At 73.4% G+C, this 216,903-nt stretch carries 183 protein-coding genes, 8 tRNA genes and 2 rRNA genes (1 of these 193 only partly in view); 62 read left to right on the plus strand and 131 right to left on the minus strand.

Going from position 1 to position 216,903, the window contains the following annotated elements; all coding sequences use genetic code 11:
- Together ACZ34W_RS02025 and ACZ34W_RS02030 are read left to right on the plus strand one after the other, a co-directional pair.
- Window positions 1-153, plus strand: partial view of an MmcQ/YjbR family DNA-binding protein gene (locus ACZ34W_RS02025; RefSeq protein WP_329487489.1) — the 3' portion only. Its footprint begins 195 nt before the window's first position; the window shows 153 of its 348 coding nt (coding positions 196-348); the start codon falls outside the window, past its left edge; the stop codon is at window positions 151-153.
- A 157-nt stretch (window positions 154-310) separates the two neighbouring features.
- A complete protein-coding gene (locus tag ACZ34W_RS02030; RefSeq protein WP_329487490.1) occupies window positions 311-1,522 on the plus strand; it encodes an alpha/beta hydrolase in 1,212 nt (403 codons plus the stop codon).
- Between the two features lie 22 nt (window positions 1,523-1,544).
- On the opposite strand, the gene ACZ34W_RS02035 is transcribed toward ACZ34W_RS02030, so the two are convergent.
- Window positions 1,545-2,516: a helix-turn-helix transcriptional regulator gene (locus ACZ34W_RS02035; RefSeq protein WP_329487491.1), complete on the minus strand. Its 972-nt coding sequence runs from the start codon at window positions 2,514-2,516 to the stop codon at window positions 1,545-1,547.
- A 101-nt stretch (window positions 2,517-2,617) separates the two neighbouring features.
- Here ACZ34W_RS02035 and ACZ34W_RS02040 point away from each other — a divergent pair, with 101 nt between their 5' ends.
- A complete protein-coding gene (locus ACZ34W_RS02040) occupies window positions 2,618-3,196 on the plus strand; it encodes a TIGR03086 family metal-binding protein (protein WP_329487492.1) in 579 nt (192 codons plus the stop codon).
- Between the two features lie 50 nt (window positions 3,197-3,246).
- Here the strand turns inward: ACZ34W_RS02040 and ACZ34W_RS02045 are convergent, their stop codons facing one another.
- The gene (locus ACZ34W_RS02045; protein ID WP_465600853.1) at window positions 3,247-3,756 is read right to left on the minus strand and encodes a MerR family transcriptional regulator; all 510 of its coding nucleotides are present in this window, start codon (window positions 3,754-3,756) and stop codon (window positions 3,247-3,249) included.
- 120 nt (window positions 3,757-3,876) lie between these two features.
- Between ACZ34W_RS02045 and ACZ34W_RS02050 the strand changes: the two genes are divergently transcribed.
- Window positions 3,877-4,710 (plus strand): serine hydrolase domain-containing protein, encoded by an 834-nt coding sequence (locus ACZ34W_RS02050; protein WP_465600856.1) that lies wholly within the window; start codon window positions 3,877-3,879, stop codon window positions 4,708-4,710.
- A gap of 41 nt (window positions 4,711-4,751) precedes the next feature.
- Here the strand turns inward: ACZ34W_RS02050 and ACZ34W_RS02055 are convergent, their stop codons facing one another.
- The gene (locus tag ACZ34W_RS02055) at window positions 4,752-5,528 is read right to left on the minus strand and encodes a pirin family protein (protein WP_329487497.1); all 777 of its coding nucleotides are present in this window, start codon (window positions 5,526-5,528) and stop codon (window positions 4,752-4,754) included.
- A gap of 286 nt (window positions 5,529-5,814) precedes the next feature.
- Here ACZ34W_RS02055 and ACZ34W_RS02060 point away from each other — a divergent pair, with 286 nt between their 5' ends.
- From ACZ34W_RS02060 to fabF, 5 genes are all read left to right on the plus strand, one after another.
- Window positions 5,815-7,011 carry a PucR family transcriptional regulator gene (locus tag ACZ34W_RS02060; protein WP_329492090.1) on the plus strand — a complete coding sequence of 399 codons (1,197 nt, stop codon included), beginning with the start codon at window positions 5,815-5,817 and terminating at the stop codon, window positions 7,009-7,011.
- Window positions 7,012-7,101: 90 nt separating this feature from the next.
- The gene (locus ACZ34W_RS02065) at window positions 7,102-8,052 is read left to right on the plus strand and encodes an ACP S-malonyltransferase (RefSeq protein WP_329487498.1); all 951 of its coding nucleotides are present in this window, start codon (window positions 7,102-7,104) and stop codon (window positions 8,050-8,052) included.
- Window positions 8,049-9,080 (plus strand): beta-ketoacyl-ACP synthase III, encoded by a 1,032-nt coding sequence (locus tag ACZ34W_RS02070; RefSeq protein ID WP_359802924.1) that lies wholly within the window; start codon window positions 8,049-8,051, stop codon window positions 9,078-9,080. The genes ACZ34W_RS02065 and ACZ34W_RS02070 overlap by 4 nt, the downstream gene beginning before the upstream one ends.
- A gap of 80 nt (window positions 9,081-9,160) precedes the next feature.
- On the plus strand, window positions 9,161-9,403 hold the full coding sequence (locus ACZ34W_RS02075; RefSeq protein ID WP_329487501.1) for an acyl carrier protein: 243 nt from the start codon (window positions 9,161-9,163) through the stop codon (window positions 9,401-9,403).
- 141 nt (window positions 9,404-9,544) lie between these two features.
- Complete coding sequence (gene fabF, locus ACZ34W_RS02080) at window positions 9,545-10,810, plus strand: beta-ketoacyl-ACP synthase II (protein ID WP_329487502.1); 1,266 nt, start codon at window positions 9,545-9,547, stop codon at window positions 10,808-10,810.
- A gap of 114 nt (window positions 10,811-10,924) precedes the next feature.
- On the opposite strand, the gene ACZ34W_RS02085 is transcribed toward fabF, so the two are convergent.
- Both ACZ34W_RS02085 and ACZ34W_RS02090 read right to left on the minus strand, forming a co-directional pair.
- Window positions 10,925-11,419, minus strand: coding sequence for a DUF3145 domain-containing protein (locus ACZ34W_RS02085; RefSeq protein WP_329487504.1), 495 nt, complete (start codon window positions 11,417-11,419; stop codon window positions 10,925-10,927).
- A gap of 355 nt (window positions 11,420-11,774) precedes the next feature.
- On the minus strand, window positions 11,775-12,800 hold the full coding sequence (locus ACZ34W_RS02090; RefSeq protein ID WP_465600863.1) for an NADP-dependent oxidoreductase: 1,026 nt from the start codon (window positions 12,798-12,800) through the stop codon (window positions 11,775-11,777).
- A 127-nt stretch (window positions 12,801-12,927) separates the two neighbouring features.
- Here ACZ34W_RS02090 and ACZ34W_RS02095 point away from each other — a divergent pair, with 127 nt between their 5' ends.
- Both ACZ34W_RS02095 and ACZ34W_RS02100 read left to right on the plus strand, forming a co-directional pair.
- Window positions 12,928-13,392, plus strand: coding sequence for a MarR family winged helix-turn-helix transcriptional regulator (locus ACZ34W_RS02095; protein WP_329487507.1), 465 nt, complete (start codon window positions 12,928-12,930; stop codon window positions 13,390-13,392).
- A gap of 171 nt (window positions 13,393-13,563) precedes the next feature.
- Entirely contained in the window at window positions 13,564-15,117 is a 1,554-nt protein-coding gene (locus ACZ34W_RS02100; protein WP_465600866.1) for an LCP family protein, read from the plus strand.
- A gap of 114 nt (window positions 15,118-15,231) precedes the next feature.
- On the opposite strand, the gene ACZ34W_RS02105 is transcribed toward ACZ34W_RS02100, so the two are convergent.
- On the minus strand, window positions 15,232-16,167 hold the full coding sequence (locus ACZ34W_RS02105) for a 1-aminocyclopropane-1-carboxylate deaminase/D-cysteine desulfhydrase (protein WP_329487510.1): 936 nt from the start codon (window positions 16,165-16,167) through the stop codon (window positions 15,232-15,234).
- Between the two features lie 241 nt (window positions 16,168-16,408).
- On the opposite strand from ACZ34W_RS02105, the gene ACZ34W_RS02110 reads away from it, so the two are divergent.
- On the plus strand, window positions 16,409-18,460 hold the full coding sequence (locus ACZ34W_RS02110; protein WP_465600871.1) for a hypothetical protein: 2,052 nt from the start codon (window positions 16,409-16,411) through the stop codon (window positions 18,458-18,460).
- Window positions 18,461-18,655: 195 nt separating this feature from the next.
- On the opposite strand, the gene ACZ34W_RS02115 is transcribed toward ACZ34W_RS02110, so the two are convergent.
- Window positions 18,656-18,729, minus strand: a tRNA-Ile gene (locus tag ACZ34W_RS02115).
- Between the two features lie 192 nt (window positions 18,730-18,921).
- On the opposite strand from ACZ34W_RS02115, the gene ACZ34W_RS02120 reads away from it, so the two are divergent.
- Together ACZ34W_RS02120 and ACZ34W_RS02125 are read left to right on the plus strand one after the other, a co-directional pair.
- Window positions 18,922-19,767, plus strand: a complete 846-nt coding sequence (locus ACZ34W_RS02120) for a trypsin-like serine peptidase (RefSeq protein ID WP_352289763.1) — start codon at window positions 18,922-18,924, stop codon at window positions 19,765-19,767.
- A gap of 103 nt (window positions 19,768-19,870) precedes the next feature.
- Window positions 19,871-20,614 carry a trypsin-like serine peptidase gene (locus ACZ34W_RS02125; RefSeq protein ID WP_380389234.1) on the plus strand — a complete coding sequence of 248 codons (744 nt, stop codon included), beginning with the start codon at window positions 19,871-19,873 and terminating at the stop codon, window positions 20,612-20,614.
- Window positions 20,615-20,753: 139 nt separating this feature from the next.
- Here ACZ34W_RS02125 and ACZ34W_RS02130 read toward each other — a convergent pair.
- Window positions 20,754-20,826 (minus strand) — tRNA-Asn (locus ACZ34W_RS02130).
- Window positions 20,827-20,887: 61 nt separating this feature from the next.
- Window positions 20,888-20,960 (minus strand) — tRNA-Asn (locus ACZ34W_RS02135).
- A 245-nt stretch (window positions 20,961-21,205) separates the two neighbouring features.
- Between ACZ34W_RS02135 and ACZ34W_RS02140 the strand changes: the two genes are divergently transcribed.
- From ACZ34W_RS02140 to ACZ34W_RS02155, 4 genes are all read left to right on the plus strand, one after another.
- Window positions 21,206-21,502 carry a hypothetical protein gene (locus ACZ34W_RS02140; RefSeq protein WP_396487126.1) on the plus strand — a complete coding sequence of 99 codons (297 nt, stop codon included), beginning with the start codon at window positions 21,206-21,208 and terminating at the stop codon, window positions 21,500-21,502.
- 107 nt (window positions 21,503-21,609) lie between these two features.
- Window positions 21,610-23,043 (plus strand): FGGY family carbohydrate kinase, encoded by a 1,434-nt coding sequence (locus ACZ34W_RS02145; protein WP_359802936.1) that lies wholly within the window; start codon window positions 21,610-21,612, stop codon window positions 23,041-23,043.
- Between the two features lie 117 nt (window positions 23,044-23,160).
- Complete coding sequence (locus ACZ34W_RS02150; protein WP_465600876.1) at window positions 23,161-24,564, plus strand: glutamate decarboxylase; 1,404 nt, start codon at window positions 23,161-23,163, stop codon at window positions 24,562-24,564.
- Between the two features lie 414 nt (window positions 24,565-24,978).
- Complete coding sequence (locus tag ACZ34W_RS02155; protein ID WP_465600879.1) at window positions 24,979-26,037, plus strand: helix-turn-helix domain-containing protein; 1,059 nt, start codon at window positions 24,979-24,981, stop codon at window positions 26,035-26,037.
- Here the strand turns inward: ACZ34W_RS02155 and ACZ34W_RS02160 are convergent.
- The 5 genes from ACZ34W_RS02160 to ACZ34W_RS02180 form a co-directional block, all read right to left on the minus strand.
- Window positions 26,034-27,206 (minus strand): RNA polymerase sigma factor, encoded by a 1,173-nt coding sequence (locus tag ACZ34W_RS02160; protein WP_465600882.1) that lies wholly within the window; start codon window positions 27,204-27,206, stop codon window positions 26,034-26,036. The genes ACZ34W_RS02155 and ACZ34W_RS02160 overlap by 4 nt on opposite strands.
- A 174-nt stretch (window positions 27,207-27,380) precedes the next feature.
- Window positions 27,381-29,288 carry a DNA primase gene (gene dnaG, locus ACZ34W_RS02165; protein WP_352289783.1) on the minus strand — a complete coding sequence of 636 codons (1,908 nt, stop codon included), beginning with the start codon at window positions 29,286-29,288 and terminating at the stop codon, window positions 27,381-27,383.
- A 53-nt stretch (window positions 29,289-29,341) separates the two neighbouring features.
- On the minus strand, window positions 29,342-30,652 hold the full coding sequence (locus tag ACZ34W_RS02170; protein WP_329487526.1) for a deoxyguanosinetriphosphate triphosphohydrolase: 1,311 nt from the start codon (window positions 30,650-30,652) through the stop codon (window positions 29,342-29,344).
- A 122-nt stretch (window positions 30,653-30,774) separates the two neighbouring features.
- The gene (locus ACZ34W_RS02175; RefSeq protein WP_465600886.1) at window positions 30,775-31,761 is read right to left on the minus strand and encodes an SGNH/GDSL hydrolase family protein; all 987 of its coding nucleotides are present in this window, start codon (window positions 31,759-31,761) and stop codon (window positions 30,775-30,777) included.
- Window positions 31,762-31,904: 143 nt separating this feature from the next.
- A complete protein-coding gene (locus tag ACZ34W_RS02180) occupies window positions 31,905-32,849 on the minus strand; it encodes a PAC2 family protein (RefSeq protein ID WP_329487530.1) in 945 nt (314 codons plus the stop codon).
- A 690-nt stretch (window positions 32,850-33,539) separates the two neighbouring features.
- On the opposite strand from ACZ34W_RS02180, the gene ACZ34W_RS02185 reads away from it, so the two are divergent.
- Window positions 33,540-34,268: a GNAT family N-acetyltransferase gene (locus ACZ34W_RS02185; RefSeq protein ID WP_329487531.1), complete on the plus strand. Its 729-nt coding sequence runs from the start codon at window positions 33,540-33,542 to the stop codon at window positions 34,266-34,268.
- A 183-nt stretch (window positions 34,269-34,451) separates the two neighbouring features.
- Window positions 34,452-35,447 carry a hypothetical protein gene (locus tag ACZ34W_RS02190; protein WP_465600891.1) on the plus strand — a complete coding sequence of 332 codons (996 nt, stop codon included), beginning with the start codon at window positions 34,452-34,454 and terminating at the stop codon, window positions 35,445-35,447.
- 88 nt (window positions 35,448-35,535) lie between these two features.
- Here ACZ34W_RS02190 and ACZ34W_RS02195 read toward each other — a convergent pair whose 3' ends face one another.
- The 8 genes from ACZ34W_RS02195 to ACZ34W_RS02230 all read right to left on the minus strand — a co-directional run bounded on the left by ACZ34W_RS02195 (window position 35,536) and on the right by ACZ34W_RS02230 (window position 44,677).
- Entirely contained in the window at window positions 35,536-35,853 is a 318-nt protein-coding gene (locus tag ACZ34W_RS02195) for a winged helix-turn-helix domain-containing protein (protein ID WP_465600894.1), read from the minus strand.
- Window positions 35,853-36,323 carry a hypothetical protein gene (locus tag ACZ34W_RS02200; protein ID WP_465600897.1) on the minus strand — a complete coding sequence of 157 codons (471 nt, stop codon included), beginning with the start codon at window positions 36,321-36,323 and terminating at the stop codon, window positions 35,853-35,855. The genes ACZ34W_RS02195 and ACZ34W_RS02200 overlap by 1 nt, the downstream gene beginning before the upstream one ends.
- A 107-nt stretch (window positions 36,324-36,430) precedes the next feature.
- Window positions 36,431-36,940 carry a ribonuclease gene (locus tag ACZ34W_RS02205; protein WP_329487538.1) on the minus strand — a complete coding sequence of 170 codons (510 nt, stop codon included), beginning with the start codon at window positions 36,938-36,940 and terminating at the stop codon, window positions 36,431-36,433.
- Window positions 36,941-37,327: 387 nt separating this feature from the next.
- Window positions 37,328-40,036: a pyruvate, phosphate dikinase gene (gene ppdK, locus ACZ34W_RS02210; protein ID WP_359802950.1), complete on the minus strand. Its 2,709-nt coding sequence runs from the start codon at window positions 40,034-40,036 to the stop codon at window positions 37,328-37,330.
- Window positions 40,037-40,599: 563 nt separating this feature from the next.
- Window positions 40,600-41,706 (minus strand): tRNA dihydrouridine synthase DusB, encoded by a 1,107-nt coding sequence (dusB, locus tag ACZ34W_RS02215; RefSeq protein ID WP_329492091.1) that lies wholly within the window; start codon window positions 41,704-41,706, stop codon window positions 40,600-40,602.
- A 327-nt stretch (window positions 41,707-42,033) separates the two neighbouring features.
- Complete coding sequence (locus tag ACZ34W_RS02220) at window positions 42,034-42,816, minus strand: DUF4097 family beta strand repeat-containing protein (protein WP_465600901.1); 783 nt, start codon at window positions 42,814-42,816, stop codon at window positions 42,034-42,036.
- A 2-nt stretch (window positions 42,817-42,818) separates the two neighbouring features.
- The gene (locus ACZ34W_RS02225) at window positions 42,819-43,463 is read right to left on the minus strand and encodes a response regulator transcription factor (RefSeq protein ID WP_329487545.1); all 645 of its coding nucleotides are present in this window, start codon (window positions 43,461-43,463) and stop codon (window positions 42,819-42,821) included.
- Window positions 43,451-44,677 carry a sensor histidine kinase gene (locus ACZ34W_RS02230; RefSeq protein ID WP_329487547.1) on the minus strand — a complete coding sequence of 409 codons (1,227 nt, stop codon included), beginning with the start codon at window positions 44,675-44,677 and terminating at the stop codon, window positions 43,451-43,453. The genes ACZ34W_RS02225 and ACZ34W_RS02230 overlap by 13 nt, the downstream gene beginning before the upstream one ends.
- Before the next feature lie 134 nt (window positions 44,678-44,811).
- On the opposite strand from ACZ34W_RS02230, the gene ACZ34W_RS02235 reads away from it, so the two are divergent.
- Window positions 44,812-45,348: a hypothetical protein gene (locus ACZ34W_RS02235; protein WP_465600906.1), complete on the plus strand. Its 537-nt coding sequence runs from the start codon at window positions 44,812-44,814 to the stop codon at window positions 45,346-45,348.
- A gap of 515 nt (window positions 45,349-45,863) precedes the next feature.
- On the opposite strand, the gene ACZ34W_RS02240 is transcribed toward ACZ34W_RS02235, so the two are convergent.
- The gene (locus tag ACZ34W_RS02240) at window positions 45,864-46,781 is read right to left on the minus strand and encodes a helix-turn-helix transcriptional regulator (RefSeq protein WP_465600909.1); all 918 of its coding nucleotides are present in this window, start codon (window positions 46,779-46,781) and stop codon (window positions 45,864-45,866) included.
- A 308-nt stretch (window positions 46,782-47,089) separates the two neighbouring features.
- Here ACZ34W_RS02240 and ACZ34W_RS02245 point away from each other — a divergent pair, with 308 nt between their 5' ends.
- Window positions 47,090-48,415, plus strand: a complete 1,326-nt coding sequence (locus ACZ34W_RS02245; protein WP_465601172.1) for an MFS transporter — start codon at window positions 47,090-47,092, stop codon at window positions 48,413-48,415.
- A 92-nt stretch (window positions 48,416-48,507) separates the two neighbouring features.
- Here the strand turns inward: ACZ34W_RS02245 and ACZ34W_RS02250 are convergent, their stop codons facing one another.
- On the minus strand, window positions 48,508-48,777 hold the full coding sequence (locus ACZ34W_RS02250) for a hypothetical protein (RefSeq protein WP_329487553.1): 270 nt from the start codon (window positions 48,775-48,777) through the stop codon (window positions 48,508-48,510).
- On the minus strand, window positions 48,770-49,333 hold the full coding sequence (locus tag ACZ34W_RS02255) for an RNA polymerase sigma factor (RefSeq protein WP_465600912.1): 564 nt from the start codon (window positions 49,331-49,333) through the stop codon (window positions 48,770-48,772). The genes ACZ34W_RS02250 and ACZ34W_RS02255 overlap by 8 nt, the downstream gene beginning before the upstream one ends.
- 242 nt (window positions 49,334-49,575) lie before the next feature.
- Between ACZ34W_RS02255 and ACZ34W_RS02260 the strand changes: the two genes are divergently transcribed.
- The 3 genes from ACZ34W_RS02260 to ACZ34W_RS02270 all read left to right on the plus strand — a co-directional run bounded on the left by ACZ34W_RS02260 (window position 49,576) and on the right by ACZ34W_RS02270 (window position 52,740).
- A complete protein-coding gene (locus ACZ34W_RS02260) occupies window positions 49,576-50,154 on the plus strand; it encodes an NADAR family protein (RefSeq protein WP_442906790.1) in 579 nt (192 codons plus the stop codon).
- Between the two features lie 112 nt (window positions 50,155-50,266).
- Window positions 50,267-51,391 (plus strand): hypothetical protein, encoded by a 1,125-nt coding sequence (locus ACZ34W_RS02265; protein ID WP_465600915.1) that lies wholly within the window; start codon window positions 50,267-50,269, stop codon window positions 51,389-51,391.
- Between the two features lie 68 nt (window positions 51,392-51,459).
- On the plus strand, window positions 51,460-52,740 hold the full coding sequence (locus ACZ34W_RS02270) for a hypothetical protein (protein WP_465600918.1): 1,281 nt from the start codon (window positions 51,460-51,462) through the stop codon (window positions 52,738-52,740).
- Between the two features lie 98 nt (window positions 52,741-52,838).
- On the opposite strand, the gene ACZ34W_RS02275 is transcribed toward ACZ34W_RS02270, so the two are convergent.
- Window positions 52,839-54,221: a glycine--tRNA ligase gene (locus ACZ34W_RS02275; protein ID WP_329487560.1), complete on the minus strand. Its 1,383-nt coding sequence runs from the start codon at window positions 54,219-54,221 to the stop codon at window positions 52,839-52,841.
- 190 nt (window positions 54,222-54,411) lie between these two features.
- Between ACZ34W_RS02275 and ACZ34W_RS02280 the strand changes: the two genes are divergently transcribed.
- The 4 genes from ACZ34W_RS02280 to ACZ34W_RS02295 are packed head-to-tail and all read left to right on the plus strand — an operon-like array spanning window position 54,412 to window position 57,531.
- Entirely contained in the window at window positions 54,412-55,383 is a 972-nt protein-coding gene (locus tag ACZ34W_RS02280; protein WP_329487561.1) for a metal ABC transporter substrate-binding protein, read from the plus strand.
- 17 nt (window positions 55,384-55,400) lie between these two features.
- A complete protein-coding gene (locus ACZ34W_RS02285; protein ID WP_329487562.1) occupies window positions 55,401-56,165 on the plus strand; it encodes a metal ABC transporter ATP-binding protein in 765 nt (254 codons plus the stop codon).
- A complete protein-coding gene (locus ACZ34W_RS02290) occupies window positions 56,162-57,085 on the plus strand; it encodes a metal ABC transporter permease (protein WP_329487564.1) in 924 nt (307 codons plus the stop codon). Before ACZ34W_RS02285 ends, ACZ34W_RS02290 begins: the two co-directional genes overlap by 4 nt.
- Window positions 57,086-57,120: 35 nt before the next feature.
- Complete coding sequence (locus tag ACZ34W_RS02295) at window positions 57,121-57,531, plus strand: Fur family transcriptional regulator (RefSeq protein ID WP_329487566.1); 411 nt, start codon at window positions 57,121-57,123, stop codon at window positions 57,529-57,531.
- Window positions 57,532-57,643: 112 nt separating this feature from the next.
- On the opposite strand, the gene ACZ34W_RS02300 is transcribed toward ACZ34W_RS02295, so the two are convergent.
- The 4 genes from ACZ34W_RS02300 to leuA form a co-directional block, all read right to left on the minus strand.
- A complete protein-coding gene (locus tag ACZ34W_RS02300; protein ID WP_329487567.1) occupies window positions 57,644-58,489 on the minus strand; it encodes an isoprenyl transferase in 846 nt (281 codons plus the stop codon).
- Between the two features lie 4 nt (window positions 58,490-58,493).
- Window positions 58,494-59,240 (minus strand): DNA repair protein RecO, encoded by a 747-nt coding sequence (gene recO / locus ACZ34W_RS02305; RefSeq protein ID WP_329487568.1) that lies wholly within the window; start codon window positions 59,238-59,240, stop codon window positions 58,494-58,496.
- A gap of 276 nt (window positions 59,241-59,516) precedes the next feature.
- Window positions 59,517-60,203, minus strand: a complete 687-nt coding sequence (locus tag ACZ34W_RS02310; protein ID WP_329487569.1) for a TerB family tellurite resistance protein — start codon at window positions 60,201-60,203, stop codon at window positions 59,517-59,519.
- A 249-nt stretch (window positions 60,204-60,452) separates the two neighbouring features.
- Entirely contained in the window at window positions 60,453-62,249 is a 1,797-nt protein-coding gene (gene leuA / locus ACZ34W_RS02315; protein ID WP_329487570.1) for a 2-isopropylmalate synthase, read from the minus strand.
- Between the two features lie 332 nt (window positions 62,250-62,581).
- On the opposite strand from leuA, the gene ACZ34W_RS02320 reads away from it, so the two are divergent.
- Entirely contained in the window at window positions 62,582-63,601 is a 1,020-nt protein-coding gene (locus ACZ34W_RS02320) for a M4 family metallopeptidase (protein WP_465600927.1), read from the plus strand.
- Between the two features lie 114 nt (window positions 63,602-63,715).
- Window positions 63,716-63,982: a protealysin inhibitor emfourin gene (locus tag ACZ34W_RS02325; RefSeq protein ID WP_329487572.1), complete on the plus strand. Its 267-nt coding sequence runs from the start codon at window positions 63,716-63,718 to the stop codon at window positions 63,980-63,982.
- 63 nt (window positions 63,983-64,045) lie between these two features.
- Here ACZ34W_RS02325 and era read toward each other — a convergent pair whose 3' ends face one another.
- The 14 genes from era to hrcA form a co-directional block, all read right to left on the minus strand.
- Entirely contained in the window at window positions 64,046-64,975 is a 930-nt protein-coding gene (gene era / locus ACZ34W_RS02330; protein ID WP_329487573.1) for a GTPase Era, read from the minus strand.
- 50 nt (window positions 64,976-65,025) lie between these two features.
- On the minus strand, window positions 65,026-65,187 hold the full coding sequence (locus ACZ34W_RS02335) for a hypothetical protein (protein WP_329487576.1): 162 nt from the start codon (window positions 65,185-65,187) through the stop codon (window positions 65,026-65,028).
- A 149-nt stretch (window positions 65,188-65,336) separates the two neighbouring features.
- Window positions 65,337-65,690, minus strand: a complete 354-nt coding sequence (locus ACZ34W_RS02340; protein ID WP_329487578.1) for a cytidine deaminase — start codon at window positions 65,688-65,690, stop codon at window positions 65,337-65,339.
- 88 nt (window positions 65,691-65,778) lie between these two features.
- The gene (locus ACZ34W_RS02345) at window positions 65,779-66,360 is read right to left on the minus strand and encodes a DUF4383 domain-containing protein (RefSeq protein WP_329487579.1); all 582 of its coding nucleotides are present in this window, start codon (window positions 66,358-66,360) and stop codon (window positions 65,779-65,781) included.
- Window positions 66,361-66,423: 63 nt separating this feature from the next.
- Window positions 66,424-66,660, minus strand: coding sequence for a hypothetical protein (locus ACZ34W_RS02350; RefSeq protein WP_329487580.1), 237 nt, complete (start codon window positions 66,658-66,660; stop codon window positions 66,424-66,426).
- 32 nt (window positions 66,661-66,692) lie between these two features.
- Entirely contained in the window at window positions 66,693-68,018 is a 1,326-nt protein-coding gene (locus tag ACZ34W_RS02355; protein WP_329487581.1) for a hemolysin family protein, read from the minus strand.
- A gap of 19 nt (window positions 68,019-68,037) precedes the next feature.
- A complete protein-coding gene (gene ybeY / locus ACZ34W_RS02360; protein WP_329487582.1) occupies window positions 68,038-68,532 on the minus strand; it encodes an rRNA maturation RNase YbeY in 495 nt (164 codons plus the stop codon).
- A 14-nt stretch (window positions 68,533-68,546) separates the two neighbouring features.
- The gene (locus tag ACZ34W_RS02365; RefSeq protein ID WP_396487028.1) at window positions 68,547-69,680 is read right to left on the minus strand and encodes a PhoH family protein; all 1,134 of its coding nucleotides are present in this window, start codon (window positions 69,678-69,680) and stop codon (window positions 68,547-68,549) included.
- A gap of 226 nt (window positions 69,681-69,906) precedes the next feature.
- The gene (locus ACZ34W_RS02370; RefSeq protein ID WP_465600936.1) at window positions 69,907-70,830 is read right to left on the minus strand and encodes a ribonuclease Z; all 924 of its coding nucleotides are present in this window, start codon (window positions 70,828-70,830) and stop codon (window positions 69,907-69,909) included.
- 5 nt (window positions 70,831-70,835) lie between these two features.
- Window positions 70,836-71,189 carry a histidine triad nucleotide-binding protein gene (locus ACZ34W_RS02375; protein ID WP_329487584.1) on the minus strand — a complete coding sequence of 118 codons (354 nt, stop codon included), beginning with the start codon at window positions 71,187-71,189 and terminating at the stop codon, window positions 70,836-70,838.
- A gap of 182 nt (window positions 71,190-71,371) precedes the next feature.
- Window positions 71,372-74,692: a S41 family peptidase gene (locus ACZ34W_RS02380; protein ID WP_465600940.1), complete on the minus strand. Its 3,321-nt coding sequence runs from the start codon at window positions 74,690-74,692 to the stop codon at window positions 71,372-71,374.
- A gap of 126 nt (window positions 74,693-74,818) precedes the next feature.
- A complete protein-coding gene (locus ACZ34W_RS02385; protein WP_329487586.1) occupies window positions 74,819-75,568 on the minus strand; it encodes a 16S rRNA (uracil(1498)-N(3))-methyltransferase in 750 nt (249 codons plus the stop codon).
- An 84-nt stretch (window positions 75,569-75,652) separates the two neighbouring features.
- The gene (dnaJ, locus tag ACZ34W_RS02390) at window positions 75,653-76,792 is read right to left on the minus strand and encodes a molecular chaperone DnaJ (RefSeq protein ID WP_329487587.1); all 1,140 of its coding nucleotides are present in this window, start codon (window positions 76,790-76,792) and stop codon (window positions 75,653-75,655) included.
- 76 nt (window positions 76,793-76,868) lie between these two features.
- Complete coding sequence (gene hrcA / locus ACZ34W_RS02395) at window positions 76,869-77,903, minus strand: heat-inducible transcriptional repressor HrcA (protein ID WP_329487588.1); 1,035 nt, start codon at window positions 77,901-77,903, stop codon at window positions 76,869-76,871.
- 260 nt (window positions 77,904-78,163) lie between these two features.
- On the opposite strand from hrcA, the gene htpX reads away from it, so the two are divergent.
- The 3 genes from htpX to ACZ34W_RS02410 are packed head-to-tail and all read left to right on the plus strand — an operon-like array spanning window position 78,164 to window position 80,563.
- Window positions 78,164-79,084: a zinc metalloprotease HtpX gene (gene htpX / locus ACZ34W_RS02400; protein ID WP_465600945.1), complete on the plus strand. Its 921-nt coding sequence runs from the start codon at window positions 78,164-78,166 to the stop codon at window positions 79,082-79,084.
- A 29-nt stretch (window positions 79,085-79,113) separates the two neighbouring features.
- On the plus strand, window positions 79,114-79,698 hold the full coding sequence (pspAB, locus tag ACZ34W_RS02405) for a PspA-associated protein PspAB (RefSeq protein WP_329487590.1): 585 nt from the start codon (window positions 79,114-79,116) through the stop codon (window positions 79,696-79,698).
- Between the two features lie 31 nt (window positions 79,699-79,729).
- Window positions 79,730-80,563: a DUF3097 domain-containing protein gene (locus tag ACZ34W_RS02410; protein ID WP_329487591.1), complete on the plus strand. Its 834-nt coding sequence runs from the start codon at window positions 79,730-79,732 to the stop codon at window positions 80,561-80,563.
- Window positions 80,564-80,620: 57 nt separating this feature from the next.
- Here ACZ34W_RS02410 and hemW read toward each other — a convergent pair whose 3' ends face one another.
- Together hemW and ACZ34W_RS02420 are read right to left on the minus strand one after the other, a co-directional pair.
- The gene (gene hemW, locus ACZ34W_RS02415; RefSeq protein WP_329487592.1) at window positions 80,621-81,850 is read right to left on the minus strand and encodes a radical SAM family heme chaperone HemW; all 1,230 of its coding nucleotides are present in this window, start codon (window positions 81,848-81,850) and stop codon (window positions 80,621-80,623) included.
- Between the two features lie 59 nt (window positions 81,851-81,909).
- Complete coding sequence (locus tag ACZ34W_RS02420) at window positions 81,910-83,832, minus strand: AMP-dependent synthetase/ligase (RefSeq protein ID WP_465600951.1); 1,923 nt, start codon at window positions 83,830-83,832, stop codon at window positions 81,910-81,912.
- Window positions 83,833-84,155: 323 nt separating this feature from the next.
- Between ACZ34W_RS02420 and ACZ34W_RS02425 the strand changes: the two genes are divergently transcribed.
- The 4 genes from ACZ34W_RS02425 (at window position 84,156) to ACZ34W_RS02440 (ending at window position 90,147) form a co-directional block, all read left to right on the plus strand.
- Window positions 84,156-85,889: an ABC transporter ATP-binding protein gene (locus tag ACZ34W_RS02425; RefSeq protein ID WP_465600955.1), complete on the plus strand. Its 1,734-nt coding sequence runs from the start codon at window positions 84,156-84,158 to the stop codon at window positions 85,887-85,889.
- A 23-nt stretch (window positions 85,890-85,912) separates the two neighbouring features.
- The gene (locus tag ACZ34W_RS02430) at window positions 85,913-87,895 is read left to right on the plus strand and encodes an ABC transporter ATP-binding protein (RefSeq protein WP_329492095.1); all 1,983 of its coding nucleotides are present in this window, start codon (window positions 85,913-85,915) and stop codon (window positions 87,893-87,895) included.
- A 148-nt stretch (window positions 87,896-88,043) separates the two neighbouring features.
- Entirely contained in the window at window positions 88,044-88,970 is a 927-nt protein-coding gene (gene sigJ, locus ACZ34W_RS02435) for an RNA polymerase sigma factor SigJ (RefSeq protein ID WP_329487595.1), read from the plus strand.
- 109 nt (window positions 88,971-89,079) lie between these two features.
- Window positions 89,080-90,147, plus strand: a complete 1,068-nt coding sequence (locus ACZ34W_RS02440; protein ID WP_465600959.1) for an NAD(P)/FAD-dependent oxidoreductase — start codon at window positions 89,080-89,082, stop codon at window positions 90,145-90,147.
- A 171-nt stretch (window positions 90,148-90,318) separates the two neighbouring features.
- Here the strand turns inward: ACZ34W_RS02440 and lepA are convergent, their stop codons facing one another.
- Window positions 90,319-92,187, minus strand: a complete 1,869-nt coding sequence (gene lepA, locus ACZ34W_RS02445; protein ID WP_329487597.1) for a translation elongation factor 4 — start codon at window positions 92,185-92,187, stop codon at window positions 90,319-90,321.
- Between the two features lie 297 nt (window positions 92,188-92,484).
- On the opposite strand from lepA, the gene ACZ34W_RS02450 reads away from it, so the two are divergent.
- The 3 genes from ACZ34W_RS02450 to ACZ34W_RS02460 all read left to right on the plus strand — a co-directional run bounded on the left by ACZ34W_RS02450 (window position 92,485) and on the right by ACZ34W_RS02460 (window position 94,633).
- Entirely contained in the window at window positions 92,485-92,790 is a 306-nt protein-coding gene (locus ACZ34W_RS02450; protein ID WP_359837880.1) for an antibiotic biosynthesis monooxygenase family protein, read from the plus strand.
- A 168-nt stretch (window positions 92,791-92,958) separates the two neighbouring features.
- Window positions 92,959-93,225, plus strand: coding sequence for a 30S ribosomal protein S20 (gene rpsT / locus ACZ34W_RS02455; protein WP_329487599.1), 267 nt, complete (start codon window positions 92,959-92,961; stop codon window positions 93,223-93,225).
- 505 nt (window positions 93,226-93,730) lie between these two features.
- Window positions 93,731-94,633 carry a hypothetical protein gene (locus tag ACZ34W_RS02460; protein ID WP_465600965.1) on the plus strand — a complete coding sequence of 301 codons (903 nt, stop codon included), beginning with the start codon at window positions 93,731-93,733 and terminating at the stop codon, window positions 94,631-94,633.
- 136 nt (window positions 94,634-94,769) lie between these two features.
- Here ACZ34W_RS02460 and holA read toward each other — a convergent pair whose 3' ends face one another.
- On the minus strand, window positions 94,770-95,771 hold the full coding sequence (holA, locus tag ACZ34W_RS02465; RefSeq protein WP_329487601.1) for a DNA polymerase III subunit delta: 1,002 nt from the start codon (window positions 95,769-95,771) through the stop codon (window positions 94,770-94,772).
- A gap of 186 nt (window positions 95,772-95,957) precedes the next feature.
- On the opposite strand from holA, the gene ACZ34W_RS02470 reads away from it, so the two are divergent.
- Window positions 95,958-96,251 carry a hypothetical protein gene (locus tag ACZ34W_RS02470; RefSeq protein ID WP_465600968.1) on the plus strand — a complete coding sequence of 98 codons (294 nt, stop codon included), beginning with the start codon at window positions 95,958-95,960 and terminating at the stop codon, window positions 96,249-96,251.
- A 111-nt stretch (window positions 96,252-96,362) separates the two neighbouring features.
- Here ACZ34W_RS02470 and ACZ34W_RS02475 read toward each other — a convergent pair whose 3' ends face one another.
- From ACZ34W_RS02475 to ACZ34W_RS02510, 8 genes are all read right to left on the minus strand, one after another.
- On the minus strand, window positions 96,363-98,801 hold the full coding sequence (locus tag ACZ34W_RS02475) for a ComEC/Rec2 family competence protein (protein ID WP_465601175.1): 2,439 nt from the start codon (window positions 98,799-98,801) through the stop codon (window positions 96,363-96,365).
- A 344-nt stretch (window positions 98,802-99,145) separates the two neighbouring features.
- Window positions 99,146-100,153 (minus strand): helix-hairpin-helix domain-containing protein, encoded by a 1,008-nt coding sequence (locus ACZ34W_RS02480; RefSeq protein WP_465600971.1) that lies wholly within the window; start codon window positions 100,151-100,153, stop codon window positions 99,146-99,148.
- Between the two features lie 294 nt (window positions 100,154-100,447).
- A complete protein-coding gene (locus tag ACZ34W_RS02485; RefSeq protein WP_465600974.1) occupies window positions 100,448-101,293 on the minus strand; it encodes a DegV family protein in 846 nt (281 codons plus the stop codon).
- A 238-nt stretch (window positions 101,294-101,531) separates the two neighbouring features.
- A complete protein-coding gene (locus ACZ34W_RS02490) occupies window positions 101,532-102,317 on the minus strand; it encodes a hypothetical protein (protein WP_465600976.1) in 786 nt (261 codons plus the stop codon).
- Window positions 102,318-102,612: 295 nt separating this feature from the next.
- Window positions 102,613-105,510 (minus strand): leucine--tRNA ligase, encoded by a 2,898-nt coding sequence (gene leuS, locus ACZ34W_RS02495; protein WP_359837892.1) that lies wholly within the window; start codon window positions 105,508-105,510, stop codon window positions 102,613-102,615.
- A 208-nt stretch (window positions 105,511-105,718) separates the two neighbouring features.
- Window positions 105,719-107,125 carry a hypothetical protein gene (locus tag ACZ34W_RS02500; RefSeq protein WP_465600981.1) on the minus strand — a complete coding sequence of 469 codons (1,407 nt, stop codon included), beginning with the start codon at window positions 107,123-107,125 and terminating at the stop codon, window positions 105,719-105,721.
- A 225-nt stretch (window positions 107,126-107,350) separates the two neighbouring features.
- A tRNA-Ala gene (locus tag ACZ34W_RS02505) sits at window positions 107,351-107,423 on the minus strand.
- A gap of 101 nt (window positions 107,424-107,524) precedes the next feature.
- Complete coding sequence (locus ACZ34W_RS02510; RefSeq protein WP_465600984.1) at window positions 107,525-108,976, minus strand: MFS transporter; 1,452 nt, start codon at window positions 108,974-108,976, stop codon at window positions 107,525-107,527.
- Between the two features lie 102 nt (window positions 108,977-109,078).
- Here ACZ34W_RS02510 and ACZ34W_RS02515 point away from each other — a divergent pair, with 102 nt between their 5' ends.
- Window positions 109,079-109,984, plus strand: a complete 906-nt coding sequence (locus ACZ34W_RS02515; protein ID WP_465600987.1) for a helix-turn-helix transcriptional regulator — start codon at window positions 109,079-109,081, stop codon at window positions 109,982-109,984.
- An 87-nt stretch (window positions 109,985-110,071) separates the two neighbouring features.
- On the opposite strand, the gene ACZ34W_RS02520 is transcribed toward ACZ34W_RS02515, so the two are convergent.
- From ACZ34W_RS02520 to ACZ34W_RS02555, 8 genes are all read right to left on the minus strand, one after another.
- Window positions 110,072-110,144: transfer RNA gene (locus tag ACZ34W_RS02520), tRNA-Ala, on the minus strand.
- Between the two features lie 37 nt (window positions 110,145-110,181).
- Window positions 110,182-110,254 (minus strand) — tRNA-Ala (locus ACZ34W_RS02525).
- Window positions 110,255-110,433: 179 nt separating this feature from the next.
- Window positions 110,434-111,081, minus strand: a complete 648-nt coding sequence (locus ACZ34W_RS02530) for a histidine phosphatase family protein (RefSeq protein WP_329492096.1) — start codon at window positions 111,079-111,081, stop codon at window positions 110,434-110,436.
- Window positions 111,078-111,548 carry a ribosome silencing factor gene (gene rsfS / locus ACZ34W_RS02535; RefSeq protein WP_329492097.1) on the minus strand — a complete coding sequence of 157 codons (471 nt, stop codon included), beginning with the start codon at window positions 111,546-111,548 and terminating at the stop codon, window positions 111,078-111,080. The genes ACZ34W_RS02530 and rsfS overlap by 4 nt, the downstream gene beginning before the upstream one ends.
- Before the next feature lie 173 nt (window positions 111,549-111,721).
- The gene (locus ACZ34W_RS02540; protein ID WP_465600990.1) at window positions 111,722-113,584 is read right to left on the minus strand and encodes an LCP family protein; all 1,863 of its coding nucleotides are present in this window, start codon (window positions 113,582-113,584) and stop codon (window positions 111,722-111,724) included.
- Window positions 113,585-113,603: 19 nt separating this feature from the next.
- On the minus strand, window positions 113,604-114,236 hold the full coding sequence (nadD, locus tag ACZ34W_RS02545; protein WP_329487612.1) for a nicotinate-nucleotide adenylyltransferase: 633 nt from the start codon (window positions 114,234-114,236) through the stop codon (window positions 113,604-113,606).
- Window positions 114,237-114,372: 136 nt separating this feature from the next.
- Window positions 114,373-114,531: a hypothetical protein gene (locus ACZ34W_RS02550; RefSeq protein WP_329487613.1), complete on the minus strand. Its 159-nt coding sequence runs from the start codon at window positions 114,529-114,531 to the stop codon at window positions 114,373-114,375.
- 160 nt (window positions 114,532-114,691) lie between these two features.
- Window positions 114,692-114,838, minus strand: coding sequence for a hypothetical protein (locus ACZ34W_RS02555; RefSeq protein WP_329487614.1), 147 nt, complete (start codon window positions 114,836-114,838; stop codon window positions 114,692-114,694).
- Between the two features lie 245 nt (window positions 114,839-115,083).
- On the opposite strand from ACZ34W_RS02555, the gene ACZ34W_RS02560 reads away from it, so the two are divergent.
- Window positions 115,084-116,142 carry a M48 family metallopeptidase gene (locus tag ACZ34W_RS02560; protein ID WP_465600995.1) on the plus strand — a complete coding sequence of 353 codons (1,059 nt, stop codon included), beginning with the start codon at window positions 115,084-115,086 and terminating at the stop codon, window positions 116,140-116,142.
- Window positions 116,143-116,277: 135 nt separating this feature from the next.
- Here the strand turns inward: ACZ34W_RS02560 and ACZ34W_RS02565 are convergent, their stop codons facing one another.
- The 11 genes from ACZ34W_RS02565 to ACZ34W_RS02615 form a co-directional block, all read right to left on the minus strand.
- Window positions 116,278-117,372, minus strand: coding sequence for an SCO2583 family membrane protein (locus ACZ34W_RS02565; RefSeq protein ID WP_329487616.1), 1,095 nt, complete (start codon window positions 117,370-117,372; stop codon window positions 116,278-116,280).
- Between the two features lie 134 nt (window positions 117,373-117,506).
- Window positions 117,507-118,100, minus strand: a complete 594-nt coding sequence (locus ACZ34W_RS02570) for an SCO2584 family spore wall biosynthesis protein (RefSeq protein ID WP_329487617.1) — start codon at window positions 118,098-118,100, stop codon at window positions 117,507-117,509.
- Window positions 118,101-118,200: 100 nt separating this feature from the next.
- Window positions 118,201-119,523 carry a glutamate-5-semialdehyde dehydrogenase gene (locus ACZ34W_RS02575; RefSeq protein WP_329487618.1) on the minus strand — a complete coding sequence of 441 codons (1,323 nt, stop codon included), beginning with the start codon at window positions 119,521-119,523 and terminating at the stop codon, window positions 118,201-118,203.
- Between the two features lie 111 nt (window positions 119,524-119,634).
- On the minus strand, window positions 119,635-120,162 hold the full coding sequence (locus tag ACZ34W_RS02580) for a hypothetical protein (protein WP_329487619.1): 528 nt from the start codon (window positions 120,160-120,162) through the stop codon (window positions 119,635-119,637).
- A gap of 118 nt (window positions 120,163-120,280) precedes the next feature.
- Complete coding sequence (proB, locus tag ACZ34W_RS02585) at window positions 120,281-121,417, minus strand: glutamate 5-kinase (protein ID WP_465601001.1); 1,137 nt, start codon at window positions 121,415-121,417, stop codon at window positions 120,281-120,283.
- Between the two features lie 343 nt (window positions 121,418-121,760).
- Complete coding sequence (gene obgE, locus ACZ34W_RS02590; protein ID WP_329487621.1) at window positions 121,761-123,239, minus strand: GTPase ObgE; 1,479 nt, start codon at window positions 123,237-123,239, stop codon at window positions 121,761-121,763.
- Window positions 123,240-123,338: 99 nt separating this feature from the next.
- Window positions 123,339-123,596, minus strand: a complete 258-nt coding sequence (rpmA, locus tag ACZ34W_RS02595; protein ID WP_329487622.1) for a 50S ribosomal protein L27 — start codon at window positions 123,594-123,596, stop codon at window positions 123,339-123,341.
- Window positions 123,597-123,608: 12 nt separating this feature from the next.
- Window positions 123,609-123,926, minus strand: coding sequence for a 50S ribosomal protein L21 (gene rplU, locus ACZ34W_RS02600; RefSeq protein WP_030397424.1), 318 nt, complete (start codon window positions 123,924-123,926; stop codon window positions 123,609-123,611).
- A gap of 223 nt (window positions 123,927-124,149) precedes the next feature.
- On the minus strand, window positions 124,150-127,749 hold the full coding sequence (locus ACZ34W_RS02605) for an Rne/Rng family ribonuclease (protein WP_465601008.1): 3,600 nt from the start codon (window positions 127,747-127,749) through the stop codon (window positions 124,150-124,152).
- Window positions 127,750-128,145: 396 nt separating this feature from the next.
- Complete coding sequence (locus ACZ34W_RS02610) at window positions 128,146-128,946, minus strand: TIGR03936 family radical SAM-associated protein (protein ID WP_329487624.1); 801 nt, start codon at window positions 128,944-128,946, stop codon at window positions 128,146-128,148.
- 222 nt (window positions 128,947-129,168) lie between these two features.
- The gene (locus ACZ34W_RS02615; RefSeq protein ID WP_329487625.1) at window positions 129,169-131,094 is read right to left on the minus strand and encodes a TIGR03960 family B12-binding radical SAM protein; all 1,926 of its coding nucleotides are present in this window, start codon (window positions 131,092-131,094) and stop codon (window positions 129,169-129,171) included.
- A gap of 276 nt (window positions 131,095-131,370) precedes the next feature.
- Between ACZ34W_RS02615 and ACZ34W_RS02620 the strand changes: the two genes are divergently transcribed.
- Window positions 131,371-132,675 (plus strand): M14 family zinc carboxypeptidase, encoded by a 1,305-nt coding sequence (locus ACZ34W_RS02620; RefSeq protein WP_465601012.1) that lies wholly within the window; start codon window positions 131,371-131,373, stop codon window positions 132,673-132,675.
- Between the two features lie 76 nt (window positions 132,676-132,751).
- Here ACZ34W_RS02620 and rodA read toward each other — a convergent pair whose 3' ends face one another.
- From rodA to folC, 8 genes are all read right to left on the minus strand, one after another.
- Window positions 132,752-133,951 (minus strand): rod shape-determining protein RodA, encoded by a 1,200-nt coding sequence (gene rodA, locus ACZ34W_RS02625; protein ID WP_352289164.1) that lies wholly within the window; start codon window positions 133,949-133,951, stop codon window positions 132,752-132,754.
- Entirely contained in the window at window positions 133,948-136,209 is a 2,262-nt protein-coding gene (mrdA, locus tag ACZ34W_RS02630; protein ID WP_465601016.1) for a penicillin-binding protein 2, read from the minus strand. Before mrdA ends, rodA begins: the two co-directional genes overlap by 4 nt.
- Before the next feature lie 53 nt (window positions 136,210-136,262).
- Window positions 136,263-136,904, minus strand: a complete 642-nt coding sequence (gene mreD / locus ACZ34W_RS02635; protein WP_329487629.1) for a rod shape-determining protein MreD — start codon at window positions 136,902-136,904, stop codon at window positions 136,263-136,265.
- A gap of 3 nt (window positions 136,905-136,907) precedes the next feature.
- On the minus strand, window positions 136,908-137,861 hold the full coding sequence (gene mreC, locus ACZ34W_RS02640; protein WP_329487630.1) for a rod shape-determining protein MreC: 954 nt from the start codon (window positions 137,859-137,861) through the stop codon (window positions 136,908-136,910).
- Between the two features lie 93 nt (window positions 137,862-137,954).
- On the minus strand, window positions 137,955-138,980 hold the full coding sequence (locus ACZ34W_RS02645; protein WP_305067939.1) for a rod shape-determining protein: 1,026 nt from the start codon (window positions 138,978-138,980) through the stop codon (window positions 137,955-137,957).
- 309 nt (window positions 138,981-139,289) lie between these two features.
- A complete protein-coding gene (gene ndk / locus ACZ34W_RS02650; RefSeq protein ID WP_465601020.1) occupies window positions 139,290-139,703 on the minus strand; it encodes a nucleoside-diphosphate kinase in 414 nt (137 codons plus the stop codon).
- Window positions 139,704-139,812: 109 nt separating this feature from the next.
- On the minus strand, window positions 139,813-140,157 hold the full coding sequence (locus tag ACZ34W_RS02655) for a DUF4233 domain-containing protein (RefSeq protein ID WP_329487632.1): 345 nt from the start codon (window positions 140,155-140,157) through the stop codon (window positions 139,813-139,815).
- A gap of 2 nt (window positions 140,158-140,159) precedes the next feature.
- The gene (gene folC / locus ACZ34W_RS02660) at window positions 140,160-141,551 is read right to left on the minus strand and encodes a bifunctional tetrahydrofolate synthase/dihydrofolate synthase (protein ID WP_329487633.1); all 1,392 of its coding nucleotides are present in this window, start codon (window positions 141,549-141,551) and stop codon (window positions 140,160-140,162) included.
- Between the two features lie 174 nt (window positions 141,552-141,725).
- Between folC and ACZ34W_RS02665 the strand changes: the two genes are divergently transcribed.
- The 3 genes from ACZ34W_RS02665 (at window position 141,726) to ACZ34W_RS02675 (ending at window position 146,118) form a co-directional block, all read left to right on the plus strand.
- Complete coding sequence (locus ACZ34W_RS02665) at window positions 141,726-143,159, plus strand: glycosyltransferase family 2 protein (RefSeq protein ID WP_329487634.1); 1,434 nt, start codon at window positions 141,726-141,728, stop codon at window positions 143,157-143,159.
- Window positions 143,160-143,274: 115 nt separating this feature from the next.
- Window positions 143,275-144,417 carry a non-hydrolyzing UDP-N-acetylglucosamine 2-epimerase gene (gene wecB, locus ACZ34W_RS02670; protein ID WP_465601025.1) on the plus strand — a complete coding sequence of 381 codons (1,143 nt, stop codon included), beginning with the start codon at window positions 143,275-143,277 and terminating at the stop codon, window positions 144,415-144,417.
- 165 nt (window positions 144,418-144,582) lie between these two features.
- Window positions 144,583-146,118, plus strand: a complete 1,536-nt coding sequence (locus tag ACZ34W_RS02675; protein ID WP_465601028.1) for a chitinase — start codon at window positions 144,583-144,585, stop codon at window positions 146,116-146,118.
- A 28-nt stretch (window positions 146,119-146,146) separates the two neighbouring features.
- Here the strand turns inward: ACZ34W_RS02675 and ACZ34W_RS02680 are convergent, their stop codons facing one another.
- Complete coding sequence (locus tag ACZ34W_RS02680) at window positions 146,147-146,674, minus strand: hypothetical protein (RefSeq protein WP_329487637.1); 528 nt, start codon at window positions 146,672-146,674, stop codon at window positions 146,147-146,149.
- A 315-nt stretch (window positions 146,675-146,989) separates the two neighbouring features.
- A complete protein-coding gene (locus tag ACZ34W_RS02685; protein WP_329492098.1) occupies window positions 146,990-149,602 on the minus strand; it encodes a valine--tRNA ligase in 2,613 nt (870 codons plus the stop codon).
- Window positions 149,603-149,814: 212 nt separating this feature from the next.
- Here ACZ34W_RS02685 and ACZ34W_RS02690 point away from each other — a divergent pair, with 212 nt between their 5' ends.
- Window positions 149,815-150,669 (plus strand): hypothetical protein, encoded by an 855-nt coding sequence (locus tag ACZ34W_RS02690; protein ID WP_359811631.1) that lies wholly within the window; start codon window positions 149,815-149,817, stop codon window positions 150,667-150,669.
- A 97-nt stretch (window positions 150,670-150,766) separates the two neighbouring features.
- Window positions 150,767-151,579 (plus strand): hypothetical protein, encoded by an 813-nt coding sequence (locus ACZ34W_RS02695; protein ID WP_329487639.1) that lies wholly within the window; start codon window positions 150,767-150,769, stop codon window positions 151,577-151,579.
- A 79-nt stretch (window positions 151,580-151,658) separates the two neighbouring features.
- Here the strand turns inward: ACZ34W_RS02695 and clpX are convergent, their stop codons facing one another.
- From clpX to ACZ34W_RS02725, 6 genes are all read right to left on the minus strand, one after another.
- Entirely contained in the window at window positions 151,659-152,948 is a 1,290-nt protein-coding gene (gene clpX / locus ACZ34W_RS02700; RefSeq protein WP_030397392.1) for an ATP-dependent Clp protease ATP-binding subunit ClpX, read from the minus strand.
- A gap of 281 nt (window positions 152,949-153,229) precedes the next feature.
- The gene (locus ACZ34W_RS02705; protein WP_327676905.1) at window positions 153,230-153,892 is read right to left on the minus strand and encodes an ATP-dependent Clp protease proteolytic subunit; all 663 of its coding nucleotides are present in this window, start codon (window positions 153,890-153,892) and stop codon (window positions 153,230-153,232) included.
- Window positions 153,893-153,950: 58 nt separating this feature from the next.
- A complete protein-coding gene (locus tag ACZ34W_RS02710; protein ID WP_305067940.1) occupies window positions 153,951-154,568 on the minus strand; it encodes an ATP-dependent Clp protease proteolytic subunit in 618 nt (205 codons plus the stop codon).
- A gap of 307 nt (window positions 154,569-154,875) precedes the next feature.
- On the minus strand, window positions 154,876-156,279 hold the full coding sequence (gene tig / locus ACZ34W_RS02715) for a trigger factor (RefSeq protein ID WP_329487641.1): 1,404 nt from the start codon (window positions 156,277-156,279) through the stop codon (window positions 154,876-154,878).
- A 255-nt stretch (window positions 156,280-156,534) separates the two neighbouring features.
- The gene (locus tag ACZ34W_RS02720) at window positions 156,535-158,004 is read right to left on the minus strand and encodes a DHA2 family efflux MFS transporter permease subunit (RefSeq protein ID WP_465601035.1); all 1,470 of its coding nucleotides are present in this window, start codon (window positions 158,002-158,004) and stop codon (window positions 156,535-156,537) included.
- Between the two features lie 163 nt (window positions 158,005-158,167).
- Window positions 158,168-158,241: transfer RNA gene (locus ACZ34W_RS02725), tRNA-Pro, on the minus strand.
- Window positions 158,242-158,384: 143 nt separating this feature from the next.
- Between ACZ34W_RS02725 and ACZ34W_RS02730 the strand changes: the two genes are divergently transcribed.
- Window positions 158,385-158,455, plus strand: a tRNA-Gly gene (locus tag ACZ34W_RS02730).
- 93 nt (window positions 158,456-158,548) lie between these two features.
- Here the strand turns inward: ACZ34W_RS02730 and ACZ34W_RS02735 are convergent.
- Complete coding sequence (locus ACZ34W_RS02735; protein ID WP_465601038.1) at window positions 158,549-159,100, minus strand: DUF6197 family protein; 552 nt, start codon at window positions 159,098-159,100, stop codon at window positions 158,549-158,551.
- A 260-nt stretch (window positions 159,101-159,360) separates the two neighbouring features.
- On the opposite strand from ACZ34W_RS02735, the gene ACZ34W_RS02740 reads away from it, so the two are divergent.
- Window positions 159,361-160,101: a DUF6348 family protein gene (locus ACZ34W_RS02740; RefSeq protein WP_359811622.1), complete on the plus strand. Its 741-nt coding sequence runs from the start codon at window positions 159,361-159,363 to the stop codon at window positions 160,099-160,101.
- Window positions 160,102-160,162: 61 nt separating this feature from the next.
- Here the strand turns inward: ACZ34W_RS02740 and ACZ34W_RS02745 are convergent, their stop codons facing one another.
- From ACZ34W_RS02745 to ACZ34W_RS02760, 4 genes are all read right to left on the minus strand, one after another.
- On the minus strand, window positions 160,163-160,357 hold the full coding sequence (locus ACZ34W_RS02745) for a hypothetical protein (RefSeq protein ID WP_329487645.1): 195 nt from the start codon (window positions 160,355-160,357) through the stop codon (window positions 160,163-160,165).
- 543 nt (window positions 160,358-160,900) lie between these two features.
- Entirely contained in the window at window positions 160,901-162,130 is a 1,230-nt protein-coding gene (locus ACZ34W_RS02750; RefSeq protein WP_352289197.1) for a PP2C family protein-serine/threonine phosphatase, read from the minus strand.
- Between the two features lie 314 nt (window positions 162,131-162,444).
- Complete coding sequence (locus ACZ34W_RS02755) at window positions 162,445-162,930, minus strand: ribose-5-phosphate isomerase (protein ID WP_329487647.1); 486 nt, start codon at window positions 162,928-162,930, stop codon at window positions 162,445-162,447.
- 98 nt (window positions 162,931-163,028) lie between these two features.
- Window positions 163,029-163,643 carry a biotin transporter BioY gene (locus ACZ34W_RS02760; RefSeq protein ID WP_329487648.1) on the minus strand — a complete coding sequence of 205 codons (615 nt, stop codon included), beginning with the start codon at window positions 163,641-163,643 and terminating at the stop codon, window positions 163,029-163,031.
- 292 nt (window positions 163,644-163,935) lie between these two features.
- On the opposite strand from ACZ34W_RS02760, the gene ACZ34W_RS02765 reads away from it, so the two are divergent.
- Window positions 163,936-165,351: an amino acid permease gene (locus ACZ34W_RS02765; RefSeq protein ID WP_352289200.1), complete on the plus strand. Its 1,416-nt coding sequence runs from the start codon at window positions 163,936-163,938 to the stop codon at window positions 165,349-165,351.
- Between the two features lie 103 nt (window positions 165,352-165,454).
- On the opposite strand, the gene ACZ34W_RS02770 is transcribed toward ACZ34W_RS02765, so the two are convergent.
- Window positions 165,455-166,087: a mycothiol-dependent nitroreductase Rv2466c family protein gene (locus tag ACZ34W_RS02770; RefSeq protein ID WP_380393711.1), complete on the minus strand. Its 633-nt coding sequence runs from the start codon at window positions 166,085-166,087 to the stop codon at window positions 165,455-165,457.
- Between the two features lie 220 nt (window positions 166,088-166,307).
- On the opposite strand from ACZ34W_RS02770, the gene pepN reads away from it, so the two are divergent.
- Window positions 166,308-168,881 carry an aminopeptidase N gene (gene pepN / locus ACZ34W_RS02775; protein ID WP_465601046.1) on the plus strand — a complete coding sequence of 858 codons (2,574 nt, stop codon included), beginning with the start codon at window positions 166,308-166,310 and terminating at the stop codon, window positions 168,879-168,881.
- Window positions 168,882-169,024: 143 nt separating this feature from the next.
- Here pepN and ACZ34W_RS02780 read toward each other — a convergent pair whose 3' ends face one another.
- Both ACZ34W_RS02780 and acnA read right to left on the minus strand, forming a co-directional pair.
- Window positions 169,025-170,332 carry a glycoside hydrolase family 18 protein gene (locus ACZ34W_RS02780; RefSeq protein WP_465601049.1) on the minus strand — a complete coding sequence of 436 codons (1,308 nt, stop codon included), beginning with the start codon at window positions 170,330-170,332 and terminating at the stop codon, window positions 169,025-169,027.
- Between the two features lie 185 nt (window positions 170,333-170,517).
- Complete coding sequence (acnA, locus tag ACZ34W_RS02785) at window positions 170,518-173,178, minus strand: aconitate hydratase AcnA (RefSeq protein WP_465601052.1); 2,661 nt, start codon at window positions 173,176-173,178, stop codon at window positions 170,518-170,520.
- Between the two features lie 488 nt (window positions 173,179-173,666).
- Between acnA and ACZ34W_RS02790 the strand changes: the two genes are divergently transcribed.
- Window positions 173,667-174,320 carry a superoxide dismutase family protein gene (locus tag ACZ34W_RS02790; protein ID WP_465601055.1) on the plus strand — a complete coding sequence of 218 codons (654 nt, stop codon included), beginning with the start codon at window positions 173,667-173,669 and terminating at the stop codon, window positions 174,318-174,320.
- Window positions 174,321-174,347: 27 nt separating this feature from the next.
- Here the strand turns inward: ACZ34W_RS02790 and argF are convergent, their stop codons facing one another.
- The 3 genes from argF to ACZ34W_RS02805 all read right to left on the minus strand — a co-directional run bounded on the left by argF (window position 174,348) and on the right by ACZ34W_RS02805 (window position 179,997).
- A complete protein-coding gene (gene argF, locus ACZ34W_RS02795; RefSeq protein ID WP_359839244.1) occupies window positions 174,348-175,349 on the minus strand; it encodes an ornithine carbamoyltransferase in 1,002 nt (333 codons plus the stop codon).
- A 320-nt stretch (window positions 175,350-175,669) separates the two neighbouring features.
- Window positions 175,670-178,336 (minus strand): polynucleotide kinase-phosphatase, encoded by a 2,667-nt coding sequence (locus ACZ34W_RS02800; protein WP_465601059.1) that lies wholly within the window; start codon window positions 178,334-178,336, stop codon window positions 175,670-175,672.
- Window positions 178,333-179,997, minus strand: coding sequence for a 3' terminal RNA ribose 2'-O-methyltransferase Hen1 (locus tag ACZ34W_RS02805; protein WP_465601062.1), 1,665 nt, complete (start codon window positions 179,995-179,997; stop codon window positions 178,333-178,335). The genes ACZ34W_RS02800 and ACZ34W_RS02805 overlap by 4 nt, the downstream gene beginning before the upstream one ends.
- 258 nt (window positions 179,998-180,255) lie before the next feature.
- On the opposite strand from ACZ34W_RS02805, the gene dapD reads away from it, so the two are divergent.
- Window positions 180,256-181,245 carry a 2,3,4,5-tetrahydropyridine-2,6-dicarboxylate N-succinyltransferase gene (gene dapD, locus ACZ34W_RS02810; RefSeq protein WP_396487071.1) on the plus strand — a complete coding sequence of 330 codons (990 nt, stop codon included), beginning with the start codon at window positions 180,256-180,258 and terminating at the stop codon, window positions 181,243-181,245.
- A 545-nt stretch (window positions 181,246-181,790) separates the two neighbouring features.
- Entirely contained in the window at window positions 181,791-182,039 is a 249-nt protein-coding gene (locus ACZ34W_RS02815) for a hypothetical protein (protein WP_329487658.1), read from the plus strand.
- Here the strand turns inward: ACZ34W_RS02815 and ACZ34W_RS02820 are convergent.
- From ACZ34W_RS02820 to ACZ34W_RS02845, 6 genes are all read right to left on the minus strand, one after another.
- Window positions 181,985-182,656, minus strand: coding sequence for a DUF6099 family protein (locus ACZ34W_RS02820; protein ID WP_359809378.1), 672 nt, complete (start codon window positions 182,654-182,656; stop codon window positions 181,985-181,987). The two genes, ACZ34W_RS02815 and ACZ34W_RS02820, sit on opposite strands and share 55 nt — an antisense overlap.
- Window positions 182,657-183,014: 358 nt before the next feature.
- Window positions 183,015-183,395 carry a nucleotide pyrophosphohydrolase gene (locus ACZ34W_RS02825; RefSeq protein WP_465601067.1) on the minus strand — a complete coding sequence of 127 codons (381 nt, stop codon included), beginning with the start codon at window positions 183,393-183,395 and terminating at the stop codon, window positions 183,015-183,017.
- Window positions 183,392-184,723 carry an AAA family ATPase gene (locus tag ACZ34W_RS02830; RefSeq protein WP_465601070.1) on the minus strand — a complete coding sequence of 444 codons (1,332 nt, stop codon included), beginning with the start codon at window positions 184,721-184,723 and terminating at the stop codon, window positions 183,392-183,394. The genes ACZ34W_RS02825 and ACZ34W_RS02830 overlap by 4 nt, the downstream gene beginning before the upstream one ends.
- 259 nt (window positions 184,724-184,982) lie before the next feature.
- On the minus strand, window positions 184,983-185,816 hold the full coding sequence (locus ACZ34W_RS02835; protein WP_465601073.1) for a putative RNA methyltransferase: 834 nt from the start codon (window positions 185,814-185,816) through the stop codon (window positions 184,983-184,985).
- 52 nt (window positions 185,817-185,868) lie between these two features.
- Complete coding sequence (locus ACZ34W_RS02840; protein WP_465601076.1) at window positions 185,869-186,729, minus strand: ATP-grasp domain-containing protein; 861 nt, start codon at window positions 186,727-186,729, stop codon at window positions 185,869-185,871.
- Window positions 186,726-187,706 (minus strand): ATP-grasp domain-containing protein, encoded by a 981-nt coding sequence (locus ACZ34W_RS02845; RefSeq protein WP_329487664.1) that lies wholly within the window; start codon window positions 187,704-187,706, stop codon window positions 186,726-186,728. The genes ACZ34W_RS02840 and ACZ34W_RS02845 overlap by 4 nt, the downstream gene beginning before the upstream one ends.
- 283 nt (window positions 187,707-187,989) lie before the next feature.
- On the opposite strand from ACZ34W_RS02845, the gene ACZ34W_RS02850 reads away from it, so the two are divergent.
- Window positions 187,990-188,892, plus strand: a complete 903-nt coding sequence (locus ACZ34W_RS02850; protein WP_465601079.1) for a GNAT family N-acetyltransferase — start codon at window positions 187,990-187,992, stop codon at window positions 188,890-188,892.
- Window positions 188,893-188,995: 103 nt separating this feature from the next.
- Here ACZ34W_RS02850 and ACZ34W_RS02855 read toward each other — a convergent pair whose 3' ends face one another.
- Together ACZ34W_RS02855 and ACZ34W_RS02860 are read right to left on the minus strand one after the other, a co-directional pair.
- The gene (locus tag ACZ34W_RS02855) at window positions 188,996-189,385 is read right to left on the minus strand and encodes a fic family toxin-antitoxin system, toxin component (protein WP_329487666.1); all 390 of its coding nucleotides are present in this window, start codon (window positions 189,383-189,385) and stop codon (window positions 188,996-188,998) included.
- 29 nt (window positions 189,386-189,414) lie between these two features.
- Window positions 189,415-189,651, minus strand: a complete 237-nt coding sequence (locus ACZ34W_RS02860; protein WP_329487667.1) for a toxin-antitoxin system HicB family antitoxin — start codon at window positions 189,649-189,651, stop codon at window positions 189,415-189,417.
- A 233-nt stretch (window positions 189,652-189,884) separates the two neighbouring features.
- Between ACZ34W_RS02860 and ACZ34W_RS02865 the strand changes: the two genes are divergently transcribed.
- The gene (locus tag ACZ34W_RS02865; protein ID WP_329487668.1) at window positions 189,885-190,073 is read left to right on the plus strand and encodes a hypothetical protein; all 189 of its coding nucleotides are present in this window, start codon (window positions 189,885-189,887) and stop codon (window positions 190,071-190,073) included.
- Window positions 190,074-190,165: 92 nt separating this feature from the next.
- Here ACZ34W_RS02865 and ssuE read toward each other — a convergent pair whose 3' ends face one another.
- The 13 genes from ssuE to ACZ34W_RS02930 form a co-directional block, all read right to left on the minus strand.
- Window positions 190,166-190,756, minus strand: a complete 591-nt coding sequence (gene ssuE, locus ACZ34W_RS02870; RefSeq protein WP_465601083.1) for an NADPH-dependent FMN reductase — start codon at window positions 190,754-190,756, stop codon at window positions 190,166-190,168.
- 168 nt (window positions 190,757-190,924) lie between these two features.
- The gene (locus ACZ34W_RS02875; protein WP_465601086.1) at window positions 190,925-192,655 is read right to left on the minus strand and encodes an FAD-binding oxidoreductase; all 1,731 of its coding nucleotides are present in this window, start codon (window positions 192,653-192,655) and stop codon (window positions 190,925-190,927) included.
- 169 nt (window positions 192,656-192,824) lie between these two features.
- Window positions 192,825-193,673, minus strand: a complete 849-nt coding sequence (locus ACZ34W_RS02880) for an LLM class flavin-dependent oxidoreductase (protein ID WP_465601089.1) — start codon at window positions 193,671-193,673, stop codon at window positions 192,825-192,827.
- Between the two features lie 142 nt (window positions 193,674-193,815).
- Window positions 193,816-195,177 (minus strand): aminotransferase class V-fold PLP-dependent enzyme, encoded by a 1,362-nt coding sequence (locus ACZ34W_RS02885; protein ID WP_442906941.1) that lies wholly within the window; start codon window positions 195,175-195,177, stop codon window positions 193,816-193,818.
- The gene (locus ACZ34W_RS02890; protein ID WP_359809392.1) at window positions 195,177-195,983 is read right to left on the minus strand and encodes an SDR family NAD(P)-dependent oxidoreductase; all 807 of its coding nucleotides are present in this window, start codon (window positions 195,981-195,983) and stop codon (window positions 195,177-195,179) included. The genes ACZ34W_RS02885 and ACZ34W_RS02890 overlap by 1 nt, the downstream gene beginning before the upstream one ends.
- A gap of 132 nt (window positions 195,984-196,115) precedes the next feature.
- Window positions 196,116-196,976 carry a sulfurtransferase gene (locus ACZ34W_RS02895; RefSeq protein ID WP_329487674.1) on the minus strand — a complete coding sequence of 287 codons (861 nt, stop codon included), beginning with the start codon at window positions 196,974-196,976 and terminating at the stop codon, window positions 196,116-196,118.
- 125 nt (window positions 196,977-197,101) lie between these two features.
- The gene (locus ACZ34W_RS02900) at window positions 197,102-198,298 is read right to left on the minus strand and encodes an MFS transporter (protein WP_329487675.1); all 1,197 of its coding nucleotides are present in this window, start codon (window positions 198,296-198,298) and stop codon (window positions 197,102-197,104) included.
- 59 nt (window positions 198,299-198,357) lie between these two features.
- Entirely contained in the window at window positions 198,358-198,879 is a 522-nt protein-coding gene (locus ACZ34W_RS02905; RefSeq protein WP_329487676.1) for a cupin domain-containing protein, read from the minus strand.
- Window positions 198,876-200,147: a styrene monooxygenase/indole monooxygenase family protein gene (locus tag ACZ34W_RS02910; RefSeq protein ID WP_465601096.1), complete on the minus strand. Its 1,272-nt coding sequence runs from the start codon at window positions 200,145-200,147 to the stop codon at window positions 198,876-198,878. Before ACZ34W_RS02910 ends, ACZ34W_RS02905 begins: the two co-directional genes overlap by 4 nt.
- Window positions 200,144-201,319, minus strand: coding sequence for an LLM class flavin-dependent oxidoreductase (locus tag ACZ34W_RS02915; protein ID WP_329487678.1), 1,176 nt, complete (start codon window positions 201,317-201,319; stop codon window positions 200,144-200,146). The genes ACZ34W_RS02910 and ACZ34W_RS02915 overlap by 4 nt, the downstream gene beginning before the upstream one ends.
- Window positions 201,316-202,554, minus strand: coding sequence for a styrene monooxygenase/indole monooxygenase family protein (locus tag ACZ34W_RS02920; protein WP_465601101.1), 1,239 nt, complete (start codon window positions 202,552-202,554; stop codon window positions 201,316-201,318). The genes ACZ34W_RS02915 and ACZ34W_RS02920 overlap by 4 nt, the downstream gene beginning before the upstream one ends.
- A gap of 150 nt (window positions 202,555-202,704) precedes the next feature.
- Window positions 202,705-203,514: a TauD/TfdA family dioxygenase gene (locus ACZ34W_RS02925; protein WP_359809404.1), complete on the minus strand. Its 810-nt coding sequence runs from the start codon at window positions 203,512-203,514 to the stop codon at window positions 202,705-202,707.
- 34 nt (window positions 203,515-203,548) lie between these two features.
- The gene (locus ACZ34W_RS02930; protein ID WP_329487681.1) at window positions 203,549-204,565 is read right to left on the minus strand and encodes an isocyanide synthase family protein; all 1,017 of its coding nucleotides are present in this window, start codon (window positions 204,563-204,565) and stop codon (window positions 203,549-203,551) included.
- A gap of 412 nt (window positions 204,566-204,977) precedes the next feature.
- On the opposite strand from ACZ34W_RS02930, the gene ACZ34W_RS02935 reads away from it, so the two are divergent.
- On the plus strand, window positions 204,978-206,045 hold the full coding sequence (locus ACZ34W_RS02935) for a LysR family transcriptional regulator (RefSeq protein WP_465601105.1): 1,068 nt from the start codon (window positions 204,978-204,980) through the stop codon (window positions 206,043-206,045).
- Window positions 206,046-206,201: 156 nt separating this feature from the next.
- Here ACZ34W_RS02935 and ACZ34W_RS02940 read toward each other — a convergent pair whose 3' ends face one another.
- Both ACZ34W_RS02940 and ACZ34W_RS02945 read right to left on the minus strand, forming a co-directional pair.
- Window positions 206,202-207,557, minus strand: a complete 1,356-nt coding sequence (locus ACZ34W_RS02940) for a class I SAM-dependent RNA methyltransferase (RefSeq protein ID WP_329492100.1) — start codon at window positions 207,555-207,557, stop codon at window positions 206,202-206,204.
- Between the two features lie 314 nt (window positions 207,558-207,871).
- On the minus strand, window positions 207,872-209,941 hold the full coding sequence (locus tag ACZ34W_RS02945) for an APC family permease (protein ID WP_329487683.1): 2,070 nt from the start codon (window positions 209,939-209,941) through the stop codon (window positions 207,872-207,874).
- Window positions 209,942-210,170: 229 nt separating this feature from the next.
- On the opposite strand from ACZ34W_RS02945, the gene ACZ34W_RS02950 reads away from it, so the two are divergent.
- Entirely contained in the window at window positions 210,171-210,839 is a 669-nt protein-coding gene (locus ACZ34W_RS02950; protein WP_329487684.1) for a potassium channel family protein, read from the plus strand.
- Window positions 210,839-211,510, plus strand: coding sequence for a potassium channel family protein (locus ACZ34W_RS02955; RefSeq protein ID WP_329487685.1), 672 nt, complete (start codon window positions 210,839-210,841; stop codon window positions 211,508-211,510). Before ACZ34W_RS02950 ends, ACZ34W_RS02955 begins: the two co-directional genes overlap by 1 nt.
- Window positions 211,511-211,618: 108 nt before the next feature.
- Here ACZ34W_RS02955 and ACZ34W_RS02960 read toward each other — a convergent pair whose 3' ends face one another.
- The 6 genes from ACZ34W_RS02960 to ACZ34W_RS02985 all read right to left on the minus strand — a co-directional run.
- On the minus strand, window positions 211,619-212,383 hold the full coding sequence (locus tag ACZ34W_RS02960; protein ID WP_329487686.1) for a DUF3159 domain-containing protein: 765 nt from the start codon (window positions 212,381-212,383) through the stop codon (window positions 211,619-211,621).
- Window positions 212,384-212,385: 2 nt separating this feature from the next.
- The gene (locus tag ACZ34W_RS02965) at window positions 212,386-212,793 is read right to left on the minus strand and encodes an OB-fold nucleic acid binding domain-containing protein (RefSeq protein WP_465601111.1); all 408 of its coding nucleotides are present in this window, start codon (window positions 212,791-212,793) and stop codon (window positions 212,386-212,388) included.
- Window positions 212,794-212,867: 74 nt separating this feature from the next.
- Window positions 212,868-213,548, minus strand: coding sequence for a response regulator (locus tag ACZ34W_RS02970; RefSeq protein WP_329487688.1), 681 nt, complete (start codon window positions 213,546-213,548; stop codon window positions 212,868-212,870).
- Window positions 213,549-213,586: 38 nt separating this feature from the next.
- The gene (locus tag ACZ34W_RS02975; RefSeq protein ID WP_465601115.1) at window positions 213,587-216,271 is read right to left on the minus strand and encodes a DUF4118 domain-containing protein; all 2,685 of its coding nucleotides are present in this window, start codon (window positions 216,269-216,271) and stop codon (window positions 213,587-213,589) included.
- A gap of 337 nt (window positions 216,272-216,608) precedes the next feature.
- Window positions 216,609-216,725, minus strand: a 5S ribosomal RNA gene (rrf, locus tag ACZ34W_RS02980).
- An 85-nt stretch (window positions 216,726-216,810) separates the two neighbouring features.
- A 23S ribosomal RNA gene (locus tag ACZ34W_RS02985) occupies window positions 216,811-216,903 on the minus strand; the annotation flags it as partial.

The following is a 216,903-nucleotide window of genomic DNA, read 5'->3' on the forward strand; positions in this document are numbered from 1 at the left end:
TCCTACCCCCCGTACGTCGGGCGGCACGGCTGGGTCGGTGTCCGGCTCGACCTGGTCGACCCGGAGGAGCTGCGCGAGCTGCTCACCGAGGCCTGGCGCCGCACCGCTCCCAAGCGCATGGTCAGGGAGTTCGACGCGGCGCAGGACCGGTGACGCCGAAAGGACACCGCCGGTTCATGTGATCCATCCCACAGTTTGAGCGGGCCCGACACCGCGCCACGCCCCCTACGCTTACCCAGGGAAGTTGGCAGTCGTACCACCTCCGGGCCCCGCCCGCAGAACGGTCACGGGCCCTTAGGGAGTTGACGCGATGCGCCGTCGGCGGTGGAAGCGTGTACTGATCGGTGCCTTCGCCGGATGCGCCGTGCTGGCCGACGCCGGCGCCGCCGCGGCCCAGGCCGCCGCGTCCACCGAGCAGTTGGCGATCTCCACTCCCCCGGCCGGCAGCGCCGCCTGGGTCGAGGACCACTCCTTCGACCGCACCCTGCCCGATCCGGCCCTCACCACGCCGGCCGCCGCCGCCGACTTCTTCGCCTCGCTGGCGCCCACCGAGCTGGACCGGCTGATCCAGGACTACCCGCTGGTCGTCGGCAACTTCGACGGCGCCCCGGTCGAGCTGCGCTACCGCGCCAACCGGATCGCCCTCACCGCCGAGCGGGACCGCGCCCGGGCCCGCGCCGCCGACCGGACCCTCGACTCCGACCTGCGCGCGCTCGCCGTCTCCCGCGCCAACGACGTCGAGCACCTGCTCGCCCCCGAGCGCCAGGTGCTCGCCTTCGACCCGCGCGGCCGCGGCCTGGTCAGCGAGGTCTGGGGCGACCTCACCGACGCCGACCGGATCTCCGTCCTCGTGCCCGGCTCCGACGCCGACCTCGGCCACTTCGACCAGGCCGCCGACCCGCTGCGCTCCCCCGCCGGGATGGCCCGCGCGCTGTACGCCGAGGAGCGGCGGCAGTCGCCCGGCACCCGGACCGCGGTGATCGCCTGGACCGGCTACGTCACGCCCTCCGGCCTCGGCCCGGACGCCGTCACCTCCCGGCTCGCCGACGTCGGCGCGCCCCGGCTGGAGCGGCTGCTCGCCGGCCTCAAGGAGACCACCCGACCCGACGCGCCGCCGTCGCTGCTCTGCCACTCCTACGGCTCGGTGGTCTGCGGCACCGCCGCCCCCGAGATCCCCCGGGCGGCCGCCTCGCCGTCCGACACCTCCGGGATCACCGACCTGATGGTGTTCGGCAGCCCGGGCATGGGCGTGCAGAGCACCTCCGAACTGGGCGCCGGCGTACACGTCTGGGCCACCCGCAACGGCAGCGACTGGATCGGCAACGTGCCGTACCTGGAGGTCGGCGGGCTCGGCCACGGCGCCGACCCGACCTCGGCCGAGTTCGGCGCCGAGCAGATCTCCTCGGCCCGCTCCTCCGGCCACAACGGCTACTTCACCGAGGGCACCGACAGCCTGCACAACTTCGCGGCCATCTCGCTCGGCCACTACGAGGACGTGGTCCGGCCCGCTCCCGAGGCCTGACGGCCGCTCGGCCCCACCCCGGTCACTCCTGGTAGAGCCGGACCGCCTCGACGGCGGCCCGGGCCAGCTCCCGCCGGGCGGCCGGCGGCGCGAGCACCTCGGCGTCCGGCCCGAAGGAGAGCAGCGCGCGGACGGCCGGCAGCGCCGGGAAGCCCATCGCCAGCTCGACCCACTCGTCCGGGGCGCCCGCGCCCGACTCCGGCGGCGGCGCGGTGAGCCGGCTGCCGTGGATCCGGACGAACAGGTCCAGCCGCCCGCGCCGCACCCGGACCTTCACCAGCACCTCCTTCGGCAGCCGCTCCACCTGCTCGCGCAGCACCGCCCACACCTCGCCGAGCCCCAGCCCCGGGCGCCGGCGCACCGGCTCCTCGGTGGCCTCGGCCGCCAGCACCCGGTCGGCCCGGAACAGCCGGGGCTCACCGCGCAGATCGGCCACCAGGTACCAGACGGCGGCCTTGCTCACCAGGCCGTAGGGGTCGACGGTGTACTCGGCCGGGGCCGGCGCGCCGCTGTGCCGGTAGCGCAGCCGCAGCCGGCGGTCGGCGAAGACGGCGTACTGCAGCTCGCCGAGGTCGGGCCCGGCGGGTGCGCCGGCCTGGAGCCAGCGGGCCGGGTCCACCAGGATCCGCTCGCTGATCCGCTCGGCGGCCGGGCGGTGCGGGGCGGGCAGCGCGGCCATCACCTTGCGCAGCGCGGAGCCGAGCGCGCCGTCCAGCCCGAGATCGCTGTGCGCGCCCTGGGCGGAGAGCACGAACAGCGCCCGGGCCTCGTCGGCGGTCAGGCCGCTGACGTCGGTGCGGTACCCGGGCAGCAGGGCGATCCCGCCGTGCCGGCCCCGCTCGGTGTACACCGGGACGCCGGCCGACGAGAGCGCCTCGACGTCGCGGTAGATGGTGCGGACCGACACCTCCAGGCGCTCGGCCAGTTCGGTGGCGGACACCAGGCCGCGGGTCTGGAGCAACAGCAGGATCGAGAGCAGGCGGTCGGCCTTCATGGCACGAGGGTTCCAGAAACCCTGACGGCGGTTGTCAGGTTTTACCGGGAGATTGCCTCCCGAGAGCCGAAACCCCTTCCACTCGACGGAGCCGATCACCGATGGACACCACCCAGGACCCCCGCCCGCAGTACCTGCTCGCGCTCGGCCAGCTGGAGAAGCTGATCGCCGAGGTGACCCCGGAGGCGCTGGACCGCCCCACCCCGTGCCCCGAGTACGACCTGCGACAGCTGCTCAGCCACGTGGTCGGCGGCGTGCACCGGCTCGCCTACATCGGCGAGGGCGGCCGGGCGGAGGACGTCGTGGCGGCCACCGGCGAGCTGGCCGACGACGCCTGGCCGGCCGCCCTCGACCGGGCCCGCGCCCGGGCCGTCGCCGCCTGGGCGGACGACGCGAAGCTGGACCGCCCCGCCGTCGCCCCCTGGGGCGAGGTGCCCGGCCGGGCCGCACTGGGCGGCTACGTGATGGAGACGGTCACGCACTCCTGGGACATCGCCCGAGCGCTCGGCAGCCGGCTCGCCCTGGACGAGCGGTTGGCGCTGACCGCGCTGGCGGTCGCCGAGGCCGTGCTGTCGCCCGAGTACCGCGGCGGCCCGGTGCCGTTCGCCGCCGTGCAGCCCGTGCCGGACGGCGCCGACACCTACACCCGGCTGGCCGCCTGGACGGGCCGCGCGGTCTGAACCCCCGCACCGGGCGGGCGGTTCGCGGCCGGCCGGCGGGCAGGGGCGGATCAGGCGCTCCGCTTCCTCCCCCGCGGGCCGGCCGCCGGGTCCGGGGCGTCCTCGGGGGCGCCGCGGTCGGCGATCATTCCGGCGTACAGGTCGATCTTGTAGTCGATGACGGCGAGGGTGGCGTGCAGGTCGGCGATCCGCTGCCGGACCTCCTCGCGGTGGGCGAGCAGCAGCCCGCGCCGGTCCTCCAGGGTCCGCTCGCCGCGGCGGGCCAGCTCCACGTACCGGAGCATGTCGGCGACCGTCATGCCGGTCAGCCGGAGCCGGCCGAGGAAGGCCAGCCGGTGCAGGTCGGCGTCGCAGTAGCGGCGCTGGCCGGAGGCGGAGCGGTCGACCGGGTCGAGCAGGCCGATCCGCTCGTACCAGCGCAGGGTGTGGGCGGTCAGTCCGCTGGCCGCCGCCACCTCGCTGATCGTGTGCCGAGGAGTCCGGTTCGGCTCGCCGACCGGTGTGCTGAACACCTCGGAGCAGGTCCGCAGGTCGACGGCGACCGGTGCGAGTGTGGCCATGATCGGTACCCCCAGTGGTGAACGATGACGACGACGCTAGTGAGTTGGAGTGCACTCCAGGCAAGCCTGCCACCCGGGTGACCCGGCACCCGCCGTCGGCCGCCCGTTAGAGTCGGCGCCATGGAGAGCTTGCGGATGATCGAGACCTGGCCGGTGCCCAACGCCGCGGCGGCGGTGGTGCGGGGCGCGGACGGCGCGGTCCTGGGCGGGCACGGCCCGCGGCAGCACCTGTTCCCGCTCGCGTCGGTGACCAAGCTGCTCACCTCGTACGCGGTGCTGGTCGCGGTCGAGGAGGGCGTCTTCGAGCTGGACGACCCGGCCGGGCCGGCCGGCTCGACCGTCCGCCACCTGCTGGCGCACACCTCCGGGCTGGCCTTCGACGAGCACCGGGTGATGGCCGCGCCGGGCAACCGCCGGCTCTACTCCAACGCCGGGTTCGACGTCCTGGCGCGGACCCTCCAGGAGGCCTCGGGCATCGAGTTCGGCCGCTACGCCGCCGAGGCCGTGTTCGAACCGCTCGGGATGCACTCCACGCTGATCAACACCGCGCACAAGTCCCCGGCCGGCGCCGGCGGCCTCTCCACGGTGGCGGACCTCTCGCTGTTCGCGGCCGAGCTGCAGTCGCCCAAGCTGCTGGACCCGTCCACCCTGCGCGCGGCCACCCGTGAGGTCGCCTTCCCCGGGACGAGCGGCGTGCTGCCCGGCTTCGGCCACCGCCGGCCGAACGACTGGGGCCTCGGCTTCGAGATCCGGGACGGCAAGGCGCCGCACTGGACGGGCACCGCCAACTCCTCCGCCACCTTCGGCCACTTCGGCCAGTCCGGCACCTTCCTCTGGGTGGACCCGGAAGCCGGCGTGGCCTGCGTCGCGCTCACCGACCGGGACTTCGGGCCGTGGGCCGCCGAGGTCTGGCCGGCGCTCGGCGACGCGGTGCTGGCCGAGCTGCGCGGCTGAGCCCGGCGGGCCCGGTCGGCGGCGCGCCGACCGGGCCGCCCTCAGCCGTACGAGACCGGCGAGTGCATCTCCCAGAGCAGCAGGACGGCGCCGTCCTGGCCCGCCGTCGGGTCGGCGAAGGCCTCGCCGGTGATCCGCACGCTGTCGCCGGGCACCATCGAGCGGCCGCCGCCCTGCGGTCCCGGTACCGTCCTGAAGCCCAGCGAGCCGGCCGTCAGATGGGCGTACCGCCAGGCGGCGGGCGGGAGCGCGGGCAGCGGCTGCCAGGGGTCGGCGGTCACCAGCCAGAGCGCGGCGTCGCGGCGGCGCAGCCGCAGGGCGTCCGTCCCGGCGTCCCGCGCCAGCCCGGAGGCGAGCAGCGTCAACCCGCCGTCCGCCGGTTCCACCCGGCGCAGCCCGTACGCCGGCGGCGCGTCGAAGACGTCCGGCTGGAGCCACATCTGGACGAAGCGGACCGGCCCGTCGGCGCCGCCGACGTTGCGCTCGGTGTGGCTGACGCCGGAGCCCGCGCCGAGGTACTGGAGCATCCCGGGGCGGACCACCCCGCTGTGGCCCCGGGAGTCGCGGTGGGCCAGCGCGCCCTCCAGGACCCAGGTGAGGATCTCGGTGTCCCGGTGCTTGTGCTCCTCGAACCCCGCCCCGGGGGCGAGCAGTTCCTCGTTGCAGGCGAGCAGCGCGCCGAAGTGCGTGTTCTTCGGGTCGTAGTGGCCCGAGAAGGAGAACGCGTGTCTGGTCTCGATGCCCTCGGCCGGGGTGGAGCGGTAGCGCTCGGCGGTGCGGCGCAGGTCGGCGCGGGGGCGGGCGGGGGCGTCGGTCACGGGCTTCACCGTAGCGTGGTCCGCGGCCGGTTCGCGGGCACCGCGGCCCCGGCGGCGGCGCTCCCCGGCGGGCCCGGTGGCCGGGGCGGGGCCGGCGCGCGACGCCCGCCGTCGTGCCGCTCCGCCGGGGGCTGTGCACGAGCAGTCACTCCGGTGAGGCAGTCTTGTCCTTGTGCCAGCCGCCTCCGCGAACTCCAAGAACGATCCGACCGCCAAGCCCGACAAGAACGGGAAGAGCCCGACGCCCGGCTCCGGGCGGGACCGGCCCGGGCGGGCGGCGCCACGCCTGACCGCGCAGGAGCGCAGACTCGCGGCCGACCGGGCCGAACGGCGGGTCGCGACGCTGAAGCGGCTGGAGAAGTCCTCGGGCAAGCTGGCCACCGCCGCGATCGCGCGGATGGACGACCAGCTCGGCTGGTACCGGCGGATGCCCCCGGAGCACCGCTCCTGGATCGGCCTGGTCGCCCAGGCCGGCATCGCCGCCTTCACCGAGTGGTACCGCCACCCCGACGCCCCGCAGGCGATCTCCACCGACGTCTTCGGCACCGCGCCGCGCGAGCTGACCCGGGCGATCACGCTGCGCCAGACCGTCGAGCTGATCCGCACCACCATCGAGGTGATGGAGGAGGCCATCGAGGAGGTGGCCTCGCCCGGCGACGAGGCGGACATGCGCGAGTCCGTCCTGGTCTACGCCCGGGAGATCGCCTTCGCGACCGCCCAGGTGTACGCCCAGGCCGCCGAGGCTCGCGGGGCCTGGGACGCCCGGCTGGAGGCGCTGGTCGTCAACTCGCTGCTGTCCGGCGACGCGGACGAGGGCGTGCTGTCGCGGGCCGCCGCGCTCGGCTGGGGCCAGCCGAGCCAGGTCCGGGTGGTCATGGGCAGCGCGCCGGACGGCGACAGCGAGCTGGTGGTCGAGGCGATCCGCCGGGCCGCCCGCTACGCCAAGCTGCACGTCCTGACCGGGGTGCTGGGCAAGCGCCTGGTGGTGGTGGTCGGTGGAGAGAAGGAGCCGGTGCACGCGGCCCGGGCGCTGATCGGCCAGTTCGCGCCGGGGCCGGTGGTGGTCGGTCCGACCGTGCCCGACCTGCTGTCGGCGACCCGCTCGGCGCACGCCGCCGCGGCCGGCCTGCGGGCCTGCGCCGCCTGGCCCGACGCCCCGCGCCCGGCCCTGGCCGACGACCTGCTGCCCGAACGGGCGCTCGCCGGCGACCAGGCGGCGCGCCGTCAGCTGGTGGAGGAGATCTACACACCGCTCGACGAGGCCGGTTCGGCACTGTTGGAGACCTTGAGTGTCTACCTGGAGCAGGCCTCCTCCCTGGAGGGAGCCGCCCGGATGCTCTTCGTTCACCCCAACACGGTGCGCTACCGGCTCCGACGTGTGACAGACGTCACGGGCTACGCTCCCTCCGACGTACGTTCGGCCTTCACGCTGCGTATCGCACTGGCGCTGGGCCGACTCGCCGCGGCCGGGGAGCAGAGTTGACCCCGATGTAGGGAACTGACAATCCCGGATGCTTTTCTTCGTTACCGTCGCCTACCCGCCCCCGGGCGCCTGGCGAGAGAGGGTTGAACCGTGCTCGTAATCGTCGCCCCTGGACAGGGTGCCCAGTCCCCCGGTTTCCTCAGCCCCTGGCTGGAGCTCGACGGCGTCGCCGACCGCCTGCGCGGCTGGTCGGAGGTCGCCGGGCTCGACCTGGTGCACGCCGGCACAGAGGCGTCCGCCGAGGAGATCAAGGACACCGCCGTCGCCCAGCCGCTGCTGGTCGCGGCCGGTCTGGTGACCGCCCGCGCGCTGTTCCCGGACGAGGACCGCGCCCGTGCGCTGGTCGGTGCCGTGGCCGGTCACAGCGTCGGTGAGATCACCGCCGCCGCCGGCGCCGGGGTGCTGTCCGCCCACGACGCGCTGACCTTCGTCCGCGAACGCAGCCTGGCGATGGCCGAGGCCGCCGCCGCCACCGAGACCGGCATGCTCGCCGTGCTCGGCGGCGACCCCGAGGTCGTCGCCGCCAAGCTGGCGGAGCACGGCCTGACCCCGGCCAACAACAACGGCGGGGGCCAGATCGTCGCGGCCGGCACGCTGGCCCAGCTGGAGGCCCTGAAGGCCGACCCGCCGCCGGTCTCCCGGCTGATCGGGCTCAAGGTCGCCGGCGCGTTCCACACCGAGCACATGGCGCCCGGTGTCGAGCGGCTGGCGAAGCTCGCCCCGACCCTGACGGTCGCGAACCCGGAGGTCACCTACGTGTCCAACCGGGACGGCGAGGTCGTGACGGACGGCACCGAGGTGCTGGACCGGCTGGTCTCGCAGGTCTCCAACCCGGTCCGCTGGGACCTCTGCATGGAGACCCTGCAGCGGCTGGGCGCGACCGCGGTCATCGAGCTCGCGCCTGCGGGTACCCTCACCGGACTGGTCAAGCGCAACCTCAAGGGTGTGGCGACGCTTGCCCTCAAGACCCCCGCCGATCTGGACAAGGCCCGTGACCTCGTCGCGGAGCACGGCGGTCAGGATCAGGAGAACAAGGCATGAGCCAGCCCCAGATCAAGCCCGTCACCGGTGCCCGCTACTCGCGCATCCACGGCGTCGGCGGCTACCGCCCGGTCCGGGTGATCCCCAACTCCGAGGTCCTGAACTGGATCGACTCCTCGGACGAGTGGATCCGCACCCGCAGCGGGATCGCCGAGCGGCGCTGGGCCGGCCCGGAGGAGACCGTCGCCGAGATGTCGGTGCAGGCCGCCGGCAAGGCCATCGCGCAGGCCGGGATCAGCCCGGAGCAGATCGGCGGCGTGATCGTCGCCACCGTCTCGCACCTCAAGCAGACCCCCGCGATCGCCACCGAGATCGCCGAGCGGCTGGGCTGCGGCACCGCCCCGGCCTTCGACATCTCGGCCGCCTGCGCCGGCTTCGGCTACGGCCTGGGCCTGGCCGACGGCATGATCCGCGGCGGCAGCGCCGGGTACGTACTGGTGATCGGCGTGGAGCGGCTCAGCGACCTGACCGACCAGTCGGACCGCTCGACCGCCTTCATCTTCGGTGACGGCGCCGGTGCCGCGATCGTCGGCCCGTCCGACACGCCCGGTATCGGCAAGGTCATCTGGGGCTCGGACGGCTCCCAGAAGGACGTCATCTCGCAGACCCAGGCCTGGGACACCGCCTTCGCCAAGGAGGACGCCGTCAACGGCGCCGGCGAGGAGATCAAGTGGCCGGCCCTGCGCATGGAGGGCCAGTCGGTCTTCCGCTGGGCGGTCTGGGAGATGGCCAAGGTGGCCCAGCAGGCGCTCGACGCCGCCGGGATCACCGCCGACCAGCTGGGCGCGTTCATCCCCCACCAGGCCAACATGCGCATCACCGATGCCATGATCAAGGCGCTGAAGCTGCCCGAATCGGTGCCCGTCGCTCGCGACATCACCGAGACCGGCAACACCTCCGCGGCCTCCATCCCGCTGGCGATGGAACGCATGCTGGAAAGCGGTGAGGCCCGCAGCGGGGACCTCGCGCTGATCATCGGGTTCGGGGCGGGTCTGGTCTACGCGGCAGCAGTCGTTACGCTCCCCTAGGCAACTTTCGCCCCAACCCATCCACAAGCCTGCGTCCGTCCGCCGGGCGGCGCATTCAACACCGAAGAGGAGCAGCCAGTATGGCTACCAAGGACGAGGTCCTGGAAGGTCTCGCTGAGATCGTCAACGAGATCGCCGGCATCCCGACCGAGGACGTCGAGGTCGACAAGTCCTTCACCGATGACCTGGACGTCGACTCGCTCTCCATGGTCGAGGTCGTCGTGGCCGCCGAGGAGCGCTTCGACGTGAAGATCCCGGACGACGAGGTCAAGAACCTGAAGACCGTCGGCGACGCGGTGGACTACATCCTCGCCAACGCCTGAGCGTTCGACTCGTTCGACGCCTGACGTCGGCCGCCTCCAGCAGGCGGCCGACACGCCGGCCGGGACGCCCCACCGGGCGCCCGGCCGGGCCATCCACGGCTCGCCGCCGCCCCCCGCACAAACGTGAGAGAAGAAGATCCAGTGACCGCTGAAAACCGTACCGTGGTCGTCACGGGTATCGGCGCCTTCACGCCGCTGGGCGGCGACGCCGCCACCACCTGGGAGAACCTGGTCGCCGGGCGCTCCGGAGTGGCTGCCCTGACCGAGGAGTGGGCCACCGAGCTGCCCGTCCGGATCGCCGCGCGCACCGCGGTCGAGCCGGGCGAGGTCCTCCCCCGTCCGCTGGCCCGCCGGCTGGACCGCTCGGCGCAGTTCGCGCTGATCGCGGCCCGCGAGGCGTGGGCCGACGCCGGCTACGAGACGCCGGCCACCGACGAGTCCTCCAAGCTCGCGCCGGAGCGCCTGGGCGCCGTGATCGCCTCGGGCATCGGCGGTGTCACCACCCTGCTCGACCAGTACGACGTGCTGAAGGACAAGGGCGCCCGCAAGGTCTCCCCGCACACCGTGCCGATGCTGATGCCGAACTCCCCGGCGGCCAACGTCGGCCTGGAGGTCGGCGCCCGGGCCGGTGTGCACACCCCCGTCTCCGCCTGCGCCTCCGGCGCCGAGGCGATCGGCTACGCGATCGAGATGATCCGCAGCGGCCGCGCCGACGTCGTGGTGGCCGGTGGTACCGAGGCCGCGATCCACCCGCTGCCGATCGCCGCGTTCGCCAACATGATGGCGATGTCCAAGAACAACGACGACCCCGAGGGCGCCTCCCGCCCGTACGACAAGGGCCGCGACGGCTTCGTGCTCGGCGAGGGCGCGGGCGTGGTCGTGCTGGAGTCGGTCGAGCACGCCGAGGCCCGCGGCGCCCGGATCTACTGCGAGGCGGTGGGTCAGGGCCTCTCCTCGGACGCCCACCACATCGCCCAGCCCGAGCCCACCGGTGCCGGCGTGGCCCGTGCGCTGGCCGACCTGTTCGAGCGCAACCCGCTCGACAAGGCCGAGATCGTGCACGTCAACGCGCACGCCACCTCGACCCCGCAGGGCGACACGGCCGAGCTGAAGGCGCTGCGCAAGGAGCTCGGCGAGCACCTCGACCACATCGCCGTCTCGGCGACCAAGTCGATGACCGGCCACCTGCTGGGCGGCGCCGGCGGCATCGAGACCGTCGCCACCGTACTGGCCCTGTACAACCGGATCGCCCCGCCGACCATCAACGTCGGCGAGCTGGACGACGACGTGGACGCGGACATCGTCCGGGACGAGCCGCGCAAGCTGCCCGAGGGCCGGATCGCCGCGCTGAACAACTCGTTCGGCTTCGGCGGCCACAACGTGGTGCTGGCCTTCCGCACCGTCTGAGGCCCGCTCCGACGCCCATGACGAAGGGCCGGCGCTCGTGACGAGCGCCGGCCCCTTCGTCATGGGCCGGGCCGGACGGCTCCGGCCCGGACCACCTGGCTCAGAGCACCTGCCTCAGACCACCTGGTGCAGCCAGCGCACCGGGGCGCCCTCGCCGGCGTAGCGGAAGGGCTCCAGTTCGTCGTCCCAGGGCTTGCCGAGCAGCCGGGCGATCTCCGCCTCCAGGTCGGCCCCCTCGCTGCGGGCCCGCAGCAGGACGGCGCGGAGCCGGTCCTCGGGGATCAGGATGTCGCCGTGGATGCCCGTGACGGCGTGGAAGATGCCGAGCGCGGGTGTGCTGCTGTACCGCTCGCCCTCCGCCGTGGCGCAGGGCTCGCTGGTGACTTCGTACCGCATCAACTGCCAGCCGCGCAGCGCGGAGGCGAGCTTCGAGGCCGTACCGGTCTCTCCCTGCCAGGAGAGCTCGGCCCGCCAGTGCCCGGGCGCGGCCGGCTGGCGGATCCAGTCCAGACTCACCCGCACACCGAGCACCCCCGCGACGGCCCACTCGACGTGCGGGCACAGCGCGCGGGGCGCGGAGTGGACGTACAGGACTCCACGTGTCGTCACCGGGACCTCCAGGCTGTGGACGAGGGTCGCCTTCCCCAGCTGCCTCGCGTTCGCGCCTGTAGTTGATCCACAGTTACCCACGTTAGCCGACATTAAGCCACTAAATTGAGCAAAACGGACAGGCTTTCGCTCAATGCTAATCGAATCCCCAAGGAGGTCCACCCCTCGGTGGGATCTCTCCCCCGAACGGCCCCATCGTCAGGCGGGACCACCGTACCGCGCCGTCCCGCACCATGACTGACGCACTTTCGGATCGGGCCGGAATGCGGTAGTGCGGCCCGCTTCCCTGCGCCCGGTACGCAAACCGCCCCGCGCCCGGGGAGGGCGGCGGGGCGGTCGACGGGCCGATCCGGCGTCAGCCGTTCAGGCGGACCACCATCTTGCCGGTGTTGGCGCCGCGCAGCAGGTCCAGGAAGGCCTCCGCGGTGTTCTCGAAGCCGTCCACCACGGTCTGCTCCTCGCGCAGCTTCCCCTCCCGAAGCCAGCCGCCGACCTCGGCGACGAACTGCGGCTGGAGGGCCGCGTGGTCGCGCACCAGCATGCCCTCCAGGCGCAGCCGCTTGCCGATCGCCTGCGCCAGGTTGCGCGGGCCCGCCGGGGCGGTGGTGTCGTTGTACTGGGCGATCGCGCCGCAGAGCACCGCGCGGCCGTGCACGCCGAGCGCGCCGATCGCGGCCTCCAGGTGGTCGCCGCCGACGTTGTCGAAGTAGAGGTCGATGCCCTCCGGGGCGGCCTTGGCGAGCTGCTCGTGGACCGGGCCGTCCTTGTAGTTGAACGCGGCGTCGAAGCCGAAGTCCTCGACCAGCCGGGCGACCTTCTCCGCCGAGCCGGCCGAGCCGACCACCAGCGAGGCGCCCTTGAGCCGGGCGATCTGGCCGACGATCGAGCCCACCGCGCCGGCCGCGCCGGAGACGAAGACCCGGTCGCCCTCCTTGAGGCCGCCGACCGCGAGCAGGCCCGCGTAGGCGGTCAGACCGGTCATGCCGAGGACGCCGAGGTAGGCGGAGAGCGGTGCGGCGGCCGGGTCGACCTTCACCGCCTGCTCGGCGGGCAGGGTGGCGTACTCGCGCCAGCCCAGGCCGTGCAGCACGGCGTCGCCCGGCGTGAAGCCCTCGGCCGCGGAGGCGACCACGTAGCCGACCGCGCCGCCGTCCATCGGCGCGCCGAGCCGGAACGGCGGGGCGTAGGACTTCACGTCGTTCATCCGGCCGCGCATGTAGGGGTCGACCGAGAGGTAGGCGTTGCGCACCAGGATCTCGCCGGGGCCCGGGGTCCGGACCGGTGCCTCGACCAGGGCGAAGTCCGTCGGGACCGGCCAGCCCTGCGGGCGGGCGGCGAGGTGCCATTCGCGGGCGGTGGCGGGCGCTTCCTGCGTTGCCATCGGTGGTGCTCCTTGAGGTGTCTGGGTGGTCCCCCGGTGATGCCGCGCGACCTGAAAGGTTGAGCGACTGAAGTAACGATGGACATGAAAGGTTCAGGTTGTCAACTGTTCAGGTAGACTGTCACCCATGGACACCCAGCCGACCGGGGCCGCCACGCCGCAGCCCGACGAGATCACCCGTGAGGTCGTCGACCTGATGGCCAATCTGGTCGCGCTCTTCCACCGCGAGTACGAGGAGGCCGCCGCCGCCCGCTCGCTCACCGGCGCCCAGGCCAAGGTCCTCGCCCTGCTGCGGCGCGGACCGATGCCGATGCGCCACATCGCCCAGACGCTCAGCTGCGAGCCCTCCAACATCACCGGCATCGTCGACCGCCTGGAGTCGCGCGGCTTCGTGACCAGGGAGGCCGACCGGCAGGACCGCCGGGTCAAGCTCGTCGCCGCCACCGAGACCGGCTCCGCCGCGTCCGAAGAGCTGCGCGAGTCGCTGAACTTCGCCCGCGAACCGCTGGCCGCGCTCGGCCCGGACGAGCGGACGGCGCTGCGCGACCTGCTCCGCCGGATGCTGGCGGGAGCCTCCGGCCCCGGCGCGTGAGAAGCGGCCGGGTGAGAAGCATCACAGGCCCCGGGGCCGATCCGGCCGAATTGGCCGCCCGTCGGCTGTAACCGAACCCTCCCCCGAAACGTCTAACGTTCGAGATTCGCACGGGCCTGCCCATGGGCCGGTGCGTGCAGGGACGACATCAGGAGACGGGGGGCCCGGGGGATGAGCAGCAGCTCGCGCCGGCGGCGCATCGTGAAGACCGCCGTGGGCCTCGCCGCCGTTCTCGTGCTGTCGGTGGCGGGGGCCGGGGCGTGGTTCTACCACCGGCTGGACAGCAACATCACCACCTTCGACGCGGGCGGCGTCGCGACCGAGCGGCCGCCGGCCCCCGTCCCGGTCACCCCGGGCGCGTCCGTCCCGGTCAACGTCCTGGTGCTCGGCTCGGACACCCGCACCGACGGCAACGCCGACCTCGGCGGCGGCGAGGAGGGCGTCGGCCACTCGGACACCGCGATCCTGCTGCACGTCTACGCGGACCACAAGCACGCCGTCGGCGTCTCGATCCCCCGCGACGCGCTGGTGACCATCCCGGCCTGCAAGCTGCCCAGCGGCCGGTGGACCGAGCCCCGGACCAACCAGATGTTCAACTCGGCGTTCACCATAGGCGAGTTCCCCCAGGGGAACCCCGCCTGCACGCAGAACACCGTCGAGGCGCTCACCGGCCTGCGGGTGGACCACACCATCGTGGTCGACTTCAAGGGCGTCGCCGCGATGACCGAGGCGATCAACGGCGTGGACGTCTGCGTCCCGAACGACGTGAACTCGCACAACATCAAGCTCAGGAAGGGGCTGCAGAAGCTCTCCGGGCAGCCCGCGGTCGACTACCTGCGGGCGCGGTACGGCTTCGGCGACAACTCCGACATCGGGCGGATGAAGCGCCAGCAGGCCTTCCTCTCCGCGATGATCAGCAAGATCCAGGGACTCGGCTTCTCGCTGCCGACCCTGCTCCCGCTGGCCGACGCCGCCACCCGCTCGCTCACCGTGGACGAGGGCCTGGGCACCGCGATGAAGCTGGTGGACTTCGCCCAGTCGCTGCAGGGCATCAAGCTCCCCGACATCACCTTCGTCACCACCCCCTGGCGCTTCTCCGGCGAACGGGTCGCGCTGGTCCACCCCGACGTGGACACCCTCTGGAAGCTGCTGCGCGAGGACCGCACCCTGGACGGGCAGAGCACCGGCCAGGCGGCCGACCCGGCCGCCGCCCCGCCCTCCCCCTCCGCCGCCCCGGATGCCTCGCCCACCGCGCTCTCGCCCGAGCAGTCGGCCGTACCGATCACCGTGGTCAACGGGGTCGGCACCCCGGGGCTGGCCGGGAAGGGCGCCGAGGCGGTCCGCGCCAAGGGCTTCCAGAACATCACCCTGGACGCCACCGGCGGCAGCCGGCTGCGCACCGAGATCGCGTACGACCCGGCCTTCAGGACCGCCGCCGACCAGCTGGCGCTGGTCTTCCCGCAGGCCCGGTCCGTCGAGGAGCCGGGCGCCGGGGGCATCGTCATCACGCTCGGCCGCGACTACCACCCCACCGCGGCCACCGGGCCCGTCCCGGGCACCCCCGGTGTCGCGGGTGCCCCCGGTGCCCCGGCCGGGCCGGCGGCCGACCGGACGGCCGCACCGGGCGCCGCCGCCACCGGCACCCCGACCGGCGTCCCCACCGGCATCGCCGAGAACGCCCGCGGGGCCGACACCGACCCCTGCGCCAACCTGACCTTCGGCTAGGGAGCGGCGGCGTCGGGGTCCGCGCGGCGCGGGCGGAGGAGATCCGTGCGATGGCGTCACCTCCCGCCGGAAGGCCGGGGACGCGTGGTCGCACCAGCGGGCGTCCCGGGCCCGTCAGGTCGGCGAGGGCCGGCCCTGCTGCGGGTCGGGCAGGCCGGTGACCACCGCGGTCAGCCGGGTACCGGCCGGGAAGGCACCGGCGGCGGCCAGCTCCGTCAGGGCGGCGAGCAGCTTGGCGACGTAGCGGTGCTCCAGCGCGATCCCGTGGCGCCGCTCGAAGTCCTCGGCGAAGGCGGCGAGCGCGGCCGGCACCTTGCCGTAGCCGCCGCCGTGGTGGTCGTGGTCGATCCGCCAGTTGTCGAACTCGCGGCCGTACGCGGCCCGGTGCAGCCGGGCGACCTCGCCCTCCAGGTAGCCGGCGCCGCCGCGCAGCACCGCCACGCCGAGCGCCCGCGCGCCGGGCGGCAGTCCGGCCGCGATCCCGGCGAGGGTGCCGCCGGTGCCGACCGGGCAGCAGACCACGTCCCGTGCGCCGAGGTCGGGCAGCTCCGCCGGGACGGCCGCCGCGCCGATCGCCGCCAAGGCGTTGGAGCCGCCCTCCGGCAGGACCAGGCACGGGCCCCAGCGCCGCCGCAGAGCGGCCTCGACCCCGGTGTCGGCCGCCCATCGGCCGGCCGTCTCCCGGTAAGCCGACCGCGGCAGGAACTCCAGCCGCATGCCCGCCGCCTCGGCCGCCCGCAGCGACCAGTTGCGCGGGGCGCCGGCCAGTTCCTCGCCCCGCACCAGCCCGACGCTCTCCAGCCCGAGTGCGCCGGCCGCCACCGCCACCGCCCGCAGATGGGTCGAGTAGGCGCCGCCGAAGGTCAGCAGCCGGGTGTGCCCCTGCTCCACGGCGGCCGCCAGGTTGGGTGCGAGCTTGCGCCACTTGTTGCCCGGCACCGTGGGGTGCAGCAGGTCGTCGCGCTTGAGCCGGAGCTCCACCCCGGCCCGCGCCAACGCCTCGTCGGTGCAGTCCGTCAGCGGGGTCGGCAGCAGTGCGGGTTCGAGCATCGGGCCAGGATACGGAGCCGACGGCGACGCCCCTGCGGCCGCGGGCCGGACGGGACAGCGGTCCGGCCGGGGCGCGGGGGTCGCTCGCCCGGGCCTCCCCGGTGCGCTGAGCACACGCACCATGGCTCACACTAGTGCTGGCACGGATATTCATACTTACTGCTCAATATTCTCAACTTTTCATCATGTCCATGGGGGATAGATGTCGATCGGGACGCCCGTCAGATCTGTGGAGGATCCGGTGACGACGGGACAGGGTTCCGCCGGGGGTGGACGGTTCCGCGTTCCGCGGGACCGCCGCCGCCCGGACTCCCGGCAGCTCTGGTTCGCCGCCGCCCTCCTCGGGCTCCCGCCGGTCCTCCACCTGGCCTCGGCCGACCTCGTGACCTTCGCACTCGTCTGGTTCGCCGCCGCGTCGCTGATCCGCTCCCGGGCCTCCGCCTTCGACCGGCTGATGATCTCCGGCGCCGTGCTGATCGGCTGGACCTGCGCACTCGGCCTGCTGGCCGGCTACTGGCCCTGGGGCCTGCACCCGGTGGCACTGGCGGAGGCCACCGCCCTCCCGCTGGCCGCGCTCCGGCTGGTCCGCCCTCCGGAAGCGCCCACCGGCCCGCAGCCGCTGCGCGCCCGGCTGCGCCGCGTCGTCCCGGTCCGCGACCGCCCGGTGCTCCTCGGCGCCGCGGCGGCCGCCGTGTTCCTCTTCTACCCACTGCTGCGGCGGGACGCCGTCGGCCGCCTCGGTACCGTCCTGGAGGCCGAGGACCTCGGCCGCCACGCGGCCCTCTACGACACCATCCTGCGCCTGGGCGGTCTCGCCTCCCTGCAGCGGGACGCGGCGTTCGACACCGTGACGCTGGGCCTCGGCACCTACCCGCAGGGCAGCCACCTGACGCTGGCGGTGGTGACCAGCTTCCTGCACGGGGGCACCGACCGGGGGGCGCCGCTCGCCCAGGCGTCGCTGTTCGTCATACTCTTCACCCTGGTCACGGCCGTGCTGGCGGCAGCCGTCCTGTGGGCGGTGCGCCGCGCCGCCGGGCCCGCGCTGCGCGGCTGGCGGGGGCTGGCGCTCGCCGTCCCGGCCACCGCCTACCTGATCGTCGCCGAAGTGCCCCGTCTGCACAGCCGCGGCTTCCTGAGCGAGCTCTTCGCCCTCGGTCTGCTCGCGCTCCTGGTCGGCCTGGCGATCCGCCCGCTCGACCGCACCCGCGAGCAGGTCGCCGTGCTGGCCGCGCTGACGGTCGGCGTCTCCTTCGGCCACTACCTGCTGCTCCCGGCGGCCGCCGCCACGGTGCTCGCCTGGGCCGTGGTGAACCGGCGCGGCTGGCTCCGGCACTGGGCGACCGTGCTGCCGGTCGTCCTGCTCGGCGGCGCGCTCGCGCTGTTCCCGCCGTACGTCAACCACCAGTCGGCCGGCTCCGCGGACGTCCTGACGCTGCCCGGCGGCATCGGCCCGGTCAGCCGGCACCTCCTGCTGCCGCTCGTGGTGGCCGCGTTCGCCGCCCTGCTGACGCGCGGCGCGCGCGCCAACCGGCCGCGCCGGGTGGCCCTGCTCTCGCTCACCGCGGTCTCGCTGCTCTGCTTCGGCGTGATGGAGTACCAGCTGGCCACCGTCGGCGTGACGTCCTACTTCTACGAGAAGATGCTCCACCAGCTGCTGGTCGTCGGGCTGATCTGCTTCGCCGCCGCGCTGCTGCCGATGCTCGGCCGCCGGGCGCTGGCCGGGCAGCACCCCGGTACGACGGGCGGAACGGGCGCCGCCCGGCTCCGCTCGGGCGCGGCCGTGGCGGCCGTGGCGGGCTGCCTGACCTTCACCGTCGTCAGCAACGCCCAGCCGGACGGCGGGCGGACCGGCTGGGCGGGCAGCGCCGGCCGGGACCTGCTGCGCGGCGAGGCGGCCCGCCCCGGCGTGGCCGAGCGGGTCGCCGTGATCGAGGCGAGCGGCGCCGGGGACGGCCGGGTGGCGGTCTCCCTCGCCGGGAGCCGCGCCTGGGGCGAGACGGTGGAGGACTGGGGATCGGCCGAGGACAACCTCTGGCTCGGCGTGCTCAACCGTGACCAGGGCCGCTCCTGGCGGGCCTGGGAGTGGGCGCTGCACCGCCGCAGCGCCCAGGACGTGCTGGACTTCGCGGCCACCTCCCCGGAGCCGCTGAGGTTCTTCGTCGACGACTCCTCCCAGCTGCTCGCCGACCTCCGGGTCCTGACCGCCGGGGGCAAGCACCCGGAGCTGGCCGTCTCCGTGCTCCGCAAGGACGGCGACGGCGACCTGGTCGTGGAGCCGGCCCGGCTCGGCTGACGGCGGAGGGGCCGCCACGGCCGACAGCGGAACGCCCCGGGGCGGCCCATGGGCCGCCCCGGGGGCGTCAACGTGGCTTCGAAGCGGCCCTATTCGGGTGATTCCCGGCCTGTCGGTACAGTCGCCGCCGTCGCCGGTCACTAGAGTTCGTGCAGATGACCACACCTGGTCAAGCCCGGTCGTCCGGGCGAAAGGTGGGGCGGGTGGGACTCGAACCCACGACCAAGGGATTATGAGTCCCCTGCTCTAACCGGCTGAGCTACCGCCCCGGTTCGCCGCGCGCGCCGGTGACCCGGTCACGGCAGCAGCAGACGGCCCCGGAAGGCCGTCCCGGGCAGCATAGCCGGTCGATCACCCGTGGTGCGCGCCGGGGGCGCACATGGGTGCGCCCGGCCACTCACGCCTCCCCGGCCGGAGCAGCCCCGCTGGCGGGCCCGTGGCGGCCCCGGGAGCCTGGGCGGATGACGGTACGTGAGCTGGCGGCGGCCGGCGCCGCGCTGGCGGTCCTGGCGGCGGCGGGCTGCACCACGGCGGCGGGCCCCGGCGGCGCCACCCCGACGGTGAGTTCCCACCCGGCCACGGCCCCCGCGGACAGCCACGGCTGGAGCAGCGAGCGGCTGCGCGGCGCGCTCGCCCGGCACACCGGCGTCACCCGCACCGCCAAGCCCACCGTGCTCAACGGCCTGGTCGGCGCCGTCTTCACGCGCAACGCGGACGGCGACCACTTCTGCACCGCCAGCGTGGTCGACAGCGCCGGGCTGAACCTGATCGTCACCGCCGCGCACTGCGTCTGGGACCCGAAGCTCGGTCAGCGCGGCGACCTGGTCTTCGTCCCCGGCTACCGGGACGGCGAGACCCCGAGCGGCGTCTGGCCCCTGCTGGCCGTCACCGTCGACCAGGCCTGGAAGGACGGCGCCGACCCGGACGTGGACGTCGCCTTCGCCGTGGTCCAGCCGCAGGGCGGCCGGCAGGTGCAGCAGGTGCTCGGCGCCAACCGGCTGGGCGTCGACCGCGGCCACCGGCTGCCGGTGAAGGTGACCGGCTACCCCGGCACCAGCGACGTCCCGATCACCTGTAGCAACACCACCTCCGAACAGAGCCCCTCCCAGCTGCGGATCGACTGCCCGGACTGGACCGGCGGCACCAGCGGCAGCCCCTGGGTGACGGATTTCGACCCGGACACCCGGACCGGGACCGTGGTCGGCGTGATCGGCGGCTACCAGGAGGGCGGCAACAGCCCCGACACCTCGTACAGCTGCTACTTCGGCGACCGCGTGCGGGCCCTCTACGACCGGGCCACGGGCTGACCGGGCCGGGCTGGCGTCGCCGCGCCCGGCCTGGTAGATCTTCCTCACGAACGGCGGACCGCAGGACCGGCAGGGCCCGCCCCGAGCACGAGACGGAGCCCCGATGGACTCCCGCCCGGTACGGCCCGCGCGCGCGGCCCAGGCGGCCGCCCTGGCGGCCCTGCTGCTGGCCGGCGCCGCCTGCGGCGGGAGCGACCGGGCGCCGACCGCCGAGGTGGCGCCGCGGAGCCCGGTGGGCGACCGGATCGGCACCCTCTCGGTGCGGACCCCGCAGGGCCCGCGGGCCTGTACGGCGAGCGTGGTGCAGAGCCCCGGGCGCAATCTGCTGGTGACCGCCGCGCACTGCGTGCAGAGCCGCCGGATCGGCCTGCTGGACGGCCTGGTGTTCACCCCTGGCTATCGCAACGGGTACTCGCCGTACGGGAGTTGGCCGGTCGAGTCGATCACCGTGGATCCGCGTTGGGCCTCCGACGACGACCCCGAGTACGACGTGGCCTTCGTCACCCTGCGGGCGGCGGGCGGGCGGGACATCGAGGACGCGGTCGGCGGCAACCCGCTCGGCACCGGCCAGGGCTTCGGCCTCGCCGTCTCGGTGACCGGTTATCCCAATGGAAGCGATGAACCGATCACCTGTTCGGCACATACCCGCTCGCAGAGTCCGACCCAGGAGCGCTTCGACTGCGGCGGCTACACCGACGGCACCAGCGGGAGCCCCTGGGTCACCACGACCGGTGCGGTGGTCGGCGTGATCGGCGGCTACCAGGAGGGCGGCGAGACGCCCGGCACCTCGTACAGCGTCACCTTCGACGAGCGGGTCGCCGAGCTGTACCGGCAAGCCACCGCCTGACCCCGACTGCCCCGATCCGGCCCGGTCGGGTCGGATCGGGTCGGGGCGGGTCGGGTCGGGTCGGGTCGAGGAAACACGAAGGCCCCCCGGTGACCGGGGGGCCTTCGCTCTGAGCACTCACCGGGCGGGCCCGGTGAAGCTCCCGCATTTGGACTCGAACCAAAAACCTGCCGGTTAACAGCCGGCTGCTCTGCCAATTGAGCTATGCGGGATCGCGGTGGACCACAGTCGCACCACGGCCAGGACGGCCGACCCGAAGGCCCGCCACCTGAGCTCCCCCAATTGGACTCGAACCAATAACCTGCCGATTAACAGTCGGCTGCTCTGCCAATTGAGCTATGGGGGATCGAGCTTCCGCTTCGGCCCCCGGTTCCCCGGGCTCCTCGGCGCTCGCTGCGGGACATACATTAGCGCACTCGGGGGGGTGGTCCGCCAATCGCTTTCCCCGGCCGCCCCGGCGGACCCCCTGCCCGGCGTGCCCCGCGCGCGCCCGGCGCGGCACCCGGGGATGCTGGGGAGCGCGGACGGTTCGCCGCCCCGCTGAACGGGTAGAGCATTGCGGCAATGGCCGCCAGGAGAGGGTGGAATCCGATCATGTGGAAGCTGTCGTTGACCGTGGGACTCGCGGCGGGCTACATCCTGGGCTCGCGGGCCGGGCGCCAGCGGTACGAACAGATCGCCAAGGCCACCCGGCAGGTGGCCCGGAACCCCAAGGTGCAGGGCGCGGCCGACAAGGCCAAGCAGCAGGCCGGCGCGGTGGCCGGGAAGGCGGCGGGTGCCGTCGCCGACAAGGTCGGCGACAAGCTGCCGAACGCCGTCACCGACCGGGTGTCGTACTTCAACCGCACCCGGGTCGAGGACGACAGCTGGGGTACCTTCCGCCCGTGACCGGGCGGTGACGGCGGGGCGGCCGGGACGGCTCCGGAGCGGTACCGAACGAGCAACACTTACCGGGCCTGGCAGCGTCCGGACGTGCGCTGAGGCATGATCTCGACATGGCCATCGTCGCGGGGATAGACAGCTCGACCGGTCGCACCCGGATCGTCGCGTGCGACAGCGAGACCGGCGCGGTGCTGCGGTCCGGCAAGGCGCCGCACCCCGTGCCGCAGGCGGCCGACCTGCGGGCCGGTGAGGCCGACCCGCAGGTCTGGCTGCACTCGCTGGGGGACGCCGCCGCCGGTGGTCTGCTGGAGGGCGTCCGGGCGATCGGCGTCAGCGCGCAGCAGCACGGCATGATCGGCCTGGACGCGGGCGGCGTCCTGGTCCGCCCCGCGATCCTCTGGAACGACCCGCGCTCCAGCGGCGCCGCCGCCGCGCTGCTGGACGCGCTCGGCGGCCCGGCGGCCTGGACGGCGGCGATCGGGGCCGTCCCCGGTCCGATGTACACCATCGCCAAGCTGCGCTGGCTGGCCGAGTTCGAACCGGCCAACGCCCGCCGGGTGGCCGAGGTGCTGCTGCCGCACGACTGGCTGGTCTGGCAACTGCTCGGCCACCCCAAGCGGCGCACCACCGACCGGGGCGACGCCTCCGGCACCGGCTACTGGTCGCCGATCACCGGTGAGTACCGGCAGGACCTGGTGGAGCTCGCGCTCGGCCACGAGCTGAGGCTGCCCGACGTGCTCGGCCCCGCCGAACCCGCCGGGCACACCCCCGAGGGCCTGCTGATCTCGGCCGGCACCGGCGACAACATGGCCGCCGCGCTCGGGCTGGGCCTGCGGCCCGGCGACGCGGTGGTCTCGCTGGGCAGCTCCGGGACGATCTTCGCGGTGAACGAGCAGGCCGTGGTGGACGCCACCGGGCTGGTCTCCTCCTTCGCCGACGCCACCGGCCGCCACCTGCCGATGGTCGCCACCCTGAACGCCGCCCAGGTGCTCCGCTCCACGGCGGCGATGCTCGGCTGCGACCTGGACGGCCTCAGCGACCTGGCCCTGCGCTCCTCCCCCGGCGCGTACGGCCTGGTGCTGCTGCCCTACCTGGACGGCGAGCGGACGCCCGCGCTGCCCCACGCGGCCGGCACCCTGACCGGGCTCCGGGCCGAGTCGATGACCCCCGAGCACCTGGCCCGGGCCGCCGTCGAGGGCATGCTCTGCAACATCGCGGACGCGCTGGACGTGCTGCGCGCCCAGGGCGTCGGGGTGAAGCGGGTCTTCCTGCTGGGCGCCACCGGGCGGCTGCCGGCCGTGCGGCAGATCGCCCCGCAGCTGTTCGGCATCCCGGTCGTGGTGCCGCCGCCGGGTGCCCACGCGGCGCGCGGCGCGGCCCGGCAGGCCGCCTGGGCGCTGGCCGGCACCCCCGAACCGCCGCGCTGGGAGCTTCCGGAGGCCGTCACCGTCACACCGGACGCCGAGCAGGACCTGCCGGTCGGCTCGGCGGTCCGTCAGCAGTACCGCGCCGCCCGCGAGCAGATCCACCCGGAGACGGCCGCCTGATCCGCCCGGCGGCCCCCGGGAGCGGGCGTGCCGCGCCGCCGTGGAGATGCGCCTTCCGGTGGCCGGTGGCAGCGTGAGGAGCGACGCGGTCACCAGAGCGAAGGGCGACAGGACCACATGGCGCTGCACAAGGGGACCGGCGACGACCGCCGGCTGTCCGTCAATCCGTTCGTCGGCTCCGCCGACCCGCTGAGCGCGATGGAGCTGGCCCCACCGCTGCACCGCCTCTCCGACGGCCCGGTGGCGGCCGACACGGCGTACCAGCTGATCCACGACGAGCTGATGCTGGACGGGAACGCCAAGCTCAACCTGGCGACCTTCGTCACCACGTCGATGGAGGTCCAGGCCACCCGGCTGATGACCGAGTGCCTCGACAAGAACATGATCGACAAGGACGAGTACCCGCAGACCGCCGAGCTGGAGCGGCGCTGCGTGGCGATCCTCGCCGACCTCTGGCACGCGCCCGACCCGAGCGCCGCGGTCGGCTGCTCCACCACCGGCTCCAGCGAGGCCTGCATGCTGGCCGGCCTCGCCCTCAAGCGGCGCTGGATGAAGCGCAACGCCGACCGGTACGCGGCCGGCGCCCGCCCGAACCTGGTGATGGGCGTCAACGTCCAGGTCTGCTGGGAGAAGTTCTGCACCTTCTGGGAGGTCGAGGCCCGCCTCGTGCCGATGGCCGGCGAGCGCTTCCACCTCGGCACGGAGGAGGCGCTGGCGCTCTGCGACGAGGACACCATCGGGGTGGTGGCCGTGCTCGGATCGACCTTCGACGGCTCCTACGAGCCGGTGGCGGAGCTCAGCGCCGCCCTCGACGCGCTGCAGCAGCGCACCGGGCTGGACATCCCGGTCCACGTGGACGGCGCCTCCGGCGCCATGGTCGCGCCCTTCCTGGACCCCGAGCTGGTCTGGGACTTCCGGCTGCCGCGGGTCGCCTCGATCAACACCTCCGGCCACAAGTACGGCCTGGTCTACCCCGGGGTCGGCTGGGCGCTCTGGCGGGACCACGACTCGCTGCCCGAGGAGCTGGTGTTCCGGGTCAACTACCTCGGTGGGGAGATGCCGACCTTCGCGCTGAACTTCTCCCGCCCCGGCGCGGAAGTGATCGCGCAGTACTACACCTTCCTGCGGCTGGGCCGCAGCGGCTTCACGGCCGTCCAGGGAGCCTGCCGGGAGGTCGCGGTCTACCTGGCCGGGCAGATCGAGGCGCTCGGCGACTTCCGGCTGCTGACCCGGGGCGACGAACTGCCGGTCTTCGCCTTCACCACCTCCGAGGAGGTGAGCTTCGACGTGTTCGACGTCTCGCGGAGACTGCGCGAGCGCGGCTGGCAGGTACCGGCCTACACCTTCCCCGCCGACCGGGAGGACCTCTCGGTGCTCCGGGTGGTCTGCCGCAACGGCTTCTCCCGGGACCTGGCCGACCTGCTGCTCGCCGACCTCGACCGGCTGCTGCCGGAGCTGCGGAGCCAGCCCCGCCCGCTCAAGGAGTACGGGGTGCCGCCCAGGACGGCCTTCCACCACTGACACCGGCTCGGCCGAGGCGGGCGCCGGCGGGCCCGTGATCACGGCGGGGGAGGACGCACAGAAGCGTCCTCCCCCGCCGTACGTCCCTCGGACGGGGCAGCCTCCCCCCGCGAGGCTGCCATGTCCGGTGGGGGATCGGGACGTCGGGGACCGGCCTGGAAAGCAGGGTCCGGACGAAACATCCGGACCGCGAAACGCACCGGTGAGAGAACTCTGCATGACGACCAGGCACCTGTTCGAGCGTCAGCCGGGGTTGTGAGACACTTCCGTCCGTCTCAGGGCCAGGACCTGGTGTTTGGGACAACATGCCGATGAGGTTGGAGACACGGGAGCGGCCCCCACGGCCCGGGCCGGAGCCCCTTCAGGCCCTTCCGGCGCCTCCGCCGCCCGCCTCCGATGTTGGGACTGACCGAAATGGGCTCCGCCTGGAAGCAACTGCCGGACGACCTCTCCGTGCCCGCGAGGCGCCTGACGGAGGAGCTCCGTGCGGTCAAGGACGCCACCGGGTTCTCGCTCTCCGAGCTCGCCTCCCGGACCCACTACAGCCGGGCCTCCTGGGAACGCTGGCTGAACGGCAAGCGGGTCATCACCGAGCAGGCGCTCGACGCCCTGATCAGGGCGGTCGAGTGCGACGGCGCCGCGCTGCGGGCGCTCTGGGAGCAGACCGCGGCGGGTGCGCGGGACGCGGCCGGCACCGACGGCGTGCCGGCGGACACGGAGGCGCAGGCGTACCCGGACCCGGACGGCCCGGCGGTCCAGGACCCGGCGGTGGAAGGGGCCGGGGCGGACCCGGACCCGGAGCCGGAGGCGGAACCCGCGGAGCCCGACGGCGCCGAACCGGTGGTCGAGGACCGGCCGGACCTGGCGCCGTCCGTCCGCTGGTGGCGGCGGCCGGTCGCCCTGGTCGGCTGCGCGGCCGCGGTGGCCGCCCTGATGGTGCTGGCCGGGGTCCACTACACCCGCGGCGACGGCGCCGAACCGGCCGCCGTCGCACAGGTCACCGGGGCCGGGACGGCCACGGCCACCCCGACCGCGCGGACCGCCCCGACCGAGTCGTCCTGCCAGGCGATGGGCTGCTCGCACAAGGATCCCAAGGCGACCGGCTGCGGCGCCGACGCCCGCACCCTGCTGACCGGCAACATCGGCAAGGTGGTGATCTACCTCCGCTACAGCCAGCGCTGCCAGGCCGCCTGGGCCGCCATCACCGAGGGCGCGCCGGACGACTGGGCGACCATCACCAGCAGCGGCGGCGAGACCGAGACGGCGCTGATCCACTGGGGGTACGACAACTACTCGGCGATGGTGAACGCGGCGGACCCGAACGCCACCTTCCGGGTCTGCGGCCACCAGCCGGCCGGGGACGCCTGCACGGCGGGCGTCTCGGGGCTGGCCGAGATGATCGCCTCGACCCCGATCCCGATCGGCCCGGCCTCGCCGCCGGCCACCCCCGCCGCCCCGGTGCCCAGCTCCTAGTCGAGGTAGCCGCGGAGCTGCTCGGCGAAGGCGTGCTCCCGGAGCTTGACGAGGGTCTTGGACTCGATCTGGCGGATCCGCTCCCTGGTCACGCCGAACAGCACGCCGATCTCCTCCAGGGTCCGCGGGCGGCCGTCGTCCAGGCCGTAGCGGAGCTGGACGACCTGGCGCTCGCGGTCCCCCAGCGTGGCCAGCACCGCCTCCAGGTGCTGGCGCAGCAGCAGGAAGGTGGCGGACTCGGCCGGGGAGGCCGCGTCCGCGTCCTCGATCAGGTCGCCGAGCGCGACGTCGTCCTCCTCGCCGACCGGGGTGTGCAGCGAGATCGGCTCCTGGGCCAGCCGGAGCAGCTCGCGCACCCGGGCCTCGGTCAGCTCCAGGGCGACGGCGATCTCGGCCGGGCCCGGCTCGGTCCCGCTCTCCTGGAGCAGCGCGCGCTGCACCCGGATGACCCGGTTGATCAGCTCGACCACGTGCACCGGCACCCGGATCGTCCGCGCCTGGTCGGCCAGCGCCCGGCTCATCGCCTGGCGGATCCACCAGGTCGCGTAGGTCGAGAACTTGTACCCGCGGGCGTAGTCGAACTTCTCCACCGCCCGGATCAGGCCGAGGTTGCCCTCCTGGACCAGGTCCAGCATGGTGAGGCCGCGGCCGACGTAGCGCTTGGCGACCGAGACCACCAGACGCAGGTTGGCCTCGATCAGCCGCCGTTTGGCGATCCGCCCGGTCACCACCAGGGTGTCCAGCTCCCCGGCCAGCGGGTCGGGCGGCGGCGGCTCGCGGTTGAGCCGCTCCTCCGCGAACAGGCCGGCCTCGATCCGGCGGGCCAGCTCCACCTCCTCGGCGGCGTTCAGCAGCCGGATCCGGCCGATCTCGCGCAGGTACTGGCGGAAGAGGTCCGCCGCCGGGCCGGTGGCGCCCGCCGGGCCGGGGTCGGGCTCGGCGTCGAGGTCCGGCTCGGCCGCGGACCCCGGCTCCGCCGCCCGACCGGCGGCGGGCACGGGATCGGGATCGGGGTCGGCGGCCCCGGGGTGGCCCTCCGGGAGGCCCTGCGCGGGCACCCGGGCACCGTCGGCGGGCGGCGGGCCGGCCCGGCCGTGGTCGTCGTCGTGGGGGGCGAGCGGATCGGTGGTCGGGCGGGCGGTCGCGGCTAGGCCTTGGTCCACGGGCATCCCTCGGGGCGGGCGCGACTCTGGCGGACCCGCGCGCTGGACGGAGGTGGGACGCCCTCCAGTGTGCGGTACGCCACGCTTCGTGGCCGAGACTCGTGCGCGGACTTTCTCCGGCGGGCCGCGAGGGCCGCTCCTCCGGGAGGCACCCGCGCCGGCGCCGGACCGGACCCGGCGTCAGAGCGCGGCGGCGCCCCGGCTGCGCAGGCTCTGCCCGTACTGCTGGAGCTGCCACAGCTCGGTCTGCACCGCGTGCAGTTCCTCGGCGGAGGCCCGGGTGCCGAGCCGCTGGAGGTGCCCGCGGACCTCCTCGACGCGGCGGTCGACCGCCAGTAGCCGCAGCTTGACCAGGAACTCCCCGGCGTAGATCGCGTCCACCTTGCGGCGCGAGCGCACCGGTTCGACGATCAGCTCGGTGACCAGCGAACGGACCCGGTCGTCCGGGGCCGCCTCGCGGACCGTGCTGGTGAAGTCGGCCAGGGTGGCCCCGTACGCGGCGCCGCCGGCCTGGCCGATGGCGCGGCGCACGGCGGTGTACGGCGGCGTGGGGAACTCGTCCTCGCCGTAGTGGTCGAAGGCCGGGCTGACCAGGTCCGGGTGCTGCAGGGCCAGCTTGAGCAGCTCGCGCTCGACGAACTGGGCCGGGTCCCGCGGGTTGAGCCGGAAGGCCGGCGGGGCGGAGCGGACCGGCTGGGCCTGCTCGGGGCGGCGCTGCTGGCCGTTGGCGCGCGGGTTCTGCTGGCGCTCGCGCTCCCAGCGGGCCAGCTGGGAGATCCGGCGGACCACGAACTGCTCGTCCAGGATGCCGAGCATGCCGGCCAGCCGGACGGCGTACTCGTGCTGGATCGAGCGGTCCTTGATCTTGGCGACGATCGGCGCGGCCTCCTCCAGGGCCGCCGAGCGGCCCTCCGGGTTCTCCACCCGGTGCCGGGCGACGGCCGAGCGCAGCGCGAACTCGAACAGCGGGACGGGGTTGTCGATCAGCTCCCGGACCGCCTCGTCGCCCTTGGCCAGGCGCAGGTCGCACGGGTCCATGCCGCCGGGGCTGACCGCGATGGAGGTCTTGGCGGCGAACTTCTGGTCGTCCTCGAAGGCCCGCAGGGCGGCCTTCTGGCCGGCCGCGTCGCCGTCGAAGGTGAAGACCGTCTCGCCGCGGTACTGGGAGGTGTCCATCAGCAGCCGGCGGATGATCTTGATGTGGTCCTCGGCGAAGGCGGTGCCGCAGGTGGCCACCGCCGTGGTGACCCCGGCCAGGTGGCAGGCCATCACGTCGGTGTAGCCCTCGACCACCACCGCCCGGCCCGACTTGGCGATCTCCTTCTTCGCCAGGTCGATGCCGTACAGCACGTGGGACTTCTTGTAGATCGGCGTCTCGGGCGTGTTGAGGTACTTCGGGCCGTTGTCGTCCTCGCGCAGCCGGCGGGCGCCGAAGCCGACCGTCTCACCGGCGATGTCGCGGATCGGCCAGACCAGCCGGCCCCGGAAGCGGTCGATCAGGCCGCCGCGCTGGCCCTGCGAGGCCAGGCCGCCGAGCAGGATCTCCTTGTCGCTGAAGCCCTTGCCGCGCAGGTAGCGGACCAGGTTCTCCCAGCCGGCCGGGGCGTAGCCGACGCCGAAGGTCGCCGCCGCCGCCTCGTCGAAACCGCGCTCGGCGAGGAAGCGCCGCCCGATCTCGGCCTCCGGCGAGCCGAGCTGCTCCCGGAACCAGGCGGCGGCCACCTTGTGCGCCTCGACCAGCCGAGTGCGCTCGCCCTGCTGGTGGCGGGGGCTGTAGCCACCCTCCTCGTAGCGGAGCGTGATGTTGGCCTGGGCGGCCATCCGCTCGACGGCCTCGGCGAAGGTGAAGTGCTCGATCTTCATCAGGAAGGCGATGGTGTCGCCGTTCTCCTGGCAGCCGAAGCAGTGGAAGACGCCCTTGGCGGGGTTCACGTAGAAGGAGGCGGACTTCTCGTCGTGGAACGGGCAGACGCCCTTGTACTCGCCACCGCCACCGTTGGTGAGCTGTACGTAGTCGCCGACCACCACGTCGATCGGCAGTGCGCTCCGCACCGCCTGTACGTCTTCGTCCCTGATCCGCCCGGCCACCCCGGAAGTCTACTGGGGCGGCGCGGGTTACCGACCGCGCCGGGGCGACCTCCTCACGACCGGGGCGGCCCCACCAGTCGGGCGTGCAGCGCCAGGGCGGAGGCGTCGGTGAGGGTGGCGATCTGGTCGATCACCGCACGGAGGGCGCCGCGGTCGTCCTCCGCCTCGCGGTAGAGGGTGGCGAAGACCGGGTCCAGGCCCTCGGGCGCCCGCTCGGCGAGGACGTGGGCCAGCTCGGCGATCACGATCCGCTGGCGGGCCCGGAGCTGGGCCTGCTCGTCGCGCTGCATCACGAAGCGCACCGCGACGGCCTTGAGCACCGCGCACTCCAGCCGGACGTCCCGCGGCACCACCAGCTCGGCCGCGTACCGGCTGAGCCGGCCGGGGCCGTAGCGGGCCCGGGTGGCCTGCTCGGCGGCCAGGCAGAAGCGGCCGATCAGCTGGCTGGTGAGGTCCTTCAGCCCGGCCCGGGCGCGGGCCGAGCCGTCGTAGGCGCTGGGCCACCACTCCTGGCCGAGCAGCCGGTCCAGCGCGGCGGCCAGCTCCTCGGGCTCGGCGTCCGGCGCGTAGCGCTCGGCCACCTTGAACAGCTCGGCGCGCTCGCTCGGGGCGCGCAGCACGGCCGGCTCGATGTGGCCGGCCTGGAGGCCGTCCTCGACGTCATGGGTGGAGTAGGCGACGTCGTCGGACCAGTCCATCACGGTGGCCTCGAAGCACTTGCGCCCCGGCGGGGTGCCGGCCCGCAGCCAGCGGAACACCGGCAGGTCGTCGGCGTAGACGCCGTACTTGGACGAGGCCGGGTCGACCGGGTGCGCGCCGTACGTCCAGGGGTACTTGGTGGCGGCGTCCAGCGCGGCCCGGGTCAGGTTGAGGCCGACGCTGCGGCCGGGCCAGGGGGCGAGCCGGGCGGGCTGCTCGTCCTGCGGGGCGAAGCGCTTGGGCTCCAGGCGGGTCAGGATGCGCAGCGACTGCGCGTTGCCCTCGAAGCCGCCGCAGGCCTCGGCGGCCTGGTCGAGGGCCTCCTCGCCGGTGTGGCCGAACGGCGGGTGGCCGATGTCGTGGGCCAGGCAGGCGGTCTCGACGAGGTCCGGGTCGCAGCCGAGGGCGGCGCCCAACTCCCGCCCGACCTGGGCGCATTCGAGCGAGTGGGTGAGCCTGGTCCGGGGGAAGTCACTGCGCATCGGGGCAACGACCTGGGTGGTGCCGGCGAGTCGGCGCAGGGCGGCGGAGTGCAGCACGCGGGCGCGGTCGCGCTGGAAGGCCGTCCGGCCCGGGCGCTTGTCCGGCTCGGGCACCCAGCGGGCCTCGGCGGCGTGGTCGTACGGGAACGGGGCGTCGGGGAGGCGGTGTGCAGTGTCGTCCATATGCCAATCACCGTACGCCGCCGCTCCGACAGCCGGGATGTGCGGCGCGCGAAGGGGTGCGGGCCGGGACGTGAACCCTGGCCGTCCGGCCGGGGCCGGTCCGGCACCCGGCCGGCGGGGGCTCAGCCCCGGACGGCCTTCAACACGGCTGCCGCCACGCCCTCCTGGCCCCTCGCGTTGGGGTGGATCGCCGCCAGCCCGGGGGCCGGGAACGGCGGCTCCACCCAGCGGGCCGCCTCGCCGGCGCACATGTCGTGACCGGCCGAGGGCGCGGCCGCGTCGACGAAGACGGCGCCCGCCGTCTCCGCGCGCCGCTTGAGCATCGCGTTCAACTGCTGCTCCTTCTCGGCGATGAAGCCGAGGTCGGCCGCGGCCAGGGCCCGGCCGAGCACCGGTGCGCAGCTCGCCGGGTCGGCCGGCAGCAGCACCGGGTAGCCGACCACGTAGACGCGGGCCTGCGGGGAGCGGCGCTTGACCTCCTGCAGCACCTGGCCCAGCCGTTCGCCGGCGGTGTCCACCTTGCGCTGCACCTGGTCGGCGGCGCCGCCGGCGGAGGCGTAGTGGTCCTTGCACGGCGCCGGCGCCCGCCCCGAGCCGATCAGGCTCTTCACCACGTCCGCCAGGTTCTCCTTGGCGCACTCGCCGACGACCTCCATGAACCCGGCGTCGTTGCCGCCGATCCCGACCGTGACCAGGCGGGTGGCCGGGGAGAGCGCGTCCAGCTGCGGCGGGTTGACCCCGCCGCCGTCGGTCTCCTGGGAGCCGGTGAGGTCCCCGGTGCGGGCACCGCTGCAGCTCACGTCCTTGAACCGGTCGTCCGCCAGGCCGAGGGCCTTCGCCACCAGGGACGGGTAGTTGACGGCCGAGCGGGCGCAGCCCCTCGGTTCGCCCACCTGCGGGGCGATCTTCAGCCCGGAGGTGTAGGAGTCCCCGAGGGCGACGTAGGGGCCGGTGGGGAGCGGGGTCGGGGTGGGGGTGGCCCGCACCGGCTCGGGGCCGCCCGGTGCCCGGGCGGCGGTACCCGCGGCACCGCCGCCGCCGCTGCTGCAGGCGGCCAGCAGCAGCGCGGCCAGCCCGGTGGCCAGAACCGCGGTCGGGCGTGTGGACACGGACATGGAATCCCCCCGGGGGCCGGAGCCGGCGACGCATCTCTTCACGGCGGCCCGTCCCCCGGGCACCTCACCGCCAACGAACGACGGCGCCCGAACTCTCCCGCCCGGGGCGGAGAGTCCGGCGGACGCCGGCGCGCGGACTACTCGGGGCCGCGCTCGTGCTCGGCCAGGAACTGCTCGAAGCGCCGGCCCAGCTCGTCCGCCGACGGCAGGTCGACCGGCTCGGCCAGCAGGCTCTCCCGGCCCTCCGCCCCCGCGACGGCGTCGTACTGGCCCTCCATGCCGCGGATCGCGGAGCGCAACTCGCCGTCCCCGTGGGCCAGCTGCTCCTCGATGTCGGCGTACACCTCGCCCACCCGCTCGCGCAGCCGGGTGCCCGGCAGCACCAGGCCGGTGGCGGACTGCACGGCCTCCAGGATCAGCACCGCGGCCGCCGGGTAGGCCGAGCGCGCCACGTAGTGCGGCACGTGCACGGCGAAGCCCAGCACGTCGTGCCCGGCCTCGGCCAGCCGGTACTCCAGCAGTGCCTGCGCGCTGCCCGGCACCTGGGCCTGCTCGAACCACTGCGGGTAGCCGGCGGCGAGGTCCAGCCGGGTGCCGTGCGGGGTGAGGCCGACCGGGCGGGTGTGCGGCACGCCCATCGGGATGCCGTGGAAGTCCAGCGTCAGCCGGACCTCGAAGCGCTCGACGAGCCGGCGCACGGCGGCGCCGAAGCGCTCCCACTCGACGTCCGGCTCGGGCCCGGTGAGCAGCAGGAACGGCGAGCCGGCCGCGTCGCGGACCAGCTGGAGGAGGATCTCCGGCGGCTCGTAGGAGGCCCAGTGCTCGCGGTCGAACAGCATGGCGGGGCGGCGGGCCCGGTAGTCCACCAGGCGGTCGTGGTCGAAGCGGGCCACCACCTGCGGCTCGCCCTCCTCCAGCAGGTGGGCGACCACCTGGCCGCCGGCCTCGCCGGCGTCCATGAAGCCCTCGAAGTGGTGGAGCAGCACCAGGCCCGCGCCGGTGTCGGCCAGCGCGGCCTTCGCCGCGGCCACGGCGGCCACGCCCTGCTGATCCAGCTCGTACAGCTCCTGGGGATCACGCACCGCGCACCCACACCCCGTTCTCTACTCGTCGACCGGTACCGGCTTGTCGTCGTCTCCAGCGTGCCGGACGCCGCCGGAATTCCCGCCGGCCGCGGCCGTCGCGCGGCCGCTTCCCCGGGGAACGCCCGGCGACCCGCCGGGGTGCCCCGGCGGCGCGCCGCGATGCCCTCCGGACCATGATCGCACCCGGCGGCAAACCCGCTGGTCACGGGCGCCCGAAGCCCCTCCCGGGCGTGCGTCCGGAAGGCCCGCGCGCCCATTCGTGTGCCGCGAGGTGACGCACCGCCTTCTGGCGGGTATCGTCCTCTCGCTGCCTCGCATCGCCGCGTCGTCGTCACGTCGTCCGTAACGCCGTCGATCACGTCCCGGCCCGGTGCTCGGCCAGTCACCCACGACGCATCTTGCCTTCATCTGGCCGCCTGCTCCCCTTCGCGCTCACGTTTCCTCTTCGGCCATCTCGCGGACGCACACTGTCCCCTCGCTCATCCCGCCGGACCGGTCCGTCGACCCGTGTCCGTTCCGGCACCGCGCTGCCCGCCTCCGGGCCGCCGCCCCCACCCCGTCCGACCGGTCCTCCGGCGTGCGCGGTCCCGGGCGGGCGGATTCCGGGGCCGGGGCGAACGTCCACGCAGCCCGAGCCGCACCCCGGCACGGGACGCGCCCTCCGACCGATGAAGGACCGATGGTTCCGTGCCCGTACCTGTCATCCTCACCGGCCGCACCGTGCGGCTGGAGCCCCTTGCCGCGCACCATGCCGAGGCCATCGCCGAGGCCGGCGCCGAGGACCGTACGACCTACGCCTTCACCCCCGTCCCGCACGGCCTGGAAGCGGCCCGCGACTACATCGCGCGCGCCCTCGCCGACCGGGCCGCGGGCCGGGCGCTGCCGTTCGCGACGGTGAACCTCGCGGACGGCCGGGTGGTCGGCTCCACCCGTTTCCTCGAACTCGACTACTGGCAGGGCCCGGTCGTCTGGCCGCCGGTGCCCGGCGTGCCGTTCGGCGATCCGGCCACGGCCGTCCCGGACGCCGCCGAGATCGGCAACACCTGGCTCTCCCCGCGTGCCCAGGGCACCGGCGTCAACGCCGAGGCCAAGCTGCTGATGCTGCGGTACGCCTTCGAGGAGTGGCGGGTGCAGCGGATCTCGATGCGCGCGGACGCCCGCAACCTGCGCTCCCGGGCCGCGATCGAGCGCCTGGGCGCGACGTCCGAGGGCGTCCGCCGGGCACACTCGCGCGGGCTGGACGGGGTGGTGCGCTCCACCGCGTTCTACTCGATCCTCGACTCCGAGTGGCCCGCCGTGCGGGACATCATCGAGCTGCGGATCGCCGCCGCCACCTCGCCGAGCGCCCCGGAACGCGCGATCAACCAGGAGTGCCTTAGACACGGCGGCGGTGCTGGGCAGCTGATCACGGCCTGACCGGCGGCCCACCGGTCGCGACGCGCTCCAGCGGCCGGGCGAGCAGCCCGGGGCCGGCGCGGAGGGAAGTCATCGCGGCCAAGCCCACCCGGCCGACCGGCGCCGCGTCAACCCGATTGGCGGCCCGCTCCCCCGACGGGCGATGTTTCGCATACCCCCGACCCGGGCGGGAAGCACCCCGGCATGACCCGCACGGACCTCCACGACCCCCTGCTGCTGCTCGGCGCCGACCAGCAGCACATCGTCACCCGGGCACAGCTGCGCCGGCTCGGGGTGCCGTCCGGCACCATCGCGCACCGGCTGCGGCCCGGCGGCCCCTGGCAGCAGGTGCTGCCCCGGGTGATCTGCCTGCAGAGCGGGCGGCTGACCCCGCATCAGCGGCTGCGCGCGGCGCTCGCGTACGCGGCTCCGAAGGGGCGGTCGGCGCGGCCCGGCGAGGTGCTGCTGACCGGGGAGGCGGTCCTGGCCTCGGCCGGGCTGCCGTCCGCCGGGCACCCGGCGGACCTCGGGGACGTCGACGTGCTGATCGCGGGCCCGCGCCGGGTCTCGGACCGGGGCTTCGTCCGGATCCACCGGGCCGCCGGGCCGCTGCCGGGCGGGTTCGAGCGGGACGACGGGCTCTGGAGCACGACGGTCGCCCGGGCCCTGGCCGACCTCGTACCGCGGGAGGGCGGCCGGCGCCGGTTCCGGGCGCTCTGCGCGGAGGCGGTCCAGCGGCGGCACTGCGACCTCGGCGAGTTGCTGGACCAGTTGCTCACCCGGCCCGGGGCGCTCGTACTGCCGCAGGTCGCCCAGGTGGTGGAGGACCTCACCGCCGGAGTGCGCTCGGTCGTCGAGGGCGAGGCCCGTGAGCTGGTCCGCGGGGCCGGCCTGCCGGAGCCGCTCTGGAACCCGGTGCTGTTCCTGGGCGGGCGCTTCCTCGCCGTCCCCGACGCCTACTGGCCGCAGGCCTGCGTGGCACTGGAGATCGACTCCCGAGCCTGGCACCTGCGCCCGGCCGACCACGAGCGCGGGCTGGCGCGGGCCAACCGCCTCACCGCCGCCGGACTCCCGGTCGTCCGCGCCACGCCGGTGCAGCTGCGGCGGGAGCCGGAGCCCGTGCTGCGGGAGCTGCGGACCCTGCTCGCCACCGGCCCGCACGGGCCACACGCGCGGATCGGCTGGCGGCGGGCCCGGTAGGGCGGCGGACCTGCGGGGGCGGCGGCGTGCGGGCGTAGCGACTTGCGGGCGTACCGGTGGGCGGGCGCGGTCCGGTCGGCGCGTGGGCTCAGGTCGGGTCCTGGGCGGCGCCGGCGGACTCGGCCGCGGCCACCAGCCGCTGGAGTTCGGCGAGGTGGGCGGCCAGCGCCTTGCGGCCGGCCTTGGTGGCGCCGAGCCAGGTCCGCGGACGCTTGCCGACGTACCCCTTCTTCACCACCACGTATCCGGCCTCCTCCAGGGCGGCCGCCGCCTTGCTGAGCGTCGAGTCGGAGACCTCGCAGTGGTCCCGGACGGTGGCGAACTCGGCCTCGGTGCAGGCGCTCAGGAAGGCCAGCACGATCAGCCGGGTCGGGTGCTGGAGCAGCGGGTCGAGCGCGGCCGGCATCAGCGGGCCGCCGGCATCCGGCGGATCGACGCGGTGAGCCGGTCCGTGGCCACCCAGAACGCCGCGCCCGCCGCCAAGCCCGCCGCCGCGCCCATCCAGCGCGCACCGCCGCCCGCCAGCCAGGCGAGCAGCAGGGCGGCCAGGCCCACCAGGATCACCGCGAGGACGGCCAGGACCACCGGCCGACCGATGCCGGGCGCCATGCGGTGCACGATGCCGCCCTGGTTCACGGCGACCCGGGCCAGCGCACCCGTCAGGGCGGCGAAGAGCGCCCCGAACAGCCCGCCCAGCCAGCCCATCCCGGCTCCGATCGCCTGTCCGACGCCGGTGCCGTAGACGGTGAACGCCACCGCGAAGGCCGGTCCGTACCAGCCGGGAAGGCGGCCCGGCGCCTGGGCGGCGGCCCTGGCCCGGTCGGCCAGGCGCAGCGCCTCGGCGGCGGGCAGGTCGGCGGGTTCGGCGGCGTTCATGGATCCCCCTGGAGTGCCCGGGGCCCCCATGGGCGCCCCGGCGTTGCTGGTACTTCCACTATGGCATCTACTTTCCAATGTGGAAAGTACTTTCCACGGCCGATGACTCAGCAGCGGGCGTCGATCTCCTGGAAGGAGCCGTAGTGGTCGGCCGTCCAGTACTGCTCCCCGGTACCGCCGGTGACGACGCGTCGGGCGCCGCGGTCGCCGGAGCCCGGGGTCACGACGGTGTACTCGTGGTAGTAGCCGGAGGCCTTGCGCGGGAGGCGGTTCTCCCGGTTCTCGAAGACGATGCCGTCCGAGCGGTACGGGTAGGGGCCGCCCTTGGCGATCAGGCCGAGGGTGTCGACGGCCTGGGCGGGCAGCTTGGTGCGGCAGACGTCGGCCAGCGCGGGGTCGGTGGGCACCCAGCCGCCGGCCGGGGCCGGGGTGGTGCCGACTGGCGGGGAGGACTTCGGAGCGGAGGGCTTCGGGCCGGTGGCGCTCGCTCCGGTGGAGGCGGCGACGGTGGCTTTCGGGCTGTCCGCCCCGTCGTTCGAGAGCTGGCACCCGGCGAGCGCGGCGAGCGCGCAGAGGAGGACGGCCACCAGGGCGAACAGGCGGTTCTTGCTGGTCATGCGCTCCAGCTTGGCAGCCGGCCGGGCCGTGTCCGGCCAGCCACACGCGTGGCCGCGGCCACACCCGCGGCCGCTCGTCGGGTGCGACGGGCGGGCGGCGCGGGTGGGCAGAGGGACGGTATGGCGGACCGGACGGGCAGACCCGGGGGGCCGGGCGGGCAGACCTTCGGGCAGAGTCCCCGCCGTTGCCCGCCGTTCCCCGCGGGTCTTCCGCACAGACAGACGAGCGGGGCGGGAACGGACGCCATTGTCCGTTCCCGCCCCGCTCGCGTTACGTACGCCGGTTCTCCTGCGCCGAGCTCCGGTGTACGCCCTCCCCGGTGGGAGGGGGTGCGGTCAGTGACCGCGTCGGCGGTGCCCCGGCCGATGCCTGGCCGGGGCTCCGCGTCAGCGCGAGTCGCTGCCCGCCGTCTCGATGGCGGCGCGGCCTGCCTCCAGGCGCGCCACCGGGATCCGGAAGGGGGAGCAGGAGACGTAGTCCAGCCCCACCTCGTGGAAGAAGTGCACCGACTCCGGGTCGCCGCCGTGCTCGCCGCAGACGCCCAGCTTGAGGTCGGGGCGGGTGGCCCGGCCGGCCTCGACGGCGTGCTTGACCAGCGCGCCGACACCGTCGCGGTCGATGGTCTCGAACGGGGAGACCCCGAAGATGCCCTTCTCCAGGTAGGCCGTGAAGAACGAGGCCTCCACGTCGTCCCGGGAGAAGCCCCAGACCGTCTGGGTGAGGTCGTTGGTGCCGAAGGAGAAGAACTCGGCGGCCTCGGCGATCTGGCCGGCCGTCAGGGCGGCCCGGGGCAGCTCGATCATGGTGCCGAGCTTGATGTCCAGCTGGACGCCGGTGGACTGGGCGACCTCGGCCAGCACGCGATCGCACTCGTCGCGAACCAGCTCCAGCTCCTGGACGGTGCCGACCAGCGGGATCATCACCTCGGGGCGGGGGTCCCCGCCGGCCAGCTTGCGCTCGGCGGCGGCCTCGGCGATGGCGCGCACCTGCATGCCGAACAGGCCGGGGATGACCAGGCCGAGGCGGACGCCGCGCAGGCCGAGCATCGGGTTCTGCTCGTGCAGCTTGTGCACCGCCTGGAGCAGTCGCAGGTCGTTCTCGTTCGGGTCCTTGCGGGCCTCGGCGAGGGCGACGCGCACCGAGAGCTCGGTGATGTCCGGCAGGAACTCGTGCAGCGGCGGGTCGAGCAGGCGGACGGTGACGGGCAGCCCGTCCATCGCCTGGAAGAGCTCCAGGAAGTCGCCCTTCTGCAGCGGCAGCAGGGTGGAGAGCGCGGTCTCGCGGTCCTTGTCGTTGTCCGCCAGGATCAGGTGCTCGACCTCCTTGCGGCGCTCCTCGCCGAGGAACATGTGCTCGGTGCGGCAGAGGCCGATGCCCTGGGCGCCGTAGCGACGGGCGCGGCCACCGTCCTCGGAGTTGTCGGCGTTGGCCCGCACGGCCAGCCGGCGGCGGCCGTCGGCGTGCGACATCAGCCGGTGCACGGCCTGGACGAGACCGCCCTGGACGTCGGCGCCGGCGTGCAGGGTGCCCTCGAAGTACTCGACCACCGGGGACGGCAGGACGGGTACCTCGCCCAGGTAGACCTTGCCGCTCGCACCGTCGATGGAGACGATGTCGCCCTCTTCCAGCACCAGGCCGTCGGAGGTGGTCATCCGGCGGCGCTTGGTGTCGACCTCCAGCTCCTCGGCACCGCAGACACAGGTCTTGCCCATGCCGCGGGCGACGACGGCGGCGTGCGAGGTCTTGCCGCCGCGCGAGGTGAGGATGCCCTCGGCGGCGATCATGCCGTCCAGGTCGTCCGGGTTGGTCTCGCGGCGGACCAGGATGACCTTCTCGCCGGACCGGGACCACTTGACGGCGGTGTAGGAGTCGAAGACCACCTTGCCGATCGCGGCGCCGGGCGAGGCGGCCAGGCCCCAGGCGATCTGCTTGGACTCGGCGTTCGGCGCGAAGCGCGGGAACATCAGCTGGGAGAGCTGACCGCCGGTGACCCGCATCAGGGCCTCGTCCAGGTCGATCAGGCCCTGGTCGACCAGCTGGACGGCGATCCGGAAGGCGGCGGCGGCGGTGCGCTTGCCGACGCGGGTCTGGAGCATCCAGAGCTTGCCGCGCTCGATGGTGAACTCGATGTCGCAGAGGTCGCGGTAGTGGTTCTCGAGCTTCTGCATGATCGTCATCAGCTCGTCGTACGACTTCTTGTCGAGCTGTTCGAGATCGGCGAGCGGCAGGGTGTTGCGGATGCCGGCGACGACGTCCTCGCCCTGGGCGTTGGAGAGGTAGTCGCCGTAGACGCCCACGGCGCCCGTGGAGGGGTCGCGGGTGAAGGCGACACCGGTGCCGGAGTCCTCGCCGAGGTTGCCGAACACCATGGAACAGACGTTGACGGCGGTGCCCAGGTCGTTCGGGATGCGCTCCTGGCGGCGGTAGAGCCGCGCGCGGTCGCCGTTCCAGGAGTGGAAGACGGCGTGGATGGCGAGGTCCATCTGCTCGCGCGGGTCCTGCGGGAAGGCCCGGCCGGTCTCGCGCTGGACGATGCCCTTGAACACCTCGACCAGTTCCTGGAGGTCGGAAGCGTCCAGGTCCAGGTCGTTGACGGTGCCCTTGGCGTGCTTGGCCTCGTCCAGGGCCTCCTCGAACAGCTCGCCGTCGACGCCCAGCACGGTCTTGCCGAACATCTGGACCAGGCGGCGGTAGGAGTCCCAGGCGAAACGCTCGTTGCCGGACTGCGCGACCAGACCGACCACCGAGGTGTCGGAGAGGCCGATGTTCAGGACGGTGTCCATCATGCCGGGCATGGAGAACTTGGCCCCGGACCGGACCGAGACCAGCAGCGGGTCGTCGGCCTGGCCGAGCTGCTTGCCCATCTCCTGCTCAAGGGCGTCCAGGTGGGCGCTGATCTCCTTGTGGAGGGAGGCGGGCTCGCTGCCGGTCTCCAGGAAGACCTTGCAGGCCTCGGTGGTGATGGTGAACCCCGGAGGGACGGGGAGGCCCAGGTTGGTCATCTCGGCCAGGTTCGCGCCCTTGCCGCCGAGAAGATCCTTGAGGTCCTTGTTTCCTTCGGTGAAGGAGTAAACAAACTTCTGCTGGGACGGCACGGGTCGGTCTCCTCGCACACGGTTGCCCTGACGCCGGAGAACATACCCATTTCGAAGGCGCTTCTGCGCCGCCAATAGGCCGTATGAGGCCGGTACCCAGTGGTAACCCAGCAGATCGAATGCACGTAAAGGCGTTCACCTCTGTTGGTGAAATCGTCCGGATGACGCGAGCATTCCTTCAAGTCTTGAACTCATGGAAACAGGAAGATCACACGAGGGGGACGCAGGGTAGCGGTCGACGGTCCAGCGTGTTGCCCCGGCTTGATTTCCTGCACCCCGAGCACCCGATCCCGCGCCACCCCCTTCGGGAAGCGATTCCCTGCCGACCTGTCCAGTTCGTCACCTGAAGGGCCGTCAGTCGCCACCGTATGTGGCAAGCGTCACGGACGCATCTCGCCCGTCGGGCGTAGGTCTCCTCCGCCGGTCGTCGCACTGCGTCCGGATTCGTGCTCTTTCCGTGATACTCGCACACCAAAAAGGAGCCCTCTTGTCCAGATAGGACAAGAGGGCTGGGACGGGGCGGCGAGTGGTCGCCGAGCGCCATTTTTGCCGAAGCGGCCAGATCAACCGCCAGAGGTGTCCGATTCGGCGTCTGCACTGGGAAGAGCGCAGTCATACGGATCGTCCAACCAGCCTTCCGGCAGAACCACCCGGTTGTTGCCGCTCGTACGCCCGCGCGGCCCGTCCGCGCCGGCCGGCCAGAGCTGCGACTGCTCCACCATGGACAGGGTTTCGGCCAATTCGGCCAAGGAGGAGGAGTTCGCCAGCTTCACCCGAAGCTCGGAGCCGACCGAGAAGCCCTTGGTGTACCAGGCGACGTGCTTGCGGAAGTCGATCACGCCGCGGGTCTCGTCCCCCAGCCACTCCCCGAGCAGCTGCGCGTGGCGCACCATCGCCCGCGCCACGTCGGCGAAGCTCGGGCGGGCGTAGTCGACCTCGCCCTCGAAGATCGAGACCAGGTCCTTGAACAGCCACGGCCGGCCGAGGCAGCCGCGTCCGACCACCACCCCGTCGCAACCGGTCTCGCGCATCATCCGCACCGCGTCGTCCGCCGACCAGATGTCGCCGTTGCCGAGCACCGGGATGTGCGCCGGGACGGACTCGCGCAGCCGGGCGATCGCCGACCAGTCCGCCGTGCCCCCGTAGTGTTGGGCGGCGGTGCGCCCGTGCAGGGCGATGGCGGCCACGCCCTCCTCGGCGCCGATCCGGCCCGCGTCCAGGTAGGTGAGGTGGTCGTCGTCGATGCCCTTGCGCATCTTCATGGTGACCGGGAGGTCCCCCGCGTTCGCCACGGCCTCGCGCAACAGCTCGCGCAGCAGGTTGCGCTTGTACGGCAGCGCCGATCCGCCGCCCTTGCGGGTCACCTTGGGGACGGGGCAGCCGAAGTTGAGGTCGATGTGGTCGGCCAGGCCCTCGTCGGCGATCATCCGGGCGGCCTTGCCGACGGTCACCGGGTCCACTCCGTACAGCTGGATCGAGCGCGGCTTCTCGCTCGCGTCGAACTTGATCAGCTGCATGGTCTTGGCGTTGCGCTCGACCAGGGCCCGGGTGGTGATCATCTCGCTCACGTACAGGCCCTTGCCGCCGCTCTGCTCGCGGCAGAGGGTGCGGAAGGGCGCGTTGGTGATGCCGGCCATGGGTGCCAGGACGACCGGCGGCCACACCCGCATCGGGCCGATCGTCAGCGGCGCGAACTCGGAGCTGGTCGCGGGCGCGGCGGCGGCCGCGGGCTCGCCGGCGGCCGCGTTCGCGGCGGCGGGGGCCGTGGCGGGCGCGGGCGCGGCTGCCGTGGCGGACGCGGTGGTGTCGAGCGTGGCTGTCATGCGCGGCTGACCTCGTGGACGGGGGCTCGGGACTCTTCATTGTCCCCCACCGCGCGCCGGGGCCGGTCGGCGCTGGTCACCGGGCCCTTCCGGGGGCCGGGCGGTGGGCCTTTGGCCGTTGGCCTTCGTCCGTGGGCCCGCGTCCGTGGGCCCGCGTCCGTCGGCCCTTGTCCGTCAGCCCGCCGCGGTGACGATGCGCACCGAACCCGACGTAGTCACCACCCGGACGGTGTCGGAGCTGGTGGAGTCGGCCAGCTCGGGGTCGATGTGGCGGTCGCCCGGACCGGCGGCGCCGCTGAAGTCGAAGGCGTACCGGGAGCCCTTCGGTAGTCCGATCGCCACCGACCCGGAGGTGGCACCGGCGTCCACCAGCTGCGGCGGCCGCACGAAGCCCAGGTCGATCTCCCCGGAGAAGGCTCTCACCTCCACCCGCGGCGACCCGAGGCCGGCGGCCTTCAGCTCCCCGGAGGTGGTGCGTGCGTACACCTCTCCGGAGAGCCCGGTCAGCCGGATCGTGCCCGAGGTCGCGGTGAGCCGGACGTCCCCGGTGAGGTCCCGGACCTCCAGGGCACCGGACGTCCCGCCGCCGGACACCGACGCCGCGGCCGGCACCTCCAGATCGATCGAGGCGCCGCAGCCGACGTCCACCGCAGGCAGCAGCTGGTTGCAGCGCATCCGGACGGTGAGGACGTCCCCCTGGAAGATCGCCGAGACCGTGGGCTTGCGGACCGTCCAGTCCAGGTACTGCCTCATCGTCACCCGTCCGGGGACGCCCGGCTTGATCCGGACCGCCGCCGTCCCGGTGTCCAGCTCCACCCTGGTCACCGCGACCTGGTAGGAGTGCTCGGACACCGCCTTCTGCTGCACCACCACCGCCCAGGTCTGCACGGCGCCGAACAGCATGGCGAAGGCCAGCGTGAGCGTCCCGGTGATCTGCCAGGCCCGACGTGCGCCCACGGCTACCCGACCTCCAGGAACCGCAGCACCGCGAGCACCCGGCGGTGGCTGTTGTCGGCCGGCGGCAGGTCGAGCTTGGTGAAGATCGAGTTGATGTGCTTCGCCACGGCACTGTCGCTGACCACCAGGGCGGCGGCGATCGCCGCGTTGGAGCGGCCCTCCGCCATCAGGCCGAGCACGTCCCGCTCGCGCGGGGTCAGCTTCTCCAGCGGATCGCGGTGGCGGCGGACCAGCAGCTGGGCGACCACCTCCGGGTCCAGCGCGGTGCCGCCCTCGGCCACCCGCTGGAGGGCGTCCACGAAGTCGTCCACATTGGCCACCCGCTGCTTGAGCAGGTAGCCCACCCCACTGGTGTTCGTGGCCAGCAGATCGGCCGCGTACCGCTCCTCGACGTACTGCGAGAGCAGCAGCACCGCGACCTCCGGCCACTGCCGGCGGATCATCAGTGCGGCCCGGACGCCCTCGTCGGTGTAGTCGGGCGGCATCCGGACGTCCGCCACCACCACCGCCGGACGGTGCTCCTCGACGGCGGCGAGCAGCGCCTCGGCGTCCCCGACCGCGGCCGCCACCTCGAAGCCCACGGCCTCCAGGACCTTGACCAGACCGACCCTCAGCAGGACCGAGTCCTCGGCGATCACAGCACGCACGGCAACTCCACGGTGATGGTGGTGGGGCCCCCGAGGGGGCTCAGAACGGACAGCGTGCCGTCGACCGAGGCGGCGCGCTTGCGCAGCCCGGTCAGGCCGGTGCCGCGCGCGGCGTCCGCGCCGCCGACACCGTCGTCGCTGACGACCAGGCGCAGCCGGCCGCCCGCCGTCCGCACCGAGAGGTCGACCCGGGAGGCACGGGCGTGCTTGGCGACGTTGGTCAGCGCCTCGGAGACGGTGAAGTAGGCGACCGCCTCGACGGTCGGGGCGACCGGCTCGGTCAGGGCGACGTCGACGCGCACCGGCAGCGGCGAGCGGGCGGCGATGCCGGACAGCGCCGCGTCCAGGCCGCGGTCCTCCAGAACGGCGGGGTGCAGGCCGCGCACGAGGTCCCGCAGTTCGTCGATGGCGGCCTGGGCCTCCTCGTGCGCGTCCACTATCACCTGCATGACCTCGGGCGGGGCGTGTTTGAGGGTGCGCCGGGCCAGGCCCAGGTTCATCGCCAGCGAGGTGAGCCGCTGCTGGGCGCCGTCGTGCAGGTCGCGCTCGATCCGGCGGCGCTCGGCGTCGACGGCGTCGACCAGGCCGGCCCGGCTCTCGGCGATCTCCTCGACCCGGCGCTCCAGGGCCTCCGCCCGGCCGGGGCCGAGCAGCCGCAGGGCCGTCCACTCCTCCAGCCGGGCCAGCAGGACCGTCGCCCACGGCAGCACGAGGAGCAGCAGCACGCCGCCCACGGTGACCGCGACGTCCAGCGTGACCAGCTGCCCGCGGACCGGGCTCGACGACGGCATCAGCCACGTCCAGCCGTAGACGGTGGCCATCACCAGGCCCGCGCCCCAGGCGTAGAGCAGCCCGACGGCGCCGAGCGCGAGCAGCGGGCCCGCGAGCAGGTGGTAGCCGACCTGGCGCCAGCTCACCCCCGTGCGCAGCCCGGTCAGCAGACCGGCCGAGGTCCGGACCGGACGGAGCAGCGGCGGCACCTCGACCCCGCGCAGGGCTCGCAACCGGCCGCGCTGGGCCGTCGTCAGCAGGCGCATGCCGGCCAGGCTCAGGCCGAGGACCAGCAGGAACACCTTGAGGTAGAGGACGGCCAGCCAGATCGGCGCGGCCAGTGGGACGCCGGCGGCTATGAACCGGGTGTCGCGCCAGACGGCCGCCCACAGCGGCCGCCCGACGCTCCTGGCGAGCGCACGGCGCAGCGGGGTGGAGGGCATGACGGACAGCGTAGGGCGCGAAGATCGACGGCCGCCATGAAGGGGAGTGGAGACCTGGGGTGTAGCTGGGTACACCCCTGATTCGGTGTGGTGCACTACCGACAGCGAGCGTCGTCCACGGAAGTCTTGACGGCATGACGAGCACTCCTTCGCACCCCACCACCGCGCCGCACCCGCGGCCCGCCGCCGGTCTCGGCGACGCCGGCGCCGCGTGGGCGCGGCCGGTCGGCCTTCTCGGGTCGGCGGCCCCGCTCGGGCTGCTCGGGCCCTGGTCGGTGCGGGGCGTCCCGGCGTCCCGGGGGCGGGCCGCGCTGGAGGTGTACGAGCACGGCGAGTTGGTCGACGTCGTGGTCGCGGCCCGGCTCGCCCCGGAGCTGCTGCGCGGCGCCCGGCGGTGCCCGGCCCTCGGCGCGCGGGAGTCGTACGGGCTGGTCTGGGGCCGGCTGCCGCAGGGCGGCCCGGCGCCCGCCGTGGGCTTCACCGCCGGGCGGCTGCGCCGGGCGGGGCGGCGGGCCGGGGTGGTCGAGGCACCCGAGGTGGTCACGGTGGCCGGGGAGTTCTGGCTCGCCTGGGCGCGGGGCCCGTTCGACGGCGTCCTGGTGGAGCACCCGGCCGGCCGGGTGCGGCGGTCGCTGGAGCGGGTCCGCCCGCGTGGCCGGAGCGCACGATGAGCGCCGTCCTGCCGGGAGCCCGGCCGACGTCGTTCACCTGGCCGGCTCCGCGCGTCCGGCCGACCCGGCCGACCGCCCCGGCGCTGCCCGGCTGGGCTCCGCAGGTGCCCGCCCTGGCGGCGCTGGCCCTGCTGCCCTGGCTGGCCGTGCTGGTGCTCTGCCACGAGACCGTCTGGGTCGTCCTCGACCTGGGCGAGCTGAGCGCCCTGCTCTGGCTGGACGCGCTGCTGCGCCGCCGCAGTCCGGGCGCGCTCGGGCCCGCCTGCGTGGTGGCGCTGCTGCTCGCGGGCGACGCCCTGGCCGACGTCGGCACCGCCGGACGCGGGCTGCCGCTGCTCGCCGCCCTGGTGATGGCCTGCGGTGTCGAGCTGCCGCTGGCCGTCCTCTGCCTGGCGCTCGGTCGGGGCGCGGCGGCTGCCGAGCCGGTGTCGGGGCCGGTACCGGGCGCGACGGGCCGGCTCGGCGGCGGCCGGGCCCGACGGGCGGCCCGACGGGCGGCCCGACGGCCGTCCGGGTCAGAGGCCGCCCGCCATGAGGGCCATCCGTGCCCGGGTCTCCTCGTCCCTGGGGGTGTAGGCGATCAGGCGGGTGCTGGGGCGGGGCCCGAGCCAGAAGCTCGTGTAGTCGCAGTGCAGCAGCCCGACCCCCGGGATGAGGAACTGCTTGAGTCCGTTGCCGGGCCGCTGGACGTCGTGCCGCTGCCAGGCCGCCTCGAAGTCCGGCGAGGCCTTGCGCAGCCGGGCGAGCAGTGCCTTCCAGGCCGGTTCGGCGGTGTGGTCCGCCATGCCCGACCGGAACCGGGCCACCATTCCCTCGCGCTCCTGCTCGTGGTTCACCAGCACGTCCCGGAAGCGCGACGGTGTGAACGCCATCCAGACCAGGTTCCGCTCCTCGAACGGCAACTCGTCGACGTTCCCGACCAGGTGGGTGTAGGAGGGGTTGTGCGCCAGGATGTCGTACCGGGCGTTGATCACCGCCGCCGGCATCGGCGCCATCTGCTCCAGCACCAGCCGCACCGCCGGGGTCACCGTCGGGCACTCCAGCACCGGAGCGGGGTCCTCGGCGGCCGCCAGGGCGAACAGGTGCGACCGCTCGGCCGGATCGAGCCGCAGGGCACGGGCGACGGCGTCCAGTACCTGGGTGGAGACCTGGATGTCCCGGCCCTGCTCCAGCCACGTGTACCAGGTGACCCCCACGGCGGCGAGCTGCGCGAGCTCCTCGCGGCGCAGCCCCGGCGTCCGGCGGCGGCCGGTCGTCGGCAGGCCCACCTGCTCCGGTGCGATCCGCTCGCGGCGGCTGCGCAGGAACGCCGCCAGCTCGTGCCGTCGGGCCTCGGCGGCGAGCGGGGTCGACGGAGCGGCTGCTGGGCTCGCGGTCGCGGTCGACCCGGCGGCCGCGGTGGTGCTTCGGACGGACGCGGTGGTCAGGTTCATGAACTCAGCATGCGCCATGCGGGAGCCGGGTGCCAGGTACTTCTGATACCTGGATAAGCACACTCTGGTACCAGGTTGTCGGACGGAAGATCGTATGACCCGTGACCCAACAACTCGCCGTCGCCACGACCACCACCGCTACCGCGTCAGCCCGCCCCACCGGCTCCACCACGGCCGGTACCACCACCACCGGTAGCACCACCGCCTCTGCCGCCTCCGGCACCACCTCGCCGAGCAGCGCTTCGATCGGCAGCGCTTCGATCGGCACCGCCGGACTGGTCACCGTACTGCTCGGGGCGTTCCTGCCGATGCTCGACTTCTTCATCGTCAACGTCGCCCTGCCCACCATCGACCGCGACCTCGCCGCCGGCCCCGCCGTGCTGGAGCTGGTCGCCGCCGGGTACGGCATCGCGTTCGCCGTCCTGCTCGTCCTCGGCGGACGGCTCGGCGACATCTTCGGCCGCCGACGGCTCTTCGTGGTCGGCGCCGCCGCGTTCGCCCTCACCTCGCTCGCCTGCGGGCTCGCCCCCGGGGCCTGGTCGCTGGTCGCCGCCCGCGCCGCCCAGGGCGCCTCGGCCGCCCTGATCGTCCCCCAGGTCCTCGGCACCATCACCGCCGCCACCCACGGCGCCCGCCGCGCCCACGCGCTCAGCGTCTACGGCGCGGTCGCCGGGATCTCGGTGGTGGTCGGCCAGGTGCTCGGCGGGATGCTGGTCGCCGCCGACGTCCTCGGCACCGGCTGGCGCTCGGTCTTCCTGCTGAACGTCCCGTTCGCCCTGCTCGCCCTCGTCCTCGCCCTCCGGTACGTGCCGGAGAGCCGCTCCCCGCAGGCCGCCCGGGTGGACGTCCTGGGCACCATGCTGCTCACCGCGACCATGCTCGCCCTGCTCGTCCCGCTGATGGAGGGCCGCGCCGCCGGCTGGCCGCTCTGGTCCTGGGTGCTGCTCGCGCTCTCCCCGGTGTTCGCGGTCGCCTTCGCCCTGGTCGAGACCCGCGCCGAACGCCGGGGCGCCACCCCGCTGGTGCCGCCCAGCCTGCTGCGGATCCCCGAGATGCGGCGCGGGCTCGGCATCGCCCTCCCCTACTTCGGCGGCTTCGGCGGCTTCATGTTCGTGATCGCGATCGCCCTCCAGCAGGGCCTGCGGCTCGGCCCGGTGGCGGCCGGCTGGGCGCTCGTCCCGATGGCCGTCGGCTACTTCGGGGCCTCGCTCGCCGGCCCCCGGCTGATCGGCCGCTTCGGCAGCCGGGTACTGACCGCCGGCGCCGTCGTCCAGGCGCTCGGCCTGGCCGCCCTGATCCTGACGGTGCTCGCCGACTGGTCGCACTTCTCCCCGCTGCGGATGGCCCCCGGGGTCGCGCTCGCGGGCATCGGGCAGGGCCTGATCGGCACCCCGCTGTTCCGGGTGGTCCTCTCCAAGGTGCCCGCCGACCGCGCGGGCGTCGGCAGCGGCGTCCTCGCCACCAGCCAGCAGTCCAGCCTGGCCCTCGGCGTGGCCACCCTCGGCAGCCTCTACCTGGCCCTCGCCCCGACCGTGGGCATGGACCGCGCGCTGGCCCTCTGCCTCGCCGTCCAACTGCTGGGCTCCTTCAGCATCCTGTACCTGACCACCCGGCTCCCCCGCTCCATCGGGTGACCCCGGGCGGCCGGGTCACGACCGGCTCCCGCACAGCCCGCGCGCCCGCCCGCGAAACCGCGGTCGGGCGCGCTCGGGTGCGCGGGGCGTCGTCAGCCGGACCCGGCGACGGTCAGCCGGCACTGGCCGTCCGCCGTGCAGGAGCGCTCCAGGCGGCCCCGCGAGACGGTCTGGATCAGCCCGATCGTCCAGCACATCGGGCATCCGCGCAGGGCGAGCACGCCGATCGGAAGGAGCAGCAGCGCGGCCGGCCCCACCACCGGGAGCAGCGCGAAGGCGCCGATCAGGCCGCCGAACCCCACCGCGCCGCGCACCAAGTGGCGGGGCAGGGACGCACTCGCGAAGTCGGGTCGATCACTCACCGACGCCTCCAAGGACGGTCTCGGGCGCGGCCCGCAGCTCGCAGCGGACGGCCGATCGCGCCCGGTGCAGTCGTGACTTCATCGCCGCGCCGCTCAGCCCCAGCGCGTCGGCGACCGTCCGCCCGTCGAGGCCCTGGATGTCCCGCATGACCAGCACCCGCCGCTGGTCGGCCGGGAGCGCGGCGATCGCCGCCGCGACCCGCCCGGCCTCCAGGCGTCGCAGCACCTCCTCCTCGGCCGACAGCACGGTGTCGTCCCCCGACGGCACGGGGTCGCGCCGCAGTACCCGCGCCCGGCGCAGGCACTCGTTGCGCACGATGCGGAACAACCACGACGCCAGCGCACCGGAGGCCCGCAGCATCCCGATCTTGCGGTACAGGATGATCAGCGCCTCCTGCGCCGCGTCCTCGGCATCCTCCGGCGAGGCGCACAACGTCCGGGCGAACCGCCGCACATGCGGGTGCGCCCCCGACACCAGCGCGGCGATCGAGTCGACGTCCCCCCGCTGCGCCGCGTGGACCAGGCGCTCCCCCGGCCAGCCCCCCGCGTCAGCCACGGCCCCGCCCCCGCTTCCTCATCACGACCACGGTGCAGGTGCACAGCAGCAACAGGGCGACAGCCACGGCGATGCCAACGATCACGAGAACCTCCCAGTCCGGTCCGACCCTTTCGTCGGAGACATTCATAAGAGGCACACCCCTGCGCAAAGGATTCAGCCCCGTTCCCGGAGTCGGTCACGGGCGGCCCGCCCCGATCAAATCACTGGCACCACGGGCCCCTTTACGTCAGGATGACGATATGAGCAGCATGGAGAAGGGGAACCCCCTCGACACCCGCAACCGGGCCGAGCTGGTGGCGGCCGTCGCCTCCGGCGCCGAGCCGAAGTGGCTGATGTTCTGGGGGCATCAGCCGCAGCAGGACGGTTCGGTCGGGCAGGGGGCGCTGAGCCAGTGGTGGCCGTCCCCCTTCACCGTGGACGGCGTGACGTACGCGAGCGCCGAGCACTGGATGATGGCCGGGAAGGCCCGGCTGTTCGGCGACGAGGCGATCGTGCCGCGGATCCTCGCCGCCCGGTCCCCGGCCGAGGCGAAGAAGCTGGGGCGCCAGGTACGGGGGTTCGACGAACCCACCTGGGCCGCCGGGCGGTTCGAGCTGGTGGTGACGGGCAATGTCGCCAAGTTCGGGCAGGACGACGCCCTCCGCGACTACCTCCTCGGCACCCGGCAGCGCGTCCTGGTCGAGGCCAGCCCGGTGGACCGGCTCTGGGGCATCGGTCTCGCCGCCGACGACGAACGGGCCGCACGACCGGCCGACTGGCGCGGGGAGAACCTGCTCGGCTTCGCCCTGATGGAGGCCCGCACCCGGCTGGCCCGGTGAGCATCGCGAGCGCCACGAGCAGGACGGGCACGACGAGCGCCACGAGCACGACGAGCGCCACGAGCACGACGAGCACGACGAGCTGGAGAAGCGCGACCCGCCGGAGGAGCCGATGAGCACGATCGCCCCGGCCCTGGACGCCACGGCGGTGCTGTCGGTGGGCGCCGCGCTCGCCCTCACCCCGAGGGTGCTGCGGCGGGAGGTCCGGCCCGGGCGCGGGGGAGCGCCCGGGCCGGAGGCGTTGCTCGCCGCCGTCGTGGCGCTGCTCCTCCTCAACCAACTGGCCTTCGCCGTCCACGTCCAGCGCGTGCACGACGGCAGCACCGCGTTCGTCGCGCGCTACCTGCCCCCCGGGTGGTTCGCCGTGCCCCGCGGCAACACGTTCGTCGACTGGGTCGCCGCCCACACCCCCGCACCCGAGCTGCTCGCGCCGTCCGTGCTGCGCGTCCAGGCCTTCCTCGAACTCCCGCTCGTCCTGCTGGCCTTCCTCGCCGTGCTGCGCCGGCTCGACCGGCAGCTGTACGTCCGGGTGGCCCGCTCACCGCTGTTCCCGCTCGCCGCCGGCTCGTACACCGTCGCGTTCTGCGCGGTGGAGTGGGAGCTGCGCAACCCGTACACGGTGGACGACCTGGTCATCCGGGTCGTGTCGGCGCTGGTCACCGCGCCGCTGCTCGCCCGGATCGCGGGGCGGGAGGCGGACACCGCGCCCCGCTCCCCCGGGCCGCTCGTCCTCGCGGTCGAGCTGTGGGCCTTCGGCTCCCTGATGCTGGCCCTCTACGACACCGTGCTGCTCTACAACCTCTCCCGGCTCGGCGAACGGCTCACGGGCATGATCACCGCGGTCGCCGTGCTCGGCGCGACCCGCGTCCTGGCGGCGAAACGGCCCGGCGCCCCGGCCGGCCCCCGCATGGCCGCGCTCACGGACTCCCTCGGCCGGGGCCTCGCGCTGTTCCTCGTCCCCGCCCTCGCCCTCCGGTACGCCGGGAGCTTCGGCACGCCCCGGCTGGCCGCCGCGGCGGGCGCCGCGGTGCTGATCGCCGCCGTCGGCCGGCGCGCGGGCCGGCTCGCCCTGCCCGCCACCGTCGGCGCGGGGGCGGGATACCTGGCCGTCCGGTGGTCCACCGACCCGTACTTCGAGGCGGCTCTGCTCCGGGCGGCCGTCGTCGGCTTGCTCACCACCGGTGCCGTCTGCGCGGTCCTGGACGGCAGTCGCAAACATTTCGACGCACTCCCGTAACTCTGTCGCCGTATATCGACGCCAGGATGACCCGCAGTCAGGGTCGAGATGGACAGGGTGCGGCGATCATGCGGATACGGCACACGGAACAACCCCCGGCTCAGCACAGCGGCGAGAGCGAACAGGACGCGCTCGACCTCCGTGCCGAGCTGGACGAATTACTGCGAGCCCGGCAGTACGCCAACCAGCGCGAACGGCGGCTCGCCGAGGCCGTACGGGCCGTCCCGGAGCGGCAGCGGCCGGACGCGGAACTGCTGCGGCAGCTGGCCCAGGCGCGGACGCTGCGCGAGGGGCTCGGCACCCGCTGCCTGGAGCTCAGCGAGCAGTTGACCGCGCTGGAGGACCGGCTGCGCCAGCCGCCGGTCCGCAATCCGGTGCCCCGGCAGCCCACCGGCGCCCGCTTCGGGGGCGTGCGGGGGGAGGAGGAAGGAGCGCACGCCCCGTCGGCGCGCCGAGCCGCTCCGCCGCCACCCGCCACCGGGGCCCGGTTCGGCGCCCCGCGGTCCCGCCCCGAGGAGGCCGGCGAACCGACCCCGCCCCGGACGGTCCCGGCGCCCCAGCCACCGCCCGCGCCCGAAGAGCCACCGGAGCCGCCCCGGCGCCGCTCCCCCGCCGAACTCACCGCCCTCGCCGAGCGGATCACCGCTCTGCACCGCCAGGGCGCCACCCAGGAGATCACCTCCCTGCTGGGCCAGGCCGCCGCCCTGCTCCTCCCGCTCGACACCGCCCGGCTGGCCGGTCTGCTCGCCCGCGGCGGCCCGCCCGAAGCCTCCGTCCAGCTGGCCCGCGGCGCCGCGGCCGGCACTCCGACGCAGGCCGCCAGCACCCTCGCCGAACTGCGTTCCGCCGGCCTGGCCCAGGAGGCGACCGAACTGTTCCACGCCCTCTGGGCCTACCCGGCCGACGCGCTGCCGGCCCTGCTGGTGGCCCTGGAACGGGCCGGCCAGCACGCGGACAGCGCCACCCTGCTCTGGGAGTGGGGCTCCGCGCCCACCGCCGAGCTGGCCGCCCTCGCGGCCGGGCTGGAGCGGGCCGGCCGCTCCGAGGACGCCCGGACGCTGCTGCGCCAGGCCGCCGGCCGGCCCGCCGCCGAGCTCACCGACCTGGCCGGCACCCTGCCGGAGCCACTGTCCGGCGTCCTGCTGCGCGACCTCGCGGCGCTGCGCCCGCCGGCCGAACTCGTCCGGCTCGCCACCGCGCTCGCCCCGCACCGGCGGCTCTACGACGGCCTGCTGGCCGCCCTCCTGGAGGACGAGGGCCGCCACCGCAGCACCCTCGCCTCGCTGCGCGGCGCCGGCCTGCCGACCGCCCCGGCCGGCCCGCCGCGCTCCCGCTGGGGCCGCCGGTAGGCCGGGGTCGGCGGATTCAACGAGCCGGACGCGGGGAGCCCCCGCCCGCCGGAAGGCGGACGGGGGCTCCTTCGGCGCGACGGCCGGGTGTGCTGCGGTCAGCAGCCGATCAGCCGCGCGGCCAGGTAAGACTTGACCTGGTCGAGCGAGACGCGCTCCTGCGACATGGTGTCGCGCTCGCGCACGGTCACCGCGTTGTCCTCAAGGGTGTCGAAGTCGACGGTGACGCAGAACGGCGTGCCGATCTCGTCCTGGCGGCGGTAGCGCTTGCCGATCGCGCCCGCGTCGTCGAACTCGACGTTCCACGCGGTGCGCAGGTCGGCGGCCAGGCCGCGGGCCTTCGGCGAGAGGTCGGCGTTGCGCGACAGCGGCAGCACCGCGACCTTGACCGGGGCCAGCCGCGGGTCCAGCCGCATGCCGACGCGCTTCTCCAGGACGCCCTTGGCGTTGGGCGCCTCGTCCTCGAAGTAGGCGTCGATCAGGAAGGCCAGCATGGCGCGGTTGAGGCCCGCCGCCGGCTCGATGACGTACGGGAAGTACCGCTCGCCGGACTCCTGGTCGAAGTACTTGAGGTCCTGGCCGGAGGCCTCGCTGTGCACCGTGAGGTCGTAGTCGGTGCGGTTGGCGACGCCCTCCAGCTCGGAGAACTCCTGGCCGCCGAAGTTGAAGCGGTACTCGATGTCCACCGTGCGCTTGGCGTAGTGGGACAGCTTCTCCTTCGGGTGCTCGAAGAAGCGCATGTTCTCGGTCCGCAGGCCGAGGTCGACGTACCAGTCCCAGCGCTGCTGGAGCCAGTAGTCGTGCCACTGCTCGTCCTCGCCCGGCTTGACGAAGAACTCCATCTCCATCTGCTCGAACTCGCGGGTGCGGAAGATGAAGTTGCCGGGGGTGATCTCGTTGCGGAAGCTCTTGCCGGTCTGGGCGATGCCGAACGGCGGCTTCTTGCGCGAGGTCGTCTGGACGGCCTTGAAGTTGGTGAAGATGCCCTGCGCCGTCTCCGGGCGCAGGTAGGCCAGGCCGCCCGCCTCCTCGGTGACGCCGAGGTGCGTCTTCAGCATGCCCGAGAACTCCCGGGGCTCGGTGAAGGAGCCCTTGGTGCCGCAGTCGGGGCAGTTGATGTCCTTGAGGCCGTTCGCCGGCGGGTAGCCGTGCTTGGCCTCGTACTTCTCCTCCAGGTGGTCGGCCCGGTGGCGCTTGTGGCAGGAGAGGCACTCGGTCAACGGGTCGTTGAAGGTGGCGACGTGACCGGAGGCCTCCCAGACCTCACGGGCCAGGATCACCGACGAATCGAGCCCGACGACGTCCTCACGGGCCTGGACCATCGCGCGCCACCACTGGCGCTTGATGTTCTCCTTCAGCTCGACGCCCAGCGGCCCGTAGTCCCAGGCGGCACGCGTGCCGCCGTAGATCTCGCTGCAGGGGTAGACGAAGCCACGGCGCTTGCTCAGGCTGACGATCGTGTCGATCTTGTCGGCGGCCACAGTGCTCTCTTCAGTACGACGGCACGGTCAGGGCACGGCTGGTTGCGCGTACCCGAATACCTCAGGTTACCGGCCATACGGGTACGGGGTTCAAATCGGTATCGCCCGGCCCCGCCCGACCATCACCATCCACCGTTCACCCGTCCGAGTGATTTGACAATCATTTCCATCTAACCTGAGAATGGTTGTCATGATGATCCGACGACCTACCCGCACCGTCCTCGCCCTGACCGCGACCACCCTCGCCGGCACCCTCCTGCTCACCGCCTGCGGCGGGGACGGCGGCGCCAAGGGCACGGACGGCAAGCTGGGCGTCGTCGCCTCGTTCTATCCGATGGAGTTCCTCGCCTCGCAGATCGGCGGCGAGCACGTCAAGGTCACCACCCTGACCCCGGCCGGCACCGAGCCGCACGACCTCGACCTCACCGCCAAGCAGGTCGCGAGCGTCAAGAAGGCCGACGCCCTGCTCTACCTCAAGGGCCTCCAGCCGACCGTGGACAAGGCGGTCGCCGACTCCGGCGCCAAGCACGTCGTCGACGCCACCGCCGCCAGCCCGCTGGTCGACCACCACCTCGGCGAGGGCGAGGAGGGCCACGCCGAGGGCGACGGCCACCAGCACGACGGCGCCCCCGGCGACCCGCACATCTGGCTCGACCCGACCCGCTACGCGGCGGTCGCCCAGAGCGTCGGCGCCGAGTTCGCCAAGGCCGACCCGGCGCACGCGGCCGACTACCGGAAGAACACCGACGAACTGGTCGGCAAGCTCACCACCCTGGACCAGCGGTTCCGGGACGGCCTCAAGGACGCGAACACCAGGACCTTCGTCACCAGCCACGCCGCCTTCGGCTACCTCGCCGAGCACTACGGCCTCACCCAGGTCGCCATCAACGGCGTCGACCCGGAGTCCGAGCCCACCCCCGCCCGGCTGGCCGACGTCCAGAAGGCCGCCAAGGACAACGGCGTCACCACGATCTTCTTCGAGACCCTGGTCAGCCCCAAGCTCGCGGAGACCGTCGCCAAGGACCTCGGCCTCCGGACCGCGGTGCTGGACCCGCTGGAGGGCGTCAAGGACCCGGCCAAGGACACCTACCTGACGGTGATGGAGCAGAACCTCGCCAACCTGCGGGCCGCGCTCGGCACGGCCGGCGCCACCACCAGCTGAGGGGACGACAACACGCCATGACCCACCCGATACCCCCGGCCGTCCGCCTGCACGACGCCGTCGCCTCGCGCGGCGGCCGGCCGGTGCTGCGCGGCGTCGACCTCACGGTGCAACCCGGCGAGGTGGTCGCCCTGCTCGGCGCCAACGGCTCCGGCAAGTCCACCACCGTCAAGGCCGTCACCGGCGCCGTCCCGCTGGAGCACGGCAGCCTGGACCTGTTCGGCATCCCGTTCGCCAAGTTCCGTGCCTGGCACCGGGTCGGCTACGTGCCGCAGCGCACCACCGCCGCCTCCGGCGTGCCGGCCACCGTGCGCGAGGTGGTCTCCACCGGGCGGCTCCCGCAGCACCGGCTGCTGCCCTTCCGCCGCCGGGACCGGGACGCGGTGGACCGCGCGCTGACCGCCGTCGGCATGCTGGACCGGGCCGGGGACGGCGTCGCCGACCTCTCCGGCGGCCAGCAGCAGCGGGTGCTGATCGCCCGCGCCCTGGTCGGCACCCCCGACCTGCTGATCATGGACGAGCCGATGGCCGGAGTGGACGCCACCAGCCAGCAGGTGCTCGCCGACACCCTGCGCGCCGAGGTCGGACGCGGCGCGGCCGTGCTGCTGGTGCTGCACGAACTCGGGCCGCTGGAGCCGCTGATCGACCGCGCCGTGGTGCTGCGCGACGGCTGCGTCGCGCACGACGGCCCGCCCGTCCCCAACACCGGCCTGCACGCCCTGCCCGGCCACGACCACGTCCATCCGCACGCCGACCACACCCCGCCGAGGCTGCTCGCATGACCGAGATGCTCTCCTACGACTTCATGCAGCGCGCCCTGCTCGCCGCCGTCCTGGTCGGCATCACCGCGCCGGCCGTCGGCATCTACCTGGTGCAGCGGCGCCAGGCACTGCTGGGCGACGGCATGGGCCACGTCGCGATGACCGGGGTCGGCCTCGGCTTCATCTTCGACACCAGCCCGGTCTGGATGGCCGTCCTGGTCTGCGTCCTCGGCGCCGTCACCATGGAGCTGGTCCGCTCGCGCGGCAACCAGCGTGGCGACATCGCCCTCGCCATGCTGTTCTACGGCGGCATGGCCTGCGGCAAGCTGCTCGTCTCGAAGTCCGCCCAGGCCGGCGCCGGCAGCCTGGAGAGCTACCTCTGGGGCTCCATCCTGACCGTCGCCCCCGCCGACCTCGTCACCATCGGCGTCCTCGGCGCCGTGGTCATCGGCGTCACCGTGGGCCTGCGCCGCCAGCTCTTCGCGATCTGCCAGGACGAGGACTTCGCCCGGGTCACCGGCCTGCCGGTGCGCCTCCTCAACCTGCTGCTCGCGGTGATGGCCGCGATCACCGTCACGGTCGCCATGCGGGTCGTGGGGCTGCTGCTGGTCAGCGCGCTGATGGTGGTCCCGGTGGTGGCCGCCCAGCAGCTCACCCGCTCCTTCGCCGCCACCCAGGCCGCCTCGATCGGCCTCGGCGTCCTGGTCTCGCTGGCCGGCGTCACCGGCTCCTACCAGCTCGACGTCCCCTCCGGACCGGCCATCGTGCTGCTCGCCATCGCGGTGTTCGCGGTGTTCAGCGCGATCGCCGCACCGCTGGCCCGCCACCGGCACCGGACGGCGAAGGCCGACCCCGGCCCCGCGGTCTGCGACGTCCAACTGCCCGGGCAGAGCGCGTCCGACGCGACCACTCCGGACCGGAGGGCGGGGCTGGCACAATGAGGTGCGAGATGCCCACACCCCCAGGAGGACCCACGGTGACCACCGCAGGCCCGTCGCCGCGCGCCCGCTCGACCCGGCAGCGAGCCGCCGTCTCGGCGGCCCTGGACGAGATCGAGGACTTCCGCAGCGCGCAGGAGCTCCACGACATGCTCAAGCACCGAGGCGACTCGGTGGGTCTGACCACGGTCTACCGCACCCTGCAGTCGCTCGCCGACGCCGGCGAGGTCGACGTGCTGCGCACCGCCGACGGCGAGGCCGTCTACCGCCGCTGCAGCAGCGGGCACCACCACCACCTGGTCTGCCGGCACTGCGGCGCGACCGTCGAGGTGGAGGGGCCGGCCGTCGAACGCTGGGCCAACTCGGTAGCCGCCGAGCACGGGTTCAGCGACATCGCCCACACCCTGGAGATCTTCGGGACCTGTGCGGAGTGCGCCAAGAAGGCCTGATCCGGCCGCGCCGAAGGGCCCGTGGGAGCTGGCTCCCACGGGCCCTTCGGCGTACCCCGTCGGGCGCGCTCCGCGTCCCGGCGCCGGGACGCGGACCGCGCCCGACGGCGGCTCAGCGCTGCGCGGGGACCTCCGCGGCCTCGCCGGGGGCGACCTCGTTGGGGATCGCCCCGCCGAAGCGGCGGTCGCGCCGCGCGTACTGCTCGCAGGCCCGCCAGAGGTCCCGGCGGTCGAAGTCCGGCCAGAGCACGTCCTGGAACACGAACTCCGCGTACGCCGACTGCCAGAGCAGGAAGTTGGACGTCCGCTGCTCGCCGCTCGGGCGCAGGAAGAGGTCCACGTCCGGCATGTCCGGGTGGTACAGGTACTTGGCGATGGTCTTCTCGTTGACCTTCTTCGGGTCCAGCCGGCCCGCCGCGACATCGGCCGCGATGGCCGCCATGGCGTCCGCGATCTCCGCCCGGCCGCCGTAGTTGACGCACATGTAGAGCGTGACGGCGTCGTTCTCCCTGGTCTGCTCCTCGGCGACCTTGAGCTCCTGGACGACGCTCTTCCACAGCTTGGGCATCCGGCCGGCCCAGCGGACCCGCACGCCCATCGCGTCCATCTCGTCACGGCGGCGGTGGATGACGTCCCGGTTGAAGTTCATCAGGAACTTCACCTCGTCGGGCGAGCGCTTCCAGTTCTCGGTGGAGAACGCGTACAGCGAGATGTTCTTCACACCGAGCTCGATCGCGCCCTTGAGCACGTCCAGCACCACGGACTCGCCGACCTTGTGGCCCTCCGTGCGCGGCAGCCCGCGCTCCTTGGCCCAGCGCCCGTTCCCGTCCATCACGATCGCGACGTGGTTGGGGACCAGCTCGCCGGGGATCTTCGGGGGCTGTGCGCCGCTGGGGTGCGGGGTCGGGGGGAGGTACTCCCTTTGCTTGCCACCGCCGAAGAGCCGTCGCGCTGCCATGTGCTCACTTCTCCACGTATCTCATCGAGCGGATGCCCCGCTCCAGGTGCCACTGCAGATAGGCCGCGACCAGGCCGCTGCCCTCCCGCCAGTACCTCGGCTCGCAGGTGTCGGCCGTCCGCCAGTCCCCTGACAGCAGCGCCCCGAGCAGTACCAGTGTCTCAGGGGAGGGTACGGCACAACCGGGGACTCGGCAGTCTCCGCACAGCACGCCGCCCGCCTGGAGCGAGAAGAACCGGTTCGGGCCCTCCAGGCCGCACTTGGCGCAGTCGGTGAAGCTCGCGCCGTACCCGTTGACGGCCAGCGAGCGGAGCAGGAAGGCGTCCATCACCAGGTGCGACTCGTGCACCCCGGCCGCCAGCGTCCGCAGGCCGCCGACCAGCAGCAGGTACTGCTGGACGGCCGGCTCGCCCTCGTTCTCGGCGAACCGCTCCGCCGTCTCCAGCATCGCCGTCCCCGCGGTGTAGCGGCCGTAGTCGGTGACGATCGAGCCGCCGTACGGGGCGATCGTCTCCACCTGGGTGCAGAGCGGCAGCCCGCGCCCCACCAGCTCGCTCCCCCGGCTGAAGAACTGCACGTCCACGTGCGAGAACGGCTCCAGCCGGGCGCCGAACTTGGACTTGGTCTTGCGCACCCCGCGGGCCACCGCGCGCACCTTGCCGTGCTGGCGGGTGAGCATGGTGATGATCCGGTCGGCCTCGCCGAGCTTCTGCGCCCGGAGCACCACGCCGTCGTCCCGGAACAGGCTCATGCGGCGGCCTCGCGGCCGGCGTCGAACAGTGTGGACATCCCACCATTGTCCCCCACCGGCCGACCTCCGGGCGGCAGCCGTGTGGCCCGCACCGGGGCCGTGGGGGAGACCCGACCGGTGCGGGGCACGGCGGGCCCGGGGTGGGGCGCCGCCCGGCCGGGGGGCCGGGGGGCGGTTCGGGCCCGGTTCGTGGGGGTCCCGGGGGCGGCCGTCCGGGGTCCGCGTGGTGCGACGGCCGAGGTCCTTCCCGCGCGGCCGGGACGTGGCCCGCGCGGCCTAGTACGAAGCGCGGGTGGCCGCCTCCAGCAGCGCCCCGACCCTCGCCTGCGGCAGGTCCAGGCAGCGCCCCACGGCGGCCAGCGCCTCCCGCTCCTGGGGCAGGTAGCGCCCGTCGGCCAGCGCGATCGCCGCCCCCTGCAGCAGCAGCCGCTCCCGGCCGTGGTGGGCCAGGTGCGGGGCGAGCGGTTCGAGCACCGCGTGCAGTTCCACCGCCAGCGCGCCGGCGTCCCCGAGCCCGGAGGACGCCTCCAGGTCGTGGGCGTCCCGGAGTTCGCCGCCGAGCCCGGAGAGCGCGGCCAGCGCGGCGAGCACCTGGGCCTCGCCGCAGTCGTCGAAACCGGCCTCCCGGACGGCCGCGCAGGCCGCCTCGCGGGCCGCCCGGTGCGCCGTCCCGCCGGCCGCCAGCAGCGCGAGGGCGACGGTGTACTGCGCGTCGCGCAGCATCCCGCCGAGGCGCACGCAGGTGGGCTGGTCCAGGCTCTCCACGCCGTAGCGGCCGTGGCAGGTGGTGCACTGCACGCTGCGGACGACCGGGCCGAGCGGCAGCACCGCCGCGCCCAGCAACCGCAGCCACCGCCGGCCGTGCTGCCGGCGGTAGTTGCGGTCCCCGCCGCAGCCTGGACAGAAGAAGTCACCGAGAACGTCAGTCCGCCAGCGCGGGCGAACACCCCACAACCCTGTCACGGCGCCACTCCCCAGACATGGCAGGCGGCCTGCACAACAATGGGCAGGTCACGCGACCGGACCCCGAGGCCGTCCCACCGACCCGGATTTCCGGTGGGTCGATGTTGCCATGGTTACCGGCACGTGTCAGTACCTCGAACGGCTTCCGGGCCGAAAAAATGTGGCGCAGGCCACAGCCGCCCACCCGGGACCGCCCACGACGACGGCGGGCCGCCCCGGAGGACGGCCCGCCACTACCACTCGTACGAACTACCCGCGCTGCGCCCGGTTGACGGCGCTGATCATCGCCTTCAGCGAGGCCAGCACCGTGTTGCCGTCGATGCCCACGCCCCACAGCACCTTGCCGTCCACGGCGCACTCGACGTACGCGGCGGCCTGGGCGTCGCCGCCCTCGCTCAGCGCGTGCTCCGCGTAGTCCAGCACCCGGACGTCCACCCCGATCCGGCCCAGCGCGTCGGCGAAGGCGGAGACCGGGCCGTTGCCGGTACCGGCCAGGGTGACCGGCGCGCCCTCGACCACGGCCTGGGCGGTCAGCGCGTCCCGGCCGTCCTCGGTGGTCAGGCTGCGCGAGCCGCTCAGCGAGATCCGGCCCCACGGGTTGTCGGTGGTCGGCAGGTACTCGTCCTGGAAGACCGCCCAGATCGCCGCCGGGGTGACCTCGCCGCCCTCGGCGTCGGTCTTGGCCTGGATGATCCGGGAGAACTCGATCTGCATCCGGCGCGGCAGGTCCAGCTTGTGGTCGTTCTTCAGGACGTAGGCGACGCCGCCCTTGCCGGACTGGCTGTTGACCCGGATGACCGCCTCGTAGGTGCGGCCGACGTCCTTCGGGTCGATCGGCAGGTACGGCACACCCCAGGTGTGCTCGCCCACCGGCACGCCGGCCGCCTTCGCGTCGGCCTCCAGGGCGTCGAACCCCTTCTTGATCGCGTCCTGGTGCGAGCCGGAGAAGGAGGTGTACACCAGGTCGCCGGCGTACGGGTGGCGCGGGTGCACCTCCATCTGGTTGCAGTACTCGGCGGTGCGGCGCACCTCGTCGATGTCGGAGAAGTCGATCTGCGGGTCGATGCCCTGCGAGAACAGGTTCATGCCCAGGGTCACCAGGTCGACGTTGCCGGTCCGCTCGCCCTGGCCGAACAGGCAGCCCTCGATGCGGTCGGCGCCGGCCATGTAGGCCAGCTCGGCGGAGGCGACGGCGGTGCCGCGGTCGTTGTGCGGGTGCACCGACAGGCAGACGTGCTCGCGGCGGGACAGGTTGCGCGACATCCACTCGAACTGGTCGGCCTGGACGTTCGGGGTGGCCCGCTCGATGGTGGCCGGCAGGTTCAGGATGATCTCGCGGCCCTCGCCCGGCTGCCAGACGTCCATCACCGCCTCGCAGACCTCCAGGGCGAAGTCCAGCTCGGTGTCGACGAAGATCTCCGGCGAGTACTGGTAGCCGAAGACGGTGTCGTCGCCCAGCAGCTTCTCGGCGTACTCCATCACCAGCCGGGTGCCGTCGGTGGCGATCGCCTTGGTGGCCGCCCGGTCGTTGCGGAACACCACCCGGCGGAACAGCGGCGCGGTCGCGTTGTACAGGTGCACGGTCGCCCGCGGCGCGCCGACCAGCGACTCGACGGTCTTCTCGATCAGCTCCTCGCGGGCCTGGGTCAGCACCGAGATGGTGACGTCCTCCGGGATCGCCCCCTCCTCGATCAGCGACCGTACGAAGGCGTGGTCGGTGGCGCCGGAGGAGGGGAAGCCGACCTCGATCTCCTTGTAGCCCATGCCGACCAGCAGGTCGAACATCTTGCGCTTGCGGGCCGGGGACATCGGGTCGATCAGCGCCTGGTTGCCGTCCCGCAGGTCGGTGGAGAGCCAGCGCGGCGCCTTGGTGATCACCTTCGACGGCCAGCTGCGGTCCGGCAGGTCGACCGTGCCGAACGGCAGGTAGCGGCCGTGGCGCATGCCGGCGCCCCGCTGGCGCACGGTCGCGGCGGTGATCGGCGTCGGACGGTCGACGAACGCGCGACCGGCGGGGATGGACGCGGCGGAGCTCTGCTCGGTCATGGAGGTGACTCTCGGCTTCCTGTGATGCGGGGCTTGTCGGGGTGAGATGGACACCCGACCGGCCGGCCTGCTGCCGCGCACGACCCCTCGGTGGGCCGCAGTATTGCAACGCGCACAGCACAGTCCCCGCGGCGAGGGAGCCGGCCCTGGTGGACTACAGGCCCTCGACGCGGCAGCTAAGAAGAAGCAGCCCGTTGCGCATGATGTCGTCCAGCGTAACCGAGGAGCACGCGCCCCCGAAGTGAGCCGGGCGGACATTCCACCCCTTGAGACGGCGCCCGATTCCGTCCACGCCGGTGACAACGGGTCACGAATGCCTCACCCTTGGCCACATGACCGCCGAACCGCCGCTCTGCGCGATCGTTCCGCCGTACGTCCTGGACCGCCTCGCCGAGGCCGGTCACGAGCCCGCCGCCCGCTCCCTCGCCCTGGATGCCGCGCACCGCACGGCCCGCCTCACCGCCACTGCGCCGCAGCCCGGCGGCACCCGCCTGGAGCGGGTGGTCTGCGACGCCGGACACAGCGAACGGCTGCCCGGCCGCACCGTCCGCCGGGAGGACCAGGAGCCCGTCCCCGACCAGTCCGTCAACCACGCCTACGACGGCCTCGGCAACACCTTCGCCCTCTTCGCCGACGCCTTCGGCCGCCGATCGATCGACGACCAGGGTCTGCGGCTGGACGCCACCGTGCACTACGGCCGCGACTACGACAACGCCTTCTGGGACGGCCGGCGGATGGTCTTCGGCGACGGCGACGGCGAGGTGTTCGGCGACTTCACCGCCTGCGTCGACGTGATCGGCCACGAACTCACCCACGGCGTCACCCAGTTCACCGCCGCACTGGAGTACCGGGGCCAGCCCGGCGCGCTCAACGAGTCCGTCTCCGACGTGTTCGGCTCGCTCGTGAAGCAGTACGCGCTGCGCCAGGACGCCGGCGAAGCGGACTGGCTGATCGGCGCCGGCCTGCTCGCCCCGGGCGTGCAGGGGGTGGCACTGCGCTCGATGAAGGCGCCCGGGACCGCGTACGACGACCCCCGGCTCGGCAAGGACCCGCAGCCGGCCCATCTGCGCGACTACGTCCGCACCGCCCGGGACAACGGCGGCGTGCACATCAACTCCGGCATCCCGAACCACGCCTTCTACCTGCTGGCCACCGCGCTCGGCGGACCGGCCTGGGAGCGGGCCGGGCGGATCTGGTACGACGCGCTGACCGGTCGGCAGCTGCCCGGGGACGCCGACTTCGCGGCCTTCGCCCGGGCCACCGTGGCGGCCGCCCGGGCCCGCTACCCCGAGCCCGCGGTGGGCGACACCGTGACGGCGGCCTGGGCGAAGGTCGGGGTCAGTACAGCCTGAGCCGCCCGACCGCGGTCGAGCCCGACTTGAGCGGTCATAAGGTTTAAGAGCGCATAAGGTCAAGGTCCTGGAAAAGCCCGGCGAACGCCATCCCTGCGTAGCACCATGGACACCATGCGTATCCAGGTGACCCGGACCGGCGGCCTCGCGGGGAACGTCCGCCGCGCGGAGCTCGACACCACCGCGCGGACGGACGCCCCGCACGTGCACGCGCTCGCCCGCGAGGCCGTCGCGGGCGGGCTGCGGGCGCCCTCCTACGGGGTGCCGGACGGCTTCCACTACGAGATCACCGTCGACGGCCGGACGGTGCACTGCGCCGACCCGAAGCTCACCGAGTCGCAACGGGAGCTGGTCTCGCTGGTGCTGCGCGAGGGCGCCTAGGGGACGGCGCGGGGCCCGTCCGGACGCGGTCGTCCGGACGGGCCCCGCTCGGTGCGGGCGCGCTCAGAAGCCCAGCTTGCGCAGCTGCTTCGGGTCGCGCTGCCAGTCCTTGGCGACCTTGACGTGCAGGTCCAGGTAGACCGGCGTGCCGAGCAGCGCCTCGATGTGCTTGCGGGCGGTGGTGCCGACGTGCTTCAACCGGGCGCCCTTGGCCCCGATCACGATGGCCTTCTGGCTCTGCCGCTCGATGTAGACGTTCGCGTGGATGTCCAGCAGCGGCCGGTCCGCCGGGCGGTCCTCGCGCGGGATCATCTCCTCGACGACCACGGCCAGCGAGTGCGGGAGCTCGTCCCGGACGCCCTCCAGGGCGGCCTCCCGGATCAGCTCGGCGACCATGATCACCTCGGGCTCGTCGGTGAGGTCGCCGTCCGGGTAGAGCGGCATGCCCTCCGGGAGCAACTTGGTGATCAGCTCGGCGACCAGCTCGACCTGCTTGTCACCGACCGCCGAGACCGGGATGATCTCGGCCCACTCGATGCCCAGCTCGGCACCGAGCTGGTGGACGGCGATCAGCTGCTCGGCCAGCCGCTTGGAGTCCACCAGGTCGGTCTTGGTGACGATGGCCACCTTGGGGGTCTTCTTGATGTCGGCGAGTTCCTTGGCGATGAACTTGTCGCCGGGGCCGAGCTTCTGGTCGGCGGGCAGGCAGAAGCCGATCACGTCGACCTCGGCCCAGGTGGAGCGGACGAGGTCGTTCAGCCGCTCGCCGAGCAGGGTGCGCGGCTTGTGCAGACCGGGGGTGTCGACCAGCACGAGCTGGGCGTCCGGGCGGTGCACGATGCCGCGCACGGTGTGCCGGGTGGTCTGCGGACGGTCGGAGGTGATCGCGACCTTCGTCCCCACCAGGGCGTTGGTCAGGGTCGACTTGCCCGCGTTGGGCCGGCCGACGAAGCACGCGAAGCCGGAGCGGTACGAGGAGGAAGGGGCACTCATGGGCCCCATTCTCCCTGATCACCGGGCGCCCGGCGGACAGCCCGCCCCCGTCAGCCCTTTTTGCCGCCCAGAACGGCGGAGATCCCGCTGATCAGGACGATGAGGAGGAAGGCGACGGAGCCCCAGAGCCAGAACGGCGACCCGGTCTCCTGCCACTTGCCCATCCCCATGACGCCCAGCAGCAGGCCCGCGAAGAACGCGAACGGTCCCATGCCCCCAGCCCCCTCACCGCGACCTGCTCACCATCTGTACCGGTGAGATTATCTGCGGATCCTGGAGGGCCGGGCGCCCGGGCTGCCCCGGGCGCCCCGAGCCGTCCCCCGGCGGCCCCCGGCGGGCCCCGGTACGCCGTCGACGCGCCTCAGCGCGCCTCGGCCGCCACCTTCAGCGCCCCGTCCGGTCCGGCGAGCAGCACCGGCGTCCCGGCCCCGCCGAGGTCCCGCACCGCGGCCAGATCGGCCTCGGCCGGCTCCCCGGCCTCGCTCACCACGGCGGCCGCCTCCAGCGACCTGGCGCCGCTGGCCACCGCCATCGCCACCGCCGTCTGCAGCGCGCTGAGCCGCAGCGACTCCAGCGCGACCGTGCCCGCCACGTAGGTGCGCCCGGTCTCGTCACGCACCGCGGCCCCCTCCGCGACGCCGTTGCGGGCGCGCGCGGAGCGGGCCAGGGTGATGATCTTCTTGTCTTCGGGATCCAGCTCGACGATGTCACTCATGGCGCCGAGCATAGGACGCCCCGCCGACCGGCCGACCGCGCCCTGCGACGCGGACGGCCGGTCGGTCGCCTCAGTGGCCTCAGTGGCCTCAGTGGCCGATCGGATTGGGCGGCCCGGGCCGCATGACCTTGACGAAGGTCTTCGGACCGTTCGGCAGCGGCTCCTCCTCGGCGGACCGCTTGCGCCAGTACGGGTTGTCGTGCGGCAGATGGCTGCTGACCCTGCCGTACATCCCGAAGGTCACCACGACCAGTCCGAAGATGAACGCGAACAGCACGTTGGACATCCGGAAGTTGAGGATGTTGGCATCCGGCCGGCCGAGCACCGTCAGCCCGTAGAAACCGGAGAGCACGAAGAGGATGCCGACCACCATGTTGAGGTTGGCGGCGAAGTTCCCGCCGATCACCGCGCCGGCCACCAGGACCGCGCCCATCACGATGGAGAGGATGCTCAGCGCTCCGTTGGTCGACATCCCGGCGATGTCGTCGCCCTCGGTGGACAGGAAGCCGGGATGGTCCGCCAGCCCGAGGATGCCGAACACGATCAGGAAGATCCCGCCGAGTCCCGCCCCGGTCCGCCAGACCAGGAGCAGCCGGTGGTCGACCGGCAGTTCGTCTTGCAGCTTCATGGTGACCTCCACCATGGCGACGTCGAAACGGCCTTCGTTCACGCTACTCCGACCGCGGAGCGGGCGCACGGCCTGGCTTCCGGGGGGCGGTACCCCCGCATGTGCCTAGCTGTAGGGGTGGCTCCCCTGCATGTGCGGCACCTCGTGCATGTACAGCGAGCCGCACTGCTGACAGCAGCGCAGCCCGGTGCCCCACTCCTGGTCCGGCCGGGTCTCGGCGTCGGTGTCCATCGTGCGGCCGCAGAGGGCCGCCGCGGGTTCGGCGGCCCGGACGACGTGCCAGGTCTTCGCCCCGGCCGACCGACCCTGCGGGCCGTACTCCGCACGCAGTAGATGAGTCATGACGCCATCGTCGCCCCGCGGCCGCCCGAACGCTACTCGCCGGACTCCTGGAGGGCCTCGGCCGAGACCCGGACCGGGATCGCGACCATCGAACCGATCCGGTTGCGGCGGCCGGCCGAGCTCTCCGCGGTCAGCCGGATCGCGGTCAGGTCGGTGGCCGCGTCCTCGGGCAGCGGGATCTCGCAGGACGAGCCCGGGATCGGCACCCGGCCGAGGTGCTTGGCGAGCAGGCCGCCGACGGTCTCGACGTCCTCGTCCTCCAGCTCGATCCCGAACAGCTCGCCGAGGTCCTCGACCAGCAGCCGGGCGGTGATCCGGTACGAGCCGTCACCGAGGTCCTCGACCGGCGCGATCTCCCGGTCGTACTCGTCGGTGATCTCGCCGACGATCTCCTCCAGGATGTCCTCGATGGTGACCAGTCCGGCCGTGCCGCCGTACTCGTCGATCACGATCGCCACGTGCGAGCGGCGCTGCTGCATCTCGCGCAGCAGGTCGCCGGCCGGCTTGGAGTCCGGGACGAAGACGGCCGGCCGCATCACCGCGCCGACCTCCTCGGACTCGGCCTCCCGGTTGATGTGGGTGCGCCGCACGAGGTCCTTGAGGTAGACGATGCCGACCACGTCGTCCTCGTTGTCGCCGACCACCGGGATCCGCGAGAAGCCCGAGCGCAGCGCCAGGGTCAGCGCCTGACGGACGGTCTTGTGACGCTCGATCATCACCAGGTCGGTGCGCGGCACCATCACCTCGCGGACGATGGTGTCGCCCAGCTCGAAGACCGAGTGCACCATCCGGCGCTCCTCGTCCTCGATCAGGTCGTCCTTCTCGGCGAGGTCCACCAGGGCGCGCAGCTCCGCCTCGGAGGCGAACGGCCCCTCGCGGTAGCCCTTTCCCGGGGTCAGCGCGTTGCCGAGCAGGATCAGCAGCCGCGGGATCGGGCCGAGCACGCCCGCCAGCGGCAGCAGCACGAAGGAGGCCGCCGTGGAGGTGGTCAGCGGGTGCTGGCGCCCGATCGTGCGGGGCGAGACGCCGACCGCCACGAAGGAGACCAGCACCATCACGCCGAACGCCAGCAGCACGGCCTGCCAGGTGGAGTCCAGGCTCCGCACGCAGACCACGGTGACCAGGACCGCCGCCGCCATCTCGCTGGCCACCCGGATCAGGGTGGCCAGGTTGAGGTAGCGGATCGGGTCGGAGGCCAGCGCCAGCAGCCGGGCCGAGCCCCGCCGGCCGGCCCGGACCGCCTCCTCCGCGCGGAACCGGGAGACCCGGGAGATACCCGCCTCGGCGCAGGCCGCCAGCCAGCCGAGGACGACCAGCAGCACGGCGCCGAGGATGAAACTCGTACTCTCACCACTCACAGGGGTTCGGGCTCCGCGCTCAGTGGGTGGTGGGGGCCGGGGAGATCCCGCCCAGGCCGCGGCCGGCCCGCCAGCCGTCGAGGATGGCCTTCTGGAGGCCGAACATCTCCTCCTCCTCGTCCGGCTCCTCGTGGTCGTACCCGAGCACGTGGAGCACCCCGTGGACGGTGAGCAGCTGCAGCTCCTCGTCCATCGAGTGCTTGGACGGAGCCGCCTTGCCCTGCTGCTCGGCCACCTCGGGGCAGAGCACGATGTCGCCGAGCAGGCCCTGCGGCAGCTCCTCGCCCTCCTTGCCGGGACGCAGCTCGTCCATCGGGAAGGACATCACGTCGGTCGGGCCGGGGAGGTCCATCCACTGGATGTGCAGCTCCTCCATCGCCGCACCGTCCACCAGGATCACGGACAGTTCTGACTGCGGGTGGATCCGCATCTTGTCCAGCGCGTAGCGGGCGACGTCGAGGATGGACTCCTCGTCGGCGTCCCAACCGGACTCATTGGCGATGTCGATCGACATGACGGGCTGGTTACTCAGCTTTCGGTGCGATGGGACTGTCGGGGTGCGCGCGGTGCGGTCGTCTTGCCGGGGCGCCGCTGGCCGGGCTTGCGGGCCGACGGAGCGTTCTCCTCGGCCTCCTGCCGGGCGTCCCAGCGCTCGTAGGCGTCCACGATCCGGCCGACCAGCTTGTGGCGGACCACGTCGGTGCTGGTGAGCACGGAGAAGTGGATGTCGGGCACGTCGACCAGGATCTCCTGGACGACCTTGAGGCCGCTGCGGGTGCCGCCCGGGAGGTCGATCTGGCTGGTGTCGCCGGTGACGACCACCCGGGAGTTGAACCCGAGGCGGGTGAGGAACATCTTCATCTGCTCGGGCGAGGTGTTCTGGGCCTCGTCGAGGATGATGAAGGCGTCGTTGAGGGTCCGGCCGCGCATGTAGGCGAGCGGGGCGACCTCGATGGTGCCGGCCGCCATCAGGCGCGGGATGGAGTCCGGGTCCATCATGTCGTGCAGCGCGTCGTAGAGCGGGCGCAGGTACGGGTCGATCTTGTCGAAGAGGGTGCCGGGCAGGAAGCCCAGCCGCTCCCCCGCCTCGACCGCCGGACGGGTCAGGATGATCCGGTTGACCTCCTTGGCCTGGAGGGCCTGGACGGCCTTGGCCATCGCGAGGTAGGTCTTGCCGGTACCGGCCGGGCCGAGCCCGAAGACGATGGTGTGCTTGTCGATCGCGTCGACGTAGCGCTGCTGGTTGAGCGTCTTGGGGCGGATGGTGCGGCCCCGGTTGGACAGGATGTTCGCGGTGAACACCTGCGACGGCGCCGGGCTGTCCGGGTCGTCGACGGCGCTCCGGAGCATGGCGATGGAGCGCTCCACGGCGTCCTCCGTGAGGGGTTGGCCGGTGCGCAGCACCAGCATCATCTCGTCGAAGAGCTGCTTGACGAGGGCGACCTCGGCGCGCTCTCCGGTGGCGGTCACCTCGTTGCCGCGGACGTGGATGTCCGCGGCGGGGAAGCCTCGCTCGATCACCCTCAGCAGCGAGTCCGCGGTGCCGAGCAGGGTGACCATCGGGTGCTTCTCGGGGATGACGATCCGGGCGCTGGTACGGCCCTCGTCGGCCGGTTCGGGGCGCGGCTGTCCGTTCGTACGGGTCTGCGATGTGTCACTCATAGGTCGGCGCTGGGGCCTGCCTCATCCCAATCCGTGGTCTCGTGGTGCCGCGCGGTCCTTCCGGGGCACCAGGGTACGCCGCGAGCGTGATCGCTGCGGCGGGCGGCGGGGCCGCTCCCGACGATGCTGGGGCAGATCGCGGAGCGGCGCGAACGGTTTTCCGCCCGGGACCGGTGCCCCGCCCGGGCGCACGGCCACCGGCCCGCGGCTCCGCGCGCCCGGCCGCTCACGGCCGCCGGCGGGGCGGCACGGGCACCCGGGCGAGGTCCTCGGCGAGCACGACGGTGCCGTCGAAGTGCTTGCGGGCGTCGGCGAGGTGCTGGCCGAGGTCCGGGTAGCGCTGCGAGAAGTGGGTCAGCACCAGGGTGCCCGCGCCGGCCTCGGCGGCGACCTTGCCGGCCTGGCCGGCGGTGAGGTGGCCGTGCTCCTCGGCGAGCCGGGTGTCGGCGTCGGTGAAGGTGGACTCGATGACCAGCAGGTCGGCGCCCTCGGCGAGTTCGTGGACGCCCTCGCAGAGCCGGGTGTCCATCACGAAGGCGAACCGCTGGCCCCCGCGGAACTCGCTGACCTCGTCGAGGGTGATCCGCCGGCCGCCCGACTCGATCGCTCCCCGGTGCTGGAGCCGGCCGACGTCCGGGCCGGCGATGCCGAGCGCGGCCAGCCGCTCGGGCACCAGCCGGCGGCCGTCCGGCTCGGTGAGCCGGTAGCCGAAGGACTCGACGGGGTGCGAGAGCCGGACGGCGTCCAGCGCGAAGCGGGCGCCGGGCGCCGGCAGCGGCCCCGGCCCGTCGATCGGGCGGGGGCGCAGCACGGCGGTCTCGTGGAACGCGGTGGCGTGCCGCAGCCGCTCGAAGTAGACCTCCCCGGAGGCCGGGAAGTAGACGTCCACCGGGTGCGGGACGCGGTCCAGGTTGATCCGCTGGATCACCCCGGCGAGGCCCAGGCTGTGGTCGCCGTGGAAGTGGGTGACCGCGATCCGGGTGATCTGGGTGGCGGAGACCCCGGCGTGCAGCATCTGGCGCTGGGTGCCCTCGCCGGGGTCGAACAGCAGGCCCTCGCCGTCCCAGCGCAGCAGGTAGCCGTTGTGGTTGCGGTGCCGGGTCGGGACCTGGCTGGCCGTGCCGAGGACGACGAGTTCGCGCTGTGACACGTCGTTCAGACCATGCGCTCGTTCATCGGCATGCCGCCGAGCACGTGGACGTGGGCGTGGAAGACGGTCTGGCCCGCGCCCGCGCCGGTGTTGAAGATCAGCCGGTAGTCGTCGAGGCCCTCGTCCCGGGCGACCTCGCCGGCCTCGGCGAGCAGCTCGCCGGCGATCCGCGGCTCGGCGGCGGCCAGCGCGGCGGCGTTCGGGTAGTGGGCGTGCGGGATGACCAGGACGTGGGTCGGAGCCTTCGGGGCGATGTCCCGGAAGGCGAGGACGCGCTCGGTCTTGCGCACCACGGTGGCCGGGATCTCGCCCGCCACGATCTTGCAGAACAGGCAGTCGGACTGCGGCTCGCCGGCCATCGGGGTCTCCTCGCGGTGTCGCACGGTGTCGGTCGGGGCGTACGGCCGCATGCTAGCCGAGCGGCCCGGTCGCCTGCTGGCAGTCGCGCCCGCCCCCGCGGACCCGCCGCCCGCGGGGGGCGTACGGCCCGCGGGGGTGCCCGGTCAGCTGCCCGGGCACCCCCGCCGGACCTGCGCCCGTCCTACCCGGCGTCCTGCCCGGCGCCGTGCCCGCTCTCCTGCCCCGCGCCCCGCGGGCCGTCCGGCGCCGGGCCCTGCTCCCAGGGCAGCGGCGGCGGCGTGCTGCCCGGGGTCTCGGTCAGCGCCGCCAGGGCGATCCGGACGCCCTCGGCGAGCTGCGGGTCCTCCCCCGCGGCCCACTGGTGCGGCGCGACCGGCACCTCGACGTCCGGGTCGACGCCGTGGTTCTCCACCCCCCAGCCGTAGCCCTCCAGCCAGAACGCGTACTTCGGCTGGGTGACCAGGGTGCCGTCCACCAGGCTGTACTTGCTGTCGATGCCGATCACGCCGCCCCAGGTCCTCGTCCCGACCACCGGGCCGAGCTTCAGCGCCTGGATGGCGGCGTTGACGATGTCGCCGTCCGAGCCGGAGAACTCGTCGGCCAGCGCGACGATCGGCCCGCGCGGCGCGTCACCGGGGTAGGGCACCGGGTTGGCGAGGTCGCGGGCGACCGTCCAGCCGACGATCCGCCGGGCCAGCTTCTCGATCACCAGCTGCGAGGTGTGGCCGCCGCGGTTCTCCCGGATGTCGACGATCACGCCCTCCCGGGCCATCTCCGACCGCAGGTCGCGGTGGATCTGGGCCCAGCCGGTGCTCTGCATGTCGGGGATGTGCAGGTAGCCGAGCCGCCCGCCGGACAGCTCCCGGACGGCGGCCCGCCGCCCGGCCACCCAGTCGTGGTAGCGCAGCGGCTCGTCGTCGGCGAGCGGGACGACCACCGGGTACCGGCGGTCGGTGCCGTCCTTGCCGGCCACGGTCAGCTCGACCGGTTGTCCGGCGGTGCCGGCCAGCAGCGGGGCCGGGCCGGCGGTCGCGTCCACCGGGCGGCCGTTGACGGCCAGCACCGCGTCGCCCGGGCGGACGGCGGCGCCCGGCGCGGCCAGCGGCGAGCGGGCCCGCGGGTCCGAGGACTCGCCCGGCAGGATCCGGGCGATCCGCCAGACCTCGCCGTCCTTGACCAGGTCGGCGCCGAGCTTGCCCTGCCGGCGGGCGGCCTCGGTGTGGATGCCGTAGGGCTGCACGTAGGCGTGCGAGGTGCCCAGCTCGCCGTGCACCTCCCAGAGCAGGTCGACCAGGTCGTCGTGCGAACCGAGCCGCTCCACCAGCGGCCGGTAGCGGTCGAGGATCTCGGCCCAGGGCAGGCCGCCGAGGTCCGGGCGCCAGAAGTTGTCGCGCATCAGGCGGCCGTTCTCGTCGTACATCTGCCGCCACTCGGCGGCCGGGTCGACGGTCACCCGCAGCCGGTGCAGGTCGACGTCGATCTCGTCGTCGTCGCCCGCCGCCTTGTGGTCCGCGGGGACGATCCGCAGCTCGCCCTCGTCCAGCACGGCGACCCGGGTGCCGTCGCCGCTGACCGCGAACTCGTCGAGCCCGTCGACCAGTTGCTCGACCCGGCGCTTGCGCAGGTCGAACCGCTCCAGGGTGGGGCGCGGCTGCTCGTCCTCCGGCGTGGCCGCGTCGTCGCCGAGCTCGCCGGTGAGCGGGATCCGCGTCCAGAGCACGCCGTCCTTGGCGGCCGCCAGCTCGCCGAACCGGCCGCCCTCGACCGGGAAGGGGATGATCCGGTCGGCGATCCCGTCCAGGTCTACCCGGGTGGCGGGCGGGGCGTCGGCCGCCCCCTCCTCGCCGTCCGCCTTCTTGCCCTTGGGCTCGTCGTCCTCCCCGCCGGCCGGCCGCCCGGCCCGGCGCGGGCCGAACGGGGAAGGGGTGTCGGCGGCCAGGGTGACCAGGTACGGGCGGCAGCCGTTGGGGAACGACAGGTCGAAGACGTGCGAGTCGTAGACCGGGTCGAAGTTGCGCACCGAGAGGAAGGCCAGGTGGCGGCCGTCGGCGGTGAAGGCCGGCGAGGTGTCGATGAAGCGCGCCGGGGTGACCTCGCCGACCGTGCGGGTGGCCAGGTTGGCCAGCACGATCTGGCGCAGCGACCAGGCCCCGAAGCCCGGGCTCGGCCGCGACCAGGCGAGCCAGGCGGAGTCCGGACTGAACGCCAGCCCGCTGACCTCGCCGTCCGTGCTGCGGTCCAGCTCGTGCACCGTCCCGTCGGCGAGCGACACCAGGAGGACCCGGCCGTCGTGCGCGCCGACCGCCGCCTGCTTGCCGTCCGGCGAGACCGCCAGCGCGCGGACCCGGCCCAGCTGTCCGCCGGCCAGCCGGCGGCGCTCCTCGCCGAGCACGGCGGGGGCGTACTCGACGGCGTCCTCGCCGTCGGCGTCGGTCACCCAGAGCACGCCCTGCGCACCGTCCTCGCCCGGCACCACGTGGGCCCGCCGGGCCCGGACGCCGGGCGTCTCGTCCAGCACCCGGGCGGGGCCCTCCCGGTGCGGCAGCCAGTGCACGCTGCCGCGCACCACCACGGCGCCGGCCCGGCCGGTGCGGTCGGGGGCGGCGCTCTCCAGCCAGTGCGCGGCCGGCACCGGGCGGGGCCGCCGGCCGGCCCGGGGGCCGGACGGCCGGACGTCCAGCCGGCGCGGCTCGGCGCCGTCGAGGTCGTCCAGCAGCCAGAGGTCACCGGCCCGGTGCCAGATCACCCGGGTGCCGTCGCTGGTCGCGCCGCGGGCGTAGAAGCCCTCCGGGGAGGTGGTGTGGCGGCGCAGGCCGCTGCCGTCGGGGAGGCTGGAGTAGAGTTCGCCGACGCCCTCGTGGTCGGCCAGGAAGGCGATCCGGGCGCCGCCGGGCGCGTCGACCCAGAGCGGCGCCTCGATGTGCCCGTCCAGCTCCTCGTGGACGCGGGCGAACCGCTCGGCGCCGATCCAGAGCTTGCCGACCCGGCCGCCCCGGTAGCGCTTCCACCGCGCGGGCTCCGCACCGGCCGCCGAGAGCAGCAGCACCCGGTCGCCGCCCGGCTCGTACGCCACGCCGCCGACCGGCCCGTACGGCAGCCGCCGCGGCTCGCCGCCGTCCAGCGGTACGGCATGGGCCCAGGTGCGGCGCAGGGTGGCCTGTCCGGCGGAGGTGGTGGCGACCGGGCTGCCGTCGGCCGTCCAGCCCTGCAGCTGCGTCTGGTCGCTGCCCCAGTACGTCAGCCGCCGGGACGGGCCGCCGTCCACCGGCGCGACGTGCACCTCGGGCGCGCCGTCCCGGGTGGAGACGAAGGCGATGTGCCGGCCGTCCGGCGAGAAGCGCGGGCGGCGGACCGGGACGTGATCGGCCGTCAGCCGCCAGGGCCGGCCGCCGTCCAGCGGGGCGAGCCAGACGTCGTTCTCCGCGACGAAGGTGATCAGGTCACCGTGCAGGTGCGGATGGCGCAGGTAGGCGCCGGCAGGGGTGCTCGGGGATTCGCTCACAGCCGCACCCTACGCACCCGCCGGGGCGGCGCGCCTCCGGTTTCGCGCAGGCCGCCCCCTACGGGGGACGAACCGCCGGGGAACGAACCACCGGGGGACGAACGGTCCGTGCGGCGACCGGCCCGCTCAGCCCCAGCGGCCGGTGCGGCCCAGCAGCAGGGCGCCGGCGGCCACTCCCGCGGTCGAGGTGCGCAGCACCGAGGACCCGAGCCGGTACGGCCTGGCACCGGCCTCGGCGAAGGCGGCCAGCTCCTCCGGGGAGACCCCGCCCTCGGGGCCGACCACCAGCACGATGTCCCCGCCGCCGGGCAGCGCGGCACCGGCCAGCGGCTCGGCGCCGTCCTCGTGCAGCACCGCGGCGAGCGCGGCCCCGGCCAGGACGGACGCCAGCTGGCGGGTGGTGGCGAGTTCGCGGACCTCGGGGAAGCGCAGCCGGCGGGACTGCTTGCCCGCCTCGCGGGCGGTGGAGCGCCACTTCGCGAGCGCCTTGGCACCGCGCTCGCCCTTCCACTGGGTGATGCAGCGGGAGGCGGCCCAGGGGATCACCACGTCCACGCCGACCTCGGTCATGGTCTCCACCGCCAGCTCGCCGCGGTCGCCCTTGGGCAGCGCCTGGACGACGACGATCCGCGGCGCCGGCTCGGCCTCCCGGCGGACCCCGGCGACCGTCACCTCGACGGCGTCCTTGCCGTGCACGGCCGTGACGGTGCCGTCGGCGCCCAGGCCGAGCCCGTCGGCCAGGGTCACCGCCTCGCCCGGCTCCAGCCGCTTCACGGCGGCGGCGTGCCGCCCCTCCGGGCCGTCCAGCCGGACCACCGCGCCGGGGGCGGCGGAGGCGAGCTGCGCGGTCTCGACGACGAACACGGGCGCGGTCATGGCGGTTCCTGGAGTGGGGGGACGGACGGGGGAACGACGGCGCCCGGTGACCCGCCGGGAGCGGGGCACCGGGCGCCGGTACGGTCAGCGGCCGTTGAAGGCGTCCTTCAGCCGGGAGAACAGCCCCTGCTGGCCCGGCGCGAACTGCCCGGAGGGCCGCTCCTCGCCGCGCAGCACCGCGAGCCGGCGCAGCAGGTCCTCCTGCTCGGGGTCGAGCTTGGTGGGCGTCTGCACCTCGACGTGCACTATCAAGTCGCCCCGGCCGCCGCCGCGCAGATGGGTGATGCCGCGGGCGTGCAGCGGGATCGACTGGCCGGACTGGGTGCCGGGCCGGATGTCGACCTCCTCCAGCCCGTCCAGGGTCTGCAGCGGCACCTGGGTGCCGAGCGAGGCGGCCGTCATCGGGATGGTGACCGTGCAGTGCAGGTCGTCGCCGCGGCGCTGGAAGGTCGGGTGGGTGCTCTCGGCGATCTCGACGTAGAGGTCGCCGGCCGGGCCGCCGCCGGGGCCGACCTCGCCCTCGCCGGCCAGCTGGATCCGGGTGCCGTTGTCGACACCGGCCGGGATCTTCACGGTCAGGGTGCGGCGGGCCCGCACGCGGCCGTCGCCGGCGCACTCCGGGCATGGGGTCGGCACGACGGTGCCGAAGCCCTGGCACTGCGGGCAGGGCCGGGAGGTCATGACCTGGCCCAGGAAGGACCGGGTGACCTGGGAGACCTCGCCCTTGCCGCGACACATGTCACAGGTCTGCGCGGAGGTGCCGGGGGCGGCGCCCTCGCCGCTGCACGTGGTGCAGGTGACGGCGGTGTCGACCTGGAGTTCCTTGGTGGTGCCGAACGCGGCCTCCTCCAGGGTGATCTCCAGCCGGATCATGGCGTCCTGGCCGCGCCGGGTGCGCGAGCGCGGGCCGCGCTGACCGGCGGCCGCGCCGAAGAACGCGTCCATGATGTCGGAGAAGCCGAACCCGGCCGCGCCCGCGCCGAAGCCGCCCGCGCCTCCGCCGTTGGGCGAGAGGGGATCCCCGCCGAGGTCGTAGACCTGCCGCTTCTGCGGGTCGGAGAGGACCTCGTAGGCGGCGTTGATCTCCTTGAACCGCTCCTGCGTCTTCGGGTCGGGGTTGACGTCCGGGTGCAGTTCGCGCGCCAGGCGCCGGAACGCCTTCTTGATCTCGTCCTGCCCCGCATCCCGTCGGACGCCGAGTACCGCGTAGTAGTCCGTGGCCACCAAATGCTCCGCTTGTTCCGCCTGTAGAAGTGCTTGCGACTGGTACCGGTGTCACCTGTGTGACACCGGTCGTTCCCTACGACTCGGCCAGGATCTGGCCCACGTACCGTGCCACCGCTCGCACCGCCCCCATTGTGCCCGGATAGTCCATCCGGGTCGGACCGATCACACCCAGTTTGGCCACGCTCTCGTCGCCCGAACCGTAACCGACCGAGACGACCGAGGTGGAATTGAGCCCTTCGTACGCGTTCTCCCGGCCGATCCGGACCGTCATCCCGGCGTCCGCCGTCTCACCCAGGAGGCGCAGCAGGACGACCTGCTCCTCCAGCGCCTCCAGCACCGGCTGGATGGTGAGCGGGAAGTCGTGGCCGAAGCGGGTCAGGTTGGCCGTGCCGGCCAGCATGATCCGCTCCTCGTTCTGCTCGGCGAGCGCCTCGAAGAGCGTCGCCAGGACGATGGTGACGGCCGGCCGGTCCACCGCCTCGAACATCGCCGGGAGCTCGTCCAGCAGCCCCGGCACGTCGGGCAGCCGCACGCCGACGGCCCTCGTGTTGATCTTGGCACGGAGGTCCGCGAGGACCACCTCGCCGACCGGACCCGGGCAGTCGACCATCCGCTGCTCGACCCGGCCGGTGTTGGTGATCAGGACCAGCATGACCTTGGCCGGAGCCAGCGCGACCAGCTCGATGTGGCGCACCGTGGAGCGGGAGAGCGAGGGGTACTGGACCACCGCCACCTGCCGGGTGAGCTGGGCGAGCAGCCGGACCGTGCGGGCGACCACGTCGTCCAGGTCCACCGCGCCGTCCAGGAAGTGCCGGATCGCCCGCCGCTCGGGCGCGCTCATCGGCTTGACCTCGGCGAGCCGGTCGACGAAGAGGCGGTACCCCTTGTCGGTGGGGATCCGCCCGGCGCTGGTGTGCGGCTGGTGGATGAAGCCGTCCTCCTCCAGCGCGGCCATGTCGTTGCGGACGGTGGCCGGGGAGACCCCGAGGTTGTGGCGTTCGACGAGAGCCTTGGAGCCGACCGGCTCCTCGGTGCCCACGTAGTCCTGGACGATGGCGCGGAGCACGGCGAGCTTGCGTTCGTCGAGCTGGCGGACCTCACCGGCCATGGGGCACGCACCTCCCTCTTCGCACGTTGTCCGTGGTGACGTGTGTCGTTCCGGCATGGTGCGGTCCGCCGGGCGGACCGCGGCCTTTGGCACTCTGAACAGAGGAGTGCCAGAACCGTACCTGCCAGTGTAAGGCCCGGGTCCGACGGCAGGAACGGCACCGCCGGGGTGATCCTGCCCGCATCGCGCGGCGCGCGGGTGATGCCGCGGGACCGGCCGGGTGGCAGCATCGATAGCGAACGGCGAACGGAGGACCAGCGATGTCGACCTCGGGCCAGCCCACCCGCTTCGCCCCGGACCGCGGCCTGACCGGCCGGATGGTCGGGACCATGTTCGTGATCGGGCTCCTGTACGTGGGTTTCACCGGCCTGCTGATCGCGCTGCTGCGCGGCGCCTGGCCACTGATCGTGCTGATCTCCGGCGGGCTGTTCGTGGCCCAGTTCTGGTTCAGCGACAAGATCACCGAACGGGCGATGGGCGCCCACCGGGTGACCCCGGAGCAGTACCCCCAGCTGCACGGCACCGTCGACCGGCTCTGCGCCCTCGCCGACATGCCCAAACCCCGGGTGGCGGTCGCCGACAACGACATGCCGAACGCCTTCGCGACCGGCCGCAACCCGCAGAACGCGGTGGTCTGCGTCACCACCGGGCTGCTGCGGCGGCTGGAACCGGAGGAACTGGAGGGCGTCCTGGCGCACGAGCTGTCGCACGTCGCCCACCGGGACGTCGCGGTGATGACCATCGCCGGCTTCCTCGGCGTACTGGCCGGGGCGATGACCCGGATCGCGATGTACGGCGGCTTCATGGGCGGCGGCCGCAACAGCAACGACTCCAACGCCGCGATCGCCGCGCTGGTCATCCCGCTGGTGTCGGTGGTGGTGTACGCGATCAGCTTCCTGCTGACCCGGTTGCTCTCCCGCTACCGGGAACTGGCCGCCGACCGGGCCGCCGCCCAGCTCACCGGCCGGCCCAGCGCACTGGCCTCGGCGCTCACCAAGGTGACCGGCCAGATCGCCGCGATCCCGACCAAGGACCTGCGCCAGGCCCAGCCGTACAACGCCTTCTACTTCGCCCCCGCGCTGAGCGCCCGGGAGGCCGCCTCGCAGCTGTTCTCCACCCACCCCTCGCTGGAGCAGCGGCTGGAGCAGCTGGCGAAGATCTCCACCCAGCTCGGCCGCTGAGCCGACGACACGCCCCGGAGGGGACCGCCGTGGGAATCCTGGACGCACTGTTCGGCCGCACCAAGCCCGTCCGGCCCGACCTCGACCAGCTGTTCGGCGTGCCCTCGGCCGCGCTGACCCTGGAGGCGGCGGCCGGCTTCCGGCCGACCGGCGTCGGGTCGGTCTGCTTCTCCTCGGTCGAGGGCGGCGCCTTCGTCGAGGTCGAGCGGCAGGTCCGGGCCCTGCTGGACGCCGACACCGAGCGCGGCGGCGTCCCGGTGGAGGCCTCCAAGGACGCCTACGGCTACTCCTGGCTGCTCGCCCGGCACACCCCCGAGGAGCTGCCGGAGCTGGTCAACGACCTGCACGCGGTCAACAGCGAGCTGGAGGGGAACGGCTTCGGCCCGCAGCTGCTCTGCTCGCTGGTGGCCTTCCGCGGCGCCGAGGGGCAGCCGCTGGCGCTGGTCTACCTGTACAAGCGCGGCACTTTCTACCCGTTCGCGCCGGTGCCGGGCGGCGGGGAGAAGCGCGACAGCCCGCTGGAACTGCAGGTCAACGCCATGCTGGGGAACGACCTGCGGCTGGAGAAGGACCTCACCCGCTGGTTCCCGGTCTGGGGCGCGCCGGGCCTGTGACGCCCCGTCGGGCCTGCCTATAGTCACCTGCATGCGCAGCCGCCAGTACGGACCCGACCTCACCCCGCCGTGGAAGCGGCAGCAGCCCGCCCCCGAGGTGCCCGCCGACCGGGACCTCGTGGTCGAGGAGGCCGCGACCGGCTTCTGCGGCGCGGTGGTGCGCTGCGAGAAGACCGCCGAGGGGTTCACCGTCACCCTGGAGGACCGGTTCGGCAAGCGGCGGGTGTTCCCGCTGGTGCCGCGCGGCTTCCTGCTGGAGGGCCGGACCGTCACCCTGGTCCGCCCCGCCGCCGCGGCGCCGGCGCCCCCGCGCGCGCCGGGCCGGACGGCCTCCGGCTCGGTCGCCGTCCCCGGAGCGCGGGCCCGGGTGGCCCGGGAGTCGCGGATCTACGTCGAGGGGCGGCACGACGCCGAACTGGTCGAGCGGGTCTGGGGGGACGACCTGCGGATCGAGGGCGTCGTCGTCGAGTACCTGGAGGGCATCGACGACCTGCCCGCGATCGTCGCCGACTTCGCCCCCGGCCCGGGCCGCCGGCTCGGCGTCCTGGTCGACCACCTGCTCCCCGGCACCAAGGAGCACCGGATCGCCGCCCGGGTCACCGGCGACGCCGTGCTGGTCGTCGGCCACCCGTACATCGACGTCTGGCAGGCCGTGAAGCCCTCCTCCGTCGGCATCCCCGGCTGGCCGGACGTCCCCTACGGCGAGGACTGGAAGGGGGGCGTCTGCCGCCGCCTCGGCTGGCCGGCCGACACCCCCGCCGCGTGGAAGCGGATCCTCGCCTCGGTCGACTCCTTCAAGGACCTGGAGCCCGCGCTCCTGGCGAAGGTCGAGGAACTGATCGACTTCGTCACCCTGGAGGACTGACCGGTCAGCCGTGGGCCCGCGACCGCGAGCCGGCGGCCGACACCACGGCAACGGCTCTCAGTCCACCAGGTCGCGGACCACGGCGTCGGCCAGGAGGCGGCCCTGGAGGGTCAGGGTGGCCCGGCCGCGCTCGTGGGTGGTGCGGTCGAGCAGGCCGTCGGCGAGGTGCCGGTCGGCGGCCGCGCGGCCGGTCGCCGTGAGCAGGTCCAGCGGGATGCCCTCGGCGAGGCGCAGTTCGAGCAGGATGCGCTCGACCCGGCGGTCCTCGTCGGTGAGCCGCTCGCGGCCCTGGGCCGGGGTGCGGCGCTCGGCGAGGGCGCGGGCGTAGCCGGCCGGGTGCTTGGCGTTCCACCAGCGGACGCCGCCGACGTGGCTGTGCGCGCCGGGGCCGGCGCCCCACCAGTCGCCGCCGGTCCAGTAGAGCTCGTTGTGGCGGCAGCGGCCCTGCGGGGTGGTGGCCCAGTTGGAGACCTCGTACCAGGAGTAGCCGGCGGCGGCGAGCGCCTGCTCGGCGATCAGGTAGCGGTCGGCGTGCACGTCGTCGTCGATCATCGGCAGCTCGCCGCGCTTGACCCGGGCGGCGAGCTTGGTGCCGTCCTCGACGATCAGCGAGTAGGCCGAGACGTGGTCCGGCCCGGCGCCGATCGCGGCGTCCAGGGAGGCCCGCCAGTCGTCGTCGGACTCGCCGGGGGTGCCGTAGATGAGGTCCAGGTTGACGTGCTCGAAGCCGGCCGCGCGGGCCTCGGCCACGCAGGCCTCCGGGCGGCCCGGGGTGTGGTGGCGGTCGAGCAGCCGCAGGACGTGCGGCCGGGCGCTCTGCATGCCGAAGGAGACCCGATTGTAGCCGCCCTCGCGCAGTTCGGCGAGGTAGGCCGGGTCGACCGACTCGGGGTTGGCCTCGGTGGTCACCTCGGCGTCGTCGGCGAGCCCGAACTCCGCCCGGATCGCCGCCAGCATCTTCACCAGGTCCCGGGCGGGCAGCAGGGTGGGCGTGCCGCCGCCGAGGAAGACGGTCCGCACGGGCAGGTCGGTGTCGCCGAGGACCTCGCGGGCCAGCCGGATCTCGGCGACCACGTTGTCGGCGTAGGTCTCCTGGGAGGCGACGGCGCCGGAGGAGCGCAACTCGGTGGCGGTGTAGGTGTTGAAGTCGCAGTAGCCGCAGCGGCTCGCGCAGTACGGCACGTGCAGGTAGAAGCCGAACGGCCGCGACCCGAGCCCGGCGAGGGCGTGCGCGGGCAGGGAACCGTCGGACGGCACGGGTTCGCCGTCGGGGAGTGCGGAGGGCATGACCCCATTGTCCCGTACGGCCCCGGTGATCATCGAGGCCGTACGGGACGACGGACGGATCAGGCCTCGTTCGCGCCCGCGTACATCTCGGTGACGGCGTCCGCGTACGTCCGCTCGACCACCGGGCGCTTGATCTTCAGGCTCGGCGTGAGCTCGCCGTGCTCGATGTCCAGGTCGCGCGGGAGGAGGGTGAACTTCTTGATCGTCTGCCAGCGCTGGAGGTCGCCGTTGAGGCGCTGCACGAAGCCGTCGACCAGCTGGTGCACCTTCGGGTCGCCGACCACCTCGGCGTAGGACTTGCCGGCCAGGCCGTGCTCGGCCGCCCACGGCATGATCACCGACTCGTCCAGGCCGATCAGCGCGGTGCAGTAGTTGCGGCCGTTGCCGATCACCAGGATGTTGCTGACGAACGGGCAGACCGCCTTGAACTTGCCCTCCACCTCGCTCGGCGCGACGTACTTGCCGCCGGAGGTCTTGAACATGTCCTTCTTGCGGTCGGTGATCCGCAGGAAGCCGTCCTGGCCGATCTCGCCGATGTCCTCGGTGTGGAACCAGCCGTCCGGCTCCAGCACCTCGGCGGTCTTCTCCGGCAGGTTGTGGTAGCCGCGCATGACGCCGGGGCCGCGCAGCAGGATCTCGCCGTCCTCGGCGATCCGGATCTCGCTGCCGGGCAGCACGGTGCCGATGGTGCCGACCCGGAGGTCCTCGGCGGGGTTGACGCAGATCCCGGCCGAGCTCTCGGTCAGGCCGTAGCCCTCCAGGACGGGCACGCCGACGCCGGCGAAGAAGTAGCCGATCTCGGGCGCCAGCGCGGCACTGCCGGAGACCGAGCCGCGCATCCGCCCGCCGAACGCGGCCCGGATCTTGGCGTACACCAGCTTGTCGGCCACCGCGTGCCGCACCCGCAGCCCCAGCGGGGCGCTGTCGTGCCCGGTGGCGATCCGGTTGGCCTGGGTGACCCGGGCGTAGTCGCGGGCGGTCTTCGCCGCCCACATGAAGATCTTGTACTTGGCGCCGCCCTCGGCCCGGGCCTTGCCGGCGATGCCGTTGTAGACCTTCTCGAAGATGCGCGGCGCCGAGGCCATCATGGTCGGGCGGATCACCGGCAGGTTGTGGATGATCCGGTCCACCCGGCCGTCCAGCGCCATCACGTGACCGGTGGCGATCTGGCCGCAGATCAGGCTCTTGCCGAACACGTGCGACAGCGGCAGCCACATGAACTGCACGTCGTCCGCGCGCAGCAGCCCGCTCTCCTCCTGCGCCCGCCCCTGGTACGCCCAGCAGTCGTGGACCAGCCGCACGCCCTTGGGGCGGCCGGTGGTGCCGGAGGTGTAGATCAGGGTCGCCAGCTGCTCCTTGTCGAGCGCGTCGACGGCCCGCCGCACGGCGTTCGGGTGCTGCTCCAGGTACTCGGCGCCGAGCTGCTCCAGCTCGGCCAGGGTGAGCACGTTCAGCCCGGGCGCCCCGGCGACCGGGCCGGTGCCGTCGAAGAGGACGGCGGTGCGCAGCTCGGGCAGCTGGCCGAGCTCGCCGACGACCTTGGCGAGCTGCTTCTCGTTCTCGACGAAGATCGCCCTGGAGCCCGAGTCGGAGAGGATGTAGGCCGTCTCGTCGGCGTTGGTGCTCGGGTAGACGGCCGTGGTGGCCGCCCCCGCGCACATGTTGCCGAGGTCGGCGATGACCCACTCCAGCCGGGTGGAGGACATCAGCGCGACCCGGTCCTCCGGGCTGATGCCCAGCGACAGCAGGCCGGCGGCCACCGCGTACACCCGGGTGGCGGTCTGCGCCCAGGTCAGCGAACGCCACTGCTCGGCGCCGGGGGCGCCGTCCGCCGCGTGCTCGTCCACCGGGACGGGGAAGCGGTAGGCCTCACCCGCCGGCGTGGCGGCGACCCGCTCCAGGAACAGGTGGGCGACGGAGGCGGGCCGCCCGGCGACGATGTCGGCACGGCCGGAGTCGATCAGGGACTGCGCGGAACTCAACGAGGACCTCCGGGGGCGGGTGGCCGTCTGAGGGATGTCGCGGCGCCCGTGGGGGCGGTCGCCGGGCCCCCGGGCAATCGATCCGATACCGGTGAGTAACAAGGGGGCAATCAGCAGCCTAGGGGGAAACCGGTCATTCCGTAAGAGGGTGAGGACAGCTGGCACACTGTCGAGCCGCCGGTGCACGGCGCAACCGGGCCCGCCGGTGCGTTCAGCAAAGGACTGGACAAACCTCGGGGCGCGGGGCCGGAATCAACTGTGCGAGTCCACAGAAGCATGAGAATTGGGATGCGAACCCCACTGCCGAAGACAAGAGTGTGCCAGTGCTGATCAGACTGCTGAGGGCGTACCTGCGCCCGTACTCCCGACCGATCTCCCTGCTGGTGCTCCTCCAGCTGGTGTCCACGCTCGCCCTGCTCTACCTGCCGACGCTGAACGCCGACATCATCGACCAGGGCGTGGTCAAGGGCGACACCGGTTACATCCTGCGCATCGGCGGTGTGATGATCGCCGTCACCGTCGCCCAGGCGCTCTGCTCGATCGGTGCCGTCTTCTACGGCGCGCGCACCGCCATGGCGTTCGGCCGGGACGTCCGGGCCGCCGTCTTCGACCGGGTGCAGGCCTTCTCCGCCCGCGAGGTCGGCTCCTTCGGCGCCCCCTCCCTGATCACCCGGACGACCAACGACGTCCAGCAGGTCCAGATGCTGGCCCTGATGACCTTCACCCTGATGGTCGCCGCGCCGATCATGTGCGTGGGCGGCATCGTCATGGCGCTCAACCAGGACGTGCCGCTCTCCGCGCTGCTGCTGGCCGTCGTCCCCCTGCTGGGCGTCGTGGTCGCCCTGCTCGTCCGCGCGCTGCGCCCGAAGTTCCGCAGCATGCAGAAGAAGATCGACACGGTGAACCGGGTCCTGCGCGAGCAGATCACCGGCATCCGGGTCATCCGCGCCTTCGTCAAGGACGACCACGAGCAGGCCCGGTTCGCCGGCGCCAACCGGGACCTGACCGGGGTCGCCCTCCAGGTCGGCCAGCTGATGTCGTTCATGTTCCCGGCCGTGATGCTGGTGGTGAACGCCTCCAGCGTCGCCGTGCTCTGGTTCGGCGCCATGCGCATCGACAGCGGCGGCATGGAGATCGGCGGGCTGACCGCCTTCCTCTCCTACCTGATGCAGATCCTGATGAGCGTCATGATGGCCACCTTCATGTTCATGATGGTGCCGCGCGCCGAGGTCTGCGCCGAGCGCATCCAGGAGGTCCTGGACACCAGCTCCAGCGTCGTCCCGCCGGCCACCCCCGTCACCGAACTCCTGGCCCGGGGCAAGCTCGAACTGCGCGCCGTCGAGTTCCGCTACCCCGGCGCCGAGGCCTCCGTCCTGCGCGGCGTCGACATCACCGCCCGCCCCGGCGAGACCACCGCCGTCATCGGCTCCACCGGCAGCGGCAAGTCCACCCTGCTCGGCCTCGTCCCCCGGCTCTTCGACGCCACCGCCGGACAGGTCCTGCTGGACGGCGTGGACGTCCGCGAACTCGCCCCCGAGACGATCGCCGAGACCGTCGGCCTCGTCCCGCAGAAGCCCTACCTGTTCACCGGCACCGTCGCCAGCAACCTGCGCTACGGCCGGCCCGACGCCACCGACGAGGAGCTCTGGCACGCCCTGGAGGTCGCCCAGGCCAAGGAGTTCGTCGAGCGCTTCCCCGAGGGCCTCGACGCACCCATCGCCCAGGGCGGCAGCAACGTCTCCGGCGGCCAGCGCCAGCGCCTGGCGATCGCCCGCGCGCTCGTCCGCAAGCCCGGCGTCTACCTGTTCGACGACTCGTTCTCGGCGCTGGACTACGCCACCGACGCCAGGCTGCGCAGGGCCCTCTCCCGGGAGACCGCCGACGCCACCGTGCTGATCGTCGCCCAGCGCGTCTCCACCATCCGCGACGCCGACCGGATCGTCGTCCTGGACGAGGGCGCGGTCGTCGGCAGCGGCACCCACGGCGAACTGATGGCCGACAACCCGACGTACCGGGAGATCGTGCTCTCCCAGCTCACCGAGCAGGAGGCGGCGTGACCACCCCGCAGAAGAAGGCGCCCATGACGAAGGGCCCCGGCTCCGGCGAGGTGCCCAGCGACTCGCAGGCCGCCGCCGCCCGCCGCGGCCCGGCCGGCCCCGGCCGGTTCATGGGCGGCCAGGGCTCCGAGAAGTCGATGGACTTCAAGGGCTCGGGCAAGCGGCTGCTCGCCCTGCTCCGCCCCGAACGCGCCCTGCTCAGCGGCGTGCTGGCCCTCGGCGTGCTCAGCATCGGCTGCGCCGTGACCGGGCCCAAGGTGCTCGGCAGGGCCACCGACCTGATCTTCGCCGGCGTGGTCGGCCAGCAGTTCCCGGCCGGCATCTCCAAGGCGCAGGCCGTCGCGGACGTGCGGGCGCACGACGGCGGCGCCGCCGACCTGCTCTCCGCGGTCGACTTCACCCCCGGCCAGCACATGGACTTCGGCGCGATCGGCACCGTGCTGCTCTGGGTGCTGGCGATCTACGTCGCCTCCGCCGCCTTCGGCATCGTCCAGGGCCGGCTCGCCACCAAGGCGATCCAGCGGGCCAGCTACCGGCTGCGCCAGGACGTCGAGTCCAAGCTCGCCCGGCTGCCGCTCAGCTACTTCGACAAGCAGCCCCGCGGCGAGGTGCTCAGCCGGGTCACCAACGACATCGACAACATCGGCCAGTCCATGCAGCAGACCATGGGCCAGGTGGTGAACTCACTGCTCACCGTGGTCGGCGTGCTCGCCATGATGTTCTGGATCTCCCCGCTGCTCGCCCTGATCGCCCTGATCTCCGTCCCGCTGTCGGTCGTGGTGGCGACCAGGGTCGGCAAGCGGGCGCAGCCGCAGTTCGTCCAGCAGTGGAAGTCCACCGGGCAGCTGAACGCGCACATCGAGGAGATGTACACCGGCCACGCCCTGGTGAAGGTCTTCGGCCGGCAGAAGGAGTCCGCCGAGACCTTCCGGGAGCACAACGAGGCGCTGTACACGGCCAGCTTCCGGGCCCAGTTCATCTCCGGCATCATCCAGCCCGCGATGATGCTGATCGGCAACCTGCAGTACGTGCTGGTGGCCGTCGTCGGCGGCCTGCGGGTCGCCAGCGGCGCGCTGTCGATCGGCGACGTGCAGGCGTTCATCCAGTACTCGCGGCAGTTCAGCCAGCCGCTCACCCAGGTCGCCAGCATGGCCAACCTGGTGCAGTCCGGCGTCGCCTCCGCCGAACGCGTCTTCGAGCTGCTGGACGCGCCCGAGCAGACCCCTGAGCCGGCCATGCCGGAACGCCCCGACGCGATCCGCGGCCGGGTCGCCTTCCAGGACGTCTCCTTCCGCTACGACCCCGACAAGCCGCTCATCGACGACCTCTCGCTGAAGGTCGAACCGGGCCAGACCGTCGCCATCGTCGGCCCGACCGGCGCCGGCAAGACCACCCTGGTCAACCTGCTGATGCGGTTCTACGAGGTCAGCGGCGGCCGGATCACCCTGGACGGGGTCGACATCGCGGCGATGTCCCGCGAGGACCTCCGCTCCGGCATCGGCATGGTCCTCCAGGACACCTGGCTGTTCGGCGGCACCATCGCCGAGAACATCGCCTACGGCGCCCAGGGCGCCACCCACGAGCAGGTCGTCGAGGCGGCCAGGGCCGCCCACGTGGACCGCTTCGTCCGGACCCTGCCGAACGGCTACGACACCGTCATCGACGACGAGGGCACCGGCGTCAGCACCGGCGAGAAGCAGCTGATCACCATCGCCCGGGCGTTCCTGGCGCAGCCGTCGATCCTGGTCCTGGACGAGGCGACCAGCTCGGTCGACACCCGGACCGAGGTGCTGATCCAGCGCGCCATGGCCCGGCTGCGCACCGGCCGCACCAGCTTCGTGATCGCCCACCGGCTCTCCACCATCCGGGACGCCGACGTGATCCTGGTGATGGAGAGCGGCTCGATCGTCGAACAGGGCACGCACGACGAGCTGATCGCCGCCGAGGGCGCGTACGCCCGCCTGTACCAGGCGCAGTTCGCCGAGGCCGTCGCCGAGGTGGACTGACCGGCGGGCCGCACCGGAGGGGGAGGCCGGGGTCACCCGGCCTCCCCCTCCGGCGTTCCGCCGACGGGGAGGCCGGGGCAGCGTGGCCCCGTCCGGGGGTGCCCCCTCGAACGCTCCGGCCGCCGCCCCGGGCCGCTACGGTGGGCCCGTGAGTGACGACCTGTCGGCCGCTGCCGCCGCACAACCCGACGCCTTCGAGGCCCACCGGCGCTACCTGGGCTCGGTCGCCTACCGGCTGCTCGGCTCGTTCAGCGACGCCGAGGACGTGCTGCAGGAGGCCTGGCTGCGCTGGCGCGGCACCGACCGGTCCGCCGTCGCCGACCCGCGCGCCTTCCTGACCACCGTCGTCACCCGGCTCTGCTACGACCAGCTGGGCTCCGCCCGGGCCCGCCGGGAGGCCTACTTCGGCGAATGGCTGCCCGAACCGGCCGTCTCCTACCAGGACTCCCCCGCCTCCCCGGCCGAGCTCGCCGAACTCGGCGAGTCCGTCTCGCTCGCGGTGCTCGCCGTCCTGGAGCAGCTCACCCCGGCCGAACGCGCCGCCTTCGTGCTGCACGACGTGTTCGCGGTCGGCTTCGACGAGATCGCCGCCTCCCTCGACCGCTCCCCCGACGCCGCCCGCCAGCTCGCCTCCCGGGCCCGGCGCCGGGTCAAGGACGGCGGGCGCCGCGCCACCGCCGACCCGGCCGAGCACCGGCAGGCCGTGGCCGCCTTCGCGGCGGCCAGTACCCGGGGCGACATCGAGGGCCTGCTGGCCGTGCTCGACCCGGACGTGGTCTGGCACTCCGACGGCGGCGGCGTCGTCAGCGCCGGCGCCCGCCCGGTCCTCGGCGCGGACAAGGTCTCCCGCCTGGTGGCCGGCCTGGTCGCGAAGTGGTTCCTGCCGGGCATGAGCCTGGTGCCCGCCCTGGTCAACGACGAGCCGGGGCTGCTCGTCCAGGACGCGGACGGCCGGCCCGGCGGCGTGCTGGCGTTCACCGTCGCCGACGGCCGGATCACCGAGGCCTTCGTGGTGGTCAACCCCGAGAAGCTGACCCGGGTGGCCGACGCCGCCGGCACGCCGACGGACCTGTGACCCGGCTCACCGTCACACCCTGACCGGCCGCGTCGTCCCCTTCCCGAACGGACACCGAGAACGTGTCGACAGAACGCTCCGCGGGGGCGTTTCGGAGGAGGCGGGCGACATGACCGAGAAGCAGATCGTCGTACTGGGAGCCGGCTACGCGGGGCTGACCGCGGCGACCCGGGCGGGCCGGCACCACCGGGTGACCCTGATCGCCCCGGAGACCCGCTTCCTGCACCGCGTCCGCCAGCACGAGACCGCCGCCGGCCTCCCCGAGCACCGGCCCGCCCTGGCCGAGGTGGTCCGCGGCCGCGGCGTGCGGCACGTCCCGGCCCGGGCCACCGGCCTGGACCTCGCCGCCCGCAAGGTCTTCCTGGACACCGGTGAGGCCCTCCCCTACGACACCCTGGTCTACGCCCTCGGCAGCCGCACCGCCTGGCACGCCGTCCCGGGCGCCGCCGAGCACGCCTACTCCGCCGAGCGGGCCGCCGAACTGGGCGAGCGGCTGCGCACCGCCGGGCGGCCCGGCACCGTCGCCGTGGTCGGCGGCGGCGCCACCGGCATCGAACTGGCCACCGAGATCGCCGAGGCCCACCCCGCCTGGCGGGTGCGGATCGTCGCCGCCGGACAGGTCGGCGGCTGGTTCTCGGCCCGTGGCCGGGCCCACGTCCGCACCGTCATGGCCCGGCTCGGGATCGAGGTGCACGAGCGGCGCACCGTCACCGGGGTCGACGCCGGGGGCCTCGACACCACCGGCGGCCGGATCCCCGCCGACCTGGTCGCCTGGGCCGCCGCCATGGAGCCGCACCCGCTGGCGGCCGAGGCGGGCCTGACCGTCGACCCGGCCGGCCGGGCGGTGGTGGACGGCCACCTGCGCTCCGTCTCGCACCCGGAGGTCCACGTCATCGGCGACGCCGCCGCGGTGACCGTCCCCGGCACCGGCACCCTGCGGATGGGCTGCGCCACCGCCCAGCCGATGGGCCGCTACCTCGGCAAGCTGCTCACCGGGCGCACCGACAAACCCTTCGCGTTCCGCTACGCCGTGCAGTGCCTGAGCCTCGGCCGCCGGGACGGCCTGGTCCAGCTGATCCACGGCGACGACTCGATGCGGCCCTCGGTGCTGACCGGCCGGGCCGGGCGGCTGACCAAGGCCGCCATCGTCAACGGCGTGGTCTGGGCGCTGCGTTGAGAGCCTGAGCCGGGCCGCCGCACCGACCGGCCGCCGTGCGGACAGGCCGACCGTGCGGGCAGGCCGACCGTGCGGGCAGGCCGACGGGCCCGGGGCGAGACGCCCCGGGCCCGTCGGGCACCGCTGCGGCCGACCCCGTCGGGCCGGCCGGAAACACCCGGCTCGCGCCGGCTACTTCTTCTCCTTCGGCGCCTCGGCGTCGGTGGACAGCGCGGCGATGAAGGCCTCCTGCGGGACCTCCACGCGGCCGACCATCTTCATCCGCTTCTTGCCTTCCTTCTGCTTCTCCAGCAGCTTGCGCTTGCGCGAGATGTCACCGCCGTAGCACTTGGCGAGAACGTCCTTGCGGATCGCGCGGACCGTCTCACGGGCGATCACCCGGGAGCCGATGGCGGCCTGGATCGGCACCTCGAACTGCTGGCGCGGGATCAGCTTCTGCAGCTTGCCGGCCATCATCACGCCGTAGTTGTAGGCCTTGTCCTTGTGCACGATCGCGGAGAACGCGTCCACCGCGTCGCCGTGCAGCAGGATGTCGACCTTGACCAGCTGGGCGCTCTGCTCGCCGATGGGCTCGTAGTCGAAGGAGCCGTAGCCGCGGGTCTTGGACTTCAACTGGTCGAAGAAGTCGAAGACGATCTCGGCGAGCGGCAGGGTGTAGCGCAGCTCGACGCGGTCCTCGGAGAGGTAGTCCATGCCCTGGAGGTTGCCGCGACGGGCCTGGCAGAGCTCCATGATGGCGCCGACGAACTCGTTCGGCGCCAGGATGGTGCCGCGCACGACCGGCTCGTAGACCTCGGCGAGCTTCCCGGTCGGGAACTCGCTGGGGTTGGTGACGGTGTGCTCGGTGCCGTCCTCCATCACGACGCGGTAGACCACGTTCGGGGCGGTGGAGATCAGGTCGAGGTTGAACTCGCGCTCCAGGCGCTCCCGGATGATCTCCAGGTGCAGCAGGCCGAGGAAGCCGCAGCGGTAGCCGAAGCCGAGGGCGACCGAGGTCTCCGGCTCGTAGACCAGCGCGGCGTCGTTCAGGCGCAGCTTGTCGAGGGCGTCGCGCAGCAGCGGGTAGTCCGAGCCGTCCAGCGGGTACAGGCCGGAGAAGACCATCGGACGCGGGTCCTTGTAGCCGCCCAGCGCCTCGGTCGCACCCTTGTGCATCGAGGTGATGGTGTCACCGACCTTGGACTGCCGGACGTCCTTCACCCCGGTGATGATGTAGCCGACCTCGCCGACGCCCAGGCCGTCGGCGACCTTCGGCTCCGGCGAGATGACGCCGATCTCCAGCAGCTCGTGGGTCGCGCCGGTGGACATCATGGCGATGCGCTCGCGCTTGGTGAGCTGGCCGTCGACGACCCGGACGTAGGTGACCACGCCGCGGTAGGAGTCGTAGACCGAGTCGAAGATCATCGCGCGGGCCGGGGCGTCCTTGACGCCGACCGGGGCCGGGATCCTGTCGACCAGGTGGTCGAGCAGCTCCTCGACGCCGAGACCGGTCTTGGCGCTGACCTTGAGCACGTCGTCCGGGTCGCAGCCGATGATGTGCGCGATCTCGGCGGCGTACTTCTCCGGCTGGGCGGCCGGCAGGTCGATCTTGTTGAGCACCGGGACGATCGTGAGGTCGTTCTCCAGCGCCAGGTACAGGTTGGCGAGGGTCTGCGCCTCGATGCCCTGGGCGGCGTCCACCACGAGGACGGTGCCCTCGCAGGCGGCGAGGGAGCGGGACACCTCGTACGTGAAGTCCACGTGGCCCGGGGTGTCGATCATGTTGAGGATGTGCGTCGAGCCGGCGTTCGGCCCCGTCTTCGGCGCCCATGGGAGGCGGACGGCCTGCGACTTGATGGTGATGCCGCGCTCACGCTCGATGTCCATGCGGTCGAGGTACTGGGCGCGCATCTGCCGCGGGTCGACCACACCGGTGATCTGGAGCATCCGGTCTGCGAGCGTCGACTTGCCGTGGTCGATGTGGGCGATGATGCAGAAGTTGCGGATCAGCGCCGGGTCGGTACGGCTGGGCTCTGGCACATTGCTGGGGGTCGCGGGCACCTTGGTCCGATTCTCCGTTGGTCCGGGGGCCGGGGGCGTCCGGGTCATCGCTGACCGGTTTCCCGGGGACCGGACAGTCGTCCGATCGAAATAGTTCTTCCCATCCTCCCACGAGCGCGACGTCCGCCGCCGTTCGGTTCCACCGGGGCCGCGCCGGGGGTGCTCCGGGGGTCGGTGCGCGGGTCCGTCCGGGAGTCCGTCCGGGGCTGGTCCGCGGGCCCGTTCAAGTGCCGCCGCGGGGCCCTTGAACGGCCGTCCCTTCCCGCGGCCCGACCGGTCGGGGCAGGATGGTCGTCCATGATCCTGGAAAGCGCCCTCCTCGACGTCGTCCCCGGCCAGGAGGACGCGTTCCTCGCCGCCTTCGCGGAGGCGAAGCCGCTGATCGCGGTCCAGTCCGGCTTCCGCTCCCTCGCGCTGCGCCGCTGCCTCGACGAGGGCCGCGGCGCCAGGTTCCTGCTCCAGGTGGAATGGGAGGCGCTGGAGGACCACACGGAGGGGTTCCGCCGTTCCGCCGAGTACCAGCGGTGGCGCGAGCTGCTGCACCGCTTCTACCGGCCGTTTCCCGAGGTCGAGCACTACGGCGAGCCGGTGCTCCGGGCCTGATCCGGATCCGGCCGGTTTGGGTCGTGCGGTACCCCCCTGGTAGCGTGGGGCGCTGCACCTGGCCCAGGCATGCCCTCTCAGCAGTCCGGCGGCCGCGCGGTGCACTCTCCCCCAGCCTTCGGCCGGGGGGACCCCAGAACCGTTTACTGACAAGACTGAGGCTCCTTCGTGGCGAACATCAAGTCCCAGATCAAGCGCAACAAGACCAACGAGAAGGCGCGCCTGCGCAACAAGGCCGTCAAGTCCTCGCTGAAGACCGCCCTGCGCAAGGCCCGTGAGGCCGCTGCCGCCGGCGAGACCGAGAAGGCCACCGTGCTGGCCCGCGCCGCCTCCAAGGCGCTGGACAAGGCCGTCAGCAAGGGCGTCATCCACGCCAACCAGGCCGCCAACAAGAAGTCGGCCATCACCAAGCGCGTCAACGCCGTCCAGGCCTGACTCCGCCGGGGCCCACGGCCCCGACCGTCCCAGGACGGACCGGCCCTCTACCCGGTCCCCTGAGGCACGAGCTCAAGACTCGCACCGCACGCGGCCTGCGTTCGCCACGCGGGTGCGGTGCACGAAGATCCACCGGAAGTGCCCGTTCGTAGGCGCTTCCCCGACTGCCCGCCCGGTCCCCACCGGGCGGGCAGTCGTCGTTTCGGGCCGGGGCTTCCGCCGCGGACGTTCTCGCGCGGATCCCCGTCGCCCGGCGGACCGGCTGCGGATCCTGCGGCTGCGGCTGCGGATCCTGCGGCTTCTGTCGCGTTCTGTGGTCCTGCCGCTATGGTCGGTGACGGCAGCTCGGGGGGCCGCGCTCCCGGAAACCGGGCGGGCGGCGGTCGCGTCCCCCTCCCGGGGGGCCACCGGGTTCCGGGTCACCGTTTCGGGGCACCGTTGCGAGTCACGGTTCCGGGGCGGCACCTTCGTGGCAGGCATCTTCGTCGACGCTCAGGGGGCACCTATGACGACGCCACCACCGCCACCACCACCACCGGCCCAGGGCGGACCGGGGTTCGGCGGCTTCCCGCAGCAGCCACCGTCGCCCGGGACGGCCCCGGGCTTCGGACCTCCGCCCGGACTGCCCGCGTCGCCCGGCCTTCCCGCCTCCCCCGAACCTCCCTCCTCCCCCGGACTTCCCCCCGCTGCGGGGCCCGCCCCCTCACCCGGTACGGCCCCCGCCGGGGAGCCCGGGCCGCGCGAGGGGACGGTCAGGAGGGGCGGAAACCTGCGCCGCAACGCCGTCTGGGCGTTCGTCGGCGCCGTCCTGGCCTCGGCCGCCTGGTCCGGCGCCGTGGCCCTGGTGCCGCGGATCGTCGACAGCGGCTCCCCGGCGCAGAGCCTCCACGGCTACCACGCGGTCGACAGGCTCTGCGAGTCGGGCACGCTCACCGCGTTCAAGAAGCAGTACCGCATGGTCGACGACTACCCGCTGCAGCACACCGGCCGGTCCGACTCCATGGACATCATGCGGTGCTACGCGCTGGTCAAACGGGCGGTCAGCGGGAGCGACGTCGCCGACTACGCCACCCTCGACATCCGCGCCGAACTGCACCGGGCGGTCGACTCCGCGCCCGAATTCGCCGCCACCCGAAGCTACTTCGAGCAGCAGAAGTACGAGATCACCGATGTGCCGAACCTCGGCCAGGAGGCCTACTTCGCCTACGGCGACGAGCCGACCAGCTCGGACCAGACCTTCCACGACATCAACCACTACCTACAGGTCCGGGACGGCGGGATGACGTACTCCCTGTTCTGGACGGACAACTACCAGGTCGGGAAGAACACCACGCTGGACCGCGAGACCGTCCGCCGGGCGATGCTCGACGACACCCGGGACATCCTGAAGGCGCTCGGCGGCTCGTAAGGGCCGGTCGTGGCGGCCGGGTCGGGAGGGGTTCCCGTCGGGCCGGTCGGGCCGGTCGGGTCGGTCGCAGGAGCTGCTCGTGGCGGCCGGCCGTCCCGGCGGGCGGGCTCGGGTCGCCGGGGCGCCCGTGCCGGGATCAGTAGGAACGGCCCCCGGAGCCGGCGCGCGCGGCCCGGGCGACGGCCACCACGGCCCGCTCCAGCGCGAAGGCGGGGTCGTCGGAGCCGCCCTTGACGGCCGCGTCCGCCTGGGCGATCGCCGTCAGGGCCGTGGCCACGCCGTCGCCCGTCCAGCCGCGCATCTGCTGGCGGACCCGCTCGACCTTCCACGGGGGCATCCCCAGCTCGCGGGCCAGATCGGCCGGGCGCATGTTCCGCCCGGTGGTCGCCAGCCGACCGATGCTGCGGACCCCGGACGCCAGCGCGTAGGTGATACCGGTCGGCGGCTGCCCGACGGCCAGCGCCCAGCGCAACCGCTCCAGCGCCTCGGCGGCCCGGCCGGTGACCGCGAAGTCCGCCACCTCGAAGCCGGTGGCCTCGGCCCGGCCGCTGTAGTAGCGGGCCACCACCGTCTCGTCGATGGTGCCCTCGACGTCCGAGGTGAGCTGGCTGCACGCGGCCGCCAGCTCGCGGAGGTCACTGCCGAGCGCGTCCAGCAGGGCCTGGCACGCCTCCGGGGTGGCCGACCTGCCGAGCGTGCGGAACTCTCCCCGGACGAAGGCCAGCCGGTCCGACGCCTTCGCCAGCTTCGCGCAGGCGACCTCACGGCCGCCGGCCTTCCGCCCGGCGTCCAGCAGGCCCTTGCCCTTGGCGCCGCCCGCGTGCACCAGCACCACGATCACCTCGTCGGCCGGGGCCTCGATGTACGCCTTGAGCTCCTTGACGGAGTCGGCGGAGAGGTCCTGGGCGGCCCGGACGACGATCACCTTGCGCTCGGCGAACAGCGAGGGCGTGGTCAGCTCGGCGAGGCTGCCGGGCTGCAGGGTGCCGGGCGGGAGGTCCCGCACATCGGTGTCCGGGTCCGCAGCCCTCGCCGCCGCCACCACCTGGGCGACCGCGCGGTCGAGCAGCAGCTCCTCCTGGCCGACCGCGAGGGTCAGCGGGGCGAGCAGGTCGTCGGGTGCACTCTTCCTGGCCATCGCCTACCAGCATCCCATGGGGTGGGGACACTCCCACCCGGAGGAACGACCGGCGGGCGGGGGCGGGCGGGGGTGGGCGGGCCGGGTCCGACGGCCGGAGGGGCGGAGCCGCCGGGGTGGCCGGGGTGGGCCCGACTAGTGGGGGGTGTGCTCCGACGCGGGAGGCGCTCCCGGGAGAATGGGCCGGTGACCGAACACCTCGCCACCGACCATCCGGACGACTTCGACCCGAGCGCCCGGCAGCTCCTCGTCCTGCCCGACCGCGATGCCGCCGAGGACGCCACGGAGGAACTCAGCGCCAACCACCCCGACCTCGGCGAACTCGAAATCGTCCGGGACGCCCTCGCCGGCGAGGACGACGCCGAGGACGCCCAGTGGCTGGTGGTCGTGGAACCCCCCGAGGACGGTTGGACCGCAGAGCTGCTCCGCGCCCTGGACGCCGTCGCCGCCGAGCACGAGGGGTGGCGCGAGGAGGGCTGATCCGTCGGCCCCGCCAGGTCCTCCGGGGCCCGCCCCCACCCCCCACCCCCGCTCCCCCTCCCCGCCCTCTCCACCTCCTCCCTGTGGAGAGGGCGGGTTGAGCGAGAGGGCTCACGCCGGCGGGCCGCGCGGCCCGCCGGCCGTGTGCCTACCGCGCGACGCGGCCGCGGCGTGGCGGGTCTGCCCGCCGTGCGGGTGCACGGACGCCCCCAGACGAGCCGGGGTGTCGCCCGTCACCGCGATGTCCCCAGCGGTATCGGTGCGCAACACCGTGGCACCGAGGGCACGCAGCCGCTCCACCGTCCGCACGGACGGATGCCCGTACGGATTCCCCTCGCCACACGAGATCAACGCCAGCCTGGGCCTCAACGCGGCCGCGAGCTCCCAGTCCTGGTGCGCCGACCCGTGGTGGGCCACCTTCAGCACATCCACCCGGACACCACGGCCCCACCGCGCCGACAGCGCGGCCTGCGCGGGCGGTTCGAGATCGCCCAGCAGAGCCAGCCGCACACCGTCCGCCACCGTCACCAGCAGCACCACACTCGCGTTGTTGGCCCCGGCAGCCTCCGCCGGAAGCACGGCATCGGGCCACACCACCTCCCATGACAGCCCCGGTCCGGCCGACCGGCGCTCGCCTGTCCGCGCGCGCACCAGTGGCACTCCGGCCGCAGCCGCCCACCCCGACACCCGGGCGGCCTCGCCCGGCGGCTCACCCAGGACCGTCCCCTCGATCGCGCCCACCGAACGCCCCCGCAACACCCCGGGCACACCCTCCACGTGGTCCGCGTGGAAGTGCGTCACCACCAGCAACGGCACCCGGGTGATCCCGAGGTCGCGCAGACAGCGGTCCGCCGCACGCGGATCCGGCCCGGCGTCCACCACTACCGCGCTCCCCGGCGCCCCGCCGCCGGCGGTGACCGGCAGCACCACCATGTCCCCCTGACCCACGTCGCACATGACCAGCCGCCAGCCCGGCGGCGGCCAGCCGGTCGCGAGCCGGGTGAGCAGGGGCGGCCGCACCAGCACGGCCAGCAGGACCAGGAGGAGCAGGCCCGCCACCAGCGGCCGGGCCCAGCCGCCCCTGACGCGCAGACCGTCCGCTGCGGCGCGTCCGGGTGCCAGGAGAGGAACCGTCCAGCACACCGCCACCGTCGCCAGGGCCAGCGTCACCGTGCCGAGCAGCCCGCCGGGCCAGGAGATCTGAGCGCCCGGCAGCTCCGCCCCATGCCGGGCCACCGCCGCGAGCCAGCCCACCGGGAGCCCGGCCGGCTCCGCGAGCAGCCGGGCCAGGGCCGGCGAGAGCGGCTCCAGGACGAGCACCGCGAAGCCGAGCAGAGTCGCCGGAGCCACCGCCAGCTCGGCCAGCAGGTTGCACGGCACCGCGACCAGGCTGATGTGTCCGGACAGCACGACCGTCACGGGCGCGCAGAGCGCCTGGGCCGCTGCCGTCGCGGCGACGGCGCCCGCCAGGTGGTGCGGCCAGCCCCGCGCCCGCAGGCGCTGCGCCCAGTGCGGGCCGACCACCAGCAGACCGGTGGTGGCGAGCACGGAGAGCAGGAAGCCGAACGACCGGGCGAGGTAAGGGTCGAGGAGCACCAGGAGCAACGCCGTACCGGCCAGGGCGGGCACCGCCTGCCGGGGTCGGCCGGTGGCGAGCGCGAGCAGTCCGATCAGCCCCGTACCGGCGGCCCGCAACACGCTGGGTTCCGGTCGGCAGACGGTCACGAAGGCCAGCGTGACGACTGTGCCGAGCAGCGCGGTGGTGCGCAGCGGGATACCGAACGCGGCGGCCAGGCCACGTCGTTCGGCTGTACCGGCACGACTGGGGGCCCCGAGCAGGACACCCAGCACGATCGCGAGGTTGGCCCCGCTGACAGCGACCAGATGCGCCATGTCGGTGGCCCGGAAGGCGTCCAGGAGGTCCCCGGGCAGGCGTGAGGTGTCACCGACCACCAAGGCCGGGAGCAACCCCCGCGCGTCCGGCGGGAGATCGTCACTTGACGTCCGCAGTCCCGCCCGCAACCGGCCGGCGACCCGTTGCGGCAGGCTGGGCGGCGCGAGCTCACGTGGCGGCCCGTGGGCGATCAGCAACGCGGCCGACTCGTCGTCGTAGCCCTCCCCCGCCGGGCGGACGTCCGCTTCCACGGCGACACGGGCCGACGGGAGCAGCCGTTGCCACGCGCCGATCTCCGGCCCTCGCGCCATCACCGTCACCGGCGTCCGCGTCCTGGTCACCGCCCCGGTGCCAACCGGCGGCGGGCCGCCCGCGCCGTCGCCCGGGGCCGGAGCCGCCGGCTCGAAGCCCGCCGGGACGGTGACCCGCTCCACCACCGCGTCCACGGTGAGGACGGTCTGCCCGGCAGCCGTTCCCCTGGTGCGGGAGGTGTGGGCTCTCGGGTCGGCGGTGATGGTCAGTTCGACACCCACCTCCGGCGCGGCGGCTCCGGCCCGGGCCAGCCCGGGCAGCGGCCCCCGGTGGAGGTCGGCGGTGTGCAGCAGGGTCGCGGCGGCGGCCGCCGCACCGGTGAGCAGCAGGGCGGCCAGCGTCATGGCGGCGCCGCGACGCCGCCGCACTCCCGGGCGGGCGAGCAGGAGGACGGCGAACAGGACAGCCGTGCCGGCGGCCGAGGACAGCAGGAGGCCGTGCCCGGGGCCCAGCCCGAGAACACCCCCCGTGACCACCCAGGCCGCGACGGCGGGGAGGAGCAGGCGAAGATCGCCGGGAGGCCGGTGCGGCACGACGGCGTCTGTGGTGACAGTGGCGGCGATGACGGCACCTCCTTCCGGGGAGTGACCGACGGGTCGATGGGCTGACGGGTCGCACGGCTCCGTGCGTCGGGCGAGCCGGAAGCAGGAGGACCGACCGGAAGCGTCACCTGGCGGGTACGGGCGGGTCAGAGCGTGAGCATCGGTCTGAGCTCCGCATAGGTGCGTTCGCCGATGCCGCTGACCTGCCGGAGCTGGTCGAGTGAGCGGAACGATCCGTGCGACGCGCGGAAGGCGATGATGCGCTGCGCCAGCGTCGGACCGACTCCCGGGAGCGTGTCGAGCTGTTCGAGGGTGGCGTGGTTCAGACTGACCGGCTGTTTCGGCACGGCGCCCGTGGCCGGCCCGCCCGCGGCCTGCGCCGCACCGTCCGGTTCGCCGACGAGAATCTGCTCACCGTCCGTCAGCACCCGCGCCAGGTTGAGGCCCTTGGTCTCCGTCTCGGGCAGCGGTCCGCCGGCCACGCGCAACGCGTCCGCCACCCGGGAGCCGCCGGGCAGCGTGTGGACACCGGGTGCGTGCACCCGCCCCCCGATGTCGACCACGACGACAGTGCGCGCCTCGGCGTCTCCCGGAGCTGCTGGGACGGGGCCGGCGGAGGCCTCCGGTGTGCTCGGGGGCGATGCCCCCGGCTCGGCCGGCACGGCCGCCGGCGCTGGCACCGCCACCGCCGGCACGGCGACCGGCTGGGGCCGCGCCAGCCAGAAGTGCTGGACGCCGTAGCCCACGGCGAGCAGCAGCAGGACGACCAGCCCCGACACGGCCCGCCGGTCGAGCATCACCGCAGGACCGAAGCGAAACGGCGCGCGACCCGGGTCGGCAGACCCGTCATCGTCGGACGGCACACCGTAGGGCGGCACACCGTCAAACCCCGCGCCACCAGCGGGTCCATCGACCGGCGCACTCGGCACGTCACCCGACCCGCCGCCCGACCCGCCCCCGAGGGGCGAGCCCCCAGGCGGCCCGGTGGCCGACGGCTCCGCCGCACCGGCGGCTCCCCTGGCCACCCTCGCGGCCGATTCCTCGGCGGCCCCTTCAGCGCCTCCCCCGGCCGCCGGCAGCAGCGCTGCCAGCCGACGCCGCGCCGTCTCCCCGACCCGCTGGCGCTTCACCGCGCCGATGTTCATGCTCGTCATGCGGAGCACGCTAGGAGCCGTCCGCCGTCGATGGGAGAATCGGCGAAACCCTGTGGAAAACCCCGGGGTTGTGGACAACTCATGTCGCTCGCACGAGTGATCAGCAGTTGTCGGAGTTGACTTCCCGCCTGGCAAAGGCCCTCACGAGGCCCGTCTCAGCCCCCGTCCGGAGGCGTCCTCACGCACCGCGGCTTCAACGCACCGCGGCTTCAACGCACCGCGGCTCCACGCACCGCGGCTTCACGCCCCACAGGGTTCACCACCCCGGCTTCACGCACCCCGGCTTCACGGGCCTCAGCGCGGCGAGACCACCACCGCCAGCAGCCCCGGTCCGACATGCGCCCCGATCACCGCGCCCACCTCGCTCACGTACAGGTCACGCAGCCCGGGGATCCGCCCTCGCAGTCGCTCCGCGAGCGGCTCGGCCCGCTCCTCCGCCGCCAGGTGGTGGACGGCGATGTCGACCACTCGCTCCCCCGCCTGCTCGACCGCGATCTCCTCCAGCCGCGCGATCGCCCGCGACGCCGTCCGGACCTTCTCCAGCGGCTCGATCCGGCCGCCGTCCAGGTGCAGCAGCGGCTTCACCGCCAGCGCCGACCCGAGCAGCGCCCGGGCCGCCCCGATCCGGCCGCCCCGACGCAGGTGCTCCAGGGTGTCCACGTAGAAGAATCCGCTGGTCACCGCCGTCCGCGCGGTCACAGCGGCGACCACCTCGTCCAGTTCCCGCCCCGCCTCGATCGCCTCGGCCGCCGCCAGTACGCCGTATCCGAGGGCCATGCCGACCAGCCGGCTGTCCACCACTCGCACCGGGACGGGCGCCTCGGCGGCCGCCAGCCGGGCCGCCTCCGCGGTCCCGGACAACTCGGCGGAGATGTGCACCGAGACGATGCCCTTCGCGCCGGCCTCGGCGGCGGCCCGGTAGGCGGCGGCGAAGGCCTCGGGGCTCGGCCGGGAGGTCGTCACCCGCTGCTTGCCGCGCAGCGCCTCGGCGACGTCCTTGGGCGAGATCTCCACGCCCTCGGCGAGGACGGTGTCACCGACCGCGACGCTCAGCGGCACCACCGCGATCTCGTGACGGTCGACGGCCTGCTGGGGCAGATAAGCCGTGGAATCGGTGACAAGTGCGAGGTCGGCGGGCATGAGGCGGAGGTTACTCCGCGTCCGGCCAGGAGGACAGCGCCCGAACCGGGCCTGCCCCGGCCCCGCCGTCCGGCCCCGGCGCCGGAACCGGGCGGAGCGCCGGGCGGCCCCGGCACCGGCGCCGGGCGGGTGCCAGGGACAGCCGGTCGGTGCGCCGGGCACGGCGCCCCCACCCGAGCCCTCCGGGAGAGGTCGAGTCTTCCGGGATGCGGCGGGGCCGGAGGAGCGGGACGTCCGGTCAGCCCGCCGTCGGCCCGGCCGACGGCTTCCGCAGCCGGTCCGCCAGCCGCGACAGCGGGTCGTTCAGCCCCAGCAGTTCCTCGGCGCTCGGGCGCCCCTTCCCGTCCGTCAGCCCGGCCCGACCCGCCGCCGCCCCGCCAGCACCAGCGCCAGCACCAGCCGACCCACCGGAACCGACGCCCGAGCCGAAGCCCGCCCCCGTACCCGACCCGGAATCCGACCCCGCCCCCGAGTGGTCCCAGTGCCGCAACGCCCCCGCCTCGCTCTCGCACTCCTGGCTGAGCCGCCGGAGCTCGTCGTCGGCGAAGCGGTGCATCCGGTCCTGGGCCGCCCAGCGCATGGTCTCGGCGGAGTGGGTGATCCGTTCGGCGCGCTCCCGCAGCTCGGGCAGCTTGGCCGCGATCCGGCCCGGGTCCGGCTCGCGCTCCAGGATCCGCAGCTCAGCGTCCAGCTCGGCCGCGTGGGTGTCCAGACGCCGCAGCAGGGCGAGTGCCTCACCGAGCTGGCCGTCCTGCACCAGACCGCTCTCCAGGACCTGGCGCGTGCCGTCCAGGGAGGTCCGCAGCCCCAGCCGGACGGCGGAGATCTGGCCCTGCGGGCCGGGCTTGGCGTAGGTCTTCGCCTTGAGGGTCACGTTCTCGACCGCGCGGCGGGCGTTGGCCTCGTGCCGCTCCACCTTCGTGGCGACCGCCCTCGCCGCCTTGACGGTCCCGACCACCACCAGCACCAGCATCGCGAGGCCGAAGAGCAGGGCCAGACCGACCATCACGCCGAGCGCGTCCATCACGAGCCACCTTCCGTCCGCCGAACCGGCCCCCACCGGGCCCAACGCGGGCCGGCCCACCGTGGGTTCCACGGTAGCCGCCCGACCCGTGCCGGGGGCAGGTCGAACGGGCCCGGGCTCCGGAGATCAGGGACAGATGGGGGATCTCCCCGAGGCGGGCCCGGCCTCGGGCAACGCATCCCGCCCCCACCTGCCTCCACACACCCGGCGAACCACCGCCCCGGGAACGCCGAAGGGCGGGCGCCCCGAAGGACACCCGCCCTGGCCGTCAACGACCCACGGCGACCACCGGCAGTCAGCCGGTGACGATGTTCACCAGCTTCGGCGCCCGCGCGATCACCTTGCGTACCGGCGCGTCCCCGATCGCCGCGACGACGGCCGGGTCGGCCAGCGCCAGCGCCTCCAGCTCGGCGTCGGAGATCGACGGCACGACCTCCAGCCGGGCCTTGACCTTGCCCTTGATCTGCACGACGCAGGTGACCGCCTCGTCCACCACGTACGCCGGGTCGGCGACGGGGTAGTCGGTGTGGGCCAGCGAGTCGCCGTGGCCCAGTCGGCGCCACAGCTCCTCCGCGATGTGCGGGGCCAGCGGGGCGACCAGCAGGACCAGCCGCTCGGCGACCGGTCGCGGCGTGGAGCCGCGCTTCACCAGGAAGTTGTTCAGCTCGATCGCCTTGGCCACGGCCGTGTTGAAGCGCAGCGCGGCCATGTCGCCGCGGATGCCGTCGATGGCCTTGTGCAGCGCGCGCAGCGTCGCCTCGTCCGGCTCCTCGTCGGTGACGACCAGCTCGCCGGTGGCCTCGGAGACGATGTTGCGCCACAGCCGCTGCAGGAAGCGGTACGAGCCGACCACCGCGCGGGTGTCCCACGGGCGGGAGACGTCCAGCGGGCCCATCGACATCTCGTACAGGCGCAGCGTGTCGGCGCCGTACTCGTCGGCGATCTCGTCCGGGGCGACGGCGTTCTTCAGGGACTTGCCCATCTTGCCGGCCTCGCGCTTGACCGGCTCGCCCTGCCAGAAGTAGCCGCCGTCGCGCTCCTCGACCTCGGTGGCGGGCACCGGGAAGCCGCGCTCGTCGCGGTAGACGTCGGCGGTGATCATGCCCTGGTTGAACAGCTTGTGGAACGGCTCGACCGAGGAGACGTGGCCCAGGTCGTGCAGGACCTTGTGCCAGAACCGCGCGTACAGCAGGTGCAGCACGGCGTGCTCGGCACCGCCGACGTACAGGTCGGCGCCGCCGCCGGGCTTCTCGGCGGTCGGGCCCAGCCAGTACTGCTCGTTGGCCGGGTCGACGACCCGCGCGCCGTTCGACGGGTCGATGTAGCGCAGCTCGTACCAGCAGGAACCGGCCCAGTTGGGCATGGTGTTGGTCTCGCGGCGGTACTTCTTCGGCCCGTCGCCCAGGTCCAGCTCGACGTTGACCCAGTCCTCGTTGCGCGACAGCGGCGTCTTCGGGGAGGAGGTCGAGTCGAACGGGTCGTAGGTGTGCGGCGAGTAGTCGTCCACCTCGGGGACCTCGACCGGCAGCATCGACTCGGGCAGCGCGTGCATCACGCCGTCCTCGTCGTAGACGATCGGGAAGGGCTCGCCCCAGTACCGCTGGCGGCTGAACAGCCAGTCGCGCAGGCGGTAGTTGACGGTGCCCTCGCCGATGCCGCGCTCGGCCAGCCAGGCGGTCACTGCGGCCTTGCCGTCGGCGACGCTCAGACCGTCCAGCGAGATGCCGTTCTCGGTGCCCTCGGCGTGGGCCGAGTTGACGATGACGGAGTCGTACGTGCTGAAGGCGTCGTCCCAGGTGTGCGGGTCCTCGTCGCGGCCGTCGGTCGGCTTGACGACGCAGCGCATCGGCAGCTCGAAGGCGCGGGCGAACGCGAAGTCGCGGTGGTCGTGGGCCGGGACGGCCATGATCGCGCCGGTGCCGTAGCCCATCAGCACGTAGTCGGCGACGAAGACCGGGACGGGCTCGCCGCTGACCGGGTTGACCGCGTAGGCGCCGGTGAAGACACCGGTCTTGACCTTGGCCTCGACCTGGCGCTCCACGTCGGACTTGGCGGCGGCACTCGCGCGGTAGGCGGCGACGGCCTCGGCCGGGGTGGCGGCGCCGCCGGTCCACTCGTCACGGGTGCCGGCGGGCCAGGCGGCCGGCACGATCGAGTCGACCAGGTCGTGCTCGGGGGCCAGCACCATGTAGGTGGCGCCGAACAGGGTGTCGGGGCGAGTGGTGAAGACGGTGATCTTCCGGTCGCCGGGGGCCGCGAAGTCGACCCGGGCGCCTTCCGAGCGACCGATCCAGTTGCGCTGCTGCAGCTTGATGGCCTCGGGCCAGTCCAGCAGGTCCAGGTCGGAGATCAGCCGGTCCGAGTAGGCGGTGATCCGCATCATCCACTGGCGCAGGTTCGACTTGAACACCGGGAAGTTGCCGCGCTCGGAGCGGCCGTCCGCGGTGACCTCCTCGTTGGCCAGCACGGTGCCCAGCCCGGGGCACCAGTTGACCGGCACCTCCTTGGAGTACGCCAGCCGGTAGTCGCCCAGCAGTTCGTCGCGCTCGGCGGCGGACAGCTCCGACCACGCGCGGCCGCCGGGGACCTCGCGCGAGCCGTCCGCGAAGCCGGCGATCAGCTCGGCGATCGGGCGGGCCCGGCCGGCCTCCTCGTCGTACCAGGAGTTGAAGATCTGCAGGAAGATCCACTGGGTCCAGCGGTAGTACTCCGGGTCGATCGTGGAGATCGAGCGGCGCGGGTCGTGGCCCAGGCCCAGCCGGCGCAGCTGCTGGCGCATGTTGGCGATGTTGGCCTCGGTGGAGACCCGCGGGTGGGTACCGGTCTGCACCGCGTACTGCTCGGCGGGCAGGCCGAACGCGTCGTAGCCCAGCGTGTGCAGCACGTTGTGGCCGGTCATCCGCTGGTAGCGGGCGAAGACGTCGGTGGCGATGTAGCCCAGCGGGTGGCCGACGTGCAGGCCCGCGCCGGAGGGGTACGGGAACATGTCCATGATGAAGCTGTGCGGCTTCGCGGAGACGTCCCCGGCGCTCGGGTCGGCCAGGTCACCGGCCGGGTTGGGGGCGCTGAACGTGCCCTCCTTCTCCCAGATGTCCTGCCAGCGGGACTCGATCTCCGCTGCCAGGGTGGCGCTGTACCGGAACGGCTCGGTCGCGGCCTCGGCCGCGCCGGAAGCAGGGGTCGTCTCGCTCATGGTCCTTCAGGCTCCATCGATGTCAGTGGGCGAACCGGGCACAGGGCCGGGCGCGGCACGAAAGGCGGCGGAAAACAAAAAAGCCCCTCGCAGGAGGGGGTGCCACGCCGACTCCGGCACCCGCCCTGGGGCGCGGCCGGTCCTGGTCAGCGCGGCCGGCTAAGGAGCAGGCGCACGGTTCGCATGGGCTCAGGGTACCGCAAGGGGCTCAGGCCTCCTCCGGAGATATCGACCGCGAGGCCGCGTCGAAGTCGCGCAGCGCGCGGGCCACCCGTTCGGACTGCATGCCCGCGGCCAGGGCGCGTGCCCGCTCGGCCGTGTCGGCGGCCTCCCGGAGGGAGCCGGTGCGGCGCTGGGAGTCCGCCAGCCGGACCATCAGCAGGGCCCTGGCCCGCGCGCGGCCGGGGCCCAGCCCGGCCACCGCCTCGGTGAGCAGGGCCTGGGCGCCGCGGTGGTCGCCGAGGAACAGGTGGCCCTCCCCCACCATCCCCGCGAGGTCCGCCCGGGCCTGCGCCACATCCGGCCCGGCACCCGCGCCGGAAGCCGCACCTTGCCCCGCACAAGCACAAGCAGACGCACCGACACCGGCACCAGCACTGGCACTGGCAGAAGCACCCGCGCCCGCCGCGGCGTCCAGCTCCGCGAACGCCCGCCCGGCCACCGCCGCCAGCTCCTCCGGCTCGCCGCGCCGCCCGTACGCCCGGGCCATCCGGCCGAGCTGCAGGGCCCGGTCGACCGGCCCGAGCGCGTCACCCGCCGTCTCCAGCACCCCGGCGAGCACGGTGACCGCGTCCAGCCCACGCCCTCCCCCGCCCTGGGTGGCCAGCACCACCAGGCAGCCCACCACGCCCACCCCGAGCCGCAGGTCCCCGCTGAGGTGGGCGGCGCGCAGCGCGGCCACGAACGCCCGCTGGGCGGCCGCCTCGTGCCCCAGGTCGTACGCGGCCCAGCCCGCCAGCCGGGCCAGCCGGCTGGCCGTGCCGTACAGCACGCGGCCCAACTCCTCGTCGTACCCGCCGAGTTCCAGCAGCTTCGCGACCATGGCCAGCTCGGCCCGGGTCGGCCCGAGCACCAGGCCGCCGCCGCAGGCCCGCTCCAGCCGCAGCTTGCTCCGGTAGGAGAGCCGGAGCTCCCCGACCAGCGCGGGGTCGATCCGCAGCGCGCCCTCCCCGCCGCCGACCGGGGGCGGCGCGGTGGCCAGCCGGCCGGCGGCCTGGTCGAGGTCGGCGCCGCGGAACAGGTCGGTGAGACGGACCGGGCCGGCGTCGGTGGCCGCCTCGCGCAACGCGGTCTGGGCGGTGTCGGCCGTCCAGGGGTCGGTGAGCAGCCGCGGCGAGAGGATCTTGGCCCCCCGGTTGCCGCCCATCCGGCCCCAGAGCTGCTCGTAGGTGACGGCGATGCCGAGGGCGCGGCCGAGCACCTCGCAGACCGTCTGGTCGTGCGGGCTTCGCGGGACCATGCCCCGGTCGCGCCACTTGTATGGGGCGGTGGAGCTGATCGCCAGGCCGGGCGGCAGGGTGAGGTTCACCTCGCGGGCCAGGCGCTCCGGGTTCCAGCCGAGCTGGTGCAGTATCCGGGCCAGCTCCTCGTTGCGCCTGCGCTCCAGATCGGCCATGGGACGACGGTAGCGGTCCGGCGGGGCCGGCTGCCGAGCCGTTCGGAAAACCCCGGACCGCCGGGGCCGCGAGCGCCCCCGAACCCTCCGGAGGGATCCCGGGCCGCGAGAACGCGCCCCGGGGCGCCGCGGAAAGCACCCCGGGGCGCCCCGGAAACGCGGCCAGCGCGCCCCGGAAAACACCGAGGGCCGCCTCCCGGAACGGGAGGCGGCCCTCGACTGCTGTGGAGCTACGGGGAATTGAACCCCGGACCTCTTGCATGCCATGCAAGCGCTCTACCAACTGAGCTACAGCCCCTTGACCTGCTGCGTCACCGGAGGTTTCCTTCGGTCTCCCTCGGCGACATCGACTACTTTACACGGTCGAAGGGGTGCTCCACGAATCCGTTACCGGAGGTACTACCCGGCCGTCGGGCGGGCGCGGGCGGCGAAGGCCGCGCCGACGCCGACCAGGCCCGCGATCGCGGCGGTGGTCACCAGCAGGGCGTGTCCGGAGTCCCGGGCCGCCGCCGGCAGCGAGACCCCGCCGAGGAAGACCGAGCCCAGCACCGCGACGCCGACCACCTGGCCGAGCTGTACGACCGTCACCATCACCCCGCTGGCGTCCGCCGCGTCGGCCGGGGCGACGCCGCCCAGCGCCCGGGCGAACAGCGGCGAGTACGTGCAGCCGGCCACGAGGCCCAGCCCGGTCATCAGCAGCAGCGCCACCGGGCCGATCTCCGCGCCGCCGCCGAGCAGCAGCCCGAGCAGCAGGTAGCCGGGGACGAGCAGCCCGGCGCCGAGCAGCGGCAGGACGCCGTGCAGCCGGGCGGGCAGCCGGTGCCAGTGCAGGCTGGAGAACCCGAAGCCGAGCGCCATCGGCGCCGAGCAGAGGCCGGCCCGCAGCGCGCTGTGCCCGAGGCCGGACTGCTGGTGCAGCGCGAAGGCGAACAGGAAGCCCGCGAAGGCGGCCATGATCATGAAGATCGCGCCCGCCGCCGGTCGCAGCGTGGCCGTCCGCAGCACCCGGCCGCTGATCAGCGGCTGTCCGCCGCGCCGGGCGATCCGCCGCTCGACCACCGCGAACAGGGCGAACAGGAGGGCACTGGCGGCGAGCATCGCCCAGCCCCAGACGGGCCAGCCCAGTTCGTGACCGAGCACCAGCGGCACCACCAGCAGCCCGAGGGCCGCGCCGAGCACCACCAGGCCGGGGAGGTCGAACCCGCGCCCGCGGTCGCCCGGCAGGACCGGCAGGACCGGCAGCAGCCGGGCGCCGGCCGCCAGCAGGGCCAGCCCGATCGGCACGTTGACCAGGAAGACCGGGCGCCAGCCCGTCCCGAACAGGTCGGCGCTGACCAGGACTCCGCCGAGCACCTGGCCGACCGCCAGGCCGCCGGCCAGCACGGCCGAGTAGAGGCCGAGCGCCCTGGTCCGGGCGGCGCCGGTGAAGGTGCGCTGCAGCAGGCTCATGACCTGCGGCACCATCAGCGCCGAACCGGCGCCCTGGAGCAGCCGGAAGGCGATCAGCCAGCCGGTGGCCGGTGCCAGCCCGCAGGCCAGCGAGGCGAGGGTGAAGGCGGCCAGGCCCAGCTGGAACAGCCGGCCGTAGCCGTAGCGGGCGCCCAGCCGGGCCCCGGTGATGAGCAGCACCGCGTAGGCGATGGTGTAGCCGGCGATCACGAGTTGGAGGGCCGCGCCCGAGGCGTGCAGGTCGGTGCGGATGGTCGGCACCGCGACGTTGACGATGGAGACGTCCAGGATGGCCATGAACTGGCCGCAGAGCAGGAGGGTGAGGAGCAGCCCGGGCCTGGTGGCCGGGCCGCCGGTGGTGGTGGCGCCGGCCGCACCGGGCCGGATCTGAAGGTCCGTCATGGGCCCAGCCTGCGGCGCCCCCGGTACTGGTGGTTAGAGCCTGCCGATCCTGGTACTGGCAGCACCTGTCTCGGCCGCCCGGTCTGCGGCACGATGGCGGGTATGACCGTCCTGGACGACCGCACCGCCACCACCGTCGGACCGCGCCGGCAGGACCGCCGCCGCACCGAGCTGGCCGGCTACCTCAAGGCCTGCCGCGCCCGGGTCACCCCCGAGGAGGTCGGCCTGCCGCCGGGGCTTCGCCGCCGCACGCCGGGGCTGCGCCGGGAGGAGGTGGCGCAGCTCTCCGGGGTCGGCGTCACCTGGTACACCTGGCTGGAGCAGGGGCGGCCGATCAACGCCAGCGAGCAGGTGCTGGCGGCGGTGGCCCGGACGCTGCGGCTGGACGACACCGAGCGGGAGCACCTGTTCCGGCTCGCGGGGGTGTCCGCGAGCCCGAGCAGCCGGCCCGAGCCCCCCGTCCTCGACCCGTCCACCCAGGCCATCCTGGACGCCCTCGCGCCGCTGCCGGCCGCGGTCTCGAACACCCGGTTCGACGTGCTGATGTACAACCGGTCGTACGAGTCGCTGTTCGGGACGAACCGGAACGTCACGCCCAGCGGGCGGTTCAACAGCATCTGGTGCACGCTGCTCATGCCGCCGTGCTGCAACCCGTTCCTGAACCGCGCGGAGGCGCTGCCGCGGATGGTGGCGGTGCTGCGGGCCGCGTACGGCAAGCACGTCGGCGAGCCGGTCTGGGAGCAGCACGTGCAGGGGCTGTCGGCGAAGAGCGAGCTGTTCCGGGACCTCTGGGCCCGGCAGGAGGTGGCGCCGCCGGAGACGTCGCTGCGGGTGTTCCGGCACCCGCAGGTCGGGGTGCTGCGGCTGAACGCCTCGTACCTGACGCTGCCCGGGGTGCCCGAGACCTACGTGGTGGTCTACCTCCCGGAAGGCGCCGGGGACCGTGAGCGGATCGAGGAGCTCGCCGCGCTGCCGCCCGGCGGCTGGCTGAACAGCTGCCACTCCTGAACGGCCGGGGACCCGGCGCGCCTGCGTCCGGGGCCCGGGGAACGCCGAAGGCCGCCACCCGGTGGGTGACGGCCTTCTCGCGGTCTGTGGAGCTACGGGGAATTGAACCCCGGACCTCTTGCATGCCATGCAAGCGCTCTACCAACTGAGCTACAGCCCCGCGACACGCACGGCCCTCGCGGACCGCAGGTGCGGAGTGGAGCTACGGGGAATTGAACCCCGGACCTCTTGCATGCCATGCAAGCGCTCTACCAACTGAGCTACAGCCCCGCACTCACCGGATTTCCCGCTTCCCTTCCGGGCCGCGTTTCTTCCGTGCGAACGAGGAAGACTCTAACCGGTCAGGCCCGGAACTGCGAAATCCGTCCCCGCGCGGTGCCGGCGAACGGCGGGGGCGCGGCTCGACCGTCGCCGATCGGCCGTCGCCACCGGTCAGCTGCCGTCGCCGGTCAGGTGTCGTCGCCGATCACCGGCTGCGGGAGGGTGCCCGCGTTGTGCTCCAGCAGGCGCCAGCCGCGCGCGCCGCGGCCCAGCACGGACCAGCAGCAGTTGGACAGGCCGCCGAAGCACTCCCAGAGCTCCGGCTCCAGTCCGAGCAGCCGCCCGAGCATGGTGCGGATGGTGCCGCCGTGGCTGACGACCACCAGCGTGCCGTCCTCCGGCAGCTTGCCGACCGCGTCCAGCACCACCGGCACCGAACGGTCGGCGACCTCGGTGGAGAGTTCTCCGCCGCCGCGCCGGACGGGCTCGCCCTGCGCCCAGGCCTCGTACTCCTCCGGGAACCGGGCCCGGATCTCCGCGTTGGTCAGCCCCTGCCAGGAGCCGGCGTAGGTCTCGCGCAGCCCCTCGTGGTGCTGCACGTCCAGGCCGGTGATCACGGCCAGCTCGTCGGCGGTCCGCCGGGCGCGCTGGAGGTCCGAGGAGATCAGCAGGTCGGGGCGCAGGCCGGAGAGCAGCCGGGCCGCCCGCTGGGCCTGCAGGACGCCCTGGCCGGTCAGCTCGATGTCCGTGGTGCCCTGGAACCGCGATTCGAGGTTCCAGGAGGTCTGGCCGTGCCGCCAGAAGACGATGCGCGGGCCCCGCGCCTCCCGGCTCAGCTGTAGTCCTCGGCGCCGAAGTTGTCGGCCGGGGCGGCCTCGGCCGGGGCGAGGGCGTTGCCGGCCTCGTCGGTGTGCGCGTCGGGGCGGTTGCGCGAGGCCAGCGCGTCGGCCGGCAGCGGCAGCTCGGGGCAGTCCTTCCAGAGCCGGTCCAGGGAGTAGAAGGAGCGCTCCTCGGAGTGCTGGACGTGCACCACGATGTCCAGGTAGTCGAGCAGGATCCAGCGGCCGTCGCGCTCGCCCTCCCGGCGCACCGGCTTGATGTCCAGCTGCTCGCGCAGCTTGTCCTCGATCTCCTCGGCGATGGACTTGACCTGGCGGTCGTTGTTCGCGGAGGCGATCAGGAACGCGTCGGTGATCGACAGCACGTCGCTGACGTCGAACGCGATGATGTTGTGCGCCAGCTTGTCGGCCGCCGCCTGGGCGGCGACGTTGATGATTTCCTGGCTGTGCTCGGTGGCGGTCACGATGTTCTTCCGGCTCGGCGGCTTGGGGGCGATGCCCGGCACGCGGCCGGGCATCGCCTTCCAGGATCTCACGCCGCCCAGGTGGCCCAGGAACCGTTTACCGGCCCGCGCCCGCCGCGGCCCCGCCCCGAGCCCCCACGACCCTGCGTGGAGGAGGCGGGGCCGCCGCCGCCCTACGGGGTCTTCGGCGGCTGGTAGTCCTTGCCGAGGACGACCACCAGGTCGGCGTTCTGCGCGTCGGTGACCTTCTTCGCCGCCGTCTCCGGCAGGTTGAGGCTCAGCGCCAGGGACTTCGCCGCGGCCTGCCGGGCGTCGTCGGTGTAGCGGATCTCACTGGCGGCCTGGGCCGCGGCCTTCGTCCCGCCGGGGATGAAGGTGAGGCCCGCGTTCACCACCTGGACCTGCGCGGCGGCGGCCGCCTGGTCGTTGCCGGTGGCGTCCTGGATCGAGACCCGGGCCGGGGTGTCGGCCGAGGTGGCGGACTTCACCGTGCCGCCCAGCACGTCCTTGACCTGCTGGCCGGCGGCGGCCTCGTCCAGCGAGCCGTCCGGCTTCACGGTCAGCACCGTGGTCCCGAGGTGGCCGTCCTTCGCCTGCTGGGCGAGCTGGACCAGCACGCCGGCCAGGGCGTCCTCGGGCAGCGACGGGTCGAGCACCGCGTTCATCCGGTGCACGTCGTCCTTGGCGTCCTTGAACTCGGTCGGCATGGTCCGCACCACCGCGTCCATCACCTGCCCGAACCGGGCCAGTTGGGCGTCGCGGCCCTCGCCGGCCCCCTGCAGGGTGGCGTAGGCGACCGCGGCCTTCCCGCTCAGCAGGGTGTTCTTGCCCGCGGCGGCGAGCAGCTTGCCGTCCGGCTTGCCGCCCTCGTGGGTCTCGGCATTGGTGTCCACCCGGACCCCGCCGAGCTGGGCGACCAGCAGTTCCAGGTACGGCGTGTCGAGCCGCCAGGTGCCGGCCACCGGGGCGCCCAGCACGGTGGCCAGGGCGTCCCGGGTGGCGGACGGACCGACGCTGTCCATCGCCTGGCCGACCGTGGTGACCGGCGGGTCGCCCGGGCCGGGCAGGCGCAGCGTGTCCGGGAGCAGCAGCACGGTGCCCTTGTGCCCCGAGGCGTCGTTGACCAGCAGCGCGCTGGAGACCTTGCCCTGGAGGTCCCGCAGGTGCACCACGTTGACCTGGCGCGGGCCTGCGGCCGTCGCCGCGCTCTGCTTGTCGCCGGTGAACCAGAGGTAGCCGCCGGTGCCGGCCGCGGCGAGGGCCAGCACCACGCCGACGCCGACCAGCCGGTTGCGGAGCTTGCGGCGGCGCTCGGCGCGCACCTCGCTGCGCGACTCGGCGAACTTCAGCCAGTCGATGACGTCCTCGGTCTCCTCCGCCTCCTCGTCGACGAAGGTGAACTCACCGGTGGGGTAGTCGCCCGTGGGCGTCTTGCCGGCACCGCCGGCGGCCTTGGCCGCGCGGCTTCCGCCGACCTGCTCGGAGGGCGCCGCGGGCCGGGCCGGCGCCGCCTCGGCGGGGGCCGGCCGGGGCGTCCGGGGTCGCGGCGGCGCCGGGGCGGCCTGCTCGGCCACCGGCTCGGTGACGACCGGCTGCGGCGCGGTCGCGTACTGCTGCTCGTAGCCGCCCTGCTGGTCGTACCCGCCACCCTGCTGCGGCGGCTGCTGCTGCTCGTACGGCTGGTACCCCTGCTGGTACTGCCCCTGGTAGACCCCGGGCTGCTGGTACGCCTGGCCGCCGCCCTGCTGCGGCTGCCCGTACGGGTCGTACTGGTCGTACTGGTCGTACTGCTGCTGGTCGTACCCGCCGCCCTGCTGCGGCTGCTGCTGCTCGTACGGCTGGTACGCCTGCTGGTACTGGTCCTGGCCCTGCCCCTGGTAGGCGGTGTACTGGTCCTGCCCGTAGGGCTGCGCCGGCGGGACCGGCTGCCCGTACTGGTCGTACTGCTGCTCGTAGCCGCCCGGTTGCCGGGGCGGGTACTGCTGCTGGTACTGCCCGGTGGACCAGTCGTCCTGCTGTCCCCTGCGATCGGTCATCCGTCGGCCCCTCCGGGGATCAGGTCCGGTGCGGCGCGTAGAGCGCCCGCTTGTCGATGTAGCGGACCACGCCGTCCGGGACGAGGTACCAGACCGGTTCGCCCTTGGCGACCCGGTTGCGGCAGTCCGTGGAGGAGATGGCCAGCGCCGGGACCTCCACCAGGGAGACCCCGCCCACCGGAAGTCCGGCGTCCGACAGAGTGTGCCCCGGCCGGGTGCAGCCGATGAAGTGGGCGAGCGAGAAGAGCTCCTCGGAGTCCCGCCAGGAGAGGATCTGCGCGAGCGCGTCGGCGCCGGTGATGAAGAAGAGGTCGGCGTCCGGGTGGAGCGCGCGCAGGTCGCGCAGGGTGTCGACGGTGTAGGTCGGGCCCTCGCGGTCGATGTCGATCCGGCTGACCGAGAACTGCGGGTTCTCCGCCGTGGCGATGACCGTCATCAGGTAGCGGTCCTCGGCCGGCGTCACCAGGCGGTCGGTCTTCTGCCACGGCTGTCCGGTCGGCACGAAGATCACCTCATCGAGGTGGAACGCGCTCGCCACCTCGCTGGCGGCGACCAGGTGCCCGTGGTGGATCGGGTCGAAGGTGCCGCCCATCACACCGAGCCGCTTCTTCACCGGTTCCGGTCCGCCGGGATTCCCGGCCTGCTCTCCCATGGCGCCACACCTTACGCGACGCCCGTGACGGGGCGGGAACGACCGGGTGGGGGCCGCCGGGAGGACGCGTGAGGGAGCGGCCGGCGCTCCCGCCGGACGCTCCCCGGGCCGCCCCGGCGGGGGCTCGGTGCCCCGCTCAGCGGTCCCGGTTGAAGCGCGTGGTGACGTAGAGCAGCAGCAGCAGGATGAACAGCGCGGCGCCACCCGTCAGGTACGGGTTGAGGCTGTCGTGATTGCCCCCCTCGCCCTCGGAGGCGAGCAGGTTCAGGACGGGGAGTGCGGCGGCAGTGCTCATGGTCGGCGGACCTTCTCGGCTCGGATGACGGACCAGGGGTGTGCGGGCCGGTGAGGGCCCATCTGTCATCGTACGGGTGCCGACACGGCAACCGCTCGGCGGCCCACCGCGTCTGATCCGGCGTGAGCCGGGCGCCCGGCGGGGCCCGGCGGGAGGGTGCTCAGTTGTTGCGGCCGGCCCGCAGCAGGACCCACGCCAGCAGGCCGACGCCGACGAAGGAGGCCACCACGATGATCCGCAGGAAGAGCCCCGGGCCGTTCTCCGTGGAGATCGGGCCGGCCAGGCTGACAAGGGCGGAGGTGGACATCTGCGGGCTCCTCGGACTGCTCGGTACCGCGGCCAGGTCTGGTCTCGGCTCTCCAGGGCATTCAGGGTAAACCGGCCTCACACCCGCGACGGCCACCGCCCCCTGCGGCGCCGTTCGCGCCGCGTAGGGTGAGCCCGGGGACGAGTACGCAACCACGGACGTTGCACAGACAGTCGTTGCAGGCGAAGACCAGCGGGGGCCGGCCAGCTGCCGGGGCCGCCGTCGACCAGGAGGGTACTCACACCATGACCGATACGACCTCGAAGACCCCGAGCCGGCGCCGCCAGCGCTTCCCGGAGATCTCCACCCGCGCCTGGGAGCACCCGGCGGACCGCTCCGCGCTCGTCGCGCTGCGCAAGCTGACCGGCTTCGACGACATCCTGAAGAAGCTCGCCGGGCTGGTCTCCGAGCGCTCGATCCGGCTGATGTTCCTGGCCACCGCGGTGAAGACGTCCGAGCGGCAGTTCCCCGAGCTGCACGGGATGGTGCGCGACGCCGCGTACGTGCTGGACCTGGAGAAGGTCCCGGACCTCTACGTCTCCCAGGACCCGACGGTCAACGCCTACTGCATCGGCATCGACAGCCCGATCATCGTGGTGACCAGCGGCCTGGTCGAGCTCCTGGACGAGGAGGAGCTGCGCTCCGTCATCGGCCACGAGGTCGGCCACGCGATGTCCGGCCACGCGGTCTACCGGACGATGCTGCTGATCCTCACCAACATCGCCGCCCGGATCGCCTGGGTGCCGCTCGGCAACCTCGCGATCATGGCGATCGTGACGGCCCTCAAGGAGTGGTTCCGCAAGGCCGAGCTCTCCAGCGACCGGGCCGGCCTGCTCGCCGGACAGGACCTCCAGGCCTCCATGCGGGCCCTGATGAAGCTGGCCGGCGGCCACAACCTGGCCGAGATGAACGTCGACGCCTTCCTGGAGCAGGCCGAGGAGTACGACAAGGCCGGGGACCTGCGCGACGGCGTGCTCAAGCTGCTGCAGGTGCTGCCGCAGAGCCACCCGTTCGCGGTGGTGCGGGTCGCCAAGCTGAAGAAGTGGGCGGAGAGCGAGGAGTACCGCTCGATCCTGGCCGGTGCCTACCCGCGCCGCTCCGACGACGGCGACACCTCGGTCGGCGAGCAGTGGAAGGCCGCGGCCGACCACTACACGACCTCGGTGAAGGAGAGCAAGGACCCGCTGATGGGCCTGATCCGCGACGTCGCCGGCGGCGCCGCCACCGTCGGCGGCAAGCTCCGCGACACCTTCACCGGCGCCACCCGCGCCAACGGCTCCTCGACGCCGCGCGACGAGGACTGATCCCGCGACGGCTCCCGACGGCTCCCGGCTTCCCGCCGGGGGCCGTCGGCGTCCCCGGCCCCGGCACCCGCCGTGCCCCGGCGGCGGCCCCGGTGTGCCCGAGCGGCCGGTCGCGACGGGGCCCGCCGCCGGACGTCAGCTGCCCGCCAGGACCCCGCAGACCTGCCAGGCCGGACGGGCGTGGTTGCCCGGATCGATCGGCTGCGCGCCCTCCGGCGACTGCGCACCTTCCGTCGGCTGCGCACCGGTCACGGCGCCGTCCGCCCCCGCCAGCAGCGGCCGGACGTACCCGGCCAGCGAACCGGCGCACGGCGCCGGCCCGGCCTGGAGCACCGAGTCCACCAGCCGCAGCTGGGCGGAGGCCAGGTCGATCCGGTCGAACTGGAAGGTCAGCTGCCGCCGGACGGTCTCCAGCGTCACCGGTGCGCCGCTCGGGGTCCCGGCGGGCTTGAGCGCGTAGACGAAGGTGTGGTCGGTGGTGATCTGCAGGGTGGTGCTGTCCGCCTCGTCGATCCGCATCGCTCCGGCCACCTTCACGCTGTCGGCCGCCAGCGCGACCTGCGCCGGGTCGAACCGGACCACCCACCCGGTCAGCGCGTGGTGGCGGTCGTCGACGGGGTGCGCCGCACTGGCGTCGAACTGGGCCTGCTCGCCGGGCGTCACGAAGGCCCGCACATCGGCGGTCGACCCCTGGACCAGGGCCGTCGGCGCCAGCGAGGACGCCACCAGATAGCGCTGGACGGTGTCGAGCGCCTTGGTGACCTCGATCTTGCTGAAGTGCGCGGTGGCCGCCCCGGCGGGCGTCCCCAGACCGATGGCACCGTCCCCGTAGCCGGGCGGCAGCGCGGCGAACGGGGCGGCCGGGTCGGCGACCGGCCGCACGGCCGACGCCGGGCTCAACGCCACCAGGCTGACGGTCAGTTGGCTGCCCTCGGGGCGGGAGGTCTGCCGGTTCGGCGTACTGATGCCGAAGTACACGGCGGCCGCGAAGGCCAGCAGGATCAACAGCAGCAGCGCGAGCGCCTGCCGCGGCACGGTGCCCAGCGGACCGAGCCGCACCCGCGGGCGGGTGGCCCGGCCGAACGAGCCCGCCAGCCGCTCCCGGGCGGAGAGCTCCTGGATCCGGGCAGCACGGACGAAGGATTCGTCGAAGACGACGGACCGGTACTCGTCATCGCTTCCGGAACCACCGTCGGGCGCACCCTCCGGAGGCTCTCGCGGGTCACCCATGACACCAGGGTAAGCCGCATCCGCGCCCCGCCACGAGGGTGTTCGCCCAGATTCCCGGGAGCGCTCCGTGACCGGAGGCCCGGCGCGCGAACGCGCTCCGGCGCACTCCGGCGCAGCGTCCGCGAACCAGTGCCTCAGCCCGCCGGCGCGGTGACCACGAGCGACGGCTCGGCCGGCGTGGGCGCCGGATCGACACCCGCGCTGCTGCTCCCCGAGTCGGGCCGCCGGGGCGTACCGCCACCGGAGCCGCCCACACCCTGGTAGACCGCCGCGACCGCCACCGCGACCAGGCTCACGCCCATGATCACGGCGAGCACCCAGGCCACCGGCCGGTGCCAGCGCTGCTGGGCGACATAGCGCCCGCGCCGCGACCGGACCGGGTCGTAGACACTGTCCCGCCCCCAGCGCCCGGCCCGGCGCCCGACCACCCGGCCGGGGCCCGACCACGGATCGGGGTAGAGGCGGTCGTCGTCCAGTCCGCTCGGGTAGGGGCGCAGCTCCAGCGGCACCCCGTCCCCCACGGGGACGTCATAGCCCCAGCCCGGTACCACCGCGTCCGGCTCGAACCGGGCCTCGGCGGCGGCGAGCTGCCGCTCCTTGGCTGTCGGCTCGTGCACGGCGGCGGACCGGACGAAGGCCTCATCGAAGACCACGGTGGCGAACTCGTCGTCCGCACCACCGTGGTCGGCGCCGTCGGGGTACGGCAAACCCCCCACATCGTCAGCCACGGATTCAGCGTATTACCGGTCGGGCGTTTTGTCTGTGGCTCCTCGCACTTGGTCCGTCACCCGTGTGACGCGGACCGCCCGCCGGGGGCTCCCGGCCGGCTCAGCCGGCGTCGGCCGCCCCGCCCACGGTCTGCGTCGCCTCGCCCCGGACATGCCCGTCACCAGTGACGATGTACTTGGTGCTGGTCAGCTCCGGCAGGCCCATCGGGCCGCGGGCGTGCAGCTTCTGGGTCGAGATGCCGATCTCGGCGCCGAAGCCGAACTCACCGCCGTCGGTGAACCGCGTCGAGGCGTTGACGGCCACCGTCGTCGCGTCGACCAACTGGGTGAAACGGCGGGCCGCGGCCTGCGAGGTGGTCACGATCGCCTCGGTGTGGCCGGAGGACCAGCGGCGGATGTGCGCGACGGCGGCCTCCAGCGAGGGCACCACGGCCGCCGCCAGGTCGTGGGAGAGGTACTCGGTCTCCCAGTCCGCCTCGGTGGCCGGCACCACGGTCGCCGCCGAACCCTCGGCGGCCTTGAGGACCGCGTCGTCGCCGTGCACCGTCACCCCGGCCTGGGCCAGGGCCGCCAGCGCGAGCGGCAGGAAGGCTCCCGCGACGTCCTGGTGGACGAGCAGGGTCTCGGCCGAGTTGCAGACGCTGACCCGCTGCGCCTTCGAGTTCAGCAGGATGCCGACGGCCATCGCCAGGTCCGTCTCGGCGTCCACGTAGACGTGGCAGTTGCCCGTCCCCGTCTCGATCACCGGCACGGTCGAGCCCTCGACCACGGTACGGATCAGCGCGGCCCCGCCGCGCGGGATCAGCACGTCCACCAGGCCCCGGGCGCGCATCAGTTCCTGGACGGAGTCCCGGCTCTCGCCCGGGACGAGCTGGATCACGTCGGCGGGCAGGCCCGCCGAGACGACGGCGTCGCGCAGCACCGCGATCAGCGCGGTGTTGGAGCGGTAGGCCGAGGCCGAACCGCGCAGCAGTACCGCGTTGCCGGACTTCAGGCAGAGCGCGGCGGCGTCCACGGTGACGTTCGGACGGGCCTCGTAGATGATGCCGACGACGCCGAGCGGGACGCGGACCTGCCGCACGTCCAGGCCGTTGGGCAGGGTGTAGCCGCGCACCACCTCGCCGACCGGGTCGGGCAGGCCGGCCACGTCGCGGACGTCCGAGGCGATCGCGGCGATCCGCTCGTCGGTGAGGGTCAGGCGGTCGATCACCGACTCGGCGGTACCCGCCTCACGGGCCCGGGCGACGTCCTCGGCGTTGGCGGCGGTGATCTCGGCGCTCCGGGCCACCAGGGCGTCCGCGATCGCCGACAGCGCGGCGTCCTTCGCCCGGCGCGGGAGCGGGGCGAGCACGGCGGCGGCCTCCCGGGCTCGGCGCGCTACGGCGAGGACGGGGCTGTCGGCGGTGGCGAGGTCGCTGGTCATGCGCCAAGGGTAGCGAGTGCGCCGCCCCCGCCCGCCGGGCATTTCGCCCGGTGAGACATGGGCGCCCAGCAAGGCCCGCACGTGCCGTGCCCCGGGCACGGCACACGTGCGTCAGTACGGGTGCACCCCGCCCGGATGGGGTGGCGGGCCGCCGAAGCCCTCGGCGACGCGTTTGTGGTACGTCGCCCGGTCGACCACCTCCAGCCCGACGATCTCCCACGGCGGCAGGTTCGCGGTCACCTTGTGCTCGCCCCAGAGCCGCAGCGCGATCGCCGCCGCGTCGTGCAGGTCCCGGGCCTGCTCCCAGTAGCGGATCTCCGCGTGGTCGGCCGCGTAGCGGGCGGTCAGGAAGAACGAGTGGTCGTGCGCCAGCCGCTCCAGCCCCGCCCGCAACGCGGACAGCGGGGTGGTCTGCCCCGCCACGCTCAGCACCACGTGCCAGAGCCGGGCCTGTTCGGGCACCGTGGGCGGCTCCCCCTCGTCCCGGCGGTCCGGCCGGACCCCGCGTAGCGCGCCGGGCTCCTGCGGCGGCGGACCGGCCGGCCCGGCCGGGGTGTCCGCCCCGCGCCCGCCGTCGATGCTGGTCAGCCGTCGGCCCGCCGTTCCTCCGGTCAGCGCTGCCTCGCGCCTGCGTTCCACCGGCGGCCTCCTGTTCGGCGATCTCGTGTCGTCGTACCCGCCGGCCCCGGTCCGGCGCGTACGGCTGCGCCCCCTCGCCCGCGGCAAGGCCCGCACCGCCGCCGCGCCCGCGGACCGGTCAGCCCCGCAGGACGACCAGGTCGTCGCGGTGGACGACCTCGCGCTCGTACGCGGCACCGAACTCCTGGGCCAGGTCTCGGGTGGACCGGCCGAGCAGCCGGGGCAACTCCCTCGCATCAAAGTTGACCAGTCCGCGCGCCACGATGTGGCCGTTTTCGCCAAGAAGGTCCACCGGATCACCCGCGGCGAACTCCCCGTCGACCTTGGTGACCCCGGCGGGCAGCAGCGAGGCACCCCCGGAGACGACCGCCGCGACGGCCCCCTCGTCCAGGTGGAGGGCGCCGCGCGGGCTGCTCGCGTGCGCCAGCCAGAGCAGCCGGTCGGAGGAGCGGCTGCCGGTGCGCAGGAAGAGCGTGCCGGTGGGCCGGCCGCCCAGCGCGTCGGCGGCCCGGCTGGCGGCGGTGAGCACCACGGGGATGCCCGCGCCGGTGGCGATCCGGGCCGCCTCCACCTTGGTGACCATGCCGCCGGTACCGACCCCGGCCTTGCCCGCGCTGCCGATCGAGACGCCGTCCAGGTCGTGCGGTCCGGCCACCTGGGCGATCCGGCTGGTGCCGGGGCGGCTCGGGTCGCCGTCGTAGAGCCCGTCCACGTCGGAGAGCAGCACCAGCAGGTCGGCCCGGACCAGGTGGGCGACCAGCGCGGCCAGCCGGTCGTTGTCACCGAACTTGATTTCGGCGGTGGCGACGGTGTCGTTCTCGTTGACGATCGGCATCGCGCCCATCGCCAGCAACTGGTCCAGCGTCCGGTAGGCGTTGCGGTAGTGGGCGCGCCGGCTGGCGTCCTCGGCGGTCAGCAGCACCTGGCCGACCCGGATGCCGTACCGGGCGAAGGAAGCGGTGTAGCGGGCGACCAGCAGGCCCTGGCCGACGCTCGCGGCGGCCTGCTGGCGGGCGAGGTCCTTGGGCCGGCGGTCCAGGCCCAGCGGGGCCAGGCCGGCCGCGATGGCACCGGAGGAGACCAGGACCACCTCGGGGGCGTCCGGGCCGCTGCGCACCTTGGCGAGCGCGTCCACCAGGGCGTCGACCCGGTCGGCGTCCAGGCCGCCGGCCGCCGTGGTGAGAGAGGAGGAACCGACCTTGACGACGATCCGTCGTGCGGTCAGGACCTCCTGCCGCAGTGAGTCCTCGCTCATCTCGCTGTACGCCCTTCCGGTGTGGTGCGGGTACGGCGGGCCCGGGCCCGGCCGTCACCCCCGCAATCTACGCGATCGGCGCAGTCCGTCCGCAGGGCATTTCACCGGCTGGACCGCGCCCCTCCCCGGGCACCGGCCGGCCCGGACCGGTCGCGGGACGCCGGGCGGACCGCACCCGCCCGGCGGGCCCCGTCCCGCCACCCGGGCCGGGGGCGGTCTCGCCAAGTCCGGCTCCCGCCAAGCGAAGTGACGTTCATCAACGCACCGACGCACCGACGCACCGCGGCCCCGCCTCCGGGAGGGAGGCGGGGCCGCGGCACTACACGGGTCGGACCGGCCGGTCCTACTCCTCGTCGTCGTCGCCCTCGACGGCGGCCTGGCGGCCACTGGAGAGCGCCTCGAAGGCGAGGAACTCGGACTCGGCCGCGTCCCGGTTCTTCAGCTTGTCGCGGCGGCGGTCGACCGCCGGACGCGGGCTCTCCAGGCGGTGGTCCTCACCGCGGCGGCCGAGCATCTCGGCGCCGGCGGCCATGGTCGGCTCCCAGTCGAAGACGACCGCGTTGTCCTCCGCGCCGATGATGACGGTGTCGCCCTCGTGGGCGCCGACCTTCCAGAGCTTGTCCTCCACGCCGAGGCGGGCCAGCCGGTCGGCGAGGTAGCCGACGGCCTCGTCGTTGGAGAAGTCCGTCTGGCGGACCCAGCGCTCCGGCTTGATACCGCGGATGCGGAAGGCGCCGTCCTCCTCGGTGATGGTGAAGCCCGCGTCGTCCACGGCGGTGGGCCGCAGCACGATCCGGGTGGACTCCTCCAGCGGCTTGGCGGCGCGGGCCTCGGCGACGATCTGCGCCATCGCGAAGTTCAGCTCGCGCAGGCCCTTGCGGGAGGCGGCGGACACCTCGAACACGCGGTAGCCGCGCTCCTCCAGCGAGGCCCGGGTGAGGTCGGCGATGTCCTGGCCGTCCGGGACGTCGACCTTGTTGAGCGCGACCAGTCGCGGCCGGTCCTCCAGGCCGCCGTACTGCGCCAGCTCGGCCTCGATGGTCTCCAGGTCGGTCAGCGGGTCGCGGCCGGGCTCCAGGGTCGCGCAGTCCAGCACGTGGACCAGCGCCGAGCAGCGCTCGACGTGCCGCAGGAACTCCAGGCCGAGGCCGCGGCCCTGGCTGGCGCCCGGGATCAGGCCGGGGACGTCGGCGACGGTGTAGACGAAGTCGCCGGCGGTCACCACGCCGAGGTTGGGGACGAGGGTGGTGAACGGGTAGTCCGCGATCTTCGGCTTGGCGGCGGAGATCACCGAGATCAGCGAGGACTTGCCGGCGCTCGGGTAGCCCACCAGGGCCACGTCGGCGACGGACTTGAGCTCCATGACGATGTCACGGGCCTCACCCGGCTCGCCGAGCAGCGCGAAGCCGGGCGCCTTGCGGCGGGACGAGGCCAGCGCCGCGTTGCCCAGGCCGCCCCGGCCGCCGGCGGCGACGACGAAGCTGGTGCCGTGGCCGACCAGGTCGGCGAGGACGTTGCCCTGCCGGTCCATCACGACGGTGCCGTCCGGCACCGGCAGGACGAGGTCGTGGCCCTCGGCGCCGGTCCGGTTGCCGCCCGCGCCGGGCTTGCCGTTGGTCGCCTTGCGCTTGGGCGAGTGGTGGTACTCCAGCAGGGTGGTGATCTGCGCGTCCACGGTGAGGATGACGCTGCCGCCCTGACCGCCGTTGCCGCCGTCGGGGCCTCCCAGCGGCTTGAACTTCTCCCGGTGAACGGAGGCGCAGCCGTGGCCCCCGTTACCCGCGGCGACGTACAGCTCGACGCGGTCCACGAAGGTGGTCATGGTTGTGCCTCCAGTGCGAAGAAAGTGTTGCCTGCTTCTCAAGCATGAAGGGTGGACCGGATCATTCCGGCCCACCCTTCATTGTGAGTCTTGTCGGACTCAGGCCTCGACGGCCACGATGTTGACGACCTTGCGGCCGCGACGGGTGCCGAACTGCACCGCACCGGCGGACAGCGCGAACAGGGTGTCGTCGCCACCACGGCCGACGTTGGCGCCCGGGTGGAAGTGGGTGCCACGCTGGCGGACGATGATCTCGCCGGCGGAGACGACCTGGCCGCCGAAGCGCTTCACGCCGAGGCGCTGGGCGTTCGAGTCACGGCCGTTCCGGGTAGAGCTTGCGCCCTTCTTGTGTGCCATCTCGCTATCCCCTTACTTGCTGACGGAGTCGATGCTCGTGATCCGCACAGCAGTGTGCTGCTGGCGGTGACCCTGGCGGCGACGGTAACCGGTCTTGTTCTTGTAGCGCAGGATGACGATCTTGTCGCCCTTGGTCTGGTCGACCACCTCGGCGTGAGCCTTCACGCCGGCCAGCACCCACGGGTCGGAGGTGACAGCTTCACCATCGACGACCAGGATGGTGGAGAGCTCCACCGAGTCACCCGGCTTGGCCTCGATACGGTCGATCTCCAGCACGTCGCCGACGGCGACCTTGTGCTGGCGGCCGCCTGCGCGAACGATCGCGTACATGCGGTACCCACTTTCCTAACTCGGTCGGAGCTCCAGATGCCAGCCACCTGGGTACGGACACAGGGGCCTCTCCCCGACTCCTCTGACGAGGGGCCCGGAAGGTGATGTGTTCGGGAGCGACGGCGTAGACACGCCGAGGGTCAAGAATACGGACCGGCCCCCTCGGGGGCAAACCGGGCCGTCCCGGTCCGGGGCGGGCGCGAGCCCGCCCCGGACCGACGCACTACTCGGCTGCCGAATCACCCTCGGCGGCCGCGGCCTTCTTGGCCGCCGCGCTCGTCCGCTTGGTGGCGGTCTTGCGGGCGGTGGTCTTCTTCGCGGCGGCCGCCGTGGTGGTGGTCTTCTTGGCGGCCGTCTTCTTCGCGGTGGTCTTGCGGGCGGCCCGCTTCTTCGGGGCCGGCGCCTCCTCGGCGGGCTCCTCGGCCGGGGCGGCCTCGGCGGCGGGCTCCGGCGTACCGGTCTCCGCGGCCGGCTCGGGCTCCGTCGCGACCGGCTCGGTCGCGGCCGGCGCCTCGACGGGTGCCTCGACGGCCTCCGCCACCGGCTCGGCCGGGGCCTCGGCGGGCGTCTCGACGGCCGCGAAGGCCGCCTGCAGCGCCGCGTCGGCACGGGCCTGCAGCACCACGATCTCGGCCTCGGCGGGCGCCCCGGCCGGAGCCGTCGCCTTGCGCACCGCCCGGCGGCGGGTGCGGCCGGCCGGCGCCGCCGTGGCGGCGGGGATCTCGACCAGGCTCGGCTGGGCCGTCTCCTCGACGACCACCGGCTCGGTCACCGGCTCGGTCACCGGCTCGACGACGGCCTCGGCCTCGACCTCGGCCACCGGCACGTCGATCGCGAGCTGCCCCTCGACCTCCTCGTGCTCCGGAGCCTCGATGTCGGCCTCGACCACGGTCTGCGCCTCGTCCTGGGCGCCGCCGCCCTTGCCCCGGCGCCGGCGCTTGCCGCCGCCCGAGGCCGGCTCGCCCGCCGCGACGGCGTGGCCGCCACCGGTGTGGACGTGGCTGCTCGGCTGCTCCATGTGGACGATCACGCCGCGCCCGTTGCAGTGGACACACGGCTCGGAGAAGGACTCCAGCAGGCCCTGGCCGACCCGCTTGCGGGTCATCTGGACCAGGCCCAGCGAGGTGACCTCGGCCACCTGGTGCTTGGTCCGGTCCCGGCCCAGGCACTCCAGCAGACGGCGCAGCACCAGGTCCCGGTTGGACTCCAGCACCATGTCGATGAAGTCGATCACGATGATGCCGCCGAGGTCGCGCAGCCGCAGCTGGCGCACGATCTCCTCGGCCGCCTCGATGTTGTTGCGGGTGACGGTCTCTTCGAGGTTGCCGCCCTGACCGACGAACTTGCCGGTGTTGACGTCGATGACGACCATCGCCTCGGTGCGGTCGATCACCAGCGAACCGCCGCTGGGCAGCCAGACCTTGCGGTCCAGCGCCTTCATCAGCTGCTCGTCGATCCGGTAGGTCGCGAACACGTCGACCTCGGAGGTCCACCGCTGCAGGCGCTCGGCCAGGTCGGGGGCCACGTTGGAGACGTAGTCGTGGATGGTGTTCCACGCCTCGGTGCCGGAGACGATGACCTTGGTGAAGTCCTCGTTGAAGATGTCGCGGACGACCCGGACGGTCATGTCCGGCTCGCCGTAGAGCAGCGCGGGGGCGTTGCCGGTCGCGGCCTTCTTCTGGATCTCCTCCCACTGCTGCTGGAGGCGCTGGACGTCACGGGTCAGCTCGTCCTCGGAGGCGCCCTCGGCGGCGGTGCGCACGATGACGCCCGCGTCGTCCGGGACGATCTTCTTGAGGATCTGCTTCAGACGGGCCCGCTCGTTCTCGGGCAGCTTGCGCGAGATGCCGGTCATCGAGCCCTCGGGCACGTAGACCAGGTAGCGGCCGGGCAGCGAGATCTGGCTGGTCAGGCGGGCGCCCTTGTGGCCGATCGGGTCCTTGGAGACCTGCACCAGGACGGACTGGCCGGACTTCAGCACCGACTCGATCCGGCGCGGGCCACCGTGGCCGCCCAGCGAGCCGAAGTTCACCTCACCGGCGTACAGCACCGCGTTGCGGCCCTTGCCGATGTCGACGAAGGCGGCCTCCATCGACGGCAGCACGTTCTGGACCTTGCCCAGGTAGACGTTGCCGACGTACGAGGTGGCCTGCTCCTTGTTGACGTAGTGCTCGACCAGCACGCCGTCCTCGAGGACGCCGATCTGGGTGCGCTGGCCGTTCTGGCGCACCACCATGACGCGCTCGACCGACTCGCGACGGGCCAGGAACTCGGCCTCGGTGATGATCGGCACCCGGCGGCGGCCCAGCTCGCGGCCCTCACGGCGGCGCTGCTTCTTGGCCTCCAGTCGGGTGGAGCCCTTGATGGACTGCACCTCGTCCGGGTCGAACGACGGCTCGGTGGAGCGGCGGCGCGGCTCGCGCACCTTCACCACCGTGCGGACGCCGTCCTCGGTGGTCTCGGCCGCCTCGCCGGCACCGGCCTCGCCACTGCGACGGCGGCGACGACGGCGACGACGGGACGAGGCCAGGCCGGCCGACAGGTCGTCGTCGTCCTCGCCGTCCTCGTCCTCGGCCTCGGCGGCCGGCTCCTGGACGGGCTGCTCGGTCTCGGCCGTCTCGGCCTCGAAGTCCTCGGCCTCGCCACGACGGCGGCGGCGGCCGCCCCGGCGGCGACGGCGGGACGGACGACCGTCCTCCCACTCGTCCTCGGCCTCGGGACCGGCGGCGGGCGCCTCGACGGCGGCCGGGGCCGCGACCGGGGCGGGCGGCGCGACCGGGGCCTCGACCACGGGAGCGGCGGGCGCCACCGGAGCGGCGGCGGCGGCCGACTTGCGGCGGTTCGGGGTCTGCACCCGCACCTGGGTGCGGGTACGGCGACGGCGGCCGACGCCGCTGTACTCGTACTCGTCCTCCTCCGTGCTCTTCACGGCGGGGGCCTCGGCCGGAGCCGGGGTCTCGGCCGGGGCGGCCGCGGCGGGGGCGGCGGCGGCCGGGGCGGCGGCGGCCGGGGCCGACGGCGCGGTGTAGGGGGCCGGCTCCTGGAAGACGGGGGCCTGGAAGATCGCGGTGGACGGGCGGACCGCGCGGCGGCGCACCCGGTGGGTCGGCTCGGCCTCGGCGACCGGCGCGGGGGCCGGGGCGGGCTCCGGCTCGGCGGCGGGCGCGACGGCCTCGGCCTCCTCGGCGGGCTCCTCCTCCGCGGCGGGCTCCTCGACCGGGGCCTCCTCGACGACCGGCGCGGCCTCGGCCACGCGGCGGCGACGGGGGCGGCGGGCGGGGGCCGCGGGGGCCTCCTCGACCGGCGCGGCCTCGGCGGCGGGCGCCTCGGCGGGTGCGGCCTCGACCGGGGTCTCGACGGGTGCGTCGGCCGGGGCGGGCGCGCTCACCGGCGCCTCGGCCCGCTTGCGGGTCCGGCGGGCCCTGGCGGGCTTCTCGGCCACGGGCTCGGCGGCCGGCGCCTTCACGGCGGGGGCCTCTGCGGCGGGCGCCTCGGCCTCGGCCGGCGTGACGACGATCGGGGTGGCCTCCGGCGCCCCGGCGGGCGCCTCGGCCCGCTTGCGGGTCCGGCGGGCCCGGACCGGCTTCTCGGCGGCCGGCTCGGCGGCCGGCGCCTCCACGGCGGGGGCCTCGGCGGCGGGCGCCTCGGCCGCGATGACCGTCTCGGCGCCGTCGGCGGCCGCGCCCTGCGGGGTGCCCGCGGGGCGGGACACCGCACGGCGGCGGCGGCGCGGCGGTGCGCCGGTCGTGCCGTCGCCGGTGGCGGCGGTGTTCTCGTTCGGTTCCGTCGCCGCGTTCTGCTGCGGATCGGTGTTATCGAGCATGCGGGTGGATCTCCCGTCAGGCCCCCGGGCTCCGTATCCGGGCACGGCAGGGCACCGGTGGCCGGCCGGCATCACGAGGATGCTCGGGCCGGACCCTTTCCTGGTGCCGCCGTGCGGACGCGAGGCCGCACAGGGGCTCGTAGTCTCGCTCGGCGCCCCGCACGCGGCGGGGTGTCGAAAGTCTTCTGGTCTGCCCAGTCTTCTGAGGTTTTCCCAAGCTGCGCCGTTCCCCAACCCCGGGTGGCTCCCGGACGGGGACCTCGGGCCCACCGACCATCCGGGTCGGCGGGCCGCAAGAGGCCGGCCTGTGCTTCGACGACGCTCGCTCCCCTGGGGAGCCGCGGGGGCCTGGAGGACCAACGGGTCCAGTGAGGCACTGGACCAGGCCTCCGCCCGCTAGGCGGACGCGGTTGCGCGCGGCTCGTCGGCGGCCACAGGGCCGGCCGGGGCCGCGGCGCGGTCGAGCGCCAGCGGGTCGGTCACCGTGCCGGTCTCCTCGTCGAGCGGCCCCTGCGCCAGCCTGGTCACCTCTGCGGGGACCGGCGGCGCCAGGTCAGCCGTCGCACGGAGACCGGACAATACGTCGTCGGGTCGTACGGCTGGTGTGGCGTGTCGTACTACCAGGCGCAGTATCGCACAGGCACGGCCGGTCCGAACATCGCGGGCCCCTTCGCCCTCCGTGTCCGCACCGTCGTCGACCTGCGGCGAGAGGATTTCCAGCGCCGCGACCGCGCCGCGCGCGTCGAAGACGCGCACGCCGTTCTTGGTGCGGCGTTCGACCTCGACCCGCTCCTCGGCGAGGAAGGCGGCGGCCGCGCGGGACGCCTCCGGCCCGGTGACACCGTCCAGCCGGACCTGCCATTCGGAGGCTTCCAGACGCTCGACGAAGTTCGGCGTCCGGACTTCGACCGCGTCGATGATGTCGAGGCCCTTCGGCAGCGACTCGTCCAGCTGCGCGCGCAGCTCCTCGGGGTCGCGGTGGGCCGCCAGGCCGATCTCCAGGTACTCCGCCTCGCTGGCCACCCCGGTGGGGGCCGCGTTGGCGTAGGACACCTTCGGGTGCGGTGTGAAGCCGGCCGAGTAGGCCATCGGCACGGCCGACCGGCGCAGGGCGCGCTCGAAGGCGCGCTGGAAGTCGCGGTGGCTGGTGAAGCGGAGCCGGCCGCGCTTGGTGTAGCGGAGACGGATCCGCTGCACCGTCGGCGCGGGCGGCGGACCGTCGGGCGTACGGCGTGCCAGAGTCGCTCAGTCCTTAGTCAGATGTCCCCGTCCGGCGTGACACGATCGCGCCACTCTCCGGACTCTGTCACCCAAAGGGTACGCGCCCGCGCGCCACCTTCGCTCCGCCCCTGGTCAGCCCGGATGCGCGAAACCCCGGCCGGAGCGCCCGGCCGGGGTCCCGCGATGGCGTGCGCCGCCCTACTTGACGACCGTCAGCGGCAGGAGCTTCTTGCCCGTCGGGCCGATCTGGATGGCCGTGTCCATCTGAGGACAGACACCGCAGTCGAAGCACGGGGTCCAGCGGCAGTCGTCGACCTCGACCTCTTCGAGGGCGTCCTGCCAGTCCTCCCAGAGCCAGTCCTTGTCGAGGCCGCTGTCCAGGTGGTCCCAGGGCAGCACCTCCTCGTAGGTGCGCTCGCGGGTGGTGTACCAGTCGACGTCGACGCCGGTGCCGGCCAGGCCCTTCTCGGCCGAGGCCATCCAGCGGTCGTAGGAGAAGTGCTCGCGCCAGCCGTCGAAACGGCCGCCGTCCTCGTAGACCGCCCGGATGACGGCGCCGATCCGGCGGTCACCCCGGGAGAGCAGGCCCTCGACGATGCCGGGCTTGCCGTCGTGGTAGCGGTAGCCGATGTTCTTGCCGTACTTGCGGTCGCCGCGGATCGAGTCGCGCAGCTTGGCCAGCCGGGCGTCGGTGTCCTCGGCGGACAGCTGCGGGGCCCACTGGAACGGGGTGTGCGGCTTGGGCACGAATCCGCCGATCGAGACGGTGCAGCGGATGTCGTTCTGGCCGGTGACCTCGCGCCCCTTCTGGATGACGTTCTTCGCCATCTCACCGATCTGGAGGACGTCCTCGTCGGTCTCGGTGGGCAGGCCGCACATGAAGTACAGCTTCACCTGGCGCCAGCCGTTGCCGTACGCGGTGGAGACGGTGCGGATGAGGTCCTCCTCCGACACCATCTTGTTGATCACCTTGCGCATGCGCTCACTGCCGCCCTCGGGGGCGAAGGTGAGGCCCGAGCGGCGGCCGTTGCGGCTGAGCTCGTTGGCGAGGTCGATGTTGAAGGCGTCGACCCGGGTGGACGGCAGCGACAGACCGATCTTGTCCTCGGTGTAGCGGTCGGCCAGGCCCTTGGCGATGTCACCGATCTCGGTGTGGTCGGCGCTGGACAGCGACAGCAGGCCGACCTCCTCGAACCCGGTGGCCTTCAGCCCGCGCTCCACCATCTCGCCGATGCCGGTGATGCTTCGCTCCCGCACGGGGCGCGTGATCATGCCGGCCTGGCAGAAGCGGCAGCCGCGGGTGCAGCCGCGGAAGATCTCGACGGACATTCGCTCGTGCACCGTCTCGGCGAGCGGGACGAGCGGCTGCTTGGGGTAGGGCCACTCGTCGAGGTCCATCACGGTGTGCTTGGAGACCCGCCACGGCACGCCCGGCGCGTTCGGCACCACTCGGGCGATCCGGCCGTCGGCCAGGTACTCCACGTCGTAGAACCGGGGGACGTACACGCCGCCGGTGCGCGCCAGGCGCAGCAGCAGCTCGTCGCGCCCGCCCGGGCGGCCCTCGGCCTTCCAGCCGCGGACCAGCTCGGTGATGTCCAGGACGGCCTGCTCGCCGTCGCCCACCACCGCGCAGTCGATGAAGTCGGCGATCGGCTCGGGGTTGAACGCGGCGTGGCCGCCGGCCAGCACGATCGGGTCGTCCACCGTCCGGTCGCGGGCCTCCAGCGGGATGCCGGCCAGGTCGAGCGCGGTCAGCATGTTGGTGTAGCCGAGCTCGGTGGAGAACGAGAGCCCGAACACGTCGAAGGCCTTGACCGGCCGGTGCGCGTCCACGGTGAACTGCGGGACGTCGTGCTCGCGCATGAGCGCTTCGAGATCCGGCCAGACGCTGTAGGTGCGCTCGGCGAGCACGCCCTCGCGCTCGTTGAGCACCTCGTAGAGGATCATGACGCCCTGGTTGGGCAGGCCGACCTCGTAGGCGTCGGGGTACATCAGCGCCCAGCGGACGTCGCAGGCGTCCCAGTCCTTGACGGTCGAGTTGAGCTCGCCGCCGACGTACTGGATCGGCTTCTGGACGTGCGGGAGGAGGGCCTCCAGGCGTGGGAAGACCGATTCGACAGTCATGTACTAGGAACCCTTACGACGTTGAATGGTGTCGCTGGCATCGGACCCGGTGGGGTGGTGCGCGACGGCTGGGAGGGGTGACCCTCAAGGGTAGCCGAATCCCGGGACGCTCCGGCCGGCCGCGGGCCTGGGCCGGCCCCCGAGCGGGGGTCGAATCGGCTGTTGACAGCCCCGGACGGCCCATGCGGTACTGGCAGGGCTCCGCCGGGAGGCCCTGCACGCCATCGGGACAAGGAAGTTGACCATGCACGACGGCACCGACACCGGCCTCCTGACATGACCGACACCGGCCGGCGGGTGCCCCAGTGCCACCCCGCGCCCGAGCAGGCGGACCGCTACCTCACGGTGGCCCGCGCCGAGGCGGCGGCCCGCCGGCTCGCCCGCCGCCATCCGGGCCGCTGCCGGCTGCGGGAGGTGGGCCGCTCCCGGGCCGGGCACCCGCTGCTGCTGCTCTCCGTGGACGCGGGCCCGGACGCCGTCCTGGTGGTCGGCGGCCCGCACCCCAACGAGCCGGTCGGCGTCAGCAGCGCCCTGCGGCTGGCCGAGCGGCTGCTGGACCACCCGCCCCGGCCGGGCGTCTCCTGGCACATCCTGCCCTGCCTGGACCCGGACGGCGCCGCGTTCAACGCCGGCTGGCTGGACGGCCCGCTCACCATGCGCCGCCACTACGAGCACTTCTTCCGGCCCTCCTTCGAGGAGCAGCCCGAGCTGCTGCCGCCCGCCGGCGCCGACCGCGCGCCGATGCCGGAGAGCCTGGCGCTGACCGGTCTGATCGACGAGCTGCGGCCGTTCCTGCAGTGCTCCCTGCACGGCGTGGACTTCGGCGGCGCCTTCGTGCAGCTCACCGGGCCCGTCCCGGGCCTGTCCGAGCGCTTCGGCCGCTCGGCGGCGCGCGGCGCCGTCCCGCTGGACGTCGACTCGTACGACGCGGTCGGCTGGGCCAGCCCCGCCCCCGGGACGTACCTGATGCCCGCGCCCGGCGGCTCCGGCGTGTCCCGGGCGCTCCCGGACGAGCCCGAGCTGTCAACCTGGTCGTACGCCGGCCGCCACGGCGGGGTGACGGCCGTCCTGGAGGTGCCGATGTGGGCCGTCGACGCGGTGGGGGACGGCCGCCGGCACCCGGCCGTCCGGCAGGCGGTCGGGACCGCCGCCCGGGTGCTGCGGGACCGCGCCGAGGAGCTGTCCGGCGTGCTCGTACACGTCCCGCCGCACGCCCGTCGGGCCTACGGCCCGATGGTGCGCGCCGTGGAGTTCACGCTGGCGGTCTGCTCGCCGGTCGCCGACGAGTGGCTGGAGCAGTGGTGCGCCCAGCCGCTCACCGTCTCCCGGGTGACCACCGCCGGGCTCGCCGCCGCGCGGATCCCGCTGCGGGTGGCCTCGGTGCTGCTGCGCCTGCTGGCGGACACCGGGGGTCCGGCCGTGGACGCCGCCCGCGAGCGGGCGCTCGGGATCGTCACCGAGAGCCTGGACCAGTTGCGCCACCGCTTCGGCGCCCGCTGGGTGCCGGTGGAGGTCCAGACCGCCCACCAGACCCGCGCGGTGCTGGCCGCGGCCGCCTGCCTGCGCGGCCGGAGCCGGTAGCGGCGGGCCGCCCGCACGGCGGCGGGGCCGGTCCGGGGGGTGACCCCGGACCGGCCCCGCCGGTGCGTCCGTGCGCTCAGGCCGCTATCGGCCGCTGGCTCTGCACCGCCTGCAGCAGTCCGATCGCCACCCAGGTCGAGAACATCGACGACCCTCCGTAGGAGACGAACGGCAGCGGGATGCCGGCCACCGGCATGATGCCCAGGCACATCCCTATGTTCTCGAAGCCCTGGAAGGCGAACCAGGCGACCACTCCGGCGGCCACGATGGTGCCGTACAGGTCGGTGGCGTGCCGGGCGATCCGGCAGGCCCGCCAGAGCACCACGCCGAGCAGCACGATGATGGCCATCGCCCCGAGGAAGCCCAGCTCCTCGCCGGCCACCGTGAAGACGAAGTCGGTCTGCTGCTCCGGCACGAACTGCCCGGTGGTCTGCGTCCCGTGGAACAGGCCCTTGCCGGTGAGCCCGCCCGAGCCGATCGCGATCCGGGCCTGGGCGGTGTTGTAGCCCACTCCGGACGGGTCCAGCGCCGGGTTGGCGAAGGCCGCGAAGCGGTCGATCTGGTACTTGCTCAGCACCCCGAGCTTCCAGATCGCCACGCAGCCGCCGACGCCGGCCAGGATCAGCCCGAACACCCAGCGGTTGGCCGCGCCGGAGGCGAGCAGGATGCCCAGCACGATGACGGCCATGACCATCACCGACCCGGCGTCCGGCATCAGCATCACGATCGCCATCGGCACGGTGGCCCAGACCAGTCCGCGGAAGACCGCCCGGTGCGAGGGGAACTCCCGCTCCCCCGCGTCCACCTGGTCGGACAGCACCACGGCCATCGCCAGCACGATCGCCAGCTTGGCGAACTCGGCCGGCTGGACGGAGAAGCCGCCGCCGAGCTGGATCCAGGAGTGCTGGCCGTTGATGGTCGAGCCGAGCGGGCTCAGCGTGGCCACCAGCAGCAGGATCACCGCGACGTACAGAAACGGCACCACCGTGCGGAACCGCCGGCTCCCTATCCCTATCACCACCGCGCACAGCACCAGTCCGATCACCACGTTGGTGAGGTGCCGGAACAGGAAGTACTGCGGATCGCCGTGGGTGAGCGAGTCCCGCCCCCGGGTGGCGGACCAGACCAGCAGCGAGCTGCCCAGCGACAGCACCATCGCGGCCAGCAGCAGTATCCAGTCGATCCGCCAGAGCGGGGAGTCCTTGGCGAGGGCCTTCGAGACCCCGCTGCGCTGCGGGGCGAGCCGCAGCTGGCGGTACGAGCCGTAGGAGGTCATGTCCGGCTCCTTCCGGTGCTCCGGTTGGGCTCGACGGCGGTGGCGTCCACCGCGGCGAGCGCGATCGGCGGGCCGGCCGGCGGTGCCGGGTCCAGGAAGACCCGCGGCGAGCCGCCGGTCACGCCCGGGTCCCCGGCGGCGGCGGTGAAGCCGGCCGGCTTGATGATGGCGGTGCCGTCCGCGTTGAACTTCGGCAGCTCGGCCTGCGGCTTGGGCAGCAGTGCCTTGCCGTTGTCGATGTTGCCCTTGTCGTCGACGCCGTAGAGCGACTGGTAGATCCGTCGGATCGCGTCGCCGGAGCCGCCGGAGCCGGTGCCGCCCTGGCTTATCGTCATCACGACCGCGTAGTCGCCGCTGTAGGTGGTCAGCCACGAGGTGGTCTGCTTGCCCTCGACCTCGGCGGTGCCGGTCTTGGCGTGCAGCTCGATCTTGCCCTGCGGCCAGCCGGCGCCGGTGAACTTCCAGGCGGCGGTACCGCTGGTGACGACGCCCGCGGTGGCCTGGTCGATGTAGCTCAGCAGCTTCTGGTCGCCGGGGAACTTGGCGTCCTCGTGCGGGGCGATCTCGCGGACGAGCTCCCCGCCCGGGCTTATCACCGCCTTGGCGACGGTCGGCCGGTAGAAGGTGCCGCCGTTGGCGAGCGCCGAGTAGATCCGGGCCATCTGGATCGGGGTGACGAGGGTGTCGCCCTGGCCGATCGCGAAGTTGACCGAGTCACCGGCGCGCATCTGGTAGCCGTCGACGCAGTTCTCCCGGGCGATCTGGTCGGAGAAGGTGTTGCCGCCCTTCTCCGCCTGCCGGCACCAGGCGTCCTTGTTGTTGTCGTAGAAGGACTGCTTCCACTGCCGGTCCGGCACCCGGCCGGTGACCTCGCTGGGCAGGTCGATGCCGGTCTTGGCGCCGAGGCCGAACTGGTGGGCGGTCTTGAAGAACCAGTCGGCGGTCTCCTTCTTCGGCTTGATGCCGCCGTCCTTCATCCACTGGTCGTAGGCCAGCCCGTAGAAGACGGTGTCGCAGGAGACTTCGAGCGCCTTCTCCAGCGTGATCGAGCCGAAGCTCTCGCTCTCGAAGTTCTTGAACTCACGGCCGCCGATGGTCATGCTCTTCGGGCACGGGTACGTCCCGTCCAGCGAGTAGCCGGCCTGCACGGCGGCGGTGGTGGAGATGACCTTGAAGGTCGAGCCGGGCGCGGACTGACCCTGTATGGCCCGGTTCAGCAGCGGGAAGTTGGAGTCCTTGCTGGTCAGTGCCTGGTAGTCCTTGCCGGAGATACCGCCCTGCCAGAGGTTGGGGTCGTACGTCGGCGCGCTGGCCATCGCCACGATCCGCCCGGTGTGCACGTCCATGACGACCGCGGCGCCGGAGTCGGCCTCGTAGTTGCGGTTGGTCACCTTGTCGAAGGTCTTCCTGGCGTCGTTCATCGCCTGCGCCAGGTTGTCCTCGACGACCTTCTGCACCCGGGCGTCGATGCTGGTCACCAGGTTGTTGCCGGTCTGCGGCTCGACGATGCCGGCGTTGCCGATCACCCGGCCGAGGTTGTCCACCTCCAGCTTGGTGATCCCGGCCGTCCCGCGCAGGTCGCGGTCGTACACCGACTCCAGGCCGGCGCGGCCGATCTGGTCGGCCGGCAGGTAGCGGTCCAGGCCGGTCTTGTCGGCGGTCTTGCTGACCTCCTCGTCCGTCACCGGCGAGAGGTAGCCGAGCACCTGGGCCATGTTGGCGCCCTCGACGCCGGTGTAGTGGCGCACGGCGGTGGGCTGCGCGGTCACCCCGGGGAAGTCCTCGCGGCGCTCCATCATCTGCAGCGCCTGCTGGGTGGTCGCCTCCTTGGTGACCGGGATCGGCTGGTACGGCGAGCCGTTCCAGCACGGCTGCGGCGTCTTGGCGTCGCAGAGCCGGACCTTCTCCTGGACGTCCTTGGCCGGCATGCCGAGCACCTCGGCGAGCCGGCCCAGCACCGCCTTGCCGCCGTCCTTCTGCTGGAGCAGCGAGGTGCGGCTGACCGAGACCACCAGCCGGGTCTCGTTGCCGGCCAGGATGCGGCCCGAGGCGTCGAGGATCTCGCCGCGCACGGCGGGTTCGACGACCTCGCGGATGTGGTTGCCGGTCGCCTTGGCGGTGTAGACGCTGGCGTTGCGGATCTGCAGGTACCAGAGCCGGCCACCGAGGGTGGCGAGCAGCGACAGCACCAGGATCTGCAGTACCACCAGACGGGTCGTCACCCGCCGGGTACGGCCGGTCTCGGGGATGTTGCTCACGTCTCGTGCGCTCCAGAGTGCGGGGTTCCGGGGTTCATGGGCGAGGGCGGGGGCTACGGCCGCTTGGCGAAGCCGAGCGAGCGCCGCTTCTTGTAGCCCGGCCCGGACGAGGTCTCACGGGTCGTCCGGTAGCGGGCGAGCGTGCCCAGCCCGGGGCCGCCCTCGTCGTCACCGGCCGCGGCGGCCACCGGGTCCCGCCCGAAGCGGCGGCCGATCAGCATCACCGCCGGGACGACGAACGGCGCCAGCAGCAGGTCGTACAGCAGGGCGGTGAGCACCAGGCTGCCGAGGCCGACGTGGCGGGCGGCGGTGTCGCCGACCAGGGCGCCGACCATCGCGTACAGCAGGGTGGAGGCGACCGCCGCGGCGGCCACCACCAGCAGCGCGCTGGAGACCGAGCGCTGCCGGCCGTGGTCGGGGCGCAGCAGTCCGGCGGCGTAGCCCATCAGGCAGAGCACCAGCGCGTAGCGGCCGATCGCGTGGTCGGACGGCGGCGCGAGGTCGGCCAGCAGGCCGGCGGCGAAGCCCACCAGGCAGCCGCCGGTCGGCCCGTAGACCATCGCCAGGCCGACCACCACGAGGAGCAGTATGTCCGGTGTGGCGCCCGGGAGTTGGAGCCTGCCGAAGACGCTGACCTGAAGGATCAGGCCGAGCAGGACGAGGACGGCGGTGACGGGGACGCGGGCGAGGCGCATGGTTCAGTTCCCCCCAGTGGTCTTGGCGGGCGGGGCGGCGGCGGCCGGGACGGCGGGCGCGGCCGGGGCCGGTGCCGCCGCCTGGCCCTGGGCGGCCGGGGCCGGCGGCAGGACGGCGTCGCGCGGGTCGGTGCGCGGCGGCACGACCACCACGCCGACCAGGTCGAGCCGGGTGAACTGGACGAAGGGCTCGACCAGGATCGTCTTGGTCAGCTGGCCCGGGGTCGCCTCGACCTGGACCACCTTGCCGACCGGGACTCCGGGCACGAACGGGCGGCCGCTCTGCGAGCCGAAGGTGACCAGCCGGTCGCCCTCCTTCACCTGGGCCTTGCCGTTCAGCAGGGAGACCTTCATCGCGCTGGTGCCGCCGCCGGAGGCGAAGCCGATCTCCCCGCTGCCCTCCAGCCGGGCCCCGGCGCTGAAGCCCGGGTCGGAGGCGAGCAGGACGGTGGAGGTGGTCGGGGCGACGGTGGTGATCCGGCCGACCAGGCCCTGGCCGTTGATCACCGTCATGTCCCGGGTGAGGCCGTCGTCACCGCCGGCGTCGATGGTGATGGTCCAGGAGAAGCCCTGCGCCGGCCCGATCGCGATCACCTGGGCGGCCTTGACGGTGTACCCGCCGGAGCCGGCGGTGCGCAGCAGGTCGTCGAGTTGCTTGGTGCGTCCGCCGGCCATGTCGGAGGAGGCCAGCTTCTGGCGCAGCTCGGTGTTCTCGCGGGCCAGCTGGTCGGTGCGGCCGCTGTGGCCGGTGGCGTCGCGGAAGGCGCGGACGGTGTCGGCCACCGGGTCGACCACCGTGGCGGCGCCGCGCTCGACCGGGCCGAGGACGCCTGCCGCGGCGCGCCGGGCGCCGCCGAGCGGCGAACTCTCGCCGCCCTTGATGTCCACGGTGATCAGCGCGAAGGCGACGGCCACCAGCAGGATGAGCAGCAGCCGGCTCTCTCGTGTGTCCCTCACGGTGCTGGTACTGCCCCTTCGTACCTGGCCGCCCACCCGGGCTGTGGGCCCGGGCGGGGGCCGTTCAGTTGACTACGAGGTCTGACGTTTCTGCTAACGGCGCGGCTGGGCGTCGAGTACCTGCTGGAGGGCCTCGAACTCCTCGACGCACTTGCCGGAGCCGAGCGCCACGGAGTCCAGCGGGTTCTCGGCGATGTGGATCGGCATGCCGGTCTCGCGGCGCAGCCGCTCGTCCAGGCCGCGCAGCAGGGCGCCGCCGCCGGTGAGCACGATGCCGCGGTCCATGACGTCGCCGGCGAGCTCGGGCGGGCACTGGTCGAGGGTGGTCTTGACCGCGTCGATGATCGAGTTGACCGGCTCGTCGATGGCCTCGCGGACCTCGGCCGCCGAGATGACGACGGTCTTGGGCAGGCCGCTGACCAGGTCGCGGCCGCGGATCTCGGCGTGCTCGTCCTTCTCGCCCTCCAGCGCGAAGGCGGAGCCGATGCTCATCTTGATCTGCTCGGCGCTGCGCTCGCCCAGGAGGAGCGAGTACTCCTTCTTGATGTGCTGGACGATCGCGTTGTCCAGCTCGTCGCCGGCCACCCGGATCGACTGCGCGGTGACGATGCCGCCGAGCGAGATCACGGCCACCTCGGTGGTGCCGCCGCCGATGTCGACCACCATGTTGCCGGTGGCCTCGTGGACCGGCAGGCCGGCGCCGATCGCGGCCGCCATCGGCTCCTCGATGATGTGCACCTGGCGCGCGCCGGCCTGCGAGGAGGCCTCGATCACGGCGCGGCGCTCGACCCCGGTGATGCCCGAGGGAACGCAGACCACGACGCGGGGGCGGGCCAGGTAGCGGCGGCGGTGGATCTTGAGGATGAAGTAGCGGAGCATCCGCTCGGTGATCTCGAAGTCGGCGATCACGCCGTCCTTGAGCGGGCGGATGGCGACGATGTTGCCGGGCGTGCGGCCGATCATCTTCTTGGCCTCGGCGCCGACCGCCAGGATGCCGCCGGTGTTGGTGTTGACCGCGACCACGGACGGCTCGTTGAGCACGATCCCCTTGCCCCTGACGTACACCAGCGTGTTGGCGGTTCCGAGGTCGATCGCCAGATCGCGGCCGATGAACGACAGGTTGGTTGCCATGGGGTGTAGGTGCCTTCCCGGGCTCGGAGTCATTGCGGGGGGTGGACGAGGGAGCGCGCCCACGGCTTGGGCGAAGACGAGCTGACCAGCCGTACCGGGCCCATGAGTCGCGTCCATCGTAGTCACGCCCGCCAGTACGGACGTCGACGTGGGGCATACCGTCCATTGTCCGGAGCGTGATCGCTTCTCCGAGCATTGGGACGCCGTGTCGGCGTCCCCAGTTCCCTATTTCACGATAAGAATGCCCCGGCCGGGCCAATGGTCCCGACCGGGGCACCCGAAGGTCCTGGGTGGTTCTCAGGCGTGCGTCGGGAAGAAGATCTTGATCTCGCGCTCGGCGGACTCCGTGGAGTCGGAGGCGTGGATCAGGTTCTCCCGGGTGATCGTCGCGTAGTCGCCGCGGATGGTGCCGGCACCGGCCTCCAGCGGGTTGGTCGCACCGGCCAGCATCCGGATGCCGGGGACGACCTCCTCGCCCTCGACGATCAGCGCGATCGACGGACCGGAGGTCATGAACTCCAGCAGCGGCTCGTAGAACGGGCGGCCGACGTGCTCCGCGTAGTGCTGCTCCAGCGTCGCCCGGTCGAAGGTCCGCAGCTCGACGGCGGCGAGCCGCCAGCAGGCCTTGCGCTCGATGCGGCTGATGATCTCGCCGGCCAGGCCGCGCTTGACGGCGTCGGGCTTGAGCAGGACGAGAGTGCGCTGGGACACGGTGCGTCTCCTGGGAATTCGGTTCGGCGCGCACCCGGTTCGCGGTGCGGAGTGCGACTACCGCAGAGGTTACCTTGCGTGAGCAGCGGGCCTTGGGCGAGCCCGGGCCCTATGCCGCCGGGACCGCGCCGGCCGCGCGGGCGGCCTTGAACTCGTCGATCTTCCGGCCGTAGTGCACCGAGCACCACCAGAGTCCGGCGAAGACCACGCCCAGGCCGAACATGGTCGGCAGGATGAAGCCGCTGGCGATCAGGCCGAGCTGGAGCACCCAGCCGATCGCGACCGCGCCGGGGCGGGTGATCATGCCGCAGAGCAGCACGCACAGCGCCATCGCGATGCCCGTCACGGTCCACACGGTGGCGGTCGGCACGTCGGACAGCTGCATGGCCACCAGCCCGGCGAAGAGCGCCAGCAGCGCCTCGCCGATCAGCGTCGAGGAACAGAGCGTCCTCATCGTCACTTCCTCCCGAGCAGCAGGCGGGCCTCGCCCACCGTGATGACCGAACCGGTGACCAGCACCCCGGCGCCGCCGAGGTCCCCGTCCTCCTCGGCGAGGGTGACGGCGGCGGCGATGGCGTCGTCGAGCCGGGGCTCGACCTGGACGCGGTCCTCGCCGAAGACCTCGACGGCGAGCGCGGCCAGCGCGTCCGCGTCCATCGCGCGGTGGGTGGAGTTCTGGGTGATGACGACCTCGGCCAGGATCGGCTCGAAGGCCTCCAGCAGGCCGGCCACGTCCTTGTCGCCGCTGGTGCCGATCACGCCGACGAGCCGGGTGAAGCCGAAGGACTCGCCGATCGCGGCCACCGTGGCGCGCGCGCCGTCCGGGTTGTGCGCGGCGTCCAGGACGATGGTCGGGCTGCGGCGGACGACCTCCAGGCGGCCCGGCGAGGCGACGCCGGAGAACGCCTGCCGCACCTTGTCCGCGTCCAGCTGCCCGCCGCGCGCGCCGCCGACACCGAAGAAGGCCTCGACCGCCGCGAGCGCGAGCGCCGCGTTCTGCGCCTGGTGGGCGCCGTGCAGCGGGAGGAAGACGTCCGTGTACTCCTCGCCGCCGAGCCCGCGCAGCGTCACCAGCTGGCCCCCGATGGCGACCTCACGGCGGATCACCCCGAACTCCATGCCCTCGCGGGCCACCGTCGCGTCCACCTCGACGGCGCGCCGCAGGATGTTCTGGGCGGCGTCCAGCTGCTGCTGGGCGACGACCGCGATGGAGCCCGGCTTGATGATCCCGGACTTCTCGACCGCGATCTCGCCGGTGGTCTCGCCCAGCTTGTCGGTGTGGTCCAGCGAGATCGGGGCGATCACCGCGACGGCGGCGTCGATCACGTTGGTGGCGTCCCAGGAGCCGCCCATGCCGACCTCGATCACGCCGACGTCCACCGGGGCGTCGGCGAAGGCCGCGTAGGCCATGCCGGTCAGCACCTCGAAGAAGGACATCGCGACCGGCTCGCGCTCGTCGACCATCCGGACGTAGGGCTCGATGTCCCGGTAGACCTCGACGAACCGCTCGGGGGTGATCGGGGCGCCGTCCAGGCTGATCCGCTCGGTGACGGACTCCACGTGCGGGCTGGTGTAGCGGCCGGTGCGCAGCTCGAAGGTGTTGAGCAGCTGCTCGACCATCCGCGCGGTGGAGGTCTTGCCGTTGGTGCCGGTGATGTGGATCGAGGGGAAGGACCGCTGGGGCTGGCCCAGGATGTCCATCAGCGCCTCGATCCGGTCGAGCGAGGGCTCCAGCTTGTTCTCCGGCCAGCGCTTAGAGAGTTCCACCTCGACGTCGCGCAGGGCGTCGCCGGAGCCGTCGTCGGCGGGGCGGAGGGTGTACGGGTTCGGGTCGGCCTTGTCGCTCACGAGCACAGTCTACGGAGCGGCGTCGCGCGCTCCCGACGGGGTGAGAACCACCACTTTGCCCTGACTTTCCGATTCACCCGATTTACTATTGATTCAGCGAGTTCAGACGGCAATGAAGCATCGATTCGCACCCGAGGGAGACGCATCACCTTTGATCACCAGGAGGACAGTCCCATGCCCGACGCCCTGCGCGAGTCGTTCCTGGTCCATCGGAGCGGTGTCGTCCAACTCGCCGAGCTGCTGTCGCTGGTGCTCCTCGCCTACATGGTCCTGGTGTTCGGCCGCTTCCTCCTCTACTGGGCCGGCTCCCGGCACGCCTTCCGGCACGACCGGCCCGCCGAGCCGGGCGATCCGGCCGCCTTCCAGTGGCACCTGCTGATCCCCTGCCGGGACGAGGAGGCCGTCGTCACCCAGACCCTCGCCGGGCTGCGCGCCGCCGCCCCCGAGGCGCACCTGTGGGTGATCGACGACGACAGCGAGGACCGCACCCGCGAGCTGGTCCTGGCCGCCGCGGAGCGGGACGACCGGATCCACCTCGTCCAGCGCCGCCGTCCGCACGCGCGGATCGGCAAGGGCGCCGCGCTCAACGCCGCCTACCGGAGCGTCGACGCCTGGCTGCCCGAGGACGCCGACCGCGCCCGGGTGATCATCGGCGTCGTCGACGCCGACGGCGAGCTGGAGCCGGGCACCCTGGGCCTGGTCTGCTCCGAACACGCGCTGGCCCGCCCCGACACCGGCGCCGTGCAGATCGGCGTCCGGATGCGCAACGCGGACGACGAACGGCCGCTGCCCGGCCGCGGCCGGACCGCCAACGCGCTGGCCCGCGCGCTGGTCCGGATGCAGGACGTCGAGTTCCAGGCCAACAACGCCGGCATGCAGCTGCTGCGCCGGCGCACCGGCAGCGTCGGTCTCGGCGGAAACGGCCAGTTCGTCCGGCTCACCGCGCTGGACTCGCTCACCGCCGACGAAGGCCGCGAGGGCCGCCCCTGGCCGGAGCGGGCCCTCCTGGAGGACTACGAGTCCGGTCTCGAACTGCGGCTGGCCGGGTGGCGGTTGACACACGTGACGGAGGCCCGGGTGTCCCAGGAGGGGCTGGTCTCGCTCCGCCGCCTCCTCACCCAGCGCACCCGGTGGGCCCAGGGCAACATGCAGTGCCTGCGCTACACCGGGCGGGTGCTGCGCTCGCCGCACTACCGCTGGGCCGGCAAGGCCGAGGTGCTGTACACCTTCCTGCAGCCGGTGGTCTGCGTGCTGCTGGTGGTGCTCACCCCGCTGTCGCTCGGGATCACGGCCGCCGGACTGGCGCTGTTCCCCGAGGACACCGTCGACTTCCAGGCCCGGTTCGGGCCGCTGATGGCCGCCGCCTTCGTGATCGCGACGCTGCCGATGGTGCTCTGGGGCTTCGCCTACCGCCGGCGCGTGCACCCCGACCGGAGCCGGCTCACCGGCCTGCTCTGGGGCGTCCTGGTCTGGCTCTACGCCTACCACCTGTTCCTGGTCGCCACCCGGGCCGCCGTCCGCCTGCTGCTCGGCCGCAACGGCTGGGCCAAGACCAGGCGCAACGCCGAGAAGGTCGCGGTGGGCGCCCCCACCGCCCTCGAGACCTGAGCCGCGCCCGCTCCGCCCTCCACCCGCTTCCGCCTCGACATCCTCGACATCCTCGACGCCCTCGATGCCCGCAGGCGATCCCGCCGTCCCGCCCAGACCCGTCCGGAGTTCCACCGTGTCCCCGTGCCTTCCCCCGCTGCCGCCCGCCAGTGTCGCCGTCGTCCTCGGCACCCGCCCCGAGCTGGTCAAGCTCGCCCCGCTGATCCACGAGCTCGGCGCCGCGACCCGGCTGGTGCACACCGGCCAGCACTGGGACGAGGCGCTGTCCGGCCGCTTCCTGCGCGACCTCGACCTGCCCCGGCCGGAGCTGCTGACCGGGGTCGGCGGCCGCCCGCGGGCCGGCCAGATCGCCCAGTCGCTCGGCCAGCTGGACGCCGCCTTCGCCGAGGACCGGCCCGCCGCCGTCGTCGTCCAGGGCGACACCAACGCCACCCTGGCCGGCGCGCTGGCCGCCAACGCCCGGGAGATCCCGCTGGTGCACGTCGAGGCCGGGCTGCGCAGCTTCGACCGGGCGATGCCCGAGGAGCACAACCGGGTGATGGTCGACCACGTCTCCGACCTGCTCTGCGCCGCCACCGCGGAGAACGCGGCCAACCTGCGCGCCGAGTCGCTGGACGAGGAACGGATCACCGTCACCGGCAACACCGTCGTCGAGGTGGTCCACCGCCGGCTGCCCGACCGGGCCGCCCGGACCGCGCTGCTGGCCTCGCACGGGCTGGAGCCGGACGGCTACGTCCTGGCCACCGTGCACCGGCCGGAGAACACCGACAGCGCCGAGGCCCTGGGCGCCGTCCTCGCCGAACTGGACCGGATCGCCGGGGCCGGCACCCCCGTCCTGTTCCCGATGCACCCGCGGACCGCGGCCGCCGTCGAGCGGTTCGCGCTGGACGGCCTGCTGGAGCGGATCGCCGTGACCGCGCCGGTGGGGTACGCGGAGTTCCTGGGCCTGGCCCGGCACGCGGCACTGCTGGTCTCCGACTCCGGCGGGGTCCAGGAGGAGTGCACCGTACTCGGCCGCCCGCTGCTGGTGGTGCGCCGCTCCACCGAACGCCCGGAGGCCGTCGACGCGGGGTTCGCCGCCCTGGTCGCCCCCGGCGAGGAGCTCGGCGGCCTGGCCCGGACCTGGCTGGCCGACACCCCCGAGCGGCTCGCCCGGCTGGCGGCCACCCCGAGCCCGTACGGGGACGGCCTGGCCTCCGCCCGGATCGCCCGGCTCACGGCAGGGCTCGCCGCGCGGTCGGAGCCCGCCGCCGCCTGACGCCCGGACAGGCACTCTTGACAGCCGGATTGGTCTACTCCACCTTGTGAGGGCAAGTCTCCTCCCCCGACAGGGACTTGAGTTGTCGGTAGCTCCCGCACCAGCGACAGCCGGACGGCTCTCCCCCACGTGAGCCGACGGTCTCCCCCCACAGGAGATGGAGTCATGCCACCTGCCCGACACCGGCGCGCCCGCGTCGTCCACACCCTGCTCGCCGGCGCCTCGGCGATCGCCCTGGGCCTGAGCGGCCTGGTCGTCGCCACCAGCGCCTCCGGCGCGGCGACCGCCGACGTCGACGTGATCGACAACGGCGGCTTCGAGGCCGCCGACCACCTCGGCCACTGGACCTGTCCGTCCGGCGCCGCCGCGGACACCGCCACCGTCCACTCCGGCTCGTACGCGCTGCGCGCCACCCCGGGCTCGGGCGACACCGGCGAGTGCACCCAGACCGTCACCGTGAAGCCCTCGTCCACGTACGCCCTGAGCGCCTGGGTGCAGGGCTCCTACGTCTACCTGGGTGCCCGCGGCACCGGCGGCACCGACCCCGGCACCTGGACCAACTCGGCGGGCTGGTCCAAGCTCTCCACCACCTTCACCACCGGGGCCGCCACCACCAGCGTCACGGTCTACCTGCACGGCTGGTACGGCCAGCCCTCCTACCTGGCCGACGACGTCTCACTGATCGGGCCGGGCGACCCGAAGCCCACCCCGACCGGGACCGCGACCCCCACCGCGACGCCGACCCCGACCCCGACGCCCACCGGGACTCCGACGGTCACCCCGACCGTCACGCCGACCCGGCCGGGGCTGCCCAAGCACCTGCTCACCGGCTACTGGCAGAACTTCGACAACACCGCCACGGTGCAGCGGATCAGCGACGTCCCGGCCGCGTACGACATCATCGCGGTCTCCTTCGCGGACGCCACCGGCACACCCGGGGGCCTGAGCTTCACCCTGGACCCGGCCCTGTCGGCCAAGCTCGGCGGCTACACCGACGCGCAGTTCAAGGCCGACATCGCGGCCAAGAAGGCGGCCGGCAAGAAGGTGGTGCTCTCGATCGGCGGCCAGAACGGCACCGTCTCGGTGAACAGCTCCGCCTCGGCCACCACCTTCGCCAACACCGCCTGGGCCCTGATGCAGAGCTACGGCTTCGACGGGATCGACATCGACCTGGAGAACGGCGTCAGCGCCACCTACATGGGCCAGGCCCTGCACGCGCTGGCGGCGAAGGCGGGCAGCGGGTTCGTCCTCACCATGGCGCCGCAGACCATCGACATGCAGTCGACCGGGATGGAGTACTTCAAGCTGGCGCTGAACGTGAAGGACATCCTCACTATCGTCAACATGCAGTACTACAACTCCGGCGCGATGCTCGGCTGCGACGGGCAGGTGTACTCCCAGGGCAGCGTCAACTTCCTGACCGCGCTCGCCTGCATCCAGCTCAAGGGCGGACTGCGGCCCGACCAGGTCGGGCTCGGGGTGCCCGCCTCCACCAGCGCGGCGGGCGGCGGGTACGTCAGCCCGTCCGTGGTGAACAACGCCCTGGACTGCCTGGCCGCCGGCACCAACTGCGGGAGCTTCAAGCCCGACACCAAGTGGCCCGGCATCGGCGGGGCGATGACCTGGTCGACCAACTGGGACGCCAAGGCCGGCGGCGGCATCGCCGGCACCGTCGGCTCGCACCTGCACGCGATGCCGTAGGCGCGGCCCCCTGGGTCCGGACCGGGTCTCAGACCCCGGCCCGGGCCTCCGGGATCTCGGGGCAGGGGCCGCAGTGCCGGCGCCGCAGTTCGGCGGTGATCTCGGCCAGCTCGCCCTCGGGCAGCAGCGGCAGCATCATGGCGACGCCCTGGAGCAGGCCGCCGAGCAGGAAGGTGGTGTCGGCGGTGGCGGCCACCAGGCCGCGCACCTCGGTCACCTCGCCCGCCGCCACCGCCTCGATCAGGCGGGCCGCGTCGGCGGTGTCCTCGTCCACCGCCACCGCACCGCAGTCGGCCGGGGCGCGGCGGGCCATCGCGTGCAGCACCCGGTCACCCACCTCGGGCGCGTACGCCTTGCGGACCGCCTCGGCGGCGATCCAGGCCAGCAGGGTGGTCACCTCGCGCTCCGCGTGCTCCTCGAAGAGCCGGTCCAGCGCGTGGTCGAAGGCGAGCTGGTTCCCGTGCCGGAACGCGAGCAGCAGCGTCGCCGCCCTGCCCTTGGCCTCCTGGACCGCTTCCACCGGCAGTTCGTCGGCCAACTTCTCGGTCACCATCACGCCATGCCCTCCCGTCGGTCGTCGGCTGGCGAAACTCCGTCACACCGTACACAGCCGACCTGCAAACTTCCGCGAACCCGCGCGGGCAAGACCGGAATGAATTCGGGCGGAATAGGACTTCACCCGGTCCATGATGAATATTCGCCGGAACAGAGCAATGGCACTGGGCTATTAGAGGGCCCATTTCACCGTTCGGCCGGAGCGGCCGGCCGGAGCGCTCCCACCACCCCGGCCGGCGCCCGGCCGAAAGCCCGCGCGAACGCCGAGGGGCCGCACTCCGCGTCGGCGGAGTGCGGCCCCTGGTGAGCCGGCCGGTCAGGCCTGCGGCAGCGCCGCGAGCTGAGCGGTGATCCGGACGATGTCGGCCTCGGCGGCCTCCTGACGGGTCCGGATCTTGGCGACCACGTCGTCCGGCGCCTTGGCGAGGAACGCCTCGTTGCCGAGCTTGCCGGCCGTCTGGGCCTTCTCCTTCTCGGCGGCCGCGAGGTCCTTGGCGAGGCGCTTGCGCTCCGCCGCGACGTCGATGGTGCCGGAGAGGTCCAGCAGCACGGTCGCGCCCGCGACCGGGAGCGAGGCGGTGGCCGAGAAGCCCTCCTCGGGAGCGGTCAGCCGCAGCAGCGAGCGGATCGCGTCCTCGTGGACGGCCAGCACGGTACCGGCCACCTCCAGCCGGGCCGGGACCCGCTGACCCGGCTTCAGGCCCTGGTCGGTGCGGAAGCGCCGGACCTCGGTGACCACCTGCTGGAGCGTGGCGATCTCGGCCTCGGCCGCCGCGTCGCGGTAGCCGCTGTCCGCCGGCCAGTCGGCGATGACCACCGACTCGGCGCCGGTGAGCGTCGTCCACAGGGTCTCGGTGACGAACGGGACGATCGGGTGGAGCAGCCGCAGCGTGACGTCCAGGACCTCGCCGAGCACCCGGCGCGCGGCGTCGGCCTGCGGGCCGCCCTTGGCGAGGGTGGTCTTGGAGAGCTCGACGTACCAGTCGAAGACCTCGTCCCAGGCGAAGTGGTAGAGCGCCTCGGACAGCTTGGAGAACTGGTAGTCCTCGTAGAGCGCGTCCACCTCGGCGACCGTGCTGTTCAGCCGGGACAGGATCCAGCGGTCGGCCGCGGTCAGCTCCTCCGGCGCGGGCAGCGGGCCCTCGACGGTGGCGCCGTTCATCAGCGCGAAGCGGGTGGCGTTCCAGATCTTGTTGGCGAAGTTGCGGGCCGCCTGGACCCAGTCCTCGCCGATCGGGACGTCGACGCCCGGGTTGGCGCCGCGGGCCAGCGTGAAGCGCAGCGCGTCGGAGCCGTACTTGTCCATCCAGTCCAGCGGGTTCACCACGTTGCCGAAGGACTTCGACATCTTCTTGCCGTTCTGGTCACGGACCATGCCGTGCAGCGCGATGGTGTGGAACGGCGGGGTGCCGTCCATCGCGTAGAGGCCGAACATCATCATCCGGGCGACCCAGAAGAAGAGGATGTCGTAGCCGGTCACCAGGACGGCGTTCGGGTAGAACTTCGCCAGGCTGTCGGTCTGCTCGGGCCAGCCGAGGGTGGAGAAGGGCCACAGGCCGGAGGAGAACCAGGTGTCCAGGACGTCGGTGTCCTGGTGCCAGCCCTCACCGGTCGGCGGCTGCTCGTCCGGGCCGACGCAGACGATCTCGCCGGCCGGGCCGTACCAGACCGGGATCCGGTGGCCCCACCAGAGCTGGCGCGAGATGCACCAGTCGTGGAGGTTGTCGACCCAGTCGAAGTAGCGCTTCTCCATCTCCTGCGGGTGGATCTTGACCTTGCCGTCGCGGACCGCGTCGCCCGCGGCCTGGGCGAGCGGGCCGACCTTGACCCACCACTGCATGGACAGCCGCGGTTCGATGGTGGTCTTGCAGCGCGAGCAGTGGCCGACCGAGTGGACGTACGGCCGCTTCTCCGCCACGATCCGGCCCTCGGCGCGCAGCGCGCCGACGATGGCCGAGCGGGCCTCCAGCCGGTCCAGGCCCTGGAACGGGCCGTGCACGGTGATGACCGCGTGCTCGTCCATGACGGCGATCGACGGCAGGCCGTGGCGCTGGCCGATCTCGAAGTCGTTCGGGTCGTGGGCCGGCGTCACCTTGACGGCGCCGGTGCCGAACTCCGGGTCGACGTGGGCGTCGGCGACGACCGGGATGCGGCGGCCGGTCAGCGGCAGCTCGATCTCGGTGCCGACCAGGTGGCGGTAGCGCTCGTCCTCCGGGTGGACCGCGACGGCGGTGTCGCCGAGCATCGTCTCGGCCCGGGTGGTGGCGACGACGATCGAGGCGTCGCCCTCGCCGTAGCGGATGGAGACGAGCTCGCCGTCGTCGTCCTGGTACTCCACCTCGATGTCCGAGATCGCGGTGAGGCAGCGCGGGCACCAGTTGATGATGCGCTCGGCGCGGTAGATCAGCTCGTCGTCGAAGAGCTTCTTGAAGATGGTCTGGACGGCCTGGGAGAGCCCCTCGTCCATGGTGAAGCGCTCGCGGGACCAGTCCACGCCGTCGCCGAGGCGGCGCATCTGACCGGAGATCTGGCCGCCGGACTCCGCCTTCCACTGCCAGACCCGGTCGACGAAGGCCTCCCGGCCGAGGTCGTGGCGGGACTTGCCCTCCTTGGCCAGCTCGCGCTCGACGACGTTCTGGGTGGCGATGCCGGCGTGGTCCATGCCGGGCTGCCAGAGGGCCTCGTAGCCCTGCATCCGCTTGCGGCGGACGAGGGCGTCGATCAGCGTGTGCTCGAAGGCGTGGCCCAAGTGGAGGCTGCCCGTGACGTTCGGCGGCGGGATGACGATGGTGTACGGGGGCTTGTCGCTCTTGGCGTCGGCCGTGAAGTAACCGCGCTCTACCCAGCGCTCGTACAGCTCGCCCTCTACGTCCGCCGGGGCGTAGGTCGTCGGGAGGGTGGCTGCGTCGTCCCCGGCGTGAGTGCTCACGGGGCGCTGGTTCGTGGTGTCGGTCACGACGCACAGTTTACGTACCTGGGGACGTGGGTTACGAACCGCTTTCGGTCCGGGCCCCTCGCGCCCGGCCCGGGCGGGCCGTCGGCCCTGTGCGATAACGTGCCCGCACAATCGTCCGGTCCTTGGTAGGGACACGGAGGACTTCATCACGACAGGCCGCGGGTGCGGCGGGGGAGCACAGGCAGATGTACGGCCAGGGTCAGCAGTATCCGCAGGGTCAGCCGCAGCCGTACGGGGCACCGCAGCCCTACGGCGCACCGCAGCCGCAGCCGCCCTACGGCCAGCCGCCGCAGCAGTACGGCTATCCGCAGCAGGGGGCCCCGGCCCCGCAGTACGGCGCGCCCCAGCCCCCGTACGGCGCCCCGCAGCCGCCCTACGGCGCGGCGGCGCCGCAGGCCCCGTACGGCGCGCCCGGCTACCCGGTCGCGCCGCCGCCGAAGAAGAGCAGGGCCGGGCTGGTGGTCGGTCTGGTGATCGGGGCCCTGGTGCTGGGCGGCGGCGGCTTCGGCCTCTACAAGGTCCTCGGCGGGGACACCGGCGGGAAGTACAAGATCACCGCCGCCCAGTCGCTGCCGGACGGCTACACCCAGAAGTCCGCCAAGGAGCAGGCCGCCGACCCGAGCAAGGCCGAGACCTCCAAGCTCGGCACCGACCTGCACGTGCTGGTCGCCAGCTACGCCAAGGGCGCGGACCCGCTGGACACCATCAGCGTGATCGGCGTCTACGGGAACCTCGACGACCCGGACAAGATCATGAAGGACTCCGAGAAGCCCGGTGAGGGCGGCAGCTGGACCACCCCGTTGGCGGAGTTCCCGGCCCAGGACAGCCACAACTCCTCGGCCAAGCTCTCCTGCGGCGTCTACGGCGTGCTCGGCGGCAAGTCGCAGTCCACCGTCTGCATCTGGGCCGACAAGTCGACCACGGCCCGGGTCTCCTTCCTGAAGGCCAGCCTCACCGGCGCCGCCCAGACCGCGCTCACCCCCGCCCAGGCCGCCGAGAAGACCCGGGCGATCCGCTCCGCCATGGTCGTCGCCAAGTAGCCCCGGCGCCGCTCACCCTCACACCTGCCACCCGGCTCCGGGTGGGAGTGCGTCACGTCCGCCGTCCCGTCCCCTCCCGTTCCCAGAAAGGGCCATCGTGACCGATCAGACCCCGTACGGAGCCCCGCCGCCGCCCGCCGGACAGCCCCAGGGCGGCGCTCCCGTGCCGCCCCAGCCCGGCTACGGCGCGACGCCCCCGCCGCCCCCGGCCGACCAGGCCTGGGGCGCCGTCCCGCCGCAGGGCACGCCGCCCGGCTTCCCGCCGGCGGAGGGCCAGCCCGGCTACCCGGGCTACGGCGCGTACGCCCCGGTTCCGCCGCGCAAGTCCCGCAAGACGCTCTGGATCCTGCTCGGCGTGTTCGTCGGCGTGCTGGCGCTGATCGGCGGCGGTCTCGCCTACTTCGTCTTCGACGTGACGTCCAACGCGGGCACCCAGAAGATCGTCCTGCCGGCCACCTTCAAGGACCTCACGAAGGACACCGACAACGAGATCGCGGACGCGATGGAGAAGGAGATCACCTCCGAGTTCGGCAAGGGCGACGGCGCCTGGAACCCGACCGGCGTCAGCGCCGTCTACCAGGACTCCTCGGAGGAGCCCCAGCTCATCGTGGTCGGCGGCTACGGCAAGGTGCTGCTCCCGAAGCAGGAGCTGGACGCCATGTTCAAGGGCTTCTCGTCCGGCGGCCCCGCCGTCACCGACCGGCACGCGGTCGACGCCGGCTCCAAGGGCGGCACCATGGAGTGCGCCAAGGCCACCCAGTCCGGCACCGACCTGGGCATCTGCGCCTGGGCCGACAACAGCACCCTGGTGCTGCTGATGCAGGCGCCCGAGGACGGCAAGGCGCCGGACCTGGAGAAGCTCGCGGCCGACGCCCGCGACCTGCGCGCGGTCGCCGAGGTGGCGAAGTAACCTCCTCCGCCCGCGGCGCGGAACGCGAGGGCCCCCGGAGACCGACCGACGGTCTCCGGGGGCCCTTTCACGCGGAAGGTCAGGCGCTCTTGTCGCGCCGCTCCCGCTTGATCATGTCACGCGGGACGAGCGTGGGGATGGCGTGCTTGGAGACGACGTCCCCGGTGACCACCACGCGGGCGACGTCCTGACGCGAGGGCACCTCGTACATCACGGACATCAGCACCTCCTCCATGATGGCCCGCAGGCCGCGCGCGCCGGTGCCGCGCAGGATCGCCTGGTCGGCGATCGCCTCCAGCGCGTCGCGGGAGAACTCCAGCTCGACGCCGTCCAGTTCGAAGAGCTTGCGGTACTGCTTGACCAGCGCGTTCTTCGGCTCGGTGAGGATCTGCAGCAGCGCCTCGCGGTCGAGGTTGTGCACGCTGGTGATCACCGGAAGGCGGCCGATGAACTCCGGGATCATGCCGAACTTGACCAGGTCCTCCGGCATCACCTGACGGAAGTGGTCGCTGGCGTCCTGCTCCCGCTTGGAGCGGATGTTCGCGCCGAAGCCGATGCCCTTGGCGCCCGCGCGGCCCTCGATGATCCGCTCCAGGCCGGCGAACGCGCCACCCACGATGAACAGCACGTTGGTGGTGTCGATCTGGATGAACTCCTGGTGCGGGTGCTTGCGCCCGCCCTGCGGCGGCACCGAGGCGGTGGTGCCCTCCAGGATCTTCAGCAGGGCCTGCTGCACGCCCTCGCCGGAGACGTCCCGGGTGATCGACGGGTTCTCGCTCTTGCGGGCGACCTTGTCGATCTCGTCGATGTAGATGATCCCGGTCTCGGCCTTCTTGACGTCGTAGTCGGCCGCCTGGATCAGCTTCAGCAGGATGTTCTCGACGTCCTCGCCGACGTACCCGGCCTCGGTCAGCGCGGTGGCGTCGGCGATCGCGAACGGCACGTTCAGCATCCGGGCGAGCGTCTGCGCGAGCAGCGTCTTGCCGGAGCCGGTCGGGCCGAGCAGCAGGATGTTGGACTTCGCCAGCTCGATGGCGTCCTCACGGCCGTTGCCGCCGCTGCGGCCGGCCTCGCCCGCCTGCACGCGCTTGTAGTGGTTGTACACCGCCACCGACAGCGCCTTCTTGGCGAGGTCCTGGCCGACCACGTACTGGTCCAGGAACTCGTAGATCTCGCGCGGCTTCGGGAGCTCCTCGAAACGCACCTCGGAGGTCTCGGCGAGCTCCTCCTCGATGATCTCGTTGCACAGGTCGATGCACTCGTCGCAGATGTACACGCCTGGGCCGGCGATCAGCTTCTTCACCTGCTTCTGCGACTTGCCGCAGAACGAGCACTTGAGCAGGTCGCCACCGTCTCCGATGCGTGCCACGAGGTGCTTCCCCTTCGCCAGGGGCCCCGCGGGGGTTCCGGGGCCTGGTGCTGTGGACCGTACACGCCGACGGCGCCCGGTCTCGCTATCCGACGGTACTCTGCCGGGCCCCTGATTCCGTCCTCTTCGCCAGGTCTGCCCTACGCCCTGGGCGAATTGATACCGAACAGATGCCGGCGGCCGCGCCGCCGATGCGCCGGGGGCGGGGCGCGCGACTCCTTGCGCGCCCCGCCCGGGAGCTTCGCCCCGCCCCCACGGGGCAGGGCGGGAGAGTGCCGGCCTCAGGAGGTCAGCGAGGCCTTGCGGGTGGAGATGACGAGGTCGACCAGACCGTACTCGACGGCCTCCTCGGCCGTGAGGATCTTGTCGCGCTCGATGTCGTCGCGGACCTGCTCCACCGACTTGTTGGAGTGCTTGGAGAGCATCTCCTCCAGCTGCTCGCGCATCCGGAAGATCTCGCGGGCCTGGATCTCCAGGTCCGAGACCTGGCCGCGGCCGGTCTCGGTGTACGGCTGGTGGATCAGGATGCGGGCGTTCGGCAGCGCCATCCGCTTGCCGGGGGTGCCGGCCGCGAGCAGCACGGCGGCGGCGGAGGCGGCCTGGCCCATGCAGACGGTGGTGATGTCCGGCTTCACGTACTGCATGGTGTCGTAGATGGCCGTCAGCGCCGTGAACGAGCCACCGGGCGAGTTGATGTACATCTGGATCTCGCGGTCCGGGTCCATCGACTCCAGGCAGAGCAGCTGAGCCATGATGTCGTTCGCGGAGACGTCGTCGACCTGCGAGCCGAGGAAGATGATGCGCTCCTCGAACAGCTTGGCGTACGGGTCGTACTCACGGATGCCCTGCGAGGTGCGCTCGACGAAGCGCGGGACGATGTAGCGGCCCTCGGCGCGCATGTCCTCGACGCGTGCCTTGGCGCTGGACAGGCTGGGGATGTTCATGGGGGTTCTAGTCCTCCGGAGCGTTGTGGCTGTGGTCTCGTGGGAGCCGGGCCGAGGCTCAGGCGCCCGTGCCGCCGCCGCCGGGGACGTCCGCGGCGCTGTGCATGATCGCGTCGATCAGGCCGTACTCCAGGGCCTCCTCGGGCGTGAACCAGCGGTCGCGGTCGGAGTCCGCGGTGATCTGCTCGAAGGACTGGCCGCTGTGGAAGGCGATCAGCTCGGACATCCGCTTCTTGGTGCGGAGCAGCTGCTCCGCCTGGATGCGGATGTCCGTGGCCGAGCCGCCGAGACCGGCGGACGGCTGGTGCATCAGGATGTTGGCGTTCGGCAGCGAGAAGCGCTTGCCCTTGGCGCCGGCGGTCAGCAGGAACTGGCCCATCGAGGCGGCCATGCCCATCGCGATGGTGACGACGTCGTTCTTGATGTACTGCATGGTGTCGTAGATCGCCATGCCGGCCGAGATCGAGCCGCCCGGGGAGTTGATGTAGAGGAAGATGTCCTTGTCCGGGTCCGCGGCCAGCAGGAGCAGCTGGGCGGTGATCTTGTTGGCGATGTCGTCGTCGACCTGCTGGCCGAGGAAGATGATCCGCTCGTTGAGCAGCCGGTTGTAGACCTGGTCGCCCAGGCCGCCGAGCACGTCACCAGAGGCGGCGTGCGGCGCCATCGGGCCAGGCATCTGCATCTGCGGGAACGTCACTTAGCCACCTGCTCAGTCGATTTGGAGGGCCGTGCCACGGCCCTCACGGTGTCGCACAGCTTCCGGGTATCACGGTGTGATTGTTGCTGTCCAAGGACCCTAACGCGCAGGCCGGGCCGCAGAATCCCTCACGCCGAACTGTTCGCTGTGAGCGCAGGGTTCACGGCGCGGCCGGGGCGTCCGGCCGCCGCGCCCGGCGGGGAACGCGGTCGGCCGGGGAACGCGACGGGCCCGGACGCCGCGTACGGCGTCCGGGCCCGCTACTGCGTCAGTCGGACCGGGGCGGTCAGGCCTCGGTCTTCTCCTCGGCGTCGGCCTCGGCTGCCGGCGCCTCGGCGGCGACGGTCTCGGCCGACTCGTCGGTCTCGTCGTCGTCGAAGTTGATCTCGTTGCCCTCGGTGTCGACGACCTTGGCGGCCTCGACCACGGTGGCCAGCGCCTTGCCGCGGGCGACCTCGCCGACCAGCAGCGGCACCTGGCCACCCTGGACGACCTGCTGCGCGAACTGGTCCGGGGTCAGGCCCGAGCCGGCGGCACGGCGGATGAGGTGCTCGGTGAGCTCCTGCTGGTCGACGCCCAGCTCCTCGTCGGCGACGATCTGGTCCAGGACGAACTGGGTCTTGATGCCCTTCTTCGCCTGCTCCTCGGTCTCCGCGAGGAACTCCTCCTCGGTCTTGCCCTGGGTCTCCAGGTAGGTCGCGAGGTTGAGGCCCATCGGCTCCAGCTGGTGGTGCTCCAGGTTGTGCTTGCGGGTCTCGATCTCGTCCTTGAGGAGCTTCTCCGGGAACTCGATCTCGACCAGCGCCAGCAGCGCGTCGAGCACCTTCTCCTGGGCCTGGGTGGCCTGGTCGTACTCCTTCATGCGCTCCAGGCGCTTGCGGGAGTCGCCGCGCAGCTCCTCCAGCGAGTCGAACTCGCTGGCCAGCTGGGCGAACTCGTCGTCCAGCTCGGGGAGCTCCTTCTCCTGGACGGCGGTGACGGTGACGGTGACCTCGGAGGTCTTGCCCGCCTGGGTGCCGCCCTTGAGCTCGGTGGAGAAGGTGGCGGTGCCACCGGCCTCCAGGCCGACGACGGCGTCGTCGATGCCGTCGATCAGACGGCCGGAGCCGATCTCGTAGCTGACGGCCTTGGCGATGCCGTCCTCCGGCACCTCGCCGTCGACCTTGGCCTCCAGGTCGACGACCACGATGTCGCCGGCGGCCGCGGCGCGCTCGACGTCCTTGACCGAGGAGAAGCGCTCGCGCAGCTGCTCCAGCGACTTGTCGACGTCCTCGTCGGTGACCACGATCGGGTCGACGGTGACCTCGATGGTCGAGAAGTCCGGAAGGGTGATCTCGGGACGAATGTCGACCTCGGCGGTGAACTTCAGGTCACCGCCGTCGGCGATCGTCTCGACACCCTCGATGTTGGTGATGTCGGGCTGGCCGAGGACCTCGATCTTGCCCTCGTCGACGGCCTGCGTGTAGAAGCGCGGGAGGGCGTCGTTGACGGCCTCCTCCAGCACGGCGCCACGACCGAAACGCTGGTCGATGACACGGTTCGGGATCTTGCCCTTGCGGAAGCCCGGGACCGAGACCTGCTGGTTGATCTTCTTGTACGCCGCGTCGAGGCTGGGCTTGAGCTCCTCGAAGGGCACCTCGACGGTGAGTCGAACCCGGGTCGGGTTCAGAGTCTCGACGGCGCTCTTCACGGTTTGGTCTCCTATGGGCTTGCGGTCAGGTTGCCTCCGCCCTCCCCATCGACGCCGGCCTGGGCCGGTGCGGGCGGGTCGGGCGAGACGGGCGATGGGCGGTTGGAGCTGCATCTCCCGTGGGGGGTGGACGGTGAGCGTGACTCCTCGCCCTCGTGCGGTTGACCTGGGTTGACGCCACAGGGACTACCGCCAGCGCCCCATCCTACCGGTACCACGAAAGGCGGACGCCAGGACGTCGCCGCCGGGGGTCGCTCAGCCCTTCCCGACGGGCTCCGCGACGGATTCGGCCGCCCCCTCGCCGGTACCCCCGGCCGGTACCGCGCGCATGGTGGCGGCGGCGTCGGAATCCCGTACCAGCAAGGAGATCGCGGCCGCCGCCAGCGCCAGGCCGGCGGCGGTGAGGAAGGCCGCCCGGTAGGCGGCGAGGTTCGCCACGGGCGTACCCGAGGCGTTCACGGTGACGGCCCCCACGGCCGTCAGCACGGTGCCGAGCACCGCGACCCCGAGCGCGGAGCCCAGCTGGCGCTGCGCGTTGTAGAGGGTGGAGGCGGCCCCGGTGTCGCGGGCGCCGATCGTGGCGAAGGCGGCGGTCTGCGAGGGCATGAAGACGTGCGACATCGCGTACCCGGTGACGAACATCAGGACGCGGACCGCCCAGAGGTTGCTGTCCGGCCCGATCGTGGCCATCAGGGCCAGGCAGCAGGCCACCACGGCGGAGCCGGTGGCCAGGATCCGGCGCGGGCCGATCCTCGGGTACAGGCGGCTCGCGATCTGGGAAGCGAGCATCACCCCGAGCGCCTCGGGGAAGACCATCAGACCGCTGTGCAGGGCGTCCATGCCGAGCGCGTCCTGCATCAGCAGCGGGAAGAGGTAGAGCATGCCGAGGAAGGCGGCGCCGGAGAAGAGCGAGAGCAGGTTGGTGGTGCGGAAGATGCGGTCCCGGAAGAGCCGCAGGTCGAGCATCGGCTCGGGCAGGCGCAGCTCGACCACGACCAGGGCCGCCAGCGCGCAGCCGCCGACGAGCGCGGAGGCCACGATCCGCGCGCTCCCCCAGCCCTGCGACGCGCCCTCGGAGAGCGCGTACATCGCGGCGCCGAAGCCGACGGCGGAGAGCAGGAAGCCGGCCGCGTCGAAGCGCCCGGCCCGCTCGACGCGGTAGTCCGGCAGCGCGAGCAGCCCGAAGACCAGGGCGGCGAGGCCGACCGGCACGTTGACGATGAAGACCCAGTGCCAGGACCAGCCGTCCACCAGCCAGCCGCCGAGCACCGGCCCGGCGGCCGGCGCGACGGCGGTGGGCAGCATCAGGATGCGGGTCGCCCGCATCCGCTCCTCCTGCGGGAAGGCCCGGAAGAGCATGGTCATTCCGACCGGGGTGAGCAGGCCGCCGGCCGCGCCCTGGAGGATCCGGTAGAGGGTGAGCGAGGTCATCGAGCCGGCCGCGCCGCAGAGCAGCGAGGCGACGGTGAACAGGGCGAGCGAGGCGAGGAAGACCCGCCGGGTGCCGAAGCGGTCCCCCAGCCAGCCGGAGAGCGGGACGAAGACGGCCAGGCTGACCAGGTAGCCGACGTTGATCACGCCGACCCCGGCCGGATCGGTGCCGAACTCCCGGCCGATCGCCGGCAGGGCGACGTTGACGATCGTGGTGTCCATGATCGACATGAAGAGCGAGGCGACGAAGACGACTCCGACCGCGATCTTGGGGTTCATCCTCATCGGGCTCATCCGGGCTCCAGCATTTGGTGAAAGGTCAACCATTCACCATGCCGGACCGGGCCGAAAAGGACAACAGGCCCGATCTTCCGCGCCCACGGGCCGGCGACCGGACCCCTCGGGACCCCCGGAGACGCCAACAGGGCCCCGCCGAGGACGAGACCCTGCCGCACTGTCGGGGTGACCGGATTCGAACCGACGGCCTTCCGCTCCCAAAGCGGACGCGCTACCAAACTGCGCCACACCCCGTGGTGCCGAGAGGAAGCGTACACGCCGGGCCCCGCCCGGTCGGCGACATATCCGGGGCCCCGGAACGAATGTGGTGTGCGCTCGGGCGACCGGACCAGGTACGCTGTTCCCGACCTTCCGTCCGGCGACGGCCGGAGGATCGCGCGGGTGTAGCTCAATGGTAGAGCCCTAGTCTTCCAAACTAGTCACGCGAGTTCGATTCTCGTCACCCGCTCCGACCGCCCGGCCCCGGAACGACGTCACCGTCGTTCCGGGGCCGTCGCGTTTCCCGGCCTCCCGTCAGCACCCGGCGCCGCCCGGCGGTCCGTCAGAGGCCGAGCCGTCCGGCGCGGGCCGCCGCCCGGTCGAGCAGCTGGTGGACGTCGGCCTGCCGGGTGGTGGGCCGGTCGTTGTACTCGTCCGGGGAGGCCGCGGGCCGGCCGGTGGCGTGCAGCACCTCCATCAGCTGCGTCCGGGCGGTGCGGACGGTGTCCGGGGTCCCGTAGCCGTGGGCGAGGACGGCGGCCTGGGCGCCGAGCAGGCAGACCCGGCCGGCGCCGTCCCACATCGCGCCCTGCAGCCAGCCGGCCGCGCCGATGTAGCGGGAGGCCAGCCGCAGGTGCTCGGCGGCGCTCACCGGCACCGGACGGGGCGGCCGGCGCAGCGCGCGGTCCAGCAGCGTGGCCCGGGGCGAGGGGTGGCCGACGTGCCACGGCTGCACGGTCGAGCCGAGCGGGCAGACGTACGGCGGCCGGAGGTAGGGCGCCGGAGTGCGCGCCGGAGCGGGCAGCGTGGCGAGGTACGCCTCGATCTCGGCGACCAGGCTGGTGCCGTCCGGGGTGAGCAGCGGCGGAGCGGGCGTCAGGTCGGTGCGGGGCATGCGGTTCTCCAGGCGGTGGCCTACGGTTGCCGCTACCCAAAATGGTGCATAAGGGACATTTCTGCGACCGGAGAGCCGGGCTCACGCCGACGGGCGGCGGTCCGCTTCGGTTTCCCGGCAGGGCTCCGGGCCGATAGCCTCGGCGGCGTTCGAAAGTAGTTCGAGAGCAGTTCGAGAACGCTGCGAACCCGAGGGTGGAGGAGTGTCCGGTGCGTCCCCAGGACCGACTGGCCGTCATACAGCGCTCTGTGGTCCGGGAAATGGCACGCTTCGGGCAGGAATTCACCGTCGACGGCGAGGTGGTGCGCGGTCCGGGCACCACCGCGGTGGCCGTCCGGGAGCACCCCGGCATCGACGGCGCCGGCCACGTCGACCTGGGCTTCGTGCTGCGGCTGGGCCGGGCGGACGCGCCGGTGGTCTGGGACTGCTCGGCCGGCCTCGGCAAGACCGAGGAGGAGAAGCTCGACAACGCGGTGCGGATGTGGGCGACCACCACCGCGGCGGCGCTGGTCGAACTGCGGGAACGCCGCGGCGAGTACGCCGACCACGCCGATCACGCGGAACTGCCCGGCTGGCACGCCGTACAGGGGCCGGCGGCGGTGTTCGGCTTCGGCAACGAACGGCTGGCCGGCTGGCTGGCGGAGCACCGGGTGCTGCCCGCCCTGGCGCCCGCGCTACTGCCGGACCTGGCCGGGCGGCAGTTGAACGGGGTGAAGCTCTTCCTCGGCGGCAAGTCGGGGGACGACGTCGCCGAGGTCCGGGTCAACGGCGAGGTGTCGGAGGCCGCGTCGGCGGCGCTGCGCGCGCTGGACTGGCCGCGCGGCGAACGGCTCTGCTGGGCACGGCTGTTCGTGCTGCTGACGGCCCCGGACACGGCGGTGGTGACGACCGCGCCGACGGGCGTGGCGGCGCCCGTCACGGTTCGGCCGCGGGCCCTGGCGGCGGCCCGGGCCCGCGGGCTGTTCGCCCGCTGGCGGCAGGCCAGACGGGCCGACCGGTGACCCGGACGGCCGGCCTCCCCCCTACTGAACCCGCTCTCGGGGCCCCGACCGGGGCCGGGGGTCAGCTGGCGATGTTGGAGATGCTCTTGGCGATCTGGCTCAGGAAGTCCTGGATCGGCTTGGCGGCCGTGCTCTGGTTGAGCATGAAGCCGAACAGGGCGGCCAGGATCGCGTGCCCGACCTTCAGTTGCTTGTTGCGGATGAAGATGAAGCAGATGACGCCGAACAGGACCAGTGCGGAGACGGAGAGTGCCACCCGGACTCACTTCCTCGTTTCATAGCGGGGCGCCATCGGCTGACCCCTGCGAAGCCGGACCCCGGCCTGTCCGACGGTCCCGAGGCGGAACGGCAGTTCGTCCGACGTGTCGCGGCCGGAAGGAGGGTCCGGTACGGCCGGACGGTGTCCGTCGTGCCGCATGTGGCGCCCCCATCCCCCGAATCCTGACCAGTCCCGCCCGGACTCAGTGTGGTCGACCGTGCCGATTGCGTAAAGGTCTGACTGTCAGCCGAACGCCGATATCCTGCGATGCGAGACGAGTTTCCGCCGACCGAGACGATAGCGGAGCCGTTCTGACGAATCGTCGGTGGGGCGCCGCTGAGCGGCCGGGAAACGGTCGGCGGGCCGGACCGGAACGAGCTGGTCCGCTCCGGTGACGGCGGGTCGGAAATGGCCGAAGATCAGCTCCCAGGCTTGACAGCAGCTGCCCGCGGCATGTGCCCGGGAACCGCCCGCCCGCCCGTCAGGGGGAACCGGCCCGGTCAGGGCCTCCCCGGGCCGGGCCGGCGGGGACGCGCGCGGTCAGTCGCGCCAGAGCAGCAGGACGGCGCGGTCGTCGTTGATGTCCCGGGCGACCGTCTCGATCAGCCGGGCGGCGGCGCCCGCGCCGGCGCCGGGACCGCCGCCGGGGACCAGCCGGTCGGCCTCGCCCATCAGCCGGTCCATCCCGTCCGAGAGGTCCCGGCCGGGCGCCTCGACCATGCCGTCGGTGCAGAGCATCAGGACGTCGCCGCGGTTGAGCCGGCCCCGCACGCCCTCGAACTTGGCACCGTCGTAGATGCCGAGCAGCGGACCCTCGGTGGTCTCCTTGATCTCCCAGCGCCCGGCGCCCGCGAGCCGCTGCATCCCGGGCAGGTGGCCCGCCGAGAGGAGCTCGTACTCCCCCGTGTCCAGGTCGAGGACCAGGTGGACGGCGGTGGCGAAGCCCTCCTCCCAGGACTGGCGGAGCAGGTAGCCGTTGGCGGCGGGCAGGAAGTCGTGCGCGGGCAGCGAGCCGACCAGGCCGCCGAAGGCGCCGGAGAGCAGCAGGGCCCGCGAACCGGCGTCCATGCCCTTGCCCGAGACGTCCGCCAGGACCACCTCCAGCACCCGCTGGGCGGGGCCGGTCCGGGCGGCGACCACGAAGTCCCCGGAGAAGGACTGCCCGCCGGCCGGGCGCAGCGCCATGTCGGCGTGCCAGCCGTCCGGCAGCTCCGGGACGCGGCTCTGCACCCGCAGCCGCTCGCGCAGGTCGAAGAGCATCGTGGAACCGCCCCACCAGGGGACGCCGACCCGGCTGCGGAACTGGGCCAGCAGCAGGCCGCCGACCCCGGCCGCGCCGACCACCAGGGCGGCGCCGGGGGTGACTCCGTAGGTGTAGGCGTCCGGATCGGCGCTGGCGACCCGCTGGCCGGTGTGGATCACGGACTCGGCGGAGAGGCCGAGCGCGGCCAGCGCGTAGAGCACCACCAGGCTGCCGGGGCGCAGCAGCAGGGCGGCGGCCAGGATCGGCAGGACCAGAGAGGTGGGCGGGACCCAGGCGGGGATCCAGATGTTGAGCAGGATCAGCAGCGGGACGAGCAGGGCCAGCACGCAGAGCACCGGCCAGTCGGCGGCGCCGCCGCGGAAGTAGTCGACACCGGCGGTGCGCAGCCTTCGGCGGACCCGGCGGAGCTTCTTGCGCAACCGGGCCGTCACGGGGTCGGGCGCCGTGGCGGCGCCGGGCCTCGTCGCAGTCGTCTGGGGCGTTTCGCCCGGCGGTCTGCCAGCCATGGGGACCGACCATATCCACCGGTACGGGTCGGCGTCGACGGCCCGGGCGCGGGCGGCGCCGCCGTGGCGCCGGCGCGTCAGTGGGTTTCGGCCGATCGCGGCGGGCGTCGGCCGCTGCGTCAGGAGGCGTACGCCGGTTGGGCGTACGAACCGTGCGGGCCGCACCCGCGCGCCGGGCGCGGCGCCGTCGGCGCGCCGGACGGGCGGGGCGGGCGCTGTGGCCGATCACACAGGACGGCGCGCGGGCCCGCAGACGCGCCGGCCGGCCGCGCTGGGGAGCGCGGCCGGCCGGTGGAGGTGGTCGACGGGGTGGATCAGCCCTGCGGGTGGTGGGCCGGGATCGGCGGGAGCTCGCCGGTGACCTCGTACTCGCTCAGCATCGTGATCCGGCGGGTGTGCCGGGCGTCGCCGCTGTACGGGGTGTTGAGGAAGACCTCGACGAAGCGGGTCGCCTCCTCCTGGGTGTGCATCCGGCCGCCGACGGAGATCACGTTGGCGTTGTTGTGCTCGCGGCCGAGCGAGGCGGTCTGCTCGCTCCAGGCCAGCGCCGCGCGGACGCCCTTGACCTTGTTGGCGGCGATCGCCTCGCCGTTGCCCGAACCGCCGATCACGACGCCCAGCGCCTCCGGGTCCGCCGCGGTGCGCTCGGCGGCGCGCAGGCAGAACGGGGGGTAGTCGTCGGCCGCGTCGTAGATGTGCGGCCCGCAGTCGACCGGCTCGTGGCCGGCCTCCTTGAGCCACTCCACGAGGTGGTTCTTCAGTTCGTATCCGGCATGGTCCGAGCCCAGGTACACGCGCATGCCATGAGTGTGGCACGTGCGTGCACCCGGGCCGCGCAGGGGGCGGCCGAGCGGGCCCGCGGGGCGCCCGGCCCGGGAGCGGACCGGGAGCGGACCGGTCAGCGCCTGCCGAGCAGCTTCCAGGCGAGCGGCAGGACGCCGGCCGCGAGGACGGCCTTCAGCGCGTCGCCGACCAGGTACGGGTAGAGGCCGAGCTCGGCGGCGCGGGACAGCGGGACACCCAGCGAGAAGGCGAGGTACGGCACGCCGACGGCGTAGATGGCGAGGGTGCCGAGCGCCATCGTGGCGGCGGTGTTCAGCGGGGTGCGGTCGGCGCCCCGGCGGGCCAGCGCGCCGGTGAGGGCGGCGGCCAGGACGAAGCCGATCATGTAGCCGAGGGTGGGGATCGACCAGCCGGAGGCGCCCTCGGCGAACCAGGGCAGGCCCGCCATGCCGGCCAGCAGGTAGAGGCCGAGCGAGGCGATCCCGCGGCGGGCGCCGAGCGCGGTGCCGACCAGCAGCGCGGCGAAGGTCTGGCCGGTGACCGGCACCGGGGAGCCGTGGACGGTCACCGAGAACTGGGCGGCCAGACCGGTGAGGGCCGCGCCGCCGGTCACCAGGACGAGGTCGCGGGCCTGGGCGCCGAACCGGCCGGACGCGGCGGGCAGCAGGTCGGCGAGGACGCCGCGGCTCAGTATCGACGTGGTGGCAGTCGGGGTGGTGGCAGTGGCCATCGGGGTTTCCTCCGCACGGGGACGGTCGGCGATCGGACGATCAGGTGAGTGAACACCTGTGAACCTACGTGGTGATCGCCGCCGGCACCGTCAGGGAACCGGACAAAGCCCCGACGGCCGTGATTGTCGGGTCCGTCCCCGTCGCGGCCACGGACCGTGAGCGATCCGGCCGAATACCGTCACGATCCGGTCCGTATCGTGAGCCCGGGCGCGTCATTCTTGGCATGGACAGCGGTGCCCCCGGATATTGGGCAATTCGCACCGCATTCCGAACAGTCTGGATTCCCACCTCATGGCCCGTACCTCCGCGCCCACGGCGCCCGGGACGACCTCCACCGCCGAAGCACCGGCCGGCGGGCAGCAGCTCTCGCACGGTCTGAAGCAGCGCCACCTCTCGATGATCGCGCTCGGCGGGGTCATCGGCGCCGGCCTCTTCGTCGGCTCCGGGGCGGGCATCGCGGCGGCCGGACCCGCCATCATCCTGGCGTTCACCCTCTCCGGCCTGCTGGTCATGCTGATCATGCGGATGCTCGGCGAGATGTCGGCGGCCCGCCCGGCCTCCGGCTCGTTCTCGGTGCACGCCGAGAAGGAGATCGGCCCGTGGGCCGGGATCACCGCCGGCTGGATGTACTGGGTGATGCTCTGCTGCGGCGTCGCGGCCGAGGCCACCGCCGCCGGCAAGATCGTCAACGGCTGGGTCCCCGGCGTCTCCGCCTGGGTCTGGGTCGGCCTCTTCATGGTCTTCTTCTGCGCCAGCAACCTCACCGCGGTGAAGAACTTCGGCGAGTTCGAGTTCTGGTTCGCCACCATCAAGGTCGCCGCGATCGTCGCCTTCCTGGTGATCGGCACGCTGGGCGTCACCGGGGTGCTCGGCCCCGGCGCTCCCGGCGCCACCAACCTCACCGGCCAGGGCGGCTTCCTGCCCACCGGCGTCAGCGGCCTGATCGTCGGCCTGCTCGCCTCGGTCTTCGCCTACGGAGGCCTGGAGACCGTCACCATCGCCGCCGCCGAGTCCGACGACCCCAAGCGCAACGTCGCCAACGCGGTGCGCACGGCGGTCTGGCGCATCGCGATCTTCTACATCGGCTCGATGGCCCTGGTCGTCACGCTGGTCTCCTGGAAGGACCCGTCGGTCGTCGAGAACGGCCCCTACGTGACCGTCCTGCAGCACTTGGGCGTGCCCGGCGCCGGCACCATCATGGAGGCCGTGGTGCTGATCGCCCTGCTCTCCGCGATGAACGCCAACATCTACGGCTCCTCCCGGATGGCGTACTCGCTGGTCTCCCGCGGCCAGGGCCCGAAGGCGCTGGCCAGGGTCAGCGGCGGGGTGCCGCGACTGGCCGTGGTCGCCTCCTGCCTGTTCGGCTTCGGCGCCGTGCTGGCCTCCAAGTTCTGGCCCGACACCGTCTTCACCTGGCTGATGAACACCACCGGCGTCGCCATCCTGGTGGTCTGGTTCTTCATCTGCGTCGTCCAGCTGCGGATGCGCCGCCGGCTGGAACGCGAGACGCCCGAGCTGCTCACCGTCCGGATGTGGGGCTTCCCGTACCTGACCTGGGTGGCGATGGCCGCCGTGGTCGGCATCCTGGCGCTGATGACCACCACCGAGGGCAACCGGCAGCAGCTGTACGCGGCCGGCGTGCTCGTCGCGCTGCTGATCGGAGCCGGCCTGCTCAAGCAGCGCCGGGACGCCGCAGCGGCCCGCTAGGGCTTGCCCGACAGGTCCCGCCGCGCGCGCGAGGGCCCGGTACCGCTCCTCGGCGGTACCGGGCCCTCGCGCGTGGCGCCCGCCGGTGCGGGCGGGCCGTCCGCTACTCGAAGGACGGACCCGCGGTACGGGTGCGCTTGATCTCGTAGAAGCCCGGGGTCGACGCGACCAGCAGGGTGCCGTCCCAGAGCCGGGCGGCGGCCTCGCCGCGCGGGGCCGGGGTGACCACCGGGCCGAAGAAGGCCACCCGCTCGCCGTCCGCGCCCTCGACCGCGATCACCGGGGTGCCGACGTCCTCGCCGACCAGGGTGATGCCCTCCTTGTGCGAGGCGCGCAGGGCCTCGTCGTACGCGTCCGTGTCGGCGGCGTCCGCCAGCCCGGCCGGCAGGCCCGCCGCGACCAGCGCCGCCTCGACGGTCTCGCGGGTCCGGGGCAGGCCCTGGTTGTGGAAGCGCGTGCCCAGCTCGGTGTAGAGCCGGCCGAGCACCTCGTCGCCGTGCTGCTGGGCGGCGGCGATGCAGACCCGGACCGGACCCCAGGCGCTGTCCAGCAGCTCGCGGTAGTCCTGCGGGAGGTCACGGTGCTCGTTCAGCACGGACAGGCTCATCACGTGCCAGTTCACGTCCACCGGGCGCAGCTGCTGGACCTCGATCAGCCAGCGGGACGTCATCCAGGCCCACGGGCAGGCCGGGTCGAACCAGAAGTCGGCGGTCTTGCGCTCAGCGGCAGTCGTCACGGCTGTCGTCCTTCGGTGAGATGCGGGGCGGTCCCCGGCACGGGGCCCACCCGATCCCGAACGCCCGCGCGGCGCCGCTGATTCCGTACCGGCGCCCCGGTTTGTGCAATGGTACCGGCGCGGGCGGCGTGAAAGGATGCCCCGCAGCACCACGACGCGCAGCACCCACCGCACCAGTTGAGACCGCACCACCGTGCGAGCCGGACAAAGGAGTACCGCCGTGCCGGGCAAGAACCTGAGCCGCGACGAAGCCCAGCAGCGGGCCAGCATCCTGGCCGTGGACAGCTACCAGGTCCGGCTGGACGTGACCTCGGCCCCCGACCCGGCGGCCGCCACCTTCCGCTCCACCACCACGATCGCCTTCCGGTGCGACGAGCCGGGCGCCTCGACCTTCCTCGACCTGCTGGCGAGCGCCGTCCGCGCGGTCACCCTGAACGGCCGCGCGCTCGACCCGGCCACCGCCTTCGACGGCGCCCGGGTGCACGTCGACGGCCTCGCCGCGGAGAACCTCCTGGTGGTGGACGCCGACTGCGCGTACAGCCGCACCGGCGAGGGCCTGCACCGCTTCACCGACCCGGTGGACGGCGAGACCTACCTCTACACCCACTACGAGCCGGCCGACGCCCGCCGGGTGTTCGCCACCTTCGAGCAGCCCGACCTGAAGGCCCCGTTCTCCTTCACCGTCACCGCGCCCGCCGCCTGGGACGTCCGGTCCAACGCCGTGCACGAGCAGGTGACCGACGACGGCGCCGCCCGCACCTGGCGGTTCGCGCCGACGCAGCCGATCTCCACCTACCTCACCGCCGTCGTCGCCGGCCCGTACCACGTGGCCACCGACCACTACAGCCGCACGCTGGCCGACGGCACCGCCCTGGAGATCCCGCTCGCCGCGCTGTGCCGCAAGTCGCTCGCGCCCTACTTCGACTCCGACGAGATCCTCGGCGTCACCAAGCTCGGACTCGACTTCTTCCACGAGGAGTTCGACTACCCGTACCCCTTCGGCAAGTACGACCAGTCCTTCGTCCCCGAGTACAACATCGGCGCGATGGAGAACCCGGGCTGCGTCACCTTCCGCGAGGAGTTCATCTTCCGCTCGAAGGTCACCGACGCCGCCTACGAGGGCCGGGCCAACGTCATCCTGCACGAGATGGCGCACATGTGGTTCGGCGACCTGGTCACCATGCGCTGGTGGGACGACCTGTGGCTGAAGGAGTCCTTCGCCGACTTCATGGGCTCCTACGCGCTGATCGGCGCCCGCACCCGGTACTCCTCCGCCTGGATCACCTTCGCCAACCAGCGCAAGGCCTGGGCCTACCGCCAGGACCAGTTCCCGACCACGCACCCGATCACCGCGGACATCCGGGACCTGGAGGACGCCAAGCTCAACTTCGACGGCATCACCTACGCCAAGGGTGCCTCGGTGCTCAAGCAGCTGGTGGCGTACGTCGGTTCGGAGGCCTTCTTCGAGGGCGCCCGCCGCTACTTCAAGCGGCACGCCTTCGGCAACACCGAACTCGCCGACCTGCTGGACATCCTGGAGGAGACCAGCGGCCGCGACCTCAAGTCCTGGGCCGCCGCCTGGCTGCAGACCGCCGGCGTCAACTCGCTGACCCCGCAGGTCACCGTGGACGCGGAGGGCCGGATCACCGAGCTCGCCGTCCTCCAGGACGCCGGCAACGGCAGCACCCTGCGCCCGCACCGGATCGCCGTCGGCCTCTACGACCGGGACGCCGAGGGCGCGCTGGTGCGCACCGACCGGATCGAGCTGGACGTCACCGGCGCCCGCACCGTCGTCACCGAGGCCGCCGGCCGGCCCCGGCCCGCCCTGGTGCTGCTGAACGACGACGACCTGACCTACTGCAAGATCCGCTTCGACGCCGAGTCGCTGGAGACGCTGCGCACCGGCCTCGGCGACCTCGACGACGACCTGGCCCGGGCGCTCGCCTGGTCCGCCGTGTGGAACCTGACCCGGGACGGCCTGATGCCGGCCCGCGACTACATCGCCCTGGTGCTGCGCTTCGCCGGGCGGGAGGCCAACATCGGCGTGCTGCAGTCGCTGCACCTCCAGGCCAAGGGCGCCGTCGACCTCTACGCCGACCCGGCCTGGCGCGGCGAGGGCGGCCGGCTGCTGGCCGACGGCGCGCTGCGCGAGCTGCGCGCCGCGGCCCCCGGCAGCGACCACCAGCTGGCCTGGGCGCGCTTCCTGGCGCAGACCGCGAACGGCTCCGAGCACCTGGGCCTGGTCCGCGGCCTGCTGGCCGGCACCGCCCGGATCGACGGGCTGGACGTCGACCAGGAGCTGCGCTGGGCGCTCTGGCTGGCGCTGGCCGCGGCCGGCCAGGCCTCGGACGAGGAGCTGGCCGGGGAGCTGACGGCCGACAACACCGCGAGCGGCAAGCGCCAGTACACCCAGTGCCTGGCCGCCCGGCCGACCCCGGAGGCCAAGGCCGCCGCCTGGTCCGCCGTGATCGACTCGGAGGAGCTGCCCAACGCGCTCGTCGAGGCCAACATCGCCGGCTTCGCGCTGCCCGCGCACCGCGACCTGACCGCGCTCTACGCGGCGCCGTACTTCAAGCTGCTGGAGCGGATCTGGTCGGAGCGGACCATCGAGATCGCGATGCGGATCGTCGGCGGCTTCTTCCCGCACGCCCAGGTCGGCGAGGAGACGCTGGCCGAGGCGGACGCCTGGCTGGCCGGCCACCCGGAGGCGGCGCCGGCGCTGCGCCGGCTGGTGCTGGAGCGCCGGGACGACCTGGCCCGGGCCCTGCGGGCGCGGGCCTGCGACGGCGTCTGAGGCACGGCGGTCCGTCCCCCGGGAGCCCCCGCCGCGCGCACGCGCGGCAGGGGCTCCCGCGTCGGGGGGCCGGTGTACCGGGGGTTCCGCGTCGGGGGTTCCGCGTCGGAGGCCGGCGTGCAGGGGCTCCGCGTCGGGAGCGGTCAGCCGCGCTGGAGGCCGCGGTCCAGGGCGGCGAGCGCGCTGCCGTCGGCGTCGTCGCCGTCCAGCGACCAGACCATCACCCCGGCCAGGTCGTTCCACCGGGTGTAGCGGGCCTTCTGGGTGAGCACCTCGGCGTTGTCGTAGCTGTAGAAGTTGGTGCCGTCGTACTTCCAGGACGCGCCGTGGTCACGGTCGGTGTAGACCTTGCCGGGCAGCCGGGAGACCTCGTTGTAGGTGAAGTCGGCGGTGGCCGCGGTGGCCGGCTGGTACAGGCCGCCCTGCTTTCCGGCCGCCACCCCGGTCCAGCCGTGGGCGTAGAACGGCACGCCGAGCACGGTCTGGGAGCCCGGCAGGCCGTGCTGGGTGTAGTAGTCGACCGCCTTGTCCGCACTGCGCTGCAGCGGCGACGGGTCCTTGGGGTCGGAGTACAGGTTCGCGTGGTGGGCGGCCGGGCCGGTGCCCTCCCACGGACCGTGCAGGTCGTAGGTCATCAGGTTGAGCCAGTCCATCGAGCGCGAGAGCGCCGGCAGGTCCAGCCGGGCGGCGACGGTCTCGTTGGCGGCCACCGCCGCGGTCAGCAGGTAGTGCGGCCCCCTGCGGCCGCTGAGCTGGTCCAGCTGGCGACGGAACTCCTGCACCAGCAGGGTGAAGTTGCGGCCGTCCTCGGGGCGCACCACGTTGCCGGCGTCACCGCCGCCGCCCGGGTACTCCCAGTCGAGGTCGATGCCGTCGAAGACGCCGGCCGCGACGCCCTTGCCGCCCTCGGCGGTGCCGAGCTGGGGCAGGTTGCCCTTGATGTACAGGTCGACGCAGGAGGAGACGAACTTCCGGCGGGACTCCTCGGTGGCGGCGGCGTCCGAGAAGTACTTGGACCAGCTCCACCCGCCGAGTGAGATCACCGTCTTGAGCCGCGGGTTCTCGGCCTTGAGCTTGCGCAGCTGGTTGAAGTGGCCCTTGAGCTTCTGGCCCGGGCGGTCGGCGACGCCGTCCACCGAGTCGGCGGCGGAGAACGGGCGCTGGTAGTCGTTCAGGGCGTCGCCCTGGCCGGCCTCGTTGGACTCGAAGCAGGTGCCCTCGGCGGAGACGTTGCCGAAGGCGTAGTTGATGACGGTGAGCTTCTCGGCCTGACCGGACTCCTGCACCCGCTTCGCGGAGCTGTCGGCGCCCCACTGGGTGAAGTAGCCGACCCGCTGCCCCTTCAGCTTCGGGCCGTGGTCACGGTCGTGGGCCTGGGCCGTGGGGGCCGCGAGGGCGGCGGCCACCGTGGCCGCGGCGATGAGGGCGGCGGTGCGACTGATCATGCGCATGGGAGAAGACCTGCGGCTTTCTCTGATTCAGCGTCAAATGGTCTGGACCAAGCTGAAACAGAGGTTTAGTCCATTCGGGCCGGACATACAAGAGGCCGGACCGCGTTGACGCGATCCGGCCTCTTGACTGCCTCTTTACCGGCGGAGCCGTTCTTCCTCGCTCAGCCCCGCCGCCCGTGCGGTGCTCAGCCGATCAGGCTGCGCAGCACGTACTGCAGGATGCCGCCGTTGCGGTAGTAGTCCGCCTCGCCGGGGGTGTCGATGCGCACGACCGCGTCGAACTCCTTGCTGCTCCCGTCCGCGCCGACGGCCTTGACCTTGACGGTGGCCGGGGTGCGGCCCTCGTTGAGCTCGGTCACGCCGGTGAAGGAGAAGGTCTCCTCGCCGGTCAGACCGAGGGACTCGGCGTTCTGGCCCTCCGGGAACTGCAGCGGCAGGACACCCATGCCGATCAGGTTGGAGCGGTGGATGCGCTCGTAGGACTCGGCGATGACGGCCTTCACGCCCAGCAGCGCGGTGCCCTTGGCGGCCCAGTCACGGGACGAGCCCGAGCCGTACTCCTTGCCGGCCAGGACGACCAGCGGGATGCCGGCGGCCTGGTAGTTCTGCGAGGCGTCGTAGATGAACGACACCGGCGCGTCGGCCTGCGTGAAGTCGCGGGTGTAGCCGCCCTCGGTGCCCGGCGCGGTCTGGTTGCGCAGGCGGATGTTGGCGAAGGTGCCGCGGATCATCACCTCGTGGTTGCCGCGGCGCGAGCCGTACGAGTTGAAGTCGCGCTTCTCCACACCGTTGGCGGTCAGGTACTGCGCCGCCGGGGTGCCCGGCTTGATGTTGCCGGCCGGGGAGATGTGGTCGGTGGTGACCGAGTCGCCCAGCTTGGCCAGGACGCGGGCGCCGGCGATGTCGGTCACCGGGCTCGGGGTCTTGGCCATGCCCTCGAAGTACGGGGGCTTGCGGACGTAGGTGGACTCGGCGTCCCACTCGAAGGTGTTGCCGGTCGGGACCGGGAGCGACTGCCAGCGGTGGTCACCGGCGAAGACGTCCTGGTAGCCCTTGTCGAACATGGCCTCGTCGATGGAGCCGGCGACGGTGTCGGCGACCTCCCGCTCCGACGGCCAGATGTCGGCGAGGAAGACGTCGTTGCCGTCGGCGTCCTGGCCCAGCGCGTCGCGGGTGATGTCGACGTTCATGTTGCCCGCGAGGGCGTAGGCGACCACCAGCGGCGGGGAGGCCAGGTAGTTCATCTTGACGTCGGGGTTGATCCGGCCCTCGAAGTTGCGGTTGCCGGAGAGCACCGAGACGACGGCCAGGTCGGACTCGTTGACCGCGGCCGAGACCTCCTCGGGCAGCGGGCCCGAGTTGCCGATGCAGGTGACGCAGCCGTAGCCGACCAGGTTGAAGCCCAGCTTCTCCATGTACGGGAGCAGGCCGGCCTTCTCGTAGTAGTCCATGACGACCTTGGACCCGGGGGCCAGGGTGGTCTTGACCCACGGCTTGACCGTCAGGCCACGCTCCACGGCCTTCTTCGCCAGCAGGGCGGCGCCCAGCATGACGGAGGGGTTGGAGGTGTTGGTGCAGGAGGTGATCGAGGCGATCACGACCGCGCCGTTGTCGATCTCGTAGGTCGAACCGTCGGGGGCGGTCACCGCGGTCGGCTTCGAGGCCTCGGCCGAGTAGGTCGGCAGCGCCTCGGCGAACTTGTCGGCGGCCTCGGCCAGGATCACGCGGTCCTGCGGGCGCTTCGGGCCGGAGATCGACGGGACGACGGTGGAGACGTCCAGCTCCAGGTACTCGGAGTAGACCGGCTCGACCGACGGGTCGTGCCAGAGGCCCTGCTCCTTGGCGTACGCCTCGACCAGGGCGAGCTGCTGCTCGCTGCGGCCGGTGAGCTTGAGGTAGTTGATGGTCTCGGCGTCGATCGGGAAGATCGCGCAGGTCGAGCCGAACTCCGGCGACATGTTGCCGATGGTGGCGCGGTTAGCCAGCGGGATCGCGGTGACGCCCTCGCCGTAGAACTCGACGAACTTGCCGACCACACCGTGCTTGCGCAGCATCTCGGTGATGGTGAGCACCAGGTCGGTGGCGGTGGTGCCGGCCGGCAGCTGGCCGTTGAGCTTGAAGCCGACCACGCGCGGGATCAGCATGGAGACCGGCTGGCCGAGCATCGCGGCCTCGGCCTCGATGCCGCCGACGCCCCAGCCCAGCACGCCCAGGCCGTTGACCATGGTGGTGTGCGAGTCGGTGCCGACGCAGGTGTCGGGGTAGGCCTGGCCGCCCCGGACCATGACGGTGCGGGCCAGGTGCTCGATGTTCACCTGGTGGACGATGCCGGTGCCGGGCGGGACGACCTTGAACTCGTCGAACGCGGTCTGGCCCCAGCGCAGGAACTGGTAGCGCTCCTTGTTGCGGCCGTACTCGATCTCGACGTTCTGGACGAAGGCGTCCGGGGTGCCGAACTTGTCGGCGATGACGGAGTGGTCGATGACCAGCTCGGCCGGGGCCAGCGGGTTGATCTTGGCCGGGTCGCCGCCCAGCTCCTTGACGGCCTCACGCATGGTGGCGAGGTCGACCACGCACGGCACGCCGGTGAAGTCCTGCATGATCACTCGGGCCGGAGTGAACTGGATCTCCTGGCTCGGCTGGGCGTCGGCGTCCCAGTTGCCGAGCGCGCGGATGTGGTCGGCGGTGATGTTCGCGCCGTCCTCCGTGCGGAGCAGGTTCTCCAGCAGCACCTTGAGGCTGTAGGGCAGCCGCTCGGAACCCTCGACGGCGGAGAGCTTGAAGATCTCGTACGACTCGTCGCCCACCTGCAGCGAGCTGCGGGCGTCGAAGCTGTTCGCGGACACGACTGACTCCTTCTAGGTGCTTCGTGCGGTATCCGGCCGCCACGGTGGTAAGGTCAGCCTTACTTAGGCTGACCTGCCCGCACCGCCGGTGAGCGCCTCTCGGCAAGTATCTTGATGTCGAGATATAGAGTAATGGGCAGTTATCTCGATGTCGAGATAAACCATAGTGCATGGCGGCGCGTCCGCCACGTCGGCACCACCTCCACGCTGCCCGCGCCCGGCACATCTCTCCCGAACCCCTCGTGACGGGGCCCCCAAGGCCGGGTGTCCAGCGGTGTTCGCGGGGCGGGGACCGGGGCTCAGGCGAGGCGGCGGCGCGGGGACCGGGGTGGGGACCGGGCACAGTCGGGGCGGCCGAGCCGGTGCGGCCGAGCCGGTGCGGGCGGCCCGGGGAGACCGGGCGCGTGCCGGGGGTGTCCGTTCGGTGGCGACCGCCGTTGAGCACGGCGTCCGCCGTACCGCTCGCCCGCTCCCCGGAAGGCCCGCCGATGCCCAGTCCGATCGCCGCCGCCCTGCTCCCGCTCGCCCTGCTGGCGCCCGCCGCCACCGCCGCGACCGCTCCCCCCGCCCGGGCCGCCCAGGCCGCGCCGGCGTCGCCGCTCTCCGAGGGGTCCGGCGGCGCCGGGACCTCCGGTGAAGCCGCTGACGCCGACGGCACCGGGGCCCGGGTGGTCTCGGTGGTCGAGGCGGACTTCGACCCGGCGTCCGCGTTCGTCCCGCCGACCGCGATCAGCCACGCCGCCGACCTGGTGCCGTACGGCTCGCACGTCCGCGTGGTGGTGGACCGCTCGGTGCCGGGGCAGACCCTGCTGACCATGACGGTGTCCGGGCTCGCTCCGGGCCACGAGTTCCCGGCGCACCTGCACACCGGTTCCTGCGGGGCCGACCCGGCCGCCTCCGGCCCGCACTACCAGCACGTGGTGGACCCGGTGCAGCCGTCCACCGACCCCGCCTACGCCAACGACCGCAACGAGCTGCGGCTGACGCTGCGCACCGACGGCCGGGGCGCCGGCTCGGCGGCCGGCTCGGTGGCCTGGCACCCCCGGCCGGGCGAGGCGCGCTCGCTGGTCCTGCACGCGGGCACCCCGGCCGGACCGCACGCCGCGGGCGACCGGGCCGCCTGCGTCAAGCTGAAGCTCTGACCGCCGCCAGGGGCCGTCCGGCGATCCCTATGACCCGAGGGTGGCGACCAGGACGGCCTTGATGGTGTGCAGGCGGTTCTCCGCCTGGTCGAAGACGATGGAGTGGTCCGACTCGAACAGCTCGTCGGTGCACTCCAGCTCGGCCATCCCGGTCAGCTCGTGCAGCTGCCGCGCGACCACCGTGCCCAGGTCGTGGAAGGCGGGCAGGCAGTGCAGGAACTTCACGGCCGGGTTGCCGGTGGCCCGGACGGTGTCCATCGACACCTGGTAGGGCCTGAGCAGCTCGATCCGCTCGGCCCAGACCTCCTTGGGCTCGCCCATCGAGACCCAGACGTCGGTGTAGAGGAAGTCGGCGCCGGCCACCCCGGCGGCGACGTCCTCGGTGAGGGTGATCCGGGCGCCGGTCGACCCGGCGAGCACCTCGGCCGCCTTGCGGACGTCCTCGGTGGGCCAGAGCGCCCGGGGCGCGACGATCCGGACGTCCATGCCGAGCAGCGCGCCGGTGACCAGCAGCGAGTTGCCCATGTTGGAGCGGGCGTCGCCGAGGTAGGCGAGGGTCACCTCGGGCAGCGGCTTGGCGGTGTGCTCCTGGATGGTCAGCACGTCGGCGAGCAGCTGGGTGGGGTGCCACTCGTCGGTCAGGCCGTTCCAGACCGGGACGCCCGCGTGGGCGGCCAGCTCCTCGACGACCTCCTGGCCGTGGCCCCGGTACTCGATGCCGTCGAACATCCGACCGAGCACCCGCGCCGTGTCCTTGATCGACTCCTTGTGGCCGATCTGCGAGCCGGACGGGTCCAGGTACGTCGTGGTGGCGCCCTGGTCGTGGGCGGCGACCTCGAAGGCGCAGCGCGTCCGGGTGGAGGTCTTCTCGAAGATCAGCGCGATGTTCTTGCCCCGCAGTCGGGGCTGCTCGGTGCCCGCGTACTTCGCCGCCTTGAGCTGAGCGGCGAGGTCCACCAGGAAACGGAACTCCTGGGGAGTGAAGTCGAGCTCCTTGAGGAAGTGCCTGTTCCGGAGGTTGAAGGCCATGCCGGGCTCCTGGGGTGACGTGGACGAACGGCGAAGCGGCAATTGTATACGACAGTTGGAATTTGTATGCAAAGCCTTCGCGGCAGTCCGGCCGGCCGGGGCTTCGACACCCCCGGCCGCTCGGGCGAACCGGGCGAACGGGCGAACCGGGGCGCGGCCGGGCCCGCCGAGACGGGCGACGGTACCGGGCGCGGGGCGGGCCGGGCACCGCGGGGTGCCCGCGGTGCCCGGCCCGCCCCGGTGACGCGGCTCCTGGACGGGCCCGCCGACGGGTGGACCGGGCGCGGCGGGCGGCGCAGGCCGGCCACCGCGGTCCCGCCCTACAGCCGGGGGTCGACCGGCTCGGACTCCAGCGCGAGGACGGCGAACACCGGCTCGTGCACCCGCCAGAGCGGCTCGCCCGCCGCCAGCCGGTCGAGCGCCTCCAGGCCCAGCGCGTACTCGCGCAGCGCCAGCGAGCGCTTGTGCCCGAGGAAGCGCTGCCGCAGCTGGTCCAGGTACTCGGTGTAGTCGGGCCCGTAGATGATCCGCAGGTACTCGCGGCCGCGGACCTTGACCCCGGGCTGGACCAGCCCGCCCGGGCGGCCCTCCCCGGCCCTGCCCCGGGCCGGCGAGACCAGCGGCTTGACCACCATGCCCTCGCCGCCCGCCCCGGTGAGCTCCTCCCACCAGGCGACGCCCGCGGCGACGGACGCCTCGTCACCGGTGTCCACCAGCAGCCGGGCCGTCCGGTGCAGGACCGGGGCGTCCGGCTCGGCCGCGCGGTCGGCGTCGACCAGGCCGTCGATCCAGGCGAGGTGCTCGTCGTGCGGGCGCACCGCGAGGTTCGCCCCCTCGGCGGCCAGCACCTGGAACGGCGCCAGCCGGATGCCGGACAGGCCCTCGGTCGGCCAGCAGTACCGCCGGTACGCCTCGGTGAACGCCCGCGCGTCGGCGGCGCGCTGCCGCTGGCGGGCCGTCAGCGCGGAGAGGTCGAGCCCGCGGCCGGCCGCCTGGTCCAGCGCGGTGAGCACCTGCGGCAGCGCCGCGCGCGCCGCCGCGCCGACCGCCGCGTACTGGCGGCGCAGCAGCTCGGTAGCCTTGAGGGACCACGGCATCAGCTCCGTGTCCAGCAGCAGCCAGCCGGTGCCCAGCCGGTCGAAGAGCCCGGAGCTCTCGGCCGCGGCCCGCAGCCGGCCCAGGACGGCGGCGGTCAGGCCGTCGTCGCCGAGGAACGCCCTGCCGGTCCGGGTCCAGATCGCCCCCGGACCGGCCAGCCCGAACCGCTTCTCCAGCGCCGTGTCGTCCCGGGCCACCAGCACGACCGCGCGGGAGCCCATGTGCTTCTCCTCGCAGATCACCTGCCGGACGCCGTCCTCGCGGTAGGCGAGGAAGGCCTCCTCCGGGTGTTCGAGGTAGCCGGGGCGGCGCGAGGTCGCGCTCGGGGCCATGGTCGGCGGCAGGTAGGCGAGCAGCCGGGGGTCGATCGCGAAGCGGCTCATCACCTCCAGCGCGGCCGCCGCGTTCTCCTCCCGGACGGCGATCCGGCCGTGCAGCGCGGTCTCGACCACCCGGCGGCCGGCCACGTCCGCGAGGTCCAGCGGACGGCCCTCGCGCGAGCCGGGCGCGTCCGTGATCATCGGCCGGACCGGCGCGTACCACTCCTGCTCCGCCTCGACGCTCACCAGCTCGCGCTCCGGGTAGCGCAGCGCGGTCAGGCTGCCGCCGAAGACGCAGCCGGTGTCCAGGCAGATGGTGTTGTTGAGGAAGCTCGCCACCGGCACCGGCGTGTGGCCGTAGACCACCAGGGCCCTGCCCCGGTACTCCTCCGCCCACGGGTAGCGCACCGGCAGGCCGTACTCGTCGGTCTCGCCGGTGGTGTCCCCGTAGAGCGCGTGCGAGCGCACCCGGCCGGAGGCCCGGCCGTGGTACTTCTCCGGCAGGCCGGCGTGGCAGACCACCAGGGCGCCGCCGTCCAGCAGGTAGTGGCTGACCAGGCCGCGCATGAACGCCCGGACCTCGGCGCGGAACTCCTCCGACTCCCCCGCCAGCTGGTCCAGCGACTCCTGCAGGCCGTGCGAGACGGTGACCTTCTTGCCGTCCATGGCCCGGCCGAGCTTGTTCTCGTGATTGCCCGGGACGCAGACCGCGTGCCCGGCCGCGACCATGCCCATCACCAGGCGCAGCACGCCCGGCGTGTCCGGGCCGCGGTCGACGAGGTCGCCGACGAAGACGGCGGTGCGGCCCTCGGGGTGGACGGCGTCCACCGCGCGGCCGGCGTCGTCCCGCGCGACGGCGTAGCCGAGGCGGATGAGCAGCGTCTCCAGCTCGGAGCGGCAGCCGTGGATGTCCCCGACGATGTCGAACGGACCGGTGAGGTGGCGCAGGTCGTTGAAGCGCTTCTCGGGCACGATCTCGGCGGCCTCGACCTCGGCCTCGCCGCGCAGGACGTGCACCTTGCGGAAGCCCTCGCGCTCCAGGCCCCGCACCGAACGGCGCAGTTCGCGGTGCTGGCGCGGGACCACGTGCGCGGGCAGCTGGCGGTCCGGGCGGGAGCGGTTGCGCTCGGCGCAGACGCCCGGGGGGACGTCCAGCACGATCGCGATCGGCAGCACGTCGTGGTCGCGGGCGATCCGGATCAGCTGCTTGCGGGCCTCCGACTGGACGTTGGTGGCGTCCACGACGGTCAGCCGGCCGGCCGCGAGGCGCTTGCCGACGATGTAGTGCAGCACGTCGAAGGCCTCGGCGGAGGCGGACTGGTCGTTCTCGTCGTCGGCCACCAGGCCGCGGCAGAAGTCGGAGGAGATCACCTGGGTGGGCAGGAAGTGCTTGCGGGCGAAGCTGGACTTGCCCGCGCCGCTGGTGCCGATCAGGACGACGAGGGAGACGTCGGTGACCGGGAGGCGGCGCGCCCCGGGGGTGCGGGTGCCGGGGGTGCCGGGGGTCTCCGCGGTGGTGGGCGTGGGCCCGGTGGGGCTCGGGGACTGTGCGTCGTCGTCGGTCGTCATCGGGGCTCGCCCCCTTCGGGCGTCGTGCGGACGGGTGCGGTGGTGCCGGCGGCGACGGTGCCGCCACCGGCGGCCGCCGGGTCGGTGGAGACGGTGGAGCCGGCCGTGGGGACCGTGGGCTCGGCCGGGGTGCCGACGCGGAACAGCGCGAGCTGGGTCGGCGGCCCCACCTCGGGGTCCTCCGGCCCGACCGGGCGGATCACGACGGTGTAGCCGTACGTCCGCGCCACCCGCTCGGCCCAGGCACGGAACTGCGCGCGGTCCCACTCGAAGCGGTGGTCGGCGTGCCGGACGTGGCCGGCCGGCAGACTCTCCCAGCGGACGTTGTACTCGGCGTTCGGCGTGGTGACGACGACCGCCGACGGGCGGGCCGCCCCGAGCACCGCGTACTCCAGGGCGGGCAGCCGGGGCACGTCCAGGTGCTCGATCACCTCGCAGAGCACGGCCGCGTCGAAGCCCTTCAGCCGCGCGTCCGTGTACGTCAGCGCGCCCTGGACCAGCTTGACCCGGGCCGCCTGACGCTCCGGCATCCGCTCCAGCCGCAGCTTGCGGGCCGCTGCTGCCAGCGCCCGGGCGGACACGTCGACACCGAGCACCTCGGTGATCCGGGCGTCCTTGAGCAGGGCGCCGATCAGCTCGCCCTGCCCGCAGCCGAGGTCGGCCACCCGGGCCGCCCCGACCTCGCGCAGGGCGGCCAGGATCGCCGTCCGGCGCTGCTCGGCGAGCGGGGGCTGCTTCGGCGCGGCCCCCGGCGCCGTCTCCTCGGTGGGACCGGCGGGCTCGGCCGGCTCGGCGCCTGCGGGGTGCGCGGCGCCGGGCTCGGAGCCGTCGGTGTCGTCCACCGCGTTGTCGATCTCCTCGACCTCGCGGTCGTCGGCCTCGGCGAGCCGGGCCAGCTCCAGGCGTTCCATCGCGGTCCGGGTGAGCGACCAGCGCCGGGAGAGGTACCGACGGGCGATCAGGGCCCGCTCCGGGTGGTCGGCCAGCCAGCCCTCGCCGGCCGCGAGCAGCTTGTCGACCTCGTCCGGGGCGACCCAGTAGTGCTTGGCACCGTCGAGCACCGGCAGCAGGACGTAGAGCTGCTGGAGCGCGTCCGCGAGGCGGACGGCCGCGCAGGACAGCTCGACCCGCACGTAGCGCGACTCGCCCCACTCGGGGAACTCCTCGTCCAGCGGGATCGCCACCGCCTCGACCTGCCAGCCCAGCGGCTCGAAGAGCCGGGCCACCATGGCCGGGCCGCCGCCCTCGCCCGAACCGTTGGCGGGCACGGCGGGCAGCGCGATCCGCAGCGGGCGGGGACGCTCGGCCAGCCCGGGGCGGGCCTCGCAGACACCCTTCATCGCCGAACGGAACACCGTCCGCAGGGCCACCGCGAGCAGCGAGGACGCGGCGTAGGGGCGGTCGTTGACGTACTGCGCGAGCGCGAAGTCCGGCGAGCCGCCCCGCCCCTTGCCCCGGCCGCGGCGGACCAGTGCGATCGGGTCGATGTCGAGCAGCAGCGCGGCCGTGCAGAGCTCGTCGCCCGCCTCCGGGTAGAAGACGTGGGCCTCGCCGTGCGACGTCCCGAACCGCTGGACCTTGCCGGGGTGTTTGTGCAGCAGGAAGCCGAGGTCGGTGGCCGGGCTCTCGGCAGTACCGGTGGTGGAGATCGACATGAACACCGGCCCGAGTATTGCCCAGCTCCCGCCCGCCGAGCACCGGGTTTTGCGCGCCGGGCACCGGGTTCCGCGCGCCCGGGCGTGGCGTGGTCTCCCGGGGAGGCCCCGCGACAGCCCGCCGGGGACCTCGCGCACGGCTCGTCCGGGGCCTTCCGCGACGGCTCCGGACCCGGTCGCGCCGCGGCCCGGAGCGGCCTGCGGCCCCGTCCGCACGGTGAGCGTGTTCGGCACCGACGGCCCGCATTCGTTAACGTGCACGATGTGACTGCTGAATCCACCTCCCTCGCAAGCGGCGCCGTCGCCGCCGGTCTGGCCACCATCGCCGCCGACGGCACCGTCCTCGACACCTGGTACCCCGCCCCCGCCCTGGCCGCCGAGCCCGGCCCGGCCGGCACCGTCCGCCTGACCGCCGAGCAGGCCGAGACCGAGCTGGGCGCCGGCGCCGCCGAAGCGCTGCGCGCCGACGCGCGCCGCGGCGTCGAGGTGGTCGCCGTGCGCACCACGATCGCCTCGCTCGACGAGAAGCCGATCGACGCGCACGACGCCTACCTGCGCCTGCACCTGCTGAGCCACCGTCTGGTGAAGCCGCACGGCCAGAGCCTGGACGGCCTGTTCGGGCTGCTCGCCAACGTGGCCTGGACCAGCATCGGCCCGGTGCAGGTGGACAAGGTCGAGCAGGCCCGGCTGGCGGTCCGCGCCCAGGGCGGCCAGCTCGCCGTGTACGGGATCGACAAGTTCCCGCGGATGACCGACTACGTCGCCCCCTCCGGGGTGCGGATCGCGCACGCGGACCGTGTCCGGCTCGGCGCGCACCTGGCCGCCGGCACCACCGTGATGCACGAGGGCTTCGTCAACTTCAACGCCGGCACTCTGGGCACCTCCATGGTCGAGGGCCGGATCAGCGCGGGCGTCGTGGTCGGCGACCACAGCGACATCGGCGGCGGCTCCTCGATCATGGGCACCCTGTCGGGCGGCGGCAAGCAGGTCGTCTCGGTCGGCGAGCGCTGCCTGCTCGGCGCCAACGCCGGTATCGGCATCTCGCTGGGCAACGACTGCGTGGTCGAGGCCGGTCTGTACGTCACCGCCGGCACCCGGGTGACCACCCCGGACGGCAAGGTGGCGAAGGCGGTGGAGCTGTCCGGCCAGGACAACCTCCTCTTCCGTCGCAACTCGCAGACCGGTGCGGTCGAGGTCATCGCCCGCGCCGGCTCCTGGGGCGGTCTGAACGCCGAGCTGCACGCGCACAACTGATCGCCTCCTTCGAGGTCTCGGGCCCCGGCGCCGCTTCTGCGGCGCCGGGGCTTCGGCTGTCCGGGGCGGTTGCCCGGGGTGGCGTCTGCCCGTCTTCGGGGGCCCACCCCCACCCCTCCCACCGCTCCCCTCCCCCGGCACTCGTCGTCCGGGCCGGCGACAGCCCGGACGACGAGCCGGACGGTCGCCGGGTCCGGGCACGGGCACGGCCGTGCCGACACCGGCCGCACTGGCCCCACTCGGCCCAGCCGCGTGCCCGCGTGCCCGCCTGCCCGCCTGCCCGCCTGCCCGCCTGCCCGCCTGCCCGGTGCCCGGTGCCTAGCCGAGGCGGCTCACCGGCGGCAACCCGGGCTCACCCGGGAGGCTTACCGTCGGCGGGAGTTGGACCGCATCGGGTGGTGCCCGGTGACCCGTCCGCGCGGAGATTCGTTGGTTGCTGCGGCGGGGCGTCGGAACCGTCGGCGAGGCGGCGGGCCACCCCGCGCCACCGGCCGGCCCGCCGCCGCCCGCCTGACGCCGCACCACCGATCCGAAGAGGTCCCCTCATGTCCGAACCCTGGTCCGAGGCACCTGCCGCGCCACAGTCCCCGAGCGACCCGTCCGGGTCGGCCGCCGCACGGCCGACCGGCGCCGCCACCCCGAAGAGCCTGCTGGAGCAGATGCAGGAACTGCTCGCCTCGGTCACTGCGGACCTCGCCGACCTGCAGTCGTCGGGCGCCCGGCGCACCTCCCCGAGCGGCTACCCCACCGGCACGGACACCTCCGGCGCACCCGCCGGGCCCGGCACCCGGTAGTCCGGCCGCGGAGCCTCCTGTCCCGGCTCGCCGTCACCCGGCGGGCCGAGCCGGAGCACCAGTAACGGCGACCCCTGACCGGCCGCCGGGAGCGGGACCGGCGGTGGATCGACCTCGTCGCCCGTCGTCTCCCGATCGCCCTCGGCCCGTCGGACGGCCTCCCGCAGCCGGCCCACCACCTCCTTGCAGTCGGCGCCGGCGTCGACCCCGTCGATGCACGTCCAGTAGAGGCTCTCGGTGTCGGCTCCGCAGGCCAGCACCACCAGCGTCTCGCCGACCTCCTGGAGCAGCCCGAGCAGCCCCTCCAGGGCCGGGCCGATCTCACCGAGCCCGGTCAGCCGCCCGGCGCGGCCGCCGATGCCCAGGCCCAGCAGGGCGGACGAGTCGCCCGCGGACTGGTCCAGGCAGCCGGCCGCGTGCGCACCCGCCTCGGCCAGCTGCTGGCCGAGGCCCGCCAGCCCGAGGTCGTCCGGTCCGGGATCCTCCAGCTCCGCCAGCCGGGCACCCACCGCCTCGGTGAGCAGCGCGGCCTGCCGCGCCTCCAGCAGCACGTCGGACACGTTCCTGGCCTCCGCCAGGGCGTGCCGGGCCGTCTTGATCAGTCGCAGCGCCTCCATCGGCCGCCACCCCTTCCACCCGTTCTCGCCGTGCCCGCCCGGTCGTACGGCCCGTAGGACCCGTACGACCGGTGGACACCTGGTCACGGCGAAAGCGTGCGCCGGCGAAGGGATCGGCGCAGCCACCTGCCCGGAACCTGTGGACAACCCCGGGGCTGTGGACAACTCTTGTCCCTCCCAGGGGTTGTTCGCCCACGCCCGGTTGACGCCGACCGCAGCACGGGGCGCGGCCGGGGCCCGGCCGACGGTTCCCGCCCACAGCCGGAACCCGACGGTCCCGCCCACGACCCGCCCGCGAGCCGCCCACGAGCCGGCCACGGCCCGGCCACGACGGTCCGCCCCCGGCCCGGACCGACCCTCAGTGCGCGGACCCCGCCCCCGGTCCCGGCCCGGACCCCGGCGCCGGGAAGCGCAGCTCATTGCGCTCGATCTTGGCCGCCAGGGCGGTCAGCGGGTCCACGCCCACCACCGTGCAGAACTGCAGCAGGTACGCGAGGACGTCGGCGACCTCGTCCCGCACCCGGTGCGCCGCGTCCGGCTCGGACATCACCGAGGCGCCCTGCTCGGGGGTGAGCCACTGGAAGATCTCCAGCAGCTCGCCGGCCTCCACGGTCAGCGCCGCGGCCAGGTTCTTCGGCGTGTGGAAGGGCTCCCAGCTGCGCGCCGCGGCGAACTCCGTCAGCCGCTGTCGCAGGCCCTCCAGGGTGGGGCCGGCGGGTTCCGTCTCTCGATCGCTCACCCGTCCAGGTCTACCGCATCCCGGGCCGCGGCCGCCCGCCGCGGTGGCCCGACCGCCCCCGGCGCTCCCGGAACCGGCCCCGCCGCCTCCCCGCGCGCGGCCTGGGCCGGTACCCGCGCGGTCTCCGTGCGCAGCACGGTGTGCCCGGAGCCGGGGTCGCGCCGGCACTCCACCAGGGCGACGCCGGGCGGCAGTTCGCCCGGCCCGCCGAACGCCTCCCGCACCGCGGCCGGTTCCTGGAGCGCGGCCAGCACCCGCAGCTGGTTGCGGCCGGCCATCTCCCGGGCGAGCCGCAGCAACGAGGCCGCCTGCTCGGTGCCGAGCCCCGCCCCGAGGTCCTCGGCGAGCACGGTGAGCTGCCGGTGCGCCCAGGGCACCTCGGTGGCCACGTCGAGGTCGAGCACCCCGGCGCCGGTGAGCAGCACGGCGGCGAACGCGAGGTGGCGCAGCATGCCGTCGGAGGCCTGGTCGGCGCCGGTGCGGCCGAGGACGCCCTCGTCGAAGACGGCGAGGACCCGTTCGTCGGCGCCGGCGCCGCGGTGGGCGAGGTCGATCCCGAGGAGCGGGTGCGGGGCGGCGGACTGGACGACGCGCAGCAGCTGGCCGTACCGGCGGGCGCATTCGTTGCTGAGCCGGGCGATCACGGCGGAGATGTTGGCGGCGCTGCCGAGCAGGCGGGCCTGCGGGTCGGGGCGGGCCCAGTCGCGCATCAGCCCGGGCACGGGGTGGACGGGGAAGACCTCGCGCAGGGCGGTGAGCACCTGTTCGGTGGCGGCCAGCACCGTCCGTTCGCCGGGCGAGGACCCGGCGACCCGCAGCGGGATCTGGGCGGTGATCAGGGTGGTGTTCGGGAAGGGGGCGTGGATGTCGCCCTGCCGGGTGTCGTTGTGCCAGCCGACGTTGACGCGGTGGCGGCGGAGGTCCTGCTCACCGGTCTCGACGAGGGTCCGGCCGTCGAGGGTGAGCTGCTCGCGGGCGATCCGGACCGGGCCGTCGGTGCGGATGACCAGCTCCAGCCGGATCTGCCCCTGGTCCGAGCGGACGGTGCAGCCCAGGATGACGGCGTCGCGGCCGTGCGGGACGCAGCCGTCGAGGCCGCCGCGGATGGCCGTGCCGAGGGGGCCACCGCGGCCGGGCAGGCCGTCGAGGGAGTCGCCGATCTCCTCGCCGAGGGCGAGCCGGGAGAGGACGGCGAGGGCGTCGAGGGCGTTGGACTTGCCGACGCCGGCGGGCCCGTACAGCACGGTGAGGGGCGCGAGCGGCAGGACCGCGCGCCGGTAGGACTTGAACGAGGTGAGCCGGACCTCCTCGACGGTGGGGCGCTGCACGGGCGGCGGGCCTGGGTCCGGGGTCCGCTGATGGGGGTGGGCCGGCGCTGCGGGCCGGGTGGCGTCGCGGTTCACCCGTCGGACGTTAGCCCCCGCTCGGATGGCAGAAACGTGCCTGCCCGGCAGATTCATCCCAATGAGGCACCTTCATCCCAACGAGGCGGCCGCAGCCCGACCAGGGGCTATGCCGTGTACCGACCCGGGACTACGGCCCCCACCGCCGAGCACCCCGGCTCCCCCGGCACCCCGCCCCACCCGCTCAGCGCCGGTAGGCGGCGACCGTCACGGAGGCGGTGACCTCGACCGGGTCCGGCAGGTCGGCGAGCCGGGCGGCCAGCCGCTCCCGGTCGGTGTGCCAGGCGCTCGGCCCCATGCCGACGACCGTGCGGACGTCGGCGGCGGACAGCCGCAGCCCGAACTCGACCTCCTGGCGCCCGGCCGGTGTCAGATGGGGGCCGAGCTTCTCGTCGATCCGGCGCTGCTTCTCCTCGTCGACCGAGAGCAGCCCGAGCGCGCCGACGAGTTCGCGCAGGTGGCGCGGCGTCGGCGAGACCAGCAGCAGGGTGGCGCCGGGGCGCAGCACACGACGGATCTCGGGGCCGTTGCGCGGCGCGAAGACATTGAGGACGAGCCCGGCGGAGCCGTCCAGCAGCGGCAGCGGCCGCCAGGCGTCGCAGACCACGGCGCCGATCCGGGGGTGGGCCCTGGCGGCCCGGCGCAGCGCGTACTTGGAGATGTCGAGGGCGGCGCCGGGCCGGTCGGGCAGGGCGTCCAGGACGTGGGCGAGGTAGTGGCCGGTGCCGGCGCCTAGGTCGGCGACCAGGCCGTCCGGCGCGACGACGGCGGCGGCGGCTTCGGCGAGTGCGTCGGCGATCGGGCGGTAGTGGCCGGCGGCGAGGAAGTCGCTGCGGGCGGCGACCATGTCGGCGGTGTCACCGGTGCCGGTGTGCGCGTCACCGGCGAGCAGGCTGACGTAGCCCTGCTTGGCGACGTCGAAACTGTGCCCGGTCGGGCAGCGCAGCGCGCGTCCGTCGGGGGTGAGGGCCTGCGCGCAGTGCGGGCAGGCCAGGTAGGGCTGGATGTCCTGCAGCAACGTCCGTCTTCTCTCGCCGTCCGGTCGTGCGGTCCGGCCGGAGGGCTCAAGCCTAACGACCGGCGGTGTCCCGCCGCGCATCCCGTGGTGCCGGGACGCGGTGGCCGCCGCCCTGCCGGGCCACCCGGAGGGCGAGGGCGGCGAGGGCCTCGGGGGCGCCGGCCTGGCCGCGGATGCCGGGGAAGGCGTTGATGTCGACGATGACCGGCTCGGCGGGGCCGTCGAGCAGGTCGACGCCGTAGACGTCGAGGCCGAACACCTCGCCGACCCGGCGGGCCAGCCCGGCGCGGTCGGCGGGCAGCTCGCGGGGGCCGAACGCCCCGCCGTCGGCGGGTTCGCCGGCGGGTTCGGCGAGTTCGGAGCGCCGGCGGGCGCAGAACACCTGCCCGTCGACGACCCAGAGCTTCTGGTCCCAGCCGGTGCCGGCGAGGTAGGGCTGGGCCACCACGGGCTCGTCGGGCCACTCCTCGGCGAGGGCGCGCAGCCGGGCGGCGTCGTCGACCAGGGCGACCAGGTCGCCCCGGCGGCTGTGCCGGCTCTTGATCACCAACGGGTAGTCGGGATCGGGCAGTTCGGTGAGGGCGGCGGCGGTGCGGGTGGCGGCGAACGGCAGGCCGGACCGCCGGGCGAGGTCGGCCATGGCCGTGCGGTCCTGGCAGAACGCCGTCGCGGCGGCCGAGTTGACGACGGGGGCGCCTCGCTCCTCCAGGTGCCGGGCGAGCGCCAGGGCCTGCGGGGTGCGGGCCTTGAGCAGGTACACGTCGGCGAGCGGGCCGGGGCCGAGGAGGTCGGCGGGCGGGAGGTCGTCGCGGTTGGCGTCGAGGCTCTCGACCCGGTGGTCGGGGGCCAGCAGCGCGGCGGTGGCGGCGAGCAGCGGGTGACCGGGGTCGGGGGTGAGCAGGCCGATCCTCACAGCGTTCCGCCCACCGCGCCGTTGACGAGGTCGGCGCGTCCGAGGCCGTCGAACGGGCCCGCGCCGCCCACGGCCACGGCCGCGCCCTGGACGGGCAGCCGGACCGGCTCGGCGATCGGCCCGGACGGCTCCTGCGCGAGCGCGGGCGCCGGGGCGGAGACGGCCGTGCCGGTGCGGGCCAGCCGCAGCACGGCGCGGGAGACGCGGGCGACCGCGTCCGGCACCTGGCGGAAGCTGGGGAAGTCGTTGATGTCGACGACCACCGGTCCGTCCGGGCCGAGCAGCACGTCGACGCCGTAGAGGTCGAGGCCGAACACCTCCCCGACCTGTGCGGCGATCCGGGCGACGTCGCCGCCGAGCGGCACCTGCCGCTCGCGCACCCCCTGGCCGGGGTGGAGCGGGGAGCAGCGCTCGGTCGCGTAGAGCTCGCCGTCGACGCAGTACACCTTGAGGTCGGTACCGGAGTTGGGCACGTACGGCTGGGCGATCAGCAGGCCCTCACCGGCCAGCTCGGGGCCGAGTTCGACCAGGTGGTCGGGGGTGGGGACGAGCCGCACGGCCCGACCGGAGCTGCCGTCGGCGGGCTTGACCACCAGCGGGTACTCGGCGGCCGGGATCTCGGCCAGCCACTCCCAGCGGGCGGCGGCGTAGGTCACCGGAACCGGCAGGCCCCGGGTGCGCGCGATCACGGCGGCGAGCGCCTTGTCCCGGACGCCGCGGATGGAACGGACGTCGTTCACGGTGGTGAGGCCGACGGCGGCGGCCGCCTCCAGGAGGGTCAGGCCGGGTCCGCCGGAGACGGTCTTGAGCACCCAGGCGTCATGGCTGCCGGCCCGCACCGCCTCGGAGATCGCCATCAGCGAGTTCCCGGGCCGCAGCACGTCCACCCGGTGGCCCCAGGCGGTGAGTTGACGCACCACGTCGAGCGGCATGCCGTCGTGCCGGTAGTGCTCCTCGACCAGAAAGCAGAGCCTCATGAGCCTGTCATCCCCCTCGCCCCTCCCCGTGCCGACGCCCGCCGTCCGGTCCGGCGGAGCTGTAAAGGCCCCAGGATGCCACGCGGCCCGCACACAAGATCGCCCGGCCTGTAAGCATTCGGCAACAATCGGTCCGATATGCCCGGCCCCCGGAGTGGGCGGCAGCGGCCCGGGAAACCCGGCCGCCCGCACCCGGACCGGCCGTCCGCGCGCCGACCCCGCGCACGGCGGGCCGACCGCAAATCGCTGGCAGGAACCCGACCGGCCTGCTTGGATGCACCGCGTGACTTCTGCCGCCGCTCTTGATCCGGCCCTCCGCCCCCTCCTCGACGAGATCGAGCGCTACTACGACGCCGTACCGCGCAGCGCGGCCCGCGTCGAGGACTTCGGGCCGCTGAGCCTGTTCGTCCGCGAGGGCGAGGGCTGGCCGTACTACGCCCGCCCGGCGCTCGGCCACACCGGCCCGGCGGTCACCGCCGAGCACGTCCTGCGCGTGCTGGCCCGCCAGCGCGAGCTGGGCGCGCCGCAGGCCTTCGAGTGGGTGGCCGAGCACGATCCGCGGCTGCGCGCGGCGGTCGAGGAGGCCGGGCTGACGGTGCACGAGCACCCGCTGCTGGTGCTGGGCCCGGACCAGGAGCCCACCCTGCCGGAGACCGCGCCGCCCGCGGGAGTGTCGGTGCGGGTGCTGGCCGCCGAGGACCCGGACCTCGCGAGCGCGGTGGCCGTCCCGCACCTCGCGTTCGGCGAGCCGGGCACCGCCACCGGCCTGGCCGGCCCCGACGAACTGGCGGCAGCCGCCCAGCAGTTGGCCTCCGACGGCACGGTCGCGCGGATCGCCGAGCGGATCGCCGCCGGCCGTACCGTGCTCGCCGCGGCCGTCCAGGACGGTACGGCGCTCTGCGCCGGCCAGCACAACCCGGTCGGCCCGGTCACCGAGGTGGCCGGCGTCGGCACCCTGCCGACGGCCCGCCGCCGCGGCCTCGGCCTGGCGGTGACGGCGGCGCTGGTCGCGCACGCGCGGGCGAACGGCGTGCGGACGGTCTTCCTGTCCGCCGCCGACGAGGACGTCGCGCGGATCTACCGCCGGGCGGGTTTCCGCCCGTTCGCGACGGCCCTGATCGCCGAGCCCGCCGCGACCGAACCCACCACGACCGAGCCCGCCGCGAGCGAACCCGCCACGGCGTAGCCGACGGCGAGCGAGGGGCCCGCCGGCACCGGCGGGCCCACCCGGCCGAGCCCCGACCCACCGGCGCCCCGGCCGGGCCGGCGCCAGACCCAGGCGCCCGCGCCTACTCCTCGTCCTCGTTGTCCTCGCCGCTGACGTCCTCGCCCTCGGCCTCGTCCACCACCCAGGCGGCCAGCCGCTCGGCGACGCCGGACACCCCGAGCCGCCCCTCCCGGATGGCCCGGGCGAGGCTGCGCACCTCACGGGCGGTGGTCGCCACGGTGCACCCGCTGGCCACCAGGTAGGCGTAGGCGACGGCGGTGGCGAACAGTTCGTTGGTCTTCTCCAGGGCCGGCACCCGGATGAGCTGGTGCATCAGGGCGGCGGCGCGGTCCTGCGGTTCGGGGTAGACGGCGATGTCGAAGATCTCGGCCTGGTGGCGGGTGACCGCCGCGAGCAGCGATCCGTAGTCGGTGACCTGCGGGTCACCGGGTGTGTACTGCTCGGCTGTCATGAGCAGCCATGAGAGGTCGACCTCCAGGTTCAACGGCGCACGTCCTGGAGGTCTCCGTGCTCGCCGAACTCGGCGAGGAAGGCCGTCTCGTACTCCTTCATGAACTGCGCGGCGGCGTCGACGAACGCCCGCCCGGCCTCGCCCATGTCCTGCTGGACCAGGCGCTCGATGTACTGGTTCATGCTGATCCCCTGCTGCTCCGCCCGCTCCCGGGCCATCTCCGCGGTGGTGGCGTCCACCCGGACGTTGAGCTGTTTCTTACCCATGAAATTCAAGCTAGCGCTGAAGTGCTAGCACAACAAGGGCGCACACGCCCGGGTCGCGCGCCCCGGCGGCGCCCGCCGCCCGCCTGCCGGCGGACCGATCCGACGGCACGTACGCCAGGAAAACGCCACCCCGGGCGACGCGGCGGGCGGGACTTGAAGAGTTCTTCACCTTCGTAGACTCTGAACTGCCCCGCGCATTCCCCGGAGCGGCACCGACCTTTTGGAGGCCGGCAATGACAGCGATGTTCGACCAGGAGCTGCGCGAGCAGCTCGCCCGGGCCCGCGAGGAACTCGCGGCAGCCCGGACCGACCAGGACGCCGACGGCGTCCAGGCCTACGAGGGCCGGATCGCCGGACTGCTGCGGCTCGCCGCCCAGCACGGGATCACCCTTCCGCACACCGCCGACGAGGCCCAGGGCTAGGGGGTCTGCGCAACGTCGCGGACCCGGCGGGACTCTGCGCACACCCCCAGGACGGCGACGGCGGTCCCCGGAGGCTCCGGGGACCGCCGTCGTCATCTCCGCGCCAGGGCGCCCGGCCCGGACCGCCCGGCCGCGGGCAGTCCACCGGGCACGTCCGGCGGCAGCGCGGCCAGGAAGTCCGCCACCGCCTGCTCCAGCCGGGGAGCGGCCTCCGGCGCCAGCCGCGGCGGCCTGCCGTCCCGCGGCTCGACCGCCGCGTCGAGGACGAACGCGCCGCGGACGACGTACCGCGCGCCGAGCGCCGTCAGCACCGGCCGCAGCGCGTAGTCGGGGGCCAGCGCGTGGGCGAGGCTCCCGCCGGTCATCACCGGCAGCACCGTCTTGCCCGCCAGCCCGGAGCGGGGCAGTGCGTCCAGGAAGGCCTTCAGCAGACCGCTGTAGGCCGCGTTGTAGACGGGCGACGCCACCACGAGCCCGTCCGCGGCGGCCACCGCGGCCAGGGCGTCGCGCAGCACGGCGCTGTCGGCCCGCCCGGCGAGCAGCTCGGCCGCCGGCAGGTCGCGGACCCGGACGTGCCCGGTCCGGAAGCCGGCCTCGGCCAAGAGCTGGACGAGGTGGGCCGTCAGCGCGGCGGTGCGCGAGCCGGCCGAGGGGCTGGCGGATATCGCGAGCAGGGAGGTCATCGGAAGGCTCCTTCGAGGGTCACGGCGGCGGCGGGGCACGGCGTCGGGCAGCCCGGCCGCGGAGCGGGCCCCACCGGGCACCCGTCCGGGCCCCCGCCGAGCACCCGTCCGGGACGCGATCCGAGCCGCCACCGGGGGCGCCTTTCGAGCCGCCGCCCGGGCCGCCGCTCAGGCCGTGGGCAGCTCGACGGACTGGCCGTGCCGGAAGACGTCGAGCGGGTCCCACGCCGCCTTGATCCGCTGCAGGCGCGGGTAGTTCCCCTTGTAGTAGAGGTCGTGCCAGGGCACCCCCGAGGTGTTGAGGCCCGGGTCGTTGAGGTCGATGTCGGGGTAGTTCACGTAGCAGCCGTCGGTGACCCCGTTCGGCACCGGCACCCCGCCGGTCTCGGCGTAGACCGCGCGGTAGCAGTCGCGGGCCCAGCCGATGTTGCGGTCGTCGTCGGCCGGGTCGTTCCAGAACACCTGCCAGAGCATCTTGAAGGCCGCGTCCCGGTGCGGCGCCGCGGTCGCCGCCGGGTGGACCGCGTTGATCCGGCCGCCGTAGGAGGTCAGCTGCACGCTGATGTCCGGGTTGGTCACGTCCTCGCGGGTGAGGTGCGCGTGGAGCGCGTGGAGCTGGCCCTCGGGGAAGCCGGCGCGCATGAAGGAGGACTTGTACTCGGCGCGCAGCGTCGGGTCGTTGAGCACCCCGTTGGTGGTGCCGAGCATCCGGACCGCCTGGAGCCAGGGCAGCCGGCGCGGGGCGGCGAACTGGGGCATCGCGGGCAGTTCGCCCATGTGCCGGGTCAGCGCGCCGCGCTCCACGGTGACGCCCTCGCCGATCCGCTCCAGGTAGCCGGCGAGCAGCCGCTCGGCGCCCGGCGCCGAGGCGTCCACCAGGACGAGCATGCCGATCTGGCCGGCGCTGCGGTGGTTGAGCACCAGCTGGCTGATCAGCGCCCGCGCCGGGTCGTCGGGCCCGAGGTGGGCCACGTGCCAGTCGGCGTAGTTGCGGACCAGGCGGACGAACTCGTCCCGGCTCAGCTCGTCCCACGGCCAGCTGACGGCGCTGACCAGGAGCTCCTCGGGCGGCTTCGGCAGCAGGGCGCGCGGGTCCCGCCCGGTGGCGCCCGGCGAACGGAACCAGTAGCGGGTGACGACGCCGAAGTTGCCGCCTCCGCCGCCCGTGTGGGCCCACCAGAGGTCGTGGTTCGGGTCGTCCGGGTCGCGGGTGCCGATCACCGCGCGGGCCCGGCCGGCCGCGTCGACCACGATCACCTCGACCGCGTACAGGTGGTCGACGACCAGGCCGTGCAGCCGGCAGAGCGGACCCCACGCGCCGCCGCTGACGTGGCCGCCCATGGCGACGGAGTAGCAGAACCCGGCGGGGACCACGACGCCCCACTCCGGGTAGAGGGTCTGGTAGGTGCGCAGGTTGGTGGCGCCCGACTCGACGGCTATCGCGTTGAGCCGGGGGTCGTAGCCCACCGCGTGCATGCCGGACATGTCCAGGATGATCCGGACCTCCGGGTTGTGGACGAAGTCCTCGTAGCAGTGCCCGCTGGAGCGCACGGCGAGCCGCTTGCCCCGGTCGACCGCCTCCTGGACGACGGCGACGACCTCCTCGGTGGTGCTCACCAGCCGGACCGAGTCGGGCGCCGCGACGTAGCGCTGGTTGAGGCCGCTGACCAGGTCCTCGTACTGGCGGTCGGCCTTGGTCACGGTGATCCCGCCTCGGCCCCGCCGGGGGTCCGCCGCCGTCCCGCCGTCGGCCACCCCGCCGCCGACGGCCCCGCCACCGCCGTCCGCCGCACCCCCGTCGCGCAGAGCGTTCCCGTGGTCCGAAGCACCCCCGTTGTCCAGAGCACCCCCGTTGTCCGAAGCCCCCGTGGTGGCCGTGCCGGCCACGTCTTCGATCATCTCTGTCACACCTTCTCTTCACGCGAATCCCGGGCTAACCGCCCGTCTGCGACGAACTGCCGAATTCCTGTGATCCCCCGTACGGCATTCGCGTACCGGCCGGGCCCTCCCGGCCGATACGCGGGACAGGATCGCGTCGTGAAATCCCCCGTGGTGTGCGTTGTTTCCGTCAGCTGTCGCGCAGCGGCGGAATCACCTCACGGGCGACCCTTTCGAATTCCTCCCGATGGGCCTCCCCCGGCCAGTCCAGGACGAAATCCGCGACACCGGCCCCGGTGAAGCGCTCGAAGATCTCCTCGTAGCCGTGCCGCCCCCTTCTCGGGTCCCAGGGCCCGAAGATCGTGTACCCGCGCCGGACGGCCGCGGGGTCGCGGCCGGCCTCGCCGGCGAGCCGGTCCAGCCGGCGGTTCTGCTCGGCGGTGATGCCGAGCACCTCCTGGGCGCTCGCGCCCGGCGGGCCGTGGGTGTTCCAGGCGTCGGCGCACGCGGCGGCCACCCGGATCAGCGTCGGCGACTGACCGCCGACGATCAGCGGCAGCCGCGGCGACTGCAGCGAACCGGGTACGGTCACCACGTCCTTGACCCACAGCTGGGTCCCCTGGTGGCTGAACATCCCGCCGCGCAGCACCCCGTCGACGATCGCCAGGTAGTCCGCGAAGCGCTCGGCGCGCTCCTTGGGCGACCACGGGACCTGCCCCACGCTGTGGTGGTCCCAGGGGAACAGCCCGGCCCCGATGCCCAGGTCGAACCGGCCGCCGGAGAGGTGGTCGAGGGCGATCGCCTGCTTGGCCAGCTGGGCCGGCGGGCGCAGGATCTGGTTGGCCACCATGGTGCCGATCCGGATCCGCCGGGTGGTCACGGCCGCCATGGCCAGCACCGACCAGCTGTCGAACCAGAGGCCGCTCGGATCGCGCAGGTCCGCGCTGTGATCGGGTACGAACACCTGGTCGAAACCGAGTTCCTCCAGCCACCCCAACCGCTGCGCGAGCACCGGAAAGGGCTGGTCCGGATAGAGCATGACGCCGAATCGGTGGGCGGGCGATCGGGAATGGTCCAATTGTTCGGTCGTGCGTGTTCCGGTCATGTCGGGCACTCTCCTTCCGGTGTCGGAGCCTACTGAGCCGCGGTCACCCGTAACGGGTCACCCGGGGAATTCCCGCTCATCGGAGGAATTCCGGTACCGGCCGCGGATCCGGCACCGGCCGCCAGCCGTCCTCCGGGTGGTCGTAGGACCAGCGCGGCCCGCGCCGGACCAGTTCGCCCAGCGCCGCCACCAGCCGGTCGACGTGCTCGGCGGTGGTGCCCAGGCCGATGCTGGCGCGCAGCGCGCGGTCACCCTGGTGCCCGGGTGCGTCGCTCAGCAGGGCGTGGACCGCCTGGTGGGCGCAGAACGCGCCGTCCCGGACGCCGATCCCGTGCTCCGCGGAGAGCGCCGTGGCGACCAGCCGCTGGTCGGCGGGCGCGTCGCCGCAGCGGGCGACGCTGAAGGAGACCACGCCGAGCCGCGGGTGTCCGCCCGGCCATAGGTCCAGCAGGCGGACTCCGGGGACGGCCGCCAGCCCGCCGCGGAGCCGGGCGGTCAGGGCCTGCTCGTGCGCGGCGACGGCGTCCCAGCCGGTGGCCGTCAGTGTCCGGCAGGCGACCGCCATCGCGTGGGTGCCCACCACGTTCGGCGAGCCGCCCTCGTGCCGGTGCGGCAGCCCGGTCCAGCGGATGTTCTCCCGGCCGTCCTCCTCGGCGACCCGGGCGGTCGCCCCGCCGCCCGCCAGGTAGGGGTCGGCGTTGTCCAGCCAGTCGGCGGAGCCCACCAGGGCGCCGGCGCCGAACGGCGCGTACAGCTTGTGCCCGGAGAGCGCGGCCCAGTCCACGCCCCAGCCGGCGAGGTCCAGCGGCCGGTGCCCGGCCAGTTGGGCGGCGTCCAGGACGGTGCGCGCTCCGTGGGTGGCGGCCACCTCCGCCAGCTCGGCGACCGGCCACAGCTCCCCGGTCACGTTGGACGCGCCGGTGATCACCACCAGCTTCGGCCCCCTGGGGGCGCCGGCGAGCGCCTTCGCCAGCGCGGTCACGGCGTCCGCCGCGGTGGCCGGCCGGGCCAGCCGGTACACCGGGGAGCCGCGCCAGGCGAGCAGGGCGGCGTGGTGGTCGGTGGAGAACCGGAAGACCGCCGTGCCGGCGGGCAGCGCGCGGCCGAGCAGGTTGAGCGCGTCGGTGGTGTTGCGGGTGAACACCACCTGGGCGTCCGGGGCCGCGCCGACGAAGCGGCGCACCGTCTCCCGGGCCCGCTCGTACGCCCGGGTGGAGACCGCGGAGGCGAACCCGGCGCCCCGGTGCACGCTGCTGTACCAGGGCAGCATGCGGTCCACCGCGTGCTGCACGGCCGCGAGGCTCGGAGTGCTCGCCGCGTAGTCGAGGTTGGCGTACGGCACCCACGAGCCGGTCACCAGCGGCACCTTGAGGTCTCCGCCGACGACCTCCGGTACGCCGCGGGTGGCCCGTTCCGGCCCGGTGGCGGTGGCGGGCATCACCGGGCCGTCCATCCACCGTCCATGACCAGCACCGAGCCGGTGAAGAAGCCCGCCTCGTCGCCGGCCAGGTAGACGACCGCCGAGGCCGCCTCCTGCGCGCTGGCGATCCGGCCGAGCGGGTGCAGGGCGGTGAACATGTCGGCCATCTCCTGGCTGCCGCCCACCGAGGAGCGGTACATCGGCGTGTCCACGGTCGCCAGCGCCAGGGCGTTGACCCGGATGTTCTCCCCGGCGTACTCCAGCGCGGCGGCCTTGGTCAGGCCCACCACGCCGTGCTTCCCGGCCACGTAGGCGCTGATCCCGGCGCCGAACCCGACCACACCCAGCTGCGAGGCGTTGTTGACGATCACTCCGCCGCCGCGCCGCTGCAGGGCCGGGATCTCGTGCCGCATCGACAGGAAGACGCTGGTGAGCACCCGGCCGAGGTCGTCCGTCCAGGCCTCCGGCTTCTGGTCGGCGACCAGGCCCGGGGTGCCCAGCGTCCCGGCGTTGTTGAAGGCGATGTCCAGACCGCCGTAGTGCCGCTCGGCCGTGCGGACGGCGGCCGCGACGTCCTCGTCGACCGTGACGTCGGCGGTGACGGCGATCGCGGCGCCGCCGGCGGCGGTGATCTCCCCGGCGACCCGGTCCAGTTCGCTCCGCCGCCGGGCCGCCAGCACCACGCTCGCGCCCTGTGCGGCCAGTGCCTTGGCGGCCGCCTCGCCGATGCCGGAGCTGGCGCCCGTCACCAGGGCGACCTTGCCCGCCAGCCGGTCCCGGGCGGGCGCGCCGAGCGGGGGCTGCGTCGTGTTGCGTTCGTTCATGGCTGGTGGTGGGGGCCGTCCGAGGCCGGCCCCGCTCCCTTCAGGCTCGGAGGATCGGCGTGCGGTGAATCGGGCAGGGGCGTGCGGTGGGTCGGGGAGGAGAGGGGCGGGGCGGGGCGGGGCGGGGGCGGCTCAGTCGCCGGGGGTGCCGCGTTCGACCGGCGCGCCGATCAGCGACCCGTACTCGGCCCAGGAGCCGTCGTAGTTGCGGACGTCCGGCCAGCCCAGCAGTTCGCGCAGGACGAACCAGGAGTGCGCGGAGCGGGCCCCGACCCAGCAGTAGGTGATGGTGCCGCGGGCGGGTTCCAGCGCGGCGAACCGCCGGCCGAGCTCCTCGTCGGAGCGGAAGGTGTCGTCCTCGCCGACGACGTCCTGCCAGGGCAGGTGGACCGCGCCCGGGACGTGGCCGGAGCGCTGGGCCACCTCGTGCGGGTTGTGGCCGGTCGCGAAGGCCTCCCCGGCGAAGCCGGGCGCGAAGACCAGTCCGGAGTACTCCTCCGGGCTCCGGACGTCGATGATGTTGCGCTGCCCGATGCCGGCCAGGACGTCGTCCCGGGTCGCCCGGACGGACGGGTCGGGGTCGGTGACCAGGTAACCGGTGGGCGGGCGGCCGGGCGACGCGGTGGTCAGCGGGCGGCCGTCCAGCTCCCACTTGCGGCGGCCGCCGTCGAGCAGCCGCACGGACCGGTGGCCGTAGAGGGTGAGGTACCAGTAGACCTGGGTGGCCAGCAGGTTGGCGTTGGCCGAGTACACCACCACGGTGTCCTCCTCGCCGATGCCCTTGGCCCGCATCAGCCGCTCGAATCCGGCCCGGCCGACGACGCCGAGCCGCAGGTCGTCCTGGAACTCGCTCCAGTTGATCCAGACGGCGCCCGGCAGATGGCCCTTGCGGTACTCGGTGTCCTCGTTGCCGGTCTCGACGAAGACCACTCCGGCGGTGCCGAGCCGGCGCTCGGCCCAGTCGCCGGTGACCAGGACGGAATCACGACCCATGGTTGCCCCTCGTGAAGTGACGGCCGGGTGGCCCCGGCGGGACTCCCGGCCCCGCACGGGGCCGGGCGAAGCGGACCGGGCGGGGCCGGCCGGCGCACCGGGCGCGGCCCCGCCGGGCGGAGGTGTCAGGCCGGCGAGGTCTCGGCCGTCCGCTCCTCGGCACCGGCCCCGACCGCCTTGCCGCCACCGGTGCGGTCCCGGTGCCAGGCGTAGGCGCTGAGCAGGATGCCGAGGACGGTGACCCCGGCGGCCGCGAGGTAGACCGAGCGCAGGCCCGGGCCGTCGATGACCCGGCCGCCCAGCCAGCCGGCCAGGGCGGCCGCGAGCTGGTAGCCGGAGGCGTTCACCGCGATCGCCAGGGTCGGCGCCGAGCTGGCGGTGGTCAGCACCCTGGTCTGCATGCCGGGGATCACGGAGAAGCCCAGCGCCCCGATCACGAAGACCATCACCGCGGTGAGCACGGTGCCGCCGCTGACCGCCCACATCACCAGCAGGCCCCCGGTGAGCAGGCCCAGCAGGCCGACCTGGGAGGCCATCAGGGAGCGGTCGGAGAGCCAGCCGCCGACGAAGTTGCCGGCCGCCGCGCCCACCCCGTACGCCAGCAGCAGCAGCGGGACGGCCCCGTCGGCGAAGCCGGTGAGGTCGGTGAGCAGCGGCGAGAAGTAGGTGAACACCATCAGCAGGCCCATGTTGGCGACGGCGGTGATGCCGATCGCCAGCTGGACGTTGCGGTTGCGGAACACCCGCAGCTCCGCCACCGCGCTGGTGGTGGAGGCCGCCACGTCCGGCACCAGCGGCAGCACCAGGACCAGGCCGACCAGGCAGACCGCGGCGATCACCGCGAAGGTGGCGCGCCAGCCGAAGTGGTCGCCGATGAAGGTGCCGATGGGCGCGCCGAGCATCATCGAGAGGTTCATCCCGAAGACCAGCTTGGACACGGTCGAGGCCTGCTTGCCCTCCGGGGCCGTGGACGCGGCGATCACGATCGCGTTCGCGAAGAACGTGGCGGTCACCAGCGCGGTGACGACGCGCGCGACGAACAGCACCGCGTACGCGGGTGCCAGCGCCGAGGCGACGTTGCCGACGATCACGATGACGAGCAGGCCGACGATGAGCGGCTTGCGCGGGTACCGGGCGGTCAGCGCGGTGAGCACCGGACCGCCGATGATCATTCCGATGGCGTACGCCGTGACCAGGAGCCCGGCCGCGGGGATCGACACGTCGAGGTCGGAGGCGACGTCCGGCAGGATGCCGGCGATGACGAACTCGCCGGTGGTGATGCCGAACACGCACAGCATCAGGGAAAGGAGCTTCAACGACATGGTGTCTCTTCTGTCGGAACGGGAGCGTTGGCCGGCCGGCCGAGGGGCCGGAGCGGCCGTCAGGGGGCTGGCGGCGGGCCCGCGTAGCGGTACGCGTACGTGGTGCCCAGCGCGATGATGTGGTCGAGGTCGGGGCCGCCCACGTCCTCGGTGGGCAGCGTCAGGGCCCGGGCGTGCGGGATCTCCGCCTTCAGGAACAGGTCGAACTGCGGCCTGCGATCCGGCTGGGGCGTGGAGTGGATGGTGAGGAAGCGGGCGTTCGGCGAGGTCGTCACGAAGCCGTGCGGAACGGTCCGCGGCACGATCATCGTGCTGCCGGCCTCGGCGACGAGCTCCTGCCCGTCGCAGATCATGCGCAGCGTGCCGTCCAGGACCATGAAGACCTCGTCCTCGTAGTCGTGGATGTGCAGCGGCGTGTTGTAGCCGCGGTTGCCGGTGTGCTGCACGACGGTGAACGCGTTGCCCGTCGCCTCGCCGGGCACCCGTATCTGGGCCAGGCCGCCGAGCAGCCACACCGCGGTCTGTTCGGACTCGGGGATCAGCCGGCCCTTCTCGTCCCGGGCCATGTCGGGGAAGGTCATCGCGCTCCTTCGGTGGTCGTGGTGCCGCTCGCGGCGGCGGCCGGTGCGGTCCGTTCGCAGTCGGCGAGGAAGGCGCTCACGCCGTCCGGGGTGGACAGCGCCCGCCACATCGCGACCGGGTCGTTGAAGTTGCCGACGAAGGCGTCGGCGACCCGCCGGTCGGCCGCGGCCCGCCCGAACAGCGCGCCGACGTGCGGCGGGGGCCCGGCGAGGAAGGCGTTGCTCCACTCCACGACGTGGCGCGCGTGCTCCCACAGGCGCGCGGACGCGTCGCGGCAGAACTCCTGGTCGTAGCGCCCTCGGTGTCGGGTGATCAGCTCGGCCAGCGCGAAGGCGGTGTGCGAGCCGAGGTTGGCGCCCTGGGCGGTGAGCGGGTCGTTGGTGATCCAGGCGTCGCCGACCGCCAGCGCGCAGGTGCCGTCGTCGAGCCGGGCCCAGCCCCGGCGGACCACCGGGGTGATGGCGCCCCGGGCGAGCTCGCCCGGCGCGGTCAGCGCGAAGCCGGCGGTGTCGATCCGCTCGCGCAGACCCGGGGCGTGCGCGGCGACCAGGTCCAGCACGTGCCGGTGGAAGCCCGCCGGGTCGGCGTCGGCGTCGAGGTGGCCGGCGGACTCCAGCGGGCCTCCGGGGACGGCCTCGAAGGCGAGGACGTCGGCCCGGCCGGCCGGGGAGTAGAAGGGCAGTCGCAGGATCTCGCCGGCGCCGGGCAGGAAGTGGATGTCGAGCGAGTGCGGCACCTCCTCGTCGATCCCGAAGTAGATCCCGGCGCAGATCACCCGCTGCGGCGTGCTGTACGGCGAGCGGGCCGGGTCGGCCGGGAAGAGCCGGCGCACCGACCGGTTGCCGTTGGCGACGACCAGCAGGTCGTGGTGCCGGGCGAGTTCCTCGACCGGGTGGTCGCCGGTCACCAGTTCGCCACCGCGGTCGACGAAGGCGCTGAGCAGCCGGGGCAGGTAGATCCGGAAGTCGACCACGCTGGACGGCGGCCGCAGGGCGGCCAGGAACTCCAGCGGCCGCGGCTCGCCGGTGTGCATGGTGACCGCCCAGTGCCGCACCTGCGCGTCGGCGAACTCCCATTCGTGGACGCCGAGTTCCCGCTCCCGTTGCTGGGTCGGCCCGAACCGGGCGGGGAAGTTGCGCGGCGGTCCGCCCTTGAGCCCCTCGATGCCGTGCTCCGAGTACACCGTCGCCGGGACGCCGGACTGCTGGAGGCGCAGGGCCAGTTGCAGGCCGGAGATGCCGGACCCGACGATGCCCACGCCGGTCATGAGGACACCGCCGCGGTGGCCGGGCCGGAGCCGGAGCCGGGACCGCCACCCGGGCCGGCGTCGGAGCGCAGCCGGGCGGCGAGCCAGCCGATCGACTCGATCGTGTAGCCGGCCGCCTCCGGCGAGGCCAGCGCCGAGGCGGGGATCAGCATGGGGTGGCGCATACCGGCGTCGAGCAGTTCGCCGATCCGCTTGAGCACCGTCTCCCGGCTGCCGGCGATGACCTGGTCGGCCACCACCTCGTCGGGCACCACGGCGAGCGCCCGCTCCACCTCGGCGCGGGTGAGCAGGTGCGGCAGCAGTTCGACCAGGCCGCGGTAGTCCTCGCCGAAGGGGTGGGCGGCGCCGTGCCGCCGCCAGGCCCGGGCGCCCGCGTGCAGCGCGAGGAAGCGGATCGGGGTGGCCCGCAGCAGTTCCTGCGCGGCGGCGTCGGTCTCCGCCACCACGATCGGGACGCCGCCCGCGGCGACGATGGTGTCGGGGTCGCGGTCGGCGTCGACGGCGGCGGCGCGCACCGTGTCGAGCCGCCGGGCGTACTCGTCGGGGGCCATCAGCTCGGACGGGAGCCAGCCGTCGGCGTAGCGGCCGGCCAGGGTGAGCATCCGCGGGCGGTTGGCGCCGAGCCAGATCCGGGGCGTGCGGCCCTCGGGGGCGGGGGTGATGAGCGCCCGGTCGAGGGTGAAGTGGTGGCCGCGGAAGTCGTGCGGGCCCTCCCCGGAGAAGAGCAGGCGCAGCACGCGCAGCGCCTCCTCGACCCGGTCCACCTGGTGGTCGTGCGGCACGCCGTACGGCACGAGGTTCTCCAGCGCTCCCGCGCCGATGCCGAGGACGGGTGCCCGGTCGGTGAGCTGGGCGAGGGTCAGCGCGGTCTGCGCGAGCACCGCGGGGTGGCGCCGGTGCGGGTCGGTCACGCCGATGGCGAGCCGGACCGGGCCGGCCTGCGGGGCGAAGTTGCCCAGCACGGTCGCGAAGTCCAGGCAGCGGTCCGGGGTCGGCAGGCCCGCCGCGACGTGGCTGAAGTCGGTGTCCCAGGCCTGCCGGGGGAAGACGTTCATCAGGTGGTCGAAGACCAGGAAGGTGTCCAGCCCGGCCTGCCGGGCGAGGTGCAGCAGCCCCCGTCCGTCCTCGACCCGCCCGACCGCGTCCCAGACCAGGCCGACCTCGACACTCATGCTGCGCTCCTCACGGTCTGGGCCCGGGCGATGAACGCGTCGGTGCCTTCGGGGCTGGCGAGGCCGCGCCACATGGCGGCCGGCCGGTCGAGGTGGGCGACGAAGGCGTCGGCCACCCGCTGGTCGGCCGCGGCGGCGGCGAGCAGGGTGCCCAGGTGCGCCGGCGGCGGGCCGATGAAGAGGTTGGTGAAGTCGACGACGGGTTGGGCGCGCTGCCACATCCGCTCGGAGGCGGCGCGGCAGAACGCCTCGTCGTAGCGGCCGGTGTGGTCGCGCAGCACGTCGGCGAGGAGGAAGGCGAGCTCGGAGCCGAGGTTGGCGCCCTGGGCGGTGAGCGGGTCGTTGGCGATCCAGGCGTCGCCGACCGCCAGCGCGTACCGGCCGCCGGCCAGGGCGGCCCAGCCCCGGCGGACCACCGGGACGACGGCGCCCTGGAGCAGGTCCACCGGCCGGGCCAGCGCGAAGTCCTGCTCGTCCACGCGCTCCCGCAGGGCGGGCGCGTGGGCGGTGACCAGGGCGAGGACCTCCTTGGCGAACCCGTCCGGGTCGCCGCGGTGGTCCCGGCCGGTCAGCTCCGCGAACGGGCCGTCCGGAACGGCCTCGACGAGCACGGCCGTCACCTGCCCGGCGAAGGAGTGGTAGGTGGGGGCGTGGATCTCCCCGGCCCCCGGGACCATGTGCATCGTCATACCGGCCGGCTCCGGCGGACGGACCCCGTGGAACAGGCCGCCGGCCAGCCGGCGCGGCGCCGAGCGGTAGGGCGAGCGGGCCTCGTCCCGGGGGAAGACGTCGGTGAGCGCGCCCCGGCCGGCCGCCACGACCACCAGCTCGTGGCGTGCGGCCAGCCGGTCCAGTCCGGCCCGGTCGGCCACCCTGAGGTGGACCGGGTCCCCGCCGCGCCGCTGGAACTCCTCCAGCAGCGCGGCGAGGTACATCCGGAAGTCGACCGAGCTGGCCGGCTTCGGCAGCCGGCCGCGGAACGAGAACCCGTCCGGGCCTTCCAGGTGGAGGTGCATCCACGCGTTGTCGTACGCCGGCGACGACCATTCGGTGACGCCGAGCGCGGATTCCCGTTCCCGGGTGGAGTCGAATCGAGTGACGAAGTTCAGCGGCGGACCGCTGCGGATGTCGTCGGGCCCCTGGGCCGTGTACAGGGTGGCGTCGATGCCGAACTGCCGTAGCCTCAACGCCAGATGAAGACCGGAGATCCCGGTTCCCACAATGCCGATACTCATGTTCTCGCTCCACCTGTGCCGGAAGTGCCGGCCTCCCGGCGTTGACGGGTGATGACGGGGTGACGGGTGACGGGTGACGGGTGACGGGTGACGGGTGACGGAAGCCGTCGGCGGGTTCGGCCCCGCGGGCGGGAGCCGGCCCGGGACGCCTCAGATGACCTCGACCCGCTGCAGATGGCGGGAGGTCGGCCCGGTGAAGGCGTTGCGCCCGTGCACCAGCGCGATGTTGTCGGCGATCACGATGTCGCCCCGGCGCCAGTCGTGCGCGTAGCAGTAGGCGGGCCGGTGCAGCCGCTCCGCCATCGAGGCGATGAACTCCTCGGCCTGCGCGCCGTCGACGCCGTCGACGTGGACGGACACCGGGTTCTTGTAGACCGCCGGGTCCAGCGGCTCGGCGAAGCGCAGCACGGGCACCCCGGTCCCGGGGTGCTGGGCGACCAGCCGCTCGGTGACCTCGCCGCCGTAGTGCACCATCTTCTCGGTGGTGTAGGTGACGCTGATCCGCGCCCAGAGGTCGCGCAGTTCGGGGTCGGCGTCCCGGTAGACGGCGGTGGTGTCGGAGAAGACGGTCTCCCCGCCGGCCCCCGCGGTCGCGTCCAGGCACTGGAAGAAGAAGTACCGCGGATCGGCCTCGACGAAGGCACCGTCCCAGTGGAACGGCACGTCGCCGCTGGCGAACAGGTAGTTCCGGGGATTCTCCTCGACCACCAGGTCGATGACCTCGCCCGGCTCCCACTTCAGGACCTCACCCCATCGCCGGCAGTAGTCGGCGAATTCCTGCTTTCCGAGCAACGAGAATCCGCGGAGCACCAGGACCCGCGATTCCTCGGTCCAGCGGGCGAGCGTGTCCACCGGAATGTCGCCGATCCGGGCATTTCCGCCGGGAGCCTCGACCACGCGGCCGAACGGCCGGAGCGGAATGTGGCGCAGCTCCGCGGCCGAGGGAATGGAAGTCGTCATGGCGCGTTGTCCTCCTTTCTGGAACGGGCTTTCCCTACGGGCGGGCGGCGAGGTGCGGGGCGACGAAATGGCTCGGCCGGCCGTCCCGCCAGACGACGGAGGCCTGGAGGTTCTCCGCGTCCCACCGCTTGACCAGGTACCGGCTGACGCCGTCGTCGAGCACCACGCCGTGCCACGGGGTCAGCCAGCCGTCCCTGGTCGGCATGAGCTGGAGCCCGAACTTCTCCGAGTGCGGCGGCTGCGGGTGTATCGAGAGGCGTATCGCGTCGGGGAACTTCTCGGCGACCAGCCGGCTCCACGCGTTGCTGCGGAGAATGGTCTGGTAGGCGGCGTCCTTGGAGTTCTTCCGGAGCTGGTTCCGGGTCGTCCCGCCGCCCTGGCGCGCCACCGCGTCCTCGAACATGAAGCGGTGGATCCCGTTGAACAGCGCACGCGTGTTCCGGTCGGTGCGGACGTTCTCCTTGAGTTCGTCCAGCGTCGCGGAGTAGTTCTCCTCCAGCACGCGCCGCATCTTCGGGTAGTCGAGGCTGCCGAACGCGTCGTCCAGACCGTAGAGGTCCAGCGCCGACCAGTGCGAGGCGCCGATCATGTCCGCGAGGGCCTGCCGGTAGGCGGTCACCGCCCCGTCGGTCACCCCGACGACGTCACCGAAGACGTGGCCGTCCGAACAGATCGTGACCCGGGCGCCGGGCGCGTAGAAGTGCCGCACGTAGTCGCAGAGCGACTGCAGGAAGCCGACCGCCAGGTGCTCGCCGAGGTCCGGCAGCGCGCCGAGCACCTTGCCCTGGTTCGGGGACTTCGCCGGAAACGCCGGCACGACGAAGTGGATGGGCTCGTCGCGCGCGGTGAAGCGCTCCATCTTGGCCCGGTGGACCTCGGAACACGCGTCGCAGCGCGCGTTCCCCGACGTCCCGCCGGGCTCCTCCGGTCCGGCCGGTCCGGTCGGTTCGGCCGCCAGCGCCTCGTCGATCCGCTGGTACCGGTAGAGCAGTTCGAGTACTCGCGCCGATGCCGTCCGGGCGGACGGCTCCCCCGTGGTGTTGTGGTTCAACACTCCTCCAGACAACATTCCCGTTCGGGCGCGAAGCCGGAATCATGCACTCCGCACGTGGCGGACTCGGGTGGAATTCCTGTCTGCACACTCATTTCACCGCTCCTGAATTCGTGTCCGCGCCGGGCGGCACGGAACCGCTTCTGGGATGGTGCTCGGTGGTTCCCGGCGGGAGCCTCAGGATCGGTCGTGCCCAGTGGACGCCCGGCCCCCGACGGCCGTTCTCGCCGAAACGACGACTGCGCCTCCGCGTGCGCGGGTGGATCAGGGCACGCCGAAAGAATCGGCCGGCCGGTTTTCGGCCACCCCGACCACGCCGTACCGGATTCTCCCGCGATCTCGCTGAGGCGTTGTCAGCTTCCCTCGCGCGCAAGGCTCCGCGCAATCCTCCATCGATTAGCATGATTGATGGATGGCGGAGCCAGCTCCGGGGCGATGGGAGGCAACGGCGATGGTCGGCGTGGACGACCCGGCGGTTCACCAACTGCGGTCACTGCTGACGCTGGCCGAGGAGCTGCATTTCGGCCGCGCCGCCGCACGGCTCTACCTGACCCAGCCCGCCCTCAGCCAGCAGATCCGCACCCTCGAACGCCGGCTGGGGGTGCAGCTGTTCACCCGGACGAGCAGAAGAGTGACGTTGACGCCCCTGGGGCATGCCCTGCTTCCGCTCGTCCGGAACGTGGTGGACGCCGCGGACGAGCTGCGCGACGCCGCCCGGCACTCGCCCGACGACGGCGACGGGCCCACCCTGCGGCTGGGGCTCACCGACTGCGCCGCCGCCCTGGCCGCCACCCGCCGGGTGATCGCCACGCTCACCACCCTGCACCCGGGTCTGAACGTGGACTTCCACGTCCTGGACCTGGTCGAGCAGACCACCGCCCTCGCGATCGGCAAGATCGACGCCGCCTTCGTCTACCTGCCGGCGCCCGAGGGCTTCCACGCCGAGCCCCTCACCACCGAGCCCCGGGTGGTCTGCGTGGCCGCCTCCGACCCGCTGGCCCGGCAGCCGGTGCTCCGGCTCGCGGACCTCGCCGACCGGCCGATGGTCGGCCTCGCCCCGGAGGTCTCCCCCTCCGAGCGGAGCTTCTGGGCGATGGACCCGCGGCCCGACGGCACCCGGGTCCGCTACACCGGCCACCAGGTCACCCGGGTGGAGTCGCTGCTCTCCGCGGTCTCCTTCGACGGGGCGACGGCCTTCCTGCCCGCCGTGGCGGCCGAGCTCTTCCCCCGCCCGGACGTCCGCTACCGCCCGGTGGAGGGCCTGGTGCCCTGCGACTTCGGCGTGGTCTGGCCCGCGGACGACCAGGAGAAGCCCGGCATCGCCCTCCTCCAGGAGGTCTGCTGCCGGCTGCGGGACCAGGGCCTTCCCGCCGGGACGATGCCGGCCCCGGCCGCGCCCCCGGCCTCCGTCGAGAGCGCGGCCGCCGAGAGCGCCGCCGGCACCGGGCCGGCCGGCGGCCTGGGCGTGTCCTTCGGCTGACCCGGTGGTCGGCGCCGGCGCCGACCACCGGGTCCCGACAAACCCGCTCGCCCCGAAGCGCCCCCGCAGACGACGGCAGGCGGCACCCGGAGCGTCCGGACACCGCCTGCGCGTCACTGCGAAAGTACGAGAACCGCCAGGGCCGCGAAGCCCCGACTAGGCCGCGATCGGCTCCAGGATCGCCACGCACTCGAAGTGGTGGGTCATCGGGAACAGGTCGAAGGCCCGCAGCGAGACCGGCCGGTAACCGCCCTCGCGGAAGTACCCGAGGTCCCGGGCCAGCGCGGCCGGGTCACAGGCCACGTAGGCGATCCGGCGGGCCGACAGGCCGGCCAGGTGCGCCACCGTCTCCCGCCCGGCACCCGCACGCGGCGGGTCCAGGACGATCAGGTCGGTGGCGGTGATGCCGGTGCGCGGCAGCAGCGTCTCCACCCGGTCGCACTCGATCCGGACGTTGTCCAGCACCGCCAGGTTGTGCCGGGCGTCGACCACGGCCTGCTTGGAGGACTCGATGCCGAGCACCGCGCCCTCCTCGCCGACCCGGTCGGCCAGCGCACCCGCGAACAGCCCGACGCCGCAGTACAGGTCGAGCGCGCTCTCGCCCCACTGCGGGTCCAGGCCGGCCAGCACGGCGTCGACCAGGGTGTCCGGCGCCTCGGGGTGGATCTGCCAGAAGCCGCCGTTGCTGACCCGCCAGGTCCGGCCGGCCGCACGCTCGCGGACGAAGGAGCGGCCGTGCACCTTGTGGATGTTGTCGTGCTCGTCGATCCGGGCGATCGACACCGGCTTGTCCAGCTCGACCAGCGGCAGCTGGGCGCCCGGCGCCGGGGTGAGGACGACCTGGCGGTCCGAGGAGCCCGCGGCGGCGATCACCTCGACGGTGGTGATGCCCGGCCAGTCGCGGGCCTCGACGCCCAGCTCCGTGACGCCCTCGGCGGCGATCAGGCAGCGGTCGATCGGCTGGATGTCGTGCGAGCGGTGCTTGCGCAGCCCGACCTTACCGCTCTCCTGGTCCACCGCGTACTGCACCCGGGTGCGCCAGGCCGGCACCTGCCCGGCCGGCAGCTTGCCGCCGATCGGCTCGACGGTGCCGTCCCAGCCCGCCTCGGCCGGGGTGAGGCCCGCCAGCTTGGCCAGCTGCTCGGTGAGCACCTGCACCTTGAGCTTGCGCTGCCCGCCCGGGGTGACGTGCTGCCAGTCGCAGCCGCCGCACTTGCCCGGCCCGGAGAACGGGCAGGGCGGGGCGATCCGGTCCTTGGCGGGCTCCAGGATCTCCACCGCGTCGGCGCGCAGGAAGCGCGACTTCGTGGTGCCCTCGGTGACCTGGGCGATGACCTTCTCGCCCGGCAGCGCGTGCCGGACGAACAGCACCCGGCCCTCGTGGCGCGCCACGCAGTGGCCGCCGCCGTGCGCGACGGCGCCGATCTCGACCTCGTAGCGCTCGCCGACCAGCGGGTCACCGCCGGGCCCCCTGGGGGCGGCCTCGACCCGCGGCGCGCGCGGCGTGCGCAGCACCTTCGGCGGGCGGACGGCCTGCTTGCGCGGGCGGTCCCCGCCCTTGGACCGGTCGGCCGGCTTCTCCTTCCGCGCCTGCGCGGGGGCCGGGCGCTCGGGCTCGGGCTCCGGGGCGCGCTCGCCCGGCGCGAGCGGGGCGGTCTGCGCGGTGAAGCCGTCGCGGTCGGTGGCGGCCGGGCGCACGGGCTTGCCCCAGCGCGGCCGGGCGACCTGCCCGGGCTTGCCGGCGCCGCCCTTGCGGGCACCCTTCGCGGAGGAACCCTTCGAGGACGAGCCCTTGGAGCCGTTGGAGCGGGGCGGGGTGTTGCGGGTCACTGGGAGGAGTCCTTGCTGCTGTCAGCGGTGTCGTCGGGCTGTGCGGAGGCCTTCGACTTTACGGCCTTCGGCGCCCGCGGCTCACCACGACGAACGGCGCCGGGAGCCGACCAGGCCTTCTGCGGCTTGCGCCGTTCGGAGGACTCCAGCTGCCAGGGTACCGAGGTCACCATCACTCCGGGCTTGAACAGCAGACGTCCCTTGAGGCGCAGCGCGCTCTGGTTGTGCAGCAGGTGCTCGTACCAGTGCCCGACCACGTACTCGGGGATGTAGACCGAGACCACGTCGCGCGGGCTGCTGCGGCGCAGGTTCTTGACGTAGTCCAGGACCGGCCCGGTGACCTCGCGGAACGGCGAGTCCAGCACCTTCAGCGGCACCTCGATGCCGCGCTCGTCCCACTCCGCCCGCAGCGCCGCGGTGTCCACCGGGTCGACGTTGACGGTGACGGCCTCCAGCGTGTGGGCGCGGGCCAGCCGCGCGTACGCCAGGGCCCGCAGGGCCGGCTTGTGCAGCTTGGAGACCAGCACGATGGCGTGCACCCGGGTGGGCAGCACCACGTCGTCCGGCTCCTCGGCGGCGACCAGCTCCTCGGAGACCCGGTCGTAGTGCCGGCGGATCGCCTTCATCATCACGAACAGCACGACCATCGCGGCGATCGCGATCCAGGCGTGGCTGATCTTGGTGGCGAGCACGACGATCAGCACGGCCATGGTCATCACCAGGCCGAAGGCGTTGATCGCCCGGCTGCGCTGCATGTGGCGGCGCTTGGCGGGGTCGGTCTCGGTGCGCAGGTGCCTGGTCCAGTGCCGGATCATGCCGGACTGGCTCATGTTGAAGGAGACGAAGACGCCGACGATGTACAGCTGGATCAGCCGGGTGGGGTCGGCGTCGAAGGCGATGATGAACAGGATCGCGGCCAGCGCCAGCAGGATGATGCCGTTGGAGAAGGCCAGCCGGTCGCCGCGGGTGTGCAGCTGGCGCGGCAGGTAGCGGTCCTGGGCCAGGATCGAGCCGAGCACCGGGAAGCCGTTGAAGGCGGTGTTGGCGGCCAGCACCAGGATCAGGCCGGTGACGGCGGCCACGAAGTAGAAGCCGGGCGTGAAGTTGGAGAAGACGGCCTCGCTGATCTGGGCCAGCGCGGTCTTCTGGTGGTAGCCGTCGCCCGCGCCGACCAGCTGCTCGGCGGGGTTCTCGGCCATCTGGACATGGGTGAGGCGGGCCAGCCAGATGATGCCCATGAACATCACCACGGCGATCGACGCCATCATCAGCAGCGTGGTCGCCGCGTTCTTGCTCTTCGGCTTGCGGAAGGCCGGCACACCGTTGGAGATCGCCTCGACGCCGGTCAGCGCGGCACAGCCCGAGGAGAACGCCTTGAGCAGCAGGAACACCATCGCGAAGCCGGCCAGCGACTCGTTGCCGGGCGTGGCCTGCAGGTGGAACCCGGAGCTCTCGGCGGGGATGTCCTGCCCCAGGCCGAAGTGCCGGACCACGCCGTACACCACCATGCCGAGCACGCCGACCATGAAGGCGTACGTCGGGACGGCGAAGGCGCTGCCGGACTCGCGGACACCGCGCAGGTTCATGCCCATCAGCACGATGACCACGACCACGGACAGGGTCAGCTCGTGGCCGCGCAGCGAGGGCACCGCGGACACCACGTTGGCCACCCCGGAGGTGGTCGAGACCGCCACGGTGAGGATGTAGTCGACCATCAGGGCGCTGGCGACCACCAGGCCGGAGTTGGGACCGTGGTTCACGGTGGCGACCTCGTAGTCACCACCGCCGCTCGGGTACGCGTGCACGTTCTGCCGGTACGAGGCCACCACGGCGAGCATCACGACGGCGACGACGACGCCGATCTGCCAGGAGAAGTGAATGGCCGAGGCACCCGCCAGGGAGAGCGTCAGCAGGATTTCCTCGGGCGCGTACGCGACCGAGGAGAGCGCGTCCGAGGCGAAGACGGGCAGCGCGATGCGCTTGGGGAGCAGCGTTTCCCCGAGCTTGTCGCTGCGCAGCGCACGCCCGATCAGGATGCGTTTCGGAAGGTCAGTCGGCATAGGCACGATAAGGAATCGTAGGGGCTCTTAGGCCCGGGGTCCGACTTATGGCCCCCCCTTCGTCGCGACTGTGTTCGGTGGACCGGCTAGCGTGTCGGATACGAGCAGGCGGGCAACACTCAGGTTGTCGTACCCAGCCCCACGAACACGCTCGCCCCGGGCGACCGGGCGGGAAAGGAAGACGAACGGTGTTTGCGCAGGTCAAGAACCCAACGGGACGGGTGAGGTAGCGCCGGTGCACATCGTCATCATGGGCTGCGGCCGCGTGGGGTCCGCCCTCGCCAGAGCACTCGAGAAACAGGGGCACTCGGTCGCCGTGGTCGACCAGGACCCGACCGCGTTCCGCCGCCTCGGCGCCGGGTTCAACGGTCGGCGGGTCACCGGCGTCGGCTTCGACCAGGACACCCTGAAGGAGGCGGGCATCGAGGAGGCCGGCGCGTTCGCCGCCGTCTCCAGCGGTGACAACTCCAACATCATCGCGGCCCGGGTGGCCCGGGAGAACTTCGGCGTGGAGAACGTCGCGGCCCGGATCTACGACCCCCGGCGCGCCGAGGTCTACCAGCGCCTGGGCATCCCGACGGTGGCCACCGTCCGCTGGACGGCCGACCAGATGCTGCGCCGGCTGCTGCCGAGCGGCGCCGAGCCGCTCTGGCAGGACCCGAGCGGCACCGTGCAGCTCGCCGAGGTCGCCTACGACCCGCACTGGGTCGGCCACCGGATCAGCGGGCTGGAGGAGGCCTCCGGCACCCGGGTGGCGTTCGTCACCCGGCTCGGCGAGGGCGTGCTGCCCACGCCGCAGATGGTGGTGCAGGAGGGCGACCTGGTGCACGTCATGGCGCGCCGGGCCGACCTGCCGGCCGTCGAGGCCGCGTTCGCCCAGGGGCCGAAGGAAGAGGGTCACTGATGCGCGTCGCCATTGCCGGGGCCGGTGCCGTCGGCCGCTCGATCGCGAGCGAGCTGCTGGAGAACGGCCACGAGGTCCTGCTGATCGACAAGAACCCGAACTCCATCTCGGTGGAGCGGGTGCCCATGGCGGAGTGGCTGCTGGCCGACGCCTGCGAGATCACCTCGCTGGACGAGGCGGCGCTGCAGCGCTGCCACGTGGTGATCGCCGCCACCGGTGACGACAAGGTCAACCTGGTCGTCTCGCTGCTCGCCAAGACCGAGTACGGCGTGCCGCGGGTGGTCGCCCGGGTGAACAACCCCAAGAACGAGTGGCTCTTCAACGAGTCCTGGGGCGTGGACGTCGCCGTCTCCACCCCGCGCCTGATGTCCGCCCTGGTCGAGGAGGCGGTCAGCGTCGGCGACCTGGTCCGGCTGATGCGCTTCAGCCAGGGCAACGCCAACCTGGTCGAGCTGACCCTGGCGGAGGACACCGAGCTGGTCGGCACCCGTGTCGGCGACGTGGCCTGGCCGCCGGACACCTCGCTGGTCACCATCATCCGCGAGGGCCGGGTCCTCACCCCGGGCAAGGACGACACCCTGGAGGGCGGCGACGAGCTGCTCTTCGTGGCCGCCCAGGAGCGCGAGGAGGAGCTGGAGGATCTGCTCTCCGCGACCTCCGGCGCGCAGTAGCGGCTCCGGCCGACGACGGACGCCACGGCTGACACGGCAGCGGGGCCCGCACTCGGATCCGAGTGCGGGCCCCGCTGCCGTTGTCCCGGCGGCGGGCTCCCGCCGCCGCTACCGGTCGCCCGGCGGCGCCTCGGCCCCGTCCCCGGCCGGCTCCTCGTCCAGCTGCGCCTTGATGGGCGGCGGCGCCTTCAGCAGGATCTGCCAGGTGACGTACATCGCCAGCAGCATCGGCGGGATGCCCAGGGCGACCTTCAGCCAGCCGAGCAGGTTGACGTTGTGGGTGAAGTACAGCGGGAAGAGGATCACCGGCTTGATGCCCATGATCACCACCCAGGCCCAGGTGGCCTTGGTGTAGGCCGCGAGCCGGCCCGGGTTCTGCTTGCGCCAGGTGAACATCTCGCCGGTGATCGGGCCGAGCATCAGCCCGATCATCGGCCAGCGGACCAGTGCCGAGACGGCCAGGCCGATGCAGTAGCCGACGCTCCAGAGCAGACCGGGCAGGTAGAAGTTCTCCGCCTTGCCGGTCTTCATGGAGATCCAGGCGCCGATGGCGACCCCGAAGACACCGCTGAAGGCGTGCTGGACGGTCTCCCGCCGGGCCAGCCGCGCCACCACGAACAGGCCGCTCAGGCCGAGCGCGGCCCAGGCGGCCGCGGGGACCTGGTGGGTGATGTTGTACGTGACGATGAAGACCAGGCCGGGCAGCGTCATGTCGACCATGCCGCGGACACCGCCGAAGGCCTGCATCACGGTGTCGGCGGCCTCACGGGAGGCCGCCTCGCGGGAGGCGGCCTGCCTGGCCTCCTCCTCGCCGGGAGCCGCCTCGACCAGGTCGAGCTGGGCGGCGGGCTCGCCGCCGGAGTGGTTGCTCACGCTCATTCGCTCCCGTGTCCGACCGGACGCAGTTCGTAGCGGGGGTTGAACAGCACGCGGCGCCCGCGTGCGTGGCCGATCCGGCCGCTGGCCACCAGGCGGCGGCCGGGCTCTATGCCGGCGATGGAGCGCCGGCCGAGCCAGACCACGTCCAGCGCCTCGGTGCCGTCGAAGAGCTCGGCCTCCAGCGCGGGCACACCGGCCCGCGGGCGGAGGGTCACCGTTCGCAGGGTGCCGGCGACGGTGACCAGTTGACGGTCCCCGCAACTGGCGATCGGGGTGCAGCCCGACTCCGCCGCGATCTCCTGGCGCAGCTCCTCCGCCTGGAGCTCCGCCGTGGAGGAGGTCAGCCGGCTGAGCATGCGGCGGAAGCGGCCCTGCGGCTGGTCGCTGCTGTTGTCACCACTCATGTCGGAAGGGTACCGGTTTTGGGAGCCGTGGCGGCAGGCCGCGGCGGAGGCCGGGGGGCCGGGCGCCCTCGGGGTCAGCCCTCGAAGCGGTAGCCCATGCCCGGCTCGGTGATGAAGTGGCGCGGGTGCGAAGGGTCCCGCTCCAGCTTGCGACGCAGCTGGGCGAGGTAGACCCGCAGGTAGTTGGTCTCGGTCCGGTACGCCGGGCCCCAGACCTCCTGGAGCAGCTGGGTCTGGCTGACCAGCCGGCCGGCGTTGCGGACCAGCACCTCCAGCAGGTGCCACTCGGTGGGGGTCAGGCGGATGTCGGCGCCGTCCCGGTTGACCTTCTTCGCCGCCAGGTCGACGGTGAAGCTCTCGGTGACCACCAGCGAGTCGTCCTCACCGGCCACCGGCTCGGCCCGGCGGACGGCGGCGCGCATCCGGGCGAGCAGCTCGTCCATGCCGAAGGGCTTGGTGACGTAGTCGTCGGCGCCCGCGTCGAGCGCCTCGACCTTCTCGTCTGAGGCGTGCCGGGCCGAGAGCACGATGATCGGCACCCTGGTCCAGCCGCGCAGGCCCTTGATCACCTCGACGCCGTCCATGTCGGGCAGGCCGAGGTCGAGGACCACCACGTCGGGGTGGCGGGCGGCGGCCAGCTCCAGGGCGCCCGCCCCGTCGTGGGCCGCGTCGACCTCGTACTTGCGGGCCTTGAGGTTGATCACCAGCGCGCGGACGATCTGCGGTTCGTCGTCCACGACGAGGACCCGGGTCATACGGGCTCCGCCTTTCACAGCAGTCGGAAGGGTGGTGGTCATAGGGGGGACGGGCGGTCGGCCGGCCCGGCCGTCGCGGGGTGCCCGGACGGCCCGGGGCGCTCGGCTCGTTCGGGCGCCCCGGCCTGCTCGGCCGGCCCGTCCCGGCCGGCCCGCTCGACCGGGTCGGCCCGCTCCGCCGGCTCCGGCGGCCGGTCCACGGCCGGCAGGGTGACGACCATGGTGAGACCGCCGCCGGGGGTGTCCTCGGCGGTGACCGTCCCGTCCATCGCCTCGACGAAGCCGCGCGCCACCGCGAGCCCGAGGCCCACCCCGGCCCCGCGCGGCGCGTCCCCGTACCGCTGGAACGGCGCGAAGATCCGTTCCTTGGCGTCCTCGGGCACCCCTGGCCCCCGGTCGACGATCCGCAGCTCGACCCGGCCCCGGCCGCCCACCGGGTGCAGGGCATCGGCCTTGACCAGCACCTTCACGCCCGCCGGGCTGTACTTGACGGCGTTCTCGACCAGGTTGGCCAGCGAGCGCTCCAGCAGCCCGCCGTCGGCCCGGACCATCGGCAGCGTCTCGGGGACGTCCAGCCGGACGGCCTCCGGCGGCACGCCGCCGAGGGCGAAGGGCACCACCTCGTCCAGGTCGGTCTCCTGGATCAGCGGCGTGACGGTGCCGGTCTGCAGCCGGCTCATGTCGAGCAGGTTGTTGATCAGGTGGTCGAGCCGGTCGGCGCCCGCCTCGATCCCCTCCAGCAGCTCCGCCTCGTCCGCCTCGTCCCACTCGACGTCCGCCGAGCGGAGCGAGCTGACCGAGGCCTTGATGCCCGCCAGCGGGGTCCGCAGGTCGTGCGAGACGGCGGCGAGCAGCGCCGTGCGGATCCGGTTGCCCTCGGCCTCCCGCCGGGCCGCGACGGCCTCCCCCGCCAGCCGGCGCCGTTCCAGCAGCACGGCCGCCTGGGCGGCGAAGGCGCCGAGCAGCCGGCGGTCCTCGGCGGGCAGCACCCGGCCGCGCAGCACCAGCGCCAGCGTGTCGCCGACCGGGACGTCCACGTCGGCGGTCTCCGGTCGCAGCGGCGGCCGCGGACCGGCTGCGGCGACCGACTGCCACGGCCCGAGCGGATCGGGACGCTCCAGCAACGCGGCGGCGTCCTGCTGGAACGTCTCCCGGACCTGCTCCAGCAGCGCGGTCAGGACGCCGTCCCCGCTCGGCGCGCCCCGCAGCACCGTGCCGGCCAGCGCGCTGAGCGTCTGTGCCTCGGTCTGGCTGCGGGCCGCCTGGTGGGTCCGCCGGGCCGCGAGGTCCACCACGGACGCGACGGCGATGCCGACGGCGGTGAAGATCGCCACCGCCATGATGTTCTGCGGCTCGTCGATGGTGAAGGTGTGGATCGGCGGGGCGAAGTAGTAGTTCAGCGCCGAGGATCCGACCAGCGCCGCGCCGATCGCCGGGAAGAGACCGCCGACCAGCGCCGCGCAGACCGTCAGGGACAGGAACAGCAGCATGTCGGTGGAGAGCCCGAGGCCGTCGACGTGGGTCAGCAGCAGGGCCAGCAGCGGCGGGCCGCCCAGGCCGATCAGCCAGCCCGCGACGGTCCGCGACCGGCCGAGGTCGGTGACCCGGCGGATCGGGACCCGGCCCAGGCCCTTGGCGGCCTGCTCGTGCGTAACGATGTGCACGTCGATGTCGCCGGAGGCCCTGGTCACCGTGGTGCCCACGCCGGGGCCGTAGAGGTACTGCCAGGCGGGCCGGCGGCTGGTGCCCAGCACGATCTGGGTGGCGTTCACCCCGCGGGCGAAGTCCAGCAGCCCGGCGGCGGGGTCGTCGGCGAGCACCGCGTGGAAGCTGCCGCCGAGGTTCTCCACCAGCGCCCGCTGCTCGATCAGCGTCTGGGAGGAGCCGGATCCCGAGCCGGCCAGTCCGTCCGAGCGGGAGATGTGGACGGCGAGCAGTTCGCCGCCGGAGCCGCGGGCCGCGATCCGGGCCGCCCGGCGGATCAGGGTCGCCCCCTCCGGCCCACCGGTCAGGCCGACCACGATCCGCTCGCGCGCCTGCCAGGTGCCCTTGATGCCCTGCTCGGCCCGGTACTTCTGGAGGTACTCGTCGACCCGGTCGGCCGTCCAGAGCAGGGCCAGTTCGCGCAGTGCGGTCAGGTTCCCGGGGCGGAAGTAGTTGGCGAGGGCCGCGTCGACCTTCTCCGGCGCGTAGACGTTGCCGTGGGCAAGCCGCCGGCGCAGGGCCTGGGGCGACATGTCGACCAGTTCGAGCTGGTCGGCCCGCCGCACCACCTCGTCCGGCACGGTCTCCCGCTGCCGGACCCCGGTGATCCCCTCGACGACGTCGCCCAGGGACTCCAGGTGCTGGATGTTCACGGCCGATATGACGTCGATGCCGGCCGCCAGCAGCTCCTCGACGTCCTGCCACCGCTTGGCGGTGCGGGAGCCCGGCACATTGGTGTGCGCGAGTTCGTCGACGAGCACCACCTGCGGACGGCGGGCCAGTACGGCGTCCAGGTCCATCTCGGTGAACGCGGCGCCCCGGTGGTCCAGCTCGCGGCGCGGGACGACCTCCAGGCCGTCCACGAGCTCCGCGGTGTGCCGTCGCCCGTGGTCCTCGACGAAGCCGACCACCACGTCCGTGCCGCGCTCCCGCCGCCGGTGCGCCTCGGAGAGCATGGCGTACGTCTTGCCGACCCCGGGCGCCGCTCCGAGGTAGATCCGCAGCCTGCCGCGTCCCATGTGCACCATTCTTGATCCGGCCGGTACCGGGGACCACCCCGGACACGTGTTCCCCTCACCTTGGAGACTACGGCGTGGCCTGCGATTCTCCAGCGATCCGGCCGCTGATCAGGCAGTTTTAGCGGCATTTTGACGGCGGGAACGGCCTGGCCGGGGCACCGCCGGCCGCCCCACGGCCCCGCGTGCCCTCGGCCGCACGGTGGTCTACGGGCCTCTCAGGGCCTCTTCGGGTCTTTCCCAGCCTCTTCGGGCCTCTTCGGGCTGACCGGGATCGCCTTGTCCGGAAACGCAAAGAACCCCCCGATCCGTAAGGATCGGGGGGTTCTTCACAATGATTGTTCGGCGGCGTCCTACTCTCCCACAGGGTCCCCCCTGCAGTACCATCGGCGCTGTGAGGCTTAGCTTCCGGGTTCGGAATGTAACCGGGCGTTTCCCTCACGCTATGACCACCGAAACACTATGAAACTATCAACCGCACCCACGACAGGCCATGTCATGGGGGTCGTTGTTTCAGAACAACACAGTGGACGCGAGCAACTGAGGACAAGCCCTCGGCCTATTAGTACCGGTCAACTCCACCCCTTACGAGGCTTCCATATCCGGCCTATCAACCCAGTCGTCTACTGGGAGCC

Source organism: Kitasatospora sp. NPDC022856, assembly GCF_055561235.1.

Bases quoted from the DNA above. Each gene is read 5' to 3' on its own strand.
- ACZ34W_RS02105 (WP_329487510.1), bottom strand. From the start codon at position 16,167: ATGCTCGAACCCGCACTGCTGCCGACCCCGCTGACGGACTGCACCGAC.
- proB (WP_465601001.1), bottom strand. From the start codon at position 121,417: ATGAGCGAGGACTCACTGCGGCAGGAGGTCCTGACCGCACGACGGATC.
- ACZ34W_RS02885 (WP_442906941.1), bottom strand. From the start codon at position 195,177: ATGCCCGCCACCGCCACCGGGCCGGAACGGGCCACCCGCGGCGTACCG.
- ACZ34W_RS02755 (WP_329487647.1), bottom strand. From the start codon at position 162,930: ATGCGCGTGTACCTGGGCTCGGACCATGCCGGATACGAACTGAAGAAC.
- hemW (WP_329487592.1), bottom strand. From the start codon at position 81,850: ATGCCCTCCGCACTCCCCGACGGCGAACCCGTGCCGTCCGACGGTTCC.
- ybeY (WP_329487582.1), bottom strand. From the start codon at position 68,532: ATGTCGATCGACATCGCCAATGAGTCCGGTTGGGACGCCGACGAGGAG.
- leuS (WP_359837892.1), bottom strand. From the start codon at position 105,510: ATGAGCGAGACGACCCCTGCTTCCGGCGCGGCCGAGGCCGCGACCGAG.
- ssuE (WP_465601083.1), bottom strand. From the start codon at position 190,756: ATGACCTCCCTGCTCGCGATATCCGCCAGCCCCTCGGCCGGCTCGCGC.
- ACZ34W_RS02125 (WP_380389234.1), top strand. From the start codon at position 19,871: ATGGACTCCCGCCCGGTACGGCCCGCGCGCGCGGCCCAGGCGGCCGCC.
- ACZ34W_RS02925 (WP_359809404.1), bottom strand. From the start codon at position 203,514: ATGACGACTTCCATTCCCTCGGCCGCGGAGCTGCGCCACATTCCGCTC.
- ACZ34W_RS02160 (WP_465600882.1), bottom strand. From the start codon at position 27,206: ATGCCCGTGGACCAAGGCCTAGCCGCGACCGCCCGCCCGACCACCGAT.
- ACZ34W_RS02575 (WP_329487618.1), bottom strand. From the start codon at position 119,523: ATGACCAGCGACCTCGCCACCGCCGACAGCCCCGTCCTCGCCGTAGCG.
- ACZ34W_RS02365 (WP_396487028.1), bottom strand. From the start codon at position 69,680: ATGAGTGACACATCGCAGACCCGTACGAACGGACAGCCGCGCCCCGAA.
- recO (WP_329487568.1), bottom strand. From the start codon at position 59,240: ATGAGCCTGTTCCGGGACGACGGCGTGGTGCTCCGGGCGCAGAAGCTC.
- ACZ34W_RS02615 (WP_329487625.1), bottom strand. From the start codon at position 131,094: ATGACTGTCGAATCGGTCTTCCCACGCCTGGAGGCCCTCCTCCCGCAC.
- ACZ34W_RS02765 (WP_352289200.1), top strand. From the start codon at position 163,936: ATGGCCCGTACCTCCGCGCCCACGGCGCCCGGGACGACCTCCACCGCC.
- ACZ34W_RS02480 (WP_465600971.1), bottom strand. From the start codon at position 100,153: ATGACGAGCATGAACATCGGCGCGGTGAAGCGCCAGCGGGTCGGGGAG.
- ACZ34W_RS02195 (WP_465600894.1), bottom strand. From the start codon at position 35,853: ATGCCGGCCGCGCTCGACCCGCTGCTCCAGCACCCGACCCGGCTGATC.
- ACZ34W_RS02100 (WP_465600866.1), top strand. From the start codon at position 13,564: ATGAGCAGCAGCTCGCGCCGGCGGCGCATCGTGAAGACCGCCGTGGGC.
- ACZ34W_RS02230 (WP_329487547.1), bottom strand. From the start codon at position 44,677: ATGCCCTCCACCCCGCTGCGCCGTGCGCTCGCCAGGAGCGTCGGGCGG.
- ACZ34W_RS02300 (WP_329487567.1), bottom strand. From the start codon at position 58,489: ATGGCAGCGCGACGGCTCTTCGGCGGTGGCAAGCAAAGGGAGTACCTC.
- ACZ34W_RS02245 (WP_465601172.1), top strand. From the start codon at position 47,090: ATGCTCGACTTCTTCATCGTCAACGTCGCCCTGCCCACCATCGACCGC.
- ACZ34W_RS02790 (WP_465601055.1), top strand. From the start codon at position 173,667: ATGCCCAGTCCGATCGCCGCCGCCCTGCTCCCGCTCGCCCTGCTGGCG.
- ACZ34W_RS02780 (WP_465601049.1), bottom strand. From the start codon at position 170,332: ATGCGCATGATCAGTCGCACCGCCGCCCTCATCGCCGCGGCCACGGTG.
- ACZ34W_RS02155 (WP_465600879.1), top strand. From the start codon at position 24,979: ATGGGCTCCGCCTGGAAGCAACTGCCGGACGACCTCTCCGTGCCCGCG.
- ACZ34W_RS02735 (WP_465601038.1), bottom strand. From the start codon at position 159,100: ATGCCCCGCACCGACCTGACGCCCGCTCCGCCGCTGCTCACCCCGGAC.
- ACZ34W_RS02410 (WP_329487591.1), top strand. From the start codon at position 79,730: ATGCGCAGCCGCCAGTACGGACCCGACCTCACCCCGCCGTGGAAGCGG.
- ACZ34W_RS02145 (WP_359802936.1), top strand. From the start codon at position 21,610: ATGGCCATCGTCGCGGGGATAGACAGCTCGACCGGTCGCACCCGGATC.
- ACZ34W_RS02620 (WP_465601012.1), top strand. From the start codon at position 131,371: ATGACCGACACCGGCCGGCGGGTGCCCCAGTGCCACCCCGCGCCCGAG.
- ACZ34W_RS02385 (WP_329487586.1), bottom strand. From the start codon at position 75,568: ATGACCGCGCCCGTGTTCGTCGTCGAGACCGCGCAGCTCGCCTCCGCC.
- ACZ34W_RS02875 (WP_465601086.1), bottom strand. From the start codon at position 192,655: ATGATCGAAGACGTGGCCGGCACGGCCACCACGGGGGCTTCGGACAAC.
- ACZ34W_RS02430 (WP_329492095.1), top strand. From the start codon at position 85,913: ATGACGAAGGGCCCCGGCTCCGGCGAGGTGCCCAGCGACTCGCAGGCC.
- ACZ34W_RS02920 (WP_465601101.1), bottom strand. From the start codon at position 202,554: ATGAGTATCGGCATTGTGGGAACCGGGATCTCCGGTCTTCATCTGGCG.
- ACZ34W_RS02240 (WP_465600909.1), bottom strand. From the start codon at position 46,781: ATGAACCTGACCACCGCGTCCGTCCGAAGCACCACCGCGGCCGCCGGG.
- ACZ34W_RS02450 (WP_359837880.1), top strand. From the start codon at position 92,485: ATGATCCTGGAAAGCGCCCTCCTCGACGTCGTCCCCGGCCAGGAGGAC.
- ACZ34W_RS02095 (WP_329487507.1), top strand. From the start codon at position 12,928: ATGGACACCCAGCCGACCGGGGCCGCCACGCCGCAGCCCGACGAGATC.
- ACZ34W_RS02975 (WP_465601115.1), bottom strand. From the start codon at position 216,271: ATGGGACGCGGCAGGCTGCGGATCTACCTCGGAGCGGCGCCCGGGGTC.
- ACZ34W_RS02340 (WP_329487578.1), bottom strand. From the start codon at position 65,690: ATGAGTGACATCGTCGAGCTGGATCCCGAAGACAAGAAGATCATCACC.
- holA (WP_329487601.1), bottom strand. From the start codon at position 95,771: ATGGCCAGGAAGAGTGCACCCGACGACCTGCTCGCCCCGCTGACCCTC.
- ACZ34W_RS02550 (WP_329487613.1), bottom strand. From the start codon at position 114,531: ATGAGCACTGCCGCCGCACTCCCCGTCCTGAACCTGCTCGCCTCCGAG.
- ACZ34W_RS02035 (WP_329487491.1), bottom strand. From the start codon at position 2,516: ATGAAGGCCGACCGCCTGCTCTCGATCCTGCTGTTGCTCCAGACCCGC.
- ACZ34W_RS02280 (WP_329487561.1), top strand. From the start codon at position 54,412: ATGATGATCCGACGACCTACCCGCACCGTCCTCGCCCTGACCGCGACC.
- ACZ34W_RS02865 (WP_329487668.1), top strand. From the start codon at position 189,885: ATGACAGCGATGTTCGACCAGGAGCTGCGCGAGCAGCTCGCCCGGGCC.
- ACZ34W_RS02205 (WP_329487538.1), bottom strand. From the start codon at position 36,940: ATGACCAGCAAGAACCGCCTGTTCGCCCTGGTGGCCGTCCTCCTCTGC.
- ACZ34W_RS02880 (WP_465601089.1), bottom strand. From the start codon at position 193,673: ATGCTCTATCCGGACCAGCCCTTTCCGGTGCTCGCGCAGCGGTTGGGG.
- ACZ34W_RS02705 (WP_327676905.1), bottom strand. From the start codon at position 153,892: ATGAACATCCCCAGCCTGTCCAGCGCCAAGGCACGCGTCGAGGACATG.
- ACZ34W_RS02260 (WP_442906790.1), top strand. From the start codon at position 49,576: ATGAGCAGCATGGAGAAGGGGAACCCCCTCGACACCCGCAACCGGGCC.
- ACZ34W_RS02440 (WP_465600959.1), top strand. From the start codon at position 89,080: ATGACCGAGAAGCAGATCGTCGTACTGGGAGCCGGCTACGCGGGGCTG.
- ACZ34W_RS02560 (WP_465600995.1), top strand. From the start codon at position 115,084: ATGACCGATACGACCTCGAAGACCCCGAGCCGGCGCCGCCAGCGCTTC.
- ACZ34W_RS02970 (WP_329487688.1), bottom strand. From the start codon at position 213,548: ATGACCCGGGTCCTCGTCGTGGACGACGAACCGCAGATCGTCCGCGCG.
- leuA (WP_329487570.1), bottom strand. From the start codon at position 62,249: ATGACCGAGCAGAGCTCCGCCGCGTCCATCCCCGCCGGTCGCGCGTTC.
- ACZ34W_RS02845 (WP_329487664.1), bottom strand. From the start codon at position 187,706: ATGAGGCTCTGCTTTCTGGTCGAGGAGCACTACCGGCACGACGGCATG.
- ACZ34W_RS02485 (WP_465600974.1), bottom strand. From the start codon at position 101,293: ATGCCCGCCGACCTCGCACTTGTCACCGATTCCACGGCTTATCTGCCC.
- ACZ34W_RS02190 (WP_465600891.1), top strand. From the start codon at position 34,452: ATGACCCGCACGGACCTCCACGACCCCCTGCTGCTGCTCGGCGCCGAC.
- ACZ34W_RS02750 (WP_352289197.1), bottom strand. From the start codon at position 162,130: ATGGCTGGCAGACCGCCGGGCGAAACGCCCCAGACGACTGCGACGAGG.
- ACZ34W_RS02710 (WP_305067940.1), bottom strand. From the start codon at position 154,568: ATGCCTGGCCCGATGGCGCCGCACGCCGCCTCTGGTGACGTGCTCGGC.
- ACZ34W_RS02045 (WP_465600853.1), bottom strand. From the start codon at position 3,756: ATGGCCACACTCGCACCGGTCGCCGTCGACCTGCGGACCTGCTCCGAG.
- argF (WP_359839244.1), bottom strand. From the start codon at position 175,349: ATGGCCTTCAACCTCCGGAACAGGCACTTCCTCAAGGAGCTCGACTTC.
- ACZ34W_RS02665 (WP_329487634.1), top strand. From the start codon at position 141,726: ATGCCCGACGCCCTGCGCGAGTCGTTCCTGGTCCATCGGAGCGGTGTC.
- ACZ34W_RS02690 (WP_359811631.1), top strand. From the start codon at position 149,815: ATGTACGGCCAGGGTCAGCAGTATCCGCAGGGTCAGCCGCAGCCGTAC.
- ACZ34W_RS02540 (WP_465600990.1), bottom strand. From the start codon at position 113,584: ATGACCGATCGCAGGGGACAGCAGGACGACTGGTCCACCGGGCAGTAC.
- ACZ34W_RS02955 (WP_329487685.1), top strand. From the start codon at position 210,839: ATGCGCGTCGCCATTGCCGGGGCCGGTGCCGTCGGCCGCTCGATCGCG.
- ACZ34W_RS02090 (WP_465600863.1), bottom strand. From the start codon at position 12,800: ATGGCAACGCAGGAAGCGCCCGCCACCGCCCGCGAATGGCACCTCGCC.
- rplU (WP_030397424.1), bottom strand. From the start codon at position 123,926: ATGTACGCGATCGTTCGCGCAGGCGGCCGCCAGCACAAGGTCGCCGTC.
- ACZ34W_RS02740 (WP_359811622.1), top strand. From the start codon at position 159,361: ATGGCACGCTTCGGGCAGGAATTCACCGTCGACGGCGAGGTGGTGCGC.
- ACZ34W_RS02030 (WP_329487490.1), top strand. From the start codon at position 311: ATGCGCCGTCGGCGGTGGAAGCGTGTACTGATCGGTGCCTTCGCCGGA.
- obgE (WP_329487621.1), bottom strand. From the start codon at position 123,239: ATGACCACCTTCGTGGACCGCGTCGAGCTGTACGTCGCCGCGGGTAAC.
- dusB (WP_329492091.1), bottom strand. From the start codon at position 41,706: ATGCGGGTGTGGCCGCCGGTCGTCCTGGCACCCATGGCCGGCATCACC.
- ACZ34W_RS02905 (WP_329487676.1), bottom strand. From the start codon at position 198,879: ATGACCTTCCCCGACATGGCCCGGGACGAGAAGGGCCGGCTGATCCCC.
- ACZ34W_RS02675 (WP_465601028.1), top strand. From the start codon at position 144,583: ATGCCACCTGCCCGACACCGGCGCGCCCGCGTCGTCCACACCCTGCTC.
- ACZ34W_RS02720 (WP_465601035.1), bottom strand. From the start codon at position 158,004: ATGAGCCCGATGAGGATGAACCCCAAGATCGCGGTCGGAGTCGTCTTC.
- ACZ34W_RS02350 (WP_329487580.1), bottom strand. From the start codon at position 66,660: ATGACTCATCTACTGCGTGCGGAGTACGGCCCGCAGGGTCGGTCGGCC.
- ACZ34W_RS02915 (WP_329487678.1), bottom strand. From the start codon at position 201,319: ATGAGTGTCGAGGTCGGCCTGGTCTGGGACGCGGTCGGGCGGGTCGAG.
- ACZ34W_RS02965 (WP_465601111.1), bottom strand. From the start codon at position 212,793: ATGAGTGGTGACAACAGCAGCGACCAGCCGCAGGGCCGCTTCCGCCGC.
- ACZ34W_RS02460 (WP_465600965.1), top strand. From the start codon at position 93,731: ATGACGACGCCACCACCGCCACCACCACCACCGGCCCAGGGCGGACCG.
- ACZ34W_RS02820 (WP_359809378.1), bottom strand. From the start codon at position 182,656: ATGGAGGCGCTGCGACTGATCAAGACGGCCCGGCACGCCCTGGCGGAG.
- nadD (WP_329487612.1), bottom strand. From the start codon at position 114,236: ATGGGAGAGCAGGCCGGGAATCCCGGCGGACCGGAACCGGTGAAGAAG.
- ACZ34W_RS02890 (WP_359809392.1), bottom strand. From the start codon at position 195,983: ATGAACGAACGCAACACGACGCAGCCCCCGCTCGGCGCGCCCGCCCGG.
- ACZ34W_RS02515 (WP_465600987.1), top strand. From the start codon at position 109,079: ATGACCGTCCTGGACGACCGCACCGCCACCACCGTCGGACCGCGCCGG.
- ACZ34W_RS02285 (WP_329487562.1), top strand. From the start codon at position 55,401: ATGACCCACCCGATACCCCCGGCCGTCCGCCTGCACGACGCCGTCGCC.
- ACZ34W_RS02040 (WP_329487492.1), top strand. From the start codon at position 2,618: ATGGACACCACCCAGGACCCCCGCCCGCAGTACCTGCTCGCGCTCGGC.
- ACZ34W_RS02075 (WP_329487501.1), top strand. From the start codon at position 9,161: ATGGCTACCAAGGACGAGGTCCTGGAAGGTCTCGCTGAGATCGTCAAC.
- ACZ34W_RS02510 (WP_465600984.1), bottom strand. From the start codon at position 108,976: ATGACGGACCTTCAGATCCGGCCCGGTGCGGCCGGCGCCACCACCACC.
- ACZ34W_RS02070 (WP_359802924.1), top strand. From the start codon at position 8,049: ATGAGCCAGCCCCAGATCAAGCCCGTCACCGGTGCCCGCTACTCGCGC.
- hrcA (WP_329487588.1), bottom strand. From the start codon at position 77,903: ATGGCCGGTGAGGTCCGCCAGCTCGACGAACGCAAGCTCGCCGTGCTC.
- ACZ34W_RS02655 (WP_329487632.1), bottom strand. From the start codon at position 140,157: ATGAGGACGCTCTGTTCCTCGACGCTGATCGGCGAGGCGCTGCTGGCG.
- ACZ34W_RS02500 (WP_465600981.1), bottom strand. From the start codon at position 107,125: ATGGCCGATCTGGAGCGCAGGCGCAACGAGGAGCTGGCCCGGATACTG.
- ACZ34W_RS02170 (WP_329487526.1), bottom strand. From the start codon at position 30,652: ATGGACGACACTGCACACCGCCTCCCCGACGCCCCGTTCCCGTACGAC.
- ACZ34W_RS02050 (WP_465600856.1), top strand. From the start codon at position 3,877: ATGGAGAGCTTGCGGATGATCGAGACCTGGCCGGTGCCCAACGCCGCG.
- rodA (WP_352289164.1), bottom strand. From the start codon at position 133,951: ATGACCTCCTACGGCTCGTACCGCCAGCTGCGGCTCGCCCCGCAGCGC.
- ACZ34W_RS02555 (WP_329487614.1), bottom strand. From the start codon at position 114,838: ATGTCCACCTCCGCCCTTGTCAGCCTGGCCGGCCCGATCTCCACGGAG.
- ACZ34W_RS02290 (WP_329487564.1), top strand. From the start codon at position 56,162: ATGACCGAGATGCTCTCCTACGACTTCATGCAGCGCGCCCTGCTCGCC.
- ACZ34W_RS02235 (WP_465600906.1), top strand. From the start codon at position 44,812: ATGACGAGCACTCCTTCGCACCCCACCACCGCGCCGCACCCGCGGCCC.
- ACZ34W_RS02200 (WP_465600897.1), bottom strand. From the start codon at position 36,323: ATGAACGCCGCCGAACCCGCCGACCTGCCCGCCGCCGAGGCGCTGCGC.
- rpmA (WP_329487622.1), bottom strand. From the start codon at position 123,596: ATGGCACACAAGAAGGGCGCAAGCTCTACCCGGAACGGCCGTGACTCG.
- ACZ34W_RS02605 (WP_465601008.1), bottom strand. From the start codon at position 127,749: ATGCTCGATAACACCGATCCGCAGCAGAACGCGGCGACGGAACCGAAC.
- ACZ34W_RS02375 (WP_329487584.1), bottom strand. From the start codon at position 71,189: ATGGCCGGCGAGCCGCAGTCCGACTGCCTGTTCTGCAAGATCGTGGCG.
- ACZ34W_RS02475 (WP_465601175.1), bottom strand. From the start codon at position 98,801: ATGACGCTGGCCGCCCTGCTGCTCACCGGTGCGGCGGCCGCCGCCGCG.
- ACZ34W_RS02335 (WP_329487576.1), bottom strand. From the start codon at position 65,187: ATGGGACCGTTCGCGTTCTTCGCGGGCCTGCTGCTGGGCGTCATGGGG.
- ACZ34W_RS02270 (WP_465600918.1), top strand. From the start codon at position 51,460: ATGCGGATACGGCACACGGAACAACCCCCGGCTCAGCACAGCGGCGAG.
- ACZ34W_RS02815 (WP_329487658.1), top strand. From the start codon at position 181,791: ATGTCCGAACCCTGGTCCGAGGCACCTGCCGCGCCACAGTCCCCGAGC.
- ACZ34W_RS02935 (WP_465601105.1), top strand. From the start codon at position 204,978: ATGGCGGAGCCAGCTCCGGGGCGATGGGAGGCAACGGCGATGGTCGGC.
- ACZ34W_RS02900 (WP_329487675.1), bottom strand. From the start codon at position 198,298: ATGTCGTTGAAGCTCCTTTCCCTGATGCTGTGCGTGTTCGGCATCACC.
- ACZ34W_RS02150 (WP_465600876.1), top strand. From the start codon at position 23,161: ATGGCGCTGCACAAGGGGACCGGCGACGACCGCCGGCTGTCCGTCAAT.
- ACZ34W_RS02910 (WP_465601096.1), bottom strand. From the start codon at position 200,147: ATGACCGGCGTGGGCATCGTCGGGTCCGGCATCTCCGGCCTGCAACTG.
- era (WP_329487573.1), bottom strand. From the start codon at position 64,975: ATGAGTGCCCCTTCCTCCTCGTACCGCTCCGGCTTCGCGTGCTTCGTC.
- ACZ34W_RS02860 (WP_329487667.1), bottom strand. From the start codon at position 189,651: ATGGGTAAGAAACAGCTCAACGTCCGGGTGGACGCCACCACCGCGGAG.
- ACZ34W_RS02490 (WP_465600976.1), bottom strand. From the start codon at position 102,317: ATGGACGCGCTCGGCGTGATGGTCGGTCTGGCCCTGCTCTTCGGCCTC.
- ACZ34W_RS02120 (WP_352289763.1), top strand. From the start codon at position 18,922: ATGACGGTACGTGAGCTGGCGGCGGCCGGCGCCGCGCTGGCGGTCCTG.
- ACZ34W_RS02855 (WP_329487666.1), bottom strand. From the start codon at position 189,385: ATGACAGCCGAGCAGTACACACCCGGTGACCCGCAGGTCACCGACTAC.
- ACZ34W_RS02565 (WP_329487616.1), bottom strand. From the start codon at position 117,372: ATGGGTGACCCGCGAGAGCCTCCGGAGGGTGCGCCCGACGGTGGTTCC.
- ACZ34W_RS02320 (WP_465600927.1), top strand. From the start codon at position 62,582: ATGACCGCCGAACCGCCGCTCTGCGCGATCGTTCCGCCGTACGTCCTG.
- htpX (WP_465600945.1), top strand. From the start codon at position 78,164: ATGTCGACCTCGGGCCAGCCCACCCGCTTCGCCCCGGACCGCGGCCTG.
- mreD (WP_329487629.1), bottom strand. From the start codon at position 136,904: ATGCGCCTCGCCCGCGTCCCCGTCACCGCCGTCCTCGTCCTGCTCGGC.
- ACZ34W_RS02800 (WP_465601059.1), bottom strand. From the start codon at position 178,336: ATGACGACCGACGACGACGCACAGTCCCCGAGCCCCACCGGGCCCACG.
- ACZ34W_RS02760 (WP_329487648.1), bottom strand. From the start codon at position 163,643: ATGGCCACTGCCACCACCCCGACTGCCACCACGTCGATACTGAGCCGC.
- ACZ34W_RS02265 (WP_465600915.1), top strand. From the start codon at position 50,267: ATGAGCACGATCGCCCCGGCCCTGGACGCCACGGCGGTGCTGTCGGTG.
- ACZ34W_RS02895 (WP_329487674.1), bottom strand. From the start codon at position 196,976: ATGGGTCGTGATTCCGTCCTGGTCACCGGCGACTGGGCCGAGCGCCGG.
- ACZ34W_RS02325 (WP_329487572.1), top strand. From the start codon at position 63,716: ATGCGTATCCAGGTGACCCGGACCGGCGGCCTCGCGGGGAACGTCCGC.